The 230,686-nt window shown below is 53.2% G+C and carries 201 protein-coding genes, 1 tRNA gene, 1 other RNA gene and 4 pseudogenes (2 of these 207 only partly in view); 102 read left to right on the forward strand and 105 right to left on the reverse strand.

Going from position 1 to position 230,686, the window contains the following annotated elements; genetic code table 11:
• Positions 1-2,071 carry the 3' portion of a peptidoglycan glycosyltransferase/peptidoglycan DD-transpeptidase MrcA gene (gene mrcA, locus OGX86_RS13270; RefSeq protein ID WP_048227408.1) on the forward strand. It extends 482 nt beyond the left edge of the window, so 2,071 of the gene's 2,553 nt are visible here — the last part of the coding sequence; its start codon lies beyond the left edge, outside the window; it ends in the stop codon at positions 2,069-2,071.
• A 105-nt stretch (positions 2,072-2,176) separates the two neighbouring features.
• Here mrcA and nudE read toward each other — a convergent pair whose 3' ends face one another.
• On the reverse strand, positions 2,177-2,737 hold the full coding sequence (gene nudE, locus OGX86_RS13275) for an ADP compounds hydrolase NudE (RefSeq protein ID WP_003827667.1): 561 nt from the start codon (positions 2,735-2,737) through the stop codon (positions 2,177-2,179).
• 322 nt (positions 2,738-3,059) lie between these two features.
• Between nudE and igaA the strand changes: the two genes are divergently transcribed.
• The 4 genes from igaA (at position 3,060) to hslO (ending at position 7,241) form a co-directional block, all read left to right on the forward strand.
• Entirely contained in the window at positions 3,060-5,195 is a 2,136-nt protein-coding gene (gene igaA / locus OGX86_RS13280; protein WP_128316731.1) for an intracellular growth attenuator protein IgaA, read from the forward strand.
• 62 nt (positions 5,196-5,257) lie between these two features.
• A complete protein-coding gene (gene yrfG / locus OGX86_RS13285; RefSeq protein WP_003023533.1) occupies positions 5,258-5,926 on the forward strand; it encodes a GMP/IMP nucleotidase in 669 nt (222 codons plus the stop codon).
• 10 nt (positions 5,927-5,936) lie between these two features.
• Entirely contained in the window at positions 5,937-6,338 is a 402-nt protein-coding gene (hslR, locus tag OGX86_RS13290; RefSeq protein ID WP_003837900.1) for a ribosome-associated heat shock protein Hsp15, read from the forward strand.
• A gap of 24 nt (positions 6,339-6,362) precedes the next feature.
• Positions 6,363-7,241, forward strand: coding sequence for an Hsp33 family molecular chaperone HslO (hslO, locus tag OGX86_RS13295; RefSeq protein ID WP_048227445.1), 879 nt, complete (start codon positions 6,363-6,365; stop codon positions 7,239-7,241).
• Between the two features lie 109 nt (positions 7,242-7,350).
• Here the strand turns inward: hslO and OGX86_RS13300 are convergent, their stop codons facing one another.
• On the reverse strand, positions 7,351-9,069 hold the full coding sequence (locus tag OGX86_RS13300) for a DUF4153 domain-containing protein (RefSeq protein ID WP_286640208.1): 1,719 nt from the start codon (positions 9,067-9,069) through the stop codon (positions 7,351-7,353).
• Between the two features lie 378 nt (positions 9,070-9,447).
• Between OGX86_RS13300 and pckA the strand changes: the two genes are divergently transcribed.
• On the forward strand, positions 9,448-11,070 hold the full coding sequence (gene pckA / locus OGX86_RS13305; RefSeq protein ID WP_286640209.1) for a phosphoenolpyruvate carboxykinase (ATP): 1,623 nt from the start codon (positions 9,448-9,450) through the stop codon (positions 11,068-11,070).
• Between the two features lie 74 nt (positions 11,071-11,144).
• On the opposite strand, the gene envZ is transcribed toward pckA, so the two are convergent.
• On the reverse strand, positions 11,145-12,497 hold the full coding sequence (gene envZ / locus OGX86_RS13310; RefSeq protein ID WP_128316728.1) for a two-component system sensor histidine kinase EnvZ: 1,353 nt from the start codon (positions 12,495-12,497) through the stop codon (positions 11,145-11,147).
• A complete protein-coding gene (gene ompR / locus OGX86_RS13315; RefSeq protein WP_001157751.1) occupies positions 12,494-13,213 on the reverse strand; it encodes an osmolarity response regulator transcription factor OmpR in 720 nt (239 codons plus the stop codon). Before ompR ends, envZ begins: the two co-directional genes overlap by 4 nt.
• Before the next feature lie 225 nt (positions 13,214-13,438).
• Between ompR and greB the strand changes: the two genes are divergently transcribed.
• From greB to OGX86_RS13345, 6 genes and pseudogenes are all read left to right on the forward strand, one after another.
• Positions 13,439-13,912, forward strand: coding sequence for a transcription elongation factor GreB (gene greB / locus OGX86_RS13320; RefSeq protein ID WP_003023524.1), 474 nt, complete (start codon positions 13,439-13,441; stop codon positions 13,910-13,912).
• 98 nt (positions 13,913-14,010) lie between these two features.
• Positions 14,011-16,344: a Tex family protein gene (locus OGX86_RS13325; protein WP_048227412.1), complete on the forward strand. Its 2,334-nt coding sequence runs from the start codon at positions 14,011-14,013 to the stop codon at positions 16,342-16,344.
• Positions 16,345-16,776: 432 nt separating this feature from the next.
• Positions 16,777-17,004, forward strand: coding sequence for a ferrous iron transporter A (gene feoA, locus OGX86_RS13330; RefSeq protein WP_003023519.1), 228 nt, complete (start codon positions 16,777-16,779; stop codon positions 17,002-17,004).
• 18 nt (positions 17,005-17,022) lie between these two features.
• Positions 17,023-19,341, forward strand: coding sequence for a Fe(2+) transporter permease subunit FeoB (gene feoB, locus OGX86_RS13335; RefSeq protein WP_008786334.1), 2,319 nt, complete (start codon positions 17,023-17,025; stop codon positions 19,339-19,341).
• Positions 19,342-19,352: 11 nt separating this feature from the next.
• Entirely contained in the window at positions 19,353-19,589 is a 237-nt protein-coding gene (feoC, locus tag OGX86_RS13340; RefSeq protein ID WP_003023516.1) for a [Fe-S]-dependent transcriptional repressor FeoC, read from the forward strand.
• Between the two features lie 233 nt (positions 19,590-19,822).
• A pseudogene (locus OGX86_RS13345) lies at positions 19,823-20,326 on the forward strand (Rpn family recombination-promoting nuclease/putative transposase); the annotation flags it as partial.
• 44 nt (positions 20,327-20,370) lie between these two features.
• Here the strand turns inward: OGX86_RS13345 and bioH are convergent.
• Entirely contained in the window at positions 20,371-21,141 is a 771-nt protein-coding gene (gene bioH, locus OGX86_RS13350; RefSeq protein ID WP_125362807.1) for a pimeloyl-ACP methyl ester esterase BioH, read from the reverse strand.
• Positions 21,142-21,178: 37 nt separating this feature from the next.
• Between bioH and gntX the strand changes: the two genes are divergently transcribed.
• The 3 genes from gntX to gntT all read left to right on the forward strand — a co-directional run bounded on the left by gntX (position 21,179) and on the right by gntT (position 24,182).
• Entirely contained in the window at positions 21,179-21,862 is a 684-nt protein-coding gene (gene gntX, locus OGX86_RS13355; protein ID WP_063941389.1) for a DNA utilization protein GntX, read from the forward strand.
• A 58-nt stretch (positions 21,863-21,920) separates the two neighbouring features.
• Complete coding sequence (gene nfuA / locus OGX86_RS13360) at positions 21,921-22,496, forward strand: Fe-S biogenesis protein NfuA (protein ID WP_003023509.1); 576 nt, start codon at positions 21,921-21,923, stop codon at positions 22,494-22,496.
• 369 nt (positions 22,497-22,865) lie between these two features.
• Complete coding sequence (gene gntT / locus OGX86_RS13365; RefSeq protein ID WP_003023507.1) at positions 22,866-24,182, forward strand: gluconate transporter; 1,317 nt, start codon at positions 22,866-22,868, stop codon at positions 24,180-24,182.
• 87 nt (positions 24,183-24,269) lie between these two features.
• Here gntT and malQ read toward each other — a convergent pair whose 3' ends face one another.
• Together malQ and malP are read right to left on the reverse strand one after the other, a co-directional pair.
• On the reverse strand, positions 24,270-26,357 hold the full coding sequence (gene malQ / locus OGX86_RS13370) for a 4-alpha-glucanotransferase (RefSeq protein WP_286640210.1): 2,088 nt from the start codon (positions 26,355-26,357) through the stop codon (positions 24,270-24,272).
• Positions 26,358-26,366: 9 nt separating this feature from the next.
• A complete protein-coding gene (gene malP / locus OGX86_RS13375) occupies positions 26,367-28,760 on the reverse strand; it encodes a maltodextrin phosphorylase (RefSeq protein ID WP_071692514.1) in 2,394 nt (797 codons plus the stop codon).
• Between the two features lie 618 nt (positions 28,761-29,378).
• Here malP and malT point away from each other — a divergent pair.
• Positions 29,379-32,084 carry an HTH-type transcriptional regulator MalT gene (gene malT, locus OGX86_RS13380; RefSeq protein ID WP_032945235.1) on the forward strand — a complete coding sequence of 902 codons (2,706 nt, stop codon included), beginning with the start codon at positions 29,379-29,381 and terminating at the stop codon, positions 32,082-32,084.
• Positions 32,085-32,121: 37 nt separating this feature from the next.
• Here malT and OGX86_RS13385 read toward each other — a convergent pair whose 3' ends face one another.
• The 3 genes from OGX86_RS13385 to glpE form a co-directional block, all read right to left on the reverse strand.
• A complete protein-coding gene (locus OGX86_RS13385) occupies positions 32,122-32,880 on the reverse strand; it encodes a DeoR/GlpR family transcriptional regulator (RefSeq protein ID WP_003023499.1) in 759 nt (252 codons plus the stop codon).
• A 45-nt stretch (positions 32,881-32,925) separates the two neighbouring features.
• Positions 32,926-33,759: a rhomboid family intramembrane serine protease GlpG gene (gene glpG, locus OGX86_RS13390; protein WP_032945236.1), complete on the reverse strand. Its 834-nt coding sequence runs from the start codon at positions 33,757-33,759 to the stop codon at positions 32,926-32,928.
• A 75-nt stretch (positions 33,760-33,834) separates the two neighbouring features.
• A complete protein-coding gene (gene glpE, locus OGX86_RS13395) occupies positions 33,835-34,161 on the reverse strand; it encodes a thiosulfate sulfurtransferase GlpE (protein ID WP_003827629.1) in 327 nt (108 codons plus the stop codon).
• A 198-nt stretch (positions 34,162-34,359) separates the two neighbouring features.
• On the opposite strand from glpE, the gene glpD reads away from it, so the two are divergent.
• Positions 34,360-35,868 (forward strand): glycerol-3-phosphate dehydrogenase, encoded by a 1,509-nt coding sequence (gene glpD / locus OGX86_RS13400; protein ID WP_168978681.1) that lies wholly within the window; start codon positions 34,360-34,362, stop codon positions 35,866-35,868.
• A 90-nt stretch (positions 35,869-35,958) separates the two neighbouring features.
• On the opposite strand, the gene glgP is transcribed toward glpD, so the two are convergent.
• From glgP to asd, 6 genes are all read right to left on the reverse strand, one after another.
• Entirely contained in the window at positions 35,959-38,406 is a 2,448-nt protein-coding gene (glgP, locus tag OGX86_RS13405; protein ID WP_048215392.1) for a glycogen phosphorylase, read from the reverse strand.
• A gap of 19 nt (positions 38,407-38,425) precedes the next feature.
• A complete protein-coding gene (gene glgA, locus OGX86_RS13410; RefSeq protein WP_003827622.1) occupies positions 38,426-39,859 on the reverse strand; it encodes a glycogen synthase GlgA in 1,434 nt (477 codons plus the stop codon).
• Positions 39,859-41,154, reverse strand: a complete 1,296-nt coding sequence (glgC, locus tag OGX86_RS13415) for a glucose-1-phosphate adenylyltransferase (protein WP_003827621.1) — start codon at positions 41,152-41,154, stop codon at positions 39,859-39,861. The genes glgA and glgC overlap by 1 nt, the downstream gene beginning before the upstream one ends.
• A 14-nt stretch (positions 41,155-41,168) precedes the next feature.
• The gene (gene glgX, locus OGX86_RS13420; RefSeq protein WP_286640211.1) at positions 41,169-43,145 is read right to left on the reverse strand and encodes a glycogen debranching protein GlgX; all 1,977 of its coding nucleotides are present in this window, start codon (positions 43,143-43,145) and stop codon (positions 41,169-41,171) included.
• The gene (gene glgB, locus OGX86_RS13425; RefSeq protein ID WP_032945237.1) at positions 43,145-45,328 is read right to left on the reverse strand and encodes a 1,4-alpha-glucan branching enzyme; all 2,184 of its coding nucleotides are present in this window, start codon (positions 45,326-45,328) and stop codon (positions 43,145-43,147) included. Before glgB ends, glgX begins: the two co-directional genes overlap by 1 nt.
• Before the next feature lie 273 nt (positions 45,329-45,601).
• Complete coding sequence (asd, locus tag OGX86_RS13430; protein ID WP_003827614.1) at positions 45,602-46,708, reverse strand: aspartate-semialdehyde dehydrogenase; 1,107 nt, start codon at positions 46,706-46,708, stop codon at positions 45,602-45,604.
• A 190-nt stretch (positions 46,709-46,898) separates the two neighbouring features.
• Between asd and yhgN the strand changes: the two genes are divergently transcribed.
• The 3 genes and pseudogenes from yhgN to OGX86_RS13445 all read left to right on the forward strand — a co-directional run.
• On the forward strand, positions 46,899-47,492 hold the full coding sequence (yhgN, locus tag OGX86_RS13435) for an NAAT family transporter YhgN (protein WP_003023480.1): 594 nt from the start codon (positions 46,899-46,901) through the stop codon (positions 47,490-47,492).
• A gap of 459 nt (positions 47,493-47,951) precedes the next feature.
• Positions 47,952-48,385: pseudogene (locus OGX86_RS13440) on the forward strand (hypothetical protein).
• Positions 48,379-48,558, forward strand: a pseudogene (locus OGX86_RS13445) (MarC family protein); the annotation flags it as partial. The pseudogenes OGX86_RS13440 and OGX86_RS13445, both read left to right, overlap by 7 nt.
• Here OGX86_RS13445 and gntU read toward each other — a convergent pair.
• From gntU to OGX86_RS13470, 5 genes are all read right to left on the reverse strand, one after another.
• Complete coding sequence (gntU, locus tag OGX86_RS13450; RefSeq protein ID WP_003827609.1) at positions 48,481-49,821, reverse strand: gluconate transporter; 1,341 nt, start codon at positions 49,819-49,821, stop codon at positions 48,481-48,483. The pseudogene OGX86_RS13445 and the gene gntU sit on opposite strands and share 78 nt — an antisense overlap.
• Complete coding sequence (gene gntK / locus OGX86_RS13455; protein WP_003023475.1) at positions 49,821-50,351, reverse strand: gluconokinase; 531 nt, start codon at positions 50,349-50,351, stop codon at positions 49,821-49,823. The genes gntU and gntK overlap by 1 nt, the downstream gene beginning before the upstream one ends.
• A 141-nt stretch (positions 50,352-50,492) precedes the next feature.
• Positions 50,493-51,488 carry a gluconate operon transcriptional repressor GntR gene (gntR, locus tag OGX86_RS13460; RefSeq protein WP_008786351.1) on the reverse strand — a complete coding sequence of 332 codons (996 nt, stop codon included), beginning with the start codon at positions 51,486-51,488 and terminating at the stop codon, positions 50,493-50,495.
• Positions 51,489-51,617: 129 nt separating this feature from the next.
• Positions 51,618-52,313: a quercetin 2,3-dioxygenase gene (yhhW, locus tag OGX86_RS13465; protein WP_003023472.1), complete on the reverse strand. Its 696-nt coding sequence runs from the start codon at positions 52,311-52,313 to the stop codon at positions 51,618-51,620.
• A gap of 123 nt (positions 52,314-52,436) precedes the next feature.
• Entirely contained in the window at positions 52,437-53,474 is a 1,038-nt protein-coding gene (locus OGX86_RS13470) for an oxidoreductase (protein WP_286640212.1), read from the reverse strand.
• 430 nt (positions 53,475-53,904) lie between these two features.
• Here OGX86_RS13470 and yhhY point away from each other — a divergent pair, with 430 nt between their 5' ends.
• Positions 53,905-54,393 (forward strand): N-acetyltransferase, encoded by a 489-nt coding sequence (gene yhhY / locus OGX86_RS13475; protein ID WP_048227420.1) that lies wholly within the window; start codon positions 53,905-53,907, stop codon positions 54,391-54,393.
• A gap of 46 nt (positions 54,394-54,439) precedes the next feature.
• A complete protein-coding gene (locus OGX86_RS13480; RefSeq protein ID WP_286640213.1) occupies positions 54,440-55,324 on the forward strand; it encodes a hypothetical protein in 885 nt (294 codons plus the stop codon).
• Positions 55,325-55,371: 47 nt separating this feature from the next.
• Here the strand turns inward: OGX86_RS13480 and ggt are convergent, their stop codons facing one another.
• On the reverse strand, positions 55,372-57,117 hold the full coding sequence (ggt, locus tag OGX86_RS13485) for a gamma-glutamyltransferase (RefSeq protein ID WP_003827593.1): 1,746 nt from the start codon (positions 57,115-57,117) through the stop codon (positions 55,372-55,374).
• Between the two features lie 118 nt (positions 57,118-57,235).
• Here ggt and OGX86_RS13490 point away from each other — a divergent pair, with 118 nt between their 5' ends.
• Complete coding sequence (locus OGX86_RS13490; protein WP_136391398.1) at positions 57,236-57,676, forward strand: DUF2756 family protein; 441 nt, start codon at positions 57,236-57,238, stop codon at positions 57,674-57,676.
• Here OGX86_RS13490 and ugpQ read toward each other — a convergent pair.
• The 11 genes from ugpQ to livK form a co-directional block, all read right to left on the reverse strand.
• A complete protein-coding gene (ugpQ, locus tag OGX86_RS13495) occupies positions 57,673-58,416 on the reverse strand; it encodes a glycerophosphodiester phosphodiesterase (protein ID WP_136391397.1) in 744 nt (247 codons plus the stop codon). The genes OGX86_RS13490 and ugpQ overlap by 4 nt on opposite strands.
• A complete protein-coding gene (locus OGX86_RS13500; protein ID WP_048227423.1) occupies positions 58,413-59,483 on the reverse strand; it encodes a sn-glycerol-3-phosphate import ATP-binding protein UgpC in 1,071 nt (356 codons plus the stop codon). Before OGX86_RS13500 ends, ugpQ begins: the two co-directional genes overlap by 4 nt.
• Before the next feature lies 1 nt (position 59,484).
• A complete protein-coding gene (gene ugpE, locus OGX86_RS13505; RefSeq protein WP_003023450.1) occupies positions 59,485-60,330 on the reverse strand; it encodes a sn-glycerol-3-phosphate ABC transporter permease UgpE in 846 nt (281 codons plus the stop codon).
• Complete coding sequence (ugpA, locus tag OGX86_RS13510) at positions 60,327-61,214, reverse strand: sn-glycerol-3-phosphate ABC transporter permease UgpA (RefSeq protein WP_048215384.1); 888 nt, start codon at positions 61,212-61,214, stop codon at positions 60,327-60,329. Before ugpA ends, ugpE begins: the two co-directional genes overlap by 4 nt.
• Before the next feature lie 110 nt (positions 61,215-61,324).
• Positions 61,325-62,641: a sn-glycerol-3-phosphate ABC transporter substrate-binding protein UgpB gene (gene ugpB / locus OGX86_RS13515; protein WP_003827583.1), complete on the reverse strand. Its 1,317-nt coding sequence runs from the start codon at positions 62,639-62,641 to the stop codon at positions 61,325-61,327.
• Between the two features lie 247 nt (positions 62,642-62,888).
• Complete coding sequence (locus OGX86_RS13520; RefSeq protein ID WP_048215382.1) at positions 62,889-63,170, reverse strand: hypothetical protein; 282 nt, start codon at positions 63,168-63,170, stop codon at positions 62,889-62,891.
• Between the two features lie 100 nt (positions 63,171-63,270).
• A complete protein-coding gene (livF, locus tag OGX86_RS13525; RefSeq protein WP_003827581.1) occupies positions 63,271-63,984 on the reverse strand; it encodes a high-affinity branched-chain amino acid ABC transporter ATP-binding protein LivF in 714 nt (237 codons plus the stop codon).
• A 17-nt stretch (positions 63,985-64,001) separates the two neighbouring features.
• Positions 64,002-64,769 carry a high-affinity branched-chain amino acid ABC transporter ATP-binding protein LivG gene (livG, locus tag OGX86_RS13530; protein ID WP_003827578.1) on the reverse strand — a complete coding sequence of 256 codons (768 nt, stop codon included), beginning with the start codon at positions 64,767-64,769 and terminating at the stop codon, positions 64,002-64,004.
• Positions 64,766-66,043, reverse strand: coding sequence for a branched chain amino acid ABC transporter permease LivM (gene livM, locus OGX86_RS13535; RefSeq protein ID WP_048227426.1), 1,278 nt, complete (start codon positions 66,041-66,043; stop codon positions 64,766-64,768). The genes livG and livM overlap by 4 nt, the downstream gene beginning before the upstream one ends.
• Positions 66,040-66,966: a high-affinity branched-chain amino acid ABC transporter permease LivH gene (gene livH / locus OGX86_RS13540; protein WP_003827575.1), complete on the reverse strand. Its 927-nt coding sequence runs from the start codon at positions 66,964-66,966 to the stop codon at positions 66,040-66,042. The genes livM and livH overlap by 4 nt, the downstream gene beginning before the upstream one ends.
• A 61-nt stretch (positions 66,967-67,027) precedes the next feature.
• Entirely contained in the window at positions 67,028-68,137 is a 1,110-nt protein-coding gene (livK, locus tag OGX86_RS13545) for a high-affinity branched-chain amino acid ABC transporter substrate-binding protein LivK (RefSeq protein ID WP_003023433.1), read from the reverse strand.
• A 423-nt stretch (positions 68,138-68,560) separates the two neighbouring features.
• Here livK and panM point away from each other — a divergent pair, with 423 nt between their 5' ends.
• Positions 68,561-68,944 (forward strand): aspartate 1-decarboxylase autocleavage activator PanM, encoded by a 384-nt coding sequence (gene panM, locus OGX86_RS13550; RefSeq protein ID WP_003827573.1) that lies wholly within the window; start codon positions 68,561-68,563, stop codon positions 68,942-68,944.
• A 104-nt stretch (positions 68,945-69,048) separates the two neighbouring features.
• On the opposite strand, the gene OGX86_RS13555 is transcribed toward panM, so the two are convergent.
• The 5 genes from OGX86_RS13555 to ftsY form a co-directional block, all read right to left on the reverse strand.
• Positions 69,049-70,152 (reverse strand): branched-chain amino acid ABC transporter substrate-binding protein, encoded by a 1,104-nt coding sequence (locus tag OGX86_RS13555; RefSeq protein WP_139157946.1) that lies wholly within the window; start codon positions 70,150-70,152, stop codon positions 69,049-69,051.
• Positions 70,153-70,421: 269 nt separating this feature from the next.
• The gene (gene rpoH, locus OGX86_RS13560) at positions 70,422-71,276 is read right to left on the reverse strand and encodes an RNA polymerase sigma factor RpoH (protein ID WP_003023425.1); all 855 of its coding nucleotides are present in this window, start codon (positions 71,274-71,276) and stop codon (positions 70,422-70,424) included.
• A 270-nt stretch (positions 71,277-71,546) separates the two neighbouring features.
• Entirely contained in the window at positions 71,547-72,605 is a 1,059-nt protein-coding gene (ftsX, locus tag OGX86_RS13565; RefSeq protein ID WP_286640214.1) for a permease-like cell division protein FtsX, read from the reverse strand.
• Positions 72,598-73,266: a cell division ATP-binding protein FtsE gene (gene ftsE, locus OGX86_RS13570; RefSeq protein ID WP_003023420.1), complete on the reverse strand. Its 669-nt coding sequence runs from the start codon at positions 73,264-73,266 to the stop codon at positions 72,598-72,600. The genes ftsX and ftsE overlap by 8 nt, the downstream gene beginning before the upstream one ends.
• 2 nt (positions 73,267-73,268) lie before the next feature.
• Positions 73,269-74,822, reverse strand: a complete 1,554-nt coding sequence (gene ftsY, locus OGX86_RS13575; protein ID WP_286640215.1) for a signal recognition particle-docking protein FtsY — start codon at positions 74,820-74,822, stop codon at positions 73,269-73,271.
• 151 nt (positions 74,823-74,973) lie between these two features.
• Between ftsY and rsmD the strand changes: the two genes are divergently transcribed.
• On the forward strand, positions 74,974-75,570 hold the full coding sequence (gene rsmD, locus OGX86_RS13580) for a 16S rRNA (guanine(966)-N(2))-methyltransferase (protein WP_048227430.1): 597 nt from the start codon (positions 74,974-74,976) through the stop codon (positions 75,568-75,570).
• Positions 75,560-75,835, forward strand: coding sequence for a DUF1145 family protein (locus tag OGX86_RS13585; protein WP_284106085.1), 276 nt, complete (start codon positions 75,560-75,562; stop codon positions 75,833-75,835). The genes rsmD and OGX86_RS13585 overlap by 11 nt, the downstream gene beginning before the upstream one ends.
• A 99-nt stretch (positions 75,836-75,934) precedes the next feature.
• On the opposite strand, the gene OGX86_RS13590 is transcribed toward OGX86_RS13585, so the two are convergent.
• A complete protein-coding gene (locus tag OGX86_RS13590; RefSeq protein WP_284106086.1) occupies positions 75,935-76,294 on the reverse strand; it encodes a DUF2500 domain-containing protein in 360 nt (119 codons plus the stop codon).
• Positions 76,295-76,435: 141 nt separating this feature from the next.
• Between OGX86_RS13590 and OGX86_RS13595 the strand changes: the two genes are divergently transcribed.
• Positions 76,436-77,062: a lysoplasmalogenase gene (locus tag OGX86_RS13595; RefSeq protein ID WP_003827558.1), complete on the forward strand. Its 627-nt coding sequence runs from the start codon at positions 76,436-76,438 to the stop codon at positions 77,060-77,062.
• A 74-nt stretch (positions 77,063-77,136) separates the two neighbouring features.
• Complete coding sequence (gene zntA, locus OGX86_RS13600; RefSeq protein WP_060682898.1) at positions 77,137-79,335, forward strand: Zn(II)/Cd(II)/Pb(II) translocating P-type ATPase ZntA; 2,199 nt, start codon at positions 77,137-77,139, stop codon at positions 79,333-79,335.
• 98 nt (positions 79,336-79,433) lie between these two features.
• On the opposite strand, the gene tusA is transcribed toward zntA, so the two are convergent.
• Positions 79,434-79,679: a sulfurtransferase TusA gene (gene tusA / locus OGX86_RS13605; protein WP_003827551.1), complete on the reverse strand. Its 246-nt coding sequence runs from the start codon at positions 79,677-79,679 to the stop codon at positions 79,434-79,436.
• Positions 79,680-79,847: 168 nt separating this feature from the next.
• Here tusA and OGX86_RS13610 point away from each other — a divergent pair, with 168 nt between their 5' ends.
• Together OGX86_RS13610 and OGX86_RS13615 are read left to right on the forward strand one after the other, a co-directional pair.
• Positions 79,848-80,513 (forward strand): 7-cyano-7-deazaguanine/7-aminomethyl-7-deazaguanine transporter, encoded by a 666-nt coding sequence (locus OGX86_RS13610; protein WP_003827549.1) that lies wholly within the window; start codon positions 79,848-79,850, stop codon positions 80,511-80,513.
• Between the two features lie 72 nt (positions 80,514-80,585).
• Entirely contained in the window at positions 80,586-81,143 is a 558-nt protein-coding gene (locus OGX86_RS13615; RefSeq protein WP_003827547.1) for a DcrB family lipoprotein, read from the forward strand.
• A gap of 3 nt (positions 81,144-81,146) precedes the next feature.
• Here the strand turns inward: OGX86_RS13615 and OGX86_RS13620 are convergent, their stop codons facing one another.
• A complete protein-coding gene (locus OGX86_RS13620; RefSeq protein ID WP_284106088.1) occupies positions 81,147-82,364 on the reverse strand; it encodes an MFS transporter in 1,218 nt (405 codons plus the stop codon).
• A 133-nt stretch (positions 82,365-82,497) separates the two neighbouring features.
• Here OGX86_RS13620 and OGX86_RS13625 point away from each other — a divergent pair, with 133 nt between their 5' ends.
• The 20 genes from OGX86_RS13625 to acpT all read left to right on the forward strand — a co-directional run bounded on the left by OGX86_RS13625 (position 82,498) and on the right by acpT (position 99,652).
• Entirely contained in the window at positions 82,498-83,544 is a 1,047-nt protein-coding gene (locus OGX86_RS13625) for an AI-2E family transporter (RefSeq protein WP_048227448.1), read from the forward strand.
• Positions 83,545-84,014: 470 nt separating this feature from the next.
• Complete coding sequence (locus tag OGX86_RS13630) at positions 84,015-84,392, forward strand: hypothetical protein (RefSeq protein ID WP_122973906.1); 378 nt, start codon at positions 84,015-84,017, stop codon at positions 84,390-84,392.
• A 68-nt stretch (positions 84,393-84,460) separates the two neighbouring features.
• A complete protein-coding gene (locus OGX86_RS13635) occupies positions 84,461-85,522 on the forward strand; it encodes a class I SAM-dependent methyltransferase (RefSeq protein WP_003827540.1) in 1,062 nt (353 codons plus the stop codon).
• Positions 85,523-85,562: 40 nt separating this feature from the next.
• Positions 85,563-86,285: a beta-ketoacyl synthase chain length factor gene (locus OGX86_RS13640; RefSeq protein ID WP_286640216.1), complete on the forward strand. Its 723-nt coding sequence runs from the start codon at positions 85,563-85,565 to the stop codon at positions 86,283-86,285.
• Positions 86,282-87,097, forward strand: coding sequence for a lysophospholipid acyltransferase family protein (locus OGX86_RS13645; RefSeq protein ID WP_286640217.1), 816 nt, complete (start codon positions 86,282-86,284; stop codon positions 87,095-87,097). The genes OGX86_RS13640 and OGX86_RS13645 overlap by 4 nt, the downstream gene beginning before the upstream one ends.
• Positions 87,078-87,335 carry a phosphopantetheine-binding protein gene (locus OGX86_RS13650; protein WP_003827537.1) on the forward strand — a complete coding sequence of 86 codons (258 nt, stop codon included), beginning with the start codon at positions 87,078-87,080 and terminating at the stop codon, positions 87,333-87,335. Before OGX86_RS13645 ends, OGX86_RS13650 begins: the two co-directional genes overlap by 20 nt.
• Before the next feature lie 12 nt (positions 87,336-87,347).
• Positions 87,348-87,599, forward strand: a complete 252-nt coding sequence (locus tag OGX86_RS13655) for an acyl carrier protein (protein WP_003827536.1) — start codon at positions 87,348-87,350, stop codon at positions 87,597-87,599.
• A gap of 6 nt (positions 87,600-87,605) precedes the next feature.
• A complete protein-coding gene (locus OGX86_RS13660; RefSeq protein ID WP_048227434.1) occupies positions 87,606-88,187 on the forward strand; it encodes a COG4648 family protein in 582 nt (193 codons plus the stop codon).
• Positions 88,184-89,545: an AMP-binding protein gene (locus OGX86_RS13665; protein WP_032945276.1), complete on the forward strand. Its 1,362-nt coding sequence runs from the start codon at positions 88,184-88,186 to the stop codon at positions 89,543-89,545. Before OGX86_RS13660 ends, OGX86_RS13665 begins: the two co-directional genes overlap by 4 nt.
• A complete protein-coding gene (locus OGX86_RS13670) occupies positions 89,532-89,885 on the forward strand; it encodes an ApeI family dehydratase (RefSeq protein WP_020996070.1) in 354 nt (117 codons plus the stop codon). Before OGX86_RS13665 ends, OGX86_RS13670 begins: the two co-directional genes overlap by 14 nt.
• Positions 89,876-91,567 carry a glycosyltransferase family 2 protein gene (locus tag OGX86_RS13675; protein ID WP_048215370.1) on the forward strand — a complete coding sequence of 564 codons (1,692 nt, stop codon included), beginning with the start codon at positions 89,876-89,878 and terminating at the stop codon, positions 91,565-91,567. The genes OGX86_RS13670 and OGX86_RS13675 overlap by 10 nt, the downstream gene beginning before the upstream one ends.
• 3 nt (positions 91,568-91,570) lie before the next feature.
• Complete coding sequence (locus OGX86_RS13680) at positions 91,571-91,993, forward strand: acyl-CoA thioesterase (protein ID WP_003827529.1); 423 nt, start codon at positions 91,571-91,573, stop codon at positions 91,991-91,993.
• Positions 91,990-92,595, forward strand: a complete 606-nt coding sequence (locus OGX86_RS13685; RefSeq protein WP_204191632.1) for a LolA family protein — start codon at positions 91,990-91,992, stop codon at positions 92,593-92,595. The genes OGX86_RS13680 and OGX86_RS13685 overlap by 4 nt, the downstream gene beginning before the upstream one ends.
• Positions 92,564-94,885: an MMPL family transporter gene (locus OGX86_RS13690; RefSeq protein WP_237857455.1), complete on the forward strand. Its 2,322-nt coding sequence runs from the start codon at positions 92,564-92,566 to the stop codon at positions 94,883-94,885. Before OGX86_RS13685 ends, OGX86_RS13690 begins: the two co-directional genes overlap by 32 nt.
• Positions 94,878-95,462 (forward strand): DUF3261 domain-containing protein, encoded by a 585-nt coding sequence (locus OGX86_RS13695; protein WP_048215367.1) that lies wholly within the window; start codon positions 94,878-94,880, stop codon positions 95,460-95,462. Before OGX86_RS13690 ends, OGX86_RS13695 begins: the two co-directional genes overlap by 8 nt.
• Position 95,463: 1 nt before the next feature.
• Positions 95,464-96,633: a beta-ketoacyl-[acyl-carrier-protein] synthase family protein gene (locus OGX86_RS13700; protein WP_048227437.1), complete on the forward strand. Its 1,170-nt coding sequence runs from the start codon at positions 95,464-95,466 to the stop codon at positions 96,631-96,633.
• The gene (locus tag OGX86_RS13705) at positions 96,630-97,106 is read left to right on the forward strand and encodes a hotdog family protein (protein ID WP_212024715.1); all 477 of its coding nucleotides are present in this window, start codon (positions 96,630-96,632) and stop codon (positions 97,104-97,106) included. Before OGX86_RS13700 ends, OGX86_RS13705 begins: the two co-directional genes overlap by 4 nt.
• Positions 97,103-97,834: a 3-ketoacyl-ACP reductase FabG2 gene (locus tag OGX86_RS13710; protein ID WP_008786386.1), complete on the forward strand. Its 732-nt coding sequence runs from the start codon at positions 97,103-97,105 to the stop codon at positions 97,832-97,834. The genes OGX86_RS13705 and OGX86_RS13710 overlap by 4 nt, the downstream gene beginning before the upstream one ends.
• The gene (locus OGX86_RS13715) at positions 97,831-99,060 is read left to right on the forward strand and encodes a beta-ketoacyl-ACP synthase (protein WP_003827516.1); all 1,230 of its coding nucleotides are present in this window, start codon (positions 97,831-97,833) and stop codon (positions 99,058-99,060) included. The genes OGX86_RS13710 and OGX86_RS13715 overlap by 4 nt, the downstream gene beginning before the upstream one ends.
• A 1-nt stretch (position 99,061) precedes the next feature.
• Positions 99,062-99,652, forward strand: coding sequence for a 4'-phosphopantetheinyl transferase AcpT (acpT, locus tag OGX86_RS13720; RefSeq protein ID WP_048227439.1), 591 nt, complete (start codon positions 99,062-99,064; stop codon positions 99,650-99,652).
• Here the strand turns inward: acpT and OGX86_RS13725 are convergent.
• Positions 99,644-100,150: a phenolic acid decarboxylase gene (locus OGX86_RS13725; RefSeq protein WP_048215363.1), complete on the reverse strand. Its 507-nt coding sequence runs from the start codon at positions 100,148-100,150 to the stop codon at positions 99,644-99,646. The two genes, acpT and OGX86_RS13725, sit on opposite strands and share 9 nt — an antisense overlap.
• Positions 100,151-100,249: 99 nt before the next feature.
• On the opposite strand from OGX86_RS13725, the gene OGX86_RS13730 reads away from it, so the two are divergent.
• Together OGX86_RS13730 and nikR are read left to right on the forward strand one after the other, a co-directional pair.
• Positions 100,250-101,110, forward strand: coding sequence for a LysR family transcriptional regulator (locus OGX86_RS13730; protein WP_048227440.1), 861 nt, complete (start codon positions 100,250-100,252; stop codon positions 101,108-101,110).
• Positions 101,111-101,201: 91 nt separating this feature from the next.
• On the forward strand, positions 101,202-101,603 hold the full coding sequence (nikR, locus tag OGX86_RS13740; protein ID WP_003827507.1) for a nickel-responsive transcriptional regulator NikR: 402 nt from the start codon (positions 101,202-101,204) through the stop codon (positions 101,601-101,603).
• A 103-nt stretch (positions 101,604-101,706) separates the two neighbouring features.
• Here the strand turns inward: nikR and OGX86_RS13745 are convergent, their stop codons facing one another.
• The 4 genes from OGX86_RS13745 to OGX86_RS13760 form a co-directional block, all read right to left on the reverse strand.
• A complete protein-coding gene (locus OGX86_RS13745) occupies positions 101,707-102,831 on the reverse strand; it encodes an ABC transporter permease (protein ID WP_020996068.1) in 1,125 nt (374 codons plus the stop codon).
• Positions 102,831-105,578, reverse strand: a complete 2,748-nt coding sequence (rbbA, locus tag OGX86_RS13750) for a ribosome-associated ATPase/putative transporter RbbA (RefSeq protein ID WP_032945289.1) — start codon at positions 105,576-105,578, stop codon at positions 102,831-102,833. Before rbbA ends, OGX86_RS13745 begins: the two co-directional genes overlap by 1 nt.
• The gene (locus tag OGX86_RS13755) at positions 105,575-106,642 is read right to left on the reverse strand and encodes an HlyD family secretion protein (protein WP_003827499.1); all 1,068 of its coding nucleotides are present in this window, start codon (positions 106,640-106,642) and stop codon (positions 105,575-105,577) included. Before OGX86_RS13755 ends, rbbA begins: the two co-directional genes overlap by 4 nt.
• 403 nt (positions 106,643-107,045) lie before the next feature.
• On the reverse strand, positions 107,046-108,239 hold the full coding sequence (locus OGX86_RS13760) for a BaiN/RdsA family NAD(P)/FAD-dependent oxidoreductase (protein ID WP_008786394.1): 1,194 nt from the start codon (positions 108,237-108,239) through the stop codon (positions 107,046-107,048).
• Between the two features lie 229 nt (positions 108,240-108,468).
• On the opposite strand from OGX86_RS13760, the gene pitA reads away from it, so the two are divergent.
• On the forward strand, positions 108,469-109,968 hold the full coding sequence (gene pitA, locus OGX86_RS13765) for an inorganic phosphate transporter PitA (RefSeq protein WP_003827471.1): 1,500 nt from the start codon (positions 108,469-108,471) through the stop codon (positions 109,966-109,968).
• A 64-nt stretch (positions 109,969-110,032) separates the two neighbouring features.
• Here the strand turns inward: pitA and uspB are convergent, their stop codons facing one another.
• On the reverse strand, positions 110,033-110,368 hold the full coding sequence (gene uspB / locus OGX86_RS13770) for a universal stress protein UspB (RefSeq protein ID WP_003023371.1): 336 nt from the start codon (positions 110,366-110,368) through the stop codon (positions 110,033-110,035).
• Positions 110,369-110,760: 392 nt separating this feature from the next.
• On the opposite strand from uspB, the gene uspA reads away from it, so the two are divergent.
• Together uspA and dtpB are read left to right on the forward strand one after the other, a co-directional pair.
• Positions 110,761-111,198 carry a universal stress protein UspA gene (uspA, locus tag OGX86_RS13775; protein ID WP_003023368.1) on the forward strand — a complete coding sequence of 146 codons (438 nt, stop codon included), beginning with the start codon at positions 110,761-110,763 and terminating at the stop codon, positions 111,196-111,198.
• A gap of 281 nt (positions 111,199-111,479) precedes the next feature.
• Entirely contained in the window at positions 111,480-112,952 is a 1,473-nt protein-coding gene (gene dtpB, locus OGX86_RS13780) for a dipeptide/tripeptide permease DtpB (RefSeq protein ID WP_048215357.1), read from the forward strand.
• A gap of 87 nt (positions 112,953-113,039) precedes the next feature.
• Here the strand turns inward: dtpB and OGX86_RS13785 are convergent, their stop codons facing one another.
• The gene (locus tag OGX86_RS13785; RefSeq protein WP_003023361.1) at positions 113,040-113,543 is read right to left on the reverse strand and encodes an RrF2 family transcriptional regulator; all 504 of its coding nucleotides are present in this window, start codon (positions 113,541-113,543) and stop codon (positions 113,040-113,042) included.
• Between the two features lie 233 nt (positions 113,544-113,776).
• On the opposite strand from OGX86_RS13785, the gene OGX86_RS13790 reads away from it, so the two are divergent.
• Positions 113,777-114,976, forward strand: coding sequence for an NAD(P)/FAD-dependent oxidoreductase (locus OGX86_RS13790; protein ID WP_128316465.1), 1,200 nt, complete (start codon positions 113,777-113,779; stop codon positions 114,974-114,976).
• Positions 114,977-115,779: 803 nt separating this feature from the next.
• Here the strand turns inward: OGX86_RS13790 and rsmJ are convergent.
• Together rsmJ and prlC are read right to left on the reverse strand one after the other, a co-directional pair.
• On the reverse strand, positions 115,780-116,529 hold the full coding sequence (gene rsmJ, locus OGX86_RS13795; protein WP_048215355.1) for a 16S rRNA (guanine(1516)-N(2))-methyltransferase RsmJ: 750 nt from the start codon (positions 116,527-116,529) through the stop codon (positions 115,780-115,782).
• Positions 116,530-116,537: 8 nt separating this feature from the next.
• Positions 116,538-118,580, reverse strand: coding sequence for an oligopeptidase A (prlC, locus tag OGX86_RS13800; protein ID WP_048227279.1), 2,043 nt, complete (start codon positions 118,578-118,580; stop codon positions 116,538-116,540).
• A 208-nt stretch (positions 118,581-118,788) separates the two neighbouring features.
• Here prlC and OGX86_RS13805 point away from each other — a divergent pair, with 208 nt between their 5' ends.
• Together OGX86_RS13805 and gorA are read left to right on the forward strand one after the other, a co-directional pair.
• Positions 118,789-119,631, forward strand: coding sequence for a 23S rRNA (adenine(2030)-N(6))-methyltransferase RlmJ (locus OGX86_RS13805; RefSeq protein WP_003827459.1), 843 nt, complete (start codon positions 118,789-118,791; stop codon positions 119,629-119,631).
• A 104-nt stretch (positions 119,632-119,735) separates the two neighbouring features.
• Positions 119,736-121,088, forward strand: coding sequence for a glutathione-disulfide reductase (gorA, locus tag OGX86_RS13810; RefSeq protein WP_284106095.1), 1,353 nt, complete (start codon positions 119,736-119,738; stop codon positions 121,086-121,088).
• An 85-nt stretch (positions 121,089-121,173) separates the two neighbouring features.
• Here the strand turns inward: gorA and OGX86_RS13815 are convergent, their stop codons facing one another.
• Positions 121,174-122,337, reverse strand: coding sequence for a mandelate racemase/muconate lactonizing enzyme family protein (locus tag OGX86_RS13815; RefSeq protein ID WP_008786398.1), 1,164 nt, complete (start codon positions 122,335-122,337; stop codon positions 121,174-121,176).
• Between the two features lie 183 nt (positions 122,338-122,520).
• Between OGX86_RS13815 and OGX86_RS13820 the strand changes: the two genes are divergently transcribed.
• A complete protein-coding gene (locus OGX86_RS13820) occupies positions 122,521-123,447 on the forward strand; it encodes a LysR family transcriptional regulator (RefSeq protein ID WP_048227281.1) in 927 nt (308 codons plus the stop codon).
• 66 nt (positions 123,448-123,513) lie between these two features.
• On the opposite strand, the gene fraE is transcribed toward OGX86_RS13820, so the two are convergent.
• The 6 genes from fraE to OGX86_RS13850 all read right to left on the reverse strand — a co-directional run bounded on the left by fraE (position 123,514) and on the right by OGX86_RS13850 (position 130,290).
• Positions 123,514-124,557: a fructose-asparagine asparaginase gene (gene fraE / locus OGX86_RS13825; protein ID WP_048227282.1), complete on the reverse strand. Its 1,044-nt coding sequence runs from the start codon at positions 124,555-124,557 to the stop codon at positions 123,514-123,516.
• 52 nt (positions 124,558-124,609) lie between these two features.
• Complete coding sequence (locus tag OGX86_RS13830; protein ID WP_048227283.1) at positions 124,610-125,929, reverse strand: anaerobic C4-dicarboxylate transporter family protein; 1,320 nt, start codon at positions 125,927-125,929, stop codon at positions 124,610-124,612.
• A gap of 62 nt (positions 125,930-125,991) precedes the next feature.
• Positions 125,992-126,831 (reverse strand): fructoselysine 6-kinase, encoded by an 840-nt coding sequence (locus tag OGX86_RS13835; RefSeq protein WP_286640218.1) that lies wholly within the window; start codon positions 126,829-126,831, stop codon positions 125,992-125,994.
• A gap of 63 nt (positions 126,832-126,894) precedes the next feature.
• Positions 126,895-127,872, reverse strand: a complete 978-nt coding sequence (gene fraB / locus OGX86_RS13840) for a 6-phosphofructose-aspartate deglycase (protein ID WP_122984028.1) — start codon at positions 127,870-127,872, stop codon at positions 126,895-126,897.
• Positions 127,873-128,048: 176 nt separating this feature from the next.
• Positions 128,049-128,768, reverse strand: coding sequence for a GntR family transcriptional regulator (locus tag OGX86_RS13845; protein WP_087857176.1), 720 nt, complete (start codon positions 128,766-128,768; stop codon positions 128,049-128,051).
• A 124-nt stretch (positions 128,769-128,892) separates the two neighbouring features.
• Positions 128,893-130,290 (reverse strand): cytochrome-c peroxidase, encoded by a 1,398-nt coding sequence (locus OGX86_RS13850; RefSeq protein ID WP_286640219.1) that lies wholly within the window; start codon positions 130,288-130,290, stop codon positions 128,893-128,895.
• Between the two features lie 427 nt (positions 130,291-130,717).
• Between OGX86_RS13850 and OGX86_RS13855 the strand changes: the two genes are divergently transcribed.
• Complete coding sequence (locus OGX86_RS13855; RefSeq protein ID WP_003827453.1) at positions 130,718-132,367, forward strand: alpha,alpha-trehalase; 1,650 nt, start codon at positions 130,718-130,720, stop codon at positions 132,365-132,367.
• 27 nt (positions 132,368-132,394) lie between these two features.
• On the opposite strand, the gene OGX86_RS13860 is transcribed toward OGX86_RS13855, so the two are convergent.
• Entirely contained in the window at positions 132,395-133,984 is a 1,590-nt protein-coding gene (locus OGX86_RS13860; RefSeq protein WP_032945303.1) for an STY4199 family HEPN domain-containing protein, read from the reverse strand.
• A 167-nt stretch (positions 133,985-134,151) separates the two neighbouring features.
• On the opposite strand from OGX86_RS13860, the gene OGX86_RS13865 reads away from it, so the two are divergent.
• Both OGX86_RS13865 and OGX86_RS13870 read left to right on the forward strand, forming a co-directional pair.
• A complete protein-coding gene (locus tag OGX86_RS13865) occupies positions 134,152-134,691 on the forward strand; it encodes a GNAT family N-acetyltransferase (RefSeq protein WP_048215348.1) in 540 nt (179 codons plus the stop codon).
• An 86-nt stretch (positions 134,692-134,777) separates the two neighbouring features.
• Positions 134,778-135,127: pseudogene (locus OGX86_RS13870) on the forward strand (glycoside hydrolase family protein).
• A gap of 15 nt (positions 135,128-135,142) precedes the next feature.
• On the opposite strand, the gene OGX86_RS13875 reads toward OGX86_RS13870, so the two are convergent.
• Entirely contained in the window at positions 135,143-135,748 is a 606-nt protein-coding gene (locus tag OGX86_RS13875) for a helix-turn-helix transcriptional regulator (RefSeq protein WP_003827446.1), read from the reverse strand.
• Between the two features lie 371 nt (positions 135,749-136,119).
• Positions 136,120-136,878, reverse strand: coding sequence for an SDR family NAD(P)-dependent oxidoreductase (locus OGX86_RS13880; RefSeq protein WP_048215346.1), 759 nt, complete (start codon positions 136,876-136,878; stop codon positions 136,120-136,122).
• A gap of 119 nt (positions 136,879-136,997) precedes the next feature.
• Here OGX86_RS13880 and OGX86_RS13885 point away from each other — a divergent pair, with 119 nt between their 5' ends.
• From OGX86_RS13885 to OGX86_RS13895, 3 genes are all read left to right on the forward strand, one after another.
• The gene (locus OGX86_RS13885) at positions 136,998-137,897 is read left to right on the forward strand and encodes a LysR family transcriptional regulator (RefSeq protein WP_168978693.1); all 900 of its coding nucleotides are present in this window, start codon (positions 136,998-137,000) and stop codon (positions 137,895-137,897) included.
• Positions 137,898-137,968: 71 nt separating this feature from the next.
• Complete coding sequence (yhjD, locus tag OGX86_RS13890) at positions 137,969-138,970, forward strand: inner membrane protein YhjD (RefSeq protein WP_048215344.1); 1,002 nt, start codon at positions 137,969-137,971, stop codon at positions 138,968-138,970.
• A gap of 334 nt (positions 138,971-139,304) precedes the next feature.
• A complete protein-coding gene (locus tag OGX86_RS13895; RefSeq protein WP_003023312.1) occupies positions 139,305-140,627 on the forward strand; it encodes an MFS transporter in 1,323 nt (440 codons plus the stop codon).
• An 83-nt stretch (positions 140,628-140,710) separates the two neighbouring features.
• On the opposite strand, the gene OGX86_RS13900 is transcribed toward OGX86_RS13895, so the two are convergent.
• Together OGX86_RS13900 and pdeH are read right to left on the reverse strand one after the other, a co-directional pair.
• On the reverse strand, positions 140,711-142,771 hold the full coding sequence (locus tag OGX86_RS13900) for an AsmA family protein (RefSeq protein WP_048215343.1): 2,061 nt from the start codon (positions 142,769-142,771) through the stop codon (positions 140,711-140,713).
• Positions 142,772-142,849: 78 nt separating this feature from the next.
• Positions 142,850-143,617 (reverse strand): cyclic-guanylate-specific phosphodiesterase, encoded by a 768-nt coding sequence (gene pdeH / locus OGX86_RS13905; RefSeq protein ID WP_008786408.1) that lies wholly within the window; start codon positions 143,615-143,617, stop codon positions 142,850-142,852.
• A 230-nt stretch (positions 143,618-143,847) separates the two neighbouring features.
• On the opposite strand from pdeH, the gene kdgK reads away from it, so the two are divergent.
• Positions 143,848-144,777: a 2-dehydro-3-deoxygluconokinase gene (kdgK, locus tag OGX86_RS13910; RefSeq protein ID WP_103014703.1), complete on the forward strand. Its 930-nt coding sequence runs from the start codon at positions 143,848-143,850 to the stop codon at positions 144,775-144,777.
• A 99-nt stretch (positions 144,778-144,876) separates the two neighbouring features.
• On the opposite strand, the gene OGX86_RS13915 is transcribed toward kdgK, so the two are convergent.
• From OGX86_RS13915 to OGX86_RS13930, 4 genes are all read right to left on the reverse strand, one after another.
• Positions 144,877-146,370, reverse strand: a complete 1,494-nt coding sequence (locus OGX86_RS13915; protein ID WP_048227288.1) for a M16 family metallopeptidase — start codon at positions 146,368-146,370, stop codon at positions 144,877-144,879.
• Between the two features lie 221 nt (positions 146,371-146,591).
• Complete coding sequence (gene dctA / locus OGX86_RS13920) at positions 146,592-147,878, reverse strand: C4-dicarboxylate transporter DctC (RefSeq protein WP_008786411.1); 1,287 nt, start codon at positions 147,876-147,878, stop codon at positions 146,592-146,594.
• A 157-nt stretch (positions 147,879-148,035) separates the two neighbouring features.
• A complete protein-coding gene (hmsP, locus tag OGX86_RS13925) occupies positions 148,036-150,042 on the reverse strand; it encodes a biofilm formation regulator HmsP (RefSeq protein ID WP_075551226.1) in 2,007 nt (668 codons plus the stop codon).
• Positions 150,043-150,268: 226 nt separating this feature from the next.
• Positions 150,269-150,376: a type I toxin-antitoxin system toxin Ldr family protein gene (locus tag OGX86_RS13930; protein ID WP_286640220.1), complete on the reverse strand. Its 108-nt coding sequence runs from the start codon at positions 150,374-150,376 to the stop codon at positions 150,269-150,271.
• Positions 150,377-150,801: 425 nt separating this feature from the next.
• Between OGX86_RS13930 and megL the strand changes: the two genes are divergently transcribed.
• On the forward strand, positions 150,802-151,998 hold the full coding sequence (gene megL, locus OGX86_RS13935; RefSeq protein WP_008786414.1) for a methionine gamma-lyase: 1,197 nt from the start codon (positions 150,802-150,804) through the stop codon (positions 151,996-151,998).
• 117 nt (positions 151,999-152,115) lie between these two features.
• A complete protein-coding gene (locus OGX86_RS13940) occupies positions 152,116-153,414 on the forward strand; it encodes an aromatic amino acid transport family protein (RefSeq protein ID WP_043018665.1) in 1,299 nt (432 codons plus the stop codon).
• A gap of 35 nt (positions 153,415-153,449) precedes the next feature.
• Here the strand turns inward: OGX86_RS13940 and OGX86_RS13945 are convergent, their stop codons facing one another.
• The 11 genes from OGX86_RS13945 to OGX86_RS13995 form a co-directional block, all read right to left on the reverse strand.
• Entirely contained in the window at positions 153,450-154,652 is a 1,203-nt protein-coding gene (locus OGX86_RS13945) for a sigma-54 interaction domain-containing protein (RefSeq protein ID WP_048215339.1), read from the reverse strand.
• Positions 154,653-154,828: 176 nt separating this feature from the next.
• On the reverse strand, positions 154,829-155,833 hold the full coding sequence (dppF, locus tag OGX86_RS13950; RefSeq protein WP_003827418.1) for a dipeptide ABC transporter ATP-binding subunit DppF: 1,005 nt from the start codon (positions 155,831-155,833) through the stop codon (positions 154,829-154,831).
• Entirely contained in the window at positions 155,830-156,813 is a 984-nt protein-coding gene (gene dppD, locus OGX86_RS13955; RefSeq protein ID WP_003024317.1) for a dipeptide ABC transporter ATP-binding protein, read from the reverse strand. Before dppD ends, dppF begins: the two co-directional genes overlap by 4 nt.
• A gap of 10 nt (positions 156,814-156,823) precedes the next feature.
• On the reverse strand, positions 156,824-157,726 hold the full coding sequence (dppC, locus tag OGX86_RS13960; RefSeq protein WP_048215338.1) for a dipeptide ABC transporter permease DppC: 903 nt from the start codon (positions 157,724-157,726) through the stop codon (positions 156,824-156,826).
• A gap of 9 nt (positions 157,727-157,735) precedes the next feature.
• Positions 157,736-158,755, reverse strand: coding sequence for a dipeptide ABC transporter permease DppB (gene dppB / locus OGX86_RS13965; protein ID WP_032945322.1), 1,020 nt, complete (start codon positions 158,753-158,755; stop codon positions 157,736-157,738).
• A 166-nt stretch (positions 158,756-158,921) separates the two neighbouring features.
• Positions 158,922-160,529, reverse strand: a complete 1,608-nt coding sequence (dppA, locus tag OGX86_RS13970; RefSeq protein ID WP_136391383.1) for a dipeptide ABC transporter periplasmic-binding protein DppA — start codon at positions 160,527-160,529, stop codon at positions 158,922-158,924.
• 829 nt (positions 160,530-161,358) lie between these two features.
• Positions 161,359-161,491, reverse strand: a non-coding RNA gene (locus tag OGX86_RS13975) — RtT sRNA.
• A gap of 34 nt (positions 161,492-161,525) precedes the next feature.
• A tRNA-Pro gene (locus tag OGX86_RS13980) sits at positions 161,526-161,602 on the reverse strand.
• A 91-nt stretch (positions 161,603-161,693) separates the two neighbouring features.
• Entirely contained in the window at positions 161,694-163,388 is a 1,695-nt protein-coding gene (eptB, locus tag OGX86_RS13985) for a kdo(2)-lipid A phosphoethanolamine 7''-transferase (protein ID WP_032945323.1), read from the reverse strand.
• Between the two features lie 210 nt (positions 163,389-163,598).
• Positions 163,599-164,801 (reverse strand): L-lactate MFS transporter, encoded by a 1,203-nt coding sequence (locus tag OGX86_RS13990; protein ID WP_020996062.1) that lies wholly within the window; start codon positions 164,799-164,801, stop codon positions 163,599-163,601.
• A gap of 251 nt (positions 164,802-165,052) precedes the next feature.
• A complete protein-coding gene (locus OGX86_RS13995) occupies positions 165,053-165,754 on the reverse strand; it encodes an autotransporter outer membrane beta-barrel domain-containing protein (protein ID WP_048227291.1) in 702 nt (233 codons plus the stop codon).
• A gap of 159 nt (positions 165,755-165,913) precedes the next feature.
• Between OGX86_RS13995 and tag the strand changes: the two genes are divergently transcribed.
• Entirely contained in the window at positions 165,914-166,483 is a 570-nt protein-coding gene (gene tag / locus OGX86_RS14000; protein WP_003846107.1) for a DNA-3-methyladenine glycosylase I, read from the forward strand.
• A complete protein-coding gene (locus OGX86_RS14005) occupies positions 166,473-166,913 on the forward strand; it encodes an N-acetyltransferase (protein ID WP_003827401.1) in 441 nt (146 codons plus the stop codon). The genes tag and OGX86_RS14005 overlap by 11 nt, the downstream gene beginning before the upstream one ends.
• Here OGX86_RS14005 and OGX86_RS14010 read toward each other — a convergent pair.
• Positions 166,882-169,215, reverse strand: coding sequence for a molybdopterin guanine dinucleotide-containing S/N-oxide reductase (locus OGX86_RS14010; protein ID WP_071692529.1), 2,334 nt, complete (start codon positions 169,213-169,215; stop codon positions 166,882-166,884). The two genes, OGX86_RS14005 and OGX86_RS14010, sit on opposite strands and share 32 nt — an antisense overlap.
• A 159-nt stretch (positions 169,216-169,374) precedes the next feature.
• Here OGX86_RS14010 and OGX86_RS14015 point away from each other — a divergent pair, with 159 nt between their 5' ends.
• The 6 genes from OGX86_RS14015 (at position 169,375) to ghrB (ending at position 175,291) form a co-directional block, all read left to right on the forward strand.
• Complete coding sequence (locus tag OGX86_RS14015; RefSeq protein WP_003827397.1) at positions 169,375-170,037, forward strand: OmpA family lipoprotein; 663 nt, start codon at positions 169,375-169,377, stop codon at positions 170,035-170,037.
• 104 nt (positions 170,038-170,141) lie between these two features.
• Positions 170,142-171,158 carry a LacI family DNA-binding transcriptional regulator gene (locus tag OGX86_RS14020; RefSeq protein WP_128316453.1) on the forward strand — a complete coding sequence of 339 codons (1,017 nt, stop codon included), beginning with the start codon at positions 170,142-170,144 and terminating at the stop codon, positions 171,156-171,158.
• A gap of 99 nt (positions 171,159-171,257) precedes the next feature.
• The gene (locus OGX86_RS14025) at positions 171,258-172,007 is read left to right on the forward strand and encodes a sugar phosphate isomerase/epimerase family protein (RefSeq protein WP_128316452.1); all 750 of its coding nucleotides are present in this window, start codon (positions 171,258-171,260) and stop codon (positions 172,005-172,007) included.
• A gap of 3 nt (positions 172,008-172,010) precedes the next feature.
• Positions 172,011-172,949: a sugar kinase gene (locus tag OGX86_RS14030; protein ID WP_048215329.1), complete on the forward strand. Its 939-nt coding sequence runs from the start codon at positions 172,011-172,013 to the stop codon at positions 172,947-172,949.
• A gap of 64 nt (positions 172,950-173,013) precedes the next feature.
• Positions 173,014-174,294, forward strand: coding sequence for an MFS transporter (locus tag OGX86_RS14035; protein WP_048215328.1), 1,281 nt, complete (start codon positions 173,014-173,016; stop codon positions 174,292-174,294).
• A 22-nt stretch (positions 174,295-174,316) separates the two neighbouring features.
• Positions 174,317-175,291: a glyoxylate/hydroxypyruvate reductase GhrB gene (gene ghrB / locus OGX86_RS14040; protein ID WP_048227295.1), complete on the forward strand. Its 975-nt coding sequence runs from the start codon at positions 174,317-174,319 to the stop codon at positions 175,289-175,291.
• 58 nt (positions 175,292-175,349) lie between these two features.
• Here ghrB and OGX86_RS14045 read toward each other — a convergent pair whose 3' ends face one another.
• On the reverse strand, positions 175,350-176,060 hold the full coding sequence (locus tag OGX86_RS14045; protein WP_003827386.1) for a DUF3053 domain-containing protein: 711 nt from the start codon (positions 176,058-176,060) through the stop codon (positions 175,350-175,352).
• Between the two features lie 380 nt (positions 176,061-176,440).
• Here OGX86_RS14045 and OGX86_RS14050 point away from each other — a divergent pair, with 380 nt between their 5' ends.
• The 3 genes from OGX86_RS14050 to cueP all read left to right on the forward strand — a co-directional run bounded on the left by OGX86_RS14050 (position 176,441) and on the right by cueP (position 177,950).
• Positions 176,441-176,731, forward strand: coding sequence for an HTH-type transcriptional regulator (locus OGX86_RS14050; RefSeq protein WP_003827383.1), 291 nt, complete (start codon positions 176,441-176,443; stop codon positions 176,729-176,731).
• Between the two features lie 279 nt (positions 176,732-177,010).
• The gene (gene cspE, locus OGX86_RS14055; RefSeq protein ID WP_000014594.1) at positions 177,011-177,223 is read left to right on the forward strand and encodes a transcription antiterminator/RNA stability regulator CspE; all 213 of its coding nucleotides are present in this window, start codon (positions 177,011-177,013) and stop codon (positions 177,221-177,223) included.
• Positions 177,224-177,410: 187 nt separating this feature from the next.
• Positions 177,411-177,950 (forward strand): copper-binding periplasmic metallochaperone CueP, encoded by a 540-nt coding sequence (gene cueP, locus OGX86_RS14060; RefSeq protein WP_032945331.1) that lies wholly within the window; start codon positions 177,411-177,413, stop codon positions 177,948-177,950.
• A 66-nt stretch (positions 177,951-178,016) separates the two neighbouring features.
• Here the strand turns inward: cueP and glyS are convergent, their stop codons facing one another.
• The 3 genes from glyS to OGX86_RS14075 form a co-directional block, all read right to left on the reverse strand.
• The gene (glyS, locus tag OGX86_RS14065; RefSeq protein ID WP_008786433.1) at positions 178,017-180,086 is read right to left on the reverse strand and encodes a glycine--tRNA ligase subunit beta; all 2,070 of its coding nucleotides are present in this window, start codon (positions 180,084-180,086) and stop codon (positions 178,017-178,019) included.
• 9 nt (positions 180,087-180,095) lie between these two features.
• Entirely contained in the window at positions 180,096-181,007 is a 912-nt protein-coding gene (glyQ, locus tag OGX86_RS14070) for a glycine--tRNA ligase subunit alpha (protein ID WP_001168551.1), read from the reverse strand.
• 95 nt (positions 181,008-181,102) lie between these two features.
• Entirely contained in the window at positions 181,103-181,411 is a 309-nt protein-coding gene (locus OGX86_RS14075; protein WP_020996059.1) for a YsaB family lipoprotein, read from the reverse strand.
• 172 nt (positions 181,412-181,583) lie between these two features.
• On the opposite strand from OGX86_RS14075, the gene OGX86_RS14080 reads away from it, so the two are divergent.
• Positions 181,584-182,579 carry an acyltransferase gene (locus OGX86_RS14080; RefSeq protein WP_286640221.1) on the forward strand — a complete coding sequence of 332 codons (996 nt, stop codon included), beginning with the start codon at positions 181,584-181,586 and terminating at the stop codon, positions 182,577-182,579.
• Here OGX86_RS14080 and yiaB read toward each other — a convergent pair.
• The 3 genes from yiaB to xylA all read right to left on the reverse strand — a co-directional run bounded on the left by yiaB (position 182,576) and on the right by xylA (position 185,957).
• Positions 182,576-182,941, reverse strand: coding sequence for an inner membrane protein YiaB (yiaB, locus tag OGX86_RS14085; protein WP_048227297.1), 366 nt, complete (start codon positions 182,939-182,941; stop codon positions 182,576-182,578). The genes OGX86_RS14080 and yiaB overlap by 4 nt on opposite strands.
• A gap of 167 nt (positions 182,942-183,108) precedes the next feature.
• Positions 183,109-184,563, reverse strand: coding sequence for a xylulokinase (xylB, locus tag OGX86_RS14090; protein ID WP_103014696.1), 1,455 nt, complete (start codon positions 184,561-184,563; stop codon positions 183,109-183,111).
• Between the two features lie 71 nt (positions 184,564-184,634).
• Positions 184,635-185,957: a xylose isomerase gene (gene xylA / locus OGX86_RS14095; RefSeq protein WP_003024252.1), complete on the reverse strand. Its 1,323-nt coding sequence runs from the start codon at positions 185,955-185,957 to the stop codon at positions 184,635-184,637.
• Between the two features lie 361 nt (positions 185,958-186,318).
• Between xylA and xylR the strand changes: the two genes are divergently transcribed.
• On the forward strand, positions 186,319-187,497 hold the full coding sequence (gene xylR / locus OGX86_RS14100; RefSeq protein WP_286640222.1) for a D-xylose utilization transcriptional activator XylR: 1,179 nt from the start codon (positions 186,319-186,321) through the stop codon (positions 187,495-187,497).
• A gap of 44 nt (positions 187,498-187,541) precedes the next feature.
• Here xylR and OGX86_RS14105 read toward each other — a convergent pair whose 3' ends face one another.
• Positions 187,542-188,366, reverse strand: coding sequence for a protein bax (locus tag OGX86_RS14105; protein WP_008786441.1), 825 nt, complete (start codon positions 188,364-188,366; stop codon positions 187,542-187,544).
• 316 nt (positions 188,367-188,682) lie between these two features.
• Here OGX86_RS14105 and malS point away from each other — a divergent pair, with 316 nt between their 5' ends.
• On the forward strand, positions 188,683-190,713 hold the full coding sequence (malS, locus tag OGX86_RS14110; protein ID WP_286640223.1) for an alpha-amylase: 2,031 nt from the start codon (positions 188,683-188,685) through the stop codon (positions 190,711-190,713).
• Between the two features lie 176 nt (positions 190,714-190,889).
• Positions 190,890-192,140, forward strand: coding sequence for a valine--pyruvate transaminase (gene avtA, locus OGX86_RS14115; protein ID WP_079939664.1), 1,251 nt, complete (start codon positions 190,890-190,892; stop codon positions 192,138-192,140).
• A 34-nt stretch (positions 192,141-192,174) separates the two neighbouring features.
• On the opposite strand, the gene OGX86_RS14120 is transcribed toward avtA, so the two are convergent.
• Together OGX86_RS14120 and yiaJ are read right to left on the reverse strand one after the other, a co-directional pair.
• On the reverse strand, positions 192,175-192,648 hold the full coding sequence (locus OGX86_RS14120) for a 4Fe-4S dicluster domain-containing protein (protein WP_168978700.1): 474 nt from the start codon (positions 192,646-192,648) through the stop codon (positions 192,175-192,177).
• 105 nt (positions 192,649-192,753) lie between these two features.
• Positions 192,754-193,569, reverse strand: a complete 816-nt coding sequence (gene yiaJ, locus OGX86_RS14125; RefSeq protein WP_003827359.1) for an IclR family transcriptional regulator YiaJ — start codon at positions 193,567-193,569, stop codon at positions 192,754-192,756.
• Between the two features lie 217 nt (positions 193,570-193,786).
• On the opposite strand from yiaJ, the gene yiaK reads away from it, so the two are divergent.
• From yiaK to araD, 8 genes are all read left to right on the forward strand, one after another.
• Positions 193,787-194,785, forward strand: a complete 999-nt coding sequence (gene yiaK / locus OGX86_RS14130) for a 3-dehydro-L-gulonate 2-dehydrogenase (RefSeq protein ID WP_003827358.1) — start codon at positions 193,787-193,789, stop codon at positions 194,783-194,785.
• An 11-nt stretch (positions 194,786-194,796) separates the two neighbouring features.
• Positions 194,797-195,261: a YhcH/YjgK/YiaL family protein gene (locus OGX86_RS14135; protein WP_048227302.1), complete on the forward strand. Its 465-nt coding sequence runs from the start codon at positions 194,797-194,799 to the stop codon at positions 195,259-195,261.
• 14 nt (positions 195,262-195,275) lie between these two features.
• Complete coding sequence (locus OGX86_RS14140; protein ID WP_213785851.1) at positions 195,276-196,208, forward strand: DUF4862 family protein; 933 nt, start codon at positions 195,276-195,278, stop codon at positions 196,206-196,208.
• 31 nt (positions 196,209-196,239) lie between these two features.
• Entirely contained in the window at positions 196,240-197,559 is a 1,320-nt protein-coding gene (locus tag OGX86_RS14145; protein ID WP_003827355.1) for an MFS transporter, read from the forward strand.
• Positions 197,560-197,657: 98 nt separating this feature from the next.
• Complete coding sequence (locus OGX86_RS14150; protein WP_286640224.1) at positions 197,658-199,160, forward strand: FGGY-family carbohydrate kinase; 1,503 nt, start codon at positions 197,658-197,660, stop codon at positions 199,158-199,160.
• Entirely contained in the window at positions 199,160-199,822 is a 663-nt protein-coding gene (ulaD, locus tag OGX86_RS14155; RefSeq protein WP_048227376.1) for a 3-keto-L-gulonate-6-phosphate decarboxylase UlaD, read from the forward strand. Before OGX86_RS14150 ends, ulaD begins: the two co-directional genes overlap by 1 nt.
• The gene (locus tag OGX86_RS14160) at positions 199,815-200,675 is read left to right on the forward strand and encodes an L-ribulose-5-phosphate 3-epimerase (RefSeq protein ID WP_103014690.1); all 861 of its coding nucleotides are present in this window, start codon (positions 199,815-199,817) and stop codon (positions 200,673-200,675) included. Before ulaD ends, OGX86_RS14160 begins: the two co-directional genes overlap by 8 nt.
• Positions 200,669-201,367 carry an L-ribulose-5-phosphate 4-epimerase gene (gene araD, locus OGX86_RS14165; protein WP_103014689.1) on the forward strand — a complete coding sequence of 233 codons (699 nt, stop codon included), beginning with the start codon at positions 200,669-200,671 and terminating at the stop codon, positions 201,365-201,367. The genes OGX86_RS14160 and araD overlap by 7 nt, the downstream gene beginning before the upstream one ends.
• A 77-nt stretch (positions 201,368-201,444) precedes the next feature.
• Here the strand turns inward: araD and OGX86_RS14170 are convergent, their stop codons facing one another.
• On the reverse strand, positions 201,445-202,260 hold the full coding sequence (locus tag OGX86_RS14170; protein ID WP_128316442.1) for a helix-turn-helix domain-containing protein: 816 nt from the start codon (positions 202,258-202,260) through the stop codon (positions 201,445-201,447).
• A 252-nt stretch (positions 202,261-202,512) separates the two neighbouring features.
• Here OGX86_RS14170 and OGX86_RS14175 point away from each other — a divergent pair, with 252 nt between their 5' ends.
• Both OGX86_RS14175 and OGX86_RS14180 read left to right on the forward strand, forming a co-directional pair.
• The gene (locus OGX86_RS14175) at positions 202,513-203,913 is read left to right on the forward strand and encodes an MFS transporter (protein WP_286640225.1); all 1,401 of its coding nucleotides are present in this window, start codon (positions 202,513-202,515) and stop codon (positions 203,911-203,913) included.
• Positions 203,914-203,923: 10 nt separating this feature from the next.
• On the forward strand, positions 203,924-205,879 hold the full coding sequence (locus OGX86_RS14180) for a glycoside hydrolase family 127 protein (RefSeq protein WP_048227308.1): 1,956 nt from the start codon (positions 203,924-203,926) through the stop codon (positions 205,877-205,879).
• A gap of 87 nt (positions 205,880-205,966) precedes the next feature.
• Here the strand turns inward: OGX86_RS14180 and OGX86_RS14185 are convergent, their stop codons facing one another.
• Positions 205,967-206,707 (reverse strand): MipA/OmpV family protein, encoded by a 741-nt coding sequence (locus tag OGX86_RS14185; RefSeq protein ID WP_048215321.1) that lies wholly within the window; start codon positions 206,705-206,707, stop codon positions 205,967-205,969.
• Positions 206,708-206,828: 121 nt separating this feature from the next.
• Here OGX86_RS14185 and OGX86_RS14190 point away from each other — a divergent pair, with 121 nt between their 5' ends.
• Entirely contained in the window at positions 206,829-207,779 is a 951-nt protein-coding gene (locus OGX86_RS14190) for a LysR family transcriptional regulator (protein WP_128316439.1), read from the forward strand.
• A 16-nt stretch (positions 207,780-207,795) separates the two neighbouring features.
• On the opposite strand, the gene OGX86_RS14195 is transcribed toward OGX86_RS14190, so the two are convergent.
• The 9 genes from OGX86_RS14195 to OGX86_RS14235 form a co-directional block, all read right to left on the reverse strand.
• Positions 207,796-208,932: an HlyD family secretion protein gene (locus OGX86_RS14195; RefSeq protein WP_003827345.1), complete on the reverse strand. Its 1,137-nt coding sequence runs from the start codon at positions 208,930-208,932 to the stop codon at positions 207,796-207,798.
• A gap of 5 nt (positions 208,933-208,937) precedes the next feature.
• Positions 208,938-209,261, reverse strand: a complete 324-nt coding sequence (locus OGX86_RS14200) for a DUF3302 domain-containing protein (RefSeq protein ID WP_003024200.1) — start codon at positions 209,259-209,261, stop codon at positions 208,938-208,940.
• A 250-nt stretch (positions 209,262-209,511) separates the two neighbouring features.
• On the reverse strand, positions 209,512-211,050 hold the full coding sequence (gene aldB, locus OGX86_RS14205; protein WP_048215318.1) for an aldehyde dehydrogenase AldB: 1,539 nt from the start codon (positions 211,048-211,050) through the stop codon (positions 209,512-209,514).
• 92 nt (positions 211,051-211,142) lie between these two features.
• Positions 211,143-212,294 carry an L-threonine dehydrogenase gene (gene yiaY, locus OGX86_RS14210; RefSeq protein WP_048227310.1) on the reverse strand — a complete coding sequence of 384 codons (1,152 nt, stop codon included), beginning with the start codon at positions 212,292-212,294 and terminating at the stop codon, positions 211,143-211,145.
• Between the two features lie 188 nt (positions 212,295-212,482).
• On the reverse strand, positions 212,483-214,327 hold the full coding sequence (selB, locus tag OGX86_RS14215; protein ID WP_048215316.1) for a selenocysteine-specific translation elongation factor: 1,845 nt from the start codon (positions 214,325-214,327) through the stop codon (positions 212,483-212,485).
• Positions 214,324-215,715 carry an L-seryl-tRNA(Sec) selenium transferase gene (gene selA, locus OGX86_RS14220; protein WP_136391371.1) on the reverse strand — a complete coding sequence of 464 codons (1,392 nt, stop codon included), beginning with the start codon at positions 215,713-215,715 and terminating at the stop codon, positions 214,324-214,326. Before selA ends, selB begins: the two co-directional genes overlap by 4 nt.
• Before the next feature lie 98 nt (positions 215,716-215,813).
• Positions 215,814-216,422 (reverse strand): glutathione S-transferase, encoded by a 609-nt coding sequence (locus OGX86_RS14225; RefSeq protein ID WP_008786453.1) that lies wholly within the window; start codon positions 216,420-216,422, stop codon positions 215,814-215,816.
• 97 nt (positions 216,423-216,519) lie between these two features.
• Entirely contained in the window at positions 216,520-217,656 is a 1,137-nt protein-coding gene (locus tag OGX86_RS14230; protein ID WP_286640226.1) for an HlyD family secretion protein, read from the reverse strand.
• A gap of 2 nt (positions 217,657-217,658) precedes the next feature.
• Positions 217,659-218,021, reverse strand: a complete 363-nt coding sequence (locus tag OGX86_RS14235; RefSeq protein WP_003827338.1) for a DUF3302 domain-containing protein — start codon at positions 218,019-218,021, stop codon at positions 217,659-217,661.
• Between the two features lie 531 nt (positions 218,022-218,552).
• On the opposite strand from OGX86_RS14235, the gene mtlA reads away from it, so the two are divergent.
• The 3 genes from mtlA (at position 218,553) to mtlR (ending at position 222,425) form a co-directional block, all read left to right on the forward strand.
• Positions 218,553-220,469 (forward strand): PTS mannitol transporter subunit IICBA, encoded by a 1,917-nt coding sequence (mtlA, locus tag OGX86_RS14240; protein ID WP_168978708.1) that lies wholly within the window; start codon positions 218,553-218,555, stop codon positions 220,467-220,469.
• A 220-nt stretch (positions 220,470-220,689) separates the two neighbouring features.
• Positions 220,690-221,838 (forward strand): mannitol-1-phosphate 5-dehydrogenase, encoded by a 1,149-nt coding sequence (gene mtlD / locus OGX86_RS14245; RefSeq protein ID WP_048227314.1) that lies wholly within the window; start codon positions 220,690-220,692, stop codon positions 221,836-221,838.
• Complete coding sequence (mtlR, locus tag OGX86_RS14250) at positions 221,838-222,425, forward strand: mannitol operon repressor MtlR (RefSeq protein WP_003024179.1); 588 nt, start codon at positions 221,838-221,840, stop codon at positions 222,423-222,425. Before mtlD ends, mtlR begins: the two co-directional genes overlap by 1 nt.
• 12 nt (positions 222,426-222,437) lie before the next feature.
• On the opposite strand, the gene OGX86_RS14255 is transcribed toward mtlR, so the two are convergent.
• Positions 222,438-222,644 (reverse strand): hypothetical protein, encoded by a 207-nt coding sequence (locus OGX86_RS14255; RefSeq protein WP_032945348.1) that lies wholly within the window; start codon positions 222,642-222,644, stop codon positions 222,438-222,440.
• A 292-nt stretch (positions 222,645-222,936) separates the two neighbouring features.
• Between OGX86_RS14255 and OGX86_RS14260 the strand changes: the two genes are divergently transcribed.
• The 5 genes from OGX86_RS14260 (at position 222,937) to trmL (ending at position 227,691) form a co-directional block, all read left to right on the forward strand.
• Positions 222,937-223,299 carry a YibL family ribosome-associated protein gene (locus OGX86_RS14260; RefSeq protein ID WP_008786458.1) on the forward strand — a complete coding sequence of 121 codons (363 nt, stop codon included), beginning with the start codon at positions 222,937-222,939 and terminating at the stop codon, positions 223,297-223,299.
• A 262-nt stretch (positions 223,300-223,561) separates the two neighbouring features.
• Complete coding sequence (lldP, locus tag OGX86_RS14265; protein WP_048215310.1) at positions 223,562-225,217, forward strand: L-lactate permease; 1,656 nt, start codon at positions 223,562-223,564, stop codon at positions 225,215-225,217.
• On the forward strand, positions 225,214-225,990 hold the full coding sequence (lldR, locus tag OGX86_RS14270; RefSeq protein WP_123269012.1) for a transcriptional regulator LldR: 777 nt from the start codon (positions 225,214-225,216) through the stop codon (positions 225,988-225,990). Before lldP ends, lldR begins: the two co-directional genes overlap by 4 nt.
• Entirely contained in the window at positions 225,987-227,177 is a 1,191-nt protein-coding gene (lldD, locus tag OGX86_RS14275) for an FMN-dependent L-lactate dehydrogenase LldD (protein WP_008786460.1), read from the forward strand. Before lldR ends, lldD begins: the two co-directional genes overlap by 4 nt.
• 40 nt (positions 227,178-227,217) lie before the next feature.
• Positions 227,218-227,691, forward strand: coding sequence for a tRNA (uridine(34)/cytosine(34)/5-carboxymethylaminomethyluridine(34)-2'-O)-methyltransferase TrmL (gene trmL, locus OGX86_RS14280; protein WP_286640227.1), 474 nt, complete (start codon positions 227,218-227,220; stop codon positions 227,689-227,691).
• Positions 227,692-227,872: 181 nt separating this feature from the next.
• Here trmL and cysE read toward each other — a convergent pair whose 3' ends face one another.
• From cysE to OGX86_RS14305, 5 genes are all read right to left on the reverse strand, one after another.
• Positions 227,873-228,694 carry a serine O-acetyltransferase gene (gene cysE, locus OGX86_RS14285; RefSeq protein ID WP_016154965.1) on the reverse strand — a complete coding sequence of 274 codons (822 nt, stop codon included), beginning with the start codon at positions 228,692-228,694 and terminating at the stop codon, positions 227,873-227,875.
• 77 nt (positions 228,695-228,771) lie between these two features.
• Positions 228,772-229,791 (reverse strand): NAD(P)H-dependent glycerol-3-phosphate dehydrogenase, encoded by a 1,020-nt coding sequence (gene gpsA, locus OGX86_RS14290; RefSeq protein ID WP_008786462.1) that lies wholly within the window; start codon positions 229,789-229,791, stop codon positions 228,772-228,774.
• Positions 229,791-230,258, reverse strand: coding sequence for a protein-export chaperone SecB (gene secB, locus OGX86_RS14295; protein WP_003024155.1), 468 nt, complete (start codon positions 230,256-230,258; stop codon positions 229,791-229,793). Before secB ends, gpsA begins: the two co-directional genes overlap by 1 nt.
• A gap of 46 nt (positions 230,259-230,304) precedes the next feature.
• Positions 230,305-230,556 carry a glutaredoxin 3 gene (gene grxC, locus OGX86_RS14300; RefSeq protein WP_003024152.1) on the reverse strand — a complete coding sequence of 84 codons (252 nt, stop codon included), beginning with the start codon at positions 230,554-230,556 and terminating at the stop codon, positions 230,305-230,307.
• A 52-nt stretch (positions 230,557-230,608) separates the two neighbouring features.
• Positions 230,609-230,686, reverse strand: partial view of a rhodanese-like domain-containing protein gene (locus OGX86_RS14305; protein WP_003024148.1) — the end only. The gene runs 354 nt beyond the window's last position; the window shows 78 of its 432 coding nt (coding positions 355-432); its start codon lies beyond the right edge, outside the window; the stop codon is at positions 230,609-230,611.

Below are 230,686 nucleotides of genomic sequence, written 5' to 3' on the forward strand. Positions count from 1 at the left end.
ACTGTATCTGAACAAGATCTATCTGGGGTATCGCGCCTATGGCGTGGGTGCTGCCGCGCAGGTCTATTTCGGTAAAACGGTTGATCAGCTCAGCTTAAGTGAAATTGCGGTGATTGCCGGTCTGCCAAAAGCGCCGTCAACCTTCAACCCGCTCTATTCGATGGACCGTGCAACCGCGCGACGTAACGTTGTACTGTCGCGTATGTTGAGCGAAAACTACATCACACAGGCCCAGTACGATCAGGCGCGCGGCGAGGCCATTGATGCCAACTACCATGCGCCGGAAATCGCTTTCTCTGCACCGTATCTGTCTGAGATGGTGCGCCAGGAGATGTATAACCGTTATGGCGAGAAAGCCTATGAAGACGGGTATCGCATCACCACCACCATTACGCGCAAAGTACAGCAGGCGGCTCAGCAGGCAGTACGTAACAACGTGATGGATTACGACATGCGCCACGGCTACCGCGGCCCGTCAAACGTGCTGTGGAAAGTGGGCGAAAGCAGTTGGGACAGCAAGAAAATTACCGATACGCTGAAAGCGCTGCCGACTTATGGCCCCCTGCTGCCGGCGGTTGTTACCAGCGCCAATCCGCAGGAAGCCATTGCCGCGCTGGCGGATGGTACGTCAGTGTCATTACGCATGGATGGTATGCGCTGGGCGCGTCCTTACCGTTCGGATACTCAACAAGGCCCAACGCCGCGTAAAGTGACTGACGTAGTACAGACTGGCCAGCAAATCTGGGTACGCCAGGTGGGAGATGCCTGGTGGCTGGCGCAAGTGCCGGACGTCAACTCCGCCCTGGTCTCCATCAATCCGCAAAACGGCGCGGTGCTGGCGCTGGTTGGTGGTTTTGACTTCAACCAGAGCAAGTTTAACCGTGCAACCCAGGCGCTACGCCAGGTGGGCTCCAACATCAAGCCATTCCTGTATACCGCCGCGATGGATAAAGGTCTGACGCTGGCGAGCATGCTCAACGACGTGCCAATCTCCCGCTGGGATGCCGGTGCTGGTTCTGACTGGCAGCCGAAGAACTCCCCGCCGCAGTACGCCGGTCCTATCCGCTTACGTCAGGGGCTGGGTCAGTCGAAAAACGTAGTGATGGTACGCGCCATGCGCGCTATGGGCGTGGATTACGCGGCAGAGTATCTGCAACGTTTCGGTTTCCCGGCACAGAACATTGTGCATACCGAGTCACTGGCGCTGGGTTCGGCTTCGTTCACGCCGTTGCAGGTGGCGCGCGGTTACGCGGTGATGTCTAATGGCGGCTTCCTGGTCGATCCGTATTTCATCAGTAAGATTGAAAGCGATATGGGCGGCGTTATCTTCGAAGCGAAGCCGAAAATTGCCTGCCCGGAATGCGATATTCCGGTGATATATGGCGATACCCAGAAATCTAATGTGCTGGAAAACAGTAACGTAGAAGATGTCGCCGTCTCGCAAGAACAGCAGAATGCCGCCGTGCCTATGCCGCAACTTGAGCAGGCAAACCAGGCTCTGGTCGCGCAAAGCGGCACACAGGAGTACGCTCCGCACGTGATCAACACGCCGCTGGCCTTCCTGATTAAAAGCGCGCTGAACACCAATATCTTTGGTGAACCAGGCTGGATGGGAACCGGTTGGCGCGCAGGTCGCGATTTACAGCGCCATGATATCGGTGGGAAAACCGGGACCACCAACAGCTCTAAAGATGCGTGGTTCTCCGGTTACGGACCAGGGGTAGTAACGTCGGTATGGATCGGCTTTGATGACCATCGCCGCAACCTTGGTCATACAACGGCTTCCGGCGCGATCAAAGACCAAATCTCCGGCTACGAAGGCGGTGCGAAGAGTGCGCAGCCTGCATGGGATGCTTACATGAAATCCGTGCTGGAAGGTGTGCCTGAACAGCCGCTGACGCCACCGCCGGGTATCGTGACGGTCAATATCGATCGCAGTACCGGTCAACTGGCGAGCGGCGGTAACAGCCGTGCAGAGTATTTCATTGAAGGTACTCAGCCAACGCAGCAGGCGGTACACGAGGTAGGGACAACCATTATCGATAATGGTGAGACACACGAACTGTTCTGATCGATTGCCGGATGGCGCTTCGCTTATCCGGCCTACAATTTCGGTACAATTATTTGATCTTCCGGAATTTTGTAGGCTGGATAAGGTATCAGTTGGCAATCGTAATTAAAGCCGTCCCTGCCCTTTCAGCCATTCACGGACGAGGAACAGCGCACTGACATTACGTGCTTCATGAAAATCAGGATCTTCCAGCAGGTCCATCAAATGCGCCAGCGGCCAGCGCACCTGCGGTAATGGCTCGGGTTCATCACCCTCCAGCGATTCAGGATATAAGTCCTCTGCCACCACGATGTTCATCTTGCTGGAGAAATAAGATGGCGCCATGCTAAGTTTCTTTAAAAACGTCAGATCTTTTGCGCCAAACCCCACCTCTTCTTTCAGCTCCCGATTCGCCGCCTCAAACACGCTTTCGCCAGGATCGATTAATCCCTTGGAAAAACCCAGTTCGTAGGACTCCGTCCCGACCGCGTACTCGCGAATAAGGATCAGATGGTCGTCAACAATCGGCACAATCATTACCGCTTCACGCGTGGATGGACGCATACGTTCATAAACGCGGCGTACACCATTGCTGAACTCAAGGTCCACGCTTTCGACCTTAAACAGCCGGGATTGGGCGACGGTTTCCACTTTCAAAATCGTGGGTTTCTGTAATGATTTGCTCATTGTGAGGATCTTTGCTGTGAAATCTGGGGTTATTGTGCGATATACCGCACGGTTTCGGCAATGTGAATTGCCGTTTATTTACATTTATGTAACGTACTAAAAGTTAGTCCCTATTTCAAATTAAAAGTCAATAGGTTGAAATAACTCCAGGAATTTGCTGATATTCCATTTTTGGTGATTTTGCTATGATTCGCATTTACTGGGCTGTACTTAAAGATGCTCAAGTTCGACTCCACACTTGCCGATAGCCAACCACAGAATCACGAATATTGAACAGGGTGCGACTGACCACGCCTGACAGACTAAGTAAGATGGGGAAAGCATGAGCACCATTCTGATTTTTTTAGCTGCTTTGCTGGCCTGCTCATTGCTTGCAGGATGGCTACTCAAATCAAAATCCAGGCAGAAAAATTTACCCTTGAGCAGCGTCTTCTCAGACGCCTCGAAACGTAAACTCACACCTGAAGAACGCAGCGCAGTCGAAAACTATCTCGAAAGCCTTAGTCAAATTCAGCAAGTTCCTGGTCCAACAGGAGCCAGTGCTGCGCCGGTCTCATTAACGTTGAATGCCCAAAGTAATAGCGTCATCGTGCTTACTCGTTCGATTACACGTTACGGCATTACCACCGACGATCCTAACAAATGGCGCTACTATCTTGATTCCGTTGAGGTACATCTTCCCCCTTTCTGGGAACAATACATCAACGACGAAAACAGCGTTGAGATAATCCACACCAATACGATACCGCTGGTTATCTCGTTGAACGGCCATACGCTGCAGGAATATATGCAGGAAGCGCGTGGCTATGCGTTGCAGCACACCGCTTCTACCCAGGCGTCCATTCGTGGTGAAGAAAGTGAGCAGATTGAACTGCTGAATATTCGCCAGGAAACCCATGAAGAATATGCGCTCAGCCGCCCTTCGGGATTGCGCGAGGCGTTGCTGATAACCGCCTCATTCCTGCTGTTCTTTTTCTGTTTGGTTATCCCGAACACGTTTGTTCCGTGGGCAGTTGGTGGCGCGGTATTGCTGTTAGCTGCGGGTCTGTGGGGATTGTTCGCCCCGCCGTCCAAAAGCGCCCTGCGGGAAATTCATTGTCTGCGCGGTACGCCACGTCGCTGGGGGTTATTTGGCGAAAACGACCAGGAACAAATTAATAATATCTCGCTGGGTATTATTGATCTGATCTACCCACCTCACTGGCAACCTTACATCGCCCAAGACCTTGGCCAGCAAACGGATATCGATATTTATCTCGATCGCTACGTTGCCCGCCAGGGGCGTTTTTTATCTCTGCACGATGAAGTGAAAAACTTCCCGTTACAGCACTGGCTGCGCAACGCCGTCATCGCAGGCGGCTCGTTGCTGGTACTACTGATGCTGCTGTTTTGGATCCCGCTGGATATGCCGATAAAGGTCACGCTCTCCTGGATGAAGGGCGCGCAAACTATCGAAGCCACCAGCGTTAAACAGCTCGAAAACGCGGGCGTTCGCGTGGGTGACACGCTGCACCTGAGTGGTACGGGTATGTGTAACATTCATACCCAAGGGAGCTGGAATGCGCAGCCTGCCACGCCGTTTATGCCTTTCGATTGCTCGCAAATTATCTGGAATGACGCGCGCGCATTGCCGCTGCCTGAGTCTGACCTGGTGAATAAGGCTACCGCCCTCACGCAGGCAGTGAGCCGTCAGCTGCATCCCAAACCTGACGATGACTCTCGCGTCAGCGCATCGCTACGCTCAGCAATCCAAAAGTCCGGCATGGTGTTACTGGACGATTTTGGTGAGATTGTCCTGAAAACGGCCGATCTGTGTGCAGCCAAAGATGAATGTGTACGCTTAAAGAATGCGCTGGTTAACCTCGGTAACAGTAAAGACTGGGCCGCGCTGGTGAAGCGAGCGAACGCAGGCAAACTGGATGGGGTGAACGTGCTGCTGCGTCCGGTAAGCGCAGAGTCGTTAGATAATCTGGTGAATACCTCTACGGCACCGTTTATTTCACGCGAGACTGCGCGAGCAGCCCAGGCGCTGAATAGCCCTGCTCCCGGCGGTTTCCTGATTATCAGCGACGAAGGCAGCGATCTGGTCGATCAGCCGTGGCCGACGACCTCGCTATATGACTATCCGCCTCAGGAACAGTGGAACGCCTTCCAGCGCCTGGCACAGATGCTAATGCAGACGCCGTTTCGCGCGGAGGGGATCGTCACCAATATTTCGACTGACGCCAATGGCACCCAGCACATTGGACTGCACCGTATCCCGGACCGCTCAGGTTTATGGCGCTACCTTGGCACGACGCTGCTGATGTTCTCCATGCTCGGATGCGCTATCTACAACAGCATACAGGCATTCAGACGCTACCAGCGTCACCGCACCCGCATCGCGGAAATTCAGAGCTACTATGAAAGTTGCCTCAATCCAACACTGATTGACAACCCGGAAAGCCTGATTCGATAACACGCTCGCGCGCCAGGATATGCTACCCTGTCGCGCATCATGTTTTCTTCTGGGGAGTTTCCATGCATATCAATATTGCCTGGCAGGATGTCGACACCGTGTTGTTAGATATGGACGGCACGCTGCTCGACCTGGCATTCGATAACTATTTCTGGCAAAAACTGGTGCCGGAAACCTATGGCGCGAAGCAGGGTATCTCTCCCCAGGAAGCCCAGGACTATATTCGTCAGCAGTATCATGCCGTGCAGCATACGCTAAACTGGTACTGCCTGGATTACTGGAGCGAGTGCCTGGATCTGGATATTTGCGCCATGACTACGGAACAGGGACCGCGCGCCGTTTTGCGCGAAGATACCGTACCGTTTCTTGATGCCTTAAAAGCCAGCGGCAAGCGCCGCATTTTGCTCACCAACGCGCATCCGCATAATCTGGCGGTGAAGCTTGAGCATACCGGTCTGGCCTCACACCTTGATTTATTACTTTCCACCCACACATTTGGTTATCCCAAAGAGGATCAGCGGTTATGGCACGCTGTGGCTGAAGAAACGGGAATGAGTGCAGAGAAGACGCTGTTTATTGACGACAGCGAACCCATTCTCGACGCCGCTGCTCTGTACGGTATTCGTTACTGCCTCGGCGTGACCAATCCCGACTCCGGCATCGCCGAAAAACAGTACGCACGCCATCCGTCACTGAATGACTACCGCCGACTGATCCCCTCACTGATGTGAAGGAGACGCCATGAAAGAAAAGCCCTCTGCTGAAGTCAGGCTGGATAAATGGCTGTGGGCTGCACGCTTTTACAAAACGCGTGCGCTAGCCCGCGAAATGGTTGAAGGCGGTAAGGTGCACTACAACGGCCAGCGCAGTAAGCCAAGCAAGATTGTCGAGCTGAACGCCACCCTCACCCTTCGCCAGGGAAATGACGAACGAACGGTCATTATCAAGGCCATTACCGAGCAGCGTCGCCCGGCAACGGAAGCCGTTACGCTGTATGAAGAAACCGCGGAAAGCGTGGAAAAACGCGAAAAAATGGCGCTGGCGCGTAAACTTAACGCGTTAACCATGCCGCACCCGGACAGACGACCGGACAAGAAAGAGCGCCGCGACCTGTTACGATTTAAACACGGCGACAGCGAGTGACTGTCACCTGCAAGAGAGATGATTATGCCGCAACATGACCAATTACATCGTTATCTGTTTGAAAACTTTGCCGTGCGCGGCGAGCTGGTGACCGTTTCGGAAACCCTGCAACAGATCCTCGAAAATCATACTTACCCGCAGCCGGTCAAAAACGTGCTGGCTGAGCTGCTGGTTGCCACCAGCCTGCTCACCGCCACGCTGAAATTTGCCGGTGATATCACTGTGCAGTTGCAGGGTGATGGTCCGCTGAGCCTGGCCGTCATCAACGGCAACAACAATCAGCAGATGCGCGGCGTGGCCCGCATGCAGGGTGATATTCCTGAAGATGCCAACCTGAAAACGCTGGTGGGCAACGGTTACCTGGTGATCACCATTACCCCGGAAGAAGGCGAGCGTTATCAAGGCGTGGTCGGTCTGGAAGGTGACACGCTGGCAGCGTGTCTGGAAGATTACTTCATGCGTTCTGAACAGCTGCCGACACGCCTGTTCATCCGCACTGGCGACGTTGATGGCAAACCCGCTGCTGGCGGAATGCTGCTGCAGGTAATGCCGGCGCAAAACGCGCAGGCAGATGATTTCGATCACCTGACCGCCCTGACCGAAACCATCAAAGCCGAAGAGCTGCTGACGCTGCCGGCCAACGAAGTGCTGTGGCGCCTGTACCACGAAGAAGAGGTTACTCTCTACGATCCACAGGACGTTGAGTTCAAATGCACCTGTTCACGCGAACGCTGCGCAGGCGCACTAAAAACGTTGCCGGACGAAGAAGTGGACAGCATTCTGGCGGAAGAAGGCGAGATCGATATGCACTGCGATTACTGCGGTAGTCACTATCTGTTTAACGCCATGGATATTGCTGAGATCCGCAGCAATGCCTCCCCTGCCGATCCCCAGGTGCATTAATCACTGTCTTGCCTGATGGCACGGCGCTTATCAGGCCTACGGAAAAACTGTCGTAGGCCGGATAAGGCGTTCGCGCTGCCATCCGGCAAAAACGATGTCGGCAACACACTCACTCGGTGTAATAAGTCATCGGCAGTCTTTTGCCATCAATAGTGATATCCCGCCAGATTCTGGGGGCTGAGCCCAGTTGCTGATTCGCCACCGCCTGCAGCAATTTATCCTTATTGAATCCTTCAGGTAGCCTGGCAACAGCTAACAAATCCCATTTGTTTTTTTGCACGCCGAAGACCAGACTCTCCCCATCGCCAAAGGCATATAACACCTGCTCAGGATGACCATCCGCATTGAGGTCCTGACTCACCAGTACGCACGCATTCTGCTCAGCACAAGAGGTGATGCGATACCCCTGTGTTTTGACAAACGCCCAGAACGCATCGTCTGGCTTCTGGCTCCCCGGAGCAATCACAACCTTCGATACTAACTGTGTTGCGGTTAGCTCTTTAACCGCATCCCGGCGCCCTTGCAGCAGAGAAATCAAGTCGCGTCTGCGTTTACTGTCTTGATTAAACGCCACATCTTTTTGTAATGCTTCCAACGCTGCGCGCCCCGGTTTTCCACTGTGATCCAACATATACAGGCTGACTTGATCCGGTTTAATTTTTCCGCTGTGATACAGCCTCATATGGCTGTTAACGCTGATGCGCCAGGCATCAATAACCGGCGATGACAGCAGAACCAACAGCCCCAACGCCAGCAACGAAACGCCAAGAATGACCAGCCCCTGAAGCTCAAGCGGATTGCGCCCGCGGCGCAAAATGCTGGCCAGATAGCCAAACGACCATACCAGCAGTACCACGACCACCAGCACGCCATACAAACGCTCAGGCGTCCAACCGTACTGCTGTATTCGGACCCACAGTGACCAACCTGCAATCAGCATATAGATGGGCGCGACAATCAGAGAGCATTTGATCAGGTAGCGTAACGCGCCAGGATAGGGTAACGCCTCTTTTTGCGGTTCACGCACGATAGCCATCAACAGCAACAGGAGCAGCGTCAGCGTTGACATCAACCCAGCAGCAGACACGCGTTGCGAAATAGCCTCCAGCCCAGTGAAGGGTAAGGTCAGTATGAACATCAGCGCCAACAGCGCGACCAGAGGTAACAGACCGGTGGCGATAAACGTCAGTAATTTTTGTACCGCCGTGACCAGGCGCGACTGTGTACGGGCCAGTACCACTGCCAGTGCGGTAATCAGGCCAAAGGCCACATAGCCAAACCAGTCGGTATCAAAGAAGAGCGTGCTGAAGAAGGGAATACCGACCAGCTTAAACATCTCGCTCCATAGCAGGAGCACCAGCCAGAACAAACCGTTGGCGACAAAGACAATCAGCAACGTCAACGCATTAAGCCACAATTGCCGATAAAAATGCGGGTAACGCGTCTGCTCACGAGAGACATGAAGCGAGTACTGAATCCAGGGCAAAGCAAGCATCGCCATCAGCAGTAAGCGCCAACCATAGAACATAAAAACTTCATGTTGCCGCCACTTATCACTGTCCTCGACTTGCCACTTTAGCCAGACACTCATCGCCAGCACGACAACAAAGATCAGCGCCATCCAGTACCACAGCGCGCGTTGTTTGAAAGAAACAACAGTAAGTAAAAGAGCCGAGGTGATCGCAATCGTCGCAGGCATGCCATAGAACAGCCAGCCGTCATTATGGGGCACCAGATATGTCATCAGCAGATAGCATAATGTCCCCTGCAACAGGCCGATGAATATCATGCCCCAACGCGTCGTACGTGAAATTTCAGCACTATCCATGTCAGTATCCAGAATGAAGGGAAAAGCTAATTATCGCATCAACTTCACAATTTTGAGCATTGATAGAGCGATTTCAGACCACGACGACGGGAAGTGAATCGATATTGTTTATGTATAACCCACATTCATTTCTTACGTGAATGCGATTACACTCACAAGATTCCCGCCAAAAACACTCTCCATTAACGTTTTAAGAACATTTTCCACAACAAAAAAGGGTTTCCTGCCATAATATCTGCCTCTTTGTGACAGGAGTCGCAGCGCATTCGGTCGCCCGTGATTTTCCCGGATGCGTAAATCTATGAGCCTTGTCGCGGTTAACAATCCCTAAAAAACCTTACTATTCCAGGTAATACATATTGGCTAAGGAGCAGTGAAATGCGTGTGAACAACAGTTTAACCCCGCAAGATCTCAAGGCTTATGGTATCAATGACGTTCAGGATATCGTTTACAATCCAGACTACGACACGCTTTTCCAGGAAGAACTTGATCCAAACCTGGAAGGTTATGAACGTGGCGTGTTAACGAATCTGGGCGCCGTTGCCGTTGATACCGGTATCTTTACCGGACGTTCGCCAAAGGATAAGTACATTGTCCGTGACGACACCACGCGCGACACGCTGTGGTGGTCCGACAAAGGTAAAGGTAAGAACGACAACAAACCGCTCTCCCCGGAAACCTGGCAGCATCTGAAAGGATTAGTCACCCAGCAACTTTCCGGCAAGCGCCTGTTTATCATTGATGCTTTCTGCGGCGCTAACGCCGATACCCGTCTTTCCGTGCGCTTCATTACCGAAGTTGCCTGGCAGGCGCATTTTGTCAAAAACATGTTCATCCGCCCAAGCGACGAAGAGCTGGTTGATTTCAAACCTGATTTCATCGTGATGAACGGCGCTAAATGCACCAACCCGCAGTGGAAAGAGCAGGGTCTGAACTCAGAAAACTTCGTGGCTTTCAACCTGACTGAGCGTATCCAGCTGATTGGTGGTACCTGGTACGGCGGCGAAATGAAGAAAGGTATGTTCTCCGTAATGAACTACCTGCTGCCGCTGAAAGGCATTGCCTCCATGCACTGCTCAGCAAACGTTGGGGAAAAAGGCGATGTGGCAGTCTTCTTTGGCCTGTCCGGCACCGGTAAAACCACGCTGTCCACCGACCCGAAACGTCGCCTGATTGGCGATGACGAACACGGCTGGGATGACGACGGTGTATTTAACTTCGAAGGCGGTTGCTACGCGAAGACCATCAAACTGTCTAAAGATGCCGAGCCGGAAATCTACAACGCGATCCGTCGTGACGCGCTGCTGGAAAACGTCACCGTGCGCGAAGATGGTTCCATCGATTTCGATGATGGTTCAAAAACTGAGAACACCCGCGTTTCCTACCCGATTTATCACATCGATAATATCGTTAAGCCGGTGTCAAAAGCGGGCCATGCTACCAAAGTGATCTTCCTGACCGCCGACGCATTTGGCGTGCTGCCGCCGGTTTCTCGCCTGACCGCAGACCAAACACAGTACCACTTCCTGTCTGGCTTCACCGCCAAACTGGCCGGTACCGAACGCGGCGTCACCGAACCGACCCCAACCTTCTCAGCCTGCTTCGGCGCAGCATTCCTGTCTCTGCACCCAACGCAGTACGCAGAAGTGCTGGTTAAACGTATGCAGGCGGCAGGTGCGCAGGCGTATCTGGTTAACACCGGCTGGAACGGTACCGGCAAGCGTATCTCTATCAAAGATACCCGTGCGATTATCGACGCCATCCTGAACGGTTCGCTGGATGACGCGGAAACGTTCCGTCTGCCAATGTTTGACCTGGCTATCCCGACCGAGCTGCCGGGTGTGGACACTCGCATTCTCGATCCGCGTAATACCTACGCATCTCTGGAGCAGTGGCAGGAAAAAGCCAATGCGCTGGCGAAACTGTTTATCGAGAACTTCGAGAAATATACCGATACCCCTGCGGGTGAAGCGCTGGTTAGCGCCGGACCGAAGCTGTAACGAAAAGTGCCGGATGGCGGTTTCGCCTTATCCGGCCTACAGCAACAAAAAGGGAGGCATTTTGCCTCCCTTTGTTATGCGTCTTTCGTGTTGCCCGGTGTGCGAGTGAAGGGAACCGGAAGCCATGCACGAATCGACAATCCACCGCGTTCACTGGTACCAATCTCCAGAATACCGTTATGGTTATCAATAATACGCTGCACAATCGCCAGCCCCAGGCCCGTACCGCTGGTACTGCGCGCGCTGTCGCCGCGGACAAACGGCTGGAACAGGTGTTTACGCTGCTCCGGCTTGATGCCCGGACCATCATCTTCTACCTGGAACCAGGCGCGATGCTGCTCCATTCCGCTACTGACCTTAATCCAGCCGTTGCCATAGCGGGCGGCGTTAACCACCATATTGGCAACCGCACGCTTGATCGACAGCGGGTGCATCTTCACCTGAATGCTGCCCGGCAGCAGCGCAGTTTCGATTTCACGTTCGTAGCCGCTTTCTGCCGCAACCACTTCACCCAGCACCGAGTTCAGATCCGCCATCTCCATCGGCATCTCCTGACCGGTACGCAGGTAATCGATAAACTGCTCGATAATGGCGTTACACTCTTCGATGTCCTTATTGATGGATTCAGCGAGATAACCGTCTTCCTCGCCCATCATTTCCGTCGCCAGACGAATACGCGTCAGCGGGGTACGTAAATCGTGGCTCACGCCCGCCATTAACAGTGTACGGTCATCGGCCAACTGCTTCACACCTGCGGCCATATGGTTAAAGGCTCGGGTTACGGAGCGCACCTCTGAAGCACCATACTCACGCAACGGCGGCGGAATGATACCTTTCCCCACCTGCAGCGCCGCATGTTCAAGATCCACCAATGGCCGGTTCTGGATACGGATAAACAGCCACGCCCCACCGATAGCCAGCAGCATAATCGCCAGCGTATAGCGGAACAGTGGTGAAAAATCGCCCTGATGAATTTCCGTAAGCGGCACGCGTACCCAGATATTGGGCGACAGCCAGGTTTTCAGCCACACGACCGGCGAGCTTTTGTTGACCTCAACGCGGACTTCCGTTGGGCCACCCAGCTGCTGCGCCATCTGATGGCTTAAGAATTCATAGTGTTGCGCCCAACGCAGTCCGGCCTCTTCAGCAGCCTCGTTGGAATAGAGAGAAATACCCAGCTCACGATAAATTTCCCGGCGGAATGCGGGCGGCACCACCAGTTGCGTACCGTCCTCCAGTTGCAGTTTATCGGTCATCAGCATACGAACTTCGTACGCCAGAACCTTATTAAACTGCTGGAGGCTCGGCAGAATCGCGAAGTTCAGCACTACCAGGTATGTCGTCACCAGGCTGGCAAACAGCAAGGTGACGATGAGCAATAACGTGCGGGCAAACGAACTTCGTGGTGAGAAGCGCATTCGCCTCATGCTTTAGAACCGTCCGGAACAAAGACGTAGCCCAGACCCCATACGGTCTGAATGTAGCGTGGATGAGCCGGATCTTCTTCCACCATGCGGCGCAGACGGGAGATCTGGACGTCAATAGAACGTTCCATCGCAGAATATTCACGACCACGGGCGAGGTTCATCAGCTTGTCTCGCGACAGCGGCTCGCGCGGGTGGCTTACCAGCGCTTTCAGTACCGCAAATTCCCCGCTGGTGAGCGGCATCGGCTCATCTTCGCGGAACATTTCACGCGTACCGAGGTTCAGTTTGAACTTACCAAAAGCGATAACCGCTTCTTCCTGAGAAGGTGCGCCCGGCAGTTCATTCGCCTGACGACGCAGGACTGCGCGAATACGTGCAAGCAACTCACGCGGGTTAAACGGTTTCGGGATGTAATCGTCGGCGCCGATTTCCAGCCCTACGATACGGTCAACTTCTTCACCCTTCGCTGTGACCATAATGATCGGCATCGGGTTGCTCTGGCTGCGCAGGCGACGGCAAATAGACAGGCCATCTTCTCCCGGCAGCATTAAATCCAGCACCATCAGGTGAAAGGACTCACGGGTCAGCAGACGATCCATCTGCTCAGCGTTTGCGACGCTTCGAACCTGGAAGCCCTGCTCGGTCAGATAACGCTCCAGAAGCGCACGCAAGCGCATGTCGTCATCGACCACCAGAATCTTATAGTTCTCTTGCATTGTTATTACTCCCAAAGGTTCGCAACAATTAAGTGTATATTCTTAAGAAAGCTAACGTGAGTCACCAGCGAATTCTGGTATGAATTCCAGGCTAAATTGTTACAAAGCATATTAAACAGCAGCTTAAGTATACAATGTTTCTCGCAATACATTATTTATTCTGTTGATATGCTCACGTAATACTAATTGTGCGCATCATCACAGAGTCGAAGGTAAAACAATAAGATGAAAACGCCCCTGATAACCCGTGAAGGGTATGAAAAACTTAAACAAGAGCTGAATTATCTCTGGCGTGAAGAGCGCCCGGAAGTCACCAAAAAAGTTACCTGGGCCGCAAGTCTGGGTGACCGCAGCGAAAATGCCGACTACCAGTATAATAAAAAGCGCCTGCGTGAGATCGACCGCCGCGTCCGTTATTTGACCAAGTGCATGGAGAATCTAAAAATCGTCGATTACTCCCCGCAGCAGGAAGGCAAAGTCTTCTTTGGCGCATGGGTTGAGATTGAAAATGACGATGGCGACATCCGCAAATTCCGTATTGTTGGCTACGATGAGATCTTCGGTCGTAAGGATTACATCTCAATCGACTCACCAATGGCGCGGGCGCTATTGAAAAAAGAGGTCGGCGATCTCGCAGTAGTAAACACCCCAGGTGGCGAAGCCAGCTGGTACGTGAACGAGATTGAATATGTGAAGTGAGACCGGAACAATCCGAAGCCCCGGCAGATGGCTGGCATTTTTGCCAGTCAATCCGTATAACTATCCCCTGATTTTTTATCCTATAGACGAAGCTATCCATGATGAATGATTCTTTCTGCCGCATTATCGCAGGTGAAATTCAGGCTCGTGCTGAACAGGTAGAAGCTGCCGTTCGCCTGCTTGACGAAGGGAACACCGTGCCGTTTATCGCACGATATCGTAAGGAAATCACCGGCGGTCTGGACGATACGCAACTGCGTAATCTGGAAACCCGTCTGGGATATCTGCGTGAACTGGAAGACCGCCGTCAGGCAATCCTGAAATCTATCGGCGAGCAAGGCAAACTGACCGACGATCTAGCGAAAGCGATCAACGGTACGTTAAGTAAGACCGAACTCGAAGATCTCTATCTGCCGTATAAACCAAAGCGCCGCACCCGTGGGCAGATCGCCATTGAGGCCGGACTGGAGCCGTTGGCAGACCTACTGTGGAACGAACCGTCTCACGACCCGGAAATGGAAGCCGCAAAATATCTCAACGCCGAAAACGGCGTGGCGGATACCAAAGCCGCCCTCGACGGCGCGCGCTACATTCTAATGGAGCGCTTCGCTGAAGACGCTGCTCTGCTGGCGAAAGTACGTGATTATCTGTGGAAAAACGCCCATCTGGTTGCCACCGTGGTAAGCGGTAAAGAAGAGGAAGGCGCTAAGTTCCGCGACTACTTCGATCACCACGAACCGATTTCTACAGTACCATCCCACCGTGCGCTGGCCATGTTCCGTGGTCGTAACGAAGGTGTGTTACAGCTTTCACTGAATGCCGATCCGCAATTCGATGAGCCACCAAAAGAGAGCCACGGCGAGCAGATTATCCGGGATCACCTGGGACTACGCCTGAACAACGCCCCAGCAGACAGCTGGCGTAAAGGCGTGGTTAGCTGGACCTGGCGCATCAAAGTGCTGATGCACCTCGAAACGGAGCTGATGGGTACCGTGCGCGAACGTGCGGAAGATGAAGCTATCAACGTCTTTGCCCGTAACCTGCATGACCTGCTGATGGCCGCTCCGGCCGGGCTGCGCGCCACCATGGGCCTCGATCCAGGTCTGCGTACCGGTGTAAAAGTGGCAGTGGTTGACGGTACCGGCAAGCTGGTCGCGACCGACACCATTTATCCGCATACCGGTCAGGCCGCCAAAGCCGCCGTTGCCGTTGCGGCGCTGTGTGAAAAACACAACGTTGAACTGGTGGCGATTGGTAACGGTACGGCGTCGCGCGAAACCGAGCGTTTCTTCCTCGACGTGCAAAAGCAGTTCCCGCAAGTGACCGCGCAGAAAGTGATCGTCAGTGAAGCCGGCGCGTCGGTTTACTCCGCATCCGAACTGGCGGCGCTGGAGTTCCCGGACCTCGACGTATCTCTGCGTGGTGCGGTGTCTATCGCCCGTCGTCTGCAGGATCCGCTGGCTGAGCTGGTGAAAATCGATCCGAAATCTATCGGCGTGGGCCAGTATCAGCACGACGTAAGCCAGACTCAGTTGGCGCGTAAGCTGGATGCGGTGGTGGAAGACTGCGTGAACGCCGTCGGCGTCGATCTGAATACCGCCTCCGTACCGCTGCTGACCCGTGTTGCTGGTCTGACGCGCATGATGGCGCAGAATATCGTTGCCTGGCGTGATGAGAACGGTCAATTCCAGAACCGTCAGCAACTGTTAAAAGTCAGCCGCCTGGGTCCTAAAGCCTTTGAACAGTGCGCGGGCTTCCTGCGTATCAACCACGGCGATAACCCGCTGGATGCCTCTACCGTTCACCCGGAAGCTTATCCGGTTGTGGAACGCATTCTGGCTGCCACCGAGCAATCGTTGCGTGATCTGATGGGTAACAGCAGCGAATTGCGTAATCTGAAAGCCGCTGATTTTACCGACGAACGCTTCGGGGTGCCGACCGTCACCGACATCATCAAAGAGCTGGAAAAGCCGGGCCGCGATCCGCGTCCTGAATTTAAAACCGCGCAGTTTGCCGATGGTGTAGAAACCATGAACGATCTGCTGCCGGGAATGATTCTTGAAGGGGCAGTCACCAACGTCACCAACTTCGGCGCATTTGTTGATATCGGCGTGCATCAGGATGGTCTGGTGCATATCTCTTCACTGTCGAATAAGTTCGTCGAAGATCCACACACCGTGGTGAAAGCGGGCGACATTGTGAAGGTGAAAGTGCTGGAAGTGGACCTGCAACGTAAGCGTATCGCGCTGACCATGCGTCTGGACGAGCAGCCGGGTGAAACCAATGCGCGTCGCGGCGGCGGGAATAACGATCGCGCTCAGGGCAATCGCCCGGCACCAAAAGCGGCGAAACCGCGTGGCCGTGACGCACAGCCTGCGGGCAACAGCGCGATGATGGATGCGTTGGCGGCGGCGATGGGTAAAAAACGCTAAGTTTAAACCCTGTGCCGGATGGTGGTGTAAACGCCCTGTCCGGCCAGGTTATCGCAATTAATTTGCAGGCCGGATAAGACGCATGAGCGTCGTCATCCGGCATATTTAATCCATGCCCCGCTTTGCACCACAATATATTTATCACTTCATTAACAGATGAAACCTTAATTAAACATTAAGATCCCCAATAATTACTTCCGCGAATCACTCGTTTCCAACCAGAATAAATATTGAGGAATATCAAAATTGGCTCAAATTATTATCCAATTGTACATTCCGTCACATTTATTCTATTGATGATAGAAACCATTCTCATTATCATTGATTTGTTGATTATTTACTCTTTCCTTACGTTGGCTAATCATCTGGTCTCATGCCGCCCTGTCGCCCCATGAGGTTATCATCCAGTTAGCGAGATATAAGTAGGTCCCTATGCAATTCACTCCTGACAGTGCGTGGAAAATTACCGGTTTTGCCCGTGAAATCAGCCCGGCTTATCGTCAGAAACTGTTGTCACTTGGCATGCTACCCGGCTCATCCTTCAACGTGGTACGCGTCGCCCCGCTCGGCGATCCTATCCATATCGAAACGCGTCGCGTAAGTCTGGTATTGCGTAAGAAGGATCTGGCGTTATTAGAAGTGGAAGCGGTTTCCTGTTAATACAGTGAGTCTATAAAAATGAAAAAACTAACCATTGGTTTAATTGGTAATCCTAATTCCGGCAAGACAACTTTATTCAACCAGCTCACCGGCGCGCGCCAGCGTGTAGGCAACTGGGCTGGCGTTACCGTTGAGCGTAAAGAAGGCCATTTCGCCACGACGGACCACCAGGTCACGCTGGTCGATTTACCCGGCACCTATTCTCTGACGACAATCTCATCGCAAACCTCTCTCGATGAGCAGATTGCCTGCCACTATATTTTAAGCGGCGACGCGGATCTCTTGATCAACGTGGTCGATGCTTCAAACCTTGAACGCAACCTCTACCTGACGTTGCAACTGCTTGAGCTGGGTATTCCCTGCATCGTCGCACTGAACATGCTGGATATTGCTGAGAAACAGCAAATCCGTATCGATATCGACGCCCTCTCCGCTCGTCTTGGCTGTCCGGTGGTTCCACTGGTTTCCACCCGCGCCCGCGGCATTGAAGCACTGAAGCTGGCGATCGATCGCTACAAAGAAAACGACACCGTTGAGCTGGTCCATTATGCCCAGCCGCTGCTGCAAGAAGCTGATTCCCTCGCCGACGCAATGGCCAAAGATATGCCGCTTAAACAGCGCCGCTGGCTAGGCCTGCAGATGCTCGAAGGCGATATCTACAGCCGTGCTTACGCCGGTGATGCAGCACAAAACCTTGATGCCGCTGTTGCTCGCCTGAGCGAGACAATGGACGACCCGGCGCTACATATTGCCGATGCACGTTACCAGTGCATTGCTGCTATCTGCGATACCGTCAGTAATACCCTGACGGCAGAGCCGAGCCGTTTCACCACCGCGGTAGATAAAATTATCCTCAACCGCTTCCTCGGTCTGCCGATTTTCCTGTTCGTGATGTACCTGATGTTCCTGCTTGCCATCAACATTGGCGGCGCGCTGCAGCCGTTGTTTGATGTTGGCTCCGTGGCACTCTTTATCCATGGTATTCAGTGGATTGGCTATACGCTGCATTTCCCGGACTGGCTGACCATCTTCCTGGCCCAGGGCCTTGGCGGCGGGATTAACACCGTGCTGCCGCTGGTACCGCAAATCGGCATGATGTATCTGTTCCTCTCCTTCCTTGAAGACTCCGGCTACATGGCGCGCGCCGCATTTGTGATGGACCGTCTGATGCAGGCGCTGGGACTGCCGGGCAAATCGTTCGTCCCGCTGATCGTCGGCTTTGGTTGTAACGTACCGTCAGTGATGGGCGCACGTACGCTGGATGCCCCGCGTGAGCGTCTGATGACCATCATGATGGCGCCGTTTATGTCCTGTGGTGCACGTCTGGCGATTTTCGCCGTCTTTGCCGCCGCGTTCTTTGGTCAGAACGGCGCGCTGGCGGTCTTCTCGCTGTACGTGCTGGGTATCGTCATGGCGGTGTTGACCGGCCTGATGCTCAAACACACCATCATGCGTGGCGAAGCAACGCCGTTCGTGATGGAGCTGCCGGTATATCACGTGCCGCACATTAAGAGTCTGATCATTCAAACCTGGCAACGTCTGAAAGGCTTCGTTCTGCGTGCAGGTAAAGTCATCATCATCGTCAGCATTTTCCTCAGTGCCTTTAACAGCTTCTCACTGAGCGGGAAAATCGTCGACAACATCAACGACTCTGCTCTGGCTTCCGTGAGCCGCGTCATTACCCCAGTCTTCAAACCGATTGGTGTTCACGAAGATAACTGGCAGGCAACCGTAGGTCTGTTCACCGGCGCGATGGCGAAAGAAGTGGTTGTCGGTACGCTGAACACGCTCTATACCGCAGAAAACATTCAGGAAGAAGAGTTCAACCCGGCAGATTTCCACCTCGGTGATGAGCTGCTCAGCGCGGTAGATGAAACCTGGCAAAGCCTGAAAGACACTTTCAGCCTGAGCGTGCTGGCTAACCCTATCGAAGCCAGCAAGGGCGACGGTGAAATGGCGACTGGTGCAATGGGCGTGATGGGCGAGAAATTTGGCAGCGCCGCCGCCGCGTACAGCTACCTGATCTTTGTTCTGCTGTATGTACCGTGCATTTCAGTGATGGGCGCTATCGCACGTGAATCCAGCCGTGGCTGGATGAGCTTCTCGATTCTGTGGGGCCTGAATATCGCCTACTCTCTGTCGACGCTGTTTTATCAGACGGTCAGCTACAAAGAGCACCCGACCTACAGCCTGGTGTGCATTTTAGCGGTCATCCTGTTTAACATCGTGTTGCTGGGCCTGCTGCGTCGAGCTCGCAGCCGCGTGGACCTCGCACTGCTGGCAACCAACAGGACGGCGAGTTCTTGCTGTTCCAGCACGACTGGCGATTGCCACTAAGGTTATCGACAATGGCATCGCTTATTCAGGTTCGTGATTTACTGGCTTTGCGGGGGCGCATGGAGGCGACACAAATTAGCCACACGCTGCATACCCCGCAGCCCATGATTGACGCCATGCTGAATCAGTTAGAAAAGATGGGCAAAGCGGTGCGGATTCAGGAAGATGCCGACGGGTGTCTTTCCGGAAGCTGCAAAAGTTGCCCGGAAGGTAAAGCCTGCCTGCGCGAGTGGTGGGCTTTACGCTAATCAGATGCTCTTTGCCGGATGGCGCTACGCTTATCCGGCCTACAAATGATGCAAACATCCAGGCCGGATAGCGCGTTTACGCTGATATCCGGCTTTTTTGCGTAATGGATTCCACACAGATTTCATTATTTCAGCAAAGAAGATCTATCCTCCAGCCAGCCACGCATCGTTATTAATTCGTGGATGATTACTGGTAACCTGGGAAGTAGAGTCTCGTCATCTTTTTTCTCAGGTATAGCACCGCGTTTCCACTGATCGATATCACTGTTGTGCCCGATGACGAGATTATGCAGCATCGCCGGATGGCGCTGTTGGAGCTCATCCAAAAGCATATTCGTAAACGCGATTTGATGGGGCTGGTAGAAAAACTGGCCATCCTGCTTGTTAAAGGACACGCTAATGACAACCAGTTGAAAGCCTTGTTTAATTATTTAATGCAGGCCGGTAACACCACACATTTTGGCGAGTTTCTTCATGAAGTCGCCGAACGTTTACCCCAACATAAGGACAAGTTGATGACTATCGCCGAAAGATTACGACAGGAAGGGCACCTTAATGGTCTTCAGGAAGGCCATAGGAAAGGGTTGCAAGAAGGGTTACAAACGGGTCTGCAACAAGGCAAACGAGAGGAAGCATTACGTATTGCATCAACTATGCTGGCTGATGGTATAGACCCACTAACCATCTTCAGAATTACTGGCCTGACCGCTGAGGATCTGGCTACGCGCAGCCATTAATCTTAGGCCCGGCGAGCATGGCACCACCGGGCAACACATCAAATTTATAGTTTCTGTTTTAACGCCACAAGCGCTGCACAGAATTCGGCGGGATGCGAGATAAACGGCGCATGCGCCGCTTTGGCAAACACCAAAGACTCGCTCTGCGGCCACAGTGCATCCAGAATCGGGACGACTTTGCGCGGCACCAGCCCGTCAAGATAGCCGTACAACCGCAGGAAAGGCATTTCCACCGCGCACAGCGGTTCTCGCAGATCGACCGTTTTCAGGATCTCAAGTCCACCATTGAGCACCTCGACGTCCGGCATGGGTAAAGCCAGCACCGTTTTCTTTAGCGCTCGCGCATCCTGACGCGCGGTTTCTGTGCCCATCGTTTGCAATGCCAGAAAACGCTCCACCGTACGCTGGAAATCTTCGCTCAGCTGCTGCTGGAAGCCTGCCAGCACCTCTGGCTTGATTCCCGGCCACTCATCCCGCGCGCTAAAGCAAGGAGAAGACGCGACGGTCACCAGCGCCTGAACACGCTCAGGATGCGTTAACGCTACCTGACTCGCGACCAGCCCGCCCAGACTCCATCCGAGCCAGATAGCTTTCTCCGGTGCCTGTTTCAATACCCGCTCAGCCATCTCTTCCAGTGACATTGCACCGAAACCCTGGCTACGACCAAATCCCGGTAAGTCGACAAGATGCAGCGTAAAATGCGAGCTCAGTTCCTCGCTTATGCAATGCCACACTTGCGCATTCAGTCCCCATCCGTGCAGCAGCACAAGATGGCAATTTCCCGAACCCTGGGTCTGCCACCAGATGTCATTCATCAGTTATTGTTCTCTTTTAGCCTGAAAGGATGCATCTATGCTAACAGTACCGGGATTGTGCTGGCTATGCCGAATGCCCCTGACATTAGGGCATTGGGGGATCTGCTCAGTCTGTACGCGGGCAACGCGTCAACACGCCAGCCTGTGCCCTCAATGTGGACTCCCTGCCGCTCATACCGTCATTCCCTGTGGGCGCTGCCTGCAAAAACCGCCGCCGTGGCAGAGACTGGTTACCGTCAGCGACTATGTTCCGCCGTTGAGCGGGCTTATCCACCAGCTCAAGTTTTCACGACGCAGCGAAACAGCCTCAGCTCTTTCACGTTTGCTATTACTGGAGGTACTACAGGCCCGGCGCGCCAGCGGCCTTCTTCTACCGGACAGGCTGGTCAGCGTCCCGCTCTGGCAACGCCGACACTGGCGCAGGGGGTTTAATCAGAGCGATTTACTGTGCCGTCCGCTGGCGCGCTGGCTGGGTTGCGACTGGGACAGCCGGACCATCTCGCGGGTTCGGGCAACCGCCACACAGCACCATCTCAGCGCCCGATTACGTAAACGTAACCTGAAAAATGCCTTTCGCCTTGAATTGCCGGTGCAGGGACTCCATATGGTTATTGTGGATGATGTCGTCACTACCGGAAGTACCGTCGCGGAAATCGCGCAGCTGCTTTTACGCAATGGCGCGGCGACTGTCCAGGTATGGTGCCTGTGTCGAACCTTGTAGAGCCTCGATGATGGGCGTATTATAACCAAGTAAAATAGTCAACTATTAGGCCATTACTATGATCCATATTTCCGATGCTGCACAAGCGCACTTTGCCAAACTGCTGGCAAATCAGGAAGAAGGGACACAAATCCGCGTATTTGTGATTAATCCCGGCACGCCTAACGCTGAATGCGGCGTTTCTTATTGTCCGCCGGACGCCGTGGAAGCAACCGACACCGCCATTAAATTTGACCTGCTGACCGCATATGTTGATGAACTGAGCGCACCGTATCTGGAAGATGCAGAAATCGATTTCGTTACCGACCAGTTAGGCTCCCAGCTGACCCTGAAAGCACCAAACGCCAAAATGCGTAAAGTTGCCGATGATGCGCCGCTGATGGAACGCGTGGAGTACATGCTGCAATCGCAGATCAACCCACAGCTGGCTGGCCACGGTGGTCGTGTCTCTCTGATGGAAATCACCGATGAAGGCTACGCCATTCTGCAGTTTGGCGGCGGCTGTAACGGCTGTTCAATGGTAGATGTAACGCTGAAAGAAGGTATCGAGAAGCAGCTGCTGGCTGAATTCCCTGAACTGAAAGGCGTTCGCGATTTAACCGAACACCAGCGCGGCGAGCACTCTTACTACTAACGCCCGAATCTGTAGAGTATCCGTAGGCCCGATAAGACGCACCCGCGTCGCTATCGGGCATTGCTGCCGAATGGCAGCGTAACGGCCTACAACACTGCATTTCTCTGCCTGTGCCCTGCAACAATCCCCCGCATAATTTGACCAGCCTCTCATATTTTAAATTTTGCCTGTCCAGGTGATTTTCAAGCGCAGCATGTTACCCGTATCATTCGTATCAGCACCTAACACACCCATAATAGCCAGTTAAACTGATTAGTTTTGAAGGCAACCAGCATTGGTGCTGAGAATACTCTGTTCCCGGTCGGGACAATCGGAATTTGTCATCTAAACACTGACGTTACCCATAACAAAGTAAAGGCCAGGTAAATCATGCCATTAGTCATCGTTGCTATCGGTGTAATCTTGTTACTCCTCCTGATGATCCGTTTCAAAATGAACGGCTTCATCGCTCTCGTCCTGGTGGCGCTTGCTGTCGGATTGATGCAAGGGATGCCACTGGATAAAGTCATCGGTTCGATTAAAGCCGGCGTCGGCGGAACCCTTGGCAGCCTCGCCCTGATTATGGGTTTTGGCGCCATGCTGGGCAAAATGCTGGCGGACTGCGGCGGCGCACAGCGCATCGCAACCACGCTGATTGCTAAATTCGGCAAAAAACACATTCAGTGGGCAGTGGTATTAACCGGATTCACCGTCGGTTTTGCCCTGTTCTACGAAGTCGGCTTCGTGCTGATGCTGCCGCTGGTATTCACCATTGCTGCCGCTGCTAACATCCCGCTGCTGTACGTTGGTGTGCCGATGGCGGCTGCGCTGTCCGTTACTCACGGCTTCCTGCCGCCGCACCCGGGTCCAACCGCTATTGCCACCATTTTCCACGCAGATATGGGTAAAACTCTGCTGTTTGGTACGATTCTGGCAATCCCGACCGTTATTCTCGCCGGTCCGGTATACGCGCGTTTCCTGAAAGGCATAGATAAGCCAATCCCGGAAGGTCTGTACAGCGCAAAAACCTTCACTGAAGAAGAGATGCCAGGCTTTGGCGTCAGCGTCTGGACCTCTCTGGTCCCGGTTATCCTGATGGCAATGCGCGCCGTGGCGGAGATGATTCTGCCGAAAGGCCATGCTTTCCTGACGGTTGCAGAATTCCTCGGTGACCCGGTCATGGCAACGCTGATTGCAGTGCTGATTGCGATGTTCACTTTTGGTCTGAACCGCGGACGTTCGATGGATCAGATTAACGACACGCTGGTGTCCTCAATCAAAATCATCGCGATGATGCTGTTGATCATCGGTGGTGGCGGTGCCTTCAAACAGGTTCTGGTTGATAGCGGCGTGGACAAATACATCGCTTCAATGATGCACGGCTCTAACGTTTCTCCGCTGCTGATGGCATGGTCTATCGCTGCAGTACTGCGTATCGCACTGGGTTCCGCAACCGTTGCAGCGATTACTGCTGGTGGGATTGTGGCACCGCTGATTGCAACGACCGGCGTAAGCCCTGAGCTGATGGTTATTGCGGTTGGTTCCGGTTCCGTCATCTTCTCCCACGTGAACGATCCTGGGTTCTGGCTGTTCAAGGAGTACTTCAACCTGACCATCGGTGAAACCATCAAGTCATGGTCAATGTTGGAAACCATTATCTCTGTCTGCGGTCTGGTAGGGTGTCTGCTGCTGGGTATGGTGGTCTGATAAAACTGAGCCTGATGGCGCTACGCTTATCAGGCCTACGTGCTACGAGCCATCACCATAAAAAAGCCGGGGAAATCCCCGGCTTTTTTACTTCTTCTTCGCGGCCGCTTTTCGCCGCTTATCCAAATCCTTAATCAGCTTATTCACGCCCTCATCGGCAAACATCTGTTCCAGCGTGGCGGTGAGCTTACGCCGCCAGTTTTTGTACTGGTCGCTGGTCCCCGGAATGTTGACCGGCTCAGCCATATCCAGCCAGTCTTCCGGTTGCAAGCCCAGCAGCGCACTGTTGCTGTCAGCGATGTAGCGTTGCATGCCGCGATTCAGAATCGGCGTCATCGACATCAGGGACGCCTTGTGACCGGCACGTTTTGGCAGGCAGCCGTATTTGTGCAGCGCATCCAGCAGCCCCTGTTTCGCCAGTTCCCGGTCCTGATACAACCCGCGCAGCACGACTTCATCCGGATACAGGCCCAGTGCTTTACCTAGCGTCAGATCGCCGCTATCCCAATAACCTTTAAGCGTAGGAAGGTCATGCGTCGCCGCGACTGCCATTGATTGTTCCGGGTACGCTTTCGGCGCACGGAAGTTTTTCTCATGGTCATTCTCAAAATAAAGCACTTTGTAGGAGTAGACGCCGCTGTCACGCAGCTTGCTGACGATCTCCACCGGCACGGTACCCAGATCTTCACCAATCACCATGCAGTGGTGACGTTTACTTTCCAGCGCCAGAATTGAAAGCAAATCATCGACCGGATAATGCACGTAGGCACCGTGATCGGCAGTTTCACCGTAAGGGATCCACCACAGACGCAGCATCGACATGACATGGTCGATACGCAACGCGCCGCAGTTCTGCATATTGGCGCGCAGCAGTTCGATAAACGGTTCGTAGGCGCGTGCCGTGATGATGTGCGGATCCATCGGCGGCAGTCCCCAGTTTTGCCCAAGCGGACCGAGAATATCCGGCGGCGCGCCTACTGAAGCTTTCAGGCAATACAACTCGCGGTCACACCAGGTTTCCGCCCCGCCTTCGGTCACGCCAACGGCCAGGTCGCGATACAACCCTATCGGCATTGCAAAGCCCTGGCTGGTTTTCCAGCAGTCAGCAAACTGGGTATACGCCAGCCACTGTAACCACAGGTAGAAATCTACGTCATCACGATGTTCTTCGCAGAAGCGTTTTACCTCTGGCGAGTCCACTGACTGGAAAGCTTCTGGCCACACCGGCCAGCCCCAGCGCAATGCGTCCTCTTTCACCTGATGCGCATGCAGCGCATCAAAGGCCGCCTGCCAGTAGAGGCTATCCCCTTCCTGAGCCACAAACTGGCGAAATGCCGCCATCTGCTCATCATCACGCGCAGAGAAGCTTTTCCACGCCATACGTAGCGCCGTCATCTTCAGTGCGGTAACAGCAGAATAATCAACCCACTCGGCATCGCGGGCGCGTTGCAGAGCTTGCTGAGTCGCGGGTTTCTTCCACCACGCCTGCGCCTCTTTACTCAGACGGAAATCATCTACGGCGTTTACATCAATATAAATAACGTTCAACCAGCGACGTGACGACGGGCTGTACGGGCTGGCACTCTCCGGATTCGCCGGATACAGCGCGTGAATCGGATTAAGCCCGATAAACGCGCCGCCGCGTTGCGCCACATCCTCCAGCATGGTGCGGAGATCGCCGAAATCGCCAATCCCCCAGTTCTTTTCCGATCGCAAGGTGTAGAGCTGAACGCATGCGCCCCACAGCTTCTGCCCGGCTAACAACGCCTGCGGTTCATAGCAGCGCTTTGGTGCCACGATGATACGACAATGGGAACGCAGCTCGCCCTGGGTCAGGGTCAACGTGTGATACCCCTCCGGCAGCTTCGCCGGAAGGTTAAAAGATTTACCGCCGACGGCATGCCCTTTGTGCTGCACGCCCTCTTCGGTGGTCAGCAGCCAGTTAAACTCTCCGCTTCCCTCAACCGCCAGCGGCATTTTCTTGCCAGCGGTATAGACCATGACATTCGGCACCGGGGTTACCGCCACCTGAGTGGCAGCGGTGGTGCGATGCATGGCGTCAAGCAAACGCCGTTTGGTTTCGGCGCCAATAGACTGCGGTTTACCGTGGGCATTAATGTAATTGGGGCTGATCCCCGCCGCCAGCGCGGCATTATCCAGACGTTTGCTTTCCATCGCGATTCCTTAACGTTTCGCCTGCCAGATACGAGCCTGATAATCGCGGATGGAGCGATCCGAGCTGAACATGCCGCAACGCGCGGTATTCAGAATCGCCGCCCGGGTCCAGGCGTCCTGGTCACGATACAACACGTCAACCTGCTTCTGAGCTTCAACGTAGGCCGCGAAGTCCGCCATCACCAGATACGGATCGCCGCCCTGCTTGCCGATACTGTGCAGCATCTGGTCAAAGGCATGCTTGTCGCCATCACTGTATTTCCCGCTTTCCAGCTCTTTCAGGACAGCATCCAGCACTTTGTCTTTTTTACGCCATTTCACCGGGTCGTAGCCTTTGGCTTTGAGCGCCTTCACCTCTTCCACGGTATGACCAAAGATAAAGATATTCTCGTCACCCACCTTCTCGGCGATTTCGACGTTTGCGCCATCCAGCGTACCTACGGTTAACGCACCGTTCAGCGCCAGCTTCATGTTACCGGTGCCGGAAGCCTCTTTCCCTGCAGTTGAAATCTGCTCAGAGATATCCGCCGCCGGGATCAGCATTTCCGCCGCCGAGACACAATAATCCGGCAGGAAGACGACCTTCAGCTTGTCACCGACTTTCGGGTCGTTATTGATGGTTTGTGCAACCTGGTTGATGGCGAAGATGATATTTTTCGCCAGGTAGTAACCCGGAGCAGCTTTTGCGCCAAACAAGAATACGCGCGGCACGCGATCTGCCTGCGGGTTCTCACGGATTTCTTTGTACAACGCCAGAATATGCAGCAGATTCAGGTGCTGGCGCTTGTACTCATGAAGACGTTTAATCTGAATATCAAAGATAGCGTTAGTCGTTATTTCAATACCGGTACGCGCTTTAATAAACTTCACCAGACGCTCTTTGTTCGCCAGCTTGATGTCACGATACTGCTGACGGAACTTCGCATCGTCCGCGTATTTTTCCAGGTTAATCAGCTGGTCGAGGTCGTTAGCCCACTCTTTTTTCAGCGATTTATCCAGCAGTGCGGCAAGCGCCGGGTTGCATTGCTTAATCCAGCGACGCGGAGTAATCCCGTTAGTGACGTTATGGAATTTGTTCGGCCAGAGCTGGTGATATTCCGGGAACAGATCTTTCACCACCAGATCGGAGTGCAGCGCCGCCACACCGTTGACCGCAAAACCGCTGACCACGCACATGTTGGCCATACGCACCTGTTTATTGTGCACCACTGCCAGCTTCGCCCAGACTTCAGCATCACCCGGCCAGGTTTTATCAACCAACGTCTTAAAGCGGTCGTTAATCTCTTTGATGATTTGCATGTGGCGCGGCAGGAGTGCTTTCACCAGTTTCTCATCCCAGCACTCTAACGCTTCCGGCATCAGGGTGTGGTTGGTGTAAGCGAAGGTCTTGCTGGTAATCGCCCACGCATCGTCCCAGCTCATCTGGTGCTCATCAATCAGCACGCGCAGCAGTTCAGGGATCGCGATAGTCGGGTGAGTATCGTTAAGTTGAATGACTTCGTAATCAGCCAGTTCGTGCAGCTTACGCCCTGCCAGATGATGGCGGCGCAGAATGTCGGCTACGGAGCAGGCGCACTGGAAGTACTGCTGCATCAGGCGCAGCTTTTTACCCGCGGTGTGGTTATCGTTCGGGTACAGCACTTTCGTCAGTTTTTCAGCGTCGATGCCCTGCTGCTCTGCGCGCAGGAAATCGCCGTCATTAAATTTGGTCAGGTTAAACGGGTGCGCATGGCTGGCCTGCCACAGACGCAGCGGTTGCGCTACGCCGTTACGGTAACCGAGAACCGGCAGATCCCAGGCCTGGCCGGTGATGGTAAACGCAGGCTCCCAGTGCCCTTCTTTGGTGACTTTGCCGCCAATCCCAACCTGCACGTCCAGCGCCTCGTTGTGACGGAACCACGGGTAGCTGCCGCGAAGCCAGTCATCCGGGGCTTCCATCTGTTGGCCATCGGCAAACGACTGACGGAACAGGCCGTACTGGTAGTTGAGGCCATAGCCCGTCGCCGACTGGCCGACTGTCGCCATCGAATCAAGGAAGCAGGCCGCCAGGCGTCCCAATCCACCGTTACCCAACGCCGGATCGATCTCTTCTTCCAGCAGATCAGTCAGGTTGACGTCATGCACTTTCAGCTCATCGCTCACCGCCTGATACCAGCCGAGGTTGAGTAAATTGTTGCCGGTCAGGCGACCAATCAAAAACTCCATCGAGATGTAGTTAACGTGACGCTGATTTTTTGCCGGTTTCGCCGCAGGCTGGGCGCTGAGTAACTCAGCCAACGCCCCACTCACTGCCTGCCACCACTGGCGCGACGTCATTTCTTGAGCCGACAGTAAACCGAAGCGCTGCCACTGACGCGTCAGGGCAGCCTGAAATTGATCTTTGTTGAAAGTAGGCTGTGACATAGGGGTTCCAGATCCTTAGGTAATAAAACAACGTTATCGCTAGTTTGCCTGGCTCGTTGTTGACATTCCTCATCCTGGCACGGATTAGGGAGGGAGGAGGAGCGGGGATGAGCATAAAAGTGTGATCACCACCACTTAAAGGGGAGGTAATTGCCCGTAAATTCGCGAAACCCCCGCATAACGCTCTTCGGATGACGCATTAGTAACAAAGGATTAATCGACAATATCAAATAGCGATATGACGATGAGAAACAATGTGTAAATAGGGAAATAGTTTCTAACCTGAAATATCTGTGCCGGATAAGATAGTTCACATAAAACTTTTAAGTCGGCCACAAAATTCGGTGATATTCATTAGCTATTTGAGTAACCACATAAAAAGAGAGGGATTTTTCGACACAGTCAAAATTACAACGGATCCAGTCGCCACGCCTGTTGCGACTCTTTAAAGCATTTATTGCAATAGATGTATAGATTTGTGACATAGTGCAAAATCAGACACACAAAAAGTCCGCTTAGCTTGCATAAAACACCAATCTGGCCGACCTTATATCTATTAATTACGAAGCGCAAAAAAAATCATTCTTCCCTATTTTCACACAGTGAAGTGACTAACTTATGTTGATTCCGTCTAAATTAAGTCGTCCGGTTCGACTCGACCATACGGTGGTTCGTGAGCGCCTGTTGGCTAAACTTTCCGGCGCGAACAATTTCAGGCTTGCCCTGATAACAAGTCCTGCTGGTTATGGAAAAACGACGCTGGTTTCACAATGGGCGGCAGGGAAAAATGATTTAGGCTGGTACTCTCTGGATGAGGGCGATAATCAGCAAGAGCGCTTTGCCAGTTATCTGATCGCCGCTATCCAACAGGCAACCGGTGGACACTGCACCACCAGCGAAGCGATGGTGCAAAAACGTCAGTACGCCAGCCTGACGTCACTGTTTGCCCAGCTATTTATCGAACTGGCCGAGTGGCACCGCCCGCTCTACCTGGTGGTGGATGATTATCATCTGATCTCTAATCCGGCTATTCACGAAGCGATGCGTTTTTTCCTGCGTCACCAGCCTGAGAACCTTACGCTGGTCGTGCTGTCGCGCAACCTGCCGCAGTTGGGCATTGCTAACCTGCGGGTACGCGATCAACTACTGGAGATAGGCAGCCAACAGTTAGCCTTTAACCATCAGGAAGCCAAACAATTTTTCGACCGACGTTTGTCCTCCCCCATTGAAGCGGCTGAAAGCAGCCGGATGTGTGATGACGTTGCTGGCTGGGCCACAGCGTTACAACTGATTGCCCTTTCCGCCCGCCAGAACAATAACTCTGCTCACCAGTCGGCACGTCGCCTCGCCGGGATCAACGCCAGCCATTTATCTGATTACCTGGTTGATGAAGTGCTGGACAGCGTCGACCTCGGCACCCGTCACTTCCTGCTGAAAAGCGCCATTCTGCGCTCCATGAACGATGCGCTAATCGTCCGCGTTACCGGGGAAGAAAACGGCCAGATGCGGCTGGAAGAAATTGAGCGCCAGGGGTTATTCCTGCAGCGAATGGATGACGTTGGCGAGTGGTTCAGCTATCACCCGCTGTTTGGCAGCTTTTTACGCCAGCGCTGCCAATGGGAGCTGGCGAACGAACTGCCCGAAATACACCGCGCCGCAGCTGAAAGCTGGATGGCGCAAGGCTTCCCCAGCGAAGCTATCCACCACGCGCTGGCGGCCGGCGACGCCCATATGCTACGCGATATCCTGCTTAATCATGCGTGGGGACTGTTTAACCATAGCGAGCTGACGTTACTGGAAGAGTCGCTGAAAGCCCTGCCGTGGGAAAGCCTGCTGGAAAATCCGCGTCTGGTTCTGTTGCAAGCCTGGCTGATGCAAAGCCAGCACCGCTATGGAGAGGTTAACACCCTGCTGGCGCGCGCAGAGCAGGAAATGAAAGGCGACATGGAGCCAACACTGCACGCCGAATTCAACGCTTTACGGGCGCAGGTAGCGATTAACGACGGCAACCCTGACGAAGCCGAACGCCTGGCGAAACTGGCGCTGGATGAGTTACCCATCGCCTGGTTCTATAGCCGGATCGTCGCTACCTCGGTGCATGGCGAAGTCCTGCACTGTAAGGGCGATCTCACGCGCTCTCTGGCGTTGATGCAGCAAACCGAGCAAATGGCGCGCCATCATGACGTCTGGCATTACGCACTGTGGAGCCTTATCCAGCAAAGCGAAATTTTGTTTGCCCAGGGCTTTTTACAGGCCGCCTGGGAAACTCAGGAAAAAGCGTTCCAACTGATCAAAGAACAGCACCTGGAACAGCTGCCGATGCACGAATTCCTGGTACGTATTCGCGCGCAGCTACTGTGGGCATGGGCGCGTCTGGATGAATCAGAAGCTTCTGCCCGTAGCGGTATTGAACTGCTTTCCACTTTCCAGCCGCAGCAACAGCTACAGTGTCTGGCGCTGCTGGTTCAGTGTTCACTGGCACGGGGCGATCTCGATAACGCTCGCAGCCTGCTCAACCGTCTGGAAAACCTGCTGGGTAACGGTCACTATCACAGCGACTGGATCTCCAACGCCGATAAGGTGCGGGTGATTTACTGGCAAATGGTGGGCGACAAAAACTCGGCCGCCAACTGGCTGCGCCACACGCCGAAACCAGAATTCGCCAATAACCACTTCCTGCAAAGCCAGTGGCGCAACATCGCTCGCGCGCAAATCCTGCTCGGCGAGTTTGAACCGGCTGAGATTGTGCTGGAAGAGTTGAATGAAAATGCGCGCAACCTGCGCCTGATGAGCGATCTGAACCGCAACCTGTTGCTGCTTAATCAGCTCTACTGGCAAGCAGGGCGCAAAAATGACGCCCAGCGCGTATTACTCGATGCGCTGCAGCTGGCGAACCGCACCGGGTTTATCAGTCACTTTGTTATTGAAGGCGAGGCCATGGCGCAACAACTGCGTCAGCTGATTCAGCTCAATACCTTACCGGAGCTCGATCAGCACCGCGCCCAGCGCATTTTGCGCGAGATTAACCAGCACCACCGCCATAAATTCGCCCACTTCGATGAAGGATTCGTTGAGCGTCTTCTTACTCATCCGGAAGTGCCGGAGCTTATCCGCACCAGTCCGCTGACCCAGCGCGAATGGCAGGTTCTGGGACTGATTTATTCGGGCTACAGCAACGAGCAGATCGCCGGAGAGCTGGCCGTCGCGGCAACGACCATCAAGACGCACATCCGCAATTTGTACCAAAAACTTGGCGTCGCACATCGTCAGGATGCGGTGCAACATGCGCAGAAGCTGCTGAAGATGATGGGATATGGGGTTTAGTTAATGCCTGATGCGCTACGCTTATCAGGCAATTATCTCAGCACAGCTCTAACTGAATATGATGGTCCGCGATAACCTGCATCACGCCAGCGGGCGGCAGCGTGTCGGTATACACCGCATCCACCATGCTGATACTGCCCATATTCACCATCGCGTTACGCCCAAATTTCGAGTGATCCACCACCAGCATCACATGCCGTGAATTCTCAATAATCGCGCGTTTGGTGCGAACTTCGTGATAATCAAACTCCAGCAGAGAACCATCGCTGTCGATGCCGCTGATCCCTAAGATGCCGAAGTCCAGTCGGAACTGAGAAATGAAGTCGAGGGTCGCTTCGCCCATAATACCGCCGTCGCGGCTACGCAGTTCGCCACCGGCGAGGATTATGCGGAAATCCTCTTTCGCCATCAGCGTATTCGCCACATTGAGGTTGTTGGTCACGATACGTAAATTGCTGTGATTGAGCAGCGCGTGAGCCACCGCTTCCGGCGTAGTGCCGATATCAATAAACAGCGTAGAGCCGTTCGGGATCTGCGTGGCAACTTTGCGTGCAATGCGCTCTTTTTCCGCCGTCTGCGTCGCTTTACGGTCATGCCACGGGGTGTTGACCGAGCTGGATGGCAGCGCCGCGCCGCCGTGATGGCGCAAAATCATGTTCTGATCGGCCAGATCGTTAAGATCGCGGCGAATCGTCTGCGGGCTGACGGAGAAATGCTCCACCAGCTCTTCAGTACTGACGTATCCCTGTTTTTTTACCAGCTCGATGATCGCGTCATGTCGTTGTGTTTGCTTCATTAGTGTTCCCTGAAATTTTGCCGGATGCGCTAACGCTTATCCGGCCTACAAAGTTCGTTTCCGCACATTCATCGTATCGGCAAACGCCATTGCCAGACCCACGGCCAATCCGGCGATATGAGCACCATTCGCCATCGACATGCCGAATAGATCAAACCAGCCGGCAACAATCCAGATCAAAGCAAAGATAATCAAACCACGCTGCAGGAAAATACCGCTTTGCGGATCGCGCTCGCCACGCAACCACACGTAGCCCATCAGCGCATATACCACGCCAGACAGTCCACCAAACCACGGGCCGCTAAATTTCTGCTGAACATAGCCGCTCAACAGGGCGCTGATCACGGTAATAACAATCAGTTTTCCACTGCCCAGACGCTTTTCAACCGCACCGCCGAGATACCACCACCACAACAGGTTGAACAGAATATGCATCAGCGAGAAGTGCATAAAAGCGTGGGTGAAATAACGCCAGAATTCAAATTTCAGCGAAGGGTCAAACGGCCATGCCAGCCAGAGCATCACCGCCTGGTCGCCCAGCACGTTCATCGCGATAAACACCAGCACACACGCGGCCATCACCAACCAGGTTACCGGGCCTGCGCGTTCGCGCAATGTGGCCAGGAACGGATAACGCTGGTAGTGCAGACCGCTGTCGGTCTGACCCGACTGCCAGCTTGCCGCGAGGTAGCGCGGATCGCCCGGATTCTCCAGAAATCTCGCCAGTTCAGCATGCACGCGCTCGGCCTGGGACTCATCCGCCAACCAGACATCCGTTTGCTGATGTTGTTGAATCGTCAGGATAACGCCCTGTGTCGCCATATAATCAACAAATGCCTGCGCCACGCGGGGGTTAGCAAAAGAGGTAATCATCAACATGGTTGCTGTCGCTTCATCCACACAAAAGAGGACAGTATATATATCCTACCCGTTTCAGGCTGCATCTTTGTTAGCTTACGAACCGTATGCCACTTCTGCCGGAAAATGTCGATGCCAGGCGTCGAAGCCGCCGTCAACGCTGTAAACCGCGTCATAACCCTGCTGAAGAAGATATTGCGCCGCACCTTTACTGCTGTTGCCGTGATAACACATCACCAACACGGCGGTGTCGAAATCATGCTCGCGCATAAATGACCCCAGCGTGTCGTTCGTCAGATGAAACGCCTGCGGGGCATGACCCATGGCATAGCTTTGCGGATCACGGATATCCACTAACACCGCGCTCCCCTGATGCAGCTTCTGATGCGCTTCTTCGACATTAATACATTCAAACTGATCCATTGCTCTCTCTTCTTTATATGGCAGGTGACGCTTTTCAGACATGTTACTGCTTAGTGTACGTCCCGACGGCAGTTAAACGCCATAATGTTATATGTATCACTGTAAATTGTTTATCCGATGTTACCAATGGCGCGATTCTTTGCTATTATGCTCGATAACGAACATTAATGAGCTATAACGAAAGTGCGAGAGGCCAGCATGGAAACCAAAGATCTGATTGTGATAGGTGGAGGCATCAACGGTGCCGGTATCGCGGCAGATGCCGCTGGACGCGGTTTATCCGTGCTGATGCTGGAAGCGCAGGATTTAGCCTGCGCCACCTCTTCCGCTAGCTCCAAACTCATCCACGGTGGCCTGCGCTACCTAGAACACTACGAATTTCGTCTGGTAAGCGAAGCGCTGGCCGAACGTGAAGTGCTGTTGAAAATGGCACCGCATATCGCCTTCCCGATGCGCTTTCGCCTGCCCCATCGCCCGCACCTGCGTCCGGCGTGGATGATCCGCATTGGTTTGTTTATGTACGATCATCTGGGCAAACGCACCAGTTTGCCAAGCTCTACCGGTTTGCGTTTTGGCGCGGATTCCGTAATGAAACCTGAGATTGTGCGCGGTTTCGAATATTCCGACTGCTGGGTAGACGATGCGCGACTGGTTTTGGCAAACGCCCAAATGGTCGTACGCAAAGGCGGAGAAGTATTAACCCGCACTCGCGCCACTTCTGCTCGCCGTGAAAACGGTTTGTGGATTGTTGAAGCTGAAGATATCGATACCGGCAAAAAATATACCTGGCAGGCGCGTGGCCTGGTCAACGCCACCGGTCCGTGGGTGAAAGAGTTCTTCGACGACGGTATGCACCTGCCATCACCGTACGGCATTCGCCTGATTAAAGGCAGCCACATCGTAGTGCCGCGCGTACATACCCAGAAGCAAGCTTATATTCTGCAAAACGAAGATAAACGCATTGTGTTTGTTATCCCATGGATGGACGAATTCTCGATCATCGGGACGACAGACGTTGAATACAAAGGCGATCCGAAAGCGGTGAAAATTGATGAGAGCGAGATCAATTACCTGCTGAAGGTCTACAACGCACACTTTAAGAAGCAGCTGGGCCGTGATGATATCGTCTGGACTTACTCGGGCGTGCGTCCGCTGTGCGATGACGAGTCTGACTCACCGCAGGCGATCACCCGTGATTACACGCTGGATATCCACGACGAAAACGGCAAAGCGCCGTTGCTGTCGGTCTTTGGCGGTAAGCTGACCACCTATCGTAAGCTGGCTGAGCACGCGATGGAAAAACTGGCATCGTACTACCAGGGTATTGGTCCGGCGTGGACGAAAGAGTGCATTCTGCCAGGTGGTGACATTGGCGGCGATCGCGAAGACTACGCGGCCAAACTACGCCGTCGCTACCCGTTCCTGACCGAGTCGCTGGCACGTCATTATTCCCGCACCTACGGCAGCAACACCGAATGGATTATCGGCGAAGCCACCTCGCTTGCCGAGTTAGGTGAAGACTTTGGCCATGAGTTTTATGAGGCCGAGCTGAAATATCTGGTCGATCACGAATGGGTTCGTCGTGCGGAAGATGCGTTGTGGCGTCGCACGAAAGAAGGTATGTGGCTGAACGCTGAGCAGCAGTCGCGTATGACCCAGTGGCTGGCGGAGTACATTGAAAAACACCAGCTGTCGCTGGCGTCCTGATAAAAATGCCGGATGCGGCTAGCGCCTTATCCGGCCTACAAGAGTGCATAAACGTAGGCCGGGCAAGCGAAGCGCCCCCGGCATCGTGTGTTACAACCGCACCGAATCGATATGCCAGATGTTTTCGGCGTACTCTTTGATCGTCCTGTCCGACGAGAAGTACCCCATGTTGGCGATATTAATCATCGACTTGGTGGTCCACTCTTCCGGGTGACGATACAGTTCATCAACCTTATCCTGGCAATCAACGTAGCTGCGATAATCCGCCAGAACCTGATAGTGGTCGCCAAAGTTAATCAGCGAATCCACCAGGTCGCGATAGCGTCCCGGCTCCTCAGGGCTGAATACGCCGCTGCCGATCTGCGTCAGCACCTGGTGCAGCTCTTCGTCTTTCTCGTAATACTCACGCGGCTTGTAGCCCTGGCTGCGTAAAGCCTCGACCTCTTCCGCCGTATTACCAAAGATAAAGATATTTTCTGCGCCCACATGCTCCAGCATCTCAACGTTGGCGCCGTCCAGCGTACCGATGGTCAGCGCACCGTTAAGAGCAAATTTCATATTACTGGTACCGGAGGCTTCGGTCCCGGCCAGAGAAATCTGTTCAGAAAGGTCGGCAGCAGGAATAATCACCTGCGCCAGGCTGACGCTGTAGTTGGGGATAAACACCACTTTCAGCTTGTCGCCAATTTGCGGATCGTTGTTGATCACTTTCGCGACGTCGTTGATCAGGTGAATGATGTGTTTCGCCATGTAATAAGCAGAAGCCGCTTTACCGGCGAAGATATTCACACGCGGCACCCACTCAGCGTCAGGATCGGCCTTAATGCGGTTGTAGCGGGTGATCACATGCAGCACGTTCATCAACTGGCGTTTGTATTCGTGAATACGCTTGATCTGCACATCAAACAGCGATTTCGGGTTCACCACCACGTTCAGTTGCTGGGCGATGAGCGTGGCCAGACGCTTTTTATTCTCCAGCTTCGCGCGGCGCACAGCCTGATTTACCAGTGGGTAATCGCAGTGCTGCTCAAGCTCGCTGAGCTGGCTGAGATCGGTTCGCCAGGTGCGACCAATGTTCTCATCCAGCACTTCAGAGAGCGACGGGTTAGCCAGCGCCAGCCAGCGGCGCGGCGTCACGCCGTTGGTGACGTTGCAAAAACGAGTCGGGAAAATCTTCGCAAAATCAGCAAACAGCGACTGCACCATCAGGTTGGAGTGCAGCTCGGAAACGCCGTTAACCTTGTGGCTCACTACCACCGCCAGCCATGCCATACGCACACGACGGCCGTTAGATTCATCGATAATCGACGTCCGCCCCAGCAGAGCAGTATCGTTTGGATACTGTTCCTGCAACGTCTTCAGGAAGTAGTCGTTGATTTCAAAGATGATTTGCAGATGGCGCGGCAAAATTTTGCCCAGCATATCGACAGGCCAGGTCTCCAGCGCTTCGCTCATCAAGGTGTGGTTGGTATACGAGAAGACCTGGCAGCAGACCTCAAACGCATCGTCCCAACTGAACTTATGCTCATCGATCAGCAAGCGCATCAGCTCAGGGATCGACAGCACCGGATGGGTATCGTTGAGGTGAATGGCGATTTTATCCGCCAGATTGTCGTAGGTTTTGTGCAGCTGATAATGACGGTTCAGGATGTCCTGCACCGTAGAGGAGACCAGGAAATACTCCTGGCGCAACCGCAGCTCGCGTCCTGAATAGGTGGAGTCGTCCGGGTACAGTACGCGGGAGACGTTCTCGGAGTGGTTTTTATCTTCCACAGCCGCAAAGTAGTCGCCCTGGTTAAATTTACCGAGATTAATCTCGCTACTGGCCTGGGCATTCCACAGACGCAGCGTGTTGGTGGCGTCGGTGTCGTAGCCGGGGATAATCTGGTCGTAGGCGACCGCGAGGATCTCTTCGGTTTCTATCCAGCGCGTTTTCTTACCTTCCTGCTGAATACGCCCGCCAAAACGCACTTTGTAGCGCGTGTTGTGGCGTTTGAATTCCCACGGGTTACCGTATTCCAGCCAGTAGTCCGGCGACTCTTTCTGGCGGCCATCAACAATGTTCTGCTTGAACATACCGTAGTCATAACGAATACCGTAACCGCGTCCCGGCAATCCCAGCGTTGCCAGAGAGTCCAGGAAGCAGGCCGCCAGGCGCCCGAGACCGCCATTGCCAAGACCCGGGTCGTTTTCTTCGTCGATCAGATCTTCAAGATCCAACCCCATACCTTCCAGCGCATTTTTGACATCGTCATAAATGCCCAGCGATAACAGTGCATTGGAAAGCGTGCGGCCAATCAGAAACTCCATAGACAAGTAATAGACCTGACGAGTTTCCTGAGATAATTGCGCACGGTTAGAACGCAGCCAGCGCTCCACGAGACGGTCGCGCACCGCGAACAACGTGGCGTTCAGCCACTCATGTTTATTGGCAATGACCGGGTCCTTACCAATCGTGAACATCAGCTTATAGGCAATAGAATGCTTAAGTGCCTCTACGCTGAGTGTGGGCGATGCATAAGTAAATGGAGCATTCATATAGGTGATTCCTGGATATCTATTTCAAGCGATAGTAAAGCTCACGGTATGACTTCGCCGCGACTTGCCAGCTAAAATCCATGGTCATGGCCTGACGTTGTACAAACCGCCAAAGCGAAGGCCGGGACCACAATACGAAAGCACGCCGGATCGCGCGTAACAGCGACCAGGCATTACTATCTTCAAATACAAACCCACTGGCGATACCGTCCGCCAGATTTTCCAGCGAACTGTCAGAGACTGTATCAGCCAGCCCACCGGTGCGCCGCACCAGCGGCAGCGTGCCGTACTTCAGTCCATACAACTGCGTTAAGCCACACGGCTCAAAACGGCTGGGAACCAATATCACATCGGCCCCACCCATGATGCGGTGCGAGAAGGCTTCGTGATAGCCGATCTGCACACCCACCTGTCCTGGATGTTCCGCCGCTGCGGCGAGGAATCCTTCCTGTAATACCGGATCGCCCGCGCCTAGCAATGCCAGCTGTCCACCCTGCTCTAACAACCCCGGCAGCGCTTCCAGCACCAGATCCAGCCCTTTTTGACTGGTCAGACGGCTCACCACGGCAAACAGCGGTACTTTATCGTTGACCTTAAGTCCCATCGCTATCTGAAGCTGACGTTTGTTTTCTGCCTTCTCCTCCAGCGTGTCGCGCGTATATCGCGATGCCAGCAGGAGATCGGTTTCCGGGCTCCAGATTTTTTCATCAACGCCGTTCAGCACGCCGGAAAGACGCCCTTCGCGATGACGCTGCTGCAACAGACCTTCCATCCCGTAGGCAAACTGCGGCTCGGTAATTTCCCGCGCGTAGGTCGGACTGACCGCCGTAATGTGGTCGGCGTAGTACAACCCTGCCTTCAGAAACGAAATCTGCCCGTTAAACTCCAGTCCGTGCACATTAAAGAACGACCATGGCAATTGGATGTCATCCATATGCTTTGCATAAAACATGCCTTGATACGCCAGGTTGTGGACGGTGAACACCGATTTCGCCGGATGGCCGCGCGCCGCCAGATACGCCGGAGCCAGACCCGCATGCCAGTCGTGCGCATGCACCACATCCGGGCGCCAGAATGGGTCAAGGCCACAGGCCATTTCACAGCCAACCCAGCCCAGCAATGCAAAACGCTGCACGTTATCGGTATACGCAAACAGGTTAGTGTCGTGATACGGGCTACCGGGGCGGTCATAGAGATGCGGCGCGTCAATCAGGTAAATACCCACGCCGTTGAAATGCCCGAACAGCAGCGTGATACGTCCGGCGAAGGTATCCCGACGCGTTACAACCTGCGCATCGGGAATGCCGCGACGAATATCAGGAAACGCCGGGAGCAGCACGCGGGCATCCACGCCGTCCGCTATTTGCGCTGCGGGTAACGCCCCAATAACATCCGCCAGTCCCCCGGTTTTTAACAGGGGGAACATCTCTGAACAAACGTGTAAAACCTGCATTATCGCTCCTGTTTGATCTGCAGTTTGCGTAGCATTTCACGCGTGACCAGCACAATACCTTCCTCTGAACGGTAGAAACGACGCGCATCTTCTTCCGCGTTTTCACCAATCACCATGCCTTCGGGAATAACGCAGGCGCGGTCGATAATGCAACGACGTAAGCGGCACGAACGTCCCACCCACACTTCAGGTAACAACACTGCCGAATCAATGTTACAGAATGAATTCACCCGCACTCGCGGGAACAGAACGGACTGCACCACCACCGAACCTGAAATTATGCATCCGCCAGAAACCAGCGAGTTCAGCGTCATTCCGTGGCTGCCGGAACGGTCCTGAACAAATTTCGCCGGTGGCAGCGATTCCATGTGCGTACGGATTGGCCAATCCTGGTCGTACATGTCCAGTTCAGGCGTCACCGAAGCCAGATCGAGGTTCGCCTTCCAGTAGGCTTCCAGCGTACCCACGTCACGCCAGTACGGCTCGGATTCCGGGTCAGACTGCACGCAGGACAACGGGAATGGATGTGCATACGCCATGCCAGCTTCGGTGATTTTCGGGATAATGTCTTTACCGAAATCGTGACTGGAGTTTTCATCGAGGTCATCTTCCGCCAGCAATTCATACAGATAATCGGCGTTGAAAACGTAGATCCCCATACTGGCAAGAGATTTGGTCGGGTCGCCTGGCATGGCTGGCGGGTTGGCGGGTTTTTCAACGAACTCGATAATTTTATCGGTGTCATCCACGTCCATTACGCCAAACGCGCTGGCCTCTTCAATAGGCACTGGCATACAGGCCACGGTGCAACGCGCGCCTTTCTCGACGTGGTCGATCAGCATGCGTGAGTAGTCCTGCTTGTAGATATGATCGCCCGCGAGGATCACCACATATTCCGCTTTATAGCGTCGAATGATGTCCAGGTTTTGGGTCACCGCATCCGCCGTACCGCGATACCAGTTTTCACCCTGCATTCTCTGCTGGGCAGGCAGCAGATCGACAAACTCGTTCATCTCTTCGCTAAAGAACGACCAGCCGCGCTGAATATGCTGCACCAGCGTGTGGGACTGGTACTGGGTGATCACGCCAATACGGCGGATCCCGGAGTTAATACAGTTGGATAAGGCAAAATCGATAATGCGGAACTTACCGCCAAAGTGCACAGCAGGTTTGGCACGTTTGTTGGTTAAATCTTTTAAGCGGGTACCGCGGCCACCGGCCAGGATCAGGGCAACAGATTTTAATGGCAGCTGGCGCGCCAACATTACACGATCGTTCTTCTCTAAACTCACCATGACTAACTCCTTTTTTATCTTCTCTGGAACACACACAGTCCGTGCGCAGGTCCCTGCCAGACAGCCGTAAGCACCGGATTATCCTCTCCGGCAAATGGGGGAACGGCGCACCATTCCCCTTCAGGTAAAACGATATCTGTCACCTCAAGCGTGGCATTTATTGCAATCAGAAAACGGTCTGAAAGCAGGATTTGCATCTGCCTCGGGCCGTTTTGCCACTCATCCGCACTTAAGGGTTGTGCGTACTTATTCAGCCAACGAACATTGCCATCGCCCTCTTCCCACCAGCGATCACCCGTTAGTGCAGGAATTTGCTGGCGAAGATGGATCAGGGCAGCTGTAAATGTGGTTAGTCCGCTGTTTGCCTGCTGCCAGTCCAGCCAGGTCAGGGCGTTATCCTGGCAGTAAGCGTTATTGTTGCCGTGCTGGCTATGACCATGCTCATCGCCCGCCAGCAACATCGGCGTCCCCTGGGAGAGCAACAGCGTGGATAACAGCGCATGAATGCTGTCGCGCCGCCGCTCAATCAGGTCCAGCGTGCCGCCTAATCCTTCTTTACCATGATTGTCGCTGTAGTTATTGCTAGTGCCGTCGCGATTTTCCTCACCATTCGCTTCATTGTGCTTATTTGTGAAGCACACACAGTCGCGTAGCGTAAAACCGTCGTGCGCAGTCACCAGATTGACCGTCGCGCTGGGTTTGCGACCATCGCGTTTAAACACGTCGCTGGATGCGGCAAAACGTCCGGCAAACTCACCCAACGAGAGATTACGCTGGAGCCAGAAGCGTCGGGTCGCATCGCGGAAATGGTCATTCCACTCGGCAAACGGCGGGGGAAAATTCCCCACCTGATACCCGCCTTCACCAATATCCCACGGTTCCGCAATCAGCTTAACGCGTGAGAGCAGCGGACAGTTTTGGATCGCGGTAAACAGTGGCGCATCCTGACGAAACGCAGGTGTACGCCCCATGACGGAAGCCAAATCAAAACGAAAACCATCCACATGGCAGGTTTCAACCCAGTACCGCAGGCATTCACATGCGTATTCCACAACGCCTGGATGGCTCAGATTGAGGGTGTTCCCACAACCGGTCCAGTTGTAGTAATCACCATCGTCCCTGATCCAATAATAGCTACGGTTATCAATTCCGCGCAGCGAGAAGACGGGGCCTTCGAGATCCAGCTCAGCGCTGTGGTTCAAAACGATATCGAGAATGACCTCAATCCCCGCTTTGTGCAGCGCTTTTACCGCGTCGCGAAACTCATCAAGCGCACTCTCCGGCGAACAGGCATAGGCCGGATGCAGCGCAAACATCGCTACCGGGTTGTAGCCCCAATAGTTCGACAGCCCCAGCCGCTGAAGCCGTGGTTCGCTGGCAAAATGTGCCACCGGCAGCAGCTCCAGCGCGGTAATGCCGAGGCGCTTGAAGTAATCGATCATCACTGGATGGCCCAGCGCTTTGTAGGTTCCGCGAATCTCTTCCGGCAGGTCTGGATGCAAAAACGTCAACCCTTTGACATGCGCTTCGTAAATCACGGTATTGCCCCACGGCGTGCGCGGCGGGGCATCATCCTCCCAGTCATAATGATCGGACACCACCACGCCCTTCAGCGCGATGGTGGCATTATCATGATGATCCGGTTCATTTAGCCCACCGTGCAGCAGCGGGTTATCTTTTAACTCGCCATCCACCCGACGGGCGCAAGGGTCAAGCAGCAGCTTGGCCGGATTAAACCGGTGGCCCTGCTGCGGTTGCCATGGGCCATGAACACGATAGCCATAGCGCAGACCGGGCCGTGCGTTGGCCAGATAGCCGTGCCAGACATCACCGCTACGCCCCGGCAGGTCATAGCGAAGTTCGCACCCTTGCTCATCGAATACGCATAATTCAACGCGTTCAGCGTGGGCCGAGAAGAGTGTGAAATTGACACCATGGCCGTCATACGTTGCACCATGGGGGGTGGCGTTGCCGGTTGCCAGTTGCGTCATTACCCCTCCCGAACCAGCCAGATCGTTGCCAACGGCGGTAACGTGAGGCTCAGTGAGTGCTGACGACCATGGCTGGCGATTTCATCGCTGTGCACCGCACCGCCGTTGCCGGTATTGCTACCGTGGTAATGCATCGAGTCGGTATTGAGGATCTCACGCCATTTGCCTGGCTGATTGATACCGAAGCGATAGCCGTGGCGGGGCACAGGCGTAAAGTTACTGACCACGATGATTTCATTGCCGACCTTGTCACGACGCACGAAAGCCAGCACCGAACGTTCGTTGTCATCCACCACCAGCCATTCAAAACCATAGGCGTCAAAGTCGAGCTCGTGCAGCGCTTTGTGATGACGGTAGGTGTGGTTCAAATCGCGCACCAGACGCTGTACGCCGTGGTGCCAGTTATCGCCACCTTCCAGCAGGTGCCAGTCGAGGCTGGCGTCATGGTTCCATTCACGTCCCTGCGCAAACTCGTTGCCCATAAACAGCAGTTTTTTGCCCGGGAAGGCCCACATCCAGCCGTAGTAGGCGCGCAGGTTGGCAAACTTCTGCCATGCATCTCCCGGCATGCGATCGAGAATGGATTTTTTACCGTGTACCACTTCATCATGCGACAGCGGCAGGACAAAGTTTTCGGTGTAGTTGTACAGCATGCCGAAGGTCAGCTTGTCGTGATGGTACTGACGATGAATCGGGTCCAGCTTCATGTAGTCCAGCGTGTCGTGCATCCAGCCGAGGTTCCACTTATACCAGAACCCTAAACCGCCCATATCCTGTGGTCTTGAAACGCCGGCAAAGTCGGTCGACTCTTCCGCCATGCTCACCGCACCAGGCACCTGCTCGCCAAGAATGCGGTTGGTATTGCGCAAAAATTCAATGGCTTCGAGGTTTTCACGACCACCAAATTCGTTTGGGATCCATTCCCCTTCTTTGCGGCTGTAGTCGCGATAAATCATCGACGCCACGGCATCCACGCGCAGCGCGTCAATACCAAAGCGTTCAATCCAGTACAGGGCGTTGCCCACCAGGTAGTTGCTGACTTCACGGCGACCATAGTTGTAGATCAGCGTGTTCCAGTCCTGGTGATATCCTTCGCGCGGGTCGCTGTGTTCATACAGGTTGGTGCCATCAAACTCAGCCAAACCAAAGTCGTCCGATGGGAAGTGGCCCGGCACCCAGTCGAGAATAACGTTCAGCCCCGCCTGATGCGCGGCATTCACGAAATAGCGGAAATCATCGCGCGTCCCGAAGCGACGGGTCGGCGCATACATGCCGGTAGGCTGGTAGCCCCAGCTACCGTCGAACGGATGCTCGTTAATCGGCAACAGTTCGAGGTGGGTAAAGCCCATCCATTTGGCGTACGGCACCAACTGATCCGCCAGCTCGCGGTAGCTCAGCCAGAAGTTGTTATCGGTATGACGACGCCATGACCCCAGGTGAACTTCATAGATAGAGATCGGTGCATCAAACTGGTTGGCTTTTTTGCGCGCCTCGCTTTGCACTACTTTTTCCGGCAGACCACAGATAAGCGACGCGGTTTCCGGACGCATTTGCGCTTCGAAGGCGTAAGGGTCCGCTTTGATTCGCAGCTTACCGTTGGCATCGATCATCTCGTATTTATACAGTTGACCATGCTGCGCACCGGGGATAAACAGCTCCCAAATACCGCTTTCTTTGCGCAGGCGCATCGGGTGGCGACGACCATCCCAGTAGTTGAACTGCCCAACCACTGATACGCGTTGAGCGTTAGGTGCCCAGACTGAGAAGCGCGTACCGGTTACGCCATCCATGGTATCCGCATGCGCACCCAGCGTTTCGTAAGGTCGCAGGTGCGTACCTTCAGATAACAGCCAGGCATCCATATCCTGGATCAGCGGGCCAAAACGATAAGGGTCATCAATCAGATTCTGCTGTCCATGCCAGACAACGGCCAACTGATAGCGAAAGAAATTTTTACGGCGGGGAAGTACTGCACAGAAAAAACCGCGAGAGTCGAGGCAATCCAGCTTGCCGACTTTGCGTCCGGTTTTGGGTTCGATCACCCACACTTCGGTGGCGTCAGGTAATAGGGCGCGGACTTCAAGTCCAGCATCAGTTTGGTGCATACCGAGTACGGAAAAAGGATCCGCAAAATGGCCTGCAATTAGCGCATTAATCACGTCTCTATCGATACGAACGGACATGGTTGTCATCCTGTTTTATGGCGTCACCCCTTCCAACTGATTTTCGACATCAGGTAGTGACACTTTTTTTGACCTGAACGGCGCAGCACAATTGTGCATCCTCTCTGCGTCGTCCCACCTTCAGGCAACAACTTAATACCTCCGGTACTAAGTCACCCTTAAAGAATAGCCAATGCTTTATCTTACTCCTGGTAAAAAATGAAACATCTGCGCTTACTCCTGTATTACGCAAAAAAAGGGGTGATTCCTCACCCCTTGATCGTTAACAAACTATTACGCCAATTGGCGCAGCATACGGCGCAATGGCTCCGCAGCACCCCACAGCAACTGGTCGCCCACGGTAAAGGCTGACAGGAACTCCGGTCCCATGTTCAGCTTACGCAGACGGCCTACTGGCGTGGTCAGCGTGCCGGTAACGGCCGCCGGGGTTAACTCACGCATGGTGATATCCCGATCGTTTGGTACAACTTTGGCCCACGGATTGTGCGCCGCCAGCAGTTCTTCCACGGTCGGAATAGACACATCTTTTTTCAGTTTAATGGTGAACGCCTGGCTGTGGCAGCGCAGCGCACCGACGCGCACGCATAGACCATCAACCGGGATCACGGAAGACGTGTTGAGAATTTTGTTGGTTTCCGCCTGTCCCTTCCACTCTTCACGGCTCTGACCGTTATCGAGCTGTTTGTCGATCCACGGAATCAGGCTACCGGCCAGCGGTACGCCAAAGTTATCAACCGGCAGTTCGCCGCTGCGGGACAGGGTCGTCACTTTACGTTCGATGTCGAGAATAGCAGAGGAAGGGGTCGCCAGTTCCTCGGCCACATGGCCATACAGATGACCCATCTGAGACAGCAGTTCACGCATATGGCGCGCGCCGCCGCCGGAAGCCGCCTGATAGGTCGCCACGGAAACCCAGTCAACCAGGTCATTGGCAAACAGGCCACCGAGGGACATCAGCATCAGGCTAACGGTACAGTTGCCGCCGACAAAGGTCTTAATGCCTTTGTTCAGGCCGTCGGTGATGACATCCTGGTTAACCGGATCGAGAATAATGATGGCATCGTCTTTCATACGCAGCGAAGAGGCTGCGTCAATCCAGTAACCCTGCCAACCGCTTTCACGAAGCTTTGGATAGATTTCGTTGGTATAATCGCCGCCCTGACAGGTCACGATGATATCGAGCGCCTTCAGCGCATCCAGATCAAAAGCGTCCTGAAGTGTGCCGGTCGCGGTGCCACCGAACGTCGGTGCCGCCTGCCCAAGCTGGGAAGTAGAAAAGAAAACAGGGCGAATGGCGTCGAAGTCACGCTCCTCAACCATGCGTTGCATGAGAACAGAGCCGACCATACCGCGCCAGCCGATAAAACCAACATTTTTCATAGCGTTTTTTCCTGCAGAGATGTGTGCTGTGTATGCTAACCAGTATCCTACTGGCCTATCCTTCACCATACAAAAAGCAGCCAAAGTCGCAAGTGAAATTAATCAATGATAGCGAAGCCATCAGTAATGCGACTTATCCCGCTGCGCAAGCAAGCAGAAAGTCCGCGGTAATTATCAGGGAATTTGAGTTATGAATGAAATCATTTCAGCGGCAGTTTTATTGATCCTGATTATGGATCCGCTCGGAAATCTGCCCATTTTCATGTCCGTATTGAAACATACCGAACCAAAACGTCGCCGCGCGATTATGATTCGCGAGCTGTTTATTGCGCTGTTGGTGATGCTGATATTCCTGTTTGCGGGCGAGAAAATTCTGGCATTTCTTAACCTGCGTGCAGAAACCGTATCGATCTCCGGGGGCATCATTTTGTTCCTGATCGCCATTAAGATGATTTTCCCCAGCGCTACCGGGAATAGCACCGGGCTTCCGGCTGGTGAAGAGCCATTTATCGTACCGCTGGCGATTCCGCTAGTAGCCGGGCCGACAATCCTGGCCTCATTAATGCTGTTGTCGCATCAGTACCCAAATCAGATGGGACATCTGGTGATTGCGCTGCTGATCGCCTGGGGCGGTACATTCGTGATTTTGCTGCAGTCTTCGCTGTTTTTACGTCTGCTGGGAGAGAAAGGGGTTAACGCGCTGGAGCGCCTGATGGGGCTGATTCTGGTGATGATGGCAACCCAGATGTTCCTCGACGGCGTGCGGATGTGGATGAAGGGGTAACGCACTCACTTTACGCCGGGTGTCGGCTTCGCCTTACCCGGCCTACGGTGTTGATATGTGCTCGTTTGTAGGCCCGGTAAGCGCTAGCGCCACCGGGCAATCAGCGCCGTGAATGTGTTTGTGAGAAACACCTCAATCATTTAAGTCTCTGAAAAAGCGTATTTTCATTTCTGCGAAGCGCCTTCCGAAATGCCCTCTTGTCAGCATCACGGATAAGCATTATCTTCTCGCTGCACCTGCAAAATCAGGTGCCAGAATTAGCCTTCTGAACTCCTTCATCGGTGACGCAAGTATTTTTGTGTCGCACGCTTAGGTACACTCCAATGGTGGACCGGGCGGGGGCGTCGCAAGACGCGCCGGTATCCGATGAGGCCGGTAAGGCTAACCCTGTTCGGCTCCACCTCCAGTGAGATTAGCCTCTCCAGTGGTGGATGAAAATCACTCATTGGAGGCTGCCCTATGGCTACTACCCCTCTCTTTTCATACTCTTTATTTACCCTGCCCTTTAGCCATGCCACGGACTTCACCGAACTGGCGGATAACTGTGAGCGTTTTGTCGAAGGGCTTGTTGAATGTCATGACCCTGTTGAAAAACTGGCGATTTGTGCGCGCCTGTCGGCCTGTCTGGCACTACTGCAACCAACCTTAACGGAACCTGTACCGCAGCATCTGCAGGCCAGCCTGACGGTAGAAACCTTACCAACCCGCTCTCCCCTCTTTGAACCCGAACCAGATCAGATGGGGCGTTACTGCCAGCTTTTGACGCATTTACTGATGAGTAAAAGATGGAACGCGTGGCGGGTGATTTACTGCAGGATTTAGTGGGCTATTTCGCCGATACGCTAAAAGCGCCGCGTTGGTTGAAAACCGAGGATGGGGTGATGGTGCTGTAAAAAAGCCGGGTGGCGGCTTCGCCTTACCCGGCCTACGGTGTCGATATGTGCTCGTTTCCAGGCCCGGTAAGCGCTAGCGCCACCGGGCAATGCCATCAGCTCAACAGCTGGAAAGCAATCATACCGACAATCGCGCCGACCGTACCGAGGATGGTTTCCATCATCGTCCAGGTCTTCAGCGTTTGCGCTTCAGTCGCGCCGGTAAATTTACCGAACAACCAAAAACCAGCGTCGTTAACGTGGCTGACCACGATAGAGCCGCCCGCGATACAGATAGACAGCGCCGCCATCTGGGCACCGGAGTAGTTCAGTTGCTCAATCACCGGCATCACCAGACCGACCGCCGTTAAGCAGGCCACTGTCGCGGATCCCTGAATGATACGCACCGCCGCCGCCAGCACGAAGCAGGTGATAGCGATCGGCAAGCCCATACCGGTTAACGCTTCGCCCAGTGCAGGACCAACGCCGGAATCTACCAGTACCTGTTTGAACACGCCGCCAGCACCAATCACCAGCAGAATAATCCCCGCTGGCTGCAGTGCATGGCCGCAGATTTCCATCACGCGGTCTTTTGGCATGCCCTGGCGTACCGCCAGACCGTAAATCGCCACCAGACAGGCAACCAGAATCGCGGTAAACGGATGACCGATAAACTCGAACCATTCGTAGGTTGAAGAACCGACCGGAACAAAGCGTGCGGCGATGGTTTTCAGGCCAACCAGCACCAGCGGCAGCAGGATCAGCGATAAGCTGAAGCCAAAGGAGGGCATTTTGCCTTCGCCCAGATGCGGCTCGGTAATGTCTTCCGGTACGTGCAGCTCAACGTAACGGCTGATGAAGTTACCCCACAGCGGCCCGGCGATAATCATGCCCGGGATCGCGGCGCACAGGCCAATCAGGATCATCCAGCCAAAGTCGGCGTGCATCTGAGAGGCCAGCAGCATCGGCGCAGGCCCCGGCAGCAGGAACGCTGCGGCAGCCGCCACGCCCGCAAACAGCGGAATGACCAACTTAACCAGGTTAGTACCGGTATGGCGCGCCATTGAGAACGCTACGCTAATCAGCAGCACAATCGCCACCTCAAAGAACAGCGGCAGCGCGCAAATCAGACCGGCCAGGCCAATCGCGTAATGTGCGCGGCTGTGACCGAAGGATTTCAGCATTTTGACGGCAATCTGATCGACCGCGCCGGTCTCATGCAAAATCTTGCCGAACATCGCCCCCAGCGCCACCACAATCGCCAGGAAACCGAGCGTGCCTCCCATCCCTTTTTCCATGGTCGCCGCGATTTTATCGAGCGGCATACCGGAAAAGAGACCTGCACCAATGGATACCACCATCAAAGCAACGAAGGCGTGCATACGCGCCTTCATCACTAAAAACAGCAGTAATAAAACGGACCCTACTGCTGTTAAAACAAGCGTTAATGTGCTCACTACTTACTGCCTTGGTTAATAACCTCAATGGTGCTGGCGACCACACCGTCCAGTGGTTGATCGATATCGACCACCAGTACATCGTTTTCATTCGCACCCGGTTCTTCCAGCGCTTCAAACTGGGTAACCAGCATCTGCGTTTTGAAGAAGTGGCCTTTACGCGCCTTCAGACGGCTTTCGATAACGTCAAAATCCCCTTTCAGATAAATGAAAGAGAGGTTCGGGTTACCGTCGCGCAACTGGTCGCGGTAGACTTTTTTCAAGGCAGAACAGACGATCAGCGAAACCTTGTTGGTACGCTGCATCGCAAAAGCGGCGTCATTCAGCGCCTGTAGCCACGGTTTACGGTCGTCATCGTTGAGTGGCTCACCGGAAGCCATTTTCATGATGTTGCTGCGCGGATGGAGAAAATCGCCATCAAGAAACGCGGCCTGCAGTTGATGCGCCACTTCGCTGGCGACAGCAGATTTACCGCTGCCCGATACGCCCATCAGAACGTAAACGTGGTGATCATGATTAGTCGTGCTCAAAGCGTTGCCCCCACTGGTACAAGAATCAGGAAATTGTTACGGGTAACTGTTATCGGTAACATTGTCCAGCCGGATAAATAGAGAAGCAATATCCATTCGTGCTCGAAGTGTATAAGTGTGAGCTACTTCAAACTTGTTGGCTTAAATAGATCCGCCCGGTGACAAGGTGAAACCTAAATCTAACATTTTAGGCGTGACTGCTTCACCACGAATGCGCGCCAGCAGGCGTTCTGCGCCAATGCTGCCCATCCGTTCACGTGGCGTGAGTACACTCGCCAGACGCGGCTCCATCACCTGCCCGATGTCGTGACCGTGGAATCCGGCAATCGCCATGTCATCCGGGATTTTCAGCCCTAAACGCTGGCATTCGAAGGCCGCCCCTACCGCCAGGTCATCGTTGGTACAGAAAACGCCGTCGAGCTGCGGGTATTCACGCCGCGCCTGACGGATGAGTTCAATACCGGAGGAGTAGGAAGAAGACTGTTCCACCATCACGCTGTACGGCACCAGGTTGGCATCGCGCATTGCCTGCTCGTAGCCTCTCTGTTTGATGATAGTACGTTCATCAAGACGAGCGCCAAGATAGGCTACATGACGGTGCCCGCGGGCGATAATAGCGGCAGTCATCTGACGCGCGGCTTCGAAGTTGTCGAAACCGACGGCGATATCCAGACACGGAGACTGGCTGTCCATCAGCTCAACCACCGGGATACCGGCAACTTCAATCATTTTCAGCGTACGGGGCGTATGGCTACGTTCGGTGAGGATCAGGCCATCAATATTCCACGACAGCATCGATTCCAGGCGCTCTTGTTCCATCTCAGGCTTATAGCCGTAGTGCGCGAGCATAGTTTGATAACCATGGGCGTCGGTGACGGCCTCAATGCCGCGTAGCACTTCAGCAAAAACCTGGTTAGTGAGAGACGGTAACAGCACGCCGATAGCGCGGCTGGTGGCGTTAGAAAGGATATCAGGGGCGCGATTGGGAATATAACCCAGCTCATCAAGTGCAGCGGCAATTTTGCCCCGCAGCGCCACGGAGACCTGCTCCGGGTTACGCAAAAAGCGACTGACCGTCATTTTGGTCACGCCCACGCGGTCGGCTACATCCTGAAGTACGGGTCTTTTCTTTTTCATCGTCCTGAAGCGTTAAAAAGGGATAGATTTTCCCAGTTTACCACGGACGCATGGAATTAATGACAAACGATGAAAAGCCGGATGGCAACGCTTTCGCGTCTTATCCGGCCTACAATGGGTTACAGCACGTTAGACTGGCGGCAGGTCAAACAGTAACACTTCACTGTCGCTGTCGGCATGAATAGAAATTGCCTGCTCATCCCAGATTGCCAGACCGTCGCTGGTGGTCGCTTTAGTGCCGTTAATAGTGACATTGCCTTTTACCACCTGGATCCAAACGCGGCGTTCAGCGGCAATCTGATGCACCGACTGCTCATCTTTGACCAGCGCCCAACGGTACAGCTCCATATCCTGGTACACTTTCAGTGAACCATCACGGGCATCCGGCGACAGCACCAGTTGTTTACCCTGAGCGGCATCGAAACGACGCTGTTCATAGCGCGGTGTAATACCGTTCTCCTGCGGCATGATCCAGATCTGATACAGATGCAGCTTCTCAGTATTGCTCGGGTTGTACTCCGAGTGACGGATCCCCGTCCCGGCGCTCATAATCTGAAACTCACCGGCCGGAACCTGCTCTTTGTTGCCCATGCTGTCCTGATGCTCTACCGCGCCTTCCAGCACGTAGGTCAGGATTTCCATGTCTTTATGGGGGTGAGTACCAAATCCCTGACCTGCGTCGATCACGTCATCGTTAATCACGCGCAGTGCTGAGAACCCCATAAAGTTCGGGTCATAGTAGTTGGCAAAAGAGAAGGTATGCCAGGAATCAAGCCAGCCATGATTAGCGTGGCCACGGTCGTTAGCTTTGCGTAAGTAGATCATTGTGTTCACCCCCAGATGTTTTCGATGGAGTAAGTGTGGACTCAATCCGCCTGGGATCATAGAGGGTGAAAATTGACTCCTCTGTTCAAAAAATATGAACAATCCCAGAGGAGTCTGTGCAGGCTATTTGGCGAGGGTTATCGTGGCAGGCGTTGCCTGTTCAAAGGCGCGTTCGAGGATCTCCAGGTTGGTAAGAACTTCAGATTCCTTGACGTAATTAGGCGTACCGGCCGTCAACGTCTGGTACACCGCGTCATAGACACGACCGTAATCCCCCACTTCCGGCTTTACCTCTTCTTTTACCGTGATGCCGTCATCGTTGACGTACTCCAGCACCCCAACAGAATCGTCAGCGGCGAAACCTGGTTCACCGGGCATGATATTGGCCTTCAGGCTGGTTTCCTGCTGGTCGATGCCGTACTTCACAAACGAGCCTTTGGTGCCATGGACAATAAACTTCGGATAGTCGATTTTCACCAGATGACTGGTTTTAACAATGGCTTTCAGGTCGCCGTAAAACAATTGCGCTTCAAAGGTATCGTCCGGGTTCGCTTTGTTGCGCAGACTGCGAATGTCATAGGCTACATGGTCAGGACGCCCGAAAAGGGAAATAATCTGATCCATGGTGTGTACGCCCAGACCATAAAACGCGCCGTCCTGCGGCAGTCCCGGCTTGGTTTCTGCTTCAGGACGGTAGTAATCGAAATGGCTTTCAACCTCAACAATCTTGCCGAGCTTGCCGCTCTCAATGGCTTTTTTCGCGGTGAGGAAGCAGGAGTCAAAACGGCGATTCTGATACGGCGTAACGGTCAGTCCTTTGCTTCGCGCCAGTTCGAACAGATCTTTTGCTTGCGCAAGCGTCGGCGTAAAGGGTTTCTCAACCAGCACATTTTTACCCGCTTCCAGCGCGCGTTTAGCGTATTCAAAATGGCTGTCAGCATGAGTACAGACGATCACCAGTTTCACCTGCGGATCGTTTAAGATCTCATCGAGGTCGCTGGTGAAGTGAATATGTGAATACTGCGACGCCTGCTCTTCCGGCCTGGCGTTGCGGCGGAAAATGTGCGCGACGTGCCAGCTATTTTTGCGGTTGAGGACGTACGGCAAATGGTAGCGGGTGGTGCTTTTACCAAAACCAATAAATGCGCAGTGTAAGGTCATGAGACGATCCTTTTGAAGGTGATTGTCTACACCATAGCGCAAAGCGGCTGGAGACTGAATCCATCCTGTCATCGTGCCGGATGCGGCGTTGCCTTATCCGGCCTACAAAACCCAGGTCTCAGCTGTAGGCCGGATAAGCGCAAGCGCCATCCGGCATCAGTCGCCCCACCCCGGGGACAAATTGACAAGTAAGCCAGGCAGAAACAAAAACCCCCAAAAAAAAAGCCAGCAAAAGCTGGCTAAAGTAATACTGGAAGCAATGTGAGCAATGTCGTGCTTTCAGGTTCTCCGTAGGGGTTCCCCTGAACGCAGAGCAATAATAATCATTCTCATTCGCACTTGTCTACTTCTTTTTGCAAAAAAATGCAGTTGACGGATTTTTCTTTCTCAGCGAGTGTAAATGCACAATTAACCCTGCAGGAGATAAGGAATGAGTGAGATAGTGATACGCCACGCTGAACCGAAAGATTACGACGCAATTCGTCAGATCCACGCCCAGCCGGAGGTGTACCACAACACGCTACAGGTTCCTCATCCTTCCCTCGAAATGTGGCAAGCGCGGCTAACCGAGCAAACCGGTGTCAAACAGCTGGTTGCCTGCATTGACGATATCGTCGTGGGGCATCTCTGTATTGAGGTCGCGCAGCGTCCGCGCCGCAGCCACGTGGCCGATTTTGGTATCTGCGTGGATGCCAGGTGGCACAATCGTGGCGTTGCCAGTGCGCTGATTCGTACGATGATCGACATGTGCGACAACTGGCTGCGCGTCGAGCGCATTGAGCTGACGGTATTTGTTGATAATGAGCCTGCGGTAGCAGTCTATAAGAAGTACGGCTTTGAAATCGAAGGCACCGGTAAGAAATACGGCCTGCGCAACGGTGAGTACGTTGATGCCTACTTTATGGCGCGCGTGAAATAAATTTAAGGGCGAGTCATATCGCCCTGATTATTGAAAGGACGCAATAGTGAAAAAGTTTCTTCCCCTGATTTTGCTGGCCTCGCTCTCCCCTGCTTTTGCCACTACTGTACAAAATCTCGATTCCATACCCAGTGCTATCCAACATACTGAAGGTAAACAGATTTTTGCTGAGCAAATGGCAGGATCAACCCCTGTGAAAGGATTTGGTGAGCTTCCTCAGGGCTTATCTGAAAAGCAGTGGATTGCCTGGGTTGCACCGAATGAAGATCCTGACAACCTGATCCTGACTGGTGCTAAATCTTGGGGAAAAGACGGTAAATATATTGGCATTGCCTGTTTTGCCGATAATAAGGCTGACGCCGAGCAAGCAAATAAATACGCGGATTACACCTGCCCGGAAAACTACAGCAACGGGCGCGCTAATAAATTATATCTCGGCGTTTTTTCCTGGCAGAATCCACAGCTAACGCCTATTGCACGCTCGGAAAGACCGTTAAACCAGCTCTCAGAGTGGAATAAAGCCGCTGAAAAAGAGAGCGATGATGAGTCCGTCAGACCGCTGGCTTATTATACAAAGCTGGATCTGGCACCGTACCGGATAGCACCCGATACCCTGGCATTCGGGGTACGGGGTGGATACTCCGATGCCTACTCCGGCGGCGGGGCATTTTATGAAGTGCTGGAACTCTACACCATCAAAGACAGCAAAATAATCAACGTGTTTTCTGACCTTGTTTATTACTATTCAGACATTGCCGGAGACTGGAATAAAGACGGCACAAGGCAGCACGACATCAGCGAAAGTAAGTACATTCTCAAAATGCGCTCGGCAAAGACGCACGGGTTTTATGACTTAGAGCGCGTTAACCTACAGGATAAAAGCAGCCAAATATTCCGCTGGTCCGAATCACTGCAGCGATATGCGCCATAACCTACCAGTCAGGCCTACATCGTTCAGAACGCTGTAGGCCATTATTCTTAGTACCCCGCCGTTAAATCATCCACGGAACGCGGGTCAGAAGCACCATACAGTGCGCCATCCGGTCCAACCATAATGCTCTGCGTGCTGCCCATCGCCTCTTTCAACGCTACTTTCTGTCCTTTTTGCTCCAGCAGCTTGATTGTATCCGGGCTAAAGCCCTTCTCGATACGCAGTTCATCCGGCAACCACTGATGATGGAAACGCGGCGCGTTGGTCGCTTCGGCGACGTTCATCCCGAAATCAATGCTGTTGACCACCATTTGCAGTACGGTAGTGATGATTCGGCTTCCACCTGGGCTGCCGGTAACCAGCCAGGTTTTCCCGTCTTTTACCACGATAGTCGGCGACATCGATGACAGCGGACGCTTCTTCGGCCCAACCGCGTTAGCATCACCGCCCACCAGTCCATAAACGTTCGGCACGCCTGGCTTAGCGGAGAAATCATCCATTTCGTTATTCAGCAGAATACCGGTGTTACCCGCCACGATGCCGGTCCCGAAGGTGGTATTCAGGGTATACGTTACCGCCACGGCATTGCCGTCTTTATCCACTACCGAGAAGTGCGTAGTCTGGTTGCTTTCATACGGGGCGAGCTTGCCAGGTTTGATCTGGCTGGAGGGCTTAGCCTTGTTGATATCAATCTGATCGGCAAGCGTTTTAGCATAAGCTTTGTTGGTCAGCGCTTGCCACGGCACTTTCACAAAATCCGGGTCGCCCAGATATTCTGAACGGTCGGCGTAAGCATATTTCTCCGCTTCAGCCATAACCTGCATAGCATCGGCGCTGCCAAACCCGTACTTCTTCATATCGAAGTTTTCGAGAATATTGAGGATCTGCACGATGTGAATACCGCCAGAGGACGGCGGCGGCATGGAGAAGACCTGATACCCGCGATAGTCACCGCTGATCGGCGTGCGCTCCACGGCTTTATAGCTGGCTAAATCCTCTTTGGTCATCAGCCCGCCGTTCTTCTGCATTTCCCCGGCAATCTGGTCGGCAATCGCCCCTTTATAAAACGCATCCGGGCCGTTTTCGGCAATCATTTCCAGGCTTTTCGCCAGATTCTTTTGCACCAGCTTGTCGCCCTTTTTCAGCGGCTCGCCGTCCTTCCAGAAAATGGCTTTGCTATTCTCGTGATTAGGGAGCACTTCGCTGCCATAGGTTTTCAGATCGTCGGCCAGCGCGTCATTAACCACAAAGCCCTCTTCCGCCAGCTTCATCGCCGGGCGCACCACTTTGTTTAGCGGCATCGTGCCGTATTTCTCCAGCGCCAGCGAGAAACCCGCCACGGTACCCGGCGTACCGGATGCCAGATGCGACGTCAGCGACTTTTTCGCATCGGCGTTGCCCTGCTCATCAAGGAACATGTCACGGGTCGCGCCAGCAGGTGCCATTTCACGAAAATCGATCGCTGTGGTGTTACCGTCTTTGGTACGCAGCAGCATAAAACCACCGCCGCCCAGATTGCCCGCCTGGGGATGCGTCACCGCCAGCGCATAGCCAACGGCCACGGCGGCATCGACGGCATTCCCGCCCTGTTTAAGAATGTCCACCCCAACCTGGGTAGCTAAAGCATCCACGGAGGCCACCATCCCTTGCTTAGCGCGTACGGGATGGAACACATCTTCCTCGACTCCGTAAGATACCGGCGGTGGCGCAGCCGGCGCGGCAGCAACGCTAAAACAACTTCCTGAGAGCAGAGCAGCAATGGCTACCCGGCGTAAAAACGTCGGTTTTATCATCGTTATTCTCCAGATGTATAGGGGTCGGCCCCCACTAAGCCTGGTGCATAACTCTGAAATAATCATCGTAACGGCGAGAAAGGAGTAAACTTAAGAGATCCCCGAGAGGAGAAAAGCGATGAAACGACTCTTACTTTTAGCCATGCTGTTGCCGTTTGCAGGCTTTACACAGCCCATCAACACCATGAATAACCCGAACCAACCCGGTTATCAGATCCCGAGTCAGCAGCGTATGCAAACCCAAATGCAAACGCAGCAAATTCAGCAGAAAGGGATGCTCAACCAACAGTTGCAAACCCAGACGCGTATGCAGCAACAGCATCTGGAAAACCAAATTAACACCAACTCACAGCGGGTCCTTCAGTCTCAGCCAGGCGAGCTGAATTCCGGTCAGCAGCAAATGCTGCCCAACAGCAACGGTGGGATGTTGAGTGGAACCCGTAACCCGGACAGCTCTCTGAATAAGCAACATATGCTGTCGGAGAAAAAGAATGGCGACATGCTGAAGCCCTCCAGCACGCCGCAGCCTAACGTTCCGTTAAAAACGATTGGGCCTTAAAAAGGTTGGAAATCCGGACCAATCGTATCAATGGCATCGGTACAGATGCAGTCCACTCCCCAGCGCAGCAGTTCCGCCGCGCGCTGGGGTCGGTTGACGGTATATACCAGAATACGTAGCCCCGCATCGCGCAGCGCATCCACACGCGCTTCATCCAGCAGTTTGTGATTAAGATGAATAGAGACGCAGCCAAGCCGCATGGTCAGCTCGCGCCAGTCCTCGCGCCATTCATCAAGCAGCAAGCCTCTCGGCAGTTCAGGTACCGCCTGCTGCGCCGCTTCAAGTGCATCAATTTCAAAGGATGACAATAGTGGCGGTGTCATTCCCGCCCACAGTTTCCGCGCGGCCAGCGCCACGACTTTGCCGGTTAACGTTCCGGTGCCGGTTGTGGGTTTAATTTCAATATTCGCCATCATACCGTGCTGACGGCAGCGCTCGGCCACTTGCGAGAGCAGCGGCAGCGGTTCACCTTTAAACTCACCGCTAAACCAGCCGCCGGCGTCCACGCGCAATAAATCCTGCCAGTTCAGCTCGCCTGCCACGCCCCAGCCGTTGCTGGTTCGCTCCAGGTTGTCGTCATGCAGTAAGAAGATCTCACCGTCTTTCGACAATTTAGCGTCAAACTCGATCATGGTATGCCCGTATCGCGCCCCCACGTCGATCGCCGCCAAGGTGTTTTCCGGGGCCAGCTTACCGCCGCCACGATGGGCGACAATATGGGGGTAAGGCCAGTTACTCATACGCGTTGTCCTGTTTCGCCATCAAAAAGATGCAGATGATTTTCTGGCAGATGCAGCCACAGCGTGCTGCCTGCCGTCGGGCGATGCTGATGCGCCAGTCGCACCACCAGCTTTTGCTCACCCCAGCGTCCGTGTGCCAGGTTATCTGCGCCCAGCATTTCCAGGGTGTCAACGACCAACGGCACGCCGCCTTCGGCCTGCGAGCTTAGCGCAATATGCTCTGGGCGGATACCCAATGTCATGTTACGCCCAATAGCCTCTCTCGCGCTTCTGCCGATGGGTAGCGTCATGCCACCCTCCAGTTCAAAATGGGTGCCCGAGGTACTGATGCACCCGTCCAGCAGGTTCATTGCCGGGCTGCCGATAAAACTCGCCACAAAGCGGCTGGCAGGTTTTTCATACACCTCAACCGGCGTACCTACCTGCTCGGCAATGCCTTTGTTCATCACCATCACCCGTTGGGCGAGGGTCATCGCTTCAACCTGGTCGTGCGTCACGTATAGCGAAGTGGTTTTCAGGCGGCGATGCAGATGTTGTAACTCCAGACGCATCTGCACGCGCAGCTTGGCATCGAGGTTAGAAAGCGGCTCATCGAACAGGAATACCGCTGGGTCGCGCACAATCGCTCGCCCCATCGCTACGCGCTGGCGCTGACCGCCAGAAAGTTCGCGCGGACGACGTTTGAGCAGCTCACCTAGCTCGAGAATACGCGCCGCCTCATTTACCCGCTCAGCAATGTGTTCCTTGCCCATCCCGCGGATTTTCAGCCCCCAGGCCATGTTTTCTTCCACGCTCATATGCGGGTAGAGCGCGTAGTTTTGAAAGACCATCGCTATGCCGCGATCCTTCGGCTCCATCTCGGTAACGCGTTTATTATCAATCCAGATATCGCCACCGCTTACCCGCTCCAGCCCGGCTACCATCCGCAGCAGCGTAGACTTTCCGCAGCCGGATGGCCCAACCATCACGATAAATTCCCCGTCCGCGACGTCCAGCGTCAGCGGTTTAATTACCTGGGTTTTGCCGTCCCAGCTTTTGGTTACTGCTTGTAGTTTGAGTCCTGCCATTTTATTTCTCACTGTCCACTAAACCACGCACAAACGCGCGCTGCATGGCTAACACGATGATTACCGGAGGGATGAGCGTCAGCAGCATGGCTGCCATCACCTGATTCCATTGGGTGGTACCTTCGCCGGTAGCGATCATGCCTTTGATGCCCGCTACCGCAGTGCCCAGGTTGACATCGGTAATAATTAACAACGGCCACAAATACTGGTTCCAGCCGTAGATAAAGGTGATCACGAACAGCGCCGCCAGATTGGTTTTTGACAGCGGTAGCACGATATCGCGGAAAAAACGCATCGGTGACGCACCGTCAATTCGCGCCGCCTCAACCAGCTCATCCGGCAGGGTCATAAAGAACTGTCGGAACAGGAAGGTCGCCGTAGCCGATGCCATCAACGGCAGCGTCAAACCCGCATAGCTGTCGAGCATTTTCAGGTTGGCGATAACCTCCACAGTGGGGAAGATTCGCACCTCAACCGGCAGCATCAGGGTGATAAAAATCATCCAGAAGAACAGGTTGCGCAGCGGAAAACGGAACCAGACGATGGCGAATGCGGAGAGCATGGAGACGGTGATTTTCCCTACAGTAATACTGAACGCCATGATGAAACTGTTAAGCATCATCAACCAGAACGGCGCGCTGTTGACGCCCACACCGTTGACCCAGATGTATTTCATGTTCTCCAGCAACTGCGTGCCGGGAACCAGCGTCATCGGCGTTTCAAACACCGCTTTATTGTCCAGCGTCGCCGCGACAAACGCGACGTACAGCGGAAACAGGATCACCATAATCCCCATAATCAACATGGCATGGCTGAATATTGTCAGCCCACGACGGTTCTCAATCATTGGTAACGCACCTTACTTTCCACATAGCGGAACTGCACCACCGTCAAAATAATGACCAGGAACATCAGCACCACCGATTGCGCGGCCGAGGCGGAGAGATCCAGCCCAACAAAGCCTTCGCGATAGATCTTATAAATCAACGTCGTGGTCGCCTGTACCGGTCCACCCGCCGTGGCGGCATCGATCACCGGGAAGGTATCAAAGAAGGCATAAACCAGATTCACCACCAGCAGAAAGAAGCTGACCGGGGCTATCAGCGGCAGCGCCAGCTTAAAGAAGCGGCGAACCGGCCCTGCGCCATCAATCGCAGCAGCTTCGATCAGTGACCGCGGGATAGACTGCAGTGCGGCAAAGAAGAACAGGAAGTTGTAACTAATCTGCTTCCAGACCGACGCGAACACCACCAGAAACATTGCCTGACCGCTGTTTTGCGCATGGTTCCAGTCATAGCCAAACTCACCGAGAAAATGGGTAATCAGCCCGCGACCTGGATTAAACAGGAAGATCCACAATACGGCGGCGACGGCAGGCGCGACGGCATAGGGCAACAGCATCAGCGTCTGGTAAAAACGGCTGCCGCGCACCACGTAATTCACCAGCGCCGCAAAAAATAACGACACCAGCAGACCGCTTACCGTGACTAACGTACTGAACTTAATGGTGGTCCAGAATGAGTCGAGGTAGTACGGGTCATGAAACAGCGCGACAAAGTTTTCCAGTCCGACAAACTGGCTAGAAAGACCAAACGGATCAACGGATTGTAGCGAGTACCACAGCGCTTCACCGGCGGGCCAGATAAAGAAAATAACGGTGATAACCAGCTGCGGAGCCACCAACAAATAGGGAAGCCAACGCGAGCGGAATACCGGACGGGATGAAGACATGTAGGTTCTTTTCCTGGAAGGTGCCGGATGGCGGTGCAAGCACCTTATCCGGCCTACAAACTACGAACTTGTAGGCCTGATAAGCGCAGCGCCATCAGGCACTTATACACTTAAGACTTGGTCGATTGCTCAAAGCGGCGCAGTAACTGATTGCCACGCTCAACGGCGGCATCCAGTGCCTGCTGCGGGGTTTTCTTCCCGGTCCAGACGCTTTCCAGCTCTTCATCCACAATAGTGCGGATCTGCGGCATATTGCCCAAACGCAGCCCTTTGGTGAACGGCAACGGCGGCTTGTTCAGCATCTGGCGGGTGGCAATATCAGCCCCAGGGTTCTTCTCATAGAAGCCCTGCTCACGGGTCAGGTCGTAGGCAGCGGTGGTGATCGGCAGATAGCCGGTCTTCTGGTGCCATTCGGCAGCAATTTCAGGCTTCGCCAGGAAGTTGAGGAACTGCGCCACGCCTTCGTAGGTTGCTTTGTCTTTACCCTGCATCACCCACAGGCTGGCCCCACCGATAATCGCATTCTGCGGCGCGCCCTTCACATCGGCATCGTACGGCATCATCCCGACGCCATAATTGAATTTAGCGTAGTGGCGGATGTCGGCCAGCGAACCGGAAGAGGCGGTGGTAATGGCACAATCCCCGTTGTAGAACTTCTCAGTGGATTCGTCCTTACGCCCGAAGTAGCTGAAATCACCTTTTTTGTTCAGCTCTTCCAGCAGAGCGATATGTTTCACCTGTTCCGGTTTATTGAACTCCAGCACCGCGTCAGTACCGTCAAAGCCATTGTTTTTGGTTGCTACCGGCAGACCGTTCCAGGCGCTGAAGTTTTCAATCTGAATCCATCCCTGCCAGCCGCTGGCGTAACCGCACTTCATTCCTGCAGCTTTCAGCTTCGCGGTGTACTCCGCCAGATCCTGCCAGGTTTTCGGCGGCTGCTCAGGGTCTAAACCGGCTTTTTTGAAGGCATCTTTGTTGTAGTACAGCACCGGAGTGGAGCTGTTAAACGGCTGGGAGAGCAAGTGTCCGCTTTTAGAGTCGGTGTAGTAACCGGAAACCGTCGGTACGAACTGAGACTCATCGAAGTTAATGCCAGCCTCTTTGAATACTTCATAGACCGGTTTAATGGCTTTTGAGGCCATCATGGTTGCCGTGCCCACTTCATAAACCTGCAGCAGCGCAGGCGCGTTTCCGGTACGGAAAGCGGCAATTCCTGCACTCAGGCTCTGCTCGTAGTTGCCTTTGTACTGCGGAACAATTTTGTAGTCGGGATTGGCTGCATTAAAACGTTGCGCCAGTGAATCAACTTCTTTACCCAGTTCGCCTTCCATTGAGTGCCAGAACGGGATAGTGGTGACCGCCAGTGCCTGACCTGCAAATGCCAGGCTAAGTGCCAGTCCTAAAGCTGTATGTCGTAACGATATCATCGGTTATCTCTCTTGTTGTGCCGGATGCGCGATATCACGCGTTTTATGCTCGCGGGGGTAACATGACATGCTCGAATGACAGAAAAATAACTTTTTTATTACAAAAAAAAGATAGTAAGGCGACAAACAGATGGCAAGGCGGTGAAAGCGTAGTGACAGGAAAATGCGGGGTGGTGCACAACAAAGCCGGATATCGCTATACCTTCTCCGGCCTGGATGGCGTTATCTGCTGCTCCAGCAAGGAAGATTAATCCCGACGCCAGCGTCGCTCATATTCATTCTGTAAACGCTGCTGCTCTCGCCGCTCACGTTCACGTTGGATATCCGATTTATCATCATCCCAGCCTGGGCATACCGAGCTGGTAAATACTTCGCAGGGCGAGTCGGATTGCGCTAACGGGTTGTCCGGTTTCTCTTCCCAGATAGCGGGATCGCGCGGGTCAAACGCTGGCGGTGTTGAGGCCAGGGTAGTTAATGAAAGCGTCAAAAACAAACTGCCAATCATCATGCAGGTACCTGAACGAATCATCCTTTCTCCATGTTCATTTTATTATTGATAACTATTCTCAATAATAACATAGAGCAATAAAAAGGGGCCACAGCGGGCCCCTTGTCTATTCAGAGAATGATTAACCGCCCAGATACGCACTACGCACCGCTTCGTTAGCCAGTAACGCATCACCGGTGTCTTCCAGCACCACATGACCGTTTTCCAGCACGTAGCCGCGATCGGCGAGCTTCAGCGCCTGGTTAGCGTTCTGTTCGACGAGGAAGATGGTCATCCCCTGTTCGCGCAGCTGTTCGATGGTGTTAAAAATCTGCTGGATGATAATCGGCGCCAGACCCAGCGACGGTTCATCAAGCAGCAGCAGCCTCGGCTGGCTCATCAGTGCACGGCCTATCGCCAGCATCTGCTGTTCACCGCCGGACATCGTTCCCGCACGCTGAATACGACGCTCATGCAGACGGGGAAACAGGTCATACACCCATTTGATGCGTTCCTGAAACTGGTCCTTTTCGGCAAAGAAGCCGCCCATCGCCAGGTTCTCTTCCACCGTCATGCGGGAAAACACGCGACGCCCTTCCGGCACAATCGCTACCGCTTCGCGCATGATTTTCGCCGTCTGCCAGTCGGTAATGTCTTTACCATCAAAGACGATTCGCCCGCTGGTCGCTCGCGGGTCGCCACACAATGTGCCGAGCAGCGTGGTTTTTCCCGCGCCGTTAGCACCAATCAGAGTAACGATTTCACCCTGGTTGATATACAAGCTGACGTCGTGCAGCGCCTGTATCTTGCCGTAGTGGGCGTTGACTTTGTCGAACGATAACATCGCCTTATCCATATTAATCCTCGCCCCCATTATGCTTCACCTAAATAGGCGCGGATAACATCCGGGTTATTACGAATCTGTTCCGGCGTCCCATTCGCCAGCGGCGTGCCCTGGTTCACCACGTAAATACGGTCAGAAATCCCCATCACCAGCTTCATGTCGTGCTCAATCAACAAAATGGTGGTGTTGTGATGGTTACGCAGTTCAGCAATCAGCTCGTCCAGCTCTTTGGTCTCTTTCGGGTTGAGTCCAGCAGCGGGTTCGTCGAGCATCAGGATTTCCGGCTGGGTCACCATGCAGCGGGCTATTTCCAGACGGCGCTGGTCGCCATAGGCCAGGTTACTGGCCTGACGGTTGGCGTGCTCCAGCAAGCCAATACGCGCAAGCCAGGTGGCAGCGCGATCCAACGCTTCACTCTGCGCACGACGGAACGACGGGGTTTTCAACAGGCCGGAGAAGACGCCGGTTTTCAGTTGCTGATGTTGCGCCACCAGCAGGTTTTCAATCACCGTCATTTCGCGAAACAGACGCACGTGCTGAAAAGTACGCACCACGCCCATACGCGCGATTTGCTGACCCGGCAGCCCTTCCAGGTGCTGGTCGCGCAGCTTAATCGTCCCGCCGGTCGGCTTATAAAAACCGGTCAGACAGTTAAAGACCGTGGTTTTCCCCGCACCGTTCGGGCCGATTAACGAGACAATCTCCTGCGGTCGCAGTTCCAGTTCAACGTTGTTTACCGCCAGCAGACCGCCGAAGCGCATCATCAGGCCGTTAACGGATAATAATGGCTGACTCATGCCTGCTCTCCTTTTGCTTCCCCGTTTTTCAGCTTCAACTGTGGACGGGTCATCGGCAACAAGCCCTGCGGACGCCAGATCATCATCAGTACCATTAAACCACCCAGCATTAACATGCTGTATTCGTTGAAATCACGCATCAGTTCGCGTGACACCACCAGCAGGATAGCTGCGAGGATGACCGCAAACTGCGAGCCCATTCCGCCCAGTACCACAATCGCCAGCACAAAGGCCGACTCGGCAAAGGTGAAGGATTCCGGGCTGACGAAGCCCTGGCGCGCGGCAAACAGCGTACCGGCAAAACCGGCAAACGCGGCGCTGATGGTAAAGGCTGTCAGCTTGATACGCGTAGGGTTTAAGCCCAGAGAACGACAGGCAATTTCATCTTCACGCAGCGCTTCCCACGCACGACCCAGCGGCATACGCAGCAAACGGTTGATAACAAACAGCGAGAAGACCACCAGCAGCAGCGCCACCAGATAGAGGAAAATGACGCGGTCAGACGGATCGTACTTGACGTTAAAGAAGTTGCTGAAGGTATCCCAGCCGCCTTCACGGGCGGTACGGCTGAACTCCAGACCGAAAAAGGTCGGTTTCGGGATCTGGCTAATACCGTTTGGACCGCCGGTTACTTCGGTGTTGTTGAGCAGCAGGATGCGGACGATTTCGCCGAAGCCTAAGGTCACAATCGCCAGATAATCACCGCGCAGGCGCAGTACCGGGAAGCCGAGCAGGAAGCCCGCAGCAGCGGAAACCAGTCCCGCCAGCGGCAGGCAGGTCCAGAAGCCCAGACCGTAGTAATGGTTCAGCAGCGCGAAGGTGTAAGCGCCGATGGCATAGAAGCCGCCGTAGCCCAGCACCAGCAGGCCGGAAAGCCCCACCACCACGTTTAAGCCGAGGCCGAGGATGATATAAATCATCGTCAGCGTGGCGATATCCACCGTACCGCGTGACACCATAAACGGCCACACCACGGCAATCACCAGCAGCGCCACCAGGAACAGTTTCTGTTTAACGGTGGAGCCGTCAATCGCCGGCAGAATAAATTTCGGTCCGGAGACGCTCTTCAGGCCTTTCTGGAAGGCTGGACGCAGCAGTTGGAAAAGAAAGACCACGCCAGTGCCGATAAATACCCACTGCCAGCGGATATCCGCGGCGGTATCGACCACCAGCTTGGTACCGTCCAGCTCTAACTGAACGCCCATAAAGACGCCCGCCAGGACGAAGAACATAGCGGCAGAGAGCAGCGCCATTGCAAAATGCATCGGTTTCATACTTTCTCTACCTCCGGGCGACCCAGAATACCGGTCGGCATCACCAGCAGCACCAGAATCAGCAGCGCGAATGAAACGACGTCTTTGTATTCAGTACTCAGATAAGCAGAGGAGAGCGCTTCCGCAACGCCCAGAATCAGGCCGCCGATCATCGCGCCAGGAATACTGCCAATACCGCCCAGTACCGCCGCGGTAAAGGCTTTCATCCCGGCCATAAAGCCGATGTATGGGTTAATTACGCCATAGAACTGACCGAGCAGCACGCCCGCTACCGCCGCCATTGCCGCGCCAATCACAAAGGTCAGCGCAATCACGCGATCGGTGTTAATGCCGAGCAGGCTGGCCATCTTCAGGTCTTCGGCACAGGCACGGCAGGCGCGGCCCATACGGGAGTAACGGATAAACAGCGTCAGCGCCAGCATCGCCAGGAAGGTTACGATCCAGATAACCAACTGCATGGTGGTGATGGAAGCAGAGAAGTTATCGCTACTGCCGACAGTCCACTGGCCATTAAACAGGCTGGGCAGCGCCACGTCGCGCGAACCTTCCGTCAGGCTGACGTAGTTTTGCAGGAAGATGGACATCCCGATAGCGGAAATCAGCGCGATCAGGCGCTTGGAGCTGCGCACGGGCCGATACGCCACGCGTTCAATGCTCCAGCCGTAGGCGCTGGCAATCACAATCGCACCGACGAAGCCCGCCGCGACCAGTAGCCAGCTGGAATCGATGCCCATCATCATTAGCGCTGCGATGATCATAAAGGAGACATAGCTGCCGATCATATATACCTCGCCGTGGGCGAAGTTGATCATGCCGATAATGCCGTACACCATCGTGTAACCGATGGCGATCAGCGCGTAGGTGCTTCCCAGCGTGACGCCGTTAAACATCTGCTGCAAGAAATAGAGGAACTGCTCGGACATAAGGTAACCTTTTTAAACCCGCCCGTTTTGCACGGGCGGTGGGATAACTCGTCTTCAGGTATTACTTCGCGACGGTCGAAGAACCGTCTGCATGCCACTGGAAGACACCAAACTCAAATCCCTTCAAATCGCCTTTTTCGTCCCATTTCAGCGGCCCAATCACGGTATCAGCCCCGTGTGCTTTCAGATCTTTCACCAGGTCCAGCGGCTCTTTGCTACCGCTTCGATCCATTGCTGTCGCCAATGACTGGACGGCTGCATAAGTGATCCACACGTATGGTCCGGTTGGATCTTTCTTGTCAGCTTTGAGCGCATCGACGATAGCTTTATTCGCCGGATCCTGGTCATAGCGTTTTGGCATGGTTACCAGCATGCCTTCAGCAGCATCACCGGCGATATTAGACAGCGACGCATTGCCGACGCCCTCAGGTCCCATAAACTGGGTTTTCAGCCCGACGGAACGCGCCTGACGCAGCATTTGCCCCATTTCCGGGTAGTAGCCACCGTAATAAACAAAGTCGATATTTTCTTTTTTCAGGCGAGCGATCAGCGCAGAAAAATCTTTTTCCCCGGCGGTGATACCGTCAAAGAAAACGATGTTGGCTTTGCCCGCTTTCAGGCTGTCCTGCACCGAACGCGCCAGACCTTCACCGTATTGCTGTTTATCGTGAATGATGGCGATACGCTGTGGTTTCACCTTCTCCAGAATGTATTTCGCGGCAGTCGGCCCCTGAGAGGAGTCCAGACCCGCTGTACGCATAATGTGAGCGTAACCGCGCTGGGTCAGTTCCGGGTTTGTGGCACCCGGAGAAATCATCAGAATGCCTTCATCTTCATAGATATCTGATGCGGGCTGCGTGGAAGATGAGCACAGATGTCCAATAACGTACTGAATACCGTCATTGACGATTTTGTTCGCTACCGCAACGGCCTGTTTCGGATCGCAGGCGTCGTCATATTCCACAGCGACCAGTTTGTCGCCTTTGACCCCGCCTTTGGCATTGATATCTTTAATGGCCTGACGTGCGCCATTAAATTCCATATCGCCCCACTGCGCGACCGGACCTGACATCGCGCCGACAACAGCGACCTTGATATCTTCCGCCATGACCGCGTGTGACATTGCCAGTGCTATCACCCCTGCGATGATTGTTTTCGCATTCCGTTTCATTACCTGAATCCCCATTCGTGACGTAATTAATATTTTGTATTTATGTGGTTAAAAAGCAGTCTGTGCTTTTTTTGAACTACACTATTTTTACCAGTCTCATTAATGGTTTAGCGCAGTTTTTTAAGCAAAATCAGGCTAAAATCTCTATTTTTCAGTCGATTAAGAAAAGATAATATTCTGCTTTTCACTATAGATAAACAAAAAAAAGCACGTTTGTCAGCATAAAATAACGGTACAAAGAGCCGAATAAAATGCTGCATTCCAGGGTATTATTCTGCCTGTTTTTCAATCTCTACGGTTTCAAACTGTCATTACCGTTGTTACAAAATTATTAATCTGGTTATTCACATAAAAAAGAGAAAGCATCCGGCCGAATTATTTCGGTACACTCATTCCATCTTTTGTGATTTGGACATGCTGTTAATGAAGCTGACCATCGTTCGTTTAGATAACTTTAGCGACCAGGACCAGATTGATCTGGGCAAAATCTGGCCGGAATATTCCGCCTCATCATTAAGCGTAGATGAAACGCACCGGATCTACGCCGCACGCTTTAACGAGCGTCTGTTAGGCGCAGTTCGCGTAACCCTGAGCGGCACGCAAGGTGCATTAGATTCATTGCGCGTACGCGATATCACCCGCCGTCGCGGCGTCGGGCAGTATTTGATCGAAGAAGTCATCCGGGAAAACCCTGACGTGAGTTCATGGTGGATGGCCGACGTCGGCGTTGAAGACCGCAGCGTGATGGCCGCGTTTATGCAGGCGTTAGGGTTTACGGCCCAGGAGAATGGCTGGGAGAAGCGCTAAAAGAAAGCCGGATGGCGCTGACGCTTATCCGGCCTACGAAGTGCTCGTTGTAGACCTGGTAAGTATGTAGGCCGGGTAAGGCGAAGCCGCCACCCGGCACTCAATTACTTGGCGTCTGTCGCCGTCCCGTTTGCATGCCAGTCAAACACACCGAATTCAAAGCCTTTCAGATCGCCCTTCGCATCCCATGACAGCGGCCCCATTACGGTTTCCACTGAGTTTGCTTTCAGGTATTTGGCAATTTCAGCCGGGTCGTCAGACTGGTTCAGACCGGCCTGCAAGGATTGCAGCGCGGCGTAAGTGGTCCATACGAATGCACCGCTCGGATCCTGTTTCTTGGCTTTGATCGCGTCCACAATCGGTTTGTTCGCCGGAACCTGATCGTAGTTCTTCGGTTTCGTTACCAGTAAGCCTTCTGCAGACTCACCCGCGATGTTAGACAGCGACACGTTCGCTACCCCTTCTGGTCCCATAAACTGGGTTTTCAGACCTGCGGCACGAGACTGACGCAGGATCTGCCCCATTTCCGGGTGATAACCACCGTAGTAAACGAAATCGATATTCTCTTTCTTCAGACGCGCCACCAGCGTAGAGAAATCTTTCTCGCCAGCGGTGATCCCGTCGAAGAACACCACGTCAGCGTTGGCTTTCTTGAGGTTGTCCTGCACGGAACGCGCCAGGCCTTCACCGTACTGTTGTTTGTCGTGAACGATCGCAATGCGCTTCGGCTTCACTTTTTCAACGATATATTTGGCAGCGGTTGGTCCCTGATCGGAATCCAGACCGGTGGTACGCATCACCAAGTTATAACCGCGCGCGGTCAGCTCCGGCGCCGTTGCCGCTGGGGTGATCATCAGAATGCCTTCGTCTTCATAGATATCTGACGCAGGCTGAGTGGAAGACGAGCACAGGTGGCCGATAACATATTTAATCCCGTCGTTGACCACTTTGTTAGCTACCGCTACCGCTTGTTTCGGGTCACAGGCATCGTCATATTTCACCATGACCAGTTTGTCGCCTTTCACGCCGCCTTTGGCGTTGATATCTGCAATCGCCTGCTCTGCGCCAGTAAATTCCTGATCGCCATACTGCGCTACCGGACCGGACATCGCGCCGACGACGGCAACTTTAATATCCTTAGCAAACGCCATATTGCTCAAAGACAGGGCGATACATCCTGCCAATAACGCTTTACCCTTCATATTCATCCTGACAATCCCCATTATTGTGGTTATTACGTGTGTTGTGATGTTGTTGTTCAGCACTTTATTTCGATTATTGGATAGCCACCCGTGCTTTAGCAGCATACTCTGCTAAAACATACCCGATTTTTATTATTTTGGAATAGCTAAATTTGACATGCAGATAACAACTTGATGACAAAAAGCTTAAACGTCAGGAGAGAGGGGAAGAGATAAAAACAAAAAACCCCGGATTTTCATCCAGGGTTTATCAGCATTTCCAGTTCGGCTGGAAATTACGCTTCGATCGCCGCGCGCAGTTTTTTCATGGCGTTCTTTTCAAGCTGACGAACACGTTCAGCGGAAACGCCGTAGCGATCGGCCAGCTCCTGTAACGTCGATTTGTTGTCTTCGTCCAGCCAACGGGCACGAATGATGTCCTGGCTACGCTCGTCCAGGCCCTCCATTGCGTGGGTCAGTTTGTTCGCGGCCTGATCTTCCCAGTTATCTTCTTCAATGCCGTCGGCAAAGTTAGAAGATTTATCCTGCAGATACAGCACCGGAGCCATCGGCTGGCTGTCAGACTCATCGTCTGAAGACATGTCAAACGTCATGTCCTGCGCCGCCATACGGGATTCCATTTCGCGCACGTCTTTGCTGGAAACACCCAGTTCGCGAGCAACCATTTCAACTTCGTCCTGGTTAAACCAGCCCAAACGCTGCTTGGTTTTACGCAGGTTAAAGAACAGCTTACGCTGTGCTTTGGTGGTCGCAACTTTAACGATACGCCAGTTACGCAGAACGTATTCGTGGATCTCAGCTTTGATCCAATGCACGGCGAAGGAAACCAGGCGCACACCCACTTCCGGGTTGAAACGGCGCACGGCTTTCATCAGGCCGATATTACCTTCCTGAATCAGATCCGCCTGCGGCAGGCCATAACCCGCATAATTACGAGCAACATGAACAACAAAGCGCAGGTGAGACAGGATCAGCGTTTTAGCTGCTTCCAGATCGCCCTGGTAATGCAGCTTTTCAGCCAGTGCCCGCTCCTCGTCAGCCGACAACATCGGCCACGCGTTCGCAGCCCGGATGTAAGATTCCAGGTTACCAACAGGGGCTAAAGCTAAATTTTGCATTTCTTTGGTCATTCAAATCCTCTCAATCTTTTCATCTGGCGCATTGGCTAAAAACTAATTAACAAAAACCAGTAGCAACAACCATGCCAGAGCTTATGAGCAACGAGAATATCATTCAATCTTTTATCAGACAGTGATTTTATCCACAAGTTCCATGTCGTAATGTGTATAGATTACGCACAAAATGTGACATCACAATGAATACGCCGGGAAGAGATCACAGGGACTCTTTCCCTGCAGAGCGAACTACTCAGTGCAGGGAAAGATTATACCAGAGATTTTTTAATCGGGGGTAAAGTGGCGTAAATGTTGAACCGTGGCAAGCCAGGCTGCCACCCAGCCAATCATTGAGCACACCAGCAGCAATAACAGGCACTCATCGAATGATAAGCCATTGATATCAAACTTGGTTCCAAATACCTGTGCCACCTCAGTCACCGCTGACGACAGACGCATCACCAAAATTTCTGACAAAATCAGTGAAAGAAATGCACCGGAAAAACCGAGCAGTGCACCGCCGTAGAGGAACGGACGCAGGATAAATCCATCCGTCGCGCCAATCAGTTTTTGCACGTTAATGGTATCGCGACGCGCAAAAATACTCAGCCGCACGCTGTTACCGATGACGAGGAAGACCGCCGCCACCATCAGCACGCCAATCATCGCGGAAACGCGTCCGACAAGGCCCGTCAGCGCCGTCAGGCGAGCGAACCAGCTGTCATCCATTCGCACTTCATCAATACCGTTGATTTGTGCGATGCGGTCACGCAGCGTGTTCAGCGACTCCGTACCCTGGAAGTCCAGTTTCGGGATAACAACCGCCACGGCCGGAAGCGGGTTCTCTTCCAGCATATCCAGCGCGCCGCCAAAGCCAGACCAGTTGCGGAATTCACCCAGCGCGTCGTCACGAGAAAGATAATTCACTTTCTCCACGCCCTGCTCGGCCTGCAACTGACCAACCACCCGCGCCGCCGCATCATCATCCAGCGTTTTTTGCAGGTAAACGGTGATCTGCGGAGACGGATAATACTGGCTTGCCGCATGGTTTACGTTCTTATAAACCATGTAGCACACGCTTGGCAGCGTCAGGGAGATGGCAATAACCATCACCGTCAGAAACGTCGCCAGCGGCTTGCTTTTCAGGTCCTGTAACGCGCCCTGAAACGCATAACGTACCTGCTCGTTAAAGACATTGGTTTTACGCGAATTCGGCTTTGGCGCGGCTTTCGCACGCTTTGGCGTGTTGCGACCGCCGTCACCCGGCGCACCGCCCGATTTACGAAAGCGATCCAGTCGGCCACCGAACTGTTTGATTTGGTTAATAGCGTCACGTCTATTCATGCGCCAGGCCTCCATGCAGATGTCCATCGCTCAGAACCATTTGGCGATAGGAGCGACGGGAGATCAGGCCAATATCGTGCGTGGCCATTAATACCGTGACCCCGACGCGGTTAAACTCTTCGAACAGGCGAAGGATCCCTTCTGACAGCGCGTCATCCAGGTTCCCCGTTGGTTCATCCGCCAGCAGCACCGCAGGTTTGTTCACCACCGCACGGGCGATGCCGACGCGTTGTTGTTCACCGCCGGAGAGCTGAATCGGGAAGTTTTTCGCTTTGTCCAACAGCCCGACCTTATCCAGCGCCGCTGACACGCGACGACGAATATCGTCCCCGCTGGCACCCGCGATGATTAGCGGGATTGCCACGTTGTCAAACACGGTTCTGTCCATCAACAGGTGGTGATCCTGAAAAATCATGCCAATCTGACGACGCAGAAACGGCACTTCACGGTTTTTCAAACGGCTGATGTCATGCCCGCTAAAGTAGATTTTCCCGGCGCTGGGCCGTTCAATTCCACAAATCAGCTTCAGCAGGGTACTTTTCCCCGCGCCGGAGTGGCCGGTCAGAAACGCCATCTCGCCAGGCTGCATATGGAAGGTCACTCCCTGCAGCGCTTGTCTCCCACCGAGATAGGCCTTGCTGACATGTTCAAAGCGAATCATTGTTAATCCTCTCGGGCAAAAAGTGCCTCTATAAAATCGTCCGCTTTAAACGGACGTAAATCCTCGATACGTTCGCCCACACCGATATAGCGGATAGGGATGCCAAACTGATCGGCTACCGAGAAGATAACCCCGCCCTTCGCCGTACCGTCCAGCTTGGTCAGGGTGATACCGGTTAAGCCCACCGCTTCATGGAACAGTTTGGCCTGGCTTATCGCATTCTGCCCGGTGCTGGCGTCGATAGTCAGCATAACTTCATGCGGCGCATCTTCGTCCAGCTTCTTCATGACGCGAACGATTTTTTTCAATTCTTCCATCAGGTGCGATTTATTCTGCAAACGCCCTGCGGTATCAGCGATCAGCACGTCTACGTTACGCGCCTTCGCCGCCTGGATGGCATCAAAGATGACGGACGCGGAATCCGCGCCAGTATGCTGAGCAATCACCGGGATGTTGTTACGCTGACCCCAAACCTGCAGCTGTTCTACCGCCGCCGCACGGAAAGTATCACCTGCCGCCAGCATTACCGATTTACCCTGCTGCTCAAACTGACGCGCCAGCTTACCAATAGTGGTGGTTTTGCCCACGCCGTTGACGCCAACCATTAAGATAACAAATGGTGTTTTGCCATCAACATTCAGCGGTTCGTCAACCTTCGCCAGAATCTCGCCCATCTCTTCTTTCAACAGACCGTACAGCGCTTCCGCATCTTTAAGCTGCTTGCGGCTGGCGCCTTCCGTCAGATTCGCAATGATTTTGCGGGTCGTTTCTACACCCACATCAGCGATCAGCAGTTGCTCTTCTAGCTCTTCAAACAGATCATCGTCGATCTTTTTACCACGGAACAGACTGATAAATCCGGAACCGAGGTTTTCTTTTGTTTTCAGCAGGCTGCGTTTCAGGCGCGCAAAGAAACCTTCTTTGGTTGGTTTTTCCTGCTCCTGGACCGCCTCTTCTTCTACCGGTTCTTCTACAGCAGGTTCTTCTACCGGTTCTTCTACAGCAGGTTCTTCTACCGACACCACCATAACTGCTTCTTCAGCAGCCTCAGCGGCCAGCGCCTGTGCTTCCAGCTCTTCGTCGGTCAGTTGCGGTTCGTTTTCAGCTTCTTCTTCAGCCGCCTCAACGATTTCCACGGTTTCCGCTTCGGCCTGCCACTCTTCGGCAGAAACTTCTTCAGTTTTCACCTCTTCCGGCAGCGGCAATTCTTCGCGTTCGATAACCACCGCTGCTGGCGTTTCTACTACAGTTTCAGCAATGGGTTCAGCAACCGGCTCAATCTCCGGCTGCGCTTGTTCGGCGACAGGTTCGACTTCCGGCTGCAGTTTTTCGATTTCCGCAACCTGTTCAGTTACTTCAACGACTTCAGCTGCAAAGGCTTGCGTTTCAGCCTCGCTACGGGTTTCCTCGACGTGCGGTTGTTCGTCAACGACGGTAGTTTCTTCAGCAACCGGTTGTTGTTCTTCGTTTTTTACTTCTGTCTCGTTTTCCGGTGCCTGCTCTTTTTGACCAAAGCCCAGCCAGGAAAAAAAGCCACGTTTTTTCTCTTTCGCCATTTGCGACTACACTCCCCCGCTGTTGCTTCATGGCACAGCGTCAACGCTATGTACATAGCAGCTAAAAAAATGATGAAATAGTCTATCACTTAACTTAACTCACATCACCGCCTGGAATGACACGTCAGCAGCGGATTGAGCAATAATTGAAATGAAAAAACCGAATCACTCTGGTAGCGGCCAGATCCGCATTATTGGCGGGCAATGGCGTGGCCGTAAACTCCCGGTTCCGGACAGCCCCGGCTTACGTCCGACCACCGACCGTGTGCGCGAAACGTTGTTTAACTGGCTGGCCCCGGTAATGGTCGATGCTCACTGTCTGGACTGCTTCGCCGGCAGCGGCGCGCTGGGGCTGGAAGCCCTCTCTCGCTATGCGGCAAATGCGACGCTTCTGGAGATGGATCGCGCGGTATCTCAGCAGCTACAAAAGAATCTCGCCACACTGAAAGCCTCCCATGCCCGCGTCGTCAATACCAATACGCTGACATTTTTGGCTCAGGCAGGTACGCCGCATAACGTGGTATTTGTTGACCCGCCGTTCCGCAAAGGATTACTGGAAGAAACATTAACTCTTCTGGAAACTCATGGCTGGCTGGCAAATGAAGCGTATATTTACGTTGAAAGCGAAGTAGAAAACGGCTTACCGCCGGTTCCGGTGAACTGGTCGCTATACCGTGAGAAAGTCGCCGGACAGGTCGCCTATCGCCTGTACCAACGTGAAGCACAAGGAGAAAACGATGCTGATTAACCTGGGACGCCTGCTGATGCTGTGCGTCTGGGCATTTTTACTACTGAATATTTTCCAACCCTTTCCACGCCCGCTTAACATCTTCGTTAACGTCGCACTGATATTTATGGTGCTGATGCATGGCATGCAGCTGGCGCTGCTAAAAAGCACCATACCTAAAGATGGCCCGCAGATGACCAACGGAGAGAAAATCCGTATTTTTCTGTTCGGCGTCTTTGAGCTACTGGTGTGGCAGAAGAAGATTAAAGATCAGTTGAAGAAGTAGCTGTGATCTTTTCGCCCGGCGGCACGTTGCGGGCCGGGGCGAAAAATCTGTAGGCCGGATAAGGCGTAAGCCGCCATCCGGCATCAGTCAGATGACACCTTAGCGTTCAAGCGTAAAATCAACAAATCGCGAACCTTTGTAACTCAGCGTGCCTTTATCCCCGACCGTTAATGCGTGGTACTGCTGCGCATCCAGACGAAACGTCTGCTCCATCCCCCCGTTTTGTGGCTTAAAGCTGGCTTCATAGCGCATGCTGGTTCCTGCCGGGCTCACTTCCTGCTGACGGGATCGCCGATCGTTTAGCGGTTTTTCCCGTTTGTTACTCACCACCACCTGCTTTTGCACCAGCGGCGCCGTATCATTATCGGCTTTTTCTCGCCGCTGCTGAACAAAGCGAAACGACGCAGCGACAACGATTAAGACGATGATAACAATGAAAAAAAGTGGTGGTTTGCTCATATTATTAACCCATCAGAAAATGCGGAAATAAGCATACATCGCCTGTTATGGTGTTGTCATCTGGCTGTGTCGACCTCTACACTGGACAGTAGAGCCGTGAGCACCCCGCTTACGAAAAAATAACGAATTCAAGGAACTAAGATGCTTTGGTCGTTTATCGCTGTCTGTCTTTCCGCATGGTTGTTCGTGGATGCTTCCTATCGTGGACCTGCCTGGCAACGCTGGGTCTTTAAGCCCCTGACGTTACTCCTGCTGGCGCTGCTGGCCTGGCAGGCGCCAATGTTTAACGCTATCAGCTATCTGGTGCTGGCTGGCCTGCTTGCCTCGCTGCTGGGCGATGCGCTGACGCTGTTACCGCGCCAACGCCTGCTGTACGCCGTGGGAGCATTCTTCCTGTCGCATCTGCTGTACACCATCTACTTCGCCAGCCAAATGACGCTGTCGTTCTTCTGGCCTTTGCCGTTGGTGCTGGTAGTGCTGGGGGCGTTGCTGATCGCCGTGATCTGGACGCGTCTGGAAGAGCTGCGTGTCGCTATCTGCACCTTTATCGGCATCACGCTGATGATGGTCTGGATGGCCGGTGAGCTGTGGTTCTTCCGCCCGACCGCCCCGGCGCTGTCGGCATTTATGGGCGCATCCCTCCTGTTCATCGGCAACATTGTCTGGCTGGGTAGCCATTACCGTCGCCGCTTCCGCGCCGATAACGCCATTGCCGCCGCCTGCTACTTCGCCGGACATTTCCTGATTGTTCGTTCGTTGTATCTTTAAAACGCTTGACTCTGGAGTCGACTCCAGAGTGTATCCTCCGGTTAATACGAAATGATTATCAACCGGAGGATGCCATGTCGACACCCGATACCCGTGGCAAAAAAGTCCCACAATTCTCTTCTTTCAAGCCAGCGCCTGCACCACAAAAGGCGGATGACTGCTGCTGCGAAGGAAGCTGCTCCACTACACCAACCGTATCCGATACCGTAATAGGTACCCGCTATTCCTGGAAAGTGGCAGGCATGGACTGCGCAGCTTGCGCCCGCAAAGTAGAGAATGCGGTCCGCCAGGTCAGCGGCGTCAACCAGGTCCAGGTTCTGTTCGCCACTGAAAAACTGGTGGTCGATGCCGGTTCCGATATCCGCCAGCAAGTTGAAAACGCGGTGCAAAAAGCAGGCTATACCCTGCGCGATGAGCACGCGACGGACGCCGCACCCGAGTCACGTTTTAAAGAAAACCTGCCGCTGATTTCGCTGATTATTATGATGGCGATTAGCTGGGGGCTGGAGCAGTTCAATCATCCCTTCGGTCAGATAGCGTTTATCGCCACCACGCTGGTCGGCCTGTATCCCATTGCCCGTCAGGCCCTGCGTCTGATGAAAACCGGCAGCTACTTTGCCATTGAAACGTTGATGAGCGTCGCCGCCATTGGCGCACTGTTTATCGGCGCGACGGCGGAAGCCGCTATGGTGCTGCTGCTGTTTTTAATTGGCGAGCGTCTGGAAGGTTGGGCCGCCAGCCGCGCCCGTAAAGGGGTCAGCGCACTGATGGCGCTCAAACCGGAAACCGCCACACGCCTGCGTAACGGCGAGCGCGAAGAGGTGGCTATCAATACCCTCCGGCCTGGCGATGTTATTGAGGTTGCCGCGGGTGGGCGTTTACCTGCCGACGGCAAACTGGTCTCCGGCTTTGCCAGCTTTGATGAGAGCGCCCTGACCGGCGAATCGATCCCGGTTGAACGCGCCACCGGCGAGAAAGTCCCGGCGGGTGCCACCAGCGTGGACCGTCTGGTTACGCTGGAAGTGCTCTCCGAGCCGGGTGCCAGCGCGATTGACCGTATTCTGAAGCTGATTGAAGAAGCGGAAGAACGCCGCGCTCCCATTGAGCGCTTCATTGACCGTTTCAGCCGGATTTACACTCCAGCCATTATGGCGGTTGCGCTGCTGGTCACCCTCGTACCGCCACTGCTGTTTGCCGCATCCTGGCAGGAGTGGATTTATAAAGGGCTGACGCTACTGCTGATTGGCTGCCCTTGTGCATTGGTGATTTCAACCCCCGCAGCCATTACCTCTGGTCTGGCCGCTGCGGCGCGTCGTGGGGCATTAATCAAAGGCGGAGCCGCGCTGGAACAGTTGGGTAGAGTCACTCAGGTGGCGTTTGATAAAACCGGCACCCTGACCGTCGGTAAACCACGCGTCACAGCGATTCATCCGGCAAGCGGTATTGGTGAGGCTGAACTGCTGGCACTGGCGGCAGCGGTAGAGCAAGGCGCGACGCACCCGCTGGCACAAGCAATTGTTCGGGAAGCACAAACGCGCGAGCTGACTATTCCTGTCGCAAAAGAGCAACGGGCGCTGGTTGGCTCTGGAATTGAAGCGCTGGTCAACGGCGAACGCGTACTGATTTGCGCCGCCGGTAAGCAGCCTGCCGATGCCTTTGCCGGGCAGATTAGCGAGCTGGAAAGCGCGGGCCAAACGGTGGTGTTGGTGCTGCGTAACGATACCGTTCTCGGCGTACTGGCCTTACAGGACACGCTGCGCGATGACGCTCGCAGCGCCATCAGCGAGCTTAATCAGATTGGCGTGAAAGGGGTGATCCTGACCGGTGATAACCCGCGTGCGGCCGCCGCCATTGCCGGTGAACTGGGCCTCGAATTCAAAGCAGGACTCTTGCCGGAAGATAAGGTGCAGGCCGTTACCCATCTTAACCAACAGTCGCCGCTGGCGATGGTCGGCGACGGCATCAACGACGCCCCGGCAATGAAAGCGGCTACCATCGGCATTGCGATGGGAAGCGGGACCGACGTCGCGCTGGAAACCGCCGATGCCGCTCTGACCCACAACCGTCTGCGTGGTCTGGTGCAAATGATTCAGCTGGCGCGGGCTACCCACGCCAATATTCGCCAGAACATTGCGATTGCGCTGGGCCTGAAGGGGATTTTCCTCGTCACCACGCTGCTCGGGATAACCGGACTGTGGCTGGCGGTGCTGGCGGATACGGGGGCGACGGTGCTGGTGACCGCGAACGCGCTGCGGTTGTTGCGTAAAGGGTAGTGCCTGTTTCTCGCCTGATGGCGCTTCGCTTATCAGGCCTACAGGTTACTCAGTCTTTATAGGCCGGAGAAGCGTTAGCGCCATCCGGCATGACAAGATTACTGCCCTTTGCGCACTAAATAACGGTACGGCAGCGAGTCGGTCTCTTTGGCCACCAGCTCATGTTCCATAAAGGTACAGAAGCCAGGAATATCGCGGGTTGTTGCCGGATCGTCGGCAACAATCAGCAGCGTTTCACCGGCCTGCATGCCGCGTACGGTTTTACGCACCATCATTACCGGTTCCGGGCAGCGCAGCCCCTGGGCATCAAGAGTATGGTCGGGGGAAGTAAACAGGTCGCTCATCGTCGTCTCATTCATACAAAAACGGCGTTATTTTACGCTCTGTTGTGGCGTAAGCCAATCAGGTTAACGATTGCGTGAAAAACAACCATTGCAATGTGCTCTTAAAGCAGTATCATGCGACGGTTTTTTATTGGGTTCCCTCACCCCATCCAACAAAAAGGTCACAATATGACTCCGTTTACACAAACTCAGCGCGTAAAAGCGTTGTTCTGGTTATCGCTATTTCATCTGCTGGTGATCACCTCCAGCAACTATCTGGTGCAGCTTCCAATCTCCATTTTTGGTTTCCATACCACATGGGGCGCGTTTAGCTTTCCGTTTATTTTCCTCGCGACCGACCTGACCGTGCGTATTTTTGGCGCGCCGCTGGCTCGACGTATCATCTTTGCGGTTATGATCCCCGCGCTGCTGATCTCCTATGTCGTTTCATCACTGTTCTATATGGGATCGTGGCAAGGATTCGGCGCACTGCTGCACTTTAACCTGTTTGTCGCCCGTATCGCCGCCGCCAGCTTTATGGCCTACGCGCTGGGACAAATTCTGGATGTGCATGTCTTTAACCGCCTGCGTCAAAACCGTCGCTGGTGGCTGGCACCGACGGCGTCCACGCTGTTTGGCAATATCAGCGATACGTTGGCCTTCTTCTTTATCGCTTTCTGGCGTAGCCCGGATGCCTTTATGGCCGAGCACTGGATGGAAATCGCACTGGTCGATTACTGCTTCAAAGTGCTGATCAGCATTATTTTCTTCCTGCCAATGTATGGCGTGCTGCTGAATATGTTACTGAAAAGGCTGGCAGATAAATCTGAAATCTCTGCATTGCAGACGAGTTAAAGGTTCATTTTCCGAGTTGTGATAAGATGGACGAATGAGCCGTTATGGCCGTTTATCGAAAGGAAGAAGTCAATGCGCAATCTGGTTAAATATGTCGGTATTGGCCTGCTGGTTATGGGGCTTGCGGCCTGTGATAATAGCGATACAAAAGCGCCAGCCGAGGGTGCTGCCGCAGAAAGTAACGCCACCGGACAACCGGTCAGCCTGCTGGACGGCAAACTCAGTTTTTCCCTGCCAGCGGATATGACCGATCAGAGCGGTAAGCTGGGTACCCAGGCGAACAATATGCACGTATATTCTGACGCAACCGGCCAGAAAGCGGTGATTGTAATTGTCGGCGACAATACCAACGAAGATCTGGCGGTGCTGGCAAAACGCCTGGAAGATCAGCAGCGTAGCCGCGACCCGCAGTTGCAGGTCGTCACCAATAAATCTATTGAGCTGAAAGGCCACACGCTGCAGCAGTTAGACAGCATCATCTCGGCCAAAGGCCAGACCGCATACTCTTCCGTGGTGTTGGGTAAAGTGGACAACCAACTGCTGACGCTGCAAATCACGCTGCCTGCTGACGATCAGCAAAAAGCGCAGACGACCGCAGAAAACATCATTAACACGCTGGTTATCCAGTAACGGTTAAGACGATGACGCGGCCTCCGGTGACACTACCTGAGGCCGTTTTTTTAACCGCCAGGTCAGCAGTAACGCCACCGCTACCAGCCCTGCCGCCGCCAGATAGATAACCGGCACACCCGCCCACGTCATGACCAGCCCGGCCAGCGGCCCGGTAACCCCCAGCGATAAATCCATAAACACCGTGTAGGTCGCCAGCGCAGCGCCCTGATTTTGCTGAGGAACGGCTTTTACCGCCACCACGCCCAGCGCCGGGAAAACCAGTGAGAACCCAGCCCCGGCCAGCAGAACGCCGATTTTCGCCATCCACGGCATCGAAGCCATCCCGACCAGCAGTAGCCCGACAATCTCGACGCTAAAGCAGATCATCGCCACATTCAGCCCGCCTAAACGGTTGATACCATTTGGGAACAACAAACGAGTACCGACAAACGTGCAGCTAAAAAGCGTCAGCGCGAATGCAGCGCCATCCCAGCCTTTGGCATCATAGAACAAGGTAATGAAGGTAGCGATTACCCCAAATCCGGCGGAGGCCAGGGCCAGCGCCATGCCATACAACCAGACGCGCCCAAGCACCGCGCGAAATGGCAACGGTTTGCCTTTGCTGGCCTTCACCGCCGGACGGGGGAGCGCCAGCAGTATTGCCAACAGCGCCACGCCCATCACGGTCAGCGCCAGCCCCTGTAAGCCACCCCAGGCATAACACAGAACGCCCAGCGGAGCGCCTATCGCCATCGCGCCATAGGTCACGATGCCATTCCAGGAAATCACCCGTCCGATGTGCATTGAGCCAACCACCCCTACGCCCCACAGCGTAGAGCCGGTCCCGGCAAAGCTTTGCCCGATCCCGAGAATCACCCGCCCCAGGCATAACAGCAGCAGACTGGCCAACGGCCATCCGTTCGTTGATCCCGCCAGTAAATAGCCCAGGCCACTTAAAAAGCAGCCGCACAGCCCAAATACCACAATTTTCTTTGGCCCCAGCAGATCGGCATAGCGACCGGCATGCGGACGGCTCAGCAGCGTAGCGAAATATTGCAGGCTGATGACCAGTCCGGCCCAGAAAGCGCTAAATCCCATTACATCATGGACGTAGCCAGGCAACACCGCGAGCGGCAGACCGATGGTCAGGTAGCTGGCGAAGTTAAACATCACCACAGAGACAATACGCAGGTTCAGGCGTAAACCGCTAAGCGTCGGTTCAGCGACGGGTTCGGGCATGGAGGGTCACCACATTTTCACAACAGTGTTTCATTTCTACCATGTTGCAGAGCAGAAATCAGTAGCCAGTTTAGGAGTTTTAGTCGCAAACCAGCCGCTACACTTAATGCAAAAACGCAAACAGGAAGAAGACATGATAACCACCCAGCCCGATAAAACGGGTTTGCACATTTTGCTCAAACTGGCCGCTCTGGTGGTGATCCTCGCAGGTATCCATGCTGCGGCGGATATCATTGTGCAGCTGCTGCTGGCCCTCTTTTTTGCCATTGTATTGAATCCACTGGTCACCTGGTTTATCCGCCGGGGAGTCGGTCGCCCAATCGCTATTACCTTAGTCGTGGTGGTGATGCTGATCGTTCTTACGGCGTTGGTTGGCGTGTTGGCGTCATCAATCACTGAATTCATGGACCTGCTGCCAAAATACAATAAGGAGCTAACACGCAAGGTTCTGTATTTGCAAGAGATGGTGCCTTTTCTGAATCTGCATATGTCCCCGGAGCGCATGCTGCAACGCATGGACTCTGACAAGCTGATGACCTTCACAACCACGCTGATGACGAGTCTTTCTGGTGCCATGGCCAGCGTCTTTCTGCTGGTGATGACGGTAGTTTTTATGCTGTTTGAGGTGCGTCATGTCCCCTATAAGATGCGTTTTGCGTTAAATAATCCGCAAATCCACATTGCGGGGCTACATCGGGCGCTAAAGGGTGTGTCACACTATCTGGCGCTGAAAACGCTGCTCAGCTTATGGACCGGTGCCATAATCTGGCTGGGTCTGGCGCTGATGGGGATTCAGTTTGCTCTGATGTGGGGCGTACTGGCATTCCTGTTAAACTACGTGCCCAACATTGGCTCGGTCATTTCCGCCGTCCCGCCCATGATCCAGGCACTGCTTTTTAATGGCATTTACGAATGTCTGTTGGTTGGCGCACTGTTTCTGGTGGTGCATATGGTGATTGGCAACATTCTCGAACCCCGAATGATGGGGCATCGGCTGGGATTATCGACGCTAATCGTCTTCCTCTCTCTGTTGGTATGGGGATGGCTGCTCGGTCCGGTCGGCATGTTGCTCTCCGTGCCATTAACCAGCGTGTGTAAAATCTGGATGGAAACCACCAAAGGCGGCAGCAAACTGGCGATTTTGCTGGGGCCCGGCAGGCCCAAAAGTCGGCTTCCCTGAAAAACTACCAACCGAGGTAGTTTTTATATTTTTATATGACCGTTAAAATGACGCTAACGCAGTTATATATAGAAGCTTATCTTAAATAAAGAGTGAAAGGGATTTCATTCTTTATAAAGAAAATACATAAGTCAAGATGATGGTTTCTTTACCGAAACGCATAAAAATAATGAATCCCCCCAAAGCATTTAACTTAAGCTATCTACTTAGCTTTAAAGGTTATTTTATTTGATACATTTTCTCTAAAAATCTATACTTCTCGCCAATGATGATGCTGAAAAATTTCTGTTGAAGAAAGTCCTGGGATATTACTATCCGGTCATCTCATTACCTTGCTACCAACCATATGAAATAAAATGCTAATTTAGCTTAAATATAATCATAGGCAATACAAGGTGCCCATGATTTCGGAGTTTATTATTTAATACGTATAAACGGTACTTTGATAGGGAGCTTTAATGAAACAGTATATTAAGTGGTTTGCGGCCATTGCCGTTGTCGGTGCTCTGGCGGGTTGTGCACGTACTGCGCCGATTGATCAAGTTCACACCAGTGTGAGCGCGGGGCATACTCAGGACCAGGTTAAAACCGCGATCCTGAAAGCCGGTATTCAACGCCAATGGGTCATGTCTGAAGCCGGACCAGGTGTTATTAAAGCTCGCCAACAAACCCGCGATCATGTAGCTGAAGTCCGTATCACTTATACCGCCACCAGCTATGACATCAAATACGACAGCAGCCTCAACCTGCAGGCATCTGGTGGAAAAATTCACAAAAACTATAACCGCTGGGTACGCAATCTGGATAAAGACATCCAGCTTAATCTGTCAGCCGGTGCCAATCTGTAATTATGCCTAAAGTCGGGCTGAAAAGGCCCGATACTCTTATTATCTGCCATTTAACAGGTTGTCCCCACATGTACGAACAGGATTCGCTTAGCGCACTGGATGCCATTACTGAAGCACAACGTATCGCCTTTGCCCCTATGCTTTTTCAAACCGCGTTGTGTCTGCGAAATGCGGGAGTACTCACCTGGCTAGACAAGCAAGGTAAACGCGGCGCCACGCTCGACGAAATTACCGAAAACAGCACCATCAACGAATATGCCGCCAGCATCCTGTTGGATATGGGGTTAAGTGGGCGAATCATTACCCACAAAGAAGGATATTATTACCTCGCTAAAGTCGGTCATTTTCTTTTACATGACACGATGACGCGCGTGAATATGGACTTCACTCAGGATGTTTGCTACCAAGGATTGTTCTATCTTGAAAATGCGTTGAAAGATGGAAAACCCGCGGGACTAAAAATTTTTGGCGACTGGCCAACAATCTATCCTGCGCTATCACAATTACCGCTGGCTGCGCGTGAAAGTTGGTTTGCTTTTGATCATTACTATTCAGATGGCGCATTTGATGCCGCATTGCCATATGTATTCGCCAGCGCCCCTGCAACCCTGTACGATGTCGGTGGAAATACCGGAAAATGGGCATTACGTTGTTGTCAGCATGATGACAATATTACAGTCACCCTCTTAGATTTGCCGCAACAAATTGCACTTGCCCGCGAAAATATAGAAAATGCAGGATTATCTCATCGCATAAATTTCCATGCTGTGGATATGCTTAGCGACTCGCCTTTACCTGACGGCGCTGATATCTGGTGGATGAGCCAATTCCTGGACTGTTTTTCCCCGGAACAAATTATCGCTATGCTAAGCAACGTTGCTCGGGTGATGAAACCGGGCGCGAAGCTGTGCATTATGGAGCTGTTTTGGGATGCCCAAAAATTTGAGGCGGCATCATTTAGCCTGAATGCGTCTTCGCTTTATTTTACCTGTATGGCGAATGGCAACAGCCGTTTCTACAGCGTAGAGAAGTTTTATCACTATCTGAATCAGGCAGGTTTTCAGGTAGATGAACGCCACGATAACTTAGGTGTTGGGCATACTTTATTGATATGTCAGAAGAAAAAATAAGAAACAATCGGAACAACCGATTTACCGCGGATACGCGTTGATGAAATTTGCTTTCAATATTATCGACTGGCAGGCCAGGGCGCCTGGGTTAAGCGAAACAGAACAGTGGCATGAATGGTCACGGCTTTCGCACGCCATCGATCCCACCGCGCCGTTGGCTAAGCTCCATGAGTTACCGATGATGACAGCTCGCCGCCTCAGTTCCGGCAGCAAACTGGCCGTCGATTGCGGTCTGGCGATGCTACGCCGTCATGATATCAATGCCGTTTTGTATACCAGCCGCCATGGTGAACTGGAGCGTAACTACAGGATCCTGCACGCTCTCGCGACTGAGCAAGCGCTCTCACCGACCGATTTTGCCCTTTCTGTCCATAACTCTGCTGTGGGTAACCTGACCATCGCCGCAAAAAAACCGATTGTCTCCTCCTCGCTTTCTGCTGGCAGGGATACATTCCAGCAGGGGTTATGCGAAGTCATCGGGCTGTTGCAGGCGGGATATCAGCGCGTATTGATGGTCGATTTCGACGGTTTTCTGCCCGAGTTTTATCACCCACAGTTACCACCAGACATGCCAACGTGGCCGTTTGCCGTCGCGCTGGTTATTGAATCCGGTGATAGCTGGCAATGTGAAACCCGTCCACACAGCGCACAGGACGAGACAACGTTGCCGCAAAGCCTGTTGTTTTTACAACATTACTTACAAGATGCCAGGGCGTTTACCCTGCCTGGCGAACGCGTACAGTGGCAGTGGAGTCAGGGATGAACACGATGATCCTGCGGCTTAACCGGGTATGGCGACTGGTGATGACCGGTTTTTGCTTTGCCCTGTTTGGCCTCGGCGGGCTCCTCCTATCTACGATTTGGTTTAACGTCCTGCTGATCGCGGTATGGGATAAAGCCCGACGTCGGCGTATCGCCAGACGCAGTATCGCCGCCAGTTTTCGTCTCTTCTTAACCGTGGCGAAGCGGCTTGGCGTGCTGGATTACCAGATTGAAGGGCGAGACATTTTACGCAACGAACAAGGGTGTCTTGTCGTCGCCAACCACCCGACGCTCATCGACTATGTCCTACTGGCCTCGGTCATGCCAGAAACCGACTGTCTGGTGAAAAGTGCACTACTCAAAAATCCGTTTCTCGGCGGCGTAGTCCGGGCCGCAGATTATCTGATTAACAGCCAGGCTGATGCGCTATTGCCCGCTTGCCAGCAACGTCTGGAGCAAGGCGATACCATTTTAATTTTCCCCGAGGGAACCCGTACACGCCCCGGAGAAGCAATGACGTTACAGCGTGGTGCGGCGAATATCGCCGTGCGCTGCAGCAGTGATTTACGCATTGTGACTATTAACTGCAGCGAACAAATGCTGGATAAAGAAAGCCAATGGTACAACGTCCCATCGGTAAAACCGATGTTTACCGTTTCAGTACACGAACGGGTTAAGATCGGCCAATTTTACGACGCAAACTCACAAGAACCGGCGCTGGCCGCAAGGCAGTTGAACCGGCATCTTTTGCTTCAATTACAACCAGGTACTTTACCTCTTTCAGGAATTAATGATGCAAGCGCTTTATCTTGAAATCAAAAATCTCATTATAACGACATTGAATCTCGACGAACTGACAGCTGATGATATTGAAACCGAAGCGGCACTCTTTGGCGATGGCTTAGGTCTGGACTCAATCGATGCCCTGGAGCTGGGTCTGGCGGTGAAAAACGAGTATGGCGTGATCCTCTCAGCAGAGAGCGAAGAAATGCGTCAGCACTTCTTCTCCGTCGCCACGCTGGCATCTTTCATTCACGCGCAACGTGCCTGAGGATAGTCCGTTATGACCGAACAAAAAGCCATTTACGCAGAAGTCTCCTCGCTGCTGGTCAAGCTGTTTGAAGTTGACCCGCAAGATATCAAGCCTGAGGCGCGCCTGTACGAAGATTTGGAACTCGATAGCATCGATGCCGTCGACATGATCGTGCATCTGCAAAAGAAAACCGGTAAGAAAATCAAGCCGGAAGAGTTCAAAGCAGTACGCACCGTACAAGATGTCGTCGATGCGGTAGAACGCCTTCTCAAAGAAGCGTAATTCTCCGTGTCGGGCACACGCTCGTTGCCAGTCGTACAACTGCTGACAGGTCTACTGTTGCTGGCCTGGCCGTTTTTGATCTGGTTTGGCCTGGCGCATAACAGTCTGCACTGGTTGCTACCGTTGATGGCGCTACTCCTTTTTTTACGCTTTCGCCAGACCCGGCGACAGGCGGGGCCGCTGCGCGTCGTGACACAGGTAGTGGCGGTCGCGGGTATCACCTTGTGCATTGCCAGTTATCTGCTCAAAACGCACCAGCTGCTGCTGTTTTATCCGGTAGTGGTAAACGCCGTTATGCTGTCGGTTTTTGGTGGATCGTTATGGTCAGCAATGCCCATTGTTGAACGTCTGGCACGACTGCGCGACCCAAATCTGCCCGATGCGGGCGTGCGCTACACGCGCCGTGTGACACAAATCTGGTGCGCCTTTTTCATCCTCAATGGCAGCATTGCGCTCTTTACCGCACTGAATGGCGATATGACCCTGTGGACCACCTGGAACGGCATGGTTTCCTATCTGCTAATGGGAACATTGATGGTAGGCGAGTGGTTAATTCGCCAACTGGTGATAAAACGAGATACCCAATGAAGCAGCCCCTCACACTCGCTCAATGGCTCTGTGCCCCACGTCCGGACGACGTTCCTGTTGCGTGGCAGGAAGAGCATACCTGGACGCTTGGCCATCTGCGCCATGATGTGGCCCAGTTGATAACATATCTGCGACAGCAGGAAGGTGAACGCTGGGCATTGTGCTTCGAGAACAGCTATTTATTCATCGTCGCGCTGCTGGCAACGCTCCATGCCGGCAAAACACCGGTGATCCCAGGACATTGTCGCGTTTCGTTGTTAAACGAGCAGCACTTGCTGTTTGACGGCGTACTGAGCGATAAAGCGATGGACTGGCAGGGAACGCTGCGGGTGGTCAGCTCCGCCATGACATCCGTGGCTCACGACATCACGTTCCCAGCAATACGCAGTGACGCCTTTGTGGAGCTATTCACTTCCGGTTCGACCGGCCAGCCGAAACGCGTGATCAAACCGATCGCTCGTCTGGATAGCGAAGCGGCATTGCTCGCTACACGCTTTGCCGATCGTCTGGCAGGTTGCCGGGTGGTCGCGTCAGTGGTACCGCAACATCTGTATGGCCTGACGTTCCGTATCTTTTTGCCGATGGCCTTAGGTCTGCCGCTGCACGCGGCGATGCTTTGGTATGCCGAACAACTGGCGGCGCTGAGCGCTGAGCATCGGTATGCGTTTATCAGCAGCCCGGCGTTTCTGAAACGCCTCGACCACAACCTGACACCGCCGCCGGTCGAACTGATTCTGTCTGCGGGCGGCATGCTGCCCTGGCAGGACGTCACGCAGGCTGCTGACTGGCTAAATGTCTGGCCCGATGAGATCTACGGCAGCACTGAAACCGGGATCCTTGCGTGGCGCTATCGCCATCAGGATGATGTGGCATGGCTGCCCTTTCCCGGCGTCAGATTCCAGTCAGAAGACGACGCATTTCGTGTGTTTTCACCGCTAATTAACGCTGATGATGGCCTGTTACTCGATGATGTACTGCAGTTTATCGAAAATGGACAGTTCCGCCTGATGGGCAGACGCGGGCGGGTGGTCAAAATTGAAGAGAAACGCATTTCACTCAGCGAAGTGGAGCAACGTTTACTGGCACTGGATGGTATCTGTGAAGTCGCGGCATTGCCGGTCTCACGTGGAGGACGTCAGGGCGTTGGCGTCCTGCTGGTACTGGATGACGAAGCCCGGCAACGCTGGCTTGAGTGCGGTGGTAAACCGCAAGAACTGACCTGGCGACGTTCGCTGCTGCCCTGGCTGGAGCCTGTCGCGGTTCCCCGCTACTGGCGGGTGATTGATGAGATTCCGGTCAACAGTATGAACAAGCGTGTCTATGCGCAATTACAGGAGTTATTTCATGAAACCCCATGAAATCGAGCGCCATCAGGCACTGCCTCATCAGGCTGAGATTGTTTTACAACTCGACCCTTCTCTGTTTTGGTTCAGCGGGCATTTTAGCGTGCAGCCACTGCTGCCGGGCGTTGCACAGCTGAACTGGGCGATGGATTACGCCACCACGCTGCTGGCCCCTGGCTGGCGTTTTCACAGTATTCAAAACGTGAAGTTCCAGTCGCCGTTATTGCCAGAGGCCACCGTCACCCTGAGTCTGAGCTGGCAGGAAGCGCGTCAGATGCTCTCTTTTAGCTACCAGCGCCACGACGGTGACGTGCGCCATACCGCCAGCAGCGGGAAGATTCGGTTATGCCGCTAACCTTTTCCCCGTGCGTGTTGATCCCCTGCTACAACCACGGCGCGATGATGTCGGACGTATTGGATCGTCTTCAGCCGTTCAATCTCCCCTGCATTGTGGTGGACGATGGCAGTGACGAGACTACACGAGATGAACTGGCACGCCTGGCGGCAGAATACAGCAATCTGACGTTAATTCGCCTGCCCATCAACGCAGGCAAAGGCGCGGCGGTTATTCGCGGAATGCAGACGGCGGCAGATGCCGGGTTCAGTCATGCCGTGCAAGTCGATGCCGACGGGCAACATGCCATTGAAGATATTCCCAGGCTGCTTGCATTGGCAAAAGAACATCCGACAGCACTGATTTCCGGGCAACCGATTTACGATGATTCGGTTCCTCGCTCGCGCCTGTACGGTCGTTGGGTAACCCATATCTGGGTGTGGATAGAAACGCTCTCGTTGCAGCTCAAAGACAGTATGTGCGGCTTCCGGGTGTATCCGGTGGCCCCCACGCTGCAACTGGCACAGCGCGTAACGCTCGGCAAACGGATGGATTTTGATACTGAAGTGATGGTGCGCCTCTACTGGCAAGGCAACACCAGCTATTTTATCCCCACGCGAGTCACCTATCCGCAGGACGGGCTATCCCATTTCGACGCGCTTAAAGACAATTTGCACATTTCATTGATGCACACTCGCCTGTTCTTTGGCATGTTGCCACGCATCCCCTCCCTGCTTTGTCGTCGTTCATCGACACACTGGGCGCAGCAACAGGAAGTCAAAGGGTTGTGGGGAATGCGCCTGATGCTACTGGTCTGGCGTGTACTGGGTCACAAAGCCTTCTCCCTGCTACTGTATCCGGTCGTCGGCGTATACTGGCTCAGCGCTTCAACTGCCCGAAAAGCCTCTCAACGCTGGATTAGCCGCGTAAGGGCGCAACTGATCACACGGCGGATGCCAGTACCGCCAAACCTGACCAGTTATCAGCATTTCCTGCGTTTTGGCGGCGCGATGCTGGATAAGATCGCCAGTTGGCGTGGTGAGCTGCACTTCGGTCGCGATGTGATTTTTGCACCAGGTGCAGAAACGACGCTGAATATCAGCGATCCTCGGGGAAAACTGCTACTGGCTTCACATCTTGGCGATGTCGAGGCCTGTCGGGCACTGGCCCAGCTACAGGGCAGTAAAACAATCAATGCGCTGGTATTTAGCGATAACGCCCAACGCTTTAAACAAATCATGCAAGAGATGGCCCCGCAGGCTGGATTAAATCTGCTCCCGGTGAACAGTATTGGTCCAGATACTGCCATTCTGCTCAAAGAGAAATTGGAGCGCGGTGAATGGGTAGCCATCGTAGGCGATCGCATCGCAGTCAATCCCCAACGCGGCGGCGAGTGGCGCGTGTGCTGGAGCCGCTTTATGGGGCAAAACGCGCCATTCCCTCAGGGCCCGTTTATTCTCGCGTCTATTTTACGCTGCCCTGTAGATCTGATTTTTGCCCTGCGTCAGCAGGAGAAACTCCACATCTACTGCGAACCGTTTGCCGACCCGCTGCTCTTACCGCGCGCCACACGACAACAGGCATTACAGAATACTGTCGATCGCTACGCCGAACGCCTTGAGCACTATGCGCTTCAGTCGCCCCTCGACTGGTTTAACTTTTTCGATTTCTGGCAACTGCCGGATACCAATGACAAGGAGTAAAGGGTGCTTAACGATCCCCGCTTTACGGCTGAAGTCGAGCTAACTATTCCGTTTCACGACGTCGATATGATGGGCGTAGCGTGGCATGGTAACTACTTCCGTTACTTCGAGATTGCCCGTGAGGCACTGCTGAACCAATTCGATTATGGCTATCGGCAGATGAAAGAATCTGGCTATCTGTGGCCCGTGGTCGACACTCGGGTGAAGTATCGCAATGCGCTGACTTTCGAGCAGCGTATCCGTGTACGCGCCCAAATTAAAGAGTACGAAAATCGCCTGCGTATTGGCTACGAAATTTTTGATGCCGAAACAGGTAAACGCGCCACAACAGGCTACACCATCCAGGTCGCCGTCGACGAAAAAAGCCGTGAACTGTGCTTTGTCAGCCCGGATATTCTGTTTGAACGGATGGGAGTGACACCATGAAATTATGGCCATTGCTCGTGCTGCTCGTCAGCCCTTTCGTCAGTGCCCTGACGCTCGACTCCCTACAACAGCGTTTTACCGAACAACCGGTGGTTCGCGCCCACTTCGATCAAACCCGGACGATAAAGGATCTGCCGCAGCCGCTGCGATCTCAGGGCAAGATGTTGATCGCCCGCGACCAGGGGTTGCTGTGGGATCAAACGTCCCCGTTCCCGATGCAGCTGCTGCTGGACGACAAACGGATGGTTCAGGCAATTAACGGTCAACCACCGCAGACCATTACCGCTGAGAATAACCCGCAAATGTTCCAGTTTAATCATCTGCTACGGGCGTTATTCCAGGCGGATCGTAACGTGCTGGAACAAAACTTCCGCGTGGAGTTTGCAGACTTAGGAGAAGGTCGCTGGACGCTACGCCTGACGCCAATCACCACACCGCTGGATAAGATTTTTGCGACGATTGATTTAGCAGGAAAGACCTACCTGGAGAGCATTCAGCTCAATGATAAGCAGGGCGATCGCACCGATATCGCGCTTTCCCAACACCAACTAACGCCAGCGCAACTGACCGATGACGAACGCCAACGCTTTGCCGCCCAGTAAACGCCCCGCGCTGTTATGGGGAGTCGTCTGCCTGCTTCTGCTGGGCATCTTTCTGACGCTGCTACCTCAGGCCCGCCTTAACAGCAGCGTGCTGGCCATGTTGCCAAAGCAGACGCTGGGCGCTATACCTCCGGGCCTGAACGAGGGATTTATGCAGCGTCTTGACCGTCAGGTGGTCTGGCTGGTGAGCCCCGGTAAGCAACCGGACCCAGCTATAGCCCGGGACTGGTTGGCTTTACTGCAAAAATCGCACGCGCTAGCCCAGGTAAAAGGTCCAATGGATGCCGACAGCCAGCAAGCCTGGGGGGCCTTCTTCTGGCAACATCGTAACGGCCTGATAGATAACGAGACCCGCGCCCGGCTGCAAAACGGCGGTGAAGCGCAGGGCCAGTGGATCCTGTCCCAACTTTACTCCGCATTCTCCGGCGTCAGTGGCAAAGAGCTACAAAACGATCCCTTCATGCTGATGCGTGGTTCGCAGCTGGCCATGGCCAAAACCGGGCAGCGCCTGCGCCTGATGGATGGCTGGCTTGTCACCCAGGATGAGCAAGGCAACTATTGGTATCTGTTACATGGCGAGTTGACCGGCTCATCGTTTGATATGCAACAGACGCACCAATTGGTCACCACGCTGAATACGCTGGAAGGTGAGCTAAAAGCCCACTATCCACAGGCTCAACTGTTGTCTCGCGGGACGCTGTTCTATAGCGATTACGCCAGCCAGCAGGCGAAACAAGATATCTCTACTCTCGGCATAGCCACTGTGCTCGGGGTGATCCTGCTCATCGTGGCTGTATTTCGTTCGCTGCGTCCGCTGCTGCTGTGCCTGATTTCGATTGGCATTGGTGCGCTGGCGGGGACCGTCGTCACGCTGCTGATTTTTGGCGAGCTCCATCTGATGACGCTGGTGATGAGCATGAGCATCATCGGTATTTCCGCCGACTATACGCTCTACTATTTGACCGAACGGATGGTGCACGGTGCGGAAACATCGCCATGGCAAAGCCTTGCCAAAGTGCGCAATGCCCTGCTCCTGGCTCTACTCACCACCGTAGCGGCTTATCTGATTATGATGCTGGCCCCCTTCCCCGGTATTCGCCAGATGGCGGTATTCGCGGCGGTAGGTCTGAGCGCCTCCTGCCTGACGGTCATTTTCTGGCACCCGTGGTTGTGTCGTCGGTTGCCGGTACGCCCGGTGCCGGCAATGGTACTCATGCTACGCTGGCTTGCTGCATGGCGGCGGAATAAGAAATTATCCGTTGGCCTGCCGGTGGCGCTGGCGTTGTTCTCGTTGGCAGGTATGGCGACGCTACGCGTAGACGATGATATCTCCCAGTTACAGGCGCTGCCGCAGGAAATTCTTGCTCAGGAAAAAGCGATTACAGCCCTGACCGGGCAAAGCGTCGACCAGAAGTGGTTTGTGGTGTACGGCAAATCCGCTCAGCAAACGCTGGAGCGGATGGAAACCTTTATCCCCGCGCTGGAACAGGCAAAAAAAGACGGGTTACTCAGCGGATATCGCACCATTCCGCTCAATTCACTCGCCCGGCAACAGCAGGATCTGTCTCTGCTAAAAGATGCCGCGCCCGCCATCACGAAAGCCTTAAACAACGCCGGTCTGGCGACGGTGAACCCCGATCTTAGCGCCATGCCCGTAACCGTCGATGCCTGGCTTGCCAGCCCGGCCAGTGAAGGCTGGCGCTTGCTATGGTTGTCTCTGGCTGATGGCGAAAGCAGCGTACTGGTTCCCGTTGAAGGGGTGAAACAAAGTGATGCTTTAAATACGCTCAGCGCGAAATATTCCGGCGTGGCGTGGGTGGATCGCAAGAGCAGCTTTGACAACCTGTTTTCCCTTTATCGCCATATTCTGACCGGCCTGCTATGCATTGCGCTGGCGGTAATTGCCTGTGGCGCCGTCATTCGGCTTGGCTGGCGTAAGGGCTTAATTAGCCTGGTACCCTCAGTGCTGTCTTTAGGTTGTGGTCTGGCAGTACTGGCCCTGAGCGGTCATGCGCTCAACCTGTTCTCGCTGCTGGCACTGGTGCTGGTACTGGGAATTGGCATTAACTACACGCTGTTTTTCAGTAATCCACGCGGTACGCCACTGACATCGCTGCTGGCTATCACGCTGGCAATGATGACCACGCTCCTGACGCTCGGCATGCTGGTCTTTAGCGCCACTCAGGCAATCAGCAGTTTTGGCATTGTGCTAGTGAGCGGTATTTTCACTGCCTTCCTGCTGTCACCGCTGGCGATGCCAGGAAAAAAGAGAAAAAAAGAAGATGATTAAACAGAGATTCTGGCGCACCGCTGCGCTCGTCGCCACGTTGCTGTTGGCAGGTTGCAGCCACTCGCAGCCGGAACAGAAAGGCCGCCCGCAAGCCTGGTTAGAGCCGGGGACTCGTGTAACGCTACCTGCCCCGGGGATTTCTCCCGCGGTGAATTCACAACAGCTACTAACCGGAAGTTTTAACGGCAAAACTCAGTCACTGTTGGTCATGCTCAATGCTGATGACAAGAAAATCACACTTGCCGGGCTGTCATCAGTCGGCATTCGCCTGTTCCTCGTGACTTACGATGAAAAAGGACTGCACACCGAGCAATCGATCATCGTTCCACAATTGCCGCCAGCCAGCCAGGTGCTGGCTGACGTGATGCTAAGTCATTGGCCGATTAGCGCCTGGCAACCGCAATTACCCACAGGCTGGACGCTCGTCGATACGGGTGACACGCGTGAGCTGCGCAATGCCCGCGGCAAAGTGGTCACGGAAATCACGTATCTGAATCGAAAAGGAAAACGCGAACCGATCAGCATTGAACAGCACGTTTTTAAATACCACATCACCATTCAATACCTGGGTGACTGAGATGATCTACATTTCTGCCGTTGGCATGATTAATGCGTTGGGCAATAACACTGATGAAATCGCAGCCAACATCACTCGTGGCATAGCGCCGGGAATGCGCCCGCGCACGGGCTGGCTGCAAGGACACCCATCCGCCGTGTTAGCAGGCGTTGACGGTGAGCTGCCCGCTATTCCTCAGCACTTTAGCGCTCATCGTTCGCGCAACAACCAGCTATTGCTGGCAGCACTGATGCAAATCCAGCCGCAGGTGGACGACGCTATCGCCCGATTTGGTCGCGATCGTATTGCTGTTGTTCTCGGCACCAGCACCTCCGGTCTGGATGAGGGTGACGTTCACGTAGATTTGATGCTCAACGGCAAAGAGAGCACTGACTGGCGCTATCCGCAACAGGAACTGGGCGATCCGTCGCGTTTTCTTAGCCACTGGCTGGCGCTGGATGGCCCGGCCTTTACGCTCTCAACCGCCTGCTCGTCCAGTGCAAGAGCTATCATGAGCGGACGTCGTTTGATCGAATCTGGTCTGGTCGATATCGCCATTGTCGGCGGTGCGGATACGCTAAGCCGAATGCCAATCAACGGATTCCATAGTCTGGAATCACTCTCCCCAACGCTGTGTCAGCCGTTTGGCCGCAACCGTTGTGGGATCACCATTGGCGAAGGCGCAGCATTGATGGTATTAACCCGCGAGCCACAGCCTATCGCGCTCCTTGGCGTCGGCGAATCCAGCGACGCGTACCATATTTCTGCTCCCCATCCACAGGGGGAAGGTGCCATTCGCGCCATCGGCCAGGCGCTTAACGACGCAGGAATGACGCCGGAACACGTGGGCTATATCAATCTGCACGGTACCGCCACACCGTTAAACGATCAGATTGAGTCCAACGTCGTGAGCGCGCTATTTGGCGAAACGGTCCCGTGCAGTTCAACCAAACACCTGACCGGGCACACGCTGGGCGCTGCGGGGATCACCGAAGCAGCGATCAGTATGCTGATTCTGCAACGCGAGCTGCCGCTGCCGCCGCAGGATTTTAGCCAGTCGCCACGCGATGAAACATTGCCACCCTGCGGCATCATTGAACAGCCGCAGCCGCTGACTCGCCCGGTTATCTTGTCTAATTCGTTTGCCTTCGGTGGCAATAATGCCAGCATCCTGCTCGGGAGAATCTCATGAGCCACTATTTATCACCGGGCGATTATTTACCGCATGATGCGCCGATGCTGCTTCTTGAAGAGGTCGTCAGTGTGGCGGACGAAACCGCCACCTGCCACGTGACGGTATCAGCAAACAGCGTACTGGCCCCTTTTCTCGACCCTGATGGCAGTCTGCCTGGCTGGTTCGCACTGGAACTGATGGCGCAGACCATTGGCGTCTGGTCTGGCTGGCACCGCCAGCAACAAGGTCAGGCGAGTATTACGTTAGGCATGGTACTGGGCGCACGTGAGTTAGTCTGTGCTACAGGTGTTCTGCCTGCCGGGAAGAAGCTGAGTATCCATGTCAAATTGCTGATGCAGGATGCACGATTCGGTAGCTTTGAATGTGCCATCCAGGCAGACAACGAGACGCTGGCAACCGGTCGCGTCAACACCTTCCAGCCGACATCAGAAGAAATTAACACGCTATTTCAACAAGGAGCGTCCACATGAGCCGTTCAGTTTTAGTTACGGGTGCCAGCAAAGGTATCGGTCGCGCCATCGCCAGACAACTGGCCGCGGACGGTTTTGTGGTCGGCGTACACTATCATCGCGATGTGCAAGGAGCACAAGAAACGCTGGATGCTATCCTCGCCGCTGGCGGCGCAGGGCGCCTGTTGACATTTGACGTTGCCAATCGCGAGCAGTGCCGTGAAATACTGTCGCAAGATATTGAGGCAAACGGCGCATGGTACGGCATTGTCAGCAACGCTGGAGTCACTCGGGATGCCGCTTTCCCTGCGCTCAGTGATAACGACTGGGATTCGGTGATCCATACCAACCTCGACAGCTTTTACAACGTCATTCATCCGTGCATTATGCCGATGATAAGCGCACGCCAGGGGGGCCGTATCATCACACTGTCTTCGGTTTCGGGCGTGATGGGCAACCGCGGTCAGGTCAATTACAGTGCGGCAAAAGCCGGAATTATTGGTGCCACCAAAGCGCTGGCTATCGAACTGGCAAAACGCAAAATTACCGTAAACTGCATTGCACCGGGACTCATTGATACCGGGATGATCGAGATGGAAGAAGCCGCATTGAAAGAGGCGATGTCGATGATTCCCATGAAACGAATAGGTCAGGCTGAAGAAGTGGCCGGGCTTGCCAGTTATTTAATGTCGGATGTGGCGGGCTATGTAACTCGCCAGGTGATTTCCATCAATGGAGGGATGTTATGACACGTCGTGTCGTGATTACAGGCATGGGCGGCGTCACCGCCTTTGGGGAAAACTGGCAGGCTGTCTCCGCCAGGTTATTGGCATATGAAAATGCGGTACGCAAAATGCCGGAGTGGCAGGTTTATGATGGACTACACACACTGCTGGGAGCGCCGATCGACGACTTCACTCTGCCGGAACACTATACCCGCAAGCGAATTCGCGCCATGGGGCGCGTATCGCTGATGTCCACCCGCGCAACAGAGCTGGCGCTTGAGCAGGCCGGGCTGATTGGCGATCGGGTACTGACTAACGGTGAAACCGGGATCGCTTATGGTTCATCAACCGGTAGTACCGGTCCAGTGAGCGAGTTCGCGACCATGCTGACCGAGAAACACACCAATAACATCACCGGCACGACCTACGTGCAAATGATGCCGCATACCACTGCCGTTAACACCGGATTGTTTTTCGGTCTGCGTGGGCGAGTCATCCCGACATCCAGCGCCTGCACATCCGGTAGCCAGGCAATTGGTTATGCATGGGAAGCCATTCGACACGGTTATCAAACGGTGATGGTCGCCGGCGGCGCAGAAGAACTGTGTCCTTCCGAAGCCGCCGTGTTTGATACGTTATTCGCAACCAGTCAGCGCAACGACGAGCCGAAAACCACCCCATCCCCATTCGATGAAAAACGCGATGGTCTGGTCATCGGAGAAGGTGCAGGTACGTTAGTGCTGGAAGAGCTGGAACACGCTAAAGCGCGCGGAGCAACGATTTATGGTGAAATCGTTGGCTTTGCCACTAACTGCGATGCTGCCCATATCACCCAGCCGCAGCGCGAAACAATGCAGATTTGCATGGAAAAATCGCTGAATATGGCAGGTATTAGTGCCCGGGATATCGGCTATATTTCAGCGCACGGAACCGCAACCGATCGTGGTGATGTTGCAGAAAGTCAGGCAACCTCTGCAATTTATGGTGATAATGTTCCGCTATCCTCGCTTAAAAGCTATTTTGGACATACCCTTGGCGCTTGTGGCGCACTAGAGGCCTGGATGAGTCTGCAAATGATGCGTGAAGGCTGGTTTGCGCCTACGCTAAATTTGAGTCAGCCAGATGCCAATTGTGGCGCGCTGGATTACATTATGGGTGAAGCCCGCAAGATTGATTGCGAGTTTTTGCAGAGCAACAACTTTGCGTTTGGCGGCATAAATACTTCTATCATCATTAAACGTTGGCCGTGATATGTACCGGATCGTTCTTGGGAAAGTTTCTGTTTTAAGCGCAGGTGCATTGCCTGCCGCACTGAGTGAGCAAGCGCCGCAAGGTGCTCGCCGTGCGCGCTGGCTGGCCGGTCGCGTGCTGCTTTCCCATACCCTTTCGCCATTACCGGACATCGTATATGGCGAGCAAGGAAAACCGGCCTTTTCTGCTGACACGCCGCTGTGGTTCAATCTCAGCCACAGCGGTGATGATATCGCCCTGCTGCTCAGCGACGAAGGGGAAGTCGGCTGCGATATAGAAGTCGTTCGCCCGCGCGATAACTGGCAAACGCTGGCAAATACGGTATTCAGTCTTGGTGAACATGCCGAAGTCGAGGCCGAACGCCCGGAACAACAGTTGGCGGCGTTCTGGCGCATCTGGACGCGTAAAGAAGCGATCGTGAAGCAGCGCGGCGGCAGTGCCTGGCAAATCGTCAGCGTCGACAGTACCGCGTTAACTTCCTCACTCTCCGTCAGCCAGTGCCAGCTCGATACCCTGAGCCTGGCGGTGTGCACCCCCACGCCGTTTACCCTGACCGCAGACGCCGTGCAGCGCCTGGAAGCCTTAGCGTAAATTTTCCGGAAAGTTTTTCGGCAGCTCGCTCGCCGCACAGGCAATAACGTCATCGTTGTTCGCGCCGCAGTCACGTACGAAAGTGATGGTCGCGAACTCATCAATCACCTCGGTGGGATACGCCGGGCCGGTATCGCGGTACGACATCATTAGCGGAATATGGTCATTCTGGAAGCAGACCGTTTTTTCCGGATTATTGATCACCCAGCGAGGGAAAAAGATGGTGCCGTGAAAGAGTTTGTCACCCAGGTTTACGATCAGGCTGACGTCGGTCCCGGTCGGTTCGGTCCATGAAATTTTATAAACGCTCTCCCCGACCCGCACAATATAGGCCCGCTGATCTTTCACCCAACGATTTCCCACAATACCGCTGTGAATGCGGTAATCCAGGGTAGTGTCGTTTTTCACGTAGATCTCGTAATTCCAGCCATTATCGTAGGTATAGACCAGATGTTTGCCAACAAATCCGCTTAAATCATGTTTATCAAACGCGCTCATATTCGTTCTCCTCTTACTTGATGTGAGGATCTTAACGCTTCAAAAATTGGATGAATAACGCTATGTTTGCATCAAATTCATTCAATTATTAGATGAGTTATGCACAAAACAACCCTCGAGCAGTGGGCCCTATTGGAGAAAGTGGTGGAGCTGGGCAGCTTCGCTAAAGCGGCGGAAGAGACCAACCGTAGCCAGTCTTCGGTAAGCTACAATCTGGCACTGTTACAGGAGCGACTTGGCGTAACGCTGCTGACCCCGGAAGGCCGCAAGGCTGTCCTGACCCCGGCCGGAGAGCTATTGCTCAATCAGGTCAAACCGTTACTGAAGGCCTTTTTATGGGTGGAAACCCGGGCCGCAACGTTACAAAACGGTACGCGAACGCGGCTGGATTTGATGGTAGATAGTATCTTCCCACGCAAACGCCTGTTTGCCATTCTCAAACAGTTTCAGCAGGCCTGGCCGCAAACGCAGGTGCGTCTGACCGAAGTCCTGGAGAATGGTGATGCTCGACTGGCAGCACATGCCGATGCGGACGTAATGGTCCTGACCCGGCGTCAGGATGTCACCGGACGCGGCGAATGGCTGATGAATATTGACTTCGTGGCCGTGGCCCACCGCGATCACCCACTCTGCATGCTGGATGCGCCGCTGAATGAAGACGCATTACGCGCCTGGCCGCTGATTCGCATTGCCGATCGCGATAACCCACAACAACCGGCGCGTGATGCCTGGACCTTCTCGACCATTGATGCCGCGATTGATGCGGTGATGTATCAGGTCGGTTACGGCTGGCTGCCCGAGGAACGTATTCAGACGCAGCTTGATCAGGGGCTTTTACGCCCACTGCCGTTAAGCCATGGTGCTCGTCGCGCCACGCCTTTGCATCTGATCGTTAAAGATACTCTCGCTCCGCTGGATGAACAGGTCAGTACCCTCCTGCGTTTATTGCGAGAGCATTAACCTTTTCCCCGGATGCCGGACGTGTGTTACAAAATACGCTATTCCCCTTACCCCCTGTGCGCCAACGCGCCACATGAAAGGTTAACTGCAGATGCAACGAGTCACCATTACCCTCGATGACGATTTACTGGAAACGCTCGACGGCCTGAGTCAGCGCCGTGGCTACAACAACCGTTCCGAAGCGATCCGCGATATTCTGCGTGGCGCACTGGCGCAGGAAACTACCCTTGAACACGGCACTCAGGGCTTCGCGGTGCTCTCGTATGTTTATGAGCATGAGAAGCGTGATCTGGCCAGCCGTATTGTTTCTACCCAACACCACCACCACGATTTATCGGTCGCCACGCTGCACGTGCACATCAACCATGACGACTGCCTGGAAATCGCCGTGCTAAAAGGCGACATGGGCGATGTACAGCATTTTGCCGATGACGTGATTTCCCAGCGCGGCGTGCGCCACGGCCATCTACAGTGCCTGCCGAAAGAAGAGTAATTGCCTGTTTCGTTGCCGGATGCCGGATGGCGGCTACGCCTTATCCGGCCTACGTCCGTTATACTTTGTAGGCCAGGTAAGCGAAGCGCCCCGGCAATAATGATTACGCCATCGTACCAATCGTCTTTCTGAAACGCAGCAGTGCTATCAGGAAGAACGCGCTGCCAATCGCCAGCAGCGTCAGAAACTGCGGCCAGACAATGCTAAACCCGGCGCCGCGGTAAAGTATCGCCTGCGCGAGACTGACGAAATGGGTAGTCGGCATGGTCAGCATAATGTCCTGCACCGCCTGCGGCATGCTTTCACGCGGTGTGGAGCCACCTGAGAGCATCTGTAACGGCAGCAGCACCAGAATCATCAGCAGCCCCAACTGCGGCATGGAGCGCGCCAGCGTGCCCATAAAAATGCCGATCGAGGTGGTGGCGAACAGGCTCAGCGCCACGCCCAGCATAAACAACGGTATCGAACCTTCAATCGGCACCCCGAGCACGCCTTTTACCATCAGCATCAGCGACAGACCGGAAACCACCAGCACCACCAGCCCCATCGACCAGATTTTTGCCATCATGATCTCAAACGGCGTCACCGGCATCACCAGCAGATGTTCAATGGTCCCGTGCTCGCGTTCGCGGATCAACGCCGAACCGGTCAGCACAATCGCCAACATAGTGATGTTGTTGATAATCGCCATCACCGCGCCAAAGCGGGCGGGTTCCAGATTAGGGTTAAAGCGCATGCGCATTTCCAGCGCCACCGGCGGCTCATTGTTATCGCGGTAACGCGCCACAAAGCTGTTCACCTCGCCGCTGATGATATTCTGGATATAGCTGTTGCCGGTAAACGCCTGGCTCATGCGCGTGGCATCGACGTTAACCTGTATATCCGGTTGTCGTCCGGCCAGCACATCACGCTGAAAATCAGGCGGAATGTTTACGGCGAAGGTATAGCGCCCGGCGTCCAGCCCGGCATCCATTTCATCGGCAGTGATCATCTCCGGCGGTAAAAACCACGGGCGATAAAAGCTGTTCACAATCCGATTCGACAACTGCGACTGGTCCATATCGGCAATAGCAATCGGTGCCAGATGCAGCGAACCCGGCAGGACGGTCGCGGAAGAATAAACCGAAATCGTGAAGGCGAAGACGATCAGCGTCAGCATCGCTTTGTCACCCAGCAGGCTGCGCAACTCTTTGATTCCGAGGTTATAAATATTGCGTAATCGGCGCATCACCCCTCCTGTTTTTTCAGCAGTAATACGCTCAGACCAATCACCACCGGAATGGCTACCGCCAGCGGAATAAACAGCTGCCAGAGATCGGTCAGATCCAACGCTTTAGAGAACGTTCCGCGCGCGATGGTCAGAAAATGGCTGGTCGGATAAATTTCACCAATCCACCGGCCCGGCCCTTCCAGCGAGGCAACTGGATCGATCATTCCGGAAAACTGCGTCGCCGGGATCAATGTAATAATCGCCGTACCAAAAATGGCCGCGATCTGGCTTTTCATAAACGTGGAGATTAACAGCCCCAGCCCGGTGGCAATGGTGACGTACAGCAGCGCAGCCAGCGTCAGGGTCACAAAGCTCCCCTTATGCGGAACGCCGAATACAAACACCGACAGCGCGCACAACAGCAGGAAATTCAGCATGCCCAGCACGATGTACGGCAACTGTTTGCCGAGTAAAAACTCGCTGCGGGTCGTGGGCGTAACGTACAGATTGATAATCGACCCCAGCTCTTTCTCACGCACCACGCTGAGGGCGCTGAGCATGGAGGGGATCATCATCAACAGCAGTGGGATCACTGCCGGAACAATCGCCGGCAGGCTCTTCACATCCGGGTTGTAACGATAGCGAGTTTCAATGGTCATCAGCCCGTTTTGCCCGCTGGCATTTGGCTGGCGCGCCATCACATCCTGCAGCCAGGTCTGGTGCATCGCCTGCACGTAACCCCTGACCGTTTCAGCGCGGCTTGGCATTGCGCCATCGACCCAGACGCCAATCTTCACCGGCGTTCCACGCGCGATGTCGCGGCCAAAATTTGGCGGAATTTCAATTGCTACCGCAACTTCGCCAGAACGCATCCGTTTGTCCAGCTCGTCATAACTGGTGAGCGGCGGTTGTTCGATAAAATAGCGCGATCCCGCCAGATTCAGCGTCCACGCCTGGCTGCTGACGGTCTGGTCGCGGTCGAGCACCGAAAAACGCAGGTTTTCCACATCCATGCTGATGCCGTAGCCCATGATAAGCATCAGGATCACCGTGCCCATCAGCGCCAGCGTGGAGCGTACCGGATCGCGCCGTAGTTCCAGCGCTTCACGGCGGCTGTAGCTGAATAAGCGCCGCAGGCTAAAACCTTGCCGCGGCGGCTTACTGTTTTCATGCACTGTCGGGACATTGGCTGGCGCTAACTGAGTTTCCGGCGCCGGGCCTGCCGCTTCCTGCAACCAGGAGATAAACGCCTCTTCCAGACTGGCAGCTCCACGCTGTTTCACCAGTTCCTGCGGCGTACCGCTGGCCAGTACTTTTCCGGCGTGCATCAGCGACATGCGGTCGCAGCGCTCCGCTTCGTTCATAAAGTGAGTGGAGATAAAAATGGTCACTTTGTCCTGGCGCGACAGGTCGACCATCAGTTGCCAGAACATATCCCTCGCAACCGGATCGACCCCGGAGGTCGGTTCATCAAGAATGAGCATCTCCGGGCGATGGATCACCGCCACCGCCAGCGACAGGCGTTGACGGATCCCCAACGGCAGCGCACCGGGCAGCGCATCTTCGACATCGGTCAGCGAAAAGCGCTCGCTCATCTCCTGCACCCGCCCAGGGATTTCTGCTTCGGGGATATGGAACAGCCGCGCATGTAGTTCGAGGTTTTGCCGGACGGTCAGCTCGCTGTAAAGCGAAAATGCCTGCGACATATAGCCTACCCGGCGGCGGGTATCGATATTTTTCGGATCAACCGCTTGCCCAAACAGCCACGCCTCGCCTTCGCTTGCGGGCAGCAGTCCGGTGAGCATTTTCATGGTGGTGGATTTACCGCAGCCGTTGGAGCCGAGAAAACCGAAGATTTCCCCGCGCGGAATGCGGAAGTTAACGTGGTCCACCGCCACAAATTTACCGAAGCGCATGGTCAGGTTTTTCGCCTCGATGGCAATCTCTTCCTGCTCAGCGTGATACGGCGGGATCACTACCGGTTTATGCGCCTGGCGCTGGGCTTCAGGTAACAGCGCGATAAACGCCTGCTCCAGCGTGTTGCTGTTGGTTTGCTCACGTAGCTGCTGCGCGCTCCCGGTGGCTAACACCTCCCCGGCGTTCATCGCCACCAGCCAGTCAAAGCGCTCGGCTTCTTCCATATAAGCGGTCGCAACCAGCACGCTCATGTTGGTCTGCCGCTGACGAATACTGTTAATCAGATCCCAGAACTGGGCACGGGACAGCGGGTCGACCCCGGTGGTGGGTTCATCGAGAATTAACAGTTCCGGGTCGTGGATTAACGCGCAGCACAGCCCCAGCTTTTGCTTCATCCCGCCCGAGAGTTTCCCGGCAGGACGGTCACGAAACGGTGCCAATCCGGTGCTATTCAGCAGCTCGGTAATCCGCGCCTCACGCTCCGCTTTGTCATGCCCAAACAAGCGGGCAAAGAAATCGACGTTCTCATATACCGACAGCGTGTGATACAGGTTTTTCCCCAGCCCCTGCGGCATCCAGGCAATGCGCGGGCAGACATCCCGGCGATGTTTTGGGTCGCGCATATCGCCGCCCAGCACCATCACGTTGCCGTGTTCAATGACCCGCGCGCCGGAGATGAGCGACAACAGGCTCGATTTTCCGACACCATCCGGGCCAATCAACCCCACCATACAGCGGGCAGGGATATCCAGCGTGATATTGTTCAGCGCTACCGTTTTCCCGTAATGCTGACTCACGCCGTCAAGGTGCGCCACGGGAGGAACGGGAACCAGCGCCAGATGCGTCATTGCGGCAACCTCACCACCAGGTCGTCAGGCCAGGCGCGACTTTCATCAACACGCACCCACGCCATGCCCGGCAGACCGGTTTTCACGTACTCCAAATGCTGCTGTAACAGCTCTGGCGGGATACGCGCTTTGACGCGAAACATCAGTTTCAGCCGTTCATCGCTGGTTTCGACCGTTTTCGGCGTGAACTGCGCGACGCTAGCCACAAAGCTGATGGTCGCCGGAATACGCAGATCCGGCGCAGCATCCAGCACCAGCCGCGCTTCTCCGCCAATCTTCAGTAAACCAGCCTGTTCGGTTGGCAAGAAGAACGTCATGTAGACATCGCTGAGATCGACCATATTCAGCACGCGACCGCCTGCGGAAAGCACCTCGCCCGGTTCAGCTACGCGGTACTGTACGCGGCCATCGCGCGGGGCTTTCAACTCGCTGTCATCAATATCAGCCGCAATACGACGTTCGGTAGCCTGCGCGGCTTCTACGCGGGTTTGCGCCTGAATGATACTGGTGCGAGCGGCTTCAATGGCGGCTTTTGCCGCAGAGACCTGCGCCTTTGCGGATTCCAGTGCAGCGCGTGCGCTTTCTGCCGCAGCCCTGTCGTCATCCAGCTGTTGCTCAGACACAGCCCCACGCTGAGATAGCGAACGGGAGCGGACGTGGCGTTTAGAGACCGACTGCAGTTCCGCCTCACGCTGTTTTACCACCGACTGCGCGGCGCGCATTTCACTTTGCCGCTGCTCTAACAACGCCCGCGCTGCCGCCACCGCACTTTCGGCCTCTTTGATTTGGGCTACCGCTTCCAGCCGCTGCTCCTGCAGCACGCGGGTATCCATTTTCGCCAGCACTTCGCCCTGGCGAACGAACTGCCCTTCCGACACGAGGATCGTGTCAATTCGCCCGGCAATCTTGGTGGCAATATCCACTTCGGTAGCTTCAATTCTGCCATTGCTGGCTGCAAACCCCTCCGGTATTCCCGCAGGACGAAGCATCCACCATGCTATCGCGGCCACCACGACCAGAATGCCCGCCACCCACCACATCATATGACGTTTAAACTTATCCATATTCGACCCGCCGTAATCCCTGTTATCAAACGATGCGTGTCACAAAGCCCACTGAACAGCTATTCAGCGGGAGATTCCATCCGGGATAAGAAGGAATGAGAAACAATGGCCAGAGAGCAGACAGGCATGTAAGCAACCTGCGCCGCGAAGGAAGTGAATGATGAAGATGCTGTGAAATCGGGTAGTAATGTTGTCATCATCAGCGTTCCTGGCCGTAAATGAAACACGCATACTCATTACTGCTGTCTATTGAATACTAACACCTGGATTCAATATGTCTATTCGGTTGTAGCAGGTATGTTGCAGGCAAAAAACCGTGCCCGGCAATCCATTTACCGGGCAAATTTCACAAGTGAGCTTTATGTAAAACGCAGCGGGTCCACGCTCAACGTATCGTCTTCGCTTATTCAGATACCAGATCCTGTGCACATGCCCAGGCACTCGACCATGCCCACTGGAAGTTATAGCCACCCAACCAGCCGGTGACGTCCATCACTTCGCCGATAAAGTAGAGCCCTGGCACTTTGCGGGCTTCCATCGTGCGCGATGACAGCTCGTTGGTATCAACGCCGCCCAACGTGACTTCAGCGGTACGATACCCTTCCGTACCGTTCGGCTGCACCCGCCACTCGGTCAGCGTTTCAACCAGCGTCTGTTGATCGCGCACGTTAAGCTGCTTCAGAGACACGTCAGGAATTTGCCCTAACTGCTGCAGGCATTCCACCAGACGCTTTGGCAACTGCATTGCTAAGGTGTTCTTTAAGCTCTGGTTAGGGTGTGCGCTACGTTGTTCGTCGAGGAAGCTCGCAAGGTCAACATCCGGCAACAAATTAATGCTGACAAATTCGCCTGGCTGCCAAAAACTGGAAATCTGCAAAACAGCTGGGCCCGAAAGTCCTCGGTGTGTAAAGAGCAGATTTTCGCGAAATACGGTGCCATCCTCGGCAGTGATAACGGAGGAGACCGATACGCCAGAGAGCACCTGAAGCTGCTCCAGCAGTGGCTTATGCAACGTAAAGGGCACCAGTCCCGCGCGCGTTGGCAACACCTTCAGACCAAACTGTTCGGCAATTTTATAACCAAACGGCGTTGCCCCCAGACCCGGCATGGAAAGCCCACCGGAAGCGATAACCAGTTTTTTCGTGCCGACCGTCATGCCGTTCAGTTCGAGGGTGAAACCTTCATCATCCTGCACCACGCTCAGGACTTCGCTCCGTAACCGCATAGTTACGTTACCTTTTTCACACTCGTCTACCAGCATATCGACAATTTGCTGAGCCGAATCATCGCAGAACAGCTGACCCAGCGTTTTTTCGTGCCAGGCAATACCGTGTTTGCCCACCAGGTCGATAAAATCCCACTGCGTATAGCGTGCCAGTGCCGATTTGCAAAAATGGGGGTTTTGGCTCAAATAGGCGGCCGGTTCGACATAAAGATTGGTAAAGTTGCAGCGTCCCCCGCCAGACATGAGAATCTTGCGTCCTGGCTTTTTACCATTATCAATAAGCAGTACTCGACTACCTGCTTGTCCTGCCTGCGCGGCACAAAACATACCCGCTGCGCCAGCGCCTATAATAACGGTATCAAACCTTTCCACGTTGCGATCCTCTCTAAAAAGCGGGTGTGAATTGTAAAGATTCCTCAGTGGTCGCACCAGCACCAAACTACCGATAAAGGGTATTTAACTGAAATATATAGGATAATTCTTTAGTGGTGTAAAACAAAGCAGGAGACAAATCAAAAAAACTCTATATTTCACTTTGCCCGCGCCGCCAAAGTCACTGATAATGCGCCGCGTTCATGTCCTCAAAATGGCGTAACGTCCTATGCTACATTTGTTTGCTGGCCTGGATTTACATACCGGGCTTTTACTATTGCTTGCTCTGGCTTTTGTGCTGTTCTACGAAGCAATTAACGGCTTCCATGACACAGCCAATGCTGTCGCAACCGTGATCTATACCCGTGCAATGCGTTCGCAATTGGCGGTGGTCATGGCTGCGTTGTTCAACTTCTTTGGTGTTTTGCTGGGTGGTCTCAGCGTGGCGTATGCCATCGTGCATATGCTACCAACGGATCTGCTGCTTAATATGGGATCGTCACATGGCCTTGCCATGGTGTTCTCCATGCTGCTGGCGGCAATTATCTGGAACCTGGGTACCTGGTACTTTGGTTTACCTGCATCCAGCTCCCACACGCTGATTGGCGCCATTATCGGTATTGGTTTAACCAATGCACTGATGACCGGCACCTCGGTGGTGGACGCACTTAACATTCCGAAAGTTATCGGTATTTTTGCTTCGCTTATCATCTCGCCAATTGTTGGTCTGGTGGTTGCAGGCGGTCTTATTTTCATTCTGCGTCGTTACTGGAGCGGTACAAAAAAACGTGCCCGTATCCACCTGACGCCAGCAGAACGTGAAAAGAAAGATGGCAAGAAAAAGCCGCCGTTCTGGACCCGTATTGCACTGATCCTCTCCGCTATCGGCGTAGCGTTCTCTCATGGCGCTAACGACGGGCAGAAAGGCATTGGTCTGGTGATGCTGGTGCTGATTGGCGTAGCGCCTGCAGGCTTCGTGGTGAATATGAATGCTTCCGGTTACGAGATTACCCGTACCCGTGATGCAATCAATAACGTCGAAGTCTTCTTCCAGCAGCGCCCTGACCTGCTTAAACAGGCCACAGGCGTAGACCAGCTGATTCCGTCCCCGACGGACGCGGCACCCGCGACGACGACAGAGTTCCATTGCCACCCGGCGAATACCATCAACGCGCTGGAACGTGCGAAAGGTATGCTGGCGAACCTGGAAACCTACGACAAGTTAAGCGTCGAACAGCGTGGTCAGCTGCGCCGTATTATGCTGTGCATCTCTGATACCACCGATAAAGTGGTTAAGCTGCCTGGCGTAAGCGCTGACGATCAGCGTCTGCTGAAAAAACTGAAAGCTGACATGCTGAGCACCATTGAGTACGCGCCTATCTGGATCATTATGGCCGTCGCACTGGCGCTGGGTATTGGTACGATGATTGGCTGGCGTCGCGTTGCCACCACCATCGGCGAGAAAATCGGTAAGAAAGGCATGACTTATGCCCAGGGGATGTCGGCGCAGATGACCGCCGCAGTCTCTATCGGTCTCGCCAGCTACACCGGTATGCCCGTTTCCACCACCCACGTTCTCTCTTCTTCCGTTGCGGGGACGATGGTTGTTGATGGCGGCGGATTGCAGCGTAAAACGGTAACCAGCATTCTGATGGCCTGGGTCTTCACCCTGCCGGCTGCGATTATTCTTTCCGGGGTGCTGTACTGGCTCTCCCTGAAGCTTATCTAAGCGAATGCACGGTAAAAAAGCGGGTCAGGAAGCTGACCCGCTTTTTTTGTATCTGTTGTTGGCATCAGTGCCAGATAATCAGCGCAACCATGCTGATTAGCACCAGGCCGCATAGCGCGCTGGTGAGAATGAACTGACCGCGAACCCGCTCACAGCGGCGAATAAATTCATCATCATGATGATCGCGGTAACGCTGAGCGTAGATATACCACACCAGACGCATCTGCTTGTTCGGTTGCCCATGCGAGGTAAAAAAGCCCCCTCCATCTACATACTGGTAAAGTAATGGATCGCAACCACGAAGTACCACTAACAGTGCGCGTAGCGAAGAAAAATAGCGCGCCATATTAACAATGCAAACGACACATAAAGCCCAGAATAATGCAATGGTGCTTATCATACCTCCTCCCCGGCGACCCGCCCACGGAACTCCTTTCCGGGACTACCGCTCCCCGATACCCTGCCAAACCATTCAATGAAGAGTGCAGCCGAAACCGTTCGTGTTAGTATCACGCATCCGAACGCCTCTTTAGATAGTGTAGGAGATTAGTTAATTTTTTTGCCATAAGGTTAATCGCTATCAATGCAATTAACTAAAAAATTTGTTTAACTATTTGGCAAGCAAGGCGGATTGACGGATTATCCTGGTCGCTATAATGTAAGGATAGTCCTTATATGGTACGTTTTTACGACTGGGCTAGCCCCGCGCACAAGGTTCGCAGGACGCGGATGACGCGGCGGCATATAACGCCAGCAGGCTAGTCATCGACAACTTATGGAAGGAGTAACACTATGGCTTATAAACACATTCTTATCGCGGTTGATCTTTCTCCGGAAAGCAAAGTTCTGGTTGAAAAAGCGGTTTCTATGGCGCGACCTTACAATGCTAAAGTCTCCCTTATCCACGTTGACGTAAACTATTCCGACCTGTACACCGGGCTCATCGACGTGAATCTGGGCGACATGCAGAAACGCATTTCTGAAGAAACCCACCACGCGTTAACCGAGCTGTCCACCAATGCAGGCTACCCTATCACCGAAACCCTGAGCGGTAGCGGCGACCTGGGTCAGGTTCTGGTTGATGCCATCAAAAAATACGACATGGATCTGGTCGTCTGTGGTCACCACCAGGATTTCTGGAGCAAACTGATGTCCTCCGCGCGCCAACTGATCAACACCGTCCACGTCGACATGTTGATTGTTCCGCTGCGTGACGACGAAGAAGCATAAAATGCTTGCCGCCGGAAGTTAACCCGGCCCACTGCAAGTCGTTAAGCCTGTAAACGCCCGCCTTCGCGGGCGTTTTTGTTTTTATCATTCGGTCACAATTAGTACATCAATCCAACAAACAAATCATAATTAGTGTGATCAACTAATTGGATCGAAAACTATCTCTATAATACTCTACCCTTGCGGCCAATAACCGCAGTCTATAACAAAATAAGACTTTTTCGGCGCGTTTAAGCATACGCGTTCATACTTTTCGGGATGGCTTTGAAAGGCGATGGAATATGAATAAAACTGCACCTACGGGCTTGCTGCAGCAACCTCGTCCGTTCTTCATGATCTTCTTTGTGGAATTATGGGAACGATTTGGCTATTACGGCGTACAGGGCATCCTGGCGGTATTTTTTGTTAAGCAGCTCGGATTTTCACAAGAACAGGCATTTGTCACCTTTGGTGCCTTTGCCGCACTGGTTTACGGCCTGATCTCGATCGGCGGCTACGTCGGCGACCATCTGTTAGGCACCAAGCGCACGCTGGTACTCGGTGCCATTGTGCTGGCAATCGGCTACTTCATGACCGGGATGTCGCTGCTTAAGCCGGATCTGATCTTTATTGCTTTGGGTACCATTGCCGTTGGTAACGGGCTATTTAAAGCCAACCCGGCAAGCCTGCTGTCAAAATGTTATCCCCCGAAAGACGCCCGTCTGGACGGTGCTTTCACCCTGTTTTATATGTCGATTAACATCGGTTCGCTACTGTCACTGTCGCTGGCGCCGGTGATTGCCGATAAGTTTGGCTACGCTGTGACTTACAACCTGTGCGGAGCCGGACTAATCGTCGCGCTGTTGGTATACTTTGCCTGCCGCGGAATGGTGAAAAATATCGGCTCTGAGCCAGACCATAAGCCACTGAACTTCCGTAACCTGCTGTACGTGCTGGCCGGTACGGTAGTGATGGTATTTATCTGCGCCTGGCTGATGCACAACGTGCAGATTGCCAACCTGGTGCTGATCGTCCTGTCGATTGCCGTGACCATCATCTTCTTCCGTCAGGCATTCAAACTGGATAAAACCGGGCGCAACAAGATGTTCGTGGCCTTTATCCTGATGCTGGAAGCGGTGGTGTTCTACGTGCTGTACGCGCAGATGCCGACATCGCTAAACTTCTTTGCGATCAATAACGTACACCATGAAATTCTTGGTTTCGCCATCAACCCGGTGAGCTTCCAGGCGCTGAACCCGTTCTGGGTGGTACTGGCGAGTCCGGTACTGGCCGCAATCTATACCCGTCTGGGCAACAAAGGCAAAGACCTGACCATGCCGATGAAATTTACGCTCGGTATGTTCCTGTGCTCATTGGGCTTCCTGACGGCCGCCGCTGCCGGGATGTGGTTTGCCGATGCACAGGGGCTGACGTCGCCGTGGTTTATCGTGCTGGTGTATCTGTTCCAGAGCCTGGGTGAACTGCTGATTAGCGCCCTGGGACTGGCTATGGTCGCCGCTCTCGTGCCACAACACCTGATGGGCTTCATTCTTGGGATGTGGTTCCTGACGCAGGCCGCGGCCTTCCTGATGGGGGGTTATGTCGCCACGTTCACCGCCGTACCAGAGAACATCACCGACCCGCTGCAAACGCTGCCTATCTATACCAACGTCTTCAGTAAGATTGGCCTTGTCACCCTGGCCGTAACGGTTGTTATGGCGATTATGGTGCCATGGCTGAACCGCATGATTAATACGCCGAGCACCGAGCAATAACCTTCAGTGCCGGATGGCGGCTATTGCCCCTATCCGGTCTACATTCAACATGCCCGGTCACCTTGCGCTATCGGGCATTTTCACTCACTACCCTTTACGCGCGTCTATCCACTCCTGCACTTCCACCACAAAAGTGTCCGGCGCTTTACGGTACATTTTGCGCGCCAAGTCCAGAATCGTATGCTGACCGAGCGCTTCTTCCATTCGCTGCTGGGCCATGTCCATTACCGAACGCACGCCACAAATGCCTTCACAGGCCCACTCGGGTGGATGCTCCTCAAATACCGCCAGCCGCTGGCGAATTTCACGACATTCAAAGATGCGCTTATCGCCATCAATAGCATTCACCACATCCAGCACCGTGATGTGTTCAGCGGGTTTAGCTAACTGGAAACCGCCACCTTTGCCTTCAATGCTGCGCACCAGACCCGCTTTGGAAAGACGGGTGAAAATTTTTGCCAGATAGTCATACGGTACGCTTTGCAGTTCGGCTATTTCCCGCACGCTCATATCCCGCGCGTCGCCCTTACTGTCGACCATACACATCAGGCTATGAATGCCGTACTCAACTCCCGAACTGTAGAATGCCATTTTCTTATCTCAGCCAAAATGAATCTGAGTTTATTGTAGCTTTTTCATCTCATTCATTCCAGACAGCAAAGTGCCCCCCTTTTCACAAAACAAATTTAAACACATATTTATCAAACAGATAATCAAGAAACACCACCCTTTAAGGCAAAAAGGAGCTCGATCGCATTGCAATTCATAACTACGACAAATAAAATCCGAGTAAATAATTCGTAGTCACCAGTGAGAAAACCCCAATGCGTAAACAAATTCTGATCGTGGGCGCCGGCTTTGCCGGTATGTGGGCAGCATTAAGCGCCGCACGACTGGCGGATAAACATCAGCAGGCAATTGATATTACAGTAATTGCTCCACAGCCGGAGCTGCGTGTCCGCCCACGATTTTATGAAAGCGCCGTTCATACGCTGGTCGCACCACTGCAACCGTTGTTTGACGTTACCGGCGTCAACTTCCTGCAAGGTCACGTCGAGCAAATCCTCCCGGACTCTAAAGAGGTGAGCTGGAAAGATGCCAACGGTGACACTCATCTGCGTCGCTATGACCGCCTGGTGCTCGCCAGCGGAAGTCACGTAAACCGCGACGCCGTCGCCGGTGCCGCCGAGCACGCGTTTGACCTCGACCAACTCGAGAGCGCCGCTGTACTGGAGCAGCACATTAATAATCTGGCATTACAACCGGAAAGTGAGGCTCGTAATACCGTGGTGGTCTGTGGTGGTGGTTTCACCGGGATAGAGATGGCGCTGGAATTACCGGGTCGTTTGCGCGAAATATTGGGCGCAGATGCTAAGACCAGAGTTGTCGTAGTTGAACGCGGTGCTCAACCAGGCGGACGCTGGAGCCAGGAATTACGTGACGTGATTATCGAAGCCTCTGCTGAACTAGGCGTCGAGTGGCTGGTCAATGCGGAAGTAGAGTGCGTGGATGCCTCCGGCGTCACGCTGAAAGATGGGCAGGTGATTGCCTCTCAGACGGTTATCTGGACCGTCGGCGTGCAGGCTAATAGCCTGGCAGCACAGATTAACGCCCCGCGCGATCGCCAGGGCCGTCTGCATGTGAATGCCAATCTGCAGGTTGTGGGTCACGATGATATCTACGCCACTGGCGATGTGGCCTATGCCGCCACCGACGACAAAGGCAACCATGCGTTAATGACCTGTCAACACGCGATTTTGTTGGGTAAATTTGCCGGTAATAACGCCGCGGCGGACCTGTTGGACGTAACGCCATTGCCATATCGTCAGGAAAACTACGTCACCTGCCTGGATCTTGGTGCCTGGGGTGCGGTGTATAGCGAAGGATGGGATCAGCAGGTGAAACTGACGCGCGCAGAAGCGAAGAAGCTGAAGGTGTCGATTGTCAGCGAGCTGATTTACCCACCGAAAGCAGACCGAGCAGTAGCATTTGAGATTGCCGACCCGCTGGCACCGTTTGTTTAATAGGTTATGCCGGATGCGGCTAACGCCTTATCCGGCCTACAAAGACACGCTGTCGTAGGCCTGATAAGCGCAGCACATCAGGCAATTCAGCGCATCATGCCGGATGTGGCCTACAAAGACACGCTGCTGTAGACCTGATAAGCGCAGCACATCAGGCAATTCAGCGCACCAAGCCGGGATGTGGCCTACAAAGACACGCTGCCGTAGGCCTGATAAGCGCAGCACATCAGGCAATTCAGCGCATCATGCCGGATGTGGCCTACAAAGACACGCTGCCGTAGACCTGATAAGCGCAGCACATCAGGCAGTTCAGCGCACCAAGTCGGATGCGACCTACAAAGACACGCTGTCGTAGGCCTGATAAGCGTAGCGCATCAGGCAGTTCAGCGCACCAAGCCGGATGCGGCCTACAAAGACACGCTGTCGTAGGCCTGATAAGCGTAGCGCATCAGGCAGTTCAGCGCACCAAGCCGGATGCGGCCTACAAAGACACGCTGCCGTAGGCCTGATAAGCGTAGCGCATCAGGCAGTTCAGCGCACCAAGCCCGGATGTGGCCTACAAAGACACGCTGTCGTAGGCCTGATAAGCGTAACGCATCAGGCAGTTCAGCGCACCAAGCCGGGATGTGGCCTACAAAGACACGCTGCCGTAGGCCTGATAAGCGTAGCGCATCAGGCAGTTCAGCGCACCAAGCCGGGATGTGGCCTACAAAGACACGCTGCCGTAGGCCTGATAAGCGTAGCGCATCAGGCAGTTCAGCGCACCAAGCCGGATGCGGCTAACGCCTTATCCGGCCTACAAACTATGCTGTCCCAGCGTAGATATCAAACCGATGCCCTTTCGTGACTACCGCGTTCGGCGTGGCGACATCCGCCAGCGGCGGCGCGTAGTCTGGGCGCTTCACCACCACACGTTTGGTGGCCAACTGACGCGCAGGCTCCAGCAGCCCATCCGCATCTAAATCCGGCCCCACCAGCGACTGAAACACCCGCATCTCTTTTTTCACCAGCGCGCTTTTCTGCTTATGTGGAAACATCGGATCGAGGTACACCACCTGCGGGCGCGGCGTAATATCGATTAACGCCGTCAGACTCGACGCATGGATCAGCTGTAAACGTTCCTGCAGCCACGGACCGATTTCCGGGTCGGCATAGCCGCGCGCCAGGCCATCATCAAGCAGCGCCGCCACTACCGGATTACGTTCCAGCATTCTTACGCGGCAGCCTACGGAGGCCAGTACAAACGCATCGCGCCCCAGCCCAGCTGTCGCATCGACCACATCCGGCAGGTAATCGCCTTTAATGCCAACAGCCTTCGCCACCGCTTCACCGCGTCCACCGCCAAATTTGCGCCGATGGGCCATCGCACCGCCCACGAAATCCACGAAGATACCGCCGAGTTTGGGTTCATCACGTTTGCGCAGTTCCAGATGTTCCGGCGTCATCACCAGCGCCATCAGGTTATCTTCATCGTGTTCCAGTCCCCAGCGGGCGGCAAGAACAGATAAGGCGCCGTCTCCGGCGCCTGTTTCATCTACTAAGCAGATTTTCACGTGAATAATCAGCCTTTGATCCCGTAATGCTCCAGCATTGCATCCAGCTGTGGCTCACGGCCACGGAAGCGCTTGAACAGTTCCATCGGCTCTTCAGAACCGCCACGGGTGAGGATGTTATCGAGGAACGATTGTCCGGTTTGACGGTTGAAAATCCCTTCATCTTCGAAGCGAGAGAAGGCATCTGCCGCCAGTACGTCTGCCCACAGATAGCTGTAGTAACCCGCTGCGTAGCCACCAGCAAAAATGTGGCTGAAGGCATGCGGGAAGCGGCCCCACGTTGGGCCCGGCACCACGGCGACCTGTTTTTTAATTTCCGCCAGCGTCTCGAGGATTTTAGCCCCTTGCTGCGGGTTAAACTCCGCGTGCAGACGGAAATCAAACAGACCGAACTCCAGTTGACGCAGAATAAACAGCGCTGCCTGGTAGTTTTTCGCCGCCAGCATTTTATCCAGCAGTTCCTTCGGCAGCGGTTCACCGGTCTCAAAGTGACCAGAGATAAACGCCAACGCTTCCGGCTCCCAACACCAGTTCTCCATAAACTGGCTCGGCAGTTCTACCGCATCCCATGGCACACCGTTAATACCGGAAACGCCCGCGGTTTCGACACGGGTCAGCATATGGTGCAGACCATGGCCGAACTCGTGGAACAGGGTGATCACTTCATCGTGGGTAAACAGCGCAGGTTTACCGTTCACCGGACGGTTAAAGTTACAGGTCAGGTAAGCGACCGGCTTTTGCAATGTGCCGTCGGATTTACGCATCTGGCCGACACAGTCGTCCATCCACGCCCCGCCGCGTTTGTGTTCACGGGCATACAGATCAAGATAGAAGCTACCACGCAGCTCGTTGTTTTCATCGTACAGCTCGAAGAAACGAACTTCCGGATGCCAGACGTCAACATCGGTGCGCTCTTTGGCGGTGATGCCATAAATACGTTTAACGACTTCAAACAGACCGTTAACGGCTTTGTTTTCCGGGAAGTAAGGACGCAGCTGTTCGTCGCTGATGCTGTAGAGGTGCTGTTTTTGTTTCTCGCTGTAGTAAGCGATATCCCACGGCTGTAGCTCATCAACACCAAATTCCGCTTTCGCGAAGGCGCGCAGCTGAGCCAGCTCTTTCTCACCCTGCGGACGGGCACGTTTCGCCAGGTCAGTCAGGAAGTCGAGTACCTGCTGCGGGTTCTCCGCCATTTTGGTAGCCAGAGATTTAAAGGCGTAGCTCTCAAAGCCCAGCAGTTGTGCCAGTTCGTGGCGCAGCGCGAGGATCTCTTCCATTATCGGGCTGTTGTCCCATTTGCCCGCGTTTGGCCCCTGGTCAGACGCGCGCGTGGAGTATGCACGATACATCTCTTCACGCAGCCCCTGGTTATCACAGTAGGTCATCACCGGCAGGTAGCTTGGGATATCCAGGGTTAACAGATAGCCTTCCTGCTCTTTGGCTTCAGCCTGCGCTTTTGCGGCGGCCAGCGCGCTTTCCGGCATCCCGGCAAGTTCCGCGTCGTCGGTCACCAGCTTGGTCCAGCCCATCGTAGCATCGAGGACGTTATTGCTATACAGGTTGCCGAGCTCAGACAGGCGGGTGGCAATCTCACCATAGCGCTGCTGTTTTTCCTTCGGCAGACCAATACCAGAAAGCTCAAAATCGCGCAGCGCGTTATCAACCGCTTTTTTCTGTGCGGTGTTCAGGGTGGCATAATGATCGCCATCACGCAGGTCACGGTACGCTTTGTACAGGCCTTCATGTTGTCCAACCCAGGTGCTGTATTCAGACAGCAGCGGCAGCGTTTGTTCGTAGGCTTCACGCAGTTCCGGGCTGTTTTTCACCGAATTCAGGTGACTAACCGGAGAGAAAATACGTCCCAGCACATCGTCGACTTCTGCCAACGGCTGGCAGAGATTTTCCCAGGTGTACGGCGCGCCCTGCGCAACCACGCGCTCAACATTTTCACGGCAATCGTTCAGCGCCTTAGTGACGGCAGGCACAACGTGCTCTGGCTGAATTTTAGAAAACGGCGGCAGTTCGAAGGGAGTCAGCAATGGATTGGTCATTAGCGCGGTCCTGTTGAAAAGAGTGAATGAAGCGCGTATCCGGCGCTGTGCATATTAATTTGTACAATGGGGTTAAGTGTAGAGGATTTCAATCCTAACCGTGACGGAAAGACGCCCGGTAGCGCTGCGCTTACCGGGCCTACGGGTAATCTGTGCCGATCTGCTGTAAACTGTGGCAAATCGTCATTTCAGCGGAATTTCATTACCCATGCTCAGTTATCGCCACAGTTATCACGCAGGCAACCACGCCGACGTCCTTAAACACACCGTTCAGAGCCTGATCATTGAATCACTCAAAGAGAAAGAAAAACCGTTTCTCTATCTGGACACCCATGCTGGCGCAGGCCGTTATCAGCTGAGCAGTGAGCATGCCGAACGTACCGGTGAATATCTGGAAGGTATCGCCCGTATCTGGCAGCAGGACGATTTGCCTGCCGAACTGGAACCCTACATTGGCGTGGTGCAACACTTCAACCGTAGCGGTCAGTTGCGCTACTACCCGGGCTCTCCGTTAATTGCTCGCCAGCTGCTGCGCGAACAGGACAGCCTGCAATTAACTGAACTGCACCCGAGCGACTTCCCTCTGCTGCGCGGCGAATTCCAGAAAGATGAGCGCGCTCGCGTGGCCAAAGCCGATGGTTATCAGCAGCTGAAAGCAAAATTACCGCCAGTTTCCCGTCGTGGGTTGATCCTTATCGATCCACCCTACGAAATCAAAAGCGACTACCAGGCAGTAGTGACCGGTATTAACGAAGGCTACAAACGTTTCGCGACCGGCACCTATGCGTTGTGGTATCCGGTGGTTCTGCGCCAACAAATCAAGCGCATGATCCACGACCTGGAAGACACCGGCATCCGCAAAATTCTGCAAATTGAGCTGGCAGTACGCCCGGACAGCGATCAGCGTGGCATGACGGCATCCGGCATGATTGTGATTAACCCGCCGTGGAAGCTGGAGCAGCAGATGAACAACGTCCTGCCGTGGCTACACAGCAAACTGGTCCCGACAGGAACCGGTCATACCTCGGTAAGCTGGATCGTGCCGGAGTAATCGCAGCCATCGGTGGAACCTTTTAATATCAGGTATACAATCGCGAATATTTTGGCGGATGGCGTAACGCTTCTCCGCCCTACAATGAACATAAAGGAGCGGTCATGACCAAGCACTATGATTACATCGCTATTGGCGGCGGCAGCGGCGGTATTGCCTCCATTAACCGTGCAGCAATGTACGGCCAGAAATGCGCACTGATTGAAGCCAAAGAGCTGGGCGGCACCTGCGTTAACGTTGGCTGCGTACCGAAGAAAGTGATGTGGCATGCCGCACAGGTCCGCGAAGCGATCCATATGTACGGGCCGGATTACGGTTTCGACACCACCATCAATAAGTTCGACTGGGATAAACTGATTGCCAGCCGTACCGCTTATATCGATCGCATTCATACCTCGTACGACAACGTGCTGGGCAAAAATAATGTCGATGTGATTAAAGGTTTTGCGCGCTTCGTTGATGCCAAAACCATTGAAGTGAACGGTGAAACCATTACTGCCGATCATATTTTGATCGCCACCGGCGGGCGCCCGAGCCATCCGAATATTCCAGGCGTGGAATATGGTATCGACTCCGATGGTTTCTTTGAGCTGCCAGCGCTGCCAAAACGTGTAGCCGTTGTTGGCGCAGGCTACATCGCCGTTGAACTGGCAGGCGTAATTAACGGCCTGGGCGCAGAAACTCACCTGTTCGTGCGTAAACACGCGCCGCTGCGCAGCTTTGATCCGATGATCGTCGAGACGCTGGTCGAGGTGATGAACACCGAAGGTCCGACCCTGCATACTCATGCGATTCCGCAAGCGGTCATTAAAAACGCCGACGGCAGTCTGACTCTGCAACTGGAAGATGGCCGTAGCGAAACGGTGGATTGCCTGATTTGGGCGATCGGTCGTGAACCAGCCACCGATAACTTTAACCTGGCCGTTACTGGCGTGAAAACCAACGAAAAAGGCTACATCGTCGTTGATAAATTCCAAAACACCAGCGTACCGGGGATTTATGCCGTTGGCGATAACACCGGTGCCGTTGAGCTGACGCCGGTTGCCGTTGCCGCGGGCCGTCGTCTGTCCGAGCGTCTGTTCAACAACAAGCCGGACGAGCATCTGGACTACAACAACATCCCGACCGTGGTCTTCAGCCACCCGCCGATTGGCACCGTGGGCTTGACCGAGCAGCAGGCTCGCGAACAGCACGGCGATGACCAGGTGAAAGTGTATAAATCCTCGTTTACCGCGATGTATACCGCTGTCACCTCACATCGTCAGCCGTGCCGTATGAAGCTGGTTTGCGTGGGTCCGGAAGAGAAAATTGTCGGTATTCACGGTATTGGTTTTGGAATGGATGAAATGCTGCAAGGCTTCGCGGTCGCGCTGAAAATGGGCGCAACCAAGAAAGACTTTGATAACACCGTTGCGATTCACCCAACGGCGGCAGAAGAATTCGTTACTATGCGCTAATTGCCCACGTGTAGACGTTATTCACTACACGCTTAAGTAACACTCCTCCGGCAACCGGAGGGGTGTTATGTCACCGCCGCCCGCGCTATTCGGCCAACGCGCGCATCTCTTTAATCAGGTCAGATTTACCTTCAAACCCTATGCCCGGCAGTTCTGGCATGACGATATGACCCTCTTCCACCTTAACTGAATCCGGGAAACCGCCGTACGGTTGGAACAGATCCGGATAACTTTCATTCCCACCGAGACCAAGACCCGCCGCAATGTTCAGCGACATCTGATGACCGCCATGCGGTATGCAGCGTGATGGGGACCAGCCAAACTGCGCCAGTACGTCGAGGGTACGCAGATATTCGACCAGACCGTAGGAAAGCGCACAGTCAAATTGCAGGTAGTCGCGATCCGGGCGCATGCCGCCGTAACGCAGCAGGTTGCGCGCATCCTGATGAGAAAAGAGATTTTCACCCGTCGCCATCGAACCTGGGTAAAATTCTGACAGCGCGGCCTGGAGAGAATAATCCAGCGGGTCGCCAGCTTCTTCGTACCAGAACAATGGATAATCTCGTAGCATTTTGGCATAGGCAATACTGGTTTCCAGATTAAAGCGTCCATTGGCATCAACGGCAAGACGCGCTTCATCGCCAATTTCAGTCAACACCGCTTCGATACGGCGACGGTCCTCTTCCAACGATGCGCCGCCGATTTTCATTTTAACCACGTTGTAGCCGCGGTTCAGGTAGCCTCGCATTTCCTGACGCAGCGCGCTCAGGTCTTTACCCGGATAATAGTAACCCCCCGCCGCGTAGACAAAGACGCGTGGATTCGCCTCAACACCCTTCATCTCAGCCAGCAGACGGAACAACGGCTTGTTGGCAATTTTGGCAACGGCATCCCAGATAGCCATATCCAGCGTACCCACAGCCACCGAACGCTCACCATGGCCCCCCGGCTTCTCATTACTCATCATGACGTCCCAGATTTTATGCGGATCCAGGTTATCGCCTTCGGCATTCAACAAACTTTCCGGGTCAGCGTCCAGAATGCGGTTACGGAAGCGTTCGCGGATCAATCCCCCCTGGCCGTAACGGCCATTAGAGTTAAATCCGTATCCCACCACACGGCGGCCCTCTATCTCAACATCAGTCACAACGGCCACCAGGCTGGTCGTCATCTTGCTGAAATCGATATAGGCATTACGAATAGGGGAAGCGATGGGTTTGGTAATTTCTACAACATCGAGGATACGCATGTTTTCTCCGGCGGGTTCTTGGTCAGTTATGCTTGCACTTACGCGCCTGTAAAAAGTGATAACTCATGCCGGTTTATTATTGGCATAATGCACTCAGGCAGCATTTAAGGACGCCATCGTCCTGTATTTCTCCATCTTAAGCAGTGCCTATTTACTGATCTAATGCCAAAGAGGCTGGCTGTAATGCAAAATCGGCATCACCTGGAACTCACCTGGCTTGAAGACTGCGTTGCGCTGGCGCAGTCACTCAATTTCTCCCGCGCAGCCGCTTCCCGATATGTGACGCAGCCCGCATTCAGTCGGCGCATTGTTTCGCTGGAAGAGTGGCTTGGAACGCCGATTTTTGAACGTAACCGCCGTGGTGTCAGCCTGACCCGTGCGGGGGAAGTTTTCGTCGCTCAGGTGCCCGAACTGATCCGGGCGCTATACACCCTGAGAAATGAAACCATCGAAGCGGCGGGAAATTCCCGACCGGATGTTATTTTCTCCGCAACGCATTCCCTGTCGTTCTCATTTTTTCCGGCGCTGATGCGCAATAATGAAAAAATCGCCCGTTTCGGCTCATTTCGCCTGCTGTCAGACACGCTCAGCGCCTGTGAACGGATGATTGAAAAAGGGGATGCGCAGTTTCTGCTGTGTTATTACCACCCTCACATGCACATCAACCTCGATCAGACGAAATATCTTAGCGTCCGTCTCGGTCGAGAAATGTTATTACCTTACTCCAAATGCGATCCCCGCTCTCATCAGCCGCTCTGGCAGGCTACGGGGGGCAAAAAATTTCCGTTTCTCTCCTTCTCTGCAGAATCCGGTCTGGGGAGGATCCTCTCGAACACGTCATCGGTGAATCATGCCCGACGCGGTATGGACATCGCATTCACCGCCGATCTGGCCGCCACGCTGCTGGCGATGGTCAAAGCCGGGGACGGCATTGCCTGGCTGCCGGAAAGTCTGGCGGCCCCGGACGTTCAGGCCGGGACGATCGCCGCGGCGGCTTCACAGAAGAGCGGGTTATGGATACCCATTGATATCCGACTGTTTCGGCCTGCGGGCAGAATGTCCAGAGCGGTAGAAGAATTGTGGGAAATATTCGTGGGCGAGCAGAGATAACAGGATGCCACAAGGGGAGGACACGCGCTCATTTTGCATAAAAATGAGCGCGTTAAATAACTGGCCTTAGTAGGTATTAAAATAATGCTGAATGAGCTCAGGGTTTTTCGTTTGCGTTAACGCGGTCATCAACAAAACCCGGGCTTTCGCAGGATTTAATGAATCAGACACTAATCCCGGCTGCCCCTTATCCGGTGGAACAATGCCGCTGCCCGTTCGGGATGCACGCACCACAATGATTCCCGCTTTCTCTGCTTTTTTAATTCCGGCTTCACTTCTGACAGAGACCGATCCGGCACCGGTTCCCGCATAGACTATTCCGTCTACATGATGCGCAATAGCAGCATCATACATATATTCAGGATCGTCCTGATAACCATAAATAATCGCTACCTGCGGCAGCTTTTTAAGGCTTCTTACATCAAAAACGGAACGCAGGGTGTGCGTCTTTTCAACGCGAGTGTCAAACTGTGGTTTGCCATTGACGATAACCCCTAAATATCCCTGCTCCGGGGCTTTGAAAGTATCCAGCGTGTTCGCGTTGGTCTTGGTCACAAATCTTGCAGAACCAATACGATCATTTAAAACCACCATAACCCCCCGACCCTTTGCATTCGGATCGGCGGCCACCGTGACCGCTTCCAGCAGATTCATTGCACCGTCGGCACTAATAGCTGTTGCGGGTCTCATCGCCGCAGTAAACACCACGGGTTTATCACTCTTAACCGTCAGATTGAGAAAGTAGGCCGTTTCATCGAGCGTGTCAGTTCCGTGGGTAATAACAATACCGTCAACATCATCACGCGCGAGCAGCGCGTTCACCTGCTGAGATAGCTTTAAAATAATGTCACTGGTCATGTTTTCACTGCCAATATTAGATATTTGCTGACCATCAACACTGGCAATATTATTAATCTCAGGCACCGCTTTAATTAATGTTTGAACACCTATCTCACCGGATTTATATCCCGATGTTTGGGTATTGCTTTCGGCAGTGCCAGCAATAGTTCCTCCCGTCGCCAAGATTATTATGTGAGGTTGGGTTGTCGCACTAAAAACGGTTGAACTGATAAATAACATCGCCACCGCGATGAATATTTTTATATTCATTTTAACCCTCTGAATTTAAATAATCAGTGATATAAGAAATGCTTTAAAAAGATCAAGCCAGAATTATTTTCCCGATAATAAGTCCAACAATGACAGCAACAATAACATTCACTAAACCTGGCCGCATAAAGCTATGGTTAAATACATATTTGCCTATGCGCGTGGTTCCCGTATCATCGAAAGCGAGCGCAGCCAGACATTGACCCGCAACTGGAATGAAGAAGTACCCATTCACCGCAGGCCATGCACCAATCAGCGCATAAGCAGGTAAGCCTAATGCCAGCCCCAACGGTAGAAGAATAAGCGTCGTTGCTGCCTGGCTACTGACCATCGCAGAGACAAAAAACATCATGATGGCAATTAACCAGGTATGTTGCTGTAATAGCGTCTGAACTTCTGCCTTAATCAGATCAATATGCCCGTTGACAAAGGTTTCGCTCATCCAGGCAAGGCCAAAAGCGCAGACAATAGCCAGTGCCCCCGCGCGAAACACAGTGCCGCTGATGATTTGATCCACCGGAGGTCGGCATATCAAAACTATCAGACAGGCAAAAGAGAGCATTGTTATTTGGATCGCTGCCGACATCGATAACGGTTGCAGCCCTTTTGCCGTTTCCACCATCGGTCGTAATTCAGGAATGATCCCTAACAGCACAATCACCACGGCACTCATCAAAAACAGTACAACAGAGAGTTTAGCGCGAAAGGTAACTTCTGTTTTATCGCGTTGTTTCTGTGCTGGCTTTATTAATCCCTCAGCAAGCCTGCGTTGATATTCAGGGTCGTCCTTTAGCTCTTTGCCTTTATTAAAGGTCGCTATGGCCCCCATCGCGACACCCACTAATGTTGCGGGGACGCAGATCATCATAATTGTAGAAATGGATATCCCTAATGGCGCCATTAAACCAATCATTGCCGCCATCGCCGCCGATATTGGACTGGCCGTGATAGCCTGCTGCGATGCAATAACAGAAATGGATAATGGCCGCTCAGGACGGATCCCTGAATCACGAGCGACTTCAGAAATAACCGGCAATAAACTATAAACAACATGCCCCGTTCCGGACATAAAGGTGAAGATATAGCAAATAAAAGGTGCCAGCAGCGTAATATAACGAGGATGACGGCGCAGGATTTTCTCTGCCAGTTTAACCAGTAAATCCAGACCACCAGCGGCTTGTAATGATGAGGCAGCTAAAACAACCGAAAGAATAATAAGAATAACGTCAATCGGTGGTGTTGATGGCGTCAGGCCAAAAACAAATACCATGACGCCAACACCGAGTCCGCCGACCATGCCTAAAAATACACCGCCAATCCTGGCTCCAATCATTAAGGCTAAAAGAATAAAACACAATTCCGTCCAAAACATACTTCCTCCTGGCTTATCTGGAGTGAATGTTGGGTTACATGAGTGGAACAGCGTTAACAGGTTTAATACGGTTTACCAAAACCGAATGCACCGTAATCAGACAAAACATTCGCTGCAGATTTACCACCAGCCTGCATGGCACACAGCACCCTTTCTCGATCGGGCTCAGCCATACCTGATTGGATAATGGAGAGCATAAATCCGGTTAAAAACGCATCACCCGCCCCCAGGGTGTCTACTGGCTCAATATATTGTGGCGTCCAGTCAAGAAAACCACCGGCAGAAAAATAATAAACACGCTCATGCCCACAGGTTGCAATAATATGTCGACAACCGTATTGATAAAGTTTAGTTATTTTTTCTTTGGTTTCATCTGGTGATATACCACTGCAGGAAATGAATCCATAATCTACCCAGGGACATACTCTTGCGAAATACTCATCGGTGCCACGTCCAGAAAAATCGAACGATAACATACTATTTTTCTGTTTTATTTTCTCTAACTCAGTTTCCAGATAACCATTAATGCTGGTGTGTACTAAGTCAAAACTGGCAATGTAGCGCAGATCATCCACCGTTAGCGTGAAGGGATGCTCACGTAAAACGCCATTTTTATTACTGGTGACAAACTCACGATCGCCATTATTGAGGCGAATACAGGCGTAACCATTCTCTCCCTCATAATGCCGACAATGGGTAATATCTATCTGTAACTTATGCAATACATCTTGTATATGTTTTGCCGCATCATCATTCCCAAACGCCCCTATGAAGGCGCTTGAAGCCCCTGCTTGCTTTGCGTAGACGGAAAAATTTAAGGCATTGCCACCTGGATACATCATTCCAGAATGAAGGTATTTATCGACGACATTGTCACCTATACCTATTACGCGAATACTCATAATAATACCCTGCTCTATAATATCTTAAAAAGCGTCCTTGCTTTTACCTTAATCCTTTAGTAATCAGTATGCTACTTTCCACATATAGCGACGTGTAGTGAGCGGATGCTGGCGAGCTTCAGCAAGCGCACGGTTGTAGACAGGGTAAACATTATTGAAGAGCGAATGGTTAAAGTAATCAATAACCGTAGTTTTGATAGTCGACAACCCTAACTCTTTCGCATCTATCACTTCAATTCGCTGACCATATTTTTTCAGAAAATCTAATGCACGCTCATCGACCGGGCGGGTACTACCTTCAGAAAGCTGCACGAAAAATGGTGTATTAGCATCCGTAATCTCGAACGGCCCGTGGAAGAATTCACCGCTGTGAATACAGGCTGAATGAATCCACTGCATTTCCATAAATATGCAGATACTTTGTAAATAGGACGCGCCATAGCCAGCCCCACTGGCAACAGTATAAATAACTTTATCGTCTTTATATTCCTGAGCGAATGCTTGTGCCCGTTCAGCCACATGCTCGCAAGCACGGTATACAATACGGTTAATTTTACTGACGCCATCAAGGAAGTCGTCATAGTGAACATAGCCTTCTGTCTGCTGAAGAAGCTCTACTGCAGTAAGCAAACACTGGATCGTCTTCTCTCCAGCGACATCTTTTCCCTCACCAAAGGTATAGGTCTCAACATAATCACAATGCGCAACCAAAGGTGAATCCATAACCCAGGTCAGCCCAATAACGGTCGCGCCATGCAGACGTGCAATTTCTGCCGCCTTCGTGGTTTCTGGGGTATTGCCTTTATGTGAAGCAACAACCACGATAGCATTTTCACCCAGTGCGACAGGCGGGTTACTGATAAATTCCCCACTGTTGTAAAGGCCCACGCTCAGCGTTTTTGACTCTTTTTCTAAGAATGCTTTTGCAGGGTAAAACGCCGCATAAGACCCACCACAGGCAACATAGTAAACATGTTTAGTCCCCCCTTTTTCCGCCTGGCTGGCCACAATATCGTTCACAATTTCTTTAATGCTCATTATGGTTCCCTCTGGTTTAATCAATGATACAGGCGGATAGCGCCCACAAAATGACTCTCAATGTATTGGTATTTTTATAATACATTTAAAGACATTTGATCAACGAAAGAACCATAAAAAATCGGGATCCGCGACACGGATCCCGATTTTGGCCAGCATCTAAGGGTGTAAGAGGAGGGTTACACGGTGAAGCGAATCTTGTCGCCAACGATCAACTGACGGGACACACAAGATAATTCTCCTTTGTTATCAATCATTTCACTCTTAATTAGAATCAGAGGGTAATTTTCACTCACCCCAAGATAGTGAGCAACCTCAAAGCTTGCATACACGAGCTCAATCATTTTGCGCGAATGAGTAAACCACAGCCCATATTTTTCACGTAAGCAAGCGTATAACGAGTGATTATTGAGGTCTTCTTGTAGCAGAAAGGCAAAACGAGGAGGTAACTGGATGGTTTCCAGCGAAACGGGAATATCGTCAGCATAACGAATACGTTCAATGACTACTGCTTTCTCTTTTTCAGCCATTCCCAGCGAGGCGCTGGTCTCGTTATCTACCGATTCAAAAACCGATTTGATAGTCCGGGAACCGGGCCGCCGCCCCTGAGACTGACACAACTCGCTAAAGCTCATAATCCCGGTCATACTGCGCTGAAACTTTTCATTACTGACAAACGTCCCCTTGCCAGAAACACGCGTCAACAGATTTTCACGCGTTAGGGCATCCAGAGCTTTACGCACCGTTACACGACTAACTTGCCACTGACTACTGAGTTCATTCTCTGTGGGGATCTGCTGACCGGGCTTGTATTCACCGCGCAAAATCGCCTCTTTCAGAGATGCCTCAAGCTGTTTATAGAGAGGTTTTGCGCTATTGCTGTCAGGTTGCTCCATCATTTGTATCCATTTATATTATTAAAATACCATAACATGTATTATAACTATTTACCTGACATTTGCTGGCATAAAAAAAGAAAATCGGCCACAAAATCAATCTTGTGACCGATTTATCATATTGAAATTACTGATGGGTCTGTATATACGGCGTATAAATCCCGTTCAGACTCTCAAGGAACGCCACGATATCGTCGATATCTTCCTGCGGCAGTTCTTTACCCACCTGATAACGCAGCATCAGTTTTACCGCACCGTCGAGCGTAGGCACATCACCGCGATGGAAATAAGGTGCGGTCAGCGCAACGTTACGTAAGCCAGGGACTTTTTGACGCAGCTTGTCACGTAATTCATTAGTGACGTTCATGCGGCCAATATCTGCGGCAGTGACCTCGCCGAAATTAAAGTCCTTTTTCAAACCCAAAGGTTCGAATGAGCGCCCGCCTAAAATAATACCGCCATGACAGGTCGCACACTTATTATCTTTAAACAACTGATAGCCATGTTTTTGCTGAGCAGTTAACGCCGTTTCATCGCCGCGTAGCCATTTATCAAACGGCGAATTTGGCGTAATTAGCGTTTTCTCAAACTCAGCAATCGCATCGGTAATATTATCCCCGCTGAATCCCTGCGGATAAACCGCGATAAACTCCTGCTTGAGTTGTGGATCCTTATCCAGTTTTTGGATAATTTCATCCCAGGATTTAGACGCCATTTCGATAGGGTTCAACGGCGGGCCGCCTGCCTGCGCCTGCAATGTTGGCGCACGACCATCCCAGAATTGTTCAACGTTGAAGACCGAGTTAAACACCGTCGGCGCATTAATCGGGCCAACGGCGCCGCCTACGCCGATCGACGTTTTCCGGCCATCCACGCCGCCTGCATTCAGGGCGTGGCAATGCGCGCAAGAAATCGTGCTGTCGCCTGAAATACGCGGGTCGTGGTAAAGCGTAAAGCCAAGCGCTACTTTGCGGGCATCGGTCGGGATACTTTCTGGTATCGGTTGTACCGGTTCATTACGATGCTGCGCGGCGGTATCGTTACTGGCGTAATACTGCTCACGCTGTTTCGCAATCCAGCCCAGGATCTCGGCTCGCTCCGTATTGCTGACCTTCCCGGCCCAGTGCAGCGCGGTATATCGCGTTGGCGGCATGGTGTCGTACTGCATCACCCATTCAATTTTATTCAGGTCGCTTTGCGAAACGGGTTTATCTGCGACCAGCGCCGCACGAACGGCTTCAAGATTGAATGATTTGTATCCCAGTTGAATGTCGTAATTCATCAACTGTTTAGCGACAGGAAAAGAAGAATAGAACGGTAATTCAGCTGAAGGCGTGTGACAATAATCGCATCCTTTTTCGCGTAAAAAACCTAATACCTTATTATTTTCTTCCAGCGTAGAGGCCTGAACATCAGCCTGTTTGCTACGTTGATTATCGTGATACCACACATAACCGGATAATCCAAAATAACAAATCACGACGCCAGCTATGGCAATCGCGGTAAGACGGGTAATGATTTTCATTATTTTACCCTCACCGTTGTGAGTTATTGTGACCCAGAAAAATTAGAATAATTAATGCACAGTCTTTGTCAGACCTGACCATCATAGGAAATAAAGGGATTACTATTTTGATAAGTATCAAGCAATTACATGGAGGAGAACTATCAATAGAATAGCCTGCGCCTATTATAGAGATAAGACGTTACCTTTCTCTGTTCACACCTCGTTGCAATCGAATGCTCTGAAAATGGAATATATTCAGATTATGCAGAACTTTGAATTATCCATTATTTTCATTGGGATAGTCTGATTCTTTAAATTTTGCTCAGCATTAAAACGTGATCAACCGCACGCTTTACTCACCCGACACCGAAGCGAGTGTCTACGCTTAACTGACGACCGGGCAATAGCCTTAATCTTTCAACGTCCATCGGAGGTCTTTCTCATTATGCTCAACCAGAAACTACCCCACGCCCCTTCTGAAGAAATGACGATCGACATCGATCTGCTTTATGAAATGGATCCGTGCGAGTTAAAGCTGGATGAAATGATTGAGGCGGAGCCTGAGCCGGAGATGATTGAAGGGCTTCCCGCTTCAGATGCGTTAACTCCTGCCGATCGTTATCTCGAACTGTTCGAACACGTCCAGTCATCCAAACTGTTTGCGGATAGTAAAACCTTCCCTGATTGTGCGCCCAAAATGGACCCGCTGGACATTTTAATCCGTTATCGCAAGGTTAAACGCCATCGGGACTTCGATCTGCGACGCTTCGTCGAGAACCATTTCTGGCTCCCGGAAACGCCCTCCAGCGAATACGTTTCTGACCCGGAAAGTTCGCTGAAAGAACATATTGATCAACTGTGGCCGGTGCTGACGCGCGAGCCGCAGGATCACATTCCCTGGTCCTCTCTGCTGGCGTTACCGCAGTCATACATTGTGCCAGGCGGGCGTTTTAGCGAAACCTACTACTGGGATTCCTACTTTACCATGCTGGGTCTGGCAGAGAGCGGCCGCGAAGATCTGCTGAAATGTATGGCAGATAACTTTGCCTGGATGATTGAAAACTATGGTCACATCCCGAACGGCAACCGTACTTACTATCTGAGCCGCTCACAGCCGCCCGTTTTTGCCCTGATGGTGGAGCTGTTTGAAGAAGATGGCGTACGCGGCGCGCGTCGTTACCTTGATCATCTAAAAATGGAGTACGCGTTCTGGATGGATGGCGCCGATTCCCTGGTACTCAACCAGGCCTACCGCCACGTGATCAGAATGTCGGACGGCTCTCTACTTAACCGCTATTGGGACGATCGTGATACGCCGCGCGATGAGTCATGGCTTGAAGACGTCGAGACCGCCAAGCATTCGGGTCGCCCGCCCAATGAAGTGTATCGGGATTTACGCGCGGGCGCGGCTTCTGGCTGGGATTATTCATCGCGCTGGCTGCGCGACGCAGGCCGCCTTGCCAGCATACGCACCACGCAGTTCATCCCAATTGACCTGAACGCATTCCTCTACAAGCTGGAAAGCACTATCGCCAATATTTCCGCGCTGAAAGGTGACAAAGAAACGGAAGCACTGTTTCGCCAGAAAGCCAGCGATCGTCGTGATGCGGTAAACCGCTATCTCTGGGACGATGAAAACGGCTGCTATCGCGATTACGACTGGCGGCGCGAACAAATGGCCCTGTTTTCTGCCGCCAGTATTGTGCCGCTGTATGTCGGTATGGCAACGCATGAACAAGCCGATCGGCTTGCTAACGCAGTTCGCAGTCGCCTGCTCACGCCCGGTGGCATTTTAGCCACGGAGCATGAAACCGGGGAACAATGGGATAAACCCAACGGCTGGGCGCCGCTGCAGTGGATGGCGATCCAGGGCTTCAAACTGTACGGTGACGACCATCTCGGGGATGAAATTGCCCGTAACTGGTTGAAAACGGTGAATCTCTTTTATCAGGAACACCACAAACTTATCGAAAAATACCACATAGCCGACGCAGCGCCGCGCGAAGGCGGCGGTGGGGAATATCCGTTGCAGGACGGCTTTGGCTGGACCAATGGCGTGGTGCGCCGACTCATCGGTTTGTATGGCGAACCCTAGCAGCTGACGGTCTGAGTCATCAGGCTTTTAGTTAATCGCATCGTACAGCTCGGCGTGAATTTTCTGCCATTTCTTGTTCTCAGGGCTTGGCTGGGCGCGAACACGCAGCTCGGCCTGCTCAAGATCATATTGCTGACGCGCAACGACCGCAGGCACGGAACAAAAACTTTGCAGATAACTTTTATGCAGCGAAGTGAGCGATGCCCCATTCGACATCGCATGGCTGAGCGTAGTCATAAACTGTCGGCATGGTTTGCTTTCATCCATCTGCGAAGGGTAACGCAGCAGCAGTCTCAACACCTCTGTATTGCCCGCCGAAAACGCCTGCTCCGTCCACGCCAGCTTCCAGTCCATCCCGCCCTGCAGGAACAGTGACGTCACGCGGGTGTCATTGCGATCGATAGCCGCACGCATGTTAAAGGCATCCCAGGTGATGCCCATTCTGGTCACCGCCTCCCGTGCGCTGGGGGCATCGCGTCGCGGTTCCTCCTGCACAATTTCAACGGATTGTCCGGAAGACGCCTGTGGCGCTGGCGAAGTGAATAACCAGAACGCACCCAGCGAAATCGCCAGCACCATCACGCCGACCGCTACCCACAACATACCGGAAATCAGCTGTTCACGTTCTTCCGCAGTGCGCTTGGCCCGCTTTTCCGGCGGATCAATACTGTCTGCGATTTCATGCTTATCGCCTCCCGCTTGCTCGTCTTTTTGCTTTGCTGTTTCCCAAAACTGGCGGACCATGGCCTCATCAGATTCCAAATACGACGCAGGATTAATGCGCGTACGCCGTTCTTCAAATGCCCGTTGCACAGGATGAGTTATCTGTCGGTACTGGTAGTCCAGCAACATCAGTTGTACCGACGTCAGCGGCTGCTGCGCGATAACGCAGTTACGAGCCAGGCGGCAATCATCCAAAAACATGCGTAGCGTGATGCGCGGCTCAACAAATGACATGAGCACTGAGGTATCGTTAAAAATCTGCGTAAAGTGGCGAACGAATAATTTCTTATCGACGACCATCAGCGCCAACTCGCTAAACATCATACCGTCCAGCGCATCTCGTCCTTCGCCCAACTTTAGCCAGCGACGCAGACGTTCACCACCAAAGTGCTGTTTCAGAAAGCTGTTGAGAGGATGTTGATCCGGCCATACCCGTGCAATCAGAGATTTGAGGGTTAATTCTATTGCGCGAAGTTGACGCTGCGCCCGCATCTGAGCATCCGGCTCCACAGGTGCAATTTCGGTTTGATACTTCAGGATGGGCTGTTGCTGGCGTAATTGTTCCAGAGAAGCCACAAAGCGCAGCGCTGAAATCAGCTGGTTTTCACTGACGTCCTGGCCATTTTCATATTGGGGTACACTCTGTTGAAGATGACGTAGCCGCAGAGTGAACTGGCTCAATTGCGCATCATTCATCTGCAACCGTCTGGCGACAGCCCCCCAGCCGCCCAGATTCAGTCGTGCCTGATCCAGTTGCTCGAGAAACCACCGTGGGTCTTTGCCTTCTGCGGCATGTACGCCTAGCAGCAGTAATATTTCTACCGACGCCTGGCGGATAATCCCCAGACAATGTTCAAAGGGTGTACATGTCGCTTGTAACGCGCTATTGGTCATCATCTTCCCTAAAAGGACCCAAAACGTGCGGCCTCACAATGGTATGTAATTATCTTTTTTAAACGCAACGTTGTGCCGATGTAGACTAGAACACATTCATATAGCAAATAAATAAGTTTTACAGTGACTTCCGCACAATCATTGAAAATTATTCTGGAGATAAGCCTGTGCCTGTACTGCAAACATCACGTCTGCTCTGCCGCCCACTGACAGAAAATGACTGGACGTTCTTCTTAACGCTACAGCAGAACCCAGATGTGATGCGCTTTGTCGCTGACGCACGTACTGAAGAGGAAATACGGACAGCCTTCGACTCCCGCCTGCCTGAATGGTTTCCCGGCAGCCCGCACTGGCTATGTCTGCTCCTGTGCGATAAGACATCGGGAGCACCGCTTGGCGTGACAGGATACATTCAGGAGAGCAATGAGTGTGCCGAGGTTGGCTTTCTGCTCGCCCCAGAGGCGCAGGGTAAAGGGTATGGCGCTGAATCTCTGCATGCCGTGTGTGAATACGCATTTGCCAGCGGCGGTCTGCGGCGACTGACCGCCTGTGTCACCGCAGGAAACGAAGCCTCACGGCGTCTGTTGGAAAAGGTCGGGTTCATTCATGAAGGCACGCTACGCGCAAGCTACTGGCTACATCATACCTGGCACGATGACTGGATTTTTGGTCTGTTAAAACAGGAATATCAGCCGCCCACGGCATAGGTCGTTTTGCGGTAAATACTGGCTGTCAGGCAACTAGCGTAACGGCGTGTTTTTTTTAGAATAGGTCTCTTTGCACAGAGACTATTATGCCGCTGCGTTCGACGCATTTCACGCCCGCTTGTATTGCATTTATTAAGCAATGGCAGGGCCTGTCGCTGGAAAAGTATCAGGACAAAAAAGGCATCTGGGTCATTGGCTACGGACACGAAATCACCGCCAATGAATCCTTTGATACCCCAATTACGGTGATGCAGGCAGAAACATTGCTGCTCGCAGATATGAGGATCTGCGAGGCATTCATCCATAAGGAAATGACGCAAATAAAAGACAGGTTTCAGCTGGAAGCATTAATTACGTGGATATTCAGTGTGGGAATTACCCAATTTTGCGCTAAAATATCTGGCCGGTGTTTATTTCACAGCCAGAAATATTCTGACTGTGAAATATGTTCCTAGTAAATGGTGTTGTTTAACATCATTGCCGCCTGCGTACGGTTTTTTACCTCCAGGCGCTGGTACAACGATTCAAGATGGGCTTTTACCGTTCCGGTACTGATATTTAACAGTCGACCAATTTGTTTATTAGATTCTCCGGCGGCCAGCATGGTCAAAATCTCCCGCTGACGCGCGCTGAGCAATCTGATATTTTGCCCACCGCTTTCGGTAGCGGTTATGCAGTCTCTGGGGATAAACATCATACCCATCGCGACGCTATTGAGGGCCAGCGTAAAGGTTTCCGCGTCAGAATCGCGCGGAACAATGGCCAGCACGTTCAGTTTAGTGACCTCTTGCAGCCATTTTTTACGGCAGTCCGTTGCGGTCACCAGCACCTTCACCATCGCAAAGCGCTCTGCTATCTGTTGCAGCAAGCTACAGCAGAACTCAGCATCAAGGTCGCCATCCAATATAACTAATGCCTCGGGTTTATCTTCCAGCGTCAGCCAAAGTTCATCTGCCTGACTGACACCCTGAACATCCACTCCTGGAATACGTTGCTGCAAACTTACATTCATTCCATGAATAAATATTGACTGCCTGTCAAACATTACTACCTGCATTATTTATCTCCATCCGAATAGGATATTAGCCTTAACATGCGGAAGGGTATTACCCATAGGGTAAAATAAGAAGTCACCATTTGGCGGGGGGCCATTTTACCGATAGATGGGGAAGAAAGAAGCAGAAGTTATGAATAGTTACAGCTCAACCCGAAGGATCATACAAAGGAACAAAAACAGGTTCGAAAATTAGGGAAAGTCTTAATATTCGATGCTCATGATAAGACAATGAATATTAATTAATATGATTTTATATTTTTAGCTAAAAATAAGATATCTACGACAATGGATAAATCTGTTACAAAATACAATCTAGCATTAAGTGCTTATTCAACGCATGCCATGACATGTTGAATAAGCACCTTATGGGTTTACAGGAACATTCCGCCGGATACCTCGATACGCTGTGCCGTCATCCAGGCCAGTTCATCGCTAAGCAGCGCAGCAATTGCATCGCCGATATCATCCGGCAAACCAACGCGTCCCAGCGCCGTTTGCGATGCAATGTACGCATTCAATTGCGCATTATCCCGCACATTTCCGCCGCTAAAATCCGTTTCTATTGCGCCTGGCGCAATAATATTCGCCGTTATGCCGCGCTCTCCCAGCTCTTTTGCCTGATAACGGGTTAACACTTCCATCGCACCTTTCATGGCTGCGTATGCGCTGTAACCCGGTAGCGCAAAGCGGGCAAGCCCGGTCGAGACATTGAGGATGCGACCACCTTTATTCATCAGCGGTAGCAAGCTCTGCGTCAGGAAAAAGGGGCCCTTAAAATGGATGTTCAAAAGTTGGTCAAATTGCGCTTCAGTAAATGCCGGATACGGTGCGTTAATGCCGATCCCGGCATTGTTCAATAAATAATCAAATGCGTTACTTTGCCACTGCGTTTGTAACGTTCCCTGCACCTGTTGAACAAACTGAGGGAATGTAGAAATATCACCGACATTCAACGGTAATGCCGCCGCTTTACCGCCAGATTGGCGTATTTCATCCACAACCTGCTGCGCTTCTTTTTCATTGCTGTTCCACGTCAGGATAATACCGATTCCTTTACTCGCCAGCTTCAGCGCCGCGTTCTTACCGAGTCCACGGCCGCCGCCAGTCACCAATGCGATACGTTGCGTCATAAGAAACCTCATTTCAGGTGTTGTGAAGATTGAGACAAAGCTTATTAGGTGATAGAAGAACAATAAATACTGCTAACTGCGCATTACTGTTTCATTTAGAACAACAATAGGGCATGAGAATGGATAAAATTCACGCAATGCAGTTGTTCATCCGCGTCGCAGAACTGGAGAGCTTTTCGCGCGCGGCAGACACCCTCGGACTTCCTAAAGGTAGCGTATCGCGCCAGATCCAGGCTCTGGAAAATCATCTGGGCACGCAATTGTTGCACCGCACAACACGCCGCGTTCAGCTCACGCAAGACGGCATGATCTATTACGAACGCGCGAAAGATCTGTTGAGTAATCTGGATGAGCTGGATGGGCTGTTCCATCACGATCCGTCCAGCATCAGCGGCAAGCTGCGCGTTGATATGCCGGTCGGTGTAGCAAGAAACCTGGTGATGCCCCGCTTACCGAGCTTTTTGCATCAGTATCCGGGCCTGGAACTCGAACTCAGCAGCAGCGACCGCCTGGTGGATTTGATCCGCGAAGGTTTCGACTGTGTGGTACGCGTAGGTACGCTGAAAGATTCAGGGCTGATTGCGCGCCCGCTGGGGAAACTCACGCAGATTAACTGCGCCAGCCCGCAATACCTCACCCGCTTTGGTTACCCGGAAAGCCTGGAGGATCTTGCCTCGCATGCAGTGGTGCATTACTCGGTCAATTTGGGAACGCGTGCGCAAGGTTTCGAAGTGGCGACAGAAAACGGCACGCAATGGGTTAAAACCGGCGGCATGCTAACGGTAAACAGTACCGAAACCTATCACGCGGCATGCCTTGCCGGTCTGGGCATTATTCAGGTGCCGCGCGTTGGCGTGCGTGATGCCCTGCGCGCCGGTACGCTGGTCGAAGTGTTGCCGCAATATCGCGCCGAGCCAATGCCAGTCTCTTTGCTTTATCCGCATCGGCGCAACCTCTCCCGCCGGATACATCTGTTTATGGAATGGCTGACTGGCGTGATGAAAGACTATGTGGATTAGTCCATTTTTCAGGATGCGCCCCTGAGCAGGCTATAATGTCATGAGTGAACAAAATAAGGACAACCGATCGGATGACGCAGGAACAAGACGCAAAACACCCTACGCCAGAACATAAATCAGCCTCCGCCGCGCCGGAGAAAAACGCTAAAGCGAACCAGGCGCTGAAAACCGCGCTGACCTTCGCTGATAAAATTCAACGCCAGCCCATCATCGCCCATCTTATTCGTGCCGCAGAGCGGTTTAACGATCGTATGGGAAATCAGTTTGGCGCCGCCATTACCTACTTCTCGTTTCTGTCGATGATCCCAATCCTGATGGTGTCGTTTGCCGCCGCGGGTTTTATTCTCGCTTCGCACCCTACGCTGTTGCAGGATATCTTCAGCAAGATTCTGCTGAACGTCAGCGATCCGACGCTCGCCTCTACGCTGAAAAACACCATCAATACCGCCGTTCAGCAGCGTACGACCGTAGGTTTGGTTGGGCTGGGTATCGCGCTCTATTCCGGCATTAACTGGATGGGGAACCTGCGCGAAGCGATTCGTGCCCAGTCGCGGGATGTTTGGGAACGTACGCCGCAGGATCAGGAAAAAATTTGGGTCAAATATCTGCGTGATTTTGTTTCCTTGATTGGCTTACTGGTTGCGCTGATTGTTACTCTGTCCATTACCTCTATCGCCGGTTCCGCCCAGCAGATGATTATCTCTGCGCTGTATCTCGACGGTATCGAATGGCTGAAGCCCGCCTGGCGACTGATCGGCCTGACCATCTCTATTTTCGCCAACTACCTGCTGTTCTTCTGGATTTTTTGGCGGCTACCGCGTCACCGACCGCGTAAGAAAGCGCTCATACGCGGTACCTTTATCGCGGCGCTGGGGTTTGAAGTCATCAAAATGATCATGACGTATACGCTGCCATCACTGGTGCAGTCGCCGTCAGGCGCGGCATTTGGTTCCGTGCTTGGACTGATGGCATTCTTCTACTTCTTCGCTCGTCTGACCCTGTTTTGCGCAGCCTGGATTGCCACGGCGGAATACAAAGACGACCCGCGTATGCCGGGGAAAACACACCGCTAATCTTTGTTAACTGGCCGGATGGGGCTGCGCTGATCTGGCCTACGGGAGAGTATTGTTGGCCGGATAAGCGCAGCCCCATCCGGCAATTATAATGCCGCCTGCTCTCACTGATTTAGTGAATAAATCCAACCCGTAACTTTTATTTAACCAAAAACCAGTTTTATCATCCAAGTTTTAAATTATGTGAAGCATTTCATGGAAGTGAAATCTCAAGCCTAAAAATTATCCCCTTTTTGCTCCATTTTTGACCGGTCTCAAAGTTTGTTACAGATTGAAATGTCTCTTTTGCTGTGCGTAATATGACCTTTCGTTCGGCCAAAAATAAGAAAATATTATGCAAGCAACAGCCACAACACTCGACAACGAACAGGAACACACCCCGGTCAACTCGCGCAATAAAGTTGTCGTCGCCTCGCTCATTGGCACCGCCATTGAGTTCTTCGACTTCTATATTTACGCCACCGCCGCGGTGATCGTGTTCCCGCATATCTTCTTCCCGCAGGGGGATCCGACCGCGGCTACGCTACAGTCCCTCGCCACTTTTGCTATCGCCTTTGTGGCCCGACCAATCGGTTCCGCGGTGTTCGGACATTTCGGCGATCGCGTCGGCCGTAAAGTCACGCTGGTTGCTTCACTGCTTACCATGGGGATCTCGACAGTCGTCATTGGCCTGCTGCCGGGCTATGAAACTATCGGCATTTTCGCCCCACTGCTGCTGGCGCTGGCGCGTTTTGGTCAGGGTTTAGGTCTGGGCGGTGAATGGGGCGGCGCAGCGTTGCTGGCGACGGAAAATGCGCCACCGCGCAAACGCGCGCTGTACGGATCATTTCCGCAGCTGGGCGCGCCTATCGGTTTCTTCTTCGCCAACGGTACCTTTCTGCTGCTCTCCTGGCTGCTGACCGACGAACAATTCATGAGCTGGGGCTGGCGCGTACCGTTCATCTTCTCCGCGGTGCTGGTGATTATCGGTCTGTACGTCCGCGTTTCGTTGCATGAATCCCCGGTCTTCGCCAAAGTAGCCGCGGCGAAAAAACAGGTGAAAATCCCGCTGGGTACTCTACTGACAAAACATGTTCGCGTGACGATCCTCGGCACGTTCATCATGCTGGCGACCTATACGTTGTTCTATATCATGACCGTCTATTCGATGACGTTCAGTACCGCCGCAGCGCCCGTAGGGCTTGGCCTGCCGCGTAATGAAGTGTTGTGGATGCTGATGATGGCGGTTATTGGTTTTGGCGTCATGGTACCGGTGGCGGGCCTGCTGGCCGATGCGTTTGGTCGCCGCAAGAGCATGCTTATCATCACCACGCTGATCATTCTGTTTGCGCTGTTTGCCTTTAAACCGCTGCTCGGCTCTGGCAATCCGGTGCTGGTGTTCGCCTTCCTGTTGCTGGGCTTAAGCCTGATGGGTCTGACATTTGGCCCAATGGGCGCACTGCTTCCGGAGCTGTTCCCGACCGAAGTGCGCTACACGGGGGCGTCGTTCTCGTACAACGTTTCGTCGATTCTCGGCGCATCGGTTGCCCCATACATCGCTGCATGGTTGCAGGCGAATTATGGTCTGGCGGCTGTTGGTACGTATCTGGCATCGATGGCGGCATTGACGCTGATTGCACTGCTGTTGACCCACGAAACCCGCCATCAGTCGTTGTAATTCTTTTGCCGGATGCGGCATAACCACCTTATCCGGCCTGGGTTGAGCATGAAATCCAGGCCGGATAAACATCCGGCCAGACATCACTTCTTCATCTGTGACAGGATCGTCCGGCACTGATTCGCGTCACCCTCTGACGGCGAAATCAGCGCCAACAAGGCCGCCGCAGGAGTGACTAACGTGGCTAATGCGGCAGCAACCGCACCGCGCGCAATCAGCGGTCCGGCCTTCACGCCAGCCTGCGGATTCTTAAAGGTGCCGCGAACATACAGCGGTGAACGCAGAGTAATAATACGAATCCCTTTGCTCTCCGGATCGATGGTTAAATCCAGTTGCTCCGACGCAAAGCTCGCCGTACCAGTGACATTAATGACTGCGTTTTCCGTGTCGAAAGCAAAAATCTGCGGACGCGCCACGCCGTTAACAATATCCAGATTCGCCGCCGCGCAGTTCACCCGCACTTCGTCATCACCAAATATCTGCCCGACAAGATAGTTCCCCAGATTCAAGCCCACAATTTCCATCAGATTCCGGCTGATCAAGCCGTCATTCATCAGCAGTTTCAGGTTGCCATTGCTGTTACCCAGCAGCGCCGCTACCGAGTTTCCACTTCCGCTAAACCGAGCGTCCCCGTTCATTTCACCGAGCGTTTTCTGCATCAGTTCCACATCGGGCATCAGCGCTTTTAGCTTCAGCCGCCGCGCCTGAATATCCGCCTGTCCCCGCATCGGCTTTTTATCCCCTTCCAGATGGATGCTGGAGACAATGCTGCCTCCCGCAAGACCAAATTTCAGCGGTTGCAGGCGCAGGTCGGCATTTTTCAGGATGATATGAGTGGAGAGATCGCTGATCGGCAGACTACTGCCATGCTCAATACGCCGTCCTTTGAAACGCACGTCAGCGTCCATCACGTTCCATTTATCGGTTTCAAAACGGTCATACGGCAAGACCTTGTCCGCAGGCTGAACGCTCTTCTCACCTTTGCGTTGTTCAGATTGTTTTGCCCGTTCCGCCCCTTTGCCTGAATCCACCCCGATCAGCGGCCCCAAATCGGCCAACCTCAACTGGCGTGATTCCACATCACCCTTCAGCATGGGGCGCGGCTTACCGGTGGTGTAGGCCAGCGTTCCGTGAATATCGCTGTCGCCAATACGACCATTGAAATCGCGATAATCAAAAACAGAGGATTTTTCCGGGTCAATTTTCGCCACCAGACGTCCGTCGGTTTCAAACGGCGGCGTATCCGGGAGCAGTACGCCGGTCAAATCGTACAAATCCCCTAGCGAATCTCCCGAGAATTTAAGCCGCAGATCCGCCCCGCCCATATTCATCGGATCGTTTATCGTGCCGATAAACGCTACGCGCGTATTGCCCGAACGGAAATCAGCCTGAATCGGGAAAGGCGTATCTTCGCCACGCAGCGCCAGCATTCCGCCTATTTTTCCGCTACCGCTTAGCGGTTCGCCGTTATATCGCCCTTGCGCTTTCAGCCCAAACACGTAGTCCTCGACGCGGGCGTTGCTCTCTTTACCTTTTGCGCCGGTCACTTCGCTAAAGGGTAACGGTTTACCCAGCGGATCGACCAGGATCTCAATCTCCGACTTCGTCACCTTATCGTTAATGGCGATACGTCCCTGGTCGAACAGAATGTTATCCAGCCGGAAAGACCATGCGGATGGCGGCGCATCAGGATCGCGGTTTTCGTCCCCAGCTAAGTTAAAGGTCCAGTTATTGTTTTTCTCCGACAGGCGGATCAGCCGCGCATCGGGTTTGACCAGCTTGACCCACGGGAGCCAGACGGTTTTTGTCAGCAGTGCCAGCGGGGCGAGCGTAGCTTCAACGCGCGGGAGATGCACCATGGTGACGTCGGGAATGTCCGGCGGGTTGCCGAGGATGATATCTTCAGCATGAACATGCGGCCACGGAACCCAGCTACGCCAGCCAGTTTCCTGCTTCTGGCGTTCCCAAACCACGCCCAGGTCACCCCGTATAGCAAAGGGCCGGTTGAGTTCTGTAGAGACTTTCTGGTTGATGGTCGGTTTGAGCCGGTTCCAGTCAAATGTCGCAATCACAATGATGAGTACGACGATCAACAACAAGAAAACCCCTATTACTGATGTGGTTATTTTACCTGTTTTCGTCATGTCTAACCTCCTTACTTCCTTCCTTGCCTGTCCTAAAGATAGTCCAGCAGGATGAAAAGGAGGTGCACTACGCCCTCATCAAAGCGACAGGATCACCTCTTCAAGCGTATCCAGAGGCACTGGACGAGAGAGAAAATAGCCTTGCGCAGCGAAAGCCGGTGAGTTTTGCACATCGCGCCACTCTTCCAGCGTTTCAACGCCTTCGACAATGACACCGCGGCAATAGCGGTTCATGAGCTGCAATAGTAGTGTGAAGAGATTACGTCCCTCCGGCGTCTTGCGCAGCATGACGAACAGATCCCGCGCCACTTTGATATAGTCATAACTCACTTCACTAAGCGCCGAGAAGTTCGCCATTCCGGTACCAAAGTCATCCAGCCAGAGCGGGCCGAACTCGCACATTGAGGCGAACGACGACCCCTTCGGCAAGCGGATATGTTCCACCAGCTCAAAACGCAGCCACGGCAGGCCTTCAATGATTTTCAGGATTTCGGGATCCTGACGCATCGCAATGAGTGTTGGTCCATCGACATTCACTGAAGCCAGCAGGTTGTTGGCTCTGAAAAAGCCCCCTTTCAGCTCAAGCTGCAGAAGTTGCTCTTTCACTACATCAACACGATGCCGTACAGCCACTTCAGCAAAATAGCGGTCTGGTGCAATACGTTGGGAAGGGTTATCAGGATGGCTCACGACGGTCAGCAGTTCAACGGCCATCAGCCGTCCGTTGGTCTGGTAAATTGGCTGGTAGGTGTAAGCACGCTCGCACTGCAGCCAATAGCGTCTTTCCAGCAAGCTTTCAATACTCGCATCGGGCGTAATGAGCTGCTGGGTAACCTGCTTTATCATCTGAGATGTCCTGTAAATAAGAGTGTGACTGACCGGACTCGTCAAAGGTTATCGGCGCTCAGACGAAGAACTTTACGTTCAGCTGTGCGCAAAAATAAAAACTAAGCGGCAAAAACAACGCAGAACACGTGCTGGCTCAAAAAAATAATGGAACGATGTTTTAATATAGTTGACCACTTAACACCCACAGCGCACACTAACGCTAATTTTTTTCAGAGCAGGTTACGACTATGTCCAGAAAGATTGCCGTGATTGGCGAATGCATGATTGAGCTGTCACAGAAAGGCGCTGACGTTCAGCGCGGATTCGGTGGCGACACGTTGAATACATCCGTTTATATCGCCCGTCAGGTCGATGCGGCGGCACTTTCCGTACACTATGTGACAGCACTGGGTACCGACAGTTTTAGCCAACAAATGCTGGAGTCCTGGCAGGGTGAAAACGTAGATACCTCATTAATCCAACGCATGGAAAACCGCCTGCCGGGTCTCTACTACATTGAGACCGACAGCACTGGCGAGCGCACCTTCTATTACTGGCGTAATGAAGCCGCCGCAAAATTCTGGCTGGAGAGCGATCAGTCTGCCGCGATTTGCGAAGAGCTGGCGACATTTGACTACTTATATCTGAGCGGAATAAGCCTGGCGATTTTAAGCCCGGCAAGCCGTGACAAGCTGCTGTCATTGCTGCGTGAATGCCGTGCCAACGGCGGAAAGGTCATTTTTGACAATAACTACCGCCCACGTCTGTGGAGCAGCAAAGAAGAAACCCAGCAGGTGTATCAGCAGATGCTGGAATGCACCAATATCGCATTCCTGACGCTGGACGATGAAGACGCACTGTGGGGTGAAAAACCCGTTGCCGAGGTGATTGCCCGTACTCACGCTGCTGGCGTTCAGGAAGTGGTTGTGAAGCGTGGCGCAGACTCTTGCCTGGTTTCAATTGCAGGCGAAGAACTGATCGACGTTCCTGCAGTTAAACTACCGAAAGAGAAAGTGATCGATACCACTGCGGCCGGAGACTCCTTCAGCGCCGGGTATCTGGCGGTCCGTCTGACCGGTGGCGATGCTGCCGAAGCCGCAAAACGAGGCCACCTGACGGCAAGCACCGTCATTCAGCATCGTGGGGCGATTATCCCCCGCGACGCCATGCCGCAATAATTTATTGTTCCTGTAGGCCGGATGAGGCGTTAACGCCGCATCCGGCACTGGGTAAGCCGGGAGCGCTTCGCTTGCCCGGCTTACAGGTTACGATACCCTTTACTGTACAGGCGGGATATCCGTCACTTCAGGGTGTGATTCATCCGTTTCAACAGACGTTGCCGCTGCGGTAACGGGCGCCATAATGCTATCCCACGTCGCCTGCAGATCCTTCATATTGAATTCAGGTTCGCCCTTCGGCTGCAGCAGAATTAACGCCATATCTTGCGACAGCTGCTGACGCAGATCCTGATTCAGCATCTCAACGCTCAGGCTGTTGAGGAAGCTCTGGCGTAAACGCTGGTACTGTTCAGGCGCAATATCCACCACCTGATTTTGCAGCGAGCGCAAACGCTGGCTGATCAAAATATCGGTATCGGTACGACCATAGGTGGCAAACAGCTTCTGCAGTTCCAGATTCTTTTGCGCTACCAGCGCATTGAACTCTTCTTCCGGCAGTCCCTTATCACGCACTTTCGCCAGCTCACGCGCAACCGTACCCAGATTGGCGTTCAGCTTATCGTTCGGCGACTCAACGTTAATCGCGCACTGCGCGCGCAGGAACAGCACCCGGCAGTCAAATCCGAGGCCAATGTCTTTGGCATTGTTTTTGGTTAGCTCTTGCTGAATGTGCCAGAACAGCGCCTCACGGGCTAAATCAGCGCGCCAGTAACGTAACAGCGCGGCAGATTCACGGATCGGCTGCCATGGCGTGTCCCACATGATGGAAAGGCGATCCTGGCGTACCGCATCGGTCATAATACTCACGGCTTCTGCTCGCAGCGGAGAGAGCGTGGGAACCGGTGCAGGCGTTTCGCGTTTTCCTTTTAACTCGCCAAAGGTTTTATTGATTTGCTCAGCTACGCTGCGTGCATCAACGTTACCGACGATGATCAGCGTCATCGCGTCCGGGGTATACCATTTCTGGTAGAAAGACTGAATTTTCGACGCGTCTACCGGCGTTTTCAGCGGATCGGCAGGATCGTGCCCCAGTAGGGTCGATCCCTTCAGACGGTAACGCCACCACCCTTCTTTGGTATCTGACGGCCAGGTTGCAACCATGTCTTCGCTACTCAGCGCATGATTGACCGTTTCAGAGGTGATGCTCAGTTTACCGGAGATATTTGCCAGATAAGAAAGTGACTCTTTCAGTAGGTCGTTACGGCTGTTAGGCAGACTGAGGTTATACAGCGTGGAATCGTAGGAAACGATAACCGGCGGCATGGGACGTTTGGGATCGAACCCCTGCTGCCACAGTGAACGGGCTTGCGTGGCATCGAGGCCACCGCTTTGCGTCAGCGCGATACGCGGGATCGCATGGCTGAAACCACTCTGTTGCGCACTTTCGGTGAGTGAACCGGTATTGACCAGCAGGCGAACCTCAATACGGTCGCTCGGACGCTGGGGAGTGGCTAACACTTGCCACTGTAAACCATTTGCCAGCGTGCCCTGTTGCCACGCTGGATCAGGCTGGAGCGCATCTGCCTGCACATAGCCGGCAGTGGCCATCATCAGCAAGCCGCCCGCTAAAAGTCGAATTTTTGTGCCCTGCATGTGAACCCCTGATCAACTATCCTGGAAATAAAAAGACAGCCCTCGAAAGGACTCTCTGAATATGACGTTAAAAACACTTCGTGTTAGACCGCGAGAACATAAAAATGTCACGGAAGAAGTGAAAAAATCCCGAGCCGCCGAATCGACGGTTTCAGGCACAGGGGGTAATTATGCGCAAACGCCCGCAGTCCTGGAAGGGACTACGGGCATAAGTGACGAGATTAAGAGGATAAATCGTGCGTTTTGCCATCCGGCGCACGATTATTCAGCGTGTCATCCAGCTTTTTGGTATCCAATTCTTTCACCCATTTAGCCACAACGACAGTTGCAACACCGTTACCAATCAGGTTAGTCAGCGCACGGGCTTCAGACATGAAGCGGTCAATACCAAGAATCAGTGCCAGGCCTGCAACCGGTAAATGCCCCACCGCAGAGATAGTCGCGGCCAGAACAATGAAGCCACTCCCGGTCACACCCGCTGCACCTTTTGAGGAGAGCAGGAGCACCACCAACAGGGTTATCTGATGGAAGATATCCATGTGGCTGTTGGTCGCCTGAGCGATAAACACCGCCGCCATCGTCAGATAGATTGATGTCCCATCAAGGTTAAACGAGTAGCCCGTGGGTATAACCAATCCGACAACCGACTTCCGACAGCCCAGTTTTTCCATCTTATCGAGCATACGCGGCAGCGCAGACTCGGAAGAAGAAGTACCCAGAACGATCAGCAGCTCTTCACGGATATAGCGGATGAATTTAAAGATACTGAAGCCGGTTGCGCGCGCAATTGAACCCAGCACCAGCACCACAAACAGAATACAGGTGATGTAGAAGCAGATGATTAGCTGACCCAGTTGCACCAGCGTTCCGACGCCATATTTACCGATGGTAAAGGCCATAGCACCGAAAGCACCGATAGGCGCCAGGCGCATGATCATATTGATGATGCCGAAAATAACCTGCGAGAAACTTTCAATCACGTTGAAAATCATCTGGCCCTTGCTGCCCAGACGATGCAGCGCAAAACCAAACATTACTGCAAACAGCAATACCTGCAGGATGTTACCGCTGGCAAACGCGCCAATGACGCTCGCCGGGATAATATCCATCAGGAAACCTACGATCCCCTGGTCTTTTGCCTGTTCGGCGTAAATCGCAACCGCTTTGGCATCCAGCGTCGCCGGATCGACGTTCATCCCGGCACCGGGTTGCACCACGTTAACAATGATAAGACCGATGATCAGCGCAATCGTACTGACCACTTCAAAATAAAGCAGTGCAACCGCACCGGTGCGGCCTACAGCTTTCATACTTTCCATGCCTGCAATGCCGGTAACGACAGTACAGAAGATGACAGGTGCGATGACCATCTTGATGAGCTTGACGAAGGCATCACCAAGCGGTTTCATTTGGGCGCCTAATTCAGGGTAGTAATGGCCAAGGAGAATACCAATGGCAATCGCTGTCAGGACCTGAAAGTAAAGGCTTTTGAATATAGAGGTTTTCATAGGGTGTCCTTAAAGTAAAAACCACAGGTCTTGTAAGGTTTTGTTTAACCTGCGGCCTTAAAGTAACACCCACACAACTTGACAGAAATGTACCTGGATCATAATTGATACAAAAATGTTAAAAATTTTGAGCTGGCTCGCACAAGCGAGACCTTTTTTAACTTTTGTAATCAGCGCTTTCCGGCGCCAGATAACGTTCTTCGAAGATATTTGCCGGAACCGGTCGGGCAAACAGGAACCCTTGTGCCACTTCCACCCCGGCATGTGATAGCCATTCACGCTGCGCTTCGGTTTCGACACCTTCGGCGATCATCTGCAAATTAAGGCTGTGGGCCAACTGAATGATGGCGGAGATCATGCTGCAATCCTCAGGTACCCCATCGACAAACATCTTATCGATTTTGAGGACATCCACCGGTAGCGACTTCATGTGCTGCAGCTGTCGCAGGCCCGCATACCCCATGCCAAAGTCATCCAGTGCGATACGTACTCCCGCATTACGCAATGGGCGCAAAATGGCCACCGCGGCGTGGGGATCATCGATATGTCGGCTTTCAGTCACTTCCAGGATCAACGTACCAGGCTTGATGCGATAGCGGTTTAACAACTCCAGCAGGTCCGAGACCATACTCGGGTGCATCAGCTGTAGTGCGGACAAATTCACCGACAGCGGCAGCATCAGACCCCGTTCCTGCCACGCTGACAGCTGGCGGCACGTCTCTTCCAGCACCCAGTAACCAACCGTCACCATCAGGCCGCAGGACTCAATCCTGTCGATTAACCCTTCGGGCAACTCCCAGCTTCCGTCCGGCTGCTGCATCCGCAATAATGCTTCTGCGCTCAATACCTTACCGCTGGACATTTCCACCTGCGGCTGCATCCAAAGCGCGAACTGACGATTATCCAGCGCGGTAAGAATATCGTTCTCTTCCGTCAAACGCTGCTGCGCCTCTTCCATCTGTAACGGATCAAAGAACTGAATTTGATTTTTACCCTTATGGCGCGAGGTTAATACGGCCGAGAGAGCGCGGCGGTAAAGCTGTTCTGCGGTCAAATCACCATAGAACATTGCTACCCCAATGTTGCAGGTAGGACGCAGTTGAATACCCTGAATAGGTAATCGCTCGTTAACGATAGTGAGTACTTGCTGACCTAAAGTAATAGCGTGCCAGGGTTCTTTTACGCCATGGGCGATGATGGCGAAGTCATAGCCACTCACCTGGGAAAGCACCATCCTGGGGGCTAATACCGACTTGAGTTTTTCGACCAGCGTAAGCAGCAGGATTTCCCGCTGAGTTTCGGTTAACACACCCGCGGTGTCACGTAGGGTTTCGCAGGTGACAATCATCAGCGCCGTCGTCTGCTGGCGGGTAACAACCTGCTCCAGCAGCCCCATTAAAAACGACTTATTGGGCAGTTCGGAAACCGGGAAACGCATTGCAAAGTCGCTTTGCTCTTCGCTATGTCGCTGAATCAACTGCTGATTAAGATTGTAGCTACGCACCAGCATACCAATCTCATCATCCTGATGTAGACGCGGCAATGCCAGTTGATAGCCAATCAGATCCTGCTGTTGGATGTCGTTCAGCTCACGAGCAATTTTACGTAAGGGGTGCACAATCAAGCGGTTAATGCACCAGGAGATGGCGACGGTCAGTATTAACGACAAAAGTAAGTAAATGGTCACTAACGTCGAGAGCGTACTCATCACGAATTTGTACATACGGTACGAATCCGCCTGCAGTACCAGATACGCCAGCGGTTGCGGGTTAGCTGAACGCTCAAGAGAATAGATCGGCAGCGAAATTTGTACCGGAAGCTCAAACAGGCGAGTCACCGTAACAGGAACGGGGCGTTCAGGGATAAAGCTCATCCGCAACGCCTGAAACTGATTGGGCAGCACCACATCGGCGCGACTTACCACGCCCGCTGGCCGAATACTTTTTAAAATGGCTTCCGCTTCGGGAATATCCCCTTTCAGGATAGTGTCCGACAGAGGCTCACGGACGGAGCGAGCGATACTTTCCAGTTGCGTAGCCGTGTTATAGCGGTTTTGCTGGACCAGATGGAACAACAAAACGGTGCAAAAAATAAAAACGAACACCATAACAACGGCCGCAACCATTGCCATCTGCTTAATTGTTAACGAGCGACTGACACGCAAACTGACTCTCCACGGATAGACGAAACTGCCGTCAGAGTATACCCGATCGTAGCGGTATTAAGAGAGGCGGTATCTGAAAACTTCCCAGCGTGCATTATCGCGACAGGATAGGCACCTGGCGACGAGATTTATCTGCATTTAAGCCGAAAAAGGCCGCAAGGTCGCCCCCTGCGGCTTGGTTCGGGCGCATGTTGCCATCACGGCAGGCAGACGCCCACAAAGCGCATTACTTCCTGTTACGCAGCCAGTTCACAATCAGGCTGGCAATGGTGCCAGCGATGATGGGAGCCGCTAAATCGTGCCAGAAGGCCACGCCTAACTGTGCGAGCGTCATATAGCCGCCTGTGTTGCAATGGCAACTGTTCGCGGCTATCCTTAACTTGTCTGGAGTCAAGTTAGCCCCCGTCTTGTTGCCTGGTTTATACCGAACAACGTGCGGGGGTTTTCTCTTTCCAGCAACCGATGCCGCCGGGGATCAAGCCCCCGCAACATTGCGCCTCACCGGGAATTCCCGGCTTGCCGCTGATTCTACGGCAGCCCACTTGCCATATCACTGCGCAATATTGCGCTCTGCGTAGCGCCTCGCAATTCACCCATTTTCTCACCAGCACGCTGGAAAGATTCTTTCCAGTTGGCAACATTTCTGCCGACCATTAGTTCAGACAAAAACATAACACATTGATATCTATCAGTTCATTTTCTGGCACAGCGATTGCTATTTGACTGTGAGCTGTTCTGTTCCGAATTAAAGGAGATATCATGTCTGACTGTCGTACTTACGGATTCAACACCCAGATCGTTCACGCGGGGCAACAACCCGACCCTTCAACTGGCGCGCTTAGTACGCCTATTTTCCAGACCTCAACGTTTGTTTTTGACAGCGCCGAACAAGGTGCCGCTCGCTTTGCGCTCGAAGAGTCCGGGTACATTTACACCCGCTTGGGTAACCCCACCACCGATGCGCTGGAGAAAAAGCTGGCGGTACTGGAAAGAGGTGAAGCCGGGTTGGCAACCGCGTCCGGTATTTCTGCTATCACCACAACGCTGTTGACGCTTTGCCAGCAGGGTGACCATATCGTTTCCGCCAGCGCGATTTACGGCTGCACCCACGCGTTTTTGTCGCACAGCATGCCGAAGTTTGGGATTAACGTCAGCTTTGTCGACGCGGCAAAGCCTGAAGAAATCCGCGCCGCCATGCGACCAGAAACCAAAGTTGTGTATATCGAAACGCCCGCCAACCCAACGCTGTCGCTGGTCGACATTGAAACGGTTGCCGGTATCGCCCATCAACAGGGCGCATTGCTGGTGGTGGATAACACCTTTATGTCGCCGTACTGTCAGCAGCCTTTGCAACTGGGCGCGGATATTGTGGTTCACAGCGTCACCAAATATATCAACGGTCACGGGGATGTGATTGGCGGCATCATTGTTGGTAAGCAGGAGTTTATCGACCAGGCGCGGTTTGTAGGCCTGAAAGATATCACCGGCGGCTGCATGAGTCCTTTCAATGCGTGGTTAACACTGCGCGGCGTTAAAACGCTGGGCATTCGTATGGAACGCCACTGTGAAAATGCGCTGAAAATAGCCCGCTTCCTCGAAGGGCATCCATCTATTACTCGGGTGTATTATCCTGGCCTGACTTCGCATCCACAGTATGAGTTGGGCCAGCGGCAAATGAGCCTGCCAGGTGGAATTATCAGCTTCGAAATCGCCGGCGGCCTCGAGGCTGGTAGGCGGATGATCAATTCTGTAGAATTGTGCCTCCTCGCGGTCAGTCTCGGTGATACCGAAACCCTCATTCAGCACCCAGCGTCTATGACACATTCGCCCGTTGCACCTGAGGAACGGCTCAAAGCAGGTATTACCGACGGGCTTATCCGTCTTTCTGTGGGTCTTGAAGATCCAGAAGATATTATTAACGACCTTGAACACGCCATCAGAAAGGCAACATTCTGACCAATATGGCCTGAACCGACGCCGTTCGGTTCAGGTTGTTGAGAATCAAGGCACAACAGTCTGGCAATACACGCGATCCTCTTTCGGGGAGAACGTGTATTTTGGGCAGGGGGTTCTATGCAGGACAACACATTACAATTAAGCAACAATACAGCAACCGCCGTACCATTCTCAAAAAAAATACCGTTTACGAAATACGATTTTGGCTGGGTATTACTGTGTATCGGCATGGCCATTGGTGCCGGAACGGTACTGATGCCGGTACAAATTGGCTTAACAGGCATTTGGGTATTTATCGTTGCCTTTATTATTGCTTATCCGGCAACTTATATTGTGCAGGATATTTATTTAAAAACATTATCAGAAAGCGAAACCTGTAATGACTACACGGATATTATAAGTCATTACCTGGGAAAAAACTGGGGCGTATTTCTTGGCGTCATCTATTTCCTGATGATTATTCACGGCATATTTATTTATTCTTTATCCGTGGTTTTTGACAGCGCCTCATATATTAAAACCTTCGGCTTGACCGAGGCCGATCTTTCACAATCGATAATCTACAAAGTGGCCATTTTTGCCGTGCTGGTCGCCATTGCTTCCGGGGGAGAAAAGCTGCTGTTCAAAATCTCCGGCCCGATGGTGGTGGTCAAAGTGGGTATCATCATCGTATTTGGTTTTGCGATGGTTCCGCACTGGAACTTCGCTAATATCAGCGCCTTCCCTGAAGCATCGGTCTTCTTTCGTGATGTACTGCTAACCATCCCGTTTTGCTTCTTCTCAGCGGTGTTTATTCAGGTGTTGAACCCAATGAACATCGCCTACCGCAAACGGGTGGCAGACCGGGTGCTGGCTACGCGTATGGCAATCCGTACGCATCGCATCAGTTACATTACTCTGATTGCTGTCATTCTGTTTTTCTCCTTCTCTTTTACCTTTTCCATTAGCCATGAAGAGGCCGTTTCGGCTTTCGAACAAAATATTTCAGCACTGGCGCTGGCGGCTCAGGTCATTCCTGGGCAGATTATTCATATCACCTCAACGGTATTAAATATCTTCGCCGTATTAACCGCGTTCTTTGGTATTTATCTGGGATTCCACGAAGCGATCAAAGGTATTATTCTCAACGTTCTGAGCCGCGTCATTGACGTTGAGAAAATTAATCCGTTGGTGCTTACGCTGGGTATTTGCACCTTTATTGTTATCACCCTGGTCATTTGGGTGTCATTTCGCGTATCGGTACTGGTGTTCTTCCAGTTAGGTAGCCCGCTTTACGGGATTGTGTCGTGTATTATTCCGTTCTTCCTGATCTATAAAGTAACGCAACTGGAAAAACTGCGCGGACTGAAAACCTGGTTGATCCTGCTGTACGGAATTCTGCTGTGCCTGTCGCCCTTATTGAAGCTGATTGAATAACCCATGTATATCGCGCCGTCAGACGCTGGCGGCGCTTAACCCACACTCTCCAGCTGATAGCCGCGAATTTTATTCAGCACCGTGGTGTGCGACACACCCAGCGCTTTGGCGATATGCCGTGACGACACATTATCTTCCACCATCTGTTCAATGAGCTGGCGTTCAGCGCAGAGAACCTGCTCTTTAAAAGGACGTTCTGTCGCGCCCCGCTCAACGGCAGGCAAATTCACCATCCCTAATTCTTCCCGCGTAATAACATCGGATTCCGCCATCAGCATCAGGCGAATAATGGTATTTTCCAGTTCGCGCACGTTTCCCGGCCAGGTGTGATGGTGCAGGGCATCAAAACAGGCTTTATCCAGAATGATCCGCCGCTGGAATTCCTTCGCGTATTTCTGCACAAAGTGGCGAATCAGCAGGCTGATATCCTGTGGGCGCTCGCGCAAAGGTGGAATGGTCAGTGAAAGCACGTTGATGCGGTAATAGAGATCGGCGCGCAGCAGACGTTGTTCCACCATCTCTTCCAGATTGGCATTGGTTGCCACAATAATGCGCACATTGACCGGAATAATATGCGCTCCGCCAACGCGCCGAATCCCGCCATCCTGAAGCACGCGCAGGAGTTTAGCCTGTAAGCTCAGCGACATTTCGCCAAACTCATCGAGAAAAAGGGTGCCTTTATCGGCCATTTCAAACAGCCCTTTTTTGCCTTTACAATCCGCGCCGCTGAAAGCCCCTTTCTCATAGCCAAAGAATTCACTCTCCATTAGCGACTCAGGTAGCGCAGAGCAGTTGACCGGAATAAACGGATAAAAACGTCGCTGCCCGGAATTATGGATAGCCCGGGCCAGCAGCTCTTTACCGGTCCCCGTATCGCCACGGATCAGAACGGTATATTTGCTGTCGGCAATTTTTATCGCCTTTTCGATAAGCGCGTGCATGCTCTGGCTGCTGCAAATAATGTCAGAGAAATAGCGCGGCCGTTCCGGCTCCGGCGTTGACAGCTCACTTATCTCCTCACAGAGGTAAGCGACATGAATAATATCGGCGCGCTGGCTTAAACAGGATTGCACACAGGAAATATCCTGTAGCTGGCGGCACCAGGATTTAATCAGGATCCGCCCAGGCGTGACTTTCATGGAGATGATATTGATATCACAGCAGGAAAACTCCTTCAGGACATCCTCAACCATCGACAGACGATCAATTGTTTTAATATCCCAGCGTATCGTGACCACATTTGCTCCTGGTAGTTAGCAACTGCGAAATAGATATTTCTGTGACTAGAGGGAATCTGACTACATTCTAGACGCTGTGGAATAATGTTCTGCCAAAGGACTCACATTGTGGACGTAAAGAGAAAATATAAAAAAACCGGAGCACAAGGCTCCGGTTATCGGGTCATAACCCAGGTTTATTGCTGTGGGTTCTCATCCTGGTCAACGGCAAAACACGCCACCAGTTGACCGCCGTAATCTTTCAACTGCGGCTGAAGCTGGGTACACGGACCAAAGCGACGACGGCAGCGGGCGTTAAACGCGCAGCCCGGCGGCGGATTCAGCGGGCTTGGCAGTTCACCGGTCAGCTTGATACGCTCACGGCGATCGTCCGGGTTCAGACGCGGCGTTGCGGAGAGCAGCGCTTGCGTGTACGGATGACGCGGATTATTGAAGATTTGGTCCTTCGTCCCTTTCTCCACGCAGCGGCCTAAATACATCACCATCACTTCATCGGCAATGTGCTCGACCACCGACAGGTCGTGCGAGATAAAGACGTATGACAGCCCCAGTTCCTGCTGCAAATCCATCATCAGATTCAGCACCTGCGCACGCACCGAAACGTCCAGCGCTGAGACCGGTTCATCGGCAATCACCACGTCCGGATCAAGCATCAGACCGCGAGCGATGGCAATACGCTGACGCTGACCGCCGGAGAACATATGCGGATAGCGGTCGTAGTGTTCGGTTTTCAGCCCCACTTTCGCCATCATCGCCAGCGCTTTTTCACGACGTTCCTCTTTGCTGAGCGTGGAGTTGATCAGCAGCGGCTCTTCCAGAATCTGTCCCACTTTTTTACGCGGGTTCAGGGAACCGTACGGGTTCTGGAATACAATCTGGATTTTCTGCCGACGCAGCTTTTGCGCCTGCGGGTCGTGCTTAAGCAGATCCTGTCCCTGGTAATACAGCTCACCGCCGGTCGGGACTTCAATCATCGTCAGCAGGCGGCCAAGGGTGGATTTCCCACAGCCCGACTCGCCTACCACCGCCAGCGTTTTACCACGCTCTAAGGTAAAGGAGACGCCGTCCAGCGCTTTCACCAGGCGCTCCGGGGCGAACATGCCCTTTTTCACCGGGTAGTGTTTTTTCAGATCAATAGCCTGCAACAGCGGCTGTGGCAAAGCGGCCTTTTGCGTACTCATAGCCCAGGCCTCCCGGCATCATCAAGTGGGTAGTGGCATTTCGACTGACGACCGCCTTCCAGCAGGTTCAGTTCAGGTTCTTCAGCGCGGCATTTGTCGGTCGCATAGGGGCAGCGTGGGTTCAGCAAACAGCCGCTCGGGCGGTCATATTTCCCGGGAACCACGCCCGGCAGCGAGGCCAGACGTGCTTTATCCTGAGCAAACTCAGGCAGCGCGCGCAGCAGCGCCTGGGTGTAAGGATGACGCGGCGCGCGGAAAATATCCTGCGCGGCTCCGGTTTCTACCACCTGGCCGGCGTACATCACGATGATTTTGTGTGCCGCTTCAGCCACCAGCGCCAGATCGTGCGTGATTAAGACCAGCGCCATGTTCTCTTTTTGCTGCAATTCCAGCAGTAGCTCGATGATCTGCGCCTGAATAGTCACATCCAGCGCCGTTGTCGGTTCGTCGGCAATCAGCAGTTTCGGACGACAGGCTATCGCCATCGCGATCATCACGCGCTGGCTCATCCCACCGGACAACTGGTGAGGATATACATCCAGACGTGAGGCCGGATCGGGGATACCCACCAGCGTCAGCAGGTCTATTGCCCGCTGAATACGCGTTTTTTTGTTGCCGCCCTGGTGCACTTTAATAGCTTCCATAATCTGGTAGCCGACGGTGTAGCAGGGGTTAAGGCTGGTCATCGGGTCCTGGAAGATCATCGCCACTTCCGCGCCCACTAACTGGCGACGCTCTTTCTCAGAGATGCGCTTCAGGTCGCGACCATTAAACTCCAGATTTTCGGCCATAACGCGGCCTGGGTAGTCAATCAGTCCCATAATCGCCAGCGAACTGACGGACTTACCAGAGCCGGACTCTCCTACAATGCCAACCACTTCACCCTGATTCACACTGTAGCTAATGCGGTCTACGGCGCGGAATTCGGAACCTACGTCGCCGAAATGCACCGATAATTTATCTACATTTAATAACGCCATCTCGAACCTCTTACTGCTTCAGTTTGGGATCGAGCGCGTCACGCAGACCGTCACCCATCAGGTTAAATGCCAGCACCGTCAACAGGATCGCCAGCCCCGGGAAGGTCACGACCCACCAGGCGCTTTGGGCAAACTGCAGAACGTCAGAGAGCATGGTGCCCCATTCCGGCGTAGGCGGCTGTGCGCCCATCCCCAGGAAGCCGAGGGCAGCCATATCGAGAATGGCGTTAGAGAAGCCAAGCGACGCCTGAACAATCAGCGGCGCAAGACAGTTAGGAAGAATGTTGACGAACATCTGGCGCATCGCGCCGGCTCCCGCCACGCGAGATGCAGTGACGTAGTCGCGGTTAACCTCCACCAGCACGGCGGCGCGCGTCAAACGGACATAGTGCGGCAATGCCACGAACGTCAGCGCCAGCGCGGCGTTGCCAATCGAGGGGCCAAATACCGCCACCAGCACCAGCGCCAGCAACAGGCTCGGCAATGCCAGCATGATATCGACCACACGCATGATGACGTTATCAACAATCCCGCCAAAGTAACCGGCGATCAGCCCAAGAACCACGCCCATCAGCAGGGAGAGTACTACCACCAGACAGCCGACCAACAGCGACAGACGCGCACCGTACATCAGGCGGGACAACACGTCGCGGCCTACATCATCAGTACCAAACAGATGCGCCATGGTACCGCCGTCCTGCCACGCGGGAGGAGCCAGCAGCGTATCGCGGAACTGGTCTGCCGGGTTGTAGGGTGCGAGGACGTTGGCAAAGACCGCAATCAGGATCATCACCACAACGTACACCAGCCCAACAACCGCACCTTTGTTGCGTTTAAAATAGTGCCAGAACTCCTGCAGCGGAGTCATCGGCACCGGTGCAGCAATAACTTTATTTTCAGTAACCTGTGACATGATGGCCCCTTACTTCTTATGCCGAATACGCGGGTTCACCACGCCGTACAGCAGGTCTACCAGCAGGTTGACGAGAATAATCATCGTCGCGACCAGCAGCACCCCGCCCTGCACCACCGGATAATCGCGGCGTTGCAGCGCATCGATCAGCCAGCGCCCCAGCCCCGGCCACGAGAAGATGGTCTCGGTCAGAATCGCCCCGGCCAGCAGCGTACCAACCTGCAGGCCGATAACGGTCACCACGGGCAGCATCGCGTTACGCAGAGCGTGAATAATGATGACGCGCATACGGGTCAGGCCTTTGGCGCGCGCGGTACGGATGTAATCTTCACCCAGCACTTCCAGCATCGATGAACGGGTCATACGCACAATGACCGCCAGAGGAATGGTACCCAGCACCATCGCAGGCAGGATCATATGCGCCAACGCATCAATAAAGTTGCCCTCTTCACCCCAGATGGCGGTGTCGATCAGCATAAAGCCGGTTAGCGGATTGGAATCATCAAGGAACACCATGTCGCTCACCCGCCCAGAAACTGGCGTCAGGTTCAACTGCACGGAAACCAGCATGATCAGCATCATGCCCCACCAGAAAATCGGCATAGAGTAACCGGTCAGCGCCAGGCCAACTGCCGTGTGATCGAAAATGGAGCCGCGCTTAACGGCAGCAAGTACACCCACTGGGATACCCACTGCGACGGCGAAAATCATCGCGCAGACGCCGAGTTCCAGCGTTGCTTTGAAGCGAGGTACGAACTCTTCCCACACCGGTAAGCGGCTTTTCAGTGAGATACCTAAATCACCATGCATAACCCCCCAGATATAGTGGAGGTACTGCTGCCACATCGGCTTATCCAGACCGAGTTCAGCCAACAGTTGAGCATGACGCTCAGGGGAGATCCCACGTTCACCCGCCATGATCATAACCGGATCGCCGGGGATCATATGGACAAAGGCAAAGGTGAGAAGAGTGATACCGATAAACGTGGGGATGACGAGTCCCAAACGTCGGAGAATGAACTGCAACATAACCCGGATTCTCTCTAATGACGCACGGCCTGGAACCGTGAGTCTGTATTGCTCACAAATCTTATCCCACGCAAACTGCATCGCGGGTAAAGCATTACGCCGGAGGGCGCTGCGCTTATCCGGCCTACACAATACCGGGGCGCAGCGCTTCCTTAATTGCTTTTAATTATTCGACAGAGACGTTTTCGAAGTGGTGTTTGCCTAATGGATCAACCACATAGCCTTTCACTTCTTTACGCACTGGTTCGTACACGGTGGAGTGAGCAACAATCAGAGCCGGAGCCTGGTCGTGCATAACAACCTGAGCTTGCTTGTACAGTTCAATACGTTTGTTGTGATCGTCGGTCGCACGCGCCGGCTGGATCAGGTCTTCAAACGGCTTGTAGCACCAGCGAGAGTAGTTGGAACCGTCTTTCGCTGCCGCACAGCTGAACAAGGTCGCGAAGAAGTTGTCCGGATCCCCGTTATCACCGGTCCAGCCCATCATCACCGCCTGATGTTCACCCGCTTTGGCGCGTTTCAGATACTCGCCCCACTCGTAGGTCACAATCTTGGCCTGAACGCCAATTTTCGCCCAGTCAGCCTGAACCATTTCTGCCATACGACGTGCGTTCGGGTTATATGGACGCTGTACCGGCATAGCCCACAGCTCAACGGTAAAGCCTTTGTCCTGACCAGCTTCCTTCAGCAGCACTTTGGCCTTCTCAGGATCGTAGGTGTAGTCTTTAACGTCGTCGTTATAGCCCCACATGGTCGGCGGGATCAGGTTTTTCGCGGCAACGCCAGCGCCCTGATAAACCGCTTTGATGATCGCTTCTTTGTTTACCGCGTAGGTCAGCGCCTGACGGACTTTCACGTCATCAAACGGTTTCTTCTCGGTGTTGAAAGAGAGGTAGCCCACGTTCAGACCCGCCTGCTCCATCAGGTTGATGTTTTTATCCTGCTTCATGCGCGCGATGTCTGCCGGGTTCGGGTACGGCATCACCTGGCACTCGTTCTTCTGCAGTTTGGCGTAACGCACGGAAGCGTCAGGCGTAATGGAGAAGACCAGACGGTCGATCTGCGGCTTGGTGCCCCAGTAACCTTCGAATGCTTTATACAGAATACGGGAGTCTTTCTGGTACTGCTGCAGCTGGAACGGACCGGTACCAATTGGGTTCAGATCCACTTTCTCCGGAGAACCGGCTTTCAGCATGTTGTCAGCATATTCTTTGGAAAGAATAGAAGCGAAGTCCATCGCCAGGTCAGCCAGGAACGGCGCTTCCGGGCGAGTCAGCACGAACTGAACGGTTTTATCGTCCACTTTTTTCACTTCGGAGATCAGATCCGGCAGACCCATCCCTTCGAAGTATTCATAGCTGCCGCCAGAGACTTTATGGTACGGGTTCTGGGCATTTTTCTGACGATCGAAAGAGAACACCACGTCATCGGCGTTAAAATCGCGCGTCGGTTTAAATTCTTTGTTGTCCTGCCACTTCACGCCCTGACGCAGGTGGAAGGTGTAGGTTTTGCCGTCTTCGCTGATTTCCCACTTCTCAGCAAGGCCCGGGATCACTTCAGTCGTACCGGTTTTGAACTCGACCAGGCGGTTATAGATCGGTACGGAGCTGGCATCATAGGTGGTGCCAGAGGTGAAAAGCTGCGGGTTAAAGCCTTCAGGAGATCCTTCTGAACAATAAACCAGAGTTTTAGCCTGTACGCTTGCTGCGACGGTCATAGCCACCAGGCTCAGACCAAGCTTCAGCATCCCTGACTTCTTCAAGGAAATACTCATTCTTCTGCTCCAATGTGATGTTTGTTGTTTTACCCTTTGCAGTGGGTTTGCACCGCCTGGCCTTTTTTGTTTTTTACCCGGCCGGGTCGGCGTTAAGAGGATGGGGATTCCGTTCACATAAGCGACTGAGTTGCAGTGCGGATTCTCCATGAAATGCCCCTCATACCCTACAATCTGTCAACAGAATGTGAAAACGTCAATACAGGTCACCGTGATTTACGCCAACGGTGAGAATTCACAAACAAAGATTAAAAAAAGTGCGGAAGGACATTTTCAGCAGGGAAATTTGTGCTACGCGTACTATGCCAGAATAAACATCTTCATATTTCGCAACATTTGGTGATTAACATTTATGCAATTTATTCAAACTTTCTAAATTAATGCTGCATATCTGAGCGATTAATACCATGAACGTTAAAGCGCACAGCGGAAAATGCCAGCTTCAGCCATAAGTAGCGCAAAAAAAGTTTCAAGCAAATATAAAAAAAGGCAATGGAATATGTCACAGAATCGTTAACAGTCAGTGGGAAGTGGTGCACAATTTTTGCAGATAAAATGAAGGTCAAACGTGGGGTCGGAAAAACAAAAAATACGCCCTGCCAGCGCTTCGCCTGTAGGCCGGATAAGGCGCTTGCGCCGCATCCGGCAATGTCTGTTATAGCGTGATGTTTTGCCTGATGGCGCTTCGCCTGTAGGCCGGATAAGGCGCTTGCGCCGCATCCGGCAGTGTCTGTTATAGCGTGATGTTTTGCCTGATGGCGCTTCGCTTATCAGGCCTACAAAAGCCACAAATGCAAAAAACCCGCTCAGAGAGCGGGCTTTTCTAATTTGGTCGGTGATAGAGGATTACTCGCCACTGCGTGGCTCGCCCTGCGGGCCGTTGCTGACGCAACGTTCTCTCGCTACGCTCGAGTCGAACCTCTTGCCCCCGGAGGTTCTCATCCTCGTGGATTCCGGAAAGCAAAAAGCCCGCTCAGAGAGCGGGCTTTTCTAATTTGGTCGGTGATAGAGGATTCGAACCTCCGACCCCTTCGTCCCGAACGAAGTGCGCTACCAGGCTGCGCCAATCACCGAATGCGGGGCGCATCTTACTGCTCAGCTGCGCGCCCGTCAATCCCTTAGTATCAAAATGCCATTTGATCGGTGAGAAAGTCAGCAGCTCAGTTACTGGGCTGTAGCCTTATTCGCGTCCGGGATACGGCACCAGTTATTATTCTCGTTAATACCGCCATTTGGCGAGGTATAACCGAGGCAACCCAAAATGGTGTCGTACAGTTCCACATGACGACGCGGCACCTTCATATCAGCTTCTTGCTTAAGGTGTGCAAACGCCTTCGCATGGTCGGGGTCTTCCAGATATTTGTCAGACATCCACACCATCATAGGAACGCGGAACTGCTCAGGTGGCGCCATTTTACGCGGCGTACCGTGCAGGTGCTCGCGCTCGTTAATCGACTCACCGTGATCGGCGGCGTAGAACACGATCGCTTTCTTATCACGTAGTTGATCAAATACTTTGGTAATAAAGTGATCAACATAGGTTACCGAGTTATCGAATGAGTTGATCATCTCAGCTTTCGAGCAACCGCTATCAACATTGACACATTCCGGCTTCCACTGCGCATAATCACGGGTATAGCGCTGGGTGTAGTTAAAATGCGAGCCCTTGGTATGCAGAATAATTAGATGCTTGCCACCATCTTCATTATTTTGCAGAGACTGCTGCATCTCGGTAATCAACAGCATATCGTCAACGTTCTTGCCACGGTTGCGCGGCTCTGCGCCAATCTGCTCACGATAGGCGATGTTCTCCGCCATGGTGTTACTGTAGAACCACATCTCGCTTTGCATCGCGTAAAGATCGGTCTTGAACCCTAACTGGCCGAGCACGGAGAAGACGTTTTGTTCTTTCAGAGTACGCTGCGGGTTTTCTTCTGCCCCACCCTCACGCACAAACATGCAACGCAGCGAAAGTTTGGTTGCCGTATCACAGGAATATCCACGGAAGGCGGCCAGATTTTTCTCCTGGGCGAGCCTTGGCGTGGTATTGCGCTCATAGCCAAAAATTCCCATATGATCCCAGCGGGTCGTTTCGCCGATAATAAAGACCACATAGGTGTCGTCGAGGTTTTTGGGGGCAACATAGGTAAACTTCTTCGCCGGGTTCATCAACGATTTGTTGTCTGAGGATTCATCCACCTGTGCCCAGGCGTACAGACCCAGCGCGGAGAGCCAGTTTGACGGCAGATAGGAATTCGCCACTACCCCGCCATAGCTGGGTAAATCGATTCCCGTTGCTCGCTCAACGCTTCTCTGTTGCATGCTCAGCAGGCGAATCGGGACCCATACCATCAGACCAGCCAGTAAAACTACCGCCACGCTGCGCCATCTCATGCCAGGCGTACGTATCTGTTTCATCAGGGTATAGCGGCAGCGATTACTCCAAATCAGAACCAACGGTAAAATGCTGACCGAAACCAGCCACACGACAAAATGCCAGCCAACCACTTCTTTCGATAAATCAATATCCGTGGTCATTACGGAGGCAATAATACCGTAACCAATTACCACGTTCAGGAAGGTCATGTAATAGCTGGCACCGGCAGAACACAGCACCACTAACGTTGTCAGGACACGCCAGGCGCGCCGACCAAATAAAGAGAGAAGTCGTAGTAAAAAGAAGGTCACCAGCACAGTGCCGGCTAATTCAACAACCGCAGAGAGTCCTTTCCAGACGGTAAACTCGTGTGCATATCCGCTAAAGCGCCGGAAAAATACAGCACAGTTCATAAACAAACCGATATAGATTGCCAGCAGGAAACTGAGTTTCTGCTGCGTCATCGACTTAATATATCTCATGCAAACAAACCCTGGGAATCGGGATTAAAACACCCTGAGCAGTAGTCAAACAGACCAGGCAGGGGAAAATGCGACAACAGCAGAAGTGAAATGTCTACGGGCGCGGGTAAGTAGACCACAGGAGGGGGAAAAAGTGCTTATGGAGAATGCAAATGACGCATATATTTTTGTAAATATATGCGCCAGGTATTAATCAGACTACTAATAGGTTTAGGCGTGCGCCTCGGTATATACGCTACGCTGTGGCTGGCGGATGGTGGTGGAGAGTGCCAGCGAGATAATTAACAGCGCAAAGATAACGCAGAAGGTCACATAGAAACCGCCGAACAGCGAGGCGATAATGGAACCACAAATACTGCCGATACCGAAACCTAAGTAAATGACGCCGTAGTTTTTAGCAAGGTTATTCAAACCGAAGAACTCGCTCACCAGTGACGGGAACACGGTGATGGTACCGCCAAAGTTAAATGCTACACAGGCAATCGCCGCGAAGAAGGTCGCATCATTCAGCGGGGCGAACAGCAGTGCCGCCATACCGACCAGCGAAACGACCTGCCCAATGGTGATAACGCGAATACGAGAGATTTTGTCGGACAGAATCCCCAGAACCAGACGACCTGACAGGTTAGCGATAGAAATGACGGTAACCGCATTTGCCGCCGTTGCCACATCCATATGCGCCAGGCTTTGTGCAATATCTTTCGCCACGCCAATCACATATAGCCCACTCATACACGCCGTCAGGAACATCACTGCCAGCATCCAGTACTGCGGTTTACGCATGGACTGCGCCAGGGTGTAGTCATTCTCAACCACGCCATTTTTCGTTTTCACTTCCTGATTCGGCGCGTCTTTCATCAGCGTGGAGCCAAAGACGATCATCACCAGCACAATCGCGCCCCAAATCATGAAGGTTTTTTCCAGACCCACAGTGCTCAACAGTTGGCTGTCGATGAATTTAAAACCGAGGCTGCCAAGACCGTAAGAACCGATGGCAAAGGCGGAAATCAGCCCTTTACGCTCAGGGAACCATTTTACACAGTTGGAAAGTGTTAACAGGTAGCCTGCGCCATCCGCCAGACCGACCAATACACCGGCGCTCAGCCACAGCATAATCAGGCTGTCAGAGTGGGCGGTTAAGAAGAAGCCGACACCCAGTAAAATACCGGAGGCCATGGTGACGCGTTTCACGCCAAAACGTTCCTGCAGTTTCCCGGCGACGGAAGAAGAAATTGCCAGCCCGAGGCTCAGCAGGCCAAAGGAAAAGGCAACCTGACTCACCGGCGCATCAAGCTTAGAAGAGAGCGCACCGTTAAACAGGCTCCAGGTATAAACAGAACCTAAAGCAAATTGGGTAATGATGGTGCCGATCAGTGTCAGCCAGCGGGTACGCTGATAATCAGAAGTTTTCATGGCAGTCTTCCTGCATAAACAAAATGGGAAATTCTCTGCCAACAACCATACCGAAGCGCTTTTATGAGCAGGAGAAAACGGCATGAAATGCCGCCAGGACGGAATGAAATGCCTGGAATGCGGAATGAATGACGAGACAAAAAGTCGGGTTACTGAATTTTATCGCATGAGTTAGTACACGCTATCGCTGGAGTGCGTGTGATTGTTGATCTCAACATGTAATCAAGATGTTTATATACTGATTACTTACGTTAAAATTTGGCGCTCACTCCCATGGTGTACATATAGTCGCTGTTGTTGGTACTGTTTTCCGCCTGCGAAAGCGCCGCGTAAGCCGCCATGTGCGGGTTCAACAGCATATCTGCACCGACGGTGACATCCACCCAGTTACCATCCTGACCCGCTGCTGACATGCGGCTGAGACCCGACTGCGCCTTCCAGATATTCTCGCCAAACTGCTGGTTATAGCTGATTTGCGCCCACGGACGCACATCACCGAACTGCGAATTGACTCGCCAACCCAACGAACTCACGCTGGCATGCCACAGCGGATCGTTCTGCGTTACCGACGTCGCGCTATCGCCAAATTCGTTGTAAGTAGATGTGGTTGAACCGTCATAATGCAGCGCGGCAACCGGACCAGTTGTCACCTGCCTTGAAAGCGGGAAGTTCCAGCCCATACTCATGCCGCTGGTCGCATCCATAGGCGTCTCATCCGCCAGATTTACCACGGGACCCGCCACGTTCTGAGTGGAACGAATACGTTCTTCCAGAATGTCGTTATAACGTGGTTGGTGATCGCTGTCCCATGTATAACGTTCAGCCGTATGCCCTGACATCGCATCAACGATATATTCTTGTTGCCAGCCATATGCTGTATTGATGGACAGCGCACAAACTACGACGCTCGCCAGAGTTAACCTTTGGCGACCACTACCGTTTCTTATAATCATCAACGCGACTCCAGAAAAGAGCCGAATTCGGCGATATTATTGTCATTGTGTGAAGGATATTGGGCCCATCAGGCCCTGTATTAAATATTGTCTTTTTAGCTGGCGCGTCAAGGCGGGCCGAATGAAATTTTTACGCCAGTAAAAACAGCGAGGAAGAATATGCAGCGTTGCGGATGGGTCAGCCAGGACCCACTTTACATTGCCTACCACGACAAGGAATGGGGCGTCCCCGAAACCGATGGTAAAAAGCTGTTCGAAATGATCTGCCTTGAGGGCCAGCAGGCCGGGTTATCGTGGATTACCGTGCTCAAGAAACGGGAAAACTATCGCCACGCCTTCCACCATTTTGACCCGGAAAAAGTGGCGGCCATGACCGAAGAGGATGTGGAAAGGCTGGTACTGGATGCCGGCATTATTCGTCATCGCGGAAAAATTCAGGCCATTATCGGCAACGCTCGCGCTTTTCTGACGATGGCGCAAAACGGAGAGTCGTTTAGCGAATTCGTCTGGTCATTTGTTGATAACCAACCGCAAGTGACTCGCGCCGCCAACCTGAGCGATATTCCCACCTCCACGCCTGCGTCAGACGCGCTGTCTAAAGCGTTAAAAAAACGCGGATTTAAGTTTGTCGGCACCACCATTTGTTACTCCTTTATGCAGGCGTGCGGCCTGGTCAACGACCATGTCACCAGCTGCATCTGTTATCCGGGAGAACAACATGATTCGTGAATCCAAGGCTGAAGATCTGCCGTCAATTCTGGCGCTGTGGATGGAAAGCACAATCCATGCCCATCCATTTATCGAAGAGCGCTACTGGCGCGAAAGTGAATCCGTGGTGCGGGATGTTTATCTGCCAGCCGCGCAAACCTGGGTTTGGGAAGAAGAAGGCGAGCTCAAAGGCTTTGCCAGCGTGATTGACGACCGCTTTCTCGGCGCGCTGTTTGTCGCACCTGCCGCCATCAGAAGCGGGATCGGCAAAGCGCTGGTGCAGCATGTCCAGCAGCGCTTTTCGATACTCAGCCTTGAGGTCTACCAGAAGAATCAATCAGCGGTGAACTTCTACCATGCGCTGGGTTTTCGTATTGAAGACGGCGCATGGCAGGAAGAGACTCACCACCCCACGTGGATTATGGGCTGGCAGGCGGATCAAACGCCGTAAGCGCCAACGTTGGTCCGCTGTATTTTTCAAGCCACGCCAACGCAGTATTGCCCGCGCAGCCATTCCCCAGCTTCGAGCTGGGGAGATCTTTGGTCAGCACGTTGACGGCGCCATTTTTACAAATACCGTTCGCTGCGAGATCCAAATCAGGCCAGGCGCCTTCATGAATACAGATGACGCCGGGTTTAATACCCGCCGTCACCACCGCGCCCGCCAGAACTTGCCCGCGCTGGTTCCACACCCTGACCGTATCGCCATCCGCAATGCCGCGCGCGTGGGCGTCCTGCGGATGAATCGTTATCGGCTCACGATCCGCTACCGCGTACTGCTCACGTAGCGCACTGTAGTTAAGCTGACTATGCAAACGGTGCGCCGGATGGGCGGAAAGCAGCTGTAGCTGGTCCGGTTCGGCGTTACCGAACCACTCATCCGGCTCCAGCCACATCGGATGTCCCGCGCAGTCCGCGTAGCCGTAACCTGCAATCCTCGCGGAGTAGATTTCAATTTTGCCGCTGTCCGTTTTCAGCGGATGCGTCTGCGGGTCGCGGCGAAAATCCGCAAAACGGATAAACTGTGCGCTGGCGGCGTTTTCCGGCATTTCGATCAGGGCGTTGCGCTGCCAAAACTCGGCGAAAGGCGGCAATGTCACCTGCTGACTGGCCCCACGTTGCCCGGCAATATTGTAAAAAGTCTCCAGCCACGCCAGTTCGCTTTTACCTTCGGTGAACCGTTCATATCCGCCCTTTTCCCAGCGCTCACTCAGCTCGGCAAAGACATCAAAATCATTTCGCGCTTCGTCCTGCGGCGGTACGACCTGCTTCATCGGCACCAGGTGCTGGTTGCTGTAATCGCCAGTCATGGTCAAATCATTACGCTCAAAGGAGGTGGTTGCTGGCAGCACGATATCAGCATGCTTTGCTGCTGCGGTCCAGAAACACTCCGAGATGACCACCAGCTCCGGTTTTTGCCAGGCGCGAATTAAACGGTTAGTGTCTTGATGATGGGTGAAGTTAGCGCCACCCGCCCACCACAGCATACGGATGTCCGGGAAATGGCGGTCCATGCCGTTGTGCTGGTAAAAACCGCCGGGATTTTCCAGCGCTTCGACAATTCGCGCCACCGGGATTTTATCTACCGCGTCGGTGCCGCCTTTAACGCTGCCCTGCATTGAAGCCAGCACCGCAGCCCGGCGCGTTGGGTTGCCGCCGTTGGCAAAATGGTACGACAGCCCAAAACCGCCGCCTGGCTTCCCGATTTGTCCGAGCATGGCGGCCAGGGTGACAATCATCCAGTGTTTCTGCTCGCCATACTGTTGGCGCTGCATGCCCCATCCGGCCATCAGCATGGTGGTATTTTGGTGAAATATCGCTGCAAGTTCGCGTATCTTCGCTGCCGGAATGCCACAAATCTCTGCCGCCCATTTTGCCGTTTTTGCAACATCGTCAGATTTACCCAGCAGATAGTCGGCAAAACGGTCATATCCGGTAGTACACCGGGAGAGAAAGTCCTCGTCATGCCAGCCGTTTTCCACCAGCGTATGCGCGATGCCCAGCATCAGCGCTACGTCGGTCCCCATATGCGGGGCAATCCATTCCATCTTATCGCCAAAGAAATCGACGCTTTCCGATCGCATCGGATCGATACAGATCAATCGTTTACCGCTGTCGCGCAATGCCTCAAAGTACGCGAGGCCCTGCTCATCGGACGCGTTCCAGGCAATCTTCAGGGTATTCAGCGGATTGGCGCTCCACAACACCACCACCTCGCTGTTCTCCAGCACCACCGGCCAGCTGGTTTGCTGCTGGTAAACTTCGTTCCCGCCCACCACGTACGGCATGATCGCTTGCGCAGCCCCCGTCGAGTAATCCCCCAGATGCCCGGTATAACCGCCCGCCAGCGCCATATAACGCTGTAACAGGGTCGCCGCTTTGTGTAACACGCCGTTGGACCGCCAGCCGTACGAACCGGCAAAAATTGAGGCCGGGCCGTAGCTGTCACGGATGCGTTTATGCTGCGTATGGATAAGATTCAGCGCGTCGTCCCAACTGACGCGAACAAACTCATCCTGCCCACGTACGCCCTGTGGGTTTTCCGGCGAGGCGAGAAACCCTTTACGCACCATCGGAAAACGTACCCGCGTTTTACTGTGAACCTGGTCGCGCACCACGGTTTGCAAAGAGTTGGGATGAGCGGTGGGCAGCGCGCCACGCGAGGAGAAAACCGTCTCACCATCAGTGTCGACGAGGATTGGTCCCCAGTGGGCGGCGGTTAACACCGAGTAATGTGCGGGTGAATTAGCCAAGATGGCGCTCCTGAATGCGATGTGACGGCTTATTTATTATGCCGTTCAATGTTACTTACAAATTTCAGAGTCTTCCCTGGAATTTTCTTCATGTTCACACGTCATAATCAACCGCCACGGTCGCTGTGGCAAAGAAGAAAAAGTCATTAAGGAATTAAGATGAAGAAACGTGTATTTGTTATTGCTGCCATCGTGAGCGGCGCCCTGGCGGTTTCTGGCTGCACAACAAACCCTTACACCGGCGAACGCGAAGCAGGTAAATCCGGCATTGGCGCAGGTATTGGCTCTCTGGTCGGCGCGGGCATTGGCGCACTCTCTTCTTCGAAGAAAGATCGCGGCAAAGGCGCACTGATTGGCGCAGCGGCTGGCGCGGCCGTTGGCGGTGGTATCGGCTATTACATGGACGTGCAGGAAGCGAAACTGCGCGAAAAAATGCAGGGAACGGGCGTCAGCGTGACGCGCAGTGGCGATAACATCATTCTGAACATGCCAAACAACGTCACCTTCGACAGCAGCAGTGCCAACCTGAAGCCTGCGGGTGCTAACACCCTGACCGGCGTGGCGATGGTACTGAAAGAGTACAATAAAACCGCCGTCAACGTGCTGGGCTTCACCGACAGCACCGGCAGCCAGGATCTGAATATGCGTCTGTCACAGCAGCGCGCAGACTCCGTAGCCAGCGCCTTGATCACTCAAGGGGTCGCAGCTAACCGCATCCGCACTCAGGGTATGGGCCCGGCAAATCCGATCGCCAGCAACAGCACAGCGGAAGGTAAAGCGCAAAACCGCCGCGTAGAAATTACCTTAAGCCCGATCCAGTAACGTTTTGTGCCGGATGGAAGCAGACCGTATCCATCCGGCATGAAGCACTTGCCATCGTTGATTTTCGCGTTAAGGTGTTGTCACCAAATTCAGGGAAATCAGCGATGAGCAAATCAACACGGGCAACCATCAGCGATGTGGCGAAAGCTGCAAAAACCGGCAAGACCAGCATTTCACGTTATCTCAACGGTGAAAAGCACCTGCTTTCCGACGCGCTGCTGGCCCGCATTGAACAAGCCATTGCCGATCTCGACTACCGTCCCAGCCTGATGGCAAGAGGCCTGAAACACGGTCGTACCCGCCTGATTGGCCTGATCATCGCCGATATTACTAATCCCTACTCCGTCAACGTGCTAAGTGGTATTGAAGCCGCCTGTCGCGATAAAGGCTTTACCCCGCTGGTGTGTAACACCAACAACGAAGTGGATCAGGAACTGCATTATCTCGACCTGCTGCGCAGCTACCAGGTCGAAGGGATTGTGGTCAACGCCGTCGGGATGCGCGAAGAGGGGCTGAACCGCCTGCAACAGTCTGCGCTGCCGATGGTGCTGATTGACCGTAAAATTCCCGATTTCGCCTGTGATATGGTCGGGCTGGATAACACCCAGGCGGCAACGGTTGCCTCCGAGCATCTGGTAGAGCAAGGTTTTGAAGCCATCCTGTTCCTCAGCGAACCACTCGGCATGGTGAATACCCGCCGCGAACGCCTGAGCGCTTTTCGTGCCACGCTCGCGCAATACCCCGGCGTGATCGCGCAAAATGCCGAAGTCCCGCTCACGGACAATACGCAACTGGACGACACCCTGCGCCAGTTTCACCAGCAGCATCGTGGAATGCGCAAAGCCGTTATCTCTGCCAACGGTGCCCTCACGCTACAAGTAGCCCGCGCCCTGAAACGCATTGGACTCAACTGGGGGAGCGACATTGGCTTACTCGGCTTTGACGAACTGGAATGGGCTGAGCTGGCGGGCGTCGGTATTACCACGTTGAAACAACCCACCTGGCAGATTGGTTACACCGCCGTTGAGCAGGTTGTGCGCCGGATTGATGGCGGATCCGCTGCCATTCAGGAACAGGTCTTCTCCGGCGAGCTGATCGTGCGCGGCTCTACCGCCCGTTAAATTACCTTCGTGATGGTGATCATAAATTCGACATCATAGACTTTTCTTTGGAACCGGTTCCATCTAGCGTTATAACAAGAACGCTAGTCTGGAGTTTCCATGAAAAGAAAAATTATGGTGGTCACCGCCGCTTACGGTCACGACCAGGTACGGGCCGCAGGCGGGCAAACGGCAATGCTGCCCATCATCGCTGAAGCCGGTGCTGACGGCGTCGAAATCCGCCGCGAGCTATTAACTGACGCCGAGCTGAAGACGCTGTCCACGATGGCCTCTGCGATCGAAATCTTCGGCCTGCTGGCCTGTTACTCTGCGCCTGAACCGTTGTTCCTTGAGGACGGTAGCCTCAACCCCCGTCTTCCAGAACTACTTGAGGAAGCGCAGGCCTTGCAGGCACTGTGGTTAAAAGTCTCCCTCGGCCATTTTTCCCATACCGAACAGTTCGACGTTCTACGCCAATGGCTGGACAACAGCGGAATGGAGCTGGTTGTCGAGAACGATCAGACCGACTGCGGACGCCTGCAGCCGATGCAGCGCTTTAACGAAGCCTGTCAGACGCAAAACCTGCCGATATCTTTAACCTTCGATATGGGCAACTGGCTGTGGGTGGGCGACTCCCCGGAACTGGCGGCGCAGAACCTGGCGTCAACCGTTGGGTATATCCATGTTAAAGCCGCAGTTGCACATCGCGACAGCTACCGCGCCGTACCGCCAGATACCGCCGATCCGCGCTGGCTGGCGCTGCTAAAAACGCTGCCCAACGATGTCCCACGCGGCATTGAGTTCCCCCTGGAAGGGCAGGATTTGGTGGCGGTTACCCGCCGCTACGTCGAGCTGTTACGCGAGGAGTAACGCATGAAAAATTCACTGGATGTGGTCACTATTGGTGAAGCGATGGCGATGTTTGTCGCCACGCAAACCGGCGAACTGGCGGATGTGGAGCAGTTTATCAAGCGCGTTGCAGGCGCGGAGCTCAACGTGGCGACCGGTCTTGCCCGTCTGGGCCTGAAGGTCGGTTGGGTGAGCCGTGTAGGCAACGACAGTTTTGGACGTTTTATCGTTAAGTCGCTGGAAAAAGAAGGGATTGATGCGCAGGGAGTCACCCAGGACGGGCGTTACGCTACTGGCTTTCAGCTTAAATCTAAGGTCGAAAATGGAACCGATCCCATTGTGGAATATTTCCGTAAAGGTTCCGCTGCCAGCCACCTCAGCATTGAGGATTACCACGAGAACTATTTTGCCAGCGCACGTCACTTGCACCTGAGCGGCGTGGCAGCCGCGCTTTCTGCCAGCTCCTATGAACTTCTGGCGCATACCGCCCGCACGCTGAAAGCCCAAGGGAAAACCATCTCCTTTGACCCAAATTTGCGCCCGGTATTGTGGAAAAGCGAAGCCGAAATGGTGGAAAAACTGAACCGCCTGGCATTTCAGGCTGACTGGGTTTTACCTGGGTTAAAAGAGGGCATGATTTTAACCGGTCAGCAGACGCCTGAAGCCATCGCCGACTTTTATCTGCGCCATGGGGTGAAGGCTGTGATCGTCAAAACCGGGGCTGATGGCGCCTGGTACAAAACCGCCAGCGGCGAACAGGGCTGCGTGGCACCGGTAAAAGTCGACAACGTGGTCGATACGGTCGGCGCAGGCGATGGCTTTGCCGTGGGCGTTATTAGCGCCCTGCTGGAAGGCCACTCGGTGCATCAGGCGGTGACACGCGGCAATAAAATTGGCGCACTGGCCATTCAGGTTCAGGGCGACAGCGAAGGATTACCCACACGTGAACAATTAGGGGAATAAACTCCCGGCCAACTCTGTACCCTACATACAGAGGCGGCGTATCAGCATAACCAGAGGGCAGTCTATGAATAGCTCAACTAATGCAGCAAAACGCTGGTGGTACATCATGCCAATCGTGTTTATCACGTATAGCCTGGCGTACCTTGATCGCGCGAACTTCAGCTTCGCCTCCGCCGCCGGTATCAACGAAGACCTCGGCATTACCAAGGGGATCTCTTCCCTGCTGGGCGCGCTGTTTTTCCTCGGCTATTTCTTCTTTCAGATCCCGGGCGCAATTTACGCTGAACGCCGCAGCGTACGAAAACTGATTTTTGTCTGTCTGATCCTCTGGGGCGCATGCGCGTCGTTAACCGGCATGGTCAGCAATATTCCAATGCTTGCCGCCATCCGCTTTATTCTTGGCGTCGTTGAAGCCGCCGTGATGCCGGCAATGCTGATTTATATCAGCAACTGGTTTACGAAATCTGAACGCTCGCGCGCAAACACTTTCCTGATCCTCGGTAATCCGGTCACCGTTCTGTGGATGTCCGTAGTTTCCGGTTACCTGATTCAGGCGCTGGGCTGGCGAGAAATGTTCATCATCGAGGGCTTCCCGGCCATCATCTGGGCGTTCTGCTGGTGGGTGCTGGTAAAAGACAAACCGTCTCAGGTCGGTTGGCTGTCAGAATCTGAAAAAGCCGCGCTTCAGGCACAACTGGAAAAAGAGCAGCAAGGCATCAAAGCCGTACGTAACTATAGCGAGGCTTTCCGCTCACGTAACGTCATCCTGCTGTGTATGCAGTATTTCGCCTGGAGTATTGGCGTTTATGGTTTTGTCCTGTGGCTGCCGTCGATTATCCGCAACGGCGGCGCAAACCTGGGGATGGTGGAAGTTGGTTGGCTGTCATCCGTACCGTATCTGGCGGCGACAGCGGCGATGATCCTCGTCTCCTGGGCGTCCGATAAGCTACAAAACCGTAAGCTGTTTGTCTGGCCACTGTTACTGATCGCGGCGTTCGCGTTTATCGGCTCCTGGGCCGTAGGCGCAGACCACTTCTGGATTTCTTACACGCTGTTGGTTATTGCAGGCGCGGCAATGTATGCCCCCTATGGTCCCTTCTTCGCCATCATCCCGGAAATGCTGCCGCGCAACGTCGCCGGTGGAGCAATGGCGCTGATCAACAGCATGGGCGCGCTAGGTTCATTCTTTGGTTCATGGTTTGTCGGCTACCTCAATGGCGCTACCGGCAGCCCGTCCGCCTCGTACATTTTTATGGGGGTAGCGCTTTTTGTCTCAGTGTGGCTAACTTTAATTGTTAAGCCTGCTAATAATTCCCAAATTCCGGTTGGCGCACGCCACGCTTAAATTTTAACTTACGGAGATTCGCATGAAGCCGTCCATTATTCTCTATAAAGCGTTACCTGACGATTTACTGCATCGCCTGGAAGAACATTTTACTGTGACTCAGGTGCCTAACCTGCGCCCGGAAACGGTCGCACAGCACGCCGACGCTTTTGCCAATGCAGAAGGTCTGCTGGGCTCCAGTGAAGCCGTCAATACCGCTCTGCTGGAGAAAATGCCCAGGCTGCGTGCGACATCCACGATTTCCGTAGGCTATGACAACTTCGACGTCGATGCCCTCAACGCGCGTAAGGTGCTGTTGATGCACACGCCAACCGTGCTGACGGAAACCGTCGCCGATACGGTAATGGCGCTGGTGTTAAGCACCGCACGCCGCGTAGTGGAAGTTGCCGAACGGGTAAAGGTTGGCGAATGGACCAAAAGTATCGGACCGGACTGGTTTGGTACCGATGTACACCACAAAACGCTGGGGATTGTCGGTATGGGCCGCATTGGGCTGGCGCTGGCACAACGTGCGCATTTCGGCTTTAGCATGCCGATTCTCTATAATGCGCGCCGTCACCATCAGGAAGCAGAAGAACGCTTCAATGCACGTTACTGCGACCTCGATACGCTGTTGCAGGAGTCTGATTTTGTCTGCCTGATCCTGCCGTTAACCGACGAAACGCATCATCTGTTCAGCACCGAGCAGTTTGCAAAAATGAAGTCTTCCGCCATTTTTATTAACGCCGGACGTGGCCCGGTGGTCGATGAAAAAGCGTTGATTGCCGCCCTGCAAAAAGGCGAAATTCATGCCGCTGGCCTGGATGTATTTGAGCAAGAGCCATTATCGGTAGACTCACCTCTACTGTCACTGCCCAACGTGGTGGCCGTACCGCACATTGGTTCAGCCACGCACGAAACGCGCTACAACATGGCGGCCTGTGCGGTGGATAACTTAATCGATGCGCTGCAAGGACGCGTTGAGAAGAACTGCGTAAACCCGCAGGTCGCATCATAAACAAAAGGCCGGGTAGCGCTTACGCTCACCCGGCCTTTCATGCATTACCGTATCTTAATTACTGAGCGGCATTCACCGCAGCAGTCCAGGCCTGATTAAATGCCTGATGCTGAGCAGCCAACGGGCCAATCAGCGTATTGTACTGACTTGCCTGCTGTGACGTTGGGAACTGGATACCGTTGGCGACAAAGCTCACCTGAGTATCCTGCTGTGCCACAAAATCACCAACCTGCACCAACTGCTGCGTGAAAATTTGCGCGGCAGGGATCAGCGGCTGTAAGGCCTCTGCTGGTGCAGTAACAACTTTGTTGTACACCTGATCAAAGACCGGCTTCAGATCTTCGCCCTGCTTCAGCGCGCCATGCGCAGCATCTGCCTGTAGTTTCGCATTCTGCAACTGTTGCCCTAATACACCTAGCGCACCATTTGCCTGACGCAGCGGCTCACGCTGAGTCACATAATCCTGAGGAACACGAATCGCATTTACGCTATCAACCACCGGGCGCAGACCGGAGTCCATCGCCTGATTAACCTGCTGCGAATAGCCATACAGAATCGCGTAATCGGACACAAACGGGCCAAACTGTTTTTTCTGATCGGCGGTCAGCGTTGGTAAACGCTCTCCGCTACGCATTGCAGTATTCTGCAGAAAATCGATAAACGCTTTGCGTTGATCGCCTTCTTTATCAAAACACCCACTCAGGCCAACTACCATTAAGAGCGCCAAAACAGGCGCAAACCAGCGAGAGCAGGACTTACCTGTCGCCATTTTAATACTCCTTTCACCCAAAAATGCGCACAACGACACCCGCGTGCCTGACGTTGACAAGGATAGTCCAGGTCAGCCCCGCAAGATACCCTTTCCGCGTAATCTTGTGGGGGAAAATAACCGTTCCCGCCACCGTTCGTTTTGCTAAACAATGCTGCATTTACCACTCAGCGTCATATTTTAGTCATCTTTACAATCGGAATCGATCGTTCGGAGATCCTGACCTTTATCAGTTCGTTAGCCAGCAATAGATTGTCACCTGCGATCCGCTGAAACGAATCCATCACGCAAACCTTAAATCCGGCTTCATTTTTTCCGACTACTCTTAATGAGCTTCGAAGAAATTCACGATCCCGCTGTGTGATTTGTAGGAGTTCTCAATGGAATACAAAGATCCTATGTTTGAACTGCTAAGCAGTCTGGAGCAGATTGTTTTTAAAGATGTATCGCAGACGGTCACTCTGCCGCAAAAAACCAACCCTTTCACCGAATTTGAACAGCTACGACGAGGGACAGGTTTAAAAACAGATGATTTCGCCCGAGTGATGGGCGTGACGGTCGCGATGGTTCATGAATGGGAGTCTAAACGCGTAAAGCCTTCCACTACCGAATTGAAGTTAATGCGCCTGATTCAGGCAGACCCTAGGTTAAGTAAGCAACTGATGGATTGAACTATTTTTCAATTTTGCTCAAGAACGGTCCTGTAACAGGGCCGTTCTCTTACGAAGGTTATCCACAAAAAAGAAAATAGTAGTTGCATCCACATGCGTAAAATGAGTTAATGCCCTCAACGGTTTGACGTACAGACCATTACAGCAGTTAGTAAGGCAAGTCCCTTCAAGAGTTATCGTTGATACCCTTCGTAGTGAGCATTTCCTTTACTGTTAAAAAATCTGTAAAGCACGCCATATCGCCGAAAGGCACACTTATTTTTTAAAAGGTAATACACTATGTCCGGTAAAATGACTGGTATCGTAAAATGGTTCAACGCTGACAAAGGTTTCGGCTTCATCACTCCTGACGATGGCTCTAAAGACGTGTTCGTACACTTCTCTGCTATCCAGAACGATGGCTACAAATCCCTGGACGAAGGTCAGAAAGTTTCCTTCACCATCGAAAGCGGCGCTAAAGGCCCGGCAGCTGGCAACGTAACCAGCCTGTAAGCTTAAAAAGCTCAAAATTCTGAATCCCTGCCAAACGGCGGGGATTTTTTTATCTGTATTTTGTAAGTCTCCCCCTCCCCAACGCTTCTTTGCATTACTTTACCCGTCGTCCCTTTGACCTTTCCCTAAGGGCAAGCTTTATAGTGAGCCAGTCTATATTCCACAATTTTCACAAGGAATTGAAGCTATGTCGAAATCCTCACTGCTGCTGATTTTAGGTTTGCTCACCACTGGTACTGCTTTCGCGGCAACGCCGGAAGCTACTTTTCTGGCCGAACACGGGCTTAGCGGGAAATCCGTCGAACAAATCGTAGAGACGATTGATCAGTCACCGCAGAGTCGCCCGCTGCCGTACTCAGCGTCCATCACCAGCACCGCGTTGAAGCTCTCTTCGGGCGATCAGGTTTATACCCTGCCGCTCGGTGACAAGTTCTATCTGTCGTTTGCCCCGTATGAATGGCAAACACATCCTTGTTTCAACCACAGCCTTTCTGGCTGCCAGGGCGAAATGCCGGAGAAGACATTCAATGTCAAAGTGACGGATAACAAGGGTGATGTGGTGGTACAAAAAGCGATGAAGAGCGGCCGAAATGGCTTTGTCGGGGTATGGCTACCGCGCAATATGGAAGGCACCATCGCAGTGAGCTACAACGGTAAAACGGCGGAGTATCCTATTAAGACGATGGAAGACAGCCAGACCTGTCTGACAAAATTGCAGTTGCGCTAACAACATAAAAAAATGCCGGATAAGGCGAAGCCACCATCCGGCATTTTCTAAGTCAGCGCAGGGCCGTTACTGCAGCAGAGAAATATCAGCCACGCGCAGGAACAGCTCGCGCAGTTTTTCGAGCATAGACAGACGGTTAATACGCAGATCTTTATCTTCTACGTTGACCATCACTTTCTCGAAGAACGCATCAACCGGTTCACGCAGTTCCGCCAACTCAACCAGCGCTTCCTGGTAACGACCGGCAGCGAAGACAGGCTCCAGCTTATCGCGCAGCACAACCACCTGCATCGCCAGCGCAATTTCTTCCGGCTCTTTCAGCGTTGCCGCATTCACGCGGTCATTCAGCGTCTCTTCAGACTTCGCCAGGATGTTCGATACACGCTTGTTCGCGGCAGCCAACGCGGACGCGGCTTCCAGCGTACGGAAGTGCGAAACCGCCTTCATACGTGCGTCAAAATCAGCCGGACGAGTCGGACGACGTGCCAGTACGGCCTGAATGGTGTCGACGGTATAACCTTCGTCCTGATACCAGGCGCGGAATCGACCGAGCATAAAGTCGATAACGTCATCCACCACGTTGGCGTTGGTCAGCTTGTCACCATACAGACGAACCGCTTCTTCGGTCAGCGTTTGCAGATCCAGATTCAGGTTCTTCTCAACGATAATACGCAGCACACCCAGCGCAGCACGACGCAGCGCAAACGGGTCTTTGTCGCCTTTCGGATGCTGACCGATACCGAAGATACCCGCCAGGGTGTCCATCTTGTCAGCAATCGCCACGGCACAAGCTACCGGGTTCGACGGCAGGTCATCACCAGCAAAACGCGGCTGATACTGCTCGTTCAGCGCAACAGCTACATCTTCCGCTTCACCATCGTGACGCGCGTAGTGCATGCCCATCACACCCTGGGTGTCGGTGAATTCGAAGACCATGTTGGTCATCAGATCGCACTTGGACAGCAGGCCAGCACGCGTTGCGTGGTTAACATCAGCGCCAATCTGACCAGCAATCCAGCCCGCCAGCGCCTGGATACGATCAGTCTTGTCGCGCAGCGTACCCAGTTGCTGTTGGAACAGCACGGTTTGCAGACGCGGCAGATGGTCTTCCAGACGTTTTTTACGGTCGGTATTGAAGAAGAACTCGGCATCCGCCAGACGCGGACGAACGACTTTCTCGTTACCGGAGATAATCTGGATCGGATCTTTCGATTCGATGTTGGCAACGAAGATAAAGTTCGGCAGCAGTTTGCCGTCGTTCGCGTATACCGGGAAGTACTTCTGGTCACCTTTCATGGTGTGAACCAGCGCTTCAGACGGAACTGCGAGGAATTTCTCTTCGAACTTCGCAGTCAGCACTACCGGCCATTCCACCAGCGAGGTGACTTCTTCCAGCAGGCTTTCGCTCAGGTCAGCGTTACCGCCAATCTTACGCGCTGCTTCTTCAGCATCGGCTTTGATTTTCGCTTTACGCTCAGCGTAATCCGCAATTACTTTGCCGCGCTCACGCAGGATTTCCGGGTACTGATCGGCAGAATCGATGGTGAATTCCGGCTCGCCCATAAAGCGGTGTCCGCGGATCACGCGATCGGACTGAATGCCCAGAATCGTTGCCGGAATCACTTTGTCGCCCAACAGCAGGGTCACGGTGTGAACCGGACGCACGAAGTGGACATCAGACGCGCCCCAGCGCATCAGTTTCGGGATAGGCAGCTTCGCCAGTGACGTGGCGATCATGTTTGGCAGCAGCGTTTCTGCGCTTTCGCCTTTTACATGCGCACGGTACAGCAGCCATTCGCCTTTGTCGGTAGTCAGACGCTCAGCCTGATCAACCGTGATACCGCAGCCACGTGCCCAACCTTCTGCCGCTTTGCTCGGTTTGCCTTCAGCGTCAAACGCCTGAGCAATGGCCGGACCGCGTTTTTCAACTTCGCGATCGGGTTGAGATTCCGCCAGATTCGCGACTTTCAGCGCCAGACGACGCGGCGCAGCGAACCACTCAACGTTGCCGTGCGCGATGCCAGCGTTATCCAGCTCCGCGGTAAAGTTTGCAGCAAAGGACTCAGCCAGGCTGCGCAGTGCTTTTGGTGGCAGCTCTTCAGTGCCGATTTCCACCAGAAAAGTTTTCTCAGACATGGCCGCCTCTTATTTGTCTTTGTTGCACATCGGGAAGCCAAGGGCTTCACGGGAAGCGTAATAAGCTTCTGCCACTGCTTTGGTCAGGGTGCGAATGCGCAGGATATAGCGCTGACGCTCGGTGACGGAGATGGCTTTACGCGCATCCAGCAGGTTGAAGCTATGGGCGGCTTTCAGAATACGTTCATACGCAGGCAGCGGCAGCGGATTTTCCAGCGCCAGCAGCTGCTGCGCTTCTTTCTCGTACTGCTCGAAGCAGGTGAACAGGAAGTCCACGTCGGCGTATTCGAAGTTGTAGGTGGATTGCTCCACTTCGTTCTGATGGAACACGTCGCCGTAAGTGGTTTTACCCAGCGGGCCGTCGCTCCAGACCAGGTCGTAAACGCTATCTACGCCCTGAATGTACATGGCCAGACGTTCCAGACCGTAAGTAATTTCCCCGGTTACTGGTTTACATTCCAGGCCACCAACCTGCTGGAAGTAGGTGAACTGCGTCACTTCCATACCGTTCAGCCACACTTCCCAACCCAGACCCCAGGCACCCAGCGTCGGGTTTTCCCAGTTATCTTCCACGAAACGGATATCGTGAATGGTCGGGTCCATACCCAGTTCTTTCAGAGAACCCAGGTACAGCTCCTGAATGTTGTCCGGAGACGGCTTAATCACTACCTGGAACTGATAGTAGTGCTGTAAGCGGTTCGGGTTTTCGCCATAGCGGCCATCGGTCGGACGACGAGAAGGCTGCACATAAGCAGTCGCCATCGGCTCCGGCCCCAGCGCACGCAGGCAGGTCATTGGGTGAGATGTTCCCGCGCCGACTTCCATGTCCAATGGTTGAACGATGGTGCAGCCCTGGCGAGCCCAGTAATCCTGTAAGGTCAGGATCAAGCCCTGGAAGGTCCTGGTATCAAACTTTTGCATATTATTTCGTGCTGGATACGTGTGGATTTAAAGGAAGCGGTCAGTATACCCGCTGGCTGCAAGATATACAGTACGAAACGGGAAAAAGGGGGAACTTAGCGCATGGAAAGGTGCAAAAACTGCCCGTCTGCATCAAAAGAGCAGACAAAACTCTCTTTACGGAAGGTAGAACCACGCATCTCATAGCTGCCCTGGAATTGCTCCAGGCCGGAGATATCAATTTTCTGCGCGCCAGTGTTGTAGCGTTGCGCCGCCTCATTTTTGCACAATGACTCCATATCCAGCGAACGTGTGGCACTGACCTTAACCTTTTGCGCTTTCTGCGCAGGTGCAGACGATTGTGTGTCAGCGCACGCTACCAGCAAAAGGGCAGCGATCGCGGGAAAGAAATACTTCATCATCATTTTATTACCGCCTGGTTTGCTGGTCAGTCTTATTATTAGTGTCTGGAAACAGATCCTATTTTGAGAATCTCATCAGACCATCTCAAGCTTTAGCGTAAGAACTCGGATTATTCCAGTGAGCTACGTTCGCAAAATATCGGTCAGACTTTTTTTAATGGACACAGAGGAACTGATGCAGCCCAAAATTTTCTGGATTGATAACCTGCGCGGGATAGCCTGTTTAATGGTCGTGATGATCCACACCACAACCTGGTACATCACCAATGCGCAAAGCGTCAGCCCGTTGAATTGGGATCTGGCTAACGTGCTCAATTCAGCCTCTCGCGTCAGCGTTCCGCTGTTCTTTATGATTTCGGGCTATCTGTTCTTTGGTGAGCGTAGCGCCAAACCGCGCCATTTCCTGCGCATCGCGATCTGCATTCTGTTTTACAGCAGCGTGGCGCTGGTCTATATCCTGCTGTTTACCTCGATCAACGCTGAGCTGTCGCTGAAGAACCTGCTGCAAAAGCCGGTGTTCTATCACCTGTGGTTTTTCTTCGCGATCGCCGTCATCTACCTGGTTTCTCCGCTGATACAGGTGAAAAATATCAGCGGCAAGATGCTACTGGCGCTCATGGTTGTCATTGGGGTGATTGCCAATCCCAACACCGTCTCGCAAAAAATCGGCGGCTTTGAGTGGCTCCCAGTCAACCTGTACATCAGTGGCGATACTTTCTATTACATCCTGTACGGCATGCTGGGCCGGGCGATTGGCATGATGGATACGCAAAAGCGTGCGCTCAGCTGGCTCTGTGCGGCGTTATTCATTACCGCAGTGTTTATTATTTCTCGTGGCACATTGCATGAACTGCGCTGGCGAGGCAATTTTGCCGACACCTGGTACCTCTACTGCGGCCCAGCGGTATTTATTTGCGCCGCCTCGCTCCTGACGCTGGTCAAAAATACGCTCAGCGCACGTACTCTGCCGCTACTGGGCCTTATTTCTCGCCATTCATTGGGCATTTATGGTTTTCATGCGCTGATCATTCACGCACTACGTACCAACGGAATTGAACTCAAAAACTGGCCACCGCTGGATATACTGTGGATTTTCAGCGCCACGCTGGCAGGAAGTTTACTTTTGTCTATTCTGTTGCAGCGTATTGATACGCGTAGGCTGGTGAGTTAGGTGTCTCCAGGCAGCGCCTGATTACGCGAACGCTGCAGTAAAAATTGCCCCATTAAACAGACGAAGAATGCTGCCGGGTATAACCCTATTTCGAAGGGCGCCAACGGGGCATTCCACACCCCCACCAGCAACAGCCCTGCCGTGATGAGCGCAACCATCTGACACACGGAAGCGAAGCGTTCATCGTTTTGATTGAGATTTACTGCGCGCTGATAGGCATACGTTACGAACATCCCCGTCATCAGCGCCCCCAAAAAATACCCCTTGCCGCTCAATAACGGGCATGCGCGCCATAAACCGATACTGTAAGTCAGTATGCCTGAGAGGAATAATATCCATGGCAACAGCCTGGTTGTCTTCATTGGGATCTCCTTATCCATCATGGATACAATATGAATAACCCGCTAAAGACAACACAGAAAAAAGCGACTACACAGGACTTTCAGAATACATCCATACGTGTAACTTATTATTTTCGTGGATATATATATGCGGCAAATTCCCCTCTGCTAGCCAGAGGGGAAAGTGGTCAGGACATCAGCGGTTGCAATTGCTGATAGATACGACGGAAAGTTTCTCGACGCTGTTGATAACGAGCATGACGCTCCGCGTCAGGATAATGCGCCTGCTCCAGCGTAAGCTGAGGCAGTAACTCTGATAACGACGTTTGCGGATTCATGGCAACTTGCGCCAGGCGCGCCGCGCCGAGAGCAGGGCCAACGTCACCGCCGGTACGGTAATCCAGCTGCAATCCGCTGATGTCAGATAGCATCTGACGCCAGTATTCACTACGCGCCCCACCGCCGATCAGCGTAATGCTGGCGGGCTGAATGCCACAGGCATGTACCACGTCCATACCGTCAGCCAGCGCAAAACCCACACCTTCCAGCACCGCCTGTGCCAGTTCTGCCGGACCATGCTGATGCGTCAGACCGAAAAATACGCCCTTGGCCTGCGGATTGTTATGCGGCGTACGCTCGCCGGACAAATAAGGTAAAAACCAGACCGGCTCCGCGTGTTCATCCGCCTGTTGCGCAGCGTCAATCAACGCAGGAACGCTCGCCAGTCCGGTTAATTTTGCCGCCCAGTCCAGACACGATGCCGCACTTAACATTACAGACATCAGATGCCATCGTTCAGGCAAAGCATGGCAAAAACTGTGAACCGCACTTTCCGGTTTGCTAAGGAAACCATCACTCACCGCAAAATAGACGCCGGATGTCCCCAGCGAAAGCATCGCCTGACCGGCATTCATCATGCCTACGCCAACCGCGCCCGCCGCGTTATCACCACCTCCGGCAACAACCGCAACCTCCTGCATTCCCCAGGCTTTAGCGACGTCTGGCAATAAGGTTCCGGTAATCTCGCTGCCTTCATAGAGCGCAGGCATATGTGCGCGAGTCAGTTTACAGGCAGCCAGCATGACATCGCTCCAGTCACGCTTCGCGACATCCAGCCACATTGTCCCTGCCGCATCAGACATATCGCTGGCAAAATCACCGGTCATGCGCAAACGCAGGTAATCTTTCGGCAGCAGGACTTTATCAATCTGGTTGAAAATCTCCGGCTCGTGGCGTTGCACCCACAGCAGTTTTGGCGCGGTAAAGCCAGGCATCATCAGGTTGCCGGTGATGGCACGAGACTGCGGAACCTGACTCTCCAGCATCACGCACTCTTCAGCACAGCGGCCGTCGTTCCATAAGATAGCCGGACGCAATACCTTCTGTCGTTCATCCAGTAGCGTAGCGCCGTGCATCTGCCCGGCAATCCCTAACGCTTTCACCTCGCGGAGTGAATGCTGCTGACCCAGTGCTTTTACCGCGCGATCCGTTGCCAGCCACCACTGCTCTGGGTCTTGTTCTGACCATAACGGGTGCGGGCGCGAGACGGTGAGTTTCTCCGTTTTTGAAGCCACCACATCGCCCTGCTCATTGAGCAGAATGGCCTTTACGCCTGATGTGCCAAGATCTATCCCGATATACATAAGGCATCGTTCCTTAAAGAAAGGCCCGGTAGCGCTAGCTGACCGGGCTTACGGACGTTCTCAGAGACCCGTTATTTGTCGAACAAATAATGGTTTACCAGATTTTCCAGCAATTCCTGATGACCGCTCTGGTGCACTGGCGCCAGGTTGTGTTGTTCAGCGTACTGCGCAATTTCTGTCAGCGTCATCTGGCCTTTCAGAATTTGCTGGCCCAGCTCACCATTCCAACCGGCATAACGTTTAGCCACACGCTGATCCAGACCACCGTCTTCAATCATACGGGCCGCAATTTTCAGGGACAGCGCCATGGTATCCATCGCGCCAATATGACCATAGAACAGATCGTATTTATCGGTACTCTGGCGACGTACTTTGGCATCAAAGTTCAGGCCGCCGGTAGTGAAGCCGCCCGCTTTCAGGATTTCGTACATCACCAAGGCATTCTCTTCTACGCTGTTCGGGAACTGGTCGGTATCCCAGCCCAGCTGTGCGTCACCGCGGTTGGCATCGACAGAGCCAAACAGACCCAGCGCGATAGCGGTGGCGATTTCGTGATGGAACGAATGGCCTGCAAGCGTAGCGTGGTTGGCTTCGATATTCAGTTTGATCTCTTTTTCCAGACCGAACTGCTTGAGGAATCCGTACACGGTTGCCGCATCGTAGTCGTACTGGTGCTTGGTCGGTTCCTGCGGTTTCGGCTCGATAAGCAAAGTGCCCTGGAAACCGGTTTTGTGTTTGTGTTCCACGACTAATTGCATGAAACGACCAATCTGCTCACGTTCCTGACGCAGATCGGTATTCAGCAGTGTTTCATAACCTTCACGGCCGCCCCACAGAACGTAGTTTTCACCACCTAACTTGTGCGTGGCATCCATGGCCGTAACCACCTGCGTGGCGGCCCAGCTGAACACTTCTGGATCTGGGTTTGTGGCCGCACCCGCACCGTAGCGTGGGTTAGTGAAGCAGTTTGCTGTACCCCACAGCAGCTTCACGCCGCTCTGTTCCTGTTTTGCCGCCAGCACATCAACCATCTGCGCAAAGTTGTTTTTGTACTCTTTCAAAGACGCGCCTTCCGGCGAAACATCCACGTCATGGAAGCAGTAGTAAGGCACGTTCAGCTTGTGGAAAAACTCAAATGCCACATCCGCTTTGCGTTTCGCCAGCGCCAGAGCTTCACCAGGCTGCTGCCATGGACGATCGAAAGCGCCCATACCGAACATATCCGCCCCGTTCCAGCAGAAGGTATGCCAGTAGCAGGCCGCAAAACGCAGATGATCTTCCATGCGCTTGCCCAATACGATTTCGTCAGGGTTGTAATGGCGAAATGCGAGCGGGTTGGTGGATTGAGTGCCTTCGAAACGAACACGATCGAGTTGGTCAAAATAAGCCGGCATAATAAGCTCCATAATCAGGTAATACGGCAAGTAAACTGCGATATGGCTATACTGGAATTTCCTGATTTATTGCTCAATTACGTTATTTCACACCGCCATTAAGAGAATACCCAAACGTGCGCTGGCTCCCAAAAAAACGCGCTAAATAAAGAAATAAAAAAGCGATCGCGATCGAAGGTTAGTCATTAAACAAAAAACCGTAATGCGCAGATAAAAAATGACAATTGTCATCCCGCGACCAGTATGTAAATTTTGCGTAGCCTCAGGCAATCAGGAATTTTGTCACGCTTCATCAAGCAGTCGTACCTGCGGTTTTGCTAGTATCGACAGGCCCACGTTAACCTTTCCAGGACAGGTTCTTATGTTTGATAAACGTCACCGCATCACTCTGCTATTTAATGCCAATAAAGCCTACGACCGCCAGGTGGTAGAAGGTGTGGGTGAATATTTACAGGCATCGCAATCCGAGTGGGATATATTCATTGAGGAAGATTTCCGCGCCCGTATCGATAATATTAAAGACTGGTTAGGCGACGGCGTTATTGCTGATTATGACGATGATGATATTGCGCAATTACTTGCCGATGTTGAAGTTCCCATCATCGGCGTTGGAGGCTCCTACCATCTGGAGCAAGATTATCCACCGGTACATTACATCGCCACCGACAACCATGCGTTGGTAGAAAGCGCTTTCCTGCACCTGAAGGAAAAAGGGGTTAACCGCTTTGCATTCTATGGTCTGCCATCGTCAAGCGGCAAACGCTGGGCCGCGGAACGTGAATATGCGTTTTGCCAGTTGGTTGCCAAAGAGAAGTACCGCGGCGTTGTCTATCAGGGGCTGGAAACCGCACCGGAAAACTGGCAGCACGCGCAAAATCGTCTGGCGGACTGGCTACAAACACTACCGCCGCAAACCGGTATTATCGCCGTTACCGATGCACGGGCACGACACGTCCTGCAAGTTTGCGAACACCTGCATATTCCGGTTCCGGAAAAGCTGTGTGTGATTGGGATCGACAACGAAGAACTGACCCGCTATCTGTCGCGGGTGGCGCTTTCATCCGTGGCTCAGGGAGCCAGGCAGATGGGGTATCAGGCCGCTAAGCTCTTACATCGTTTACTGGCAAATGAAGAGCTGCCGCTGCAACGTACACTGGTTCCTCCGGTGCGCGTCATTGAACGCCGCTCAACCGACTACCGTTCATTAACCGATCCGGCGGTGATTCAGGCGATGCACTTTATCCGCAACCATGCCTGTAAAGGTATTAAGGTTGAACAAGTGCTGGATTCAGTGGGGATTTCTCGTTCGAATCTGGAGAAGCGTTTTAAAGAAGAAGTTGGAGAGACTATCCACGCCGTGATTCATGCCGAAAAGCTGGAAAAAGCGCGCAGCCTGTTGATATCTACCACGCTTTCAATCAACGAAATCTCACAGATGTGCGGCTATCCGTCTCTGCAATACTATTATTCGGTCTTTAAGAAAGAGTATGACACGACGCCCAAAGAGTATCGCGATGTGAACAGCGAAGTGTTGCTGTGAGGATTATTGCCGGATGCGGCGAAGCCGCCATCCGGCACACAGAATTACATATGCGCGGCGATTAAACGCTGGTTATCCTGATACATTGCGAACAGATAGTTGTTGTAGCTCTGTCCTTTAGTGGAATAACCCTTCAGCTTATGAATCATCGCGGTAGCGGTGACTTCCTGATCGGCTTTACGCAGCTGCGCACGTGACTTACGGAATGAAGAGTAAGCCGGATGCGTGTTCAGGTTGATGACGTAAGCATTCACCGACTCTTTCACAGATTCAAACTGTGAGTAGCCTTTCACCTTACCCGGGGCATTGTTACAACGACCTTTGCCACATTTCATGCCAAACAGGTTGTTGTTGCTACGCGCCAGCTTCGACGTACCCCAGCCACTTTCAGCCGCAGCCATGGTTGCCACCATACTGGTCGGGATAATGTCTACGCGCTCAAGCAGCGTATTCCATGGGATTTTACGCGTGTTGCCAGACCAGCTCACCTTGTAGCGCTTCGCGATGTCTTTCATACGCGTACGCTCAGTCGGTGACCAGCGGTTCTGGTACTGTTTTGAAATCAGCCAGTTACGGTCCGCCGTAATGGCAGCATTTTGACTGGTAATATAAGGCATAACCGTCCGGAGAAACGCTTTTTTCCTTGGTGTTCCGGAAGGGTATTTTCGCAAATCAGGAAGTGAACTACTCTTTGCACTATTGCGAGAATACTCTTGTTTACTGCTTACCTGTGTATTACTTGTCTTGATTACCTGGGGCTTGTGACTCGTTGTCGCCGTGTGTGTCTTTGCCAGCACCTCACCCGAAAATGCAACGGTGAGTAACATAAGAATCATTGCCCCATATCGTCGAATGGGAGTCAATATCATTAGGTCTCCTGGTCGGATTTATACATTCCAACACCTTATATTTTTCACAAAAATGAGAGATGAATCTCAAATCATATCAAAAATAGCCGTCAAGAGCACCCAAAGGAATAGTCCAATTCTGAAACTATGTCACGCATTAACGGTTCAGGGTGCTATTAATTCGAAGAAAATGTGGAGGTTATCGCAAAATAAGTTCATTTTTTGCGCGCGATCGCTCACCCTCACTTCTCCTCCTGGCGGAATCGACTCAAAGGAGGAGTTTCCGGCCTGATTTCACTGGCAAACTGGCGAAAATCGCAGCACCAAGGACAGCATTATGAAACTTGCCGCCGTTGCGCTGGCGCTCATGCCCGGCATTGCCATCGCCTCATCATGGACTTCTCAGGGACTCCCCATCTTCGAAGCGGAAGGTACGGGTAAATTCGTCAGCCATGCAGCGTTGACGAAGGGTACGCGTCCTTTAATCCTAAATTTTGACCAACAGTGCTGGCAGCCTGCTGATGCGATAAAACTCAACCAGATGCTGTCGCTAAAACCGTGTGAAGGCGCCCCGCCGCAATGGCGCTTATTCAAAGACGGCGATTACACGCTGGAAGTGGATACCCGCTCCGGAACGCCAACGTTGATGCTCTCGGTAAAAAACGCAGCAGACCCTGTCACGACCCAGATTCGCCAGTGCCCGAAATGGGATGGTTCGCCGTTAACACTGGATGTGAGCCAGACCTTTCCGGAAGGTGCCGTGGTGCGTGATTTCTACAGCCAGCAAACGGCAACGGTAAAAAATGGGTCGATTACCCTACAGCCTGCCGCAGCCAGTAACGGACTGTTGCTGCTGGAACGGGCGGAAACCGATGCCCCAGCCGCTTTCGACTGGCATAACGCTACGGTGTATTTCGTCCTGACGGATCGCTTTGTAAATGGTGACCCAAGCAACGACCACAGCTACGGGCGTCGCAACGACGGCATGCAGGAAATTGGTACTTTCCATGGGGGAGATTTGCGCGGGCTCGCCAGCAAACTCGACTATCTACAACAGTTAGGCATCAACGCCCTGTGGATCAGCGCGCCGTTTGAGCAAATTCACGGCTGGGTCGGCGGTGGCACCAAAGGTGATTTCCCCCATTATGCTTACCATGGCTATTACACTCAGGACTGGACCACGCTCGACGCGAATATGGGTAATGAAGCTGACCTGCGTGCGCTGGTTGACGGCGCGCACCAGCGCGGCATTCGCATCCTGTTTGATGTCGTCATGAATCATACCGGCTACGCCACGCTGGCGGATATGCAGGAGTATCAGTTTGGGGCATTGTACTTGTCGGGCGATGAACTGAAAAACACGCTCGGTGAACGCTGGACGGACTGGAAGCCAGCCGCCGGGCAAAGCTGGCACAGCTTTAATGATTACATCAACTTCAGCGATAAAGCAGGCTGGGAAAAATGGTGGGGGAAAAACTGGATCCGCACCGATATTGGCGATTACGACAATCCGGGTTTTGACGACCTGACCATGTCACTGGCTTTCCTGCCCGATCTGAAAACCGAATCCACCACGCCTTCCGGGCTGCCAAACTTTTATTTACACAAACCAGATACGCACGCTAAAGCTATTGCTGGTTACATGCCCCGAGATTATCTGACCCACTGGCTCAGCCAGTGGGTGCGTGATTACGGGATTGACGGGTTTCGGGTCGATACCGCCAAACACGTCGAACTTCCCGCCTGGCAGCAGTTAAAAACACAGGCCAGCGCGGCGCTGGTTGAATGGAAGAAAGCGAACCCGGATAAAGCGCTGGATGACAAACCTTTCTGGATGACCGGCGAGGCCTGGGGTCACGGCGTGATGCAAAGCGACTATTACCGTCACGGCTTTGATGCGATGATCAATTTCGACTATCAGGAGCAGGCGGCAAAGGCCGTCGATTGTCTGGCAAATATGGATGTCACCTGGCAACAAATGGCTGAAAAACTACAGGATTTCAACGTCCTGAGCTATCTTTCCTCGCACGATACGCGCCTGTTCCGCGAAGGTGGAGACAAAGCCGCCGAGCTATTGCTGCTGGTGCCAGGCGCGGTACAACTCTTTTACGGCGACGAATCGGCCCGGCCCTTTGGACCAACAGGTTCAGACCCATTGCAGGGTACGCGCTCAGAAATGAACTGGCCGGATGTGGCCGGGAAATCTGCCGCCAGCGTCACTCACTGGCAGCGCATCAGTCAGTTCCGGGCCAGACATCCCGCCATCGGTGCTGGTAAACAGACCACGCTGACATTGAAGCAGGGATACGGATTTATCCGCGAGCATGGCGACGATAAGGTGATGGTGGTGTGGGCCGGTCAGCCCTGATCCCAACAGGCTTCTCGCTGTGCATACAGCGGGAAGCCCAACACAAAATAAAAAACCAGCCAGGCAAACATCTGTAGCACAAAACATCAATCTAGCTCGTCCCCCCTGATTTGCACCCTGCCATAGGTAGCGCTATGGTTAGCCACTTTACTACTCAGTTCGACAGACCCCCTGCTATGACATTCTCACTTTTTGGCGACAAATTTACCCGCCATTCAGGCATCACCCGCCTGATGGAGGACCTCAACGACGGTTTACGCACCCCAGGCGCCATCATGCTCGGCGGTGGTAATCCGGCGCAAATTCCAGAGATGCAAAATTACTTCCAGTCTCTGCTGACAGATATGCTGGCAAACGGCAAAGCCACTGATGCGCTTTGCAATTATGACGGTCCGCAAGGGAAAACCGAGCTACTGTCTGAACTGGCGAAACTGCTACGTGAGAAGCAGGGTTGGGATATCGAGCCACAAAATATTGCACTGACAAATGGCAGTCAGAGCGCGTTTTTCTACTTATTCAATTTGTTCGCCGGACGCCGCGCTGACGGAACAACGCAAAAAGTGTTATTCCCGTTAGCGCCGGAATACATTGGCTATGCCGATTCCGGGCTGGAAGAAGATCTCTTCGTCTCAGCACGTCCGAACATTGAGCTGCTACCGGAAGGCCAGTTTAAGTATCACGTTGATTTTGAACACCTGCACATCGGTGAAGAGACGGGGATGATCTGCGTGTCGCGCCCCACTAACCCAACAGGCAACGTGATCACCGATGAAGAGCTGATGAAGCTGGACCGGCTGGCCAACCAGCATGGGATCCCGCTGGTGATTGATAACGCCTATGGCGTACCGTTCCCTGGCATCATCTTTAGCGAAGCACGCCCGCTGTGGAACCCCAACATTGTGTTGTGCATGAGCCTTTCCAAGCTGGGTCTGCCAGGTTCCCGCTGCGGTATCATTATCGCGAATGAAAAAATCATCACTGCGATTACCAATATGAACGGCATCATCAGCCTTGCACCTGGCGGGATGGGACCGGCGATGATGTGCGAGATGATTAAACGTAACGATCTGCTGCGTCTGTCCGAAACGGTTATCAAGCCGTTTTACTATCAGCGCGTTCAGGAGACGATTGCGATTATTCGCCGCTACTTGTCTGAAGATCGCTGCCTTATCCATAAACCTGAAGGCGCGATTTTCCTGTGGCTATGGTTCAAAGATTTACCGATCACCACAGAACTGTTGTATCAGCGCCTGAAAGCGCGCGGCGTACTGATGGTTCCTGGTGACTACTTCTTCCCGGGGCTGGATAAACCCTGGCCGCATACCCATCAGTGCATGCGGATGAACTACGTGCCAGAGCCGGAGAAAATCGAAGCTGGCGTGAAGATTCTGGCGGAAGAGATCGAACGCGCCTGGCTGGAAGGCTAACGCAAACCCGACCCAAGTGCGGGTCGGGCTCACTTCACAGCGGCTGTGAACGCAGGCGCTGTCGCTGAATACTGACGGCATCAATACACTGCAACGCGCTGGTCGGGCAGGCCTCGACACACGCGGGCCCCGTCTCGCGATGCCAGCACAAATCGCATTTTATCGCCTGCGCCCGCGACGAACGGGCAACGACATTCATTGCCCCAAACGGGCAGGCCAGCATACAGCTTTTACAACCAATACAACGTGCCTGTTCAACGAAGATATGCCCATGTTCACGACGAATGGCGTGAGTTGGACAAACATTCGCACAGGGAGCGTCTTCGCATTGATGGCAGGCGACCGCCGTGGTAAAGACGTCGTCTTTGATGACCCGAATCCGCGGTATAAACGCAGAAGAAGAGACCGAAGCACAGTCCTGGTTTTGCTGATGCGCGACGACGCAGGCAACTTCGCAGGTACGACACCCAATACATTTTGCCGCATCCGCCATAATAAACGCGTTCATTGCCCCCTCCCTCTGCGTGAAAACCACAGAGTGCCAGAGAGACCGCCCCTGACGCTTTGATCGGACAGGGGAAACGGTTAAATTTTGTCAGGTGACTGAATAACCTTAATCGCGAACGGTAAAACCCAGCTCATTTGAAATCGCCTGCGCGGTTTCCCGTAGCGGCTTGAGTAGATTTTTTTCCCCTATCTGCTTAAGTCGCGAGGTAGATAGTGAAATTGACACCGCGTACGGCACCCGACCATGAATATCAAACACCGGCACGGCAATACAGGAAACGCCCAATTCGTTCTCTTCCCGATCCATCGCCATACTGCTTTCGCGGATCTGCGCCAATTCGTCGTACATCGCCGGTAAACCGGTAATGGTATTGCGGGTCAGCGGCTGAATAAGATCCTGATGGCTCTCCCAGTAAGATTTCACATAATCCGCATGCCCAAACGCCATGTAAATTTTACCCATCGCGGAGCAATACAGTGGCATATGTTGACCGATATAAGCGCGAGTACGCAGCATGCCCGTCGTCGGTTCCAGCTTATAAATCAGAATCGCGTGGTCATCTTCACGGCTGGAGAAGTTGATTGTTTCACCAGTAGCAATATTCAACGCTTCGAGGTGCGGCGCGGCAACATGGATGATATTCAGTGACGACAGAGCCTTCTGCCCAACGGCGATAAATTTGGTGGTCAGCCTATAGCTACCCGCAGCAGGTGCAGGCGTGACATATCCGCAGGACTGCAGCCCTTGCAGGAGTCGATGCACAGTACTTTTGTTCAGCCCGGCCAGTTCAGACAAATGGGCCAGTGGGCACCCATTCGGATAGTTACTCAGAATCTCAATCAACATCAAACCACGGAACAGGCTCTGACTTCCGGCTGGCCTCTCTTTGTCTTGCGTCATTTCACTCTCTTTTGTGCCCATCGCTTCCGCTCCCCTTTTCGTCGCGCTCTGATGGTAGCGCAAAGTGTGTTTCAGTTCACGATCTGAACCGAAAAAACACAACTATTTGATTTTGATGATTTTAAAAAATAGACCACCCCGTTGATCTGTCAAAATTTGATCGCTATATTTGAAATCAGATTTCGCATAGTGAAATTTAGAGATAAAAAAGCGATCAAATTTAAACAAGGAAACAGGAATGAAAGTCACTTTTGAGCAGTTGAAAGATGCGTTCAATCGGGTACTGCTGGCACGCGGTATTGCCGTTGAAACCGCCGATGCCTGTGCCGAAATGTTTGCGCGCACTACCGAGTCCGGCGTTTATTCGCACGGTGTGAATCGTTTTCCTCGTTTTATTCAGCAATTGGATAACGGCGACATCATTCCTGAGGCCAAACCGCAACGCATTACCAGCCTGGGGGCGATTGAACAATGGGATGCTCAGCGTTCGATCGGCAATCTGACGGCGAAAAAGATGATGGACAGAGCCATTGAGCTGGCCTCCGATCACGGTATTGGCCTGGTCGCACTGCGTAACGCCAACCACTGGATGCGCGGCGGCAGCTATGGCTGGCAGGCGGCGGAGAAAGGTTACATCGGTATCTGCTGGACTAACTCGATTGCCGTCATGCCGCCGTGGGGTTCGAAAGAGTGCCGCATTGGCACTAACCCGCTGATCGTCGCGATCCCCTCATCGCCAATCACCATGGTTGATATGTCTATGTCGATGTTCTCCTACGGCATGCTGGAAGTGAATCGCCTGGCCGGTCGCGAACTGCCGGTAGACGGTGGCTTTGATGATGAAGGCAATCTCACCAAAGAGCCGGGCGTTATCGAAAAAAACCGCCGCATATTGCCAATGGGTTACTGGAAAGGTTCGGGTCTGTCGATTGTGCTGGATATGATTGCCACCCTGCTTTCTGATGGCTCTTCCGTTGCGGAAGTCACCCAGGATAACAGCGATGAATATGGCGTTTCACAGATATTTATCGCCATTGAAGTGGATAAGCTGATCGATGGCGCCACCCGTGATGCCAAGCTACAGCGGATTATGGATTTCATCACCACCGCCGAACGCGCAGATGAAAACACGCCTGTCCGTCTGCCGGGCCACGAGTTTACGAAGCTACTGGAAGAAAATCGCCGGAACGGTATCACCGTTGACGACAGCGTCTGGGCAAAAATTCAGGCCCTGTAAGGAGCAACACCATGATCTTCGGACATATTGCTCAACCTAACCCATGCCATTTGCCTGCTGCGATTGAAAGGGCGCTCGACTTTCTGCGCATCACAGATTTTCGCAAACTGGAGCCGGGCGTGGTGGAGATCGACGGTAAAAATATCTTCGCGCAAATTATTGATTTAACCACGCGTGACGTTGCCGAAAATCGTCCTGAGGTGCATCGCCGCTATCTGGATATTCAGTTTCTGGCCTGGGGTGAAGAGAAAATCGGGATCGCCATTGATACCGGGAATAATCAAATCAGCGAATCGCTATTAGAACAGCGCGATATTATTTTTTATCACGCCAGCGAACATGAATCTTTTATTGAAATGATTCCGGGAAGTTACGCCATATTTTTCCCGCAGGATGTTCATCGTCCAGCATGTCATAAAACTGTCGCCACACCGATCCGCAAAATAGTCGTGAAGGTTGCTATTTCAGTTTTATAAAAGGAGCACAAAAAATGAAAGCTAACACTACCGGTTATATTATCGGTGCGTACCCCTGTGCACCCTCATTTCACCAAAAGAGTGAAGAGGAAGAGAAGGAATTCTGGCGACAACTCTCCGATACCCCGGATATTCGCGGACTGGAGCAGCCCTGTCTTGAACATCTGCACCCGTTAGGCGACGAATGGTTATTACGCCATACGCCGGGCGACTGGCAAATCGTGGTCACGGCCATTATGGAAACCATGCGCCGTCGCGGTATTAATGGTGGTTTCGGGCTGGCCTCCAGCGATGAAGAACAGCGTAAAGCCTGCGTGGCGTATTACCGTCATCTGCAGCAGAAAATCAACCATATCAATGCGGCCAACGGCGGAAAAGTGATTGCACTGGAGTTGCATGCTGCTCCGCTGGCGGACAACCCGAACGTCGCTCAGGCCACCGACGCGTTTGCTCGTTCGCTGAAAGAAATTACCCGCTGGGACTGGTCCTGCGATCTGGTGTTGGAACATTGCGATGCCATGACAGGCCCCGCGCCACGCAAAGGATTTTTACCGTTAGACAACGTGCTGGACGCGATAGCCGGATATGACATCAGCGTGTGCATTAACTGGGCGCGCTCGGCCATTGAAGGGCGGAGCCTCACCCTACCGCTGACCCACACGCAGCAGACCAAACGGGCTGGAAAACTGGGCGCACTGATGTTTTCCGGTACCACGCTTGCGGGGGAATACGGCGAGTGGCAGGACTTACACGCACCGTTTGCCCCTTTCTGTCCAGAAGGTCTAATGACCACAGAGCATGCCCACGAATTATTCGCCTGCGCAGGAGCAGACCCATTGCAATTTTCTGGCATTAAATTGCTGGAAATAAATGCCAGTGCAGATGTGAACCATCGTGTAGCGATATTGCGCGACGGTATCGCCGCATTAAATAAAGCAAAACTATAAAAATAAAATACTACTCTACGAGAATATTAATATGAACATGACCTCTCGCCCTACACTTCAAGACATACCCCGTCAGCGCTGGCTACGGATTATTCCACCTATTCTTATCGCCTGTATTATTTCTTATATGGACCGCGTCAATATCGCATTCGCGATGCCCGGCGGAATGGATGAAGAATTAGGTATTTCCGCCACCATGGCCGGTCTGGCCGGTGGTATTTTCTTTATCGGTTATCTGTTTTTACAGGTTCCCGGCGGAAAAATTGCCGTACACGGCAGCGGCAAGAAATTTATCGGCTGGTCGCTGGTTGCCTGGGCGGTTATTTCCGTTCTGACGGGATTAATCACGAATCAGTATCAACTGCTGGTTTTGCGTTTCTTACTCGGTGTTGCTGAAGGCGGCATGCTGCCGGTCGTGCTGACGATGATCAGCAACTGGTTCCCCGACGCCGAGCGCGGTCGCGCCAATGCGATTGTGATTATGTTTGTGCCGATTGCCGGGATCATTACCGCCCCGCTCTCGGGCTGGATCATCACCGTACTCGACTGGCGTTGGCTGTTTATCATTGAAGGCTTACTGTCTGTCGTCGTCCTGGTGCTGTGGGCCTATACCGTTTACGACCGTCCGCAGGAAGCACGCTGGATCTCTGAGGCGGAGAAAAATTACCTGGTAGAAACCCTGGCCGCCGAGCAAAAAGCCATTGCCGGAACAGAGGTCAAAAATGCCTCTCTGAGTGCGGTACTTTCCGATAAAACCATGTGGCAGCTAATCGCGCTGAACTTCTTCTATCAGACCGGGATTTACGGTTACACCCTGTGGCTGCCGACCATCCTCAAAGAGTTGACTCACAGCAGCATGGGACAGGTCGGCATGCTCGCCATTCTGCCATACGTCGGCGCAATTGCCGGGATGTTCCTGTTCTCTTCACTCTCTGACCGCACCGGTAAACGCAAGTTGTTCGTCTGCCTACCGCTGATTGGCTTCGCCTTGTGCATGTTCCTCTCTGTGGCGCTGAAAAATAACGTCTGGCTGGCTTATGCCGCGCTGGTCGGCTGCGGATTCTTCCTGCAATCGGCGGCGGGCGTGTTCTGGACTATTCCAGCACGTTTGTTCAGTGCGGAAATGGCCGGTGGCGCACGTGGGGTCATCAACGCTCTCGGCAACCTCGGTGGTTTCTGCGGCCCTTACGCGGTCGGCGTTCTCATCACCCTGTACAGCAAAGATGCGGGCGTTTATTGCCTGGCAATTTCACTGGCTCTGGCCGCGCTGATGGCCCTGTTGCTGCCAGCTAAATGCGATGCAGGTGCCGCGCCGCTAAAGACGCTGAATCCACATAAACGTACAGCTTAAAACAATGCCCGGTGGCGCTTCGCTTACCGGGCCTACAGGTAGCAACCGTCGTAGGCCGGATAAGCGCAGCGCCATCCGGCAAAAATGAGATAACAAAGATGAGTGAGAAAGCGACCTTCTGGCTGGGTATTGATTGTGGCGGTACATATCTGAAAGCGGGTTTGTATGATGCCAAAGGTCATGAGCAGGGAATTAACCGGCAATCGCTGCAGACAATATCGCCATTTCCAGGTTACGCCGAACGCGATATGCACCAACTGTGGCAACAGTGCGTCGCGACCATCGCCGGGCTGTTAAAGCGCACAGGCGTGTGCGGTGAGCAAATCAAAGGCGTCGGTATATCCGCTCAGGGCAAAGGTCTGTTCCTTCTCGATAAACAAGATAAGCCGCTAGGCAATGCCATTCTCTCTTCTGACCGACGCGCGATGGAAATCGTTCAGCGCTGGCAGCAGGATGGGATACCTGAGCAGCTCTACCCGATCACCCGCCAGACATTGTGGACCGGGCATCCGGCATCGCTCCTGCGCTGGGTGAAAGAGAACGCCCCCCAGCGCTACGCGCAAATTGGTAGCGTCATGATGGGTCATGACTACCTGCGCTGGTGCTTAACCGGCGCCAAAGGCTGTGAAGAGAGCAATATCTCCGAGTCGAACCTCTACAACATGACCACGGGTCAGTACGACCCGAGGCTGACTCAGTGGCTGGGCATCAGTGAAATCGACAATGCCCTGCCCCCCATCGTTGGTTCAGCAGAAATATGCGGGGAAATCACCGCTCAGACAGCCGCCATAACCGGTCTGGCGGCGGGTACCCCCGTCGTCGGCGGACTGTTTGATGTGGTTTCCACCGCACTCTGCGCCGGTATCGAAGATGAACGCACCCTCAACGCGGTGATGGGTACCTGGGCCGTCACCAGCGGGATCGCTCACGGCCTGCGCGACCACGAGCCCCATCCCTATGTCTATGGTCGCTATGTAAATGACGGGCAGTACATCGTTCATGAAGCCAGCCCGACTTCTTCAGGCAATCTGGAATGGTTTACCGCCCAGTGGGGCGAACTCTCTTTTGATGAGATTAATCAGGCCGTTGCCAGCTTACCGAAAGCCGGTAGCGAGCTTTTGTTTCTGCCCTTTTTGTACGGCAGCAACGCCGGACTGGAGATGACCAGCGGCTTTTATGGCATGCAGGCTATACACACTCGTGCCCACTTATTACAGGCCATCTACGAAGGCGTGGTTTTCAGCCATATGACCCACCTGAACCGCATGCGCGAACGTTTTACGCAGGCACATACCCTGCGCGTCACCGGAGGTCCGGCCCACTCCGACATCTGGATGCAAATGCTGGCGGACGTCAGCGGTTTACGTATCGAATTGCCACAGATTGAAGAGACCGGCTGCTTTGGCGCTGCGCTCGCCGCCCGCGTAGGCACCGGTGTTTATCACAATTTCAGTGACGCGCAGCGCAGCTTACAGCACCCGGTTCGCATACTGCTGCCAGACGCTACGGCGCATGCGAGCTACCAGCGTAAATACCGCCAATACCAGAATTTAATTACCGCACTACAGGGCTATCACGCCCGCATTAAGGAGCACGAATGATGAGTCGACCATTACTGCAACTGGCGCTCGACCACACCAACCTGCAGGCGGCCCAACACGATGTCGCACTGCTACAAGAAAGCGTTGATATCGTTGAGGCAGGGACGATTCTCTGCTTAACCGAAGGCCTGGCTGCCGTGAAAGCGCTGCGTACCCAGTGTCCAAATAAAATCATCGTTGCCGACTGGAAGGTAGCCGATGCGGGCGAAACCCTCGCACAGCAAGCGTTTGGCGCTGGCGCTAATTGGATGACTATCATCTGCGCTGCCCCACTGGCGACGGTAGAGAAAGGCCATGGCGTCGCGCAGTCCTGTGGCGGCGAAATTCAGATGGAACTGTTCGGCAACTGGACGCTGGATGATGCCCGTGACTGGTATCGCGTTGGGGTTCGCCAGGCAATTTACCATCGTGGCCGCGATGCTCAGGCCAGCGGACAACAATGGGGAGAAGCTGATCTGGCGCGCATGAAAGCGCTTTCCGATATCGGTCTGGAGTTGTCGATTACCGGCGGGATTACGCCCGCCGACCTGCCACTGTTTCGCGATATCAACGTCAAAGCCTTTATCGCCGGACGCGCGCTGGCTGGGGCGCAAAACCCAACGCAGGTTGCCGCTGAATTCCATACGCAAATCGATGCTATCTGGGGAGCACAGTATGCGTAATCATCCGTTAGGTATCTATGAAAAAGCGCTGGCGAAAGACCTCTCCTGGCCGGAGCGTCTGGTGCTGGCGAAAAGCTGTGGTTTTGATTTCGTCGAGATGTCAGTGGATGAAACCGATGAACGGCTGTCGCGTCTTGAGTGGAGTCCTGCTCAGCGTGCATCGCTGGTGAGCGCAATGTTAGAAACCGGCGTGGCAATCCCCTCAATGTGCCTGTCCGCCCACCGTCGGTTTCCCTTTGGCAGTCGCGATGAATCAGTCCGTGTTCGGGCACGCGACATCATGACCAAAGCCATTCGTCTGGCGCGCGATCTCGGTATTCGCACTATTCAACTGGCAGGTTACGACGTCTATTACGAGGAACATGACGCAGGTACGCAGCAGCGTTTTGCCGAAGGGCTGGCATGGGCAGTCGAGCAAGCCGCCGCCGCGCAGGTCATGCTGGCGGTAGAAATCATGGATACCGCTTTTATGAACTCAATTAGCAAGTGGAAAAAGTGGGATGAAATGCTGTCATCGCCGTGGTTCACCGTCTACCCGGATGTGGGCAACCTCAGCGCATGGGGTAATGACGTCACTGCCGAACTGACGCTGGGCATCGACCGTATCGCCGCTATCCATCTGAAAGACACACTGCCAGTAACCGAAACCCATCCGGGCCAGTTTCGCGATGTGCCCTTTGGCGAAGGGTGCGTGGACTTTGTTGGTATCTTCAAAACGCTGCATGAGCTGAACTATCGCGGGTCGTTTCTGATTGAAATGTGGACTGAAAAAGCAAAAGAGCCGGTACTGGAAATAATCCAGGCACGACGCTGGATAGAAGCACGTATGCAGGAAGGAGGATTTCCATGTTAGAACAACTGAAGGCCGAGGTGCTGGCGGCCAATCTGGCGCTTCCGGCTCATGGTTTAGTCACCTTTACCTGGGGTAACGTCAGCGCTGTGGATGAAACGCGTAAGCTGATGGTGATTAAGCCGTCCGGCGTGGAATATGACGTGATGACCGCCGACGATATGGTAGTGGTGGATATTGCCAGCGGCAACGTGGTTGAAGGCAGTAAAAAACCCTCCTCAGACACACCAACCCATCTAGCGCTGTACCGCCGCTACAATGAGATCGGTGGGATCGTCCATACTCACTCACGCCACGCGACGATCTGGTCGCAGGCGGGTCTTGATCTCCCGGCATGGGGCACCACGCATGCCGATTATTTCTATGGTTCTATTCCGTGTACCCGGCTGATGACCGTTGAGGAAATCAATGGTGAATATGAATATCAAACCGGTGAAGTGATCATTCAGACCTTTGAACAACGCGATCTCAATCCGCTGCAGGTTCCGGCAGTGTTAGTGCATTCACACGGTCCGTTTGCCTGGGGTAAAGATGCCGCAGATGCCGTACATAACGCAGTGGTACTCGAAGAATGCGCCTACATGGGGCTTTTCTCGCGCCAGCTGGCCCCACAGTTACCGGATATGCAGCCTGAGTTACTGGATAAACACTATCTGCGTAAACACGGTGTGAATGCGTATTACGGGCAAAATTAACGTCCGGCGGCGCTGTGCTTGCACTGGTCTGTCATTTTGTAGGCCGGGTAAGCATAGCGCCACCCGGCGATCCTCATTTACGCCGAATTAATATGCTCTTTGCAGTAGCGCCGTTTCCACGCCGCAGGCGTCAGGCTGGTATGCTTACGAAAGATTTTGCGAAAGTAACCCACATCATTAAATCCACATTTAATCGCCACTTCGGTAAGTGACAGCGAGTCACTGATCAACAACTTTTCCGCTGCCCTTACCCGCTGGCGATGCAATGCTTCAGTTAGCGTCAGCCGGAAAGCGCTACGAAATACACGCCCCAGATAATCCGCATTGCAATGCAGCTCTTTCGCCAGAGTTGAAGCACTAATCGGCAGGTGGAACTGGGTGTGGATTATTTGTTGCGCTTTCCATGCCAGCGCATTACCGGGGCTATCTGCGGGTTGCTCGCTAGCCGCCGCGGAGATTTGCTGCAAAATCAGCAGTAGGATCAGTTCCAGCGCAACGCTGCGATGAATATTTTCCTGCTCGCGTAAGAACTGGCGAAACAGCGAAATAATATATTGTGGCTCGTTAACCCGCGCATGCTGAGGAATCGCAAGCAACGGTTCTGTAAGTGAAGCATCGTTTTCTGCTGTCACCTCAAAGTGTAGCCAGTAAAATTTCAAATCAGCCGGAAATTGCCCGACGCCAATATGCAAACGCTGCGGCCATAGCAGCAAACTTTCTCCAGCATTCACGCAAAAAACGGTCTGGCCTTCGCGAATCGTTAATGTCCCTTTTTCGACAAAGATGATTTCCCAGGATTGCAATTGCCGCGCCGGATGGCTTCCCACACCTCGGGAAATAAATAGCCCACCATTTTGCACTTTAATCGGAAGAGACATGGATAATTCGAGCATATATATTCAAATTCCCGCTTTTTACATTATTTAAACTGCTCTTTATTATTGATTATTCACGATAAACTTGCTTTTCGCTGGATCGAAATCACATTTTTATAATGAAGTCGGAATTGTCATCTTTTTATACTTTTCTCTTCCCTTGTTGACCCAAAAATTTCGTGCAGAATAAATAACGTACTTTGCAAATTACAAACAAATAACCCGCAACGTAGCGGGATACTTTCTGAACATCCTCTCCGGGAGTTATTTATGACTTCGGCTCCGATTACGACATCTGATTTGGCACAGCGTGCCCAGGACGACAAATTATCCCTGCGTGAAAAAATAGGTTATGGGTTAGGCGATGCAGGCGGGACGGTAATTACCTGTCTGATCATGAACTTCCTGACATTTTTCTACACCGATGTCTTCGGGTTAACGCCCGCGCTGGTCGGCACATTGTTTATTGCCCTGCGCGTGTTTGATGCGATTTCCGACCCCATCATGGGCGTTCTCGCCGATCGGACACAAAGCCGCTGGGGACGCTTTCGCCCCTGGCAGCTGTGGGTGGCAATTCCCATTGGCATCATTGGCGTACTCACGTTTACCGTCCCTGACGCCAGCATGAGCGTAAAAATCGCCTGGGCATTCGGCACCTATCTACTACTCTCTGTCGGCTATACCGCCATCAACGTACCGTATTGTGCGCTGATCAACACCATGACGACCCGCCATAACGAGGTGATCGCCTGTCAGTCCTGGCGCTTTGTGCTGTGCGGCGTGGCGGGATTCCTTGTCTCCGTTGGTCTGCCGTGGATGGTGGATATTCTGGGTCAGGGCAATGCCGCGCAGGGTTATCAATTCGGCGTGGGCATCCTGTGCGCCATCGCTGTGGTGATGTTCCTGTGCTGCTTCTTCTGGGTTCGCGAGCGTGTGCCGCTGGCGATGATGGGGAAATTTACCCTGCGTGAACACATTGGTGGGCTACGCAAAAATGACCAGTTGCTGCTGATGCTGGTGATGTCCTTCCTGCTGATTAACGTCTTCAATATTCGTGGCGGCGGGTACATGTATTTCATTACCTACGTGCTGGAAGGCAGTACAGCTTACACGTCGCTGTTTTTCACCATGGTGACCTTTGCGTCCATCATCGGTTCAGTGGTTGTCAGCCCGCTGACCCGCCGTATAGATACCGTCAAACTCTATTACTACACCAACCTGGTGCTGGCAGCCCTGGCAGTGATGATGTGGTTCATGCCGACCGGTCCGGCTTATCAAACATTATGGCTGGCGGTTATTCTCGGCAACGGCATTATTCTGGGCTTTACGCTGCCTCTGCACTTCTCGCTGATGGCCTTTGCCGACGATTACGGCGAGTGGAAAACCGGCGTGCGTTCTTCCGGCATGAATTTCGCCTTCAACCTGTTTTTCATCAAGCTGGCCTGGGCCTCAAGTGCGGGGATCATCAGCCTGTTATTTATTTTTGTCGCCTATCAGCCAGGCGCTGGTAACCAAACCGCCAGTTCGCTGCAAGGAATTACCGCGATGGAGACGCTACTTCCCGCACTGTTCCACCTGCTGTTGGCGCTGTCTATCCGCATCTGCAAACTCAATAATCCGATGATGTCGCGCATTGCCACCGATCTGCGTCAGCGTCATGTACAGCCTTAAGGAGCACGAAATGAACGTACTGGAAGTCGACCTGCATAAGCTCACCGTCAGCGATCCGTTCCTCGGACAATATCAGCAGTTGGTGCGTGACGTAGTGATCCCCTACCAGTGGGATGCACTGAATGACCGCATTGCAGAGGCGGAACCAAGTCATGCGATAGAGAACTTTCGTATCGCCGCAGGACTGCAGGATGGCGAATTTTACGGCATGGTTTTTCAGGATAGCGACGTAGCGAAATGGCTGGAGGCAGTCGCCTGGTCCCTGTGCCAGAAACCTGATGCGGAACTTGAGAAAACCGCAGATGAGGTCATCGAGTTGGTGGCCGCTGCGCAGTGTGAAGACGGCTATCTCAATACATACTTTACAGTGAAAGCCCCGGATGAACGCTGGACTAACCTCGCCGAGTGTCATGAGTTGTACTGTGCAGGTCATTTGATCGAAGCAGGCGTCGCGTTCTTTCAGGCGACGGGAAAACGTCGTCTTTTAGATGTCGTGTGCCGTCTGGCAGACCACATCGACAACATTTTCGGGCTCGGAGAGAATCAACTGCGCGGCTATCCGGGACATCCGGAAATTGAGCTGGCGTTAATGCGCTTATACGAAGTGACCCAGCAACCACGCTATATGGCGCTGGTAAATTACTTTGTGGAACAGCGCGGCGCGCAACCCCATTTCTATGACGAAGAGTACGAAAAGCGCGGCCAAACCTCTTACTGGCATACTTACGGCCCGGCATGGATGGTGAAGGATAAACCCTATAGCCAGGCTCATCAGCCCATTTCAGAACAGCAAACGGCGATCGGTCATGCAGTACGTTTTGTTTATCTGATGACCGGCGTGGCGCATCTGGCACGCTTGAGTCAGGACGAAGGCAAACGTCAGGATTGCCTGCGTCTGTGGAAAAACATGGCCCAGCGTCAGTTGTACATTACCGGCGGGATCGGTTCACAAAGCAGCGGCGAGGCGTTTAGCAGCGATTACGATCTGCCTAACGACTCCGTGTATGCGGAAAGCTGCGCCTCAATCGGTCTAATGATGTTCGCCCGCAGAATGCTGGAGATGGAGGCAGACAGCCAGTATGCCGACGTGATGGAGCGCGCCCTGTATAACACTGTATTGGGCGGGATGGCGCTCGATGGCAAGCACTTCTTCTATGTGAACCCGTTGGAAGTACATCCTAACTCATTAAAATTCAATCATATTTATGATCACGTGAAACCCGTTCGTCAGCGCTGGTTTGGCTGCGCCTGTTGCCCGCCGAATATCGCCCGCGTACTCACCTCTATTGGTCATTACATCTACACACCACGTCAGGACGCGCTATATATCAATATGTACGTGGGCAATAGCATGGAAGTCCCGGTGGCTGATGGCTCGCTCAAGCTGCGCATTAGCGGGGATTATCCATGGCATGAACAGGTGAAAATCGCCATCGAATCACCGCAGTCGATATATCACACCCTGGCCCTGCGCCTGCCAGACTGGTGCACCGCACCGCAGGTTTTACTGAATGGTCAGCCAGTTGAGCAGGATATTCGTAAAGGCTATTTACACATCAGCCGAACCTGGCAGGAAGGCGATACGCTCAGTCTGACCCTGCCAATGCCGGTGCGTCGGGTATACGGAAATCCATTAGTGCGTCATGTCGCCGGTAAGGTCGCCATTCAGCGTGGACCGCTGGTGTATTGCCTGGAGCAGGCCGACAACGGTGAGGAATTGCATAACCTGTGGTTGCCAAAAGAGAGTGAGTTCAGAGTATTCGAGGGTAAGGGATTGTTCAGCCATAAAATGTTAATTCAGGCTGAAGGCGTGAAGCAAAGTAATGCCGATGCAGCACAACAATCGTTGTGGCACTACGATGTTTCCCCAGCTTCGCGCCAGGCGCATACATTGACGTTTATTCCGTGGTTTAGCTGGGCGAACCGTGGTGAAGGCGAAATGCGTATCTGGATAAACGAGCAGTAATAATAAGGCGGATGGCGGCGGTTAGCCCCCATCCGTCAATGTCTCATGAAAAGATTGCCCTCCTCCCTGAGGACAAACGGGTGAGAATCAGAAACGCCAGGTCAGACCGGACATAAAGGTGAAGCTGTCATCACGATCAACCATCGGACTATTTTTAATGTCATCCGGCAGTGCGCTATAGTTGGCGCTTGCCAGCAGCGTCAGGTTAGTGGTTAATGCGTATTTAGCGGACAGGCCAACATACGGTGTCCAGCTATCGCCTGGGGAATAGCTTGATAAACCACTACGACGGGACTCATTACCCGAAATGCCGTAGTAGTATTCATTGAATTTTTCGTCATAGTAGAGCACGCCAATTGATGGCGTCAGCGTCAGCTTGCCCATTGGCATTGGACGGAACAGTGAAACTTCCCCTACCCAGCCATTACTGTTGTCCAGCACATCCGCAGCGGCGGAGACTTTCACGCTACCCCATCTTTCATGGTGATACCACGCGGCACCCGCCATTGCAGTTGCGTCACGCTTATCCAGCGTTTTCATCGCGTGATCGTCATTGTCGCCGGGATCAAACTCCAGCGGCATATAAGAGGCAGTAATACTAAATTCATTACTTTCACTCTTAGACAAAATATAACCTAGCGTTGTTTGCCTAAAATAAAATGATTCACTTTCATAACTGACAAGCGGTACTGCGTGAACATTATCATTATACCCGCGATAAGGTGATTCATTATATACAGCGCCAGCGCCAATAGAAAATTCTGCGGCAGTTGCACTCGCCATAAAAGAAAAGGCGAGCAGCGCCACAATATTGCGTTTAATTAACATGCCAACATTCCATTTTAAAATAAGCTACAAAGCGGGTGCATAATAATGCTTACAATTTCATCGGTGCAAGGTTCTTATTTATATAGTAATATATATAAAATTATATATATTGGGCTTGGCGATGAATAAATTACAACTTAAACACCGGGAACTGAAGATTATTTCGGTAATTGCTGCCAGTGAAAATATCAGCCATGCCGCTACTGTTCTCGGCATTGCTCAGGCCAACGTAAGTAAGTATCTTGCTGATTTTGAATCAAAAGTGGGGCTAAAGGTATTTGACCGCACCACCCGACAACTGACCCTCACGCCGTTTGGTATTGCGTTACTTCCTTACATCAATGACATGTTAGACAGAAATGAGCAGTTAAATAATTTCATTGCTGATTATAAGCACGAGAAACGTGGCAAAGTAACGGTATATGCACCAACCGGAATTATTGCTTACTTATCGCAACATGTTATTGCAAAAATAATGGATATTGGCGATATCAGTCTGGTGCTAAAAACCTATAACCTGGATCGCAAAGCATTTTATGAAGGCGTCGACTTTCCTGACGATTGTGATATTTTACTTTCCTATGCTCATCCTAAAGATGAATCACTGGTCGCCAGTTTCATCACTAAATATGCGGTTATTGCTTTTGCCAGTCGGGAATATCTCACCAAGAATCCTATTAGTAGTCCTGATGAATTAGTCAACCATTCCTGCATTCTAATTGATTCTATGATGATTGATGATGCCAACATTTGGCGATTCAATTCTGCTGAAGACAAAAAGATGCGTGACTATCGTGTGACGGGAAATTACATCTGCGACAATACACAATCCGCACTGGCGCTGGCACGTAATCATTTGGGGATTGTTTTTGCGCCAAATGAAAGTGTGCAAAGAGATTGTCGTTCCGAGATGCTGGTCCCGTGTTTTTCGGAGCAACATGAATGGTGGTTGGATTTAGTGGCGATTTTCCGCAAGCGTGAATACCAGCCCTGGCGAGTGCAGTATATTCTCGATGCAATGCTCGCGGAGATACGTCAGCAGCTTGCTCAGGCGATACGACAGCCTGAGTAAGCGAAATAGCCTGCGCTTAGTGGTCGAGATACAGGTAATGCACCCAACTGGTCATCCGCAGCAACACCTTGCGCATGACCGACACATGTTCGAAATGGTCAGAGTAAACGGCAACCTGGGCGTAAATCCCATCAGGTAATGCGTTCACATCCGCATTGTCGTTCAGCTCAATCGTGGCGATTACCCCTTCCGAACCGGGCGTAGAGTTTAAAGATTGCAGTGCCCCGTTCGACTGGTATGTACCACCCGGTACTGCCGGACTAATGGCGGCCAGTTTACCGCTAAACACCTTACCCGGCAGGGCATTAAACACCACTTCCGCTTCATCGCCTGGTTCCAGTCGCAACAACGAGTTTTGACGGAACTGGGCGATAATTTGTCGTTTCTGATCCGGGATGAATACCATGACCGGGCGCATCGGCAGCGCGGCGGCATAGGTTCCTGGGCGCATCAGCACCTGAGTGACGTAACCATCGCTGGGCGCGCGAACCACGGTCTGGTCCAGGTTGAACTCTGCTTCCGCTAGCTGTGCTTTCAGGCTGGCAATTTGCGAATTCTCACCCAGTACCAGGCTGTCCAACTGGCTCTGAATTTGCTGTTGTTCTGCAACGGAGGATTTCACCGAAGCTTCCTGCGCCAGGTAGTTTTGGCGCGCCGCGTCGATATCGCGTTCAGAAAAAGGATTCACCTTCGCCTGACTCCCCTGCGCATAGCGCTGGTAATCTTTTGCCAGTTTGTCACGCGTGGCCTTTGCCCGCTGCGTGTTGGCTTTCATTTCGTCTAACTGCGCAACCAGAGCCTGCTCTTTATGCTGTGCGGTGACAATATCAGCCTTCAGGCGATCGACCCGCGCCTGATAACGCCCTGGATTAAGCTTAAACAGAACCTCGCCTTTTTTGATTAGCGTATTCTTCTTATCCGTCACTTCTGTCACTACACCCGTTACCTGCGGCACCACGGGAATAGAAATTACCGCTTTTTGTGCCTTAAATGTATACGGATGGTTATAATTCATCAGTAATATAAGTCCGCAAACAATGAATATACCGCCTAATGCCGCGGTAGGAACTGTCCATTTATTTACAGGAATTTTAAAAATTTTAAATATTGACCATGCACACGCCACATAGGTCAGAACAATCAGTAAATCCATCGATATTACTCCGCCGGAGAGGTCTTGGCCTCACCCAGTTTCTTTTCCAGATCCGCAACCCTTGCCTGAAGCTGGATCAGGGAAGAATCCGCGCTCTGCATGCCCCACCCGCGTTCCGGGCGATAAAGCGTTGCCCAGATCCATAAAAAGGGCCAAATAACATGTAAGGTAAACAAACTAACCCAACCCGCAACATGTATTGCGTCGGCATGAGGATGGTTACGTTTCTTTGCAATTAGATAGGGAATATCATGCAGAATAATAATCCCGTAAAAAATGACCAGGAATACAAAAATAAGCACTCCTAATGCAAAATAATTAAGGAACATATTTGCCTCAGGGATTTAAATTAAGAAATTCGGATGCAATTTGATTTAAACAATAGAGTTGATAATAGTATTGGAATGACCAGATTGGATGCAATTATCTTATTTATATAACGATATATGGGTTTATATATACCCGTCGTCTTTTGAGCTGCTTCTTTGTTGGCTGCGTTCGTTCACCCCAGCCACTTACCTGAGGACATAACTTGATGCCCGGTACGCTAAACGCGACCGGGCAGTAGGTGACGTGAAATTAAAACAGCCCCAGTGGTTTATCAGAGTAGCTCACTAACAGGCATTTGGTTTGCTGATAATGCTCAAGCATCATCTTATGCGTCTCGCGCCCGATACCCGACTGCTTGTAGCCGCCGAACGCCGCATGTGCCGGGTAAGCATGGTAACAGTTGGTCCAAACTCGCCCCGCCTGAATCCCACGTCCCATTTTGTACGCCAGATTTCCGTTACGACTCCAGACGCCAGCGCCAAGCCCATATTGGGTGTCATTAGCGATTTCCAGCGCCTCTTCCATGGTTTTAAACGTCGTGACAGCCAGCACCGGCCCGAAGATCTCCTCCTGGAAAACCCGCATGTTGTTCTTACCAAACAGAATGGTCGGTTCGAGGTAGTACCCCTCTTTTAACTCGCCATCCAGCTGTTTGCGCCGCCCGCCGGTGAGAACATCTGCCCCTTCTTTTTTACCAATGTCGATGTAATTCAGAATGGTTTCCAGTTGACCATGCGACACCTGCGCGCCCATTTGCGTCACGCTGTCTAACGGGTTGCCGCTACGGATACTTTCCACCCGACGAATAGCTCTTTCCATAAAACGTTCGTAAATGGATTCTTGTACCAGCGCACGACTCGGGCAGGTACATACTTCGCCCTGGTTGAAGGCAAACAATGCAAAACCTTCCAGCGCTTTGTCAAAGAACGCATCTTCTTCATCCATCACGTCCGCGAAGAAGATATTGGGGGATTTCCCGCCCAGCTCCAGCGTAACAGGGATAATGTTCTGCGTGGCGTACTGCATGATCTGCTGCCCAACTTCCGTTGAGCCGGTAAACGCCACTTTTGCAATGCGTTTTGACGTCGCCAGATACTCACCGATTTCCCCACCCGCGCCGTTTACCACGTTCACCACGCCAGGCGGGAGCAGATCGCCGACAACTTCCATCAGCAACAACACGGACAGCGGCGTCAGGCGCGCAGGTTTAAGCACGACACAGTTACCGGCAGCCAGGGCAGGCGCCATCTTCCAGCTGGCCATCAACAGCGGGAAGTTCCACGGGATAATTTGCCCCACCACGCCAAGAGGTTCATGGAAGTGATACGCCACGGTATCGCTATCAACTTCGCTTATTCCCCCTTCCTGTGCACGAATACAGGACGCGAAATAGCGGAAATGGTCAATCGCCAGCGGCACATCTGCCGCGCTGGTTTCACGGATGGGTTTACCGTTATCCCAGGTTTCAGCCGTCGCCAGCAGCTCCAGATTTTGCTCCATACGATCGGCAATTTTGAACAAAATCGCCGCCCTGTCCTGCACGGAAGTCTGCGCCCATTTATCTTTTGCTTTGTGCGCGGCATCCAGTGCCAAATCGATGTCCTTTTTGCCGGAAGAGGCCACTTCGCACAGTAATTGCCCGGTTACCGGCGTCAGGTTTTGGTAATACTCACCGTCCACCGGTGCGACCCAGTCACCGCCGATAAAGTTATCGTATCGGGCTTTTAACTTCAGAGGGTAACCATACTCGCCGGGATAAATACGCGTTGAAGGGGGGTTATTGGTCATGACCGTCTCCTTGCTGTAGGGGTACTACAAGGGTAGACGGGACTGGCGAATTATTCGCCAGCCTTTTACTGCTTTACGACAGGTATCACGAATTACATGGCAGCACGATAAATCGCCATAATTTCTTCATGTGTCGCCTGAATCGGGTTAGTGAAACCACAGGCATCTTTCAGGGCATTAGTCGCCAGAACGGCAAAATCTTCTTCTTTCACGTTCAGCTCACGCAGCCCAGCCGGAATATTCACTTTCTGCGCCAGTTCGCGGATCGCCGCGATACAGGCTTCCGCCCCTTGCTCTGCACTCAGTCCAGCAACGTTAACGCCCATCGCAGCCGCGCAATCACGCAGACGAGCGGCAGCAACTTTGCTGTTGAAAACCTGCACATGCGGCAGCAGCACTGCGTTACATACACCGTGTGGCAGATCGTAGAAGCCACCCAACTGGTGCGCCATGGCGTGCACGTAACCCAAAGAGGCGTTGTTAAATGCCATACCTGCAAGGAACTGCGCATAAGCCATGGCTTCACGCGCCTGAACATTGCTGCCATCTTCCACGGCGACTGGCAGGTTTTCCGCAATCATGGTGACCGCTTTCAGCGCACACGCATCGGTAATGGGGGTCGCAGCAATAGAAACATAGGCTTCGATAGCGTGAGTCAGCGCATCCATACCGGTGGCCGCCGTCAGAGACTTCGGCATACCGACCATCAGCGAGGAGTCATTGACGGACAGCAGCGGTGTAACATGCTTATCCACAATCGCCATTTTAATGTGGCGTACTTCATCAGTGATGATGCAGAAGCGGGTCATTTCAGATGCCGTACCCGCCGTGGTGTTGATGGCGATCATCGGCAGCTGCGGTTTTGCAGAGCGGTCTACACCTTCGTAGTCACGAATATCGCCACCATTAGCCGCCACCAGCGCAATGCCCTTCGCACAATCGTGAGGAGAGCCGCCGCCGAGAGAAATAACGCTATCACAGTCATTTTCTTTCAGCATTTTCAGGCCAGCAGCAACGTTACTGGTCGTGGGGTTAGGATGCGTACCATCGTAAATTACGCTGGAAATATCATGTTCCTGTAGCGCTTTTTGAATATCGCCAGCCATACCTAATTTCGTCAGCATGGCATCCGTAACAATCAGCGTACGGCGAAAACCATATTCCGCCATTGTATTCATTGCGTCTTTTAATGCGTCAGCGCCGATTACATTCACGGAAGGAATAAAAAATGTTGAAGCAGCCATTGTACGATCCTTAATTACTCTAAAGAGTCAGGAAGCATACGAGTGAAATTTCCAACAAAATATGATCGTGGTTGTTATTTTAATAACACTTACAATTAAAAAGCACATTAGGTTCATAATCTAATGTGCTTATTTCAATCAACATCTATTTTGTATTAATTCATTTAATCCATGAATTAATTGTTTCATTATTTTTCAGGGAACAGCAAGGCATCGCGTAATAAATGATCATTTCCCCGACGGCGAGTAAAACCAATGCGGTCAAAATATTCCAGAATTTGGATAGCCAATTTGCGCCCAACGTTAAGCCTGTCGCGAAAATCGGCGGCACATGTCGATCCCCTTTCCTGATCCAGTTCGCGGATCATATTGGCAAAGGCCACAATCCGATCGTTACGGTAATAACGATCTTTCACGATCGCGGTAATGATACCTTGCTGTGCCGCTTGTCGTAACGCCACACGCATCATCTGCTCATCCGTTCCCGTCTGTTTTGCCAAATCGCGCACCCACCACGGCTCATCGCCAAAAAGTGGTTCTACTTTTTGCCAGATTGCCAACTGCTCATCGCTGAAACCCGCCTTATGTTCCGGCAAATGCAACCAGCCATGATGGCTATGAATAGCGCCACTCTCGCGCATCTTTTCAATTAGCAGCAATACCAGCGCTTCGTCTTCCATCGGCAAAGCCATACGGCGCAGGCGCTCGCGCCCGGGTCCTGGTTCATCACGGTGCTGCTCATGGTAGGTCGCCAGCGTATCGAGAACTTTTCGCTGCCAACGCGCGGCAACGGGGGCATTCAACAGACTGTATCCCGCCTGAATAAAACCATGTTGCTCAATCAACGGGCGCATCCCGTTGCCGTTGAGCTGACGCGCCCATGCGAAATCAGGAATATTCACCGCCCCACGCGTCAAATGCAGCGCCAGGGCGTCGCCGTCGTTCTGCACATTTTCCAGCGCCGACAACCACTGCAAATATTCCGGCTTACGCTTTCCGCGTCGCGGCGGATTAAGCGTCACAACACGTGCACCTGCCAGCGTTGTACGGGCAGAAATATCACGCAGCACCAGACGGTCGTTATCGGCAAGCCAGAGTGGTGTATCAAACACCAGTTCAGCTAGTGTCCCTTCAAGCAGAGAGATACGCCCGGTAACATGGCTAGCCGCGTGGTGAATATGCAACGGTTGCCACTGCATCAGCGGCGCGGCATGTTCTAAAGAAACAATCACGCGGGTAAAAGCCTCTGGCGGCGCATCAGAAAGCAGCCAATCACCGCGGTTTAGTTCTTCTTTTTGCGCATCACCGGCAATATTCAGCGCAATACGTTGTCCCGCTTGCGCGCGGTCGGTGGCCTGATTTTGTGCATGCAGGCTACGTACGCGCATCGGTTTGTTGACGCCCGTGAGCCACAGCGTGTCACCGACATTCACTTCACCGCTGAGCGCCGTCCCGGTCACCACCAGCCCTGCGCCTTTGACCGTAAAGGCGCGGTCAATCGCCAGGCGGAAGCTGTGATCGCGGGCATGCTCGCGCGACGTTAATTGCAACAAATGGTCACGCAGTTCCTCTATGCCACGGCCTTCATTGGCCGCAGTGACGAAAAGCACCGACTCCGCGAAACCATAATTCCCCAGCGTGGCCTGAATCTCCGCACGTACCTCTTCAATTCTTGCTTCGTCTACGCGGTCGGCTTTCGTGAGTGCCACGGTGATCTGCGGATTGCCCGTCAGCTGCAGAATTTGCAAATGCTCACGGGTTTGCGCCATTACGCCATCATCACACGCCACCACCAGCAACGCGTGATCGATGCCGCCGACCCCCGCCAGCATGTTGGACAGAAACTTTTCGTGTCCAGGAACGTCGATAAACCCCAGCACCCGCCCATCCGGCTGCGGCCAGTAGGCATAGCCGAGATCGATGGTCATGCCGCGCTTTTTTTCTTCCGGCAGACGGTCGGCATTCACACCGGTAATCGCCTGTAATAACGTTGTTTTTCCGTGGTCAACGTGTCCGGCGGTTGCAATAATCATTTCAGCATCATCTCCATAAACCGGGTCTCGTCTTCAAGGCAGCGCAGATCCAGCCATAAGCGGCCATCATAAATTCGCCCAATAACCGGCACGGGCAGCGTACGCCAACGGGCTGCCAACGCTTCGAGGCGGCTCCCGCGCCCGTCATGTGGGGTAAAGGTTAGCGCCGCGCTGGGCAGCCTATCAACAGGTAGTGAGCCGCTGCCAATCTGCGACAGGCAGGGCATCACATTCAGGGCGAACTCATCACCATAATGCTCTGCAAGCTGTGCCTGTAATTGCTGTGCCTGCGCGTGGATCGCTTCTTGTGAGCGGGTGAGCTGGCGCAACGTCGGCAACTTCTCCGCCAGAGCTTCCGGGTGCAGATAGAGCCGTAGCGTCGCTTCCAGCGCAGCCAGTGTCATTTTATCTGCCCGTAATGCGCGTTTCAGCGGATGGCTCTGCAAACGAGCGATCATCTCTTTTTTACCGACAATTATCCCAGCCTGCGGCCCGCCCAGCAGTTTATCGCCGGAGAAACTCACCAGACTGACGCCAGCAGCAATCAGTTGCTGCGGCATCGGCTCCTGCGGCAAACCATACAGACTGAGATCGACCAGCGAACCACTGCCCAGATCCGCCACCACCGGTACATCCAGCTCCTGGCCAATTACGGCCAGCTCCGCCTCATCCACCGACTTTGTGAAGCCTTCAATGCTGTAATTACTGGTATGCACTTTCATCAGCAGACCGGTGTTTTCATTCACCGCCTGGCGGTAATCTTTCGCATGGGTCCGGTTGGTGGTCCCCACCTCGCGTAGAATGCATCCGGCCTGACACATGACGTCCGGAATACGAAACGCGCCGCCTATTTCCACCAGCTCGCCGCGAGACACAACCACCTCTTTGCCGTTCGCCGTGGCGGCCAGCATCAGCAGAACAGCTGCCGCATTGTTATTGACGATACAGGCGTCTTCCGCCCCCGTCAGACGGCAGAGTAAATCCGCCAACGCCCGATCCCGATGTCCCCGCCCGGCATCATCCAGACTGTATTCCAGCGTCACCGGCGTGCGCATCGCCTGTACCACCGCTTCAATTGCTTCTTCGGCCTGCGACGCGCGCCCAAGGTTGGTATGCAGCACCGTTCCGGTCAGGTTAATCACCGGGCGTAGCGCACTTTGCGATTCTCGTTCCAGCCGGGCGCTGGCTTCTTGCGCCCAGTCCTCACACCATGCCGGGAGCGCGTGCGTGTCGCGAATAGCTTCTCTGGCTTCATCGAGCATGTGACGCAGCAGGTCAACCACCCGGGTATGGCCGTGAGATTCACGTAGGGCTGGGAAGGCGCTATCGCGCAATAAACGATCGATAGCAGGAAGCTGGCTGTAGAGTGAACGCATGTCGGTTGTCATGAAAGGGCCTGGCTGTTGGTGGCCCTCTCCACCGTGGAGAGGGATATCGATATAGGAAGGATTGTACCGTGACTTTGCTCAGGCGGACATAATACGCATCAAGCCTTTGGCGGTTCTGTACGGGCAAAACTCTCGCGTTGAAAGAGCGTTTCCACCAGTTTGACCAGACGGGGGCGATCAACACACCAGCCGGGCGCAACCCGACGGAAATTGAGATAACCGACGGCGCAGGCAATCGCAATGGTTGCCAGGTTAACCGTATCCGTTTTCAGCGTACCATCCGCCAGATAGCCTTCCAGCACATCCAGACTACGGGTGATCTTCTCACGCTGACGTAACAATTCAGTTTCTGACTGCTGCGCGGCAGGGCGAGCCTGTTCGCGCACCGAAACTAAACCGGCATCCATAATGCCGTCTGCCAACGCTTCCAACTGGCGTACCTTCAGCGCGGCCAGCGGATCACGCGGCAGCATGGCTGGTGCAATATCCAGTAGCTCTATATATTCCGCGATGATAGGAGAATCAAACCAATACTCGCCCGCATCGGTGACCAACGCGGGTACTTTACCTAACGGGTTATAGCGCGCCACGCCGCTATCCGCGTTATAGGGGAGTTCATTCACAAATTCGAAGGTGATGCCCTTTTCCAGTAACAGAATAGAAATTTTACGCACAAAAGGGCTGGTATAGCTGCCAATGAGTTTCATGCCGGGTCCTTTTTGCCAACAAAAAAGCGGTGCCCAACGATAGTGGGACACCGCTTAGTATGGCTCAGGTCACTGAAAATGGCAGGTGATGGCAGTCTCAATGATCCAAATAAAGGTAATGCATCCAGCTGGTCATGCGCAGCAGCACTTTACGCATCACCGACACGTGGGCGAAATGGTCGGAATAGACCGCCACCTGGGCATAGATACCGTCCGGCAGCGCCTCCACATCGGCATTCGGATCCAGTTCAATGGTTGCCAATACGCCATCGGTCCCCGGCACCACCGTTAAGGACTGTAATGCCCCCTGCGCCTGATAAGAACCTCCCGGCACAACGGGAAGGATACTGGTTAGTTTGCCGCTGAACACCTGGCCTGGCAGCGCGTTGAATACCACTTCGGCTTCATCGCCCGGCTCAAGACGCAGCAGTGAGTTCTGGCGAAATTGCGCCACGATTAGCCGTTTTTGTTCAGGAATAAATACCATAACTGGTCGCAGAGGCAACGCGGCGGCGTAAGTCCCCGGGCGAATGAGCACCTGCGTCACGTAACCGTTGCTGGGCGCACGCACAACGGTCTGCTCAAGATTATAGTTGGCTTCGGCAAGCTGGGCGCGCAGGGAGGCGACCTGGGATTGCTCACCGTTGACCATACTGTCTAACTGGCTCTGAATCTGCGTCTGTTCCGCTACTGAGCCTTTCACCAGCGCATCCTGAGCCAGATAGTTTTGCCGGGCGTTATCGATATCGCTTTCAGAGAACGGGTTAACCTTCGCCTGACTGCCTTTCAAATAGCGTTGATAATCTTTATACAGGCGGTCACGTTCCGCAGACACGCGGGTGGTATTGGCGACCGCTTCCGACAACTGTGCTTTCAGGTTGTCGATGTTGTGCGTAGCGGTAACCAGATCAGCCTGCAGCCTGTCGACACGCGCCTGATACCGTACCGGATCGAGCTTAAACAGCACATCACCTTTTTTAATTAGCTGATTATTTTTATCCGTTACCTCACTAACAATTCCTGTGACTTGCGGAGTGACCGGAATTGAAATAACCGCTTTTTGCGCCGTAAAGGTATACGGGTGGTTATAGTTCATTAATAAAATCAATCCCGCAACAATGAACACCCCACCTAATGCAGCGGTAGCAAGCGTCCATTGGTTTACCGGAATACGGAATATTTTAAAGATGGCCCAGGCAAAGGCCACATAGGTCAGGACTATCAACAAATCCATGATTAAATCTCCGGAAAGGTGGAGTTATCGGTTTTTTTCTCCCCATCCAGTCTTTTTTCCAACTGGGTGATTCGCGCTGCCAGCGCGGCAATCTCAGGGTCTGACTCCTTTCCGGTCGGTGTGATGTGTGACTGCATTCCCCATCCCTTTTCAGGCTGGTAGAGCGTGGCCCAGATCCACAGGAACGGCCAAATAACATGAAGAGTGAACAAGCTCACCCATCCTGCAGTATGGATGGCATCGGCATGGGGATGGTTGCGCTTCTTAGCCATGTTATAGGGGATATCGTGGATGGCGATGATTCCATAAAACAGAACCAGAAATACGAAAATCAGCACGCCCAACGCGAAATAATTTAGAAACATACCTGCCTCGAATTCACGCTAATTAGAGTTTTTTTATGCCGGCAGCCGTATGCACCCTGGCTGATGTTTTGAACATAACTGGAGTTAAGGGTTTTTGCCATACCACAAAATAAATATTTTTTCTGGTGAGAAATTGCTTTGTTTTGCAATAAAAAATGTCGGGGGTAGAACCTGCCGCAGATCACATCTGATAAATTTCAGATGAAAATACTTTGCGATTCACATCACAAAAATCCAACAAACAAGGAAAGCAAAAATGTGAATCACTTCACATTTAATCCTCATTTTCAGCGAAATATTGCGCTGCGATGTTTTTTTGTACCGGTATTTTGTGATGAAAATCACATTAACCAACGCCATACACCCTATATTTACGTGACGAATGTCACATAAAAGGCCGTCGACTGGACAGTTGAACGATTCAGTGCCAGATTTCGCAGTATCTACAGGGTCCGGCTACCTCCTGCCGCTACATTAACAAACCTCGGGCTTTCAGCCTGCGTGATAGCAAACATAAGAAGGGGTGTTTTTATGTCATCCGATATTAAGATCAAGGTGCAAAGCTTTGGTCGATTCCTCAGCAACATGGTGATGCCAAATATCGGCGCGTTTATCGCGTGGGGTATTATCACCGCATTATTCATTCCGACAGGGTGGTTGCCGAACGAAACGCTGGCGAAGCTGGTCGGCCCGATGATCACCTATCTGCTGCCGCTACTGATCGGTTATACCGGTGGTAAACTGGTTGGCGGCGAGCGTGGCGGCGTAGTCGGTGCAATCACCACCATGGGCGTTATCGTCGGTGCGGACATGCCAATGTTCCTCGGCGCGATGATTGCAGGTCCACTGGGCGGCTGGGCGATCAAACACTTCGACAACTGGGTAGACGGTAAGATCAAATCCGGTTTTGAGATGCTGGTGAATAACTTCTCCGCTGGCATCATCGGTATGATCCTCGCCATTCTGGCATTCCTTGGCATTGGTCCATTGGTTGAAGCACTGTCCAAAATTCTGGCGGCAGGCGTTAACTTCATGGTTGTCCATGACATGCTGCCGCTGGCGTCTATCTTCGTTGAACCGGCGAAAATCCTGTTCCTCAACAACGCCATCAACCACGGTATTTTCTCACCGCTGGGTATTCAGCAGTCCCATGAGATGGGCAAATCCATCTTCTTCTTGATTGAAGCTAACCCAGGTCCGGGTATGGGCGTGCTGCTGGCGTACATGTTCTTCGGTCGCGGCAGCGCTAAGCAGTCTGCGGGCGGCGCGGCTATCATACACTTCCTGGGTGGTATCCACGAAATTTACTTCCCGTACGTTCTGATGAACCCGCGTCTGATCCTGGCCGTTATCCTCGGCGGTATGACTGGCGTATTTACCCTGACTATCCTGAACGGCGGTCTGGTTTCTCCGGCGTCTCCGGGTTCTATCCTGGCCGTGCTGGCAATGACACCGAAGGGCGCATACTTCGCTAACATCGCTGCTATCTGTGCTGCTATGGCAGTCTCCTTTGTGGTCTCAGCCATTCTGCTGAAAACCAGCAAAGTGAAAGAAGATGATGACATTGATGCCGCAACCCGTCGTATGAACGACATGAAAGCGGAATCCAAAGGCGCATCTCCGCTGGCAGCTGGCGACGTGACCAGCGACCTGAGCCATGTGCGTAAAATCATCGTTGCCTGCGATGCCGGTATGGGTTCCAGCGCCATGGGTGCGGGCGTACTGCGTAAGAAAGTGCAGGATGCCGGTCTTTCTCAGATTTCCGTCACTAACAGCGCGATTAACAATCTGCCGCCGGATGTGGACCTGGTCATTACCCACCGTGACCTGACCGAACGCGCGATGCGCCAGGTGCCTCAGGCACAGCACATTTCGCTGACCAACTTCCTCGACAGCGGCCTGTACTCCAGCCTGACCGAACGTCTGGTTGCAGCACAGCGCCACAACGTGAACGAGGAGAAAGTTCGCGACCACCTGAAAGACAGCTTTGAAGAGGGTGATACCCACCTGTTCAAACTGGGTGCGGAGAACATCTTCCTTGGCCGTAAAGCGGCTAACAAAGAAGAAGCGATTCGCTTTGCTGGTGAGCAACTGGTGAAAGGTGGCTACGTTGAGCCAGAATACGTTGAGGCGATGCTGGACCGCGAAAAACTGACCCCGACTTACCTGGGTGAGTCCATCGCAGTACCGCACGGTACGGTTGAAGCCAAAGACCGCGTGCTGAAAACCGGTGTGGTGTTCTGCCAGTACCCGGAAGGCGTTCGCTTCGGTGAAGAAGAAGACGATATTGCCCGTCTGGTTATTGGTATCGCAGCGCGTAACAACGAGCACATCCAGGTGATTACCAGCCTGACCAACGCTCTGGATGATGAATCCGTGATCGAACGTCTGGCCCATACCACCAGCGTGGATGAAGTTCTGGAACTGCTGGCAGGTAAAAAAGCTTAACAGTTAAGTATCCCCAAAATAGTTCGAGCTGCAGGAAGGCGGCAACGCAGTGAATCCCCAGGAGCGTACATAAGTACGTGACTGGGGTGAGCGAGGAGAGCCAACGCATCTGCAGTTCGAAATATGAAGGCGATATCCTCTCCCTTGTGGAGAGGGTTAGGTTGAGGGAAAAGCCTCACCCCAGCCCTCTTGGGTAAAAACATTAATGAAGGTTAATACTATGAAAGCATTACATTTTGGCGCAGGTAATATCGGTCGTGGCTTTATCGGCAAACTGCTGGCGGACGCGGGGATACAGCTGACGTTCGCGGATGTAAATCAGGTCGTGCTCGATGCCCTGAATGCCCGTCATAGCTATCAGGTTCATGTCGTGGGTGAAAACGAGCAGATTGATACCGTCTCTGGCGTCAACGCCGTGAGCAGCATCGGCGATGATGTTGTTGAACTGATTGCCCACGTAGATTTAGTCACTACCGCCGTCGGTCCGGTTGTGCTTGAGCGTATCGCTCCAGCCATCGCCAAAGGACTGGTTAAACGCAAGGCGCAGGGCATCGCTACTCCGCTAAATATCATCGCTTGTGAAAACATGGTGCGCGGAACGACCCAGTTGAAAGGCCATGTAATGAACGCGTTAGCAGATGAAGATAAAGCCTGGGTTGAAGAACATGTTGGCTTTGTCGATTCTGCCGTGGACCGCATTGTTCCGCCTTCGGCTTCAGCAACCAACGATCCGCTGGAAGTTACCGTCGAAACCTTCAGTGAGTGGATTGTCGACAAAACACAGTTCAAAGGTGAACTGCCAAACATCCCAGGAATGGAATTAACTGATAACCTGATGGCATTTGTCGAACGTAAACTCTTCACGCTGAACACCGGGCATGCTATAACCGCGTACCTCGGAAAATTGACCGGTCATCAAACCATCCGTGACGCGATTCTCGACGAGAAAATCCGCGCAGTGGTAAAAGGTGCGATGGAAGAGAGCGGCGCGGTACTGATCAAACGCTATGGCTTTGATGCAGCAAAACATGCGGCATACATTCAGAAAATCCTCGGTCGTTTTGAAAACCCGTATCTGAAAGATGACGTTGAGCGCGTGGGTCGTCAGCCGCTGCGTAAACTTAGCGCAGGCGACCGCCTGATTAAACCACTGCTGGGTACGCTGGAGTATGGTCTGCCGCACGCCAATCTGGTCACCGGTATTGCCGCTGCAATGCACTATCGCAGTGAGGAAGATCCGCAGGCACAGGAACTGGCCGCGCTGATCGACGAAAAAGGTCCGCAGGCCGCGCTGGCGCAGGTATCCGGTCTGGATGCCAATAGTGATGTCGTGCTTGAGGCTGTTAACGCGTATAACGCAAAGAAATGATGCAGGACCTGGCGCAGGATATCCTGCGCCTGAATAATAGATTGTCAGATATGCAGGCAATAATGGAACAAACGCAGGCCTTTGAAAATCGTGTGCTTGAGCGTCTGAATGCTGGCAAAACCGTACGCAGCTTCCTCATCACCGCCGTAGAACTGCTCACCGAGGCGGTGAATATCCTTGTGCTTCAGGTATTTCGCAAAGACGACTATGCGGTGAAATACGCCGTAGAACCGCTGCTCGACGGCGATGGTCCGTTGGGCGATCTTTCTGTTCGTCTGAAGTTAATCTACGGCCTGGGCGTACTCAGTCGCCCGGAGTATGAAGATGCGGAGCTGCTGATGGCGCTGCGGGAGGAGCTGAATCACGACGGCAACGAATACGCATTCACCGACGACGAAATTCTTGGACCGTTTGGTGAACTTCACTGCGTGACGGCACTCCCGCCGCCACCCCAGTTTGATACCTCAGACTCTGGTTTGCATGCCATGCAGATCCAGCGTTACCAGCAGATGGTACGATCCACCATGGTCCTTTCCCTGACCGAGCTGATTTCTAAAATCAGCTTAAAAAAAGCCTTTCAAAAATAAGACGATGTTTGCTTATTTCTCTTCCTGCTGCGGTCGATACAGCTGCCGATAGTACGCCAGACGTTGCAGATACAGCTGCGCGTTTTCCTGCGGTATTTCTGAAGGGACAACGTTGCGCGGCGGTGTTTTATTCAAATATTCGCGAAAAGCCTGGCTTGAAGCCATAAAATCGACAGTTTTATCAATCAGGATTGAAACGTTCTCACCTATTTTCGCCATAATCTTCCCTCCTCCATGTATTAACCGCGCTCAGCCTGTGCGGTTGATCATTTAAGTTTAGGATCAGTTGGGTGTTTATATTGAGGAAAACGTGCTTCATCGCAAACACGTCAATAAAAAGCATCATGACCGATCTTATTGCTTAAAATTCCTTGTTAATCAATGTATTAACATTATCATTAGCTAATTAATACTTACGGTATTTGATTATTTATCTTCGAGCAGTTGTGAATAATCCCGCTCTGCGCGCATACTATAGGGCATTCATCCTATTTTTATCAGAAGCTATCCTATGAAAGAAGTCGAAAAAAACGAAATTAAACGCCTGAGCGATCGTCTGGACGCTATTCGCCACCAGCAGGCAGACCTGTCCCTGGTTGAAGCCGCCGACAAATACGCCGAGCTGGAAAAAGAGAAAGAAACTCTGGAAGCCGAGATCGCACGCCTGCGTGAAGTTCACGGCCAGAAGCTGAGTAAAGAAGCGCAAAAGCTGACAAAACTTCCGTTCCGTCGGGCCATCACCAAAAAAGAGCAGGCTGACATGGGCAAACTGAAGAAAAGCGTGCGCGGCCTGATCGTCGTCCACCCGATGACCGAGCTTGGCCGTGAAATGGGCCTGAAAGAGATGACGGGCTTCGCGAAGAGCGAGTTCTAATCTCCCACCGGGCAACATCCGCTTGCCCGGTCCTTCATTTCCCCTCTCAATTGGCCCTACCAATTTTAGCCAGATTATACCAACACCTCACATTTCATTAAAATGTACGTACAATACCGTTGCCAACAAATAACATTTGATTAACCATTCATTGTCATTATCCCTACACAACAATATTGGCAGGGCCACTTTTACACATAGTGTGACGAAGATTTGAGCAAAGACTCATTCCATTATGTCGGCGGCCCCCAGGAGACCTGCAATGAATCTCTGGCAACAGAACTACGACCCGGCCGGTAATATCTGGCTTTCCAGCCTGATCGCATCGCTCCCTATCCTGTTTTTTTTCTTCGCCCTGATTAAGCTCAAGCTGAAAGGCTATGTTGCGGCGTCCTGGACGGTGGTGATTGCTCTGGCAGTCGCCCTGCTGTTTTACAAAATGCCGGTCGATCACGCGCTGGCATCCGTAGTGTACGGTTTCTTCTACGGTCTGTGGCCAATTGCCTGGATCATTATCGCCGCGGTATTCGTCTATAAAATCTCGGTGAAGACCGGACAGTTCGACATTATCCGATCATCGATACTCTCGATTACCCCAGACCAGCGTCTGCAAATGCTGATTGTCGGTTTCTCCTTTGGGGCATTCCTCGAAGGAGCAGCAGGCTTCGGTGCTCCGGTAGCGATTACCGCCGCACTGCTGGTTGGTCTTGGCTTTAACCCGCTGTATGCGGCAGGTTTGTGCCTGATCGTAAATACCGCGCCGGTCGCTTTTGGCGCAATGGGCATTCCGATTCTGGTTGCCGGTCAGGTTACCGGACTGGACAGCTTCGAGATTGGCCAGATGGTAGGTCGTCAACTGCCGTTCCTGACCATTATCGTGCTGTTCTGGATTATGGCGATTATGGATGGCTGGCGTGGTGTCAAAGAAACCTGGCCTGCGGTGATGGTCGCTGGCGGCTCGTTTGCTATCGCACAGTACCTCAGCTCTAACTTTATCGGGCCGGAACTGCCGGACATCATCTCTTCTCTGGTCTCACTGGTGTGTCTGACGCTGTTCCTGAAACGCTGGCAGCCGGTACGCATCTTCCGTTTTGGCGATATGGGCGCTTCGCAGGTCGATATGGATCTGTCGCGCACCCGCTACACCGCTGGGCAGGTGGTACGCGCCTGGTCACCGTTCCTGTTCCTGACCGCTACCGTCACGCTGTGGAGCATACCGCCGTTTAAAGCGCTGTTTGCGCCAGGCGGCGCGATGTACCACTGGGTGGTCAATATTCCGGTTCCGTTCCTCGACAAGCTGGTTGCCCGTATGCCACCGGTCGTACACGAAGCTACAGCCTACGCGGCGGTGTACAAATTTGACTGGTTCTCCGCGACCGGTACCGCAATACTGTTTGCCGCCCTGCTGTCTATCGTCTGGCTGAAAATGAAGCCATCTGCTGCGCTGCAGACCTTTGGCAGCACGCTGAAAGATCTGGCGCTGCCTATCTACTCCATCGGGATGGTGCTGGCATTCGCGTTTATCTCTAACTACTCCGGGCTTTCATCCACCCTGGCGCTGGCCCTGGCACACACCGGCAGCGCGTTTACCTTCTTCTCGCCGTTCCTCGGCTGGCTGGGGGTATTCCTGACTGGATCCGACACCTCATCAAACGCACTGTTTGCCGCCCTGCAGGCCACAGCCGCTCAGCAAATCGGCGTTTCGGATGTGCTGATGGTGGCCGCAAATACCACCGGCGGCGTGACCGGCAAGATGATCTCTCCACAGTCCATTGCTATCGCCTGTGCGGCAGTAGGATTAGTAGGGAAAGAGTCTGACCTGTTCCGCTTTACCGTGAAGCACAGCCTGATTTTCACCTGCATGGTGGGTGTGATTACCACGCTGCAGGCCTATGTCTTAACCTGGATGATTCCATGATAGTGATGCCCAGACGCCTGTCAGACGAAGTCGCATCTCGTGTGCGGGCGCTGATTGAAGAACAACAGCTGGAGGCGGGCATGAAGTTGCCCGCTGAGCGCCAGCTGGCCGTACAGCTCGGCGTATCGCGCAACTCGCTGCGCGAGGCGTTAGCAAAGCTGGTGAGTGAAGGCGTGCTGATTAGCCGTCGTGGCGGCGGGACGTTTATCCGCTGGCAGCATGAGGCATGGTCTGAACAAAACATCGTTCAGCCGCTGAAAACCCTGCTGGCGGACGACCCTGATTACAGTTTCGATATTCTGGAAGCCCGCCACGCCATCGAAGCCAGCACCGCCTGGCACGCAGCCATGCGCGCCACTGTTGCCGACAAAGAGAAAATCAGGCTCTGTTTCGAGGCCACACAAAGCGAAGATCCGGATCTCGCCTCGCAGGCAGACGTTCGCTTTCATCTCGCCATTGCGGAGGCCTCGCATAACGTGGTGCTGTTACAGACCATGCGCGGTTTCTTCGACGTATTGCAGTCTTCGGTGAAACAGAGCCGCCAGCGTATGTACCTCGTGCCGCCCGTATTTTCACAGCTGACGGCACAACATCAGGCCGTACTGGATGCCATTGTTGCCGGAGATGCCGACGGCGCGCGCAAAGCGATGATGGCGCACCTCAGTTTTGTCCATACCACGATTAAACGATTTGATGAAGATCAGGCCCGCCAGGCGCGAATCACCCGCCTGCCCGGTGACCCTGGTGAGAATAGCAGGGAGAACAACACATGATTATTTCAGCAGCCAGCGACTATCGCGCCGCAGCCCAGCGCATCCTACCCCCCTTCTTGTTTCACTACATTGACGGTGGGGCGTATGCAGAGCACACCTTGCGTCGTAACGTGGCAGACCTGTCGGAAGTGGCGCTACGCCAGCGCGTGCTGAAGAATATGTCCGACCTGAGCCTGGAGACAAAGCTGTTCAACGAAACGCTCTCCATGCCGGTGGCCCTTGCACCTGTCGGTCTGTGCGGCATGTACGCGCGCCGGGGCGAAGTTCAGGCCGCCGCCGCCGCTGATGCCAAAGGCATTCCGTTTACGCTTTCCACTGTATCCGTATGTCCGATTGAAGAAGTCGCCCCAACCATCAAGCGTCCAATGTGGTTTCAGCTATATGTTCTGCGCGATCGCGGCTTTATGCGCAACGCGCTGGAGCGCGCCAAAGCGGCGGGTTGCTCCACGCTGGTCTTTACCGTCGATATGCCAACACCGGGTGCACGCTACCGTGACGCCCATTCCGGGATGAGCGGCCCAAATGCCGCACTACGCCGCTACTGGCAGGCAGTCACCCATCCACAGTGGGCATGGGACGTTGGCCTGAACGGTCGCCCACATGATTTAGGTAATATCTCGACTTATCTTGGTAAACCTACCGGTCTTGAGGATTACATCGGCTGGCTGGCGAATAACTTCGATCCGTCGATTTCCTGGAAAGACCTCGAGTGGATCCGCGAGTTTTGGGATGGTCCGATGGTGATCAAAGGGATCCTCGATCCCGAAGATGCCCGAGACGCCGTACGCTTTGGCGCGGATGGTATTGTTGTCTCTAACCACGGTGGCCGCCAGTTAGATGGCGTGCTGTCTTCTGCTCGCGCGCTGCCCGCTATTGCCGATGCGGTAAAAGGCGATATCACCATTCTGGCAGATAGTGGGATCCGCAACGGTCTGGACGTCGTACGTATGATTGCGCTGGGCGCGGATAGTGTTCTGCTGGGACGTGCTTATCTGTACGCGCTGGCCACCCACGGTCAGGCCGGGGTGGCGAATCTACTAAATCTGATCGAGAAAGAGATGAAGGTGGCAATGACCCTGACCGGGGCGAAATCGATTAGCGAAATCAGCCGTGATTCGCTGGTACAAGAACTGGGTAAACAGGTGGCTGACTACCCGATGCAGCCCAAACGTGGAAATGCGGCGTAAACGTTAATTTGCTATGCTGCCCCGTACTTAAGGGGGCAGCATGCTAAACATCGTTTTATTCGAACCAGAAATCCCGCCAAATACCGGCAATATTATCCGTCTTTGCGCCAACACCGGCTTTCGTCTGCATATTATTGAGCCAATGGGCTTTACCTTGGACGACAAGCGCCTGCGTCGCGCGGGGCTGGATTACCATGAATTTGCCGCCGTGCAACGCCACCCTGATTACGCCGCCTTCGTCGCCGCAGAAAATCCGCAACGTCTGTTTGCCCTGACCACCAAAGGTACGCCAGCGCATAGCGCGGTAAGCTATCAGGATGGGGATTATCTGATGTTTGGCCCGGAAACTCGCGGTCTGCCAGCCAGCATCCTCGACGCGCTGCCTGCCGAACAAAAAATTCGTATTCCGATGATGCCGGACAGTCGCAGCATGAACCTGTCGAATGCGGTGTCGGTGGTAGTGTATGAGGCCTGGCGCCAGTTAGGTTATCCCGGCGCAGTATTGCGTAGTTGATTTTTGTCGGATGGCGGCTGACGCCTTATCCGACCTACGAAAGAATTTACCGTTATTTTTCGAGCGTTATCGGCGCAGTCAGGTTGGACACGGACTGCGCTTGCCGACCTGCGCGTACACGTAGTACGTGAGGATGGCGAGCACAGCCCAGGTTCAAGATGACAAGTAAGATAGCTCGAAATCAGATGCCATCGCCGTATTCGAAAGTATGATGAATCCCATTGAAATGCTGATCCATATCCATGGACGGCTTATCGCTGTCTGGCTTACCGACGATGCGTGCCGGAACGCCTGCCGCGGTAGTGTGCGGGGGGACCGGCTGTAAAACCACGGAACCTGCGCCAATCTTCGCGCCGCGTCCGACTTCAATGTTGCCGAGAATTTTCGCGCCCGCGCCAATCATCACCCCTTCACGAATTTTCGGATGACGATCGCCGCCGGCTTTACCGGTCCCGCCGAGCGTAACGGATTGCAAAATAGAGACGTCGTTTTCAATCACCGCGGTTTCACCCACCACAATACCGGTGGCGTGATCGAGCATGATCCCACGGCCAATTTTTGCCGCCGGGTGAATATCTACCTGGAAGCTAACGGACACCTGATTTTGCAGGAAGATCGCCAGTGCCTGACGCCCCTGATGCCACAGCCAGTGACCAATACGGTAGGCCTGAAGCGCATGAAAACCCTTCAGGTACAGAAGTGGGGTGGAATATTTATCGACAGCCGGGTCACGCGTACGTACCGCCTGAATATCACAGGCCGCTGAGGCAATCATTTCAGGATCGGCGGCATAGGCCTCTTCCACGACTTCGCGAATCGCAATGGCAGGCATGATCGGAGAGGCGAGTTTATTCGCCAGCATATAGCTTAGCGCACTGCCGAGATTTTCATGCTTGAGCAGCGTTGCGTGGTAAAAACTGGCCAGCATTGGCTCACATTCCGCCAGTGCCCGGGCTTCCGCTTTAATGTTTTTCCAGACGATATCCAGTTCTTCACACGGCATTGCGTACTCCAGAAGGTAGCAAAACGACCGACCCGTTCTTCGCGGGTCGGGTCGTTATATTCAACAGTTCCTTACAGCTAGTGGCGACTCAGCTCGTCCTTGCGTGCACGGCCTAATAACGTCAATGCTGCCTCGCGCGCGTTTTTTCCGCAATACAATACTTGATAAATTTCCTCGGTTATTGGCATCTCAACACCAAAACGGTGCGCCAATTCACGAACTTCTTTCGTATTGCGATAGCCTTCAACCACTTGGCCAATCTTGTCCTGCGCACCCTGCACGTCCATCCCCTGGCCGAGCATCATGCCAAAACGACGGTTGCGCGACTGGTTGTCGGTACAGGTCAGCACCAGATCGCCTAAACCCGCCATCCCCATAAAGGTGGCAGGATCGGCCCCCAGCGCCGCACCAAGACGAGACATTTCGGTCAGCCCACGGGTGATCAATGCGGTTCGTGCATTCGCGCCAAAACCGATGCCGTCAGACATCCCCGCACCAATGGCAATGACGTTTTTCACCGCGCCGCCAAGCTGCACGCCAATGAAATCCGGGTTGCTATAAACGCGGAAGCTTTTGCCGCAGTGCAGCAACTGCTGGAGATCGTCAGCAAAAGTGTCGTCCGTCGAGGCCAGAGAAATCGCCGTCGGCATGCCCGCAGCCAGCTCTTTGGCGAACGTCGGGCCGGAAATAACCGCCAGTGGAATTGAGTCCCCCAGCGCTTCACGCGCGACGTCCTGCAGCAGACGCCCTGTTTCCGCTTCCAGACCTTTTGTCGCCCAGACCAGTCGTGCGTCAGGACGCATCAATGGTTTGATGTTACGCAGCACTTCGCCAAAGACGTGGCTCGGCACCACCACCAGAATATTACGACTGGCGGCCAGCGCTGTGGCTAAATCACTTTCCAGGCGCAGCGTGTCGGGAAAAGGCACATCAGGAAGGAACGCGACGTTGCAGCGATCGTGCTCGAGAGTCGCGATATGTTTAGGATCATGGCCCCACAGGACAACCTGATGGCCATTTCTTGCCAGGGTGATGGCAAGAGCGGTGCCGTACGAGCCGGCACCAATCACAGTCATTGAAGCATTACTTTGGTTCATCAGGCATCCTGATGTTCTTCAGTACCTTCGCCAGCCTGCTGCTGTAAATAGTTCATGAACAGCGCATCAAAGTTGACCGGCGCAAGGTTCAGTTGCGGGAACGTACCGCGTGAAACCAGGCTGGTGATGCATTCGCGGGCATACGGGAACAGGATGTTCGGGCAGTATGCGCCCAGGCAATGCGCCATCTGAGTCCCTTCGATACCACTGATGGAGAAAATACCGCCCTGCTGAACTTCGCACAGGAACGCAGTTTCTTCACCCAGGGAAGCCGTTACGGTGACACGCAGCACTACTTCATACACGTCATCTGCCAGTTGGGTAGATGCGGTATCAAGATCCAGTTTAACCTCTGGCTGCCAATCTTTCTGGAAAACATGCGGTGCATTTGGCGCTTCGAAAGACACATCCTTGGTATAAATACGTTGGATCTGGAAAGCCATTTCAGTGTTATTTTGTTCTGACATGTTGAGAAAACCCTTTAGTGTTGTCCTTTAAATACTTCGGTACGCCTTAACGCAACAGCGGATCCAGTCCACCACGCGCATCCAACGCATACAAGTCGTCACAACCACCAATGTGCTGTGCATCAATAAAAATCTGCGGAACCGTAGTACGGCCACTGCGCTTGATCATTTCTTCACGCTTCACGGCATCGCCGTCAATCGGAAGCTCCTGGAAACTCACACCCTTGCTGTTCAGGAGCGCCTTTGCGCGATGGCAAAACGGGCAGGTTGCTTTGGTATAGATCTCAATATTGGCCATGACTTATCTCCAGTGTTCTTTTTACCCTGCGGCATGAAAGAAGACGGGTAAATTACTTACCGCGAACCAGTGGCAGATTCTCACCACTCCAGCCCGCTACGCCATCTTTCAGTACAGACACCTGCTCAAA

It is taken from the genome of Citrobacter sp. Cpo040, assembly GCF_030332915.1.
Lineage (GTDB): Bacteria > Pseudomonadota > Gammaproteobacteria > Enterobacterales > Enterobacteriaceae > Citrobacter > Citrobacter portucalensis.

Excerpts from the sequence above, each read along its gene's own strand:
- OGX86_RS14175 (WP_286640225.1), top strand. The coding sequence starts at position 202,513 with ATGACTTCGGCTCCGATTACGACATCTGATTTGGCACAGCGTGCCCAG.
- OGX86_RS13675 (WP_048215370.1), top strand. The coding sequence starts at position 89,876 with ATGCCGCTAACCTTTTCCCCGTGCGTGTTGATCCCCTGCTACAACCAC.
- OGX86_RS13730 (WP_048227440.1), top strand. The coding sequence starts at position 100,250 with ATGCACAAAACAACCCTCGAGCAGTGGGCCCTATTGGAGAAAGTGGTG.
- OGX86_RS14160 (WP_103014690.1), top strand. The coding sequence starts at position 199,815 with ATGCGTAATCATCCGTTAGGTATCTATGAAAAAGCGCTGGCGAAAGAC.
- mtlR (WP_003024179.1), top strand. The coding sequence starts at position 221,838 with ATGCAGGACCTGGCGCAGGATATCCTGCGCCTGAATAATAGATTGTCA.
- OGX86_RS14195 (WP_003827345.1), bottom strand. The coding sequence starts at position 208,932 with ATGGATTTACTGATTGTTCTGACCTATGTGGCGTGTGCATGGTCAATA.
- ghrB (WP_048227295.1), top strand. The coding sequence starts at position 174,317 with ATGAAGCCGTCCATTATTCTCTATAAAGCGTTACCTGACGATTTACTG.
- OGX86_RS13490 (WP_136391398.1), top strand. The coding sequence starts at position 57,236 with ATGAAACGACTCTTACTTTTAGCCATGCTGTTGCCGTTTGCAGGCTTT.
- OGX86_RS13850 (WP_286640219.1), bottom strand. The coding sequence starts at position 130,290 with ATGAAAATCATTACCCGTCTTACCGCGATTGCCATAGCTGGCGTCGTG.
- livH (WP_003827575.1), bottom strand. The coding sequence starts at position 66,966 with ATGTCCGAGCAGTTCCTCTATTTCTTGCAGCAGATGTTTAACGGCGTC.
- uspA (WP_003023368.1), top strand. The coding sequence starts at position 110,761 with ATGGCTTATAAACACATTCTTATCGCGGTTGATCTTTCTCCGGAAAGC.
- yrfG (WP_003023533.1), top strand. The coding sequence starts at position 5,258 with ATGCATATCAATATTGCCTGGCAGGATGTCGACACCGTGTTGTTAGAT.
- araD (WP_103014689.1), top strand. The coding sequence starts at position 200,669 with ATGTTAGAACAACTGAAGGCCGAGGTGCTGGCGGCCAATCTGGCGCTT.
- OGX86_RS14045 (WP_003827386.1), bottom strand. The coding sequence starts at position 176,060 with ATGGCGACAGGTAAGTCCTGCTCTCGCTGGTTTGCGCCTGTTTTGGCG.
- OGX86_RS14080 (WP_286640221.1), top strand. The coding sequence starts at position 181,584 with ATGCAGCCCAAAATTTTCTGGATTGATAACCTGCGCGGGATAGCCTGT.
- zntA (WP_060682898.1), top strand. The coding sequence starts at position 77,137 with ATGTCGACACCCGATACCCGTGGCAAAAAAGTCCCACAATTCTCTTCT.
- OGX86_RS14075 (WP_020996059.1), bottom strand. The coding sequence starts at position 181,411 with ATGATGATGAAGTATTTCTTTCCCGCGATCGCTGCCCTTTTGCTGGTA.
- pitA (WP_003827471.1), top strand. The coding sequence starts at position 108,469 with ATGCTACATTTGTTTGCTGGCCTGGATTTACATACCGGGCTTTTACTA.
- glyQ (WP_001168551.1), bottom strand. The coding sequence starts at position 181,007 with ATGCAAAAGTTTGATACCAGGACCTTCCAGGGCTTGATCCTGACCTTA.
- OGX86_RS14005 (WP_003827401.1), top strand. The coding sequence starts at position 166,473 with ATGATTCGTGAATCCAAGGCTGAAGATCTGCCGTCAATTCTGGCGCTG.
- fraE (WP_048227282.1), bottom strand. The coding sequence starts at position 124,557 with ATGAATATAAAAATATTCATCGCGGTGGCGATGTTATTTATCAGTTCA.
- OGX86_RS13625 (WP_048227448.1), top strand. The coding sequence starts at position 82,498 with ATGATAACCACCCAGCCCGATAAAACGGGTTTGCACATTTTGCTCAAA.
- ompR (WP_001157751.1), bottom strand. The coding sequence starts at position 13,213 with ATGCAAGAGAACTATAAGATTCTGGTGGTCGATGACGACATGCGCTTG.
- OGX86_RS13790 (WP_128316465.1), top strand. The coding sequence starts at position 113,777 with ATGCGTAAACAAATTCTGATCGTGGGCGCCGGCTTTGCCGGTATGTGG.
- xylA (WP_003024252.1), bottom strand. The coding sequence starts at position 185,957 with ATGCCGGCTTATTTTGACCAACTCGATCGTGTTCGTTTCGAAGGCACT.
- OGX86_RS13640 (WP_286640216.1), top strand. The coding sequence starts at position 85,563 with ATGAAATTTGCTTTCAATATTATCGACTGGCAGGCCAGGGCGCCTGGG.
- ftsE (WP_003023420.1), bottom strand. The coding sequence starts at position 73,266 with ATGATTCGCTTTGAACATGTCAGCAAGGCCTATCTCGGTGGGAGACAA.
- acpT (WP_048227439.1), top strand. The coding sequence starts at position 99,062 with ATGTACCGGATCGTTCTTGGGAAAGTTTCTGTTTTAAGCGCAGGTGCA.
- dctA (WP_008786411.1), bottom strand. The coding sequence starts at position 147,878 with ATGAAAACCTCTATATTCAAAAGCCTTTACTTTCAGGTCCTGACAGCG.
- OGX86_RS13385 (WP_003023499.1), bottom strand. The coding sequence starts at position 32,880 with ATGAAGCAAACACAACGACATGACGCGATCATCGAGCTGGTAAAAAAA.
- OGX86_RS13835 (WP_286640218.1), bottom strand. The coding sequence starts at position 126,831 with ATGAGTATTCGCGTAATAGGTATAGGTGACAATGTCGTCGATAAATAC.
- OGX86_RS14225 (WP_008786453.1), bottom strand. The coding sequence starts at position 216,422 with ATGAAACTCATTGGCAGCTATACCAGCCCTTTTGTGCGTAAAATTTCT.
- rbbA (WP_032945289.1), bottom strand. The coding sequence starts at position 105,578 with ATGACGCATCTGGCGCTGGTTCCCGTTCCTCCCGTGGCGCACCTTGAC.
- livF (WP_003827581.1), bottom strand. The coding sequence starts at position 63,984 with ATGGATAAGGCGATGTTATCGTTCGACAAAGTCAACGCCCACTACGGC.
- OGX86_RS13700 (WP_048227437.1), top strand. The coding sequence starts at position 95,464 with ATGATCTACATTTCTGCCGTTGGCATGATTAATGCGTTGGGCAATAAC.
- OGX86_RS13685 (WP_204191632.1), top strand. The coding sequence starts at position 91,990 with ATGAAATTATGGCCATTGCTCGTGCTGCTCGTCAGCCCTTTCGTCAGT.
- dppB (WP_032945322.1), bottom strand. The coding sequence starts at position 158,755 with ATGTTGCAGTTCATTCTCCGACGTTTGGGACTCGTCATCCCCACGTTT.
- OGX86_RS13615 (WP_003827547.1), top strand. The coding sequence starts at position 80,586 with ATGCGCAATCTGGTTAAATATGTCGGTATTGGCCTGCTGGTTATGGGG.
- OGX86_RS13710 (WP_008786386.1), top strand. The coding sequence starts at position 97,103 with ATGAGCCGTTCAGTTTTAGTTACGGGTGCCAGCAAAGGTATCGGTCGC.
- OGX86_RS13595 (WP_003827558.1), top strand. The coding sequence starts at position 76,436 with ATGCTTTGGTCGTTTATCGCTGTCTGTCTTTCCGCATGGTTGTTCGTG.
- OGX86_RS14170 (WP_128316442.1), bottom strand. The coding sequence starts at position 202,260 with ATGCTCGAATTATCCATGTCTCTTCCGATTAAAGTGCAAAATGGTGGG.
- OGX86_RS13650 (WP_003827537.1), top strand. The coding sequence starts at position 87,078 with ATGCAAGCGCTTTATCTTGAAATCAAAAATCTCATTATAACGACATTG.
- hslR (WP_003837900.1), top strand. The coding sequence starts at position 5,937 with ATGAAAGAAAAGCCCTCTGCTGAAGTCAGGCTGGATAAATGGCTGTGG.
- tusA (WP_003827551.1), bottom strand. The coding sequence starts at position 79,679 with ATGAGCGACCTGTTTACTTCCCCCGACCATACTCTTGATGCCCAGGGG.
- OGX86_RS13695 (WP_048215367.1), top strand. The coding sequence starts at position 94,878 with ATGATTAAACAGAGATTCTGGCGCACCGCTGCGCTCGTCGCCACGTTG.
- OGX86_RS13885 (WP_168978693.1), top strand. The coding sequence starts at position 136,998 with ATGGATAAAATTCACGCAATGCAGTTGTTCATCCGCGTCGCAGAACTG.
- OGX86_RS14150 (WP_286640224.1), top strand. The coding sequence starts at position 197,658 with ATGAGTGAGAAAGCGACCTTCTGGCTGGGTATTGATTGTGGCGGTACA.
- selA (WP_136391371.1), bottom strand. The coding sequence starts at position 215,715 with ATGACAACCGACATGCGTTCACTCTACAGCCAGCTTCCTGCTATCGAT.
- rpoH (WP_003023425.1), bottom strand. The coding sequence starts at position 71,276 with ATGACCAAAGAAATGCAAAATTTAGCTTTAGCCCCTGTTGGTAACCTG.
- malQ (WP_286640210.1), bottom strand. The coding sequence starts at position 26,357 with ATGGAAAGCAAACGTCTGGATAATGCCGCGCTGGCGGCGGGGATCAGC.
- igaA (WP_128316731.1), top strand. The coding sequence starts at position 3,060 with ATGAGCACCATTCTGATTTTTTTAGCTGCTTTGCTGGCCTGCTCATTG.
- ugpQ (WP_136391397.1), bottom strand. The coding sequence starts at position 58,416 with ATGAGTAACTGGCCTTACCCCCATATTGTCGCCCATCGTGGCGGCGGT.
- lldD (WP_008786460.1), top strand. The coding sequence starts at position 225,987 with ATGATTATTTCAGCAGCCAGCGACTATCGCGCCGCAGCCCAGCGCATC.
- yiaB (WP_048227297.1), bottom strand. The coding sequence starts at position 182,941 with ATGAAGACAACCAGGCTGTTGCCATGGATATTATTCCTCTCAGGCATA.
- gpsA (WP_008786462.1), bottom strand. The coding sequence starts at position 229,791 with ATGAACCAAAGTAATGCTTCAATGACTGTGATTGGTGCCGGCTCGTAC.
- cysE (WP_016154965.1), bottom strand. The coding sequence starts at position 228,694 with ATGCCGTGTGAAGAACTGGATATCGTCTGGAAAAACATTAAAGCGGAA.
- OGX86_RS13995 (WP_048227291.1), bottom strand. The coding sequence starts at position 165,754 with ATGATTATAAGAAACGGTAGTGGTCGCCAAAGGTTAACTCTGGCGAGC.
- asd (WP_003827614.1), bottom strand. The coding sequence starts at position 46,708 with ATGAAAAATGTTGGTTTTATCGGCTGGCGCGGTATGGTCGGCTCTGTT.
- hslO (WP_048227445.1), top strand. The coding sequence starts at position 6,363 with ATGCCGCAACATGACCAATTACATCGTTATCTGTTTGAAAACTTTGCC.
- grxC (WP_003024152.1), bottom strand. The coding sequence starts at position 230,556 with ATGGCCAATATTGAGATCTATACCAAAGCAACCTGCCCGTTTTGCCAT.
- ggt (WP_003827593.1), bottom strand. The coding sequence starts at position 57,117 with ATGATAAAACCGACGTTTTTACGCCGGGTAGCCATTGCTGCTCTGCTC.
- OGX86_RS13715 (WP_003827516.1), top strand. The coding sequence starts at position 97,831 with ATGACACGTCGTGTCGTGATTACAGGCATGGGCGGCGTCACCGCCTTT.
- uspB (WP_003023371.1), bottom strand. The coding sequence starts at position 110,368 with ATGATAAGCACCATTGCATTATTCTGGGCTTTATGTGTCGTTTGCATT.
- glgP (WP_048215392.1), bottom strand. The coding sequence starts at position 38,406 with ATGAATGCTCCATTTACTTATGCATCGCCCACACTCAGCGTAGAGGCA.
- OGX86_RS14030 (WP_048215329.1), top strand. The coding sequence starts at position 172,011 with ATGAAAAATTCACTGGATGTGGTCACTATTGGTGAAGCGATGGCGATG.
- OGX86_RS14050 (WP_003827383.1), top strand. The coding sequence starts at position 176,441 with ATGGAATACAAAGATCCTATGTTTGAACTGCTAAGCAGTCTGGAGCAG.
- glyS (WP_008786433.1), bottom strand. The coding sequence starts at position 180,086 with ATGTCTGAGAAAACTTTTCTGGTGGAAATCGGCACTGAAGAGCTGCCA.
- dppD (WP_003024317.1), bottom strand. The coding sequence starts at position 156,813 with ATGGCGTTATTAAATGTAGATAAATTATCGGTGCATTTCGGCGACGTA.
- bioH (WP_125362807.1), bottom strand. The coding sequence starts at position 21,141 with ATGAATGACATCTGGTGGCAGACCCAGGGTTCGGGAAATTGCCATCTT.
- yhhW (WP_003023472.1), bottom strand. The coding sequence starts at position 52,313 with ATGATCTACTTACGCAAAGCTAACGACCGTGGCCACGCTAATCATGGC.
- OGX86_RS13900 (WP_048215343.1), bottom strand. The coding sequence starts at position 142,771 with ATGACGAAAACAGGTAAAATAACCACATCAGTAATAGGGGTTTTCTTG.
- OGX86_RS13745 (WP_020996068.1), bottom strand. The coding sequence starts at position 102,831 with ATGCGCCGATTACGCAATATTTATAACCTCGGAATCAAAGAGTTGCGC.
- OGX86_RS13325 (WP_048227412.1), top strand. The coding sequence starts at position 14,011 with ATGATGAATGATTCTTTCTGCCGCATTATCGCAGGTGAAATTCAGGCT.
- OGX86_RS14260 (WP_008786458.1), top strand. The coding sequence starts at position 222,937 with ATGAAAGAAGTCGAAAAAAACGAAATTAAACGCCTGAGCGATCGTCTG.
- OGX86_RS13655 (WP_003827536.1), top strand. The coding sequence starts at position 87,348 with ATGACCGAACAAAAAGCCATTTACGCAGAAGTCTCCTCGCTGCTGGTC.
- aldB (WP_048215318.1), bottom strand. The coding sequence starts at position 211,050 with ATGACCAATAACCCCCCTTCAACGCGTATTTATCCCGGCGAGTATGGT.
- OGX86_RS13725 (WP_048215363.1), bottom strand. The coding sequence starts at position 100,150 with ATGAGCGCGTTTGATAAACATGATTTAAGCGGATTTGTTGGCAAACAT.
- ugpB (WP_003827583.1), bottom strand. The coding sequence starts at position 62,641 with ATGATATCGTTACGACATACAGCTTTAGGACTGGCACTTAGCCTGGCA.
- glpG (WP_032945236.1), bottom strand. The coding sequence starts at position 33,759 with ATGTTGATGATTACCTCTTTTGCTAACCCCCGCGTGGCGCAGGCATTT.
- secB (WP_003024155.1), bottom strand. The coding sequence starts at position 230,258 with ATGTCAGAACAAAATAACACTGAAATGGCTTTCCAGATCCAACGTATT.
- yiaK (WP_003827358.1), top strand. The coding sequence starts at position 193,787 with ATGAAAGTCACTTTTGAGCAGTTGAAAGATGCGTTCAATCGGGTACTG.
- OGX86_RS13860 (WP_032945303.1), bottom strand. The coding sequence starts at position 133,984 with ATGACCAATAGCGCGTTACAAGCGACATGTACACCCTTTGAACATTGT.
- OGX86_RS13620 (WP_284106088.1), bottom strand. The coding sequence starts at position 82,364 with ATGCCCGAACCCGTCGCTGAACCGACGCTTAGCGGTTTACGCCTGAAC.
- livK (WP_003023433.1), bottom strand. The coding sequence starts at position 68,137 with ATGAAACGGAATGCGAAAACAATCATCGCAGGGGTGATAGCACTGGCA.
- OGX86_RS14145 (WP_003827355.1), top strand. The coding sequence starts at position 196,240 with ATGAACATGACCTCTCGCCCTACACTTCAAGACATACCCCGTCAGCGC.
- mtlD (WP_048227314.1), top strand. The coding sequence starts at position 220,690 with ATGAAAGCATTACATTTTGGCGCAGGTAATATCGGTCGTGGCTTTATC.
- OGX86_RS13705 (WP_212024715.1), top strand. The coding sequence starts at position 96,630 with ATGAGCCACTATTTATCACCGGGCGATTATTTACCGCATGATGCGCCG.
- OGX86_RS14020 (WP_128316453.1), top strand. The coding sequence starts at position 170,142 with ATGAGCAAATCAACACGGGCAACCATCAGCGATGTGGCGAAAGCTGCA.
- xylR (WP_286640222.1), top strand. The coding sequence starts at position 186,319 with ATGTTTGATAAACGTCACCGCATCACTCTGCTATTTAATGCCAATAAA.
- gntT (WP_003023507.1), top strand. The coding sequence starts at position 22,866 with ATGCCATTAGTCATCGTTGCTATCGGTGTAATCTTGTTACTCCTCCTG.
- OGX86_RS14035 (WP_048215328.1), top strand. The coding sequence starts at position 173,014 with ATGAATAGCTCAACTAATGCAGCAAAACGCTGGTGGTACATCATGCCA.
- OGX86_RS13830 (WP_048227283.1), bottom strand. The coding sequence starts at position 125,929 with ATGTTTTGGACGGAATTGTGTTTTATTCTTTTAGCCTTAATGATTGGA.
- OGX86_RS14135 (WP_048227302.1), top strand. The coding sequence starts at position 194,797 with ATGATCTTCGGACATATTGCTCAACCTAACCCATGCCATTTGCCTGCT.
- nikR (WP_003827507.1), top strand. The coding sequence starts at position 101,202 with ATGCAACGAGTCACCATTACCCTCGATGACGATTTACTGGAAACGCTC.
- ftsY (WP_286640215.1), bottom strand. The coding sequence starts at position 74,822 with ATGGCGAAAGAGAAAAAACGTGGCTTTTTTTCCTGGCTGGGCTTTGGT.
- pdeH (WP_008786408.1), bottom strand. The coding sequence starts at position 143,617 with ATGATAAAGCAGGTTACCCAGCAGCTCATTACGCCCGATGCGAGTATT.
- feoB (WP_008786334.1), top strand. The coding sequence starts at position 17,023 with ATGAAAAAACTAACCATTGGTTTAATTGGTAATCCTAATTCCGGCAAG.
- nudE (WP_003827667.1), bottom strand. The coding sequence starts at position 2,737 with ATGAGCAAATCATTACAGAAACCCACGATTTTGAAAGTGGAAACCGTC.
- yhgN (WP_003023480.1), top strand. The coding sequence starts at position 46,899 with ATGAATGAAATCATTTCAGCGGCAGTTTTATTGATCCTGATTATGGAT.
- dppC (WP_048215338.1), bottom strand. The coding sequence starts at position 157,726 with ATGTCACAGGTTACTGAAAATAAAGTTATTGCTGCACCGGTGCCGATG.
- ugpE (WP_003023450.1), bottom strand. The coding sequence starts at position 60,330 with ATGATTGAGAACCGTCGTGGGCTGACAATATTCAGCCATGCCATGTTG.
- OGX86_RS14025 (WP_128316452.1), top strand. The coding sequence starts at position 171,258 with ATGAAAAGAAAAATTATGGTGGTCACCGCCGCTTACGGTCACGACCAG.
- lldP (WP_048215310.1), top strand. The coding sequence starts at position 223,562 with ATGAATCTCTGGCAACAGAACTACGACCCGGCCGGTAATATCTGGCTT.
- ftsX (WP_286640214.1), bottom strand. The coding sequence starts at position 72,605 with ATGAATAGACGTGACGCTATTAACCAAATCAAACAGTTCGGTGGCCGA.
- gorA (WP_284106095.1), top strand. The coding sequence starts at position 119,736 with ATGACCAAGCACTATGATTACATCGCTATTGGCGGCGGCAGCGGCGGT.
- OGX86_RS14185 (WP_048215321.1), bottom strand. The coding sequence starts at position 206,707 with ATGTTAATTAAACGCAATATTGTGGCGCTGCTCGCCTTTTCTTTTATG.
- OGX86_RS13805 (WP_003827459.1), top strand. The coding sequence starts at position 118,789 with ATGCTCAGTTATCGCCACAGTTATCACGCAGGCAACCACGCCGACGTC.
- feoA (WP_003023519.1), top strand. The coding sequence starts at position 16,777 with ATGCAATTCACTCCTGACAGTGCGTGGAAAATTACCGGTTTTGCCCGT.
- OGX86_RS14235 (WP_003827338.1), bottom strand. The coding sequence starts at position 218,021 with ATGTTTCTAAATTATTTCGCGTTGGGCGTGCTGATTTTCGTATTTCTG.
- livG (WP_003827578.1), bottom strand. The coding sequence starts at position 64,769 with ATGAGTCAGCCATTATTATCCGTTAACGGCCTGATGATGCGCTTCGGC.
- OGX86_RS13520 (WP_048215382.1), bottom strand. The coding sequence starts at position 63,170 with ATGATTCGTTCAGGTACCTGCATGATGATTGGCAGTTTGTTTTTGACG.
- pckA (WP_286640209.1), top strand. The coding sequence starts at position 9,448 with ATGCGTGTGAACAACAGTTTAACCCCGCAAGATCTCAAGGCTTATGGT.
- OGX86_RS13915 (WP_048227288.1), bottom strand. The coding sequence starts at position 146,370 with ATGCAGGGCACAAAAATTCGACTTTTAGCGGGCGGCTTGCTGATGATG.
- OGX86_RS14015 (WP_003827397.1), top strand. The coding sequence starts at position 169,375 with ATGAAGAAACGTGTATTTGTTATTGCTGCCATCGTGAGCGGCGCCCTG.
- tag (WP_003846107.1), top strand. The coding sequence starts at position 165,914 with ATGCAGCGTTGCGGATGGGTCAGCCAGGACCCACTTTACATTGCCTAC.
- OGX86_RS13610 (WP_003827549.1), top strand. The coding sequence starts at position 79,848 with ATGACTCCGTTTACACAAACTCAGCGCGTAAAAGCGTTGTTCTGGTTA.
- ugpA (WP_048215384.1), bottom strand. The coding sequence starts at position 61,214 with ATGTCTTCATCCCGTCCGGTATTCCGCTCGCGTTGGCTTCCCTATTTG.
- OGX86_RS14190 (WP_128316439.1), top strand. The coding sequence starts at position 206,829 with ATGAATAAATTACAACTTAAACACCGGGAACTGAAGATTATTTCGGTA.
- trmL (WP_286640227.1), top strand. The coding sequence starts at position 227,218 with ATGCTAAACATCGTTTTATTCGAACCAGAAATCCCGCCAAATACCGGC.
- dppA (WP_136391383.1), bottom strand. The coding sequence starts at position 160,529 with ATGAGTATTTCCTTGAAGAAGTCAGGGATGCTGAAGCTTGGTCTGAGC.
- nfuA (WP_003023509.1), top strand. The coding sequence starts at position 21,921 with ATGATCCATATTTCCGATGCTGCACAAGCGCACTTTGCCAAACTGCTG.
- dtpB (WP_048215357.1), top strand. The coding sequence starts at position 111,480 with ATGAATAAAACTGCACCTACGGGCTTGCTGCAGCAACCTCGTCCGTTC.
- malP (WP_071692514.1), bottom strand. The coding sequence starts at position 28,760 with ATGTCACAGCCTACTTTCAACAAAGATCAATTTCAGGCTGCCCTGACG.
- feoC (WP_003023516.1), top strand. The coding sequence starts at position 19,353 with ATGGCATCGCTTATTCAGGTTCGTGATTTACTGGCTTTGCGGGGGCGC.
- OGX86_RS13820 (WP_048227281.1), top strand. The coding sequence starts at position 122,521 with ATGCAAAATCGGCATCACCTGGAACTCACCTGGCTTGAAGACTGCGTT.
- xylB (WP_103014696.1), bottom strand. The coding sequence starts at position 184,563 with ATGTATATCGGGATAGATCTTGGCACATCAGGCGTAAAGGCCATTCTG.
- OGX86_RS14105 (WP_008786441.1), bottom strand. The coding sequence starts at position 188,366 with ATGATATTGACTCCCATTCGACGATATGGGGCAATGATTCTTATGTTA.
- kdgK (WP_103014703.1), top strand. The coding sequence starts at position 143,848 with ATGTCCAGAAAGATTGCCGTGATTGGCGAATGCATGATTGAGCTGTCA.
- OGX86_RS13940 (WP_043018665.1), top strand. The coding sequence starts at position 152,116 with ATGCAGGACAACACATTACAATTAAGCAACAATACAGCAACCGCCGTA.
- avtA (WP_079939664.1), top strand. The coding sequence starts at position 190,890 with ATGACATTCTCACTTTTTGGCGACAAATTTACCCGCCATTCAGGCATC.
- megL (WP_008786414.1), top strand. The coding sequence starts at position 150,802 with ATGTCTGACTGTCGTACTTACGGATTCAACACCCAGATCGTTCACGCG.
- OGX86_RS13855 (WP_003827453.1), top strand. The coding sequence starts at position 130,718 with ATGCTCAACCAGAAACTACCCCACGCCCCTTCTGAAGAAATGACGATC.
- OGX86_RS13645 (WP_286640217.1), top strand. The coding sequence starts at position 86,282 with ATGAACACGATGATCCTGCGGCTTAACCGGGTATGGCGACTGGTGATG.
- OGX86_RS13635 (WP_003827540.1), top strand. The coding sequence starts at position 84,461 with ATGTACGAACAGGATTCGCTTAGCGCACTGGATGCCATTACTGAAGCA.
- OGX86_RS13470 (WP_286640212.1), bottom strand. The coding sequence starts at position 53,474 with ATGACCTTACACTGCGCATTTATTGGTTTTGGTAAAAGCACCACCCGC.
- glgX (WP_286640211.1), bottom strand. The coding sequence starts at position 43,145 with ATGACGCAACTGGCAACCGGCAACGCCACCCCCCATGGTGCAACGTAT.
- yiaJ (WP_003827359.1), bottom strand. The coding sequence starts at position 193,569 with ATGGGCACAAAAGAGAGTGAAATGACGCAAGACAAAGAGAGGCCAGCC.
- glgA (WP_003827622.1), bottom strand. The coding sequence starts at position 39,859 with ATGCAGGTTTTACACGTTTGTTCAGAGATGTTCCCCCTGTTAAAAACC.
- OGX86_RS13785 (WP_003023361.1), bottom strand. The coding sequence starts at position 113,543 with ATGGCATTCTACAGTTCGGGAGTTGAGTACGGCATTCATAGCCTGATG.
- OGX86_RS14120 (WP_168978700.1), bottom strand. The coding sequence starts at position 192,648 with ATGAACGCGTTTATTATGGCGGATGCGGCAAAATGTATTGGGTGTCGT.
- selB (WP_048215316.1), bottom strand. The coding sequence starts at position 214,327 with ATGATTATTGCAACCGCCGGACACGTTGACCACGGAAAAACAACGTTA.
- OGX86_RS13895 (WP_003023312.1), top strand. The coding sequence starts at position 139,305 with ATGCAAGCAACAGCCACAACACTCGACAACGAACAGGAACACACCCCG.
- yhjD (WP_048215344.1), top strand. The coding sequence starts at position 137,969 with ATGACGCAGGAACAAGACGCAAAACACCCTACGCCAGAACATAAATCA.
- yhhY (WP_048227420.1), top strand. The coding sequence starts at position 53,905 with ATGAGTGAGATAGTGATACGCCACGCTGAACCGAAAGATTACGACGCA.
- OGX86_RS13665 (WP_032945276.1), top strand. The coding sequence starts at position 88,184 with ATGAAGCAGCCCCTCACACTCGCTCAATGGCTCTGTGCCCCACGTCCG.
- OGX86_RS13300 (WP_286640208.1), bottom strand. The coding sequence starts at position 9,069 with ATGGATAGTGCTGAAATTTCACGTACGACGCGTTGGGGCATGATATTC.
- OGX86_RS13755 (WP_003827499.1), bottom strand. The coding sequence starts at position 106,642 with ATGGATAAGTTTAAACGTCATATGATGTGGTGGGTGGCGGGCATTCTG.
- OGX86_RS13590 (WP_284106086.1), bottom strand. The coding sequence starts at position 76,294 with ATGAGCAAACCACCACTTTTTTTCATTGTTATCATCGTCTTAATCGTT.
- panM (WP_003827573.1), top strand. The coding sequence starts at position 68,561 with ATGAAGCTGACCATCGTTCGTTTAGATAACTTTAGCGACCAGGACCAG.
- OGX86_RS14255 (WP_032945348.1), bottom strand. The coding sequence starts at position 222,644 with ATGGCGAAAATAGGTGAGAACGTTTCAATCCTGATTGATAAAACTGTC.
- glgB (WP_032945237.1), bottom strand. The coding sequence starts at position 45,328 with ATGTCCGTTCGTATCGATAGAGACGTGATTAATGCGCTAATTGCAGGC.
- gntX (WP_063941389.1), top strand. The coding sequence starts at position 21,179 with ATGCTAACAGTACCGGGATTGTGCTGGCTATGCCGAATGCCCCTGACA.
- gntR (WP_008786351.1), bottom strand. The coding sequence starts at position 51,488 with ATGAAAAAGAAAAGACCCGTACTTCAGGATGTAGCCGACCGCGTGGGC.
- envZ (WP_128316728.1), bottom strand. The coding sequence starts at position 12,497 with ATGAGGCGAATGCGCTTCTCACCACGAAGTTCGTTTGCCCGCACGTTA.
- OGX86_RS13815 (WP_008786398.1), bottom strand. The coding sequence starts at position 122,337 with ATGCGTATCCTCGATGTTGTAGAAATTACCAAACCCATCGCTTCCCCT.
- greB (WP_003023524.1), top strand. The coding sequence starts at position 13,439 with ATGAAAACGCCCCTGATAACCCGTGAAGGGTATGAAAAACTTAAACAA.
- OGX86_RS14200 (WP_003024200.1), bottom strand. The coding sequence starts at position 209,261 with ATGTTCCTTAATTATTTTGCATTAGGAGTGCTTATTTTTGTATTCCTG.
- OGX86_RS13670 (WP_020996070.1), top strand. The coding sequence starts at position 89,532 with ATGAAACCCCATGAAATCGAGCGCCATCAGGCACTGCCTCATCAGGCT.
- eptB (WP_032945323.1), bottom strand. The coding sequence starts at position 163,388 with ATGAGATATATTAAGTCGATGACGCAGCAGAAACTCAGTTTCCTGCTG.
- OGX86_RS14180 (WP_048227308.1), top strand. The coding sequence starts at position 203,924 with ATGAACGTACTGGAAGTCGACCTGCATAAGCTCACCGTCAGCGATCCG.
- lldR (WP_123269012.1), top strand. The coding sequence starts at position 225,214 with ATGATAGTGATGCCCAGACGCCTGTCAGACGAAGTCGCATCTCGTGTG.
- malS (WP_286640223.1), top strand. The coding sequence starts at position 188,683 with ATGAAACTTGCCGCCGTTGCGCTGGCGCTCATGCCCGGCATTGCCATC.
- glgC (WP_003827621.1), bottom strand. The coding sequence starts at position 41,154 with ATGGTGAGTTTAGAGAAGAACGATCGTGTAATGTTGGCGCGCCAGCTG.
- dppF (WP_003827418.1), bottom strand. The coding sequence starts at position 155,833 with ATGAGTACGCAAAAGGCCGCTTTGCCACAGCCGCTGTTGCAGGCTATT.
- glpE (WP_003827629.1), bottom strand. The coding sequence starts at position 34,161 with ATGGATCAGTTTGAATGTATTAATGTCGAAGAAGCGCATCAGAAGCTG.
- cueP (WP_032945331.1), top strand. The coding sequence starts at position 177,411 with ATGTCGAAATCCTCACTGCTGCTGATTTTAGGTTTGCTCACCACTGGT.
- OGX86_RS13875 (WP_003827446.1), bottom strand. The coding sequence starts at position 135,748 with ATGCAGGTAGTAATGTTTGACAGGCAGTCAATATTTATTCATGGAATG.
- OGX86_RS13845 (WP_087857176.1), bottom strand. The coding sequence starts at position 128,768 with ATGATGGAGCAACCTGACAGCAATAGCGCAAAACCTCTCTATAAACAG.
- mtlA (WP_168978708.1), top strand. The coding sequence starts at position 218,553 with ATGTCATCCGATATTAAGATCAAGGTGCAAAGCTTTGGTCGATTCCTC.
- OGX86_RS13500 (WP_048227423.1), bottom strand. The coding sequence starts at position 59,483 with ATGGCAGGACTCAAACTACAAGCAGTAACCAAAAGCTGGGACGGCAAA.
- malT (WP_032945235.1), top strand. The coding sequence starts at position 29,379 with ATGTTGATTCCGTCTAAATTAAGTCGTCCGGTTCGACTCGACCATACG.
- OGX86_RS13690 (WP_237857455.1), top strand. The coding sequence starts at position 92,564 with ATGACGAACGCCAACGCTTTGCCGCCCAGTAAACGCCCCGCGCTGTTA.
- OGX86_RS13555 (WP_139157946.1), bottom strand. The coding sequence starts at position 70,152 with ATGAATATGAAGGGTAAAGCGTTATTGGCAGGATGTATCGCCCTGTCT.
- OGX86_RS13990 (WP_020996062.1), bottom strand. The coding sequence starts at position 164,801 with ATGAAAACTTCTGATTATCAGCGTACCCGCTGGCTGACACTGATCGGC.
- OGX86_RS14230 (WP_286640226.1), bottom strand. The coding sequence starts at position 217,656 with ATGGATTTGTTGATAGTCCTGACCTATGTGGCCTTTGCCTGGGCCATC.
- yiaY (WP_048227310.1), bottom strand. The coding sequence starts at position 212,294 with ATGGCTGCTTCAACATTTTTTATTCCTTCCGTGAATGTAATCGGCGCT.
- prlC (WP_048227279.1), bottom strand. The coding sequence starts at position 118,580 with ATGACCAATCCATTGCTGACTCCCTTCGAACTGCCGCCGTTTTCTAAA.
- glpD (WP_168978681.1), top strand. The coding sequence starts at position 34,360 with ATGGAAACCAAAGATCTGATTGTGATAGGTGGAGGCATCAACGGTGCC.
- OGX86_RS14140 (WP_213785851.1), top strand. The coding sequence starts at position 195,276 with ATGAAAGCTAACACTACCGGTTATATTATCGGTGCGTACCCCTGTGCA.
- rsmD (WP_048227430.1), top strand. The coding sequence starts at position 74,974 with ATGAAAAAACCGAATCACTCTGGTAGCGGCCAGATCCGCATTATTGGC.
- cspE (WP_000014594.1), top strand. The coding sequence starts at position 177,011 with ATGTCCGGTAAAATGACTGGTATCGTAAAATGGTTCAACGCTGACAAA.
- ulaD (WP_048227376.1), top strand. The coding sequence starts at position 199,160 with ATGAGTCGACCATTACTGCAACTGGCGCTCGACCACACCAACCTGCAG.
- OGX86_RS13880 (WP_048215346.1), bottom strand. The coding sequence starts at position 136,878 with ATGACGCAACGTATCGCATTGGTGACTGGCGGCGGCCGTGGACTCGGT.
- OGX86_RS13930 (WP_286640220.1), bottom strand. The coding sequence starts at position 150,376 with ATGACGCTCGCACAGTTAGGCGTGGCCTTCTGGCACGATTTAGCGGCT.
- OGX86_RS13585 (WP_284106085.1), top strand. The coding sequence starts at position 75,560 with ATGCTGATTAACCTGGGACGCCTGCTGATGCTGTGCGTCTGGGCATTT.
- livM (WP_048227426.1), bottom strand. The coding sequence starts at position 66,043 with ATGAAACCGATGCATTTTGCAATGGCGCTGCTCTCTGCCGCTATGTTC.